Origin of the sequence: Amycolatopsis thermophila, from assembly GCF_030814215.1 — a bacterium.
Taxonomy (GTDB): domain Bacteria; phylum Actinomycetota; class Actinomycetes; order Mycobacteriales; family Pseudonocardiaceae; genus Amycolatopsis_E; species Amycolatopsis_E thermophila.
Genome location: NZ_JAUSUT010000001.1, coordinates 2145086 through 2370416 on the forward strand (window position 1 = coordinate 2145086; position 225331 = coordinate 2370416).

General features: G+C 71.2%; 218 protein-coding genes, 3 tRNA genes and 1 pseudogene (1 of these 222 only partly in view). 92 read left to right on the forward strand and 130 right to left on the reverse strand.

Translation table 11 applies throughout. From position 1 onward, the window contains the following. On the forward strand, positions 1-19 hold the 3' end of the coding sequence (locus FB470_RS10615; RefSeq protein ID WP_306990724.1) for a hypothetical protein. The gene continues 380 nt to the left of window position 1, outside the view; 19 of the gene's 399 nt are visible here — the last part of the coding sequence; its start codon lies off the left edge, out of view; the stop codon is at positions 17-19. 246 nt (positions 20-265) lie between these two features. On the opposite strand, the gene FB470_RS10620 is transcribed toward FB470_RS10615, so the two are convergent. Next, entirely contained in the window at positions 266-1513 is a 1248-nt protein-coding gene (locus tag FB470_RS10620; RefSeq protein WP_306990725.1) for an MFS transporter, read from the reverse strand. Next, entirely contained in the window at positions 1510-2784 is a 1275-nt protein-coding gene (locus FB470_RS10625) for a GH1 family beta-glucosidase (protein ID WP_306990726.1), read from the reverse strand. The genes FB470_RS10620 and FB470_RS10625 overlap by 4 nt, the downstream gene beginning before the upstream one ends. A gap of 122 nt (positions 2785-2906) precedes the next feature. Here FB470_RS10625 and FB470_RS10630 point away from each other — a divergent pair, with 122 nt between their 5' ends. Next, the gene (locus tag FB470_RS10630) at positions 2907-3533 is read left to right on the forward strand and encodes a TetR/AcrR family transcriptional regulator (protein ID WP_306990727.1); all 627 of its coding nucleotides are present in this window, start codon (positions 2907-2909) and stop codon (positions 3531-3533) included. Between the two features lie 28 nt (positions 3534-3561). Here FB470_RS10630 and FB470_RS10635 read toward each other — a convergent pair whose 3' ends face one another. Further along, positions 3562-4470 (reverse strand): SDR family oxidoreductase, encoded by a 909-nt coding sequence (locus FB470_RS10635; RefSeq protein WP_306990728.1) that lies wholly within the window; start codon positions 4468-4470, stop codon positions 3562-3564. A 91-nt stretch (positions 4471-4561) separates the two neighbouring features. Here FB470_RS10635 and FB470_RS10640 point away from each other — a divergent pair, with 91 nt between their 5' ends. After that, the gene (locus tag FB470_RS10640) at positions 4562-5134 is read left to right on the forward strand and encodes a TetR/AcrR family transcriptional regulator (protein ID WP_306990729.1); all 573 of its coding nucleotides are present in this window, start codon (positions 4562-4564) and stop codon (positions 5132-5134) included. Positions 5135-5171: 37 nt separating this feature from the next. On the opposite strand, the gene FB470_RS10645 is transcribed toward FB470_RS10640, so the two are convergent. Beyond that, a complete protein-coding gene (locus FB470_RS10645; protein WP_306990730.1) occupies positions 5172-6359 on the reverse strand; it encodes an amino acid deaminase/aldolase in 1188 nt (395 codons plus the stop codon). An 85-nt stretch (positions 6360-6444) separates the two neighbouring features. On the opposite strand from FB470_RS10645, the gene FB470_RS10650 reads away from it, so the two are divergent. Then, complete coding sequence (locus FB470_RS10650) at positions 6445-7752, forward strand: D-arabinono-1,4-lactone oxidase (protein ID WP_306990731.1); 1308 nt, start codon at positions 6445-6447, stop codon at positions 7750-7752. A 19-nt stretch (positions 7753-7771) separates the two neighbouring features. Here FB470_RS10650 and FB470_RS10655 read toward each other — a convergent pair whose 3' ends face one another. The 4 genes from FB470_RS10655 to FB470_RS10670 all read right to left on the reverse strand — a co-directional run bounded on the left by FB470_RS10655 (position 7772) and on the right by FB470_RS10670 (position 11064). Then, complete coding sequence (locus tag FB470_RS10655) at positions 7772-8422, reverse strand: SDR family oxidoreductase (RefSeq protein WP_306990732.1); 651 nt, start codon at positions 8420-8422, stop codon at positions 7772-7774. Between the two features lie 21 nt (positions 8423-8443). After that, a complete protein-coding gene (locus tag FB470_RS10660; protein ID WP_306990733.1) occupies positions 8444-9079 on the reverse strand; it encodes a hypothetical protein in 636 nt (211 codons plus the stop codon). A 277-nt stretch (positions 9080-9356) separates the two neighbouring features. Further along, positions 9357-9692, reverse strand: a complete 336-nt coding sequence (locus FB470_RS10665; RefSeq protein ID WP_306990734.1) for a hypothetical protein — start codon at positions 9690-9692, stop codon at positions 9357-9359. 1 nt (position 9693) lies between these two features. Next, positions 9694-11064, reverse strand: coding sequence for a serine/threonine-protein kinase (locus tag FB470_RS10670; protein ID WP_306990735.1), 1371 nt, complete (start codon positions 11062-11064; stop codon positions 9694-9696). A 93-nt stretch (positions 11065-11157) separates the two neighbouring features. Here FB470_RS10670 and FB470_RS10675 point away from each other — a divergent pair, with 93 nt between their 5' ends. Continuing rightward, positions 11158-12228 (forward strand): HpcH/HpaI aldolase/citrate lyase family protein, encoded by a 1071-nt coding sequence (locus FB470_RS10675; RefSeq protein WP_306990736.1) that lies wholly within the window; start codon positions 11158-11160, stop codon positions 12226-12228. Next, entirely contained in the window at positions 12225-13094 is an 870-nt protein-coding gene (locus FB470_RS10680; protein ID WP_306990737.1) for an HpcH/HpaI aldolase/citrate lyase family protein, read from the forward strand. Before FB470_RS10675 ends, FB470_RS10680 begins: the two co-directional genes overlap by 4 nt. 35 nt (positions 13095-13129) lie before the next feature. Here the strand turns inward: FB470_RS10680 and FB470_RS10685 are convergent, their stop codons facing one another. The 9 genes from FB470_RS10685 to FB470_RS10725 are packed head-to-tail and all read right to left on the reverse strand — an operon-like array spanning position 13130 to position 23260. Next, positions 13130-14842 carry a hypothetical protein gene (locus FB470_RS10685; protein WP_306990738.1) on the reverse strand — a complete coding sequence of 571 codons (1713 nt, stop codon included), beginning with the start codon at positions 14840-14842 and terminating at the stop codon, positions 13130-13132. Between the two features lie 29 nt (positions 14843-14871). Further along, positions 14872-16248, reverse strand: coding sequence for an amidase (locus tag FB470_RS10690; RefSeq protein ID WP_306990739.1), 1377 nt, complete (start codon positions 16246-16248; stop codon positions 14872-14874). A gap of 13 nt (positions 16249-16261) precedes the next feature. Beyond that, the gene (locus FB470_RS10695; RefSeq protein WP_306990740.1) at positions 16262-17026 is read right to left on the reverse strand and encodes an SDR family NAD(P)-dependent oxidoreductase; all 765 of its coding nucleotides are present in this window, start codon (positions 17024-17026) and stop codon (positions 16262-16264) included. Further along, positions 17023-18462, reverse strand: a complete 1440-nt coding sequence (locus tag FB470_RS10700; RefSeq protein ID WP_306999184.1) for an aldehyde dehydrogenase family protein — start codon at positions 18460-18462, stop codon at positions 17023-17025. The genes FB470_RS10695 and FB470_RS10700 overlap by 4 nt, the downstream gene beginning before the upstream one ends. Then, positions 18462-19226: an ABC transporter ATP-binding protein gene (locus FB470_RS10705; RefSeq protein ID WP_306990741.1), complete on the reverse strand. Its 765-nt coding sequence runs from the start codon at positions 19224-19226 to the stop codon at positions 18462-18464. The genes FB470_RS10700 and FB470_RS10705 overlap by 1 nt, the downstream gene beginning before the upstream one ends. Further along, positions 19223-19993 (reverse strand): ATP-binding cassette domain-containing protein, encoded by a 771-nt coding sequence (locus FB470_RS10710; RefSeq protein WP_306990742.1) that lies wholly within the window; start codon positions 19991-19993, stop codon positions 19223-19225. The genes FB470_RS10705 and FB470_RS10710 overlap by 4 nt, the downstream gene beginning before the upstream one ends. Beyond that, positions 19990-20820 carry an ABC transporter permease gene (locus FB470_RS10715; protein ID WP_306990743.1) on the reverse strand — a complete coding sequence of 277 codons (831 nt, stop codon included), beginning with the start codon at positions 20818-20820 and terminating at the stop codon, positions 19990-19992. The genes FB470_RS10710 and FB470_RS10715 overlap by 4 nt, the downstream gene beginning before the upstream one ends. After that, positions 20817-21764: an ABC transporter permease gene (locus FB470_RS10720; protein ID WP_306999186.1), complete on the reverse strand. Its 948-nt coding sequence runs from the start codon at positions 21762-21764 to the stop codon at positions 20817-20819. The genes FB470_RS10715 and FB470_RS10720 overlap by 4 nt, the downstream gene beginning before the upstream one ends. Positions 21765-21778: 14 nt before the next feature. Further along, positions 21779-23260, reverse strand: coding sequence for an ABC transporter substrate-binding protein (locus FB470_RS10725; RefSeq protein ID WP_306990744.1), 1482 nt, complete (start codon positions 23258-23260; stop codon positions 21779-21781). 75 nt (positions 23261-23335) lie between these two features. Here FB470_RS10725 and FB470_RS10730 point away from each other — a divergent pair, with 75 nt between their 5' ends. Continuing rightward, complete coding sequence (locus FB470_RS10730; protein ID WP_306999189.1) at positions 23336-24076, forward strand: FadR/GntR family transcriptional regulator; 741 nt, start codon at positions 23336-23338, stop codon at positions 24074-24076. An 86-nt stretch (positions 24077-24162) separates the two neighbouring features. Here the strand turns inward: FB470_RS10730 and FB470_RS10735 are convergent, their stop codons facing one another. Together FB470_RS10735 and FB470_RS10740 are read right to left on the reverse strand one after the other, a co-directional pair. Next, complete coding sequence (locus FB470_RS10735; protein WP_306990745.1) at positions 24163-24651, reverse strand: SRPBCC family protein; 489 nt, start codon at positions 24649-24651, stop codon at positions 24163-24165. Beyond that, positions 24648-24986: an ArsR/SmtB family transcription factor gene (locus FB470_RS10740; protein WP_306990746.1), complete on the reverse strand. Its 339-nt coding sequence runs from the start codon at positions 24984-24986 to the stop codon at positions 24648-24650. Before FB470_RS10740 ends, FB470_RS10735 begins: the two co-directional genes overlap by 4 nt. 85 nt (positions 24987-25071) lie before the next feature. Here FB470_RS10740 and FB470_RS10745 point away from each other — a divergent pair, with 85 nt between their 5' ends. Then, a complete protein-coding gene (locus tag FB470_RS10745) occupies positions 25072-26115 on the forward strand; it encodes a patatin-like phospholipase family protein (RefSeq protein ID WP_306990747.1) in 1044 nt (347 codons plus the stop codon). 41 nt (positions 26116-26156) lie between these two features. Then, positions 26157-26579, forward strand: a complete 423-nt coding sequence (locus FB470_RS10750; RefSeq protein WP_306990748.1) for a PPOX class F420-dependent oxidoreductase — start codon at positions 26157-26159, stop codon at positions 26577-26579. Here FB470_RS10750 and FB470_RS10755 read toward each other — a convergent pair. Continuing rightward, positions 26564-27613, reverse strand: a complete 1050-nt coding sequence (locus tag FB470_RS10755; RefSeq protein ID WP_306990749.1) for a trans-sulfuration enzyme family protein — start codon at positions 27611-27613, stop codon at positions 26564-26566. The genes FB470_RS10750 and FB470_RS10755 overlap by 16 nt on opposite strands. Positions 27614-27695: 82 nt before the next feature. Here FB470_RS10755 and FB470_RS10760 point away from each other — a divergent pair, with 82 nt between their 5' ends. Continuing rightward, entirely contained in the window at positions 27696-28070 is a 375-nt protein-coding gene (locus tag FB470_RS10760; RefSeq protein WP_306990750.1) for an FKBP-type peptidyl-prolyl cis-trans isomerase, read from the forward strand. On the opposite strand, the gene FB470_RS10765 is transcribed toward FB470_RS10760, so the two are convergent. Continuing rightward, complete coding sequence (locus FB470_RS10765; RefSeq protein ID WP_306990751.1) at positions 28063-28944, reverse strand: LysR family transcriptional regulator; 882 nt, start codon at positions 28942-28944, stop codon at positions 28063-28065. The genes FB470_RS10760 and FB470_RS10765 overlap by 8 nt on opposite strands. 73 nt (positions 28945-29017) lie before the next feature. Between FB470_RS10765 and FB470_RS10770 the strand changes: the two genes are divergently transcribed. Further along, positions 29018-29926: a serine/threonine dehydratase gene (locus tag FB470_RS10770; protein ID WP_306990752.1), complete on the forward strand. Its 909-nt coding sequence runs from the start codon at positions 29018-29020 to the stop codon at positions 29924-29926. Between the two features lie 48 nt (positions 29927-29974). Here the strand turns inward: FB470_RS10770 and FB470_RS10775 are convergent. Next, positions 29975-30057 (reverse strand) — tRNA-Leu (locus FB470_RS10775). A gap of 130 nt (positions 30058-30187) precedes the next feature. Between FB470_RS10775 and FB470_RS10780 the strand changes: the two genes are divergently transcribed. From FB470_RS10780 to FB470_RS10815, 8 genes are all read left to right on the forward strand, one after another. Further along, positions 30188-31408 (forward strand): DUF3662 and FHA domain-containing protein, encoded by a 1221-nt coding sequence (locus tag FB470_RS10780; RefSeq protein ID WP_306990753.1) that lies wholly within the window; start codon positions 30188-30190, stop codon positions 31406-31408. 124 nt (positions 31409-31532) lie between these two features. Next, positions 31533-32000 (forward strand): FHA domain-containing protein FhaB/FipA, encoded by a 468-nt coding sequence (locus tag FB470_RS10785; protein ID WP_306990754.1) that lies wholly within the window; start codon positions 31533-31535, stop codon positions 31998-32000. After that, on the forward strand, positions 31997-33322 hold the full coding sequence (locus tag FB470_RS10790) for a PP2C family protein-serine/threonine phosphatase (RefSeq protein WP_306990755.1): 1326 nt from the start codon (positions 31997-31999) through the stop codon (positions 33320-33322). The genes FB470_RS10785 and FB470_RS10790 overlap by 4 nt, the downstream gene beginning before the upstream one ends. Then, on the forward strand, positions 33322-34818 hold the full coding sequence (locus FB470_RS10795; protein ID WP_306990756.1) for an FtsW/RodA/SpoVE family cell cycle protein: 1497 nt from the start codon (positions 33322-33324) through the stop codon (positions 34816-34818). Before FB470_RS10790 ends, FB470_RS10795 begins: the two co-directional genes overlap by 1 nt. After that, entirely contained in the window at positions 34815-36284 is a 1470-nt protein-coding gene (locus FB470_RS10800; RefSeq protein ID WP_306990757.1) for a peptidoglycan D,D-transpeptidase FtsI family protein, read from the forward strand. Before FB470_RS10795 ends, FB470_RS10800 begins: the two co-directional genes overlap by 4 nt. A gap of 3 nt (positions 36285-36287) precedes the next feature. After that, complete coding sequence (locus tag FB470_RS10805; protein WP_306990758.1) at positions 36288-37466, forward strand: protein kinase domain-containing protein; 1179 nt, start codon at positions 36288-36290, stop codon at positions 37464-37466. A 37-nt stretch (positions 37467-37503) separates the two neighbouring features. After that, positions 37504-39504 carry a Stk1 family PASTA domain-containing Ser/Thr kinase gene (gene pknB, locus FB470_RS10810; RefSeq protein ID WP_306990759.1) on the forward strand — a complete coding sequence of 667 codons (2001 nt, stop codon included), beginning with the start codon at positions 37504-37506 and terminating at the stop codon, positions 39502-39504. Between the two features lie 114 nt (positions 39505-39618). Then, complete coding sequence (locus tag FB470_RS10815; RefSeq protein WP_306990760.1) at positions 39619-41343, forward strand: hypothetical protein; 1725 nt, start codon at positions 39619-39621, stop codon at positions 41341-41343. Here the strand turns inward: FB470_RS10815 and FB470_RS10820 are convergent. From FB470_RS10820 to FB470_RS10840, 5 genes are read right to left on the reverse strand one after another with little or no spacing between them, the layout of a single operon-like run. Beyond that, positions 41309-42691 carry a sensor histidine kinase gene (locus FB470_RS10820; RefSeq protein WP_306990761.1) on the reverse strand — a complete coding sequence of 461 codons (1383 nt, stop codon included), beginning with the start codon at positions 42689-42691 and terminating at the stop codon, positions 41309-41311. The two genes, FB470_RS10815 and FB470_RS10820, sit on opposite strands and share 35 nt — an antisense overlap. Further along, positions 42688-43368, reverse strand: coding sequence for a response regulator transcription factor (locus tag FB470_RS10825; protein ID WP_306990762.1), 681 nt, complete (start codon positions 43366-43368; stop codon positions 42688-42690). The genes FB470_RS10820 and FB470_RS10825 overlap by 4 nt, the downstream gene beginning before the upstream one ends. A gap of 33 nt (positions 43369-43401) precedes the next feature. Next, positions 43402-44034 carry a hypothetical protein gene (locus FB470_RS10830; protein WP_306990763.1) on the reverse strand — a complete coding sequence of 211 codons (633 nt, stop codon included), beginning with the start codon at positions 44032-44034 and terminating at the stop codon, positions 43402-43404. Further along, positions 44031-44810, reverse strand: a complete 780-nt coding sequence (locus FB470_RS10835; RefSeq protein WP_306990764.1) for an ABC transporter ATP-binding protein — start codon at positions 44808-44810, stop codon at positions 44031-44033. Before FB470_RS10835 ends, FB470_RS10830 begins: the two co-directional genes overlap by 4 nt. Then, entirely contained in the window at positions 44807-45448 is a 642-nt protein-coding gene (locus tag FB470_RS10840; protein ID WP_306990765.1) for an aminodeoxychorismate/anthranilate synthase component II, read from the reverse strand. Before FB470_RS10840 ends, FB470_RS10835 begins: the two co-directional genes overlap by 4 nt. Before the next feature lie 115 nt (positions 45449-45563). On the opposite strand from FB470_RS10840, the gene FB470_RS10845 reads away from it, so the two are divergent. Then, positions 45564-46880, forward strand: a complete 1317-nt coding sequence (locus FB470_RS10845) for an FAD-dependent oxidoreductase (protein WP_306999191.1) — start codon at positions 45564-45566, stop codon at positions 46878-46880. On the opposite strand, the gene FB470_RS10850 is transcribed toward FB470_RS10845, so the two are convergent. Both FB470_RS10850 and FB470_RS10855 read right to left on the reverse strand, forming a co-directional pair. Then, positions 46877-47032 carry a hypothetical protein gene (locus FB470_RS10850; RefSeq protein WP_306990766.1) on the reverse strand — a complete coding sequence of 52 codons (156 nt, stop codon included), beginning with the start codon at positions 47030-47032 and terminating at the stop codon, positions 46877-46879. The two genes, FB470_RS10845 and FB470_RS10850, sit on opposite strands and share 4 nt — an antisense overlap. Further along, a complete protein-coding gene (locus tag FB470_RS10855; RefSeq protein ID WP_306990767.1) occupies positions 47032-47868 on the reverse strand; it encodes a class E sortase in 837 nt (278 codons plus the stop codon). The genes FB470_RS10850 and FB470_RS10855 overlap by 1 nt, the downstream gene beginning before the upstream one ends. A 92-nt stretch (positions 47869-47960) precedes the next feature. Here FB470_RS10855 and crgA point away from each other — a divergent pair, with 92 nt between their 5' ends. Together crgA and FB470_RS10865 are read left to right on the forward strand one after the other, a co-directional pair. Then, on the forward strand, positions 47961-48227 hold the full coding sequence (gene crgA / locus FB470_RS10860; protein ID WP_306990768.1) for a cell division protein CrgA: 267 nt from the start codon (positions 47961-47963) through the stop codon (positions 48225-48227). A gap of 84 nt (positions 48228-48311) precedes the next feature. Beyond that, positions 48312-48716 (forward strand): PH domain-containing protein, encoded by a 405-nt coding sequence (locus tag FB470_RS10865; protein WP_306990769.1) that lies wholly within the window; start codon positions 48312-48314, stop codon positions 48714-48716. On the opposite strand, the gene FB470_RS10870 is transcribed toward FB470_RS10865, so the two are convergent. Both FB470_RS10870 and FB470_RS10875 read right to left on the reverse strand, forming a co-directional pair. Continuing rightward, entirely contained in the window at positions 48713-49651 is a 939-nt protein-coding gene (locus FB470_RS10870) for a rhomboid family intramembrane serine protease (protein ID WP_306999193.1), read from the reverse strand. The genes FB470_RS10865 and FB470_RS10870 overlap by 4 nt on opposite strands. 24 nt (positions 49652-49675) lie before the next feature. Continuing rightward, positions 49676-50227 (reverse strand): peptidylprolyl isomerase, encoded by a 552-nt coding sequence (locus FB470_RS10875; RefSeq protein ID WP_306990770.1) that lies wholly within the window; start codon positions 50225-50227, stop codon positions 49676-49678. A 119-nt stretch (positions 50228-50346) separates the two neighbouring features. On the opposite strand from FB470_RS10875, the gene FB470_RS10880 reads away from it, so the two are divergent. Further along, positions 50347-50922 (forward strand): hypothetical protein, encoded by a 576-nt coding sequence (locus tag FB470_RS10880; protein ID WP_370876659.1) that lies wholly within the window; start codon positions 50347-50349, stop codon positions 50920-50922. Between the two features lie 141 nt (positions 50923-51063). Here FB470_RS10880 and FB470_RS10885 read toward each other — a convergent pair whose 3' ends face one another. Further along, positions 51064-51516, reverse strand: a complete 453-nt coding sequence (locus FB470_RS10885) for a DUF6918 family protein (RefSeq protein ID WP_306990772.1) — start codon at positions 51514-51516, stop codon at positions 51064-51066. A gap of 160 nt (positions 51517-51676) precedes the next feature. Next, positions 51677-52195: a DUF2020 domain-containing protein gene (locus FB470_RS10890; RefSeq protein WP_306990773.1), complete on the reverse strand. Its 519-nt coding sequence runs from the start codon at positions 52193-52195 to the stop codon at positions 51677-51679. Between the two features lie 128 nt (positions 52196-52323). On the opposite strand from FB470_RS10890, the gene FB470_RS10895 reads away from it, so the two are divergent. The 3 genes and pseudogenes from FB470_RS10895 to FB470_RS35740 all read left to right on the forward strand — a co-directional run. Beyond that, positions 52324-53331 (forward strand): M14 family metallopeptidase, encoded by a 1008-nt coding sequence (locus tag FB470_RS10895; protein ID WP_306999195.1) that lies wholly within the window; start codon positions 52324-52326, stop codon positions 53329-53331. 33 nt (positions 53332-53364) lie between these two features. Continuing rightward, complete coding sequence (locus tag FB470_RS10900; RefSeq protein ID WP_306990774.1) at positions 53365-53994, forward strand: helix-turn-helix transcriptional regulator; 630 nt, start codon at positions 53365-53367, stop codon at positions 53992-53994. A gap of 19 nt (positions 53995-54013) precedes the next feature. Next, a pseudogene (locus FB470_RS35740) lies at positions 54014-54129 on the forward strand (IS481 family transposase); the annotation flags it as partial. A gap of 98 nt (positions 54130-54227) precedes the next feature. Here FB470_RS35740 and FB470_RS10905 read toward each other — a convergent pair. The 6 genes from FB470_RS10905 to FB470_RS10930 all read right to left on the reverse strand — a co-directional run bounded on the left by FB470_RS10905 (position 54228) and on the right by FB470_RS10930 (position 58428). Continuing rightward, positions 54228-55109, reverse strand: coding sequence for a spermidine synthase (locus FB470_RS10905; RefSeq protein WP_306990775.1), 882 nt, complete (start codon positions 55107-55109; stop codon positions 54228-54230). A 10-nt stretch (positions 55110-55119) separates the two neighbouring features. Next, a complete protein-coding gene (locus FB470_RS10910; RefSeq protein ID WP_306990776.1) occupies positions 55120-55980 on the reverse strand; it encodes a hypothetical protein in 861 nt (286 codons plus the stop codon). After that, positions 55977-57296 carry a hypothetical protein gene (locus tag FB470_RS10915; protein WP_306990777.1) on the reverse strand — a complete coding sequence of 440 codons (1320 nt, stop codon included), beginning with the start codon at positions 57294-57296 and terminating at the stop codon, positions 55977-55979. The genes FB470_RS10910 and FB470_RS10915 overlap by 4 nt, the downstream gene beginning before the upstream one ends. Further along, positions 57293-57595 (reverse strand): DUF6403 family protein, encoded by a 303-nt coding sequence (locus FB470_RS10920; protein ID WP_306990778.1) that lies wholly within the window; start codon positions 57593-57595, stop codon positions 57293-57295. Before FB470_RS10920 ends, FB470_RS10915 begins: the two co-directional genes overlap by 4 nt. Positions 57596-58137: 542 nt before the next feature. Beyond that, positions 58138-58210, reverse strand: a tRNA-Ala gene (locus tag FB470_RS10925). Positions 58211-58239: 29 nt separating this feature from the next. Beyond that, on the reverse strand, positions 58240-58428 hold the full coding sequence (locus tag FB470_RS10930) for a DLW-39 family protein (RefSeq protein ID WP_017985983.1): 189 nt from the start codon (positions 58426-58428) through the stop codon (positions 58240-58242). A 198-nt stretch (positions 58429-58626) separates the two neighbouring features. Here FB470_RS10930 and mbp1 point away from each other — a divergent pair, with 198 nt between their 5' ends. Beyond that, positions 58627-58860 carry a microaggregate-binding protein 1 gene (gene mbp1 / locus FB470_RS10935; protein WP_306990779.1) on the forward strand — a complete coding sequence of 78 codons (234 nt, stop codon included), beginning with the start codon at positions 58627-58629 and terminating at the stop codon, positions 58858-58860. 184 nt (positions 58861-59044) lie between these two features. Here the strand turns inward: mbp1 and FB470_RS10940 are convergent, their stop codons facing one another. The 3 genes from FB470_RS10940 to FB470_RS10950 form a co-directional block, all read right to left on the reverse strand. Continuing rightward, positions 59045-59902, reverse strand: a complete 858-nt coding sequence (locus FB470_RS10940) for a YceI family protein (protein ID WP_306990780.1) — start codon at positions 59900-59902, stop codon at positions 59045-59047. 89 nt (positions 59903-59991) lie between these two features. Beyond that, positions 59992-60300 (reverse strand): hypothetical protein, encoded by a 309-nt coding sequence (locus FB470_RS10945; protein WP_306990781.1) that lies wholly within the window; start codon positions 60298-60300, stop codon positions 59992-59994. Between the two features lie 668 nt (positions 60301-60968). Beyond that, positions 60969-61601, reverse strand: a complete 633-nt coding sequence (locus FB470_RS10950; RefSeq protein WP_306990782.1) for a hypothetical protein — start codon at positions 61599-61601, stop codon at positions 60969-60971. A 781-nt stretch (positions 61602-62382) separates the two neighbouring features. On the opposite strand from FB470_RS10950, the gene FB470_RS10955 reads away from it, so the two are divergent. Next, the gene (locus tag FB470_RS10955) at positions 62383-62970 is read left to right on the forward strand and encodes an NUDIX hydrolase (protein ID WP_306990783.1); all 588 of its coding nucleotides are present in this window, start codon (positions 62383-62385) and stop codon (positions 62968-62970) included. Here FB470_RS10955 and FB470_RS10960 read toward each other — a convergent pair. Then, the gene (locus FB470_RS10960; protein ID WP_306990784.1) at positions 62956-64077 is read right to left on the reverse strand and encodes a tetratricopeptide repeat protein; all 1122 of its coding nucleotides are present in this window, start codon (positions 64075-64077) and stop codon (positions 62956-62958) included. The two genes, FB470_RS10955 and FB470_RS10960, sit on opposite strands and share 15 nt — an antisense overlap. 159 nt (positions 64078-64236) lie before the next feature. Here FB470_RS10960 and FB470_RS10965 point away from each other — a divergent pair, with 159 nt between their 5' ends. Beyond that, positions 64237-64443: a hypothetical protein gene (locus FB470_RS10965; protein WP_306990785.1), complete on the forward strand. Its 207-nt coding sequence runs from the start codon at positions 64237-64239 to the stop codon at positions 64441-64443. A gap of 17 nt (positions 64444-64460) precedes the next feature. On the opposite strand, the gene FB470_RS10970 is transcribed toward FB470_RS10965, so the two are convergent. Further along, positions 64461-64817 (reverse strand): winged helix-turn-helix domain-containing protein, encoded by a 357-nt coding sequence (locus FB470_RS10970; RefSeq protein WP_306990786.1) that lies wholly within the window; start codon positions 64815-64817, stop codon positions 64461-64463. A 139-nt stretch (positions 64818-64956) separates the two neighbouring features. Between FB470_RS10970 and FB470_RS10975 the strand changes: the two genes are divergently transcribed. The 8 genes from FB470_RS10975 to FB470_RS11010 all read left to right on the forward strand — a co-directional run bounded on the left by FB470_RS10975 (position 64957) and on the right by FB470_RS11010 (position 71175). Beyond that, the gene (locus tag FB470_RS10975; protein ID WP_306990787.1) at positions 64957-65244 is read left to right on the forward strand and encodes a hypothetical protein; all 288 of its coding nucleotides are present in this window, start codon (positions 64957-64959) and stop codon (positions 65242-65244) included. Between the two features lie 116 nt (positions 65245-65360). After that, entirely contained in the window at positions 65361-65684 is a 324-nt protein-coding gene (locus tag FB470_RS10980) for a hypothetical protein (protein ID WP_306990788.1), read from the forward strand. Continuing rightward, complete coding sequence (locus tag FB470_RS10985) at positions 65684-65938, forward strand: hypothetical protein (RefSeq protein ID WP_191247084.1); 255 nt, start codon at positions 65684-65686, stop codon at positions 65936-65938. The genes FB470_RS10980 and FB470_RS10985 overlap by 1 nt, the downstream gene beginning before the upstream one ends. Beyond that, complete coding sequence (locus FB470_RS10990) at positions 65925-66233, forward strand: hypothetical protein (protein ID WP_306990789.1); 309 nt, start codon at positions 65925-65927, stop codon at positions 66231-66233. The genes FB470_RS10985 and FB470_RS10990 overlap by 14 nt, the downstream gene beginning before the upstream one ends. After that, on the forward strand, positions 66233-67357 hold the full coding sequence (locus FB470_RS10995; protein ID WP_306990790.1) for a hypothetical protein: 1125 nt from the start codon (positions 66233-66235) through the stop codon (positions 67355-67357). The genes FB470_RS10990 and FB470_RS10995 overlap by 1 nt, the downstream gene beginning before the upstream one ends. Beyond that, positions 67354-69546: an FtsK/SpoIIIE domain-containing protein gene (locus tag FB470_RS11000; protein WP_306990791.1), complete on the forward strand. Its 2193-nt coding sequence runs from the start codon at positions 67354-67356 to the stop codon at positions 69544-69546. The genes FB470_RS10995 and FB470_RS11000 overlap by 4 nt, the downstream gene beginning before the upstream one ends. 415 nt (positions 69547-69961) lie before the next feature. After that, positions 69962-70132: a hypothetical protein gene (locus tag FB470_RS11005; protein ID WP_191247088.1), complete on the forward strand. Its 171-nt coding sequence runs from the start codon at positions 69962-69964 to the stop codon at positions 70130-70132. 86 nt (positions 70133-70218) lie between these two features. Continuing rightward, entirely contained in the window at positions 70219-71175 is a 957-nt protein-coding gene (locus FB470_RS11010; RefSeq protein WP_306990792.1) for a bifunctional DNA primase/polymerase, read from the forward strand. On the opposite strand, the gene FB470_RS11015 is transcribed toward FB470_RS11010, so the two are convergent. Beyond that, positions 71176-71415, reverse strand: a complete 240-nt coding sequence (locus FB470_RS11015; RefSeq protein WP_306990793.1) for a hypothetical protein — start codon at positions 71413-71415, stop codon at positions 71176-71178. A gap of 59 nt (positions 71416-71474) precedes the next feature. Between FB470_RS11015 and FB470_RS11020 the strand changes: the two genes are divergently transcribed. The 3 genes from FB470_RS11020 to FB470_RS11030 all read left to right on the forward strand — a co-directional run bounded on the left by FB470_RS11020 (position 71475) and on the right by FB470_RS11030 (position 74073). Next, on the forward strand, positions 71475-72527 hold the full coding sequence (locus FB470_RS11020) for an AAA family ATPase (RefSeq protein WP_306990794.1): 1053 nt from the start codon (positions 71475-71477) through the stop codon (positions 72525-72527). Between the two features lie 195 nt (positions 72528-72722). After that, complete coding sequence (locus tag FB470_RS11025) at positions 72723-72941, forward strand: helix-turn-helix domain-containing protein (protein WP_306990795.1); 219 nt, start codon at positions 72723-72725, stop codon at positions 72939-72941. Continuing rightward, on the forward strand, positions 72925-74073 hold the full coding sequence (locus tag FB470_RS11030; RefSeq protein WP_306990796.1) for a site-specific integrase: 1149 nt from the start codon (positions 72925-72927) through the stop codon (positions 74071-74073). Before FB470_RS11025 ends, FB470_RS11030 begins: the two co-directional genes overlap by 17 nt. Before the next feature lie 90 nt (positions 74074-74163). Here the strand turns inward: FB470_RS11030 and FB470_RS11035 are convergent. The 9 genes from FB470_RS11035 to FB470_RS11075 form a co-directional block, all read right to left on the reverse strand. After that, positions 74164-74237 (reverse strand) — tRNA-Ile (locus FB470_RS11035). A 31-nt stretch (positions 74238-74268) separates the two neighbouring features. After that, positions 74269-74985, reverse strand: coding sequence for a DUF3566 domain-containing protein (locus FB470_RS11040; protein WP_306990797.1), 717 nt, complete (start codon positions 74983-74985; stop codon positions 74269-74271). After that, entirely contained in the window at positions 74986-77505 is a 2520-nt protein-coding gene (gene gyrA, locus FB470_RS11045) for a DNA gyrase subunit A (protein WP_306990798.1), read from the reverse strand. It abuts the gene before it with no gap. Positions 77506-77548: 43 nt separating this feature from the next. Next, positions 77549-79516, reverse strand: coding sequence for a DNA topoisomerase (ATP-hydrolyzing) subunit B (gyrB, locus tag FB470_RS11050; RefSeq protein ID WP_306990800.1), 1968 nt, complete (start codon positions 79514-79516; stop codon positions 77549-77551). 178 nt (positions 79517-79694) lie between these two features. Beyond that, complete coding sequence (locus tag FB470_RS11055) at positions 79695-80306, reverse strand: DciA family protein (protein WP_370876460.1); 612 nt, start codon at positions 80304-80306, stop codon at positions 79695-79697. Between the two features lie 100 nt (positions 80307-80406). Continuing rightward, positions 80407-81564, reverse strand: coding sequence for a DNA replication/repair protein RecF (recF, locus tag FB470_RS11060; RefSeq protein ID WP_306990801.1), 1158 nt, complete (start codon positions 81562-81564; stop codon positions 80407-80409). 10 nt (positions 81565-81574) lie between these two features. Further along, positions 81575-82465 (reverse strand): phosphogluconate dehydrogenase (NAD(+)-dependent, decarboxylating), encoded by an 891-nt coding sequence (gene gnd / locus FB470_RS11065; protein ID WP_306990803.1) that lies wholly within the window; start codon positions 82463-82465, stop codon positions 81575-81577. Between the two features lie 35 nt (positions 82466-82500). Further along, entirely contained in the window at positions 82501-83634 is a 1134-nt protein-coding gene (dnaN, locus tag FB470_RS11070; protein ID WP_167102022.1) for a DNA polymerase III subunit beta, read from the reverse strand. Between the two features lie 587 nt (positions 83635-84221). Then, entirely contained in the window at positions 84222-85040 is an 819-nt protein-coding gene (locus FB470_RS11075; protein ID WP_306990805.1) for an EamA family transporter, read from the reverse strand. Positions 85041-85115: 75 nt separating this feature from the next. On the opposite strand from FB470_RS11075, the gene FB470_RS11080 reads away from it, so the two are divergent. Next, positions 85116-86036: a LysR family transcriptional regulator gene (locus FB470_RS11080; RefSeq protein ID WP_306990806.1), complete on the forward strand. Its 921-nt coding sequence runs from the start codon at positions 85116-85118 to the stop codon at positions 86034-86036. Here the strand turns inward: FB470_RS11080 and dnaA are convergent. Continuing rightward, complete coding sequence (gene dnaA / locus FB470_RS11085) at positions 86014-87639, reverse strand: chromosomal replication initiator protein DnaA (RefSeq protein ID WP_306990807.1); 1626 nt, start codon at positions 87637-87639, stop codon at positions 86014-86016. The genes FB470_RS11080 and dnaA overlap by 23 nt on opposite strands. Before the next feature lie 519 nt (positions 87640-88158). Between dnaA and rpmH the strand changes: the two genes are divergently transcribed. The 8 genes from rpmH (at position 88159) to FB470_RS11125 (ending at position 93902) form a co-directional block, all read left to right on the forward strand. Continuing rightward, positions 88159-88302 (forward strand): 50S ribosomal protein L34, encoded by a 144-nt coding sequence (gene rpmH, locus FB470_RS11090; protein ID WP_017985946.1) that lies wholly within the window; start codon positions 88159-88161, stop codon positions 88300-88302. A 22-nt stretch (positions 88303-88324) separates the two neighbouring features. Then, on the forward strand, positions 88325-88744 hold the full coding sequence (gene rnpA / locus FB470_RS11095) for a ribonuclease P protein component (RefSeq protein WP_306990810.1): 420 nt from the start codon (positions 88325-88327) through the stop codon (positions 88742-88744). Beyond that, entirely contained in the window at positions 88737-89051 is a 315-nt protein-coding gene (yidD, locus tag FB470_RS11100; protein ID WP_306990812.1) for a membrane protein insertion efficiency factor YidD, read from the forward strand. Before rnpA ends, yidD begins: the two co-directional genes overlap by 8 nt. 4 nt (positions 89052-89055) lie before the next feature. Then, complete coding sequence (gene yidC, locus FB470_RS11105) at positions 89056-90162, forward strand: membrane protein insertase YidC (RefSeq protein WP_306990814.1); 1107 nt, start codon at positions 89056-89058, stop codon at positions 90160-90162. A gap of 29 nt (positions 90163-90191) precedes the next feature. Further along, positions 90192-90728 (forward strand): Jag family protein, encoded by a 537-nt coding sequence (locus tag FB470_RS11110; RefSeq protein WP_306990816.1) that lies wholly within the window; start codon positions 90192-90194, stop codon positions 90726-90728. Positions 90729-91230: 502 nt separating this feature from the next. Further along, positions 91231-91902 (forward strand): 16S rRNA (guanine(527)-N(7))-methyltransferase RsmG, encoded by a 672-nt coding sequence (gene rsmG / locus FB470_RS11115; RefSeq protein WP_306999198.1) that lies wholly within the window; start codon positions 91231-91233, stop codon positions 91900-91902. Between the two features lie 102 nt (positions 91903-92004). Next, positions 92005-92907, forward strand: coding sequence for a ParA family protein (locus tag FB470_RS11120; RefSeq protein WP_306990817.1), 903 nt, complete (start codon positions 92005-92007; stop codon positions 92905-92907). Next, complete coding sequence (locus FB470_RS11125; RefSeq protein ID WP_306990819.1) at positions 92904-93902, forward strand: ParB/RepB/Spo0J family partition protein; 999 nt, start codon at positions 92904-92906, stop codon at positions 93900-93902. The genes FB470_RS11120 and FB470_RS11125 overlap by 4 nt, the downstream gene beginning before the upstream one ends. A gap of 98 nt (positions 93903-94000) precedes the next feature. Here the strand turns inward: FB470_RS11125 and FB470_RS11130 are convergent, their stop codons facing one another. Together FB470_RS11130 and FB470_RS11135 are read right to left on the reverse strand one after the other, a co-directional pair. Beyond that, positions 94001-94951 carry a D-alanine--D-alanine ligase family protein gene (locus tag FB470_RS11130; protein WP_306990821.1) on the reverse strand — a complete coding sequence of 317 codons (951 nt, stop codon included), beginning with the start codon at positions 94949-94951 and terminating at the stop codon, positions 94001-94003. Between the two features lie 51 nt (positions 94952-95002). Next, positions 95003-96316 (reverse strand): aminotransferase-like domain-containing protein, encoded by a 1314-nt coding sequence (locus FB470_RS11135; RefSeq protein WP_306990822.1) that lies wholly within the window; start codon positions 96314-96316, stop codon positions 95003-95005. 180 nt (positions 96317-96496) lie between these two features. Between FB470_RS11135 and FB470_RS11140 the strand changes: the two genes are divergently transcribed. After that, complete coding sequence (locus FB470_RS11140) at positions 96497-97144, forward strand: GNAT family N-acetyltransferase (protein WP_306990824.1); 648 nt, start codon at positions 96497-96499, stop codon at positions 97142-97144. An 82-nt stretch (positions 97145-97226) separates the two neighbouring features. Here FB470_RS11140 and FB470_RS11145 read toward each other — a convergent pair whose 3' ends face one another. The 9 genes from FB470_RS11145 to FB470_RS11185 all read right to left on the reverse strand — a co-directional run bounded on the left by FB470_RS11145 (position 97227) and on the right by FB470_RS11185 (position 107912). After that, positions 97227-98360, reverse strand: a complete 1134-nt coding sequence (locus FB470_RS11145; RefSeq protein ID WP_306990825.1) for an N-acetylmuramoyl-L-alanine amidase — start codon at positions 98358-98360, stop codon at positions 97227-97229. Between the two features lie 200 nt (positions 98361-98560). Next, on the reverse strand, positions 98561-98887 hold the full coding sequence (trxA, locus tag FB470_RS11150) for a thioredoxin (RefSeq protein ID WP_306990827.1): 327 nt from the start codon (positions 98885-98887) through the stop codon (positions 98561-98563). A gap of 30 nt (positions 98888-98917) precedes the next feature. Beyond that, entirely contained in the window at positions 98918-99910 is a 993-nt protein-coding gene (gene trxB, locus FB470_RS11155) for a thioredoxin-disulfide reductase (RefSeq protein WP_306990829.1), read from the reverse strand. 102 nt (positions 99911-100012) lie between these two features. After that, on the reverse strand, positions 100013-100780 hold the full coding sequence (locus FB470_RS11160; protein ID WP_306990831.1) for a hypothetical protein: 768 nt from the start codon (positions 100778-100780) through the stop codon (positions 100013-100015). Beyond that, positions 100777-101412, reverse strand: a complete 636-nt coding sequence (gene sigM, locus FB470_RS11165; RefSeq protein ID WP_306990833.1) for an RNA polymerase sigma factor SigM — start codon at positions 101410-101412, stop codon at positions 100777-100779. The genes FB470_RS11160 and sigM overlap by 4 nt, the downstream gene beginning before the upstream one ends. A 10-nt stretch (positions 101413-101422) precedes the next feature. Continuing rightward, positions 101423-103012, reverse strand: a complete 1590-nt coding sequence (locus tag FB470_RS11170; RefSeq protein WP_306990834.1) for a protein kinase family protein — start codon at positions 103010-103012, stop codon at positions 101423-101425. Between the two features lie 79 nt (positions 103013-103091). Continuing rightward, positions 103092-104930: a murein biosynthesis integral membrane protein MurJ gene (gene murJ, locus FB470_RS11175; RefSeq protein ID WP_306990836.1), complete on the reverse strand. Its 1839-nt coding sequence runs from the start codon at positions 104928-104930 to the stop codon at positions 103092-103094. 337 nt (positions 104931-105267) lie between these two features. Further along, entirely contained in the window at positions 105268-107394 is a 2127-nt protein-coding gene (locus FB470_RS11180) for a DUF6049 family protein (protein WP_306990837.1), read from the reverse strand. Then, positions 107391-107912 (reverse strand): NUDIX hydrolase, encoded by a 522-nt coding sequence (locus FB470_RS11185; protein ID WP_306990838.1) that lies wholly within the window; start codon positions 107910-107912, stop codon positions 107391-107393. Before FB470_RS11185 ends, FB470_RS11180 begins: the two co-directional genes overlap by 4 nt. A gap of 131 nt (positions 107913-108043) precedes the next feature. Here FB470_RS11185 and FB470_RS11190 point away from each other — a divergent pair, with 131 nt between their 5' ends. From FB470_RS11190 to FB470_RS11200, 3 genes are all read left to right on the forward strand, one after another. Continuing rightward, the gene (locus FB470_RS11190) at positions 108044-109477 is read left to right on the forward strand and encodes a CCA tRNA nucleotidyltransferase (RefSeq protein ID WP_306990839.1); all 1434 of its coding nucleotides are present in this window, start codon (positions 108044-108046) and stop codon (positions 109475-109477) included. A 34-nt stretch (positions 109478-109511) separates the two neighbouring features. Further along, positions 109512-110804 (forward strand): sensor histidine kinase, encoded by a 1293-nt coding sequence (locus FB470_RS11195; protein WP_306990841.1) that lies wholly within the window; start codon positions 109512-109514, stop codon positions 110802-110804. Between the two features lie 72 nt (positions 110805-110876). Then, positions 110877-111173, forward strand: a complete 297-nt coding sequence (locus tag FB470_RS11200) for a hypothetical protein (RefSeq protein WP_306990842.1) — start codon at positions 110877-110879, stop codon at positions 111171-111173. Here the strand turns inward: FB470_RS11200 and FB470_RS11205 are convergent. From FB470_RS11205 to FB470_RS11245, 9 genes are read right to left on the reverse strand one after another with little or no spacing between them, the layout of a single operon-like run. Next, positions 111170-113023 (reverse strand): TNT domain-containing protein, encoded by a 1854-nt coding sequence (locus FB470_RS11205; protein WP_306990844.1) that lies wholly within the window; start codon positions 113021-113023, stop codon positions 111170-111172. The two genes, FB470_RS11200 and FB470_RS11205, sit on opposite strands and share 4 nt — an antisense overlap. A 33-nt stretch (positions 113024-113056) precedes the next feature. Further along, on the reverse strand, positions 113057-114097 hold the full coding sequence (locus FB470_RS11210; RefSeq protein ID WP_306990846.1) for an ADP-ribosylglycohydrolase family protein: 1041 nt from the start codon (positions 114095-114097) through the stop codon (positions 113057-113059). Continuing rightward, positions 114094-115887 (reverse strand): hypothetical protein, encoded by a 1794-nt coding sequence (locus tag FB470_RS11215; RefSeq protein ID WP_306990848.1) that lies wholly within the window; start codon positions 115885-115887, stop codon positions 114094-114096. The genes FB470_RS11210 and FB470_RS11215 overlap by 4 nt, the downstream gene beginning before the upstream one ends. After that, positions 115854-117983: an ADP-ribosylglycohydrolase family protein gene (locus tag FB470_RS11220; protein ID WP_306990850.1), complete on the reverse strand. Its 2130-nt coding sequence runs from the start codon at positions 117981-117983 to the stop codon at positions 115854-115856. The genes FB470_RS11215 and FB470_RS11220 overlap by 34 nt, the downstream gene beginning before the upstream one ends. After that, a complete protein-coding gene (locus FB470_RS11225; protein ID WP_306999200.1) occupies positions 117983-119491 on the reverse strand; it encodes a glycohydrolase toxin TNT-related protein in 1509 nt (502 codons plus the stop codon). The genes FB470_RS11220 and FB470_RS11225 overlap by 1 nt, the downstream gene beginning before the upstream one ends. Before the next feature lie 28 nt (positions 119492-119519). After that, positions 119520-127175 carry a WXG100-like domain-containing protein gene (locus FB470_RS11230; RefSeq protein ID WP_306990853.1) on the reverse strand — a complete coding sequence of 2552 codons (7656 nt, stop codon included), beginning with the start codon at positions 127173-127175 and terminating at the stop codon, positions 119520-119522. Positions 127176-127177: 2 nt separating this feature from the next. Then, the gene (locus FB470_RS11235; protein ID WP_306990855.1) at positions 127178-127507 is read right to left on the reverse strand and encodes a hypothetical protein; all 330 of its coding nucleotides are present in this window, start codon (positions 127505-127507) and stop codon (positions 127178-127180) included. Then, a complete protein-coding gene (locus FB470_RS11240) occupies positions 127504-128091 on the reverse strand; it encodes a YbaB/EbfC family nucleoid-associated protein (protein ID WP_306990857.1) in 588 nt (195 codons plus the stop codon). Before FB470_RS11240 ends, FB470_RS11235 begins: the two co-directional genes overlap by 4 nt. Positions 128092-128146: 55 nt before the next feature. After that, complete coding sequence (locus tag FB470_RS11245; RefSeq protein ID WP_306999202.1) at positions 128147-129385, reverse strand: MFS transporter; 1239 nt, start codon at positions 129383-129385, stop codon at positions 128147-128149. A gap of 296 nt (positions 129386-129681) precedes the next feature. Here FB470_RS11245 and FB470_RS11250 point away from each other — a divergent pair, with 296 nt between their 5' ends. After that, positions 129682-130254 (forward strand): YqgE/AlgH family protein, encoded by a 573-nt coding sequence (locus FB470_RS11250; RefSeq protein ID WP_306990859.1) that lies wholly within the window; start codon positions 129682-129684, stop codon positions 130252-130254. Between the two features lie 5 nt (positions 130255-130259). Here FB470_RS11250 and FB470_RS11255 read toward each other — a convergent pair whose 3' ends face one another. Continuing rightward, entirely contained in the window at positions 130260-130664 is a 405-nt protein-coding gene (locus tag FB470_RS11255; RefSeq protein ID WP_306990861.1) for an SdpI family protein, read from the reverse strand. A gap of 66 nt (positions 130665-130730) precedes the next feature. On the opposite strand from FB470_RS11255, the gene FB470_RS11260 reads away from it, so the two are divergent. Together FB470_RS11260 and leuS are read left to right on the forward strand one after the other, a co-directional pair. Then, positions 130731-131813: an esterase-like activity of phytase family protein gene (locus tag FB470_RS11260; RefSeq protein WP_306990862.1), complete on the forward strand. Its 1083-nt coding sequence runs from the start codon at positions 130731-130733 to the stop codon at positions 131811-131813. A gap of 31 nt (positions 131814-131844) precedes the next feature. After that, positions 131845-134685: a leucine--tRNA ligase gene (gene leuS / locus FB470_RS11265; RefSeq protein ID WP_306990864.1), complete on the forward strand. Its 2841-nt coding sequence runs from the start codon at positions 131845-131847 to the stop codon at positions 134683-134685. A gap of 32 nt (positions 134686-134717) precedes the next feature. Here the strand turns inward: leuS and FB470_RS11270 are convergent, their stop codons facing one another. Continuing rightward, entirely contained in the window at positions 134718-135461 is a 744-nt protein-coding gene (locus tag FB470_RS11270; protein WP_306990866.1) for a TetR/AcrR family transcriptional regulator, read from the reverse strand. 371 nt (positions 135462-135832) lie between these two features. Between FB470_RS11270 and ptsP the strand changes: the two genes are divergently transcribed. Beyond that, positions 135833-137464, forward strand: a complete 1632-nt coding sequence (gene ptsP / locus FB470_RS11275; RefSeq protein ID WP_306990868.1) for a phosphoenolpyruvate--protein phosphotransferase — start codon at positions 135833-135835, stop codon at positions 137462-137464. Positions 137465-137570: 106 nt separating this feature from the next. Here ptsP and FB470_RS11280 read toward each other — a convergent pair whose 3' ends face one another. From FB470_RS11280 to FB470_RS11300, 5 genes are all read right to left on the reverse strand, one after another. Beyond that, the gene (locus tag FB470_RS11280; protein ID WP_306990870.1) at positions 137571-138749 is read right to left on the reverse strand and encodes a Cmx/CmrA family chloramphenicol efflux MFS transporter; all 1179 of its coding nucleotides are present in this window, start codon (positions 138747-138749) and stop codon (positions 137571-137573) included. 213 nt (positions 138750-138962) lie between these two features. After that, complete coding sequence (locus tag FB470_RS11285; protein WP_306990872.1) at positions 138963-139577, reverse strand: DUF1707 SHOCT-like domain-containing protein; 615 nt, start codon at positions 139575-139577, stop codon at positions 138963-138965. Between the two features lie 48 nt (positions 139578-139625). Continuing rightward, positions 139626-140270 carry a response regulator gene (locus FB470_RS11290; protein WP_306990874.1) on the reverse strand — a complete coding sequence of 215 codons (645 nt, stop codon included), beginning with the start codon at positions 140268-140270 and terminating at the stop codon, positions 139626-139628. Beyond that, positions 140267-141403: a MacS family sensor histidine kinase gene (gene macS / locus FB470_RS11295; protein ID WP_306990875.1), complete on the reverse strand. Its 1137-nt coding sequence runs from the start codon at positions 141401-141403 to the stop codon at positions 140267-140269. The genes FB470_RS11290 and macS overlap by 4 nt, the downstream gene beginning before the upstream one ends. Then, a complete protein-coding gene (locus FB470_RS11300; RefSeq protein ID WP_306990876.1) occupies positions 141400-142572 on the reverse strand; it encodes an AI-2E family transporter in 1173 nt (390 codons plus the stop codon). Before FB470_RS11300 ends, macS begins: the two co-directional genes overlap by 4 nt. A gap of 524 nt (positions 142573-143096) precedes the next feature. On the opposite strand from FB470_RS11300, the gene FB470_RS11305 reads away from it, so the two are divergent. The 3 genes from FB470_RS11305 to FB470_RS11315 all read left to right on the forward strand — a co-directional run bounded on the left by FB470_RS11305 (position 143097) and on the right by FB470_RS11315 (position 147842). After that, positions 143097-143543 (forward strand): hypothetical protein, encoded by a 447-nt coding sequence (locus FB470_RS11305; RefSeq protein ID WP_306990878.1) that lies wholly within the window; start codon positions 143097-143099, stop codon positions 143541-143543. Positions 143544-143852: 309 nt separating this feature from the next. Continuing rightward, a complete protein-coding gene (locus FB470_RS11310) occupies positions 143853-144755 on the forward strand; it encodes a hypothetical protein (RefSeq protein WP_306990880.1) in 903 nt (300 codons plus the stop codon). Positions 144756-144953: 198 nt separating this feature from the next. Further along, positions 144954-147842, forward strand: a complete 2889-nt coding sequence (locus FB470_RS11315) for a beta strand repeat-containing protein (protein ID WP_306990881.1) — start codon at positions 144954-144956, stop codon at positions 147840-147842. 64 nt (positions 147843-147906) lie between these two features. Here FB470_RS11315 and FB470_RS11320 read toward each other — a convergent pair whose 3' ends face one another. After that, entirely contained in the window at positions 147907-148677 is a 771-nt protein-coding gene (locus FB470_RS11320) for a dioxygenase family protein (protein WP_306990883.1), read from the reverse strand. 124 nt (positions 148678-148801) lie between these two features. Between FB470_RS11320 and FB470_RS11325 the strand changes: the two genes are divergently transcribed. After that, on the forward strand, positions 148802-149176 hold the full coding sequence (locus tag FB470_RS11325) for a hypothetical protein (RefSeq protein ID WP_306990884.1): 375 nt from the start codon (positions 148802-148804) through the stop codon (positions 149174-149176). Between the two features lie 211 nt (positions 149177-149387). Here FB470_RS11325 and FB470_RS11330 read toward each other — a convergent pair whose 3' ends face one another. From FB470_RS11330 to FB470_RS11390, 13 genes are all read right to left on the reverse strand, one after another. After that, entirely contained in the window at positions 149388-150140 is a 753-nt protein-coding gene (locus tag FB470_RS11330; protein WP_306990886.1) for an alpha/beta fold hydrolase, read from the reverse strand. Between the two features lie 76 nt (positions 150141-150216). Continuing rightward, entirely contained in the window at positions 150217-151620 is a 1404-nt protein-coding gene (gene dnaB, locus FB470_RS11335; protein WP_306990887.1) for a replicative DNA helicase, read from the reverse strand. A gap of 443 nt (positions 151621-152063) precedes the next feature. Further along, positions 152064-152843, reverse strand: a complete 780-nt coding sequence (locus FB470_RS11340) for an ESX secretion-associated protein EspG (protein WP_306990891.1) — start codon at positions 152841-152843, stop codon at positions 152064-152066. Positions 152844-152860: 17 nt separating this feature from the next. Beyond that, positions 152861-154150, reverse strand: coding sequence for a hypothetical protein (locus tag FB470_RS11345; RefSeq protein ID WP_306990893.1), 1290 nt, complete (start codon positions 154148-154150; stop codon positions 152861-152863). A 42-nt stretch (positions 154151-154192) separates the two neighbouring features. Then, the gene (locus FB470_RS11350; protein ID WP_306990895.1) at positions 154193-154774 is read right to left on the reverse strand and encodes a DUF3558 domain-containing protein; all 582 of its coding nucleotides are present in this window, start codon (positions 154772-154774) and stop codon (positions 154193-154195) included. Then, positions 154774-155166: a hypothetical protein gene (locus FB470_RS11355; protein WP_306990897.1), complete on the reverse strand. Its 393-nt coding sequence runs from the start codon at positions 155164-155166 to the stop codon at positions 154774-154776. Before FB470_RS11355 ends, FB470_RS11350 begins: the two co-directional genes overlap by 1 nt. 142 nt (positions 155167-155308) lie before the next feature. Next, a complete protein-coding gene (rplI, locus tag FB470_RS11360) occupies positions 155309-155767 on the reverse strand; it encodes a 50S ribosomal protein L9 (protein ID WP_306990898.1) in 459 nt (152 codons plus the stop codon). A 14-nt stretch (positions 155768-155781) separates the two neighbouring features. Next, positions 155782-156030 (reverse strand): 30S ribosomal protein S18, encoded by a 249-nt coding sequence (gene rpsR, locus FB470_RS11365; RefSeq protein WP_020423407.1) that lies wholly within the window; start codon positions 156028-156030, stop codon positions 155782-155784. A gap of 36 nt (positions 156031-156066) precedes the next feature. Next, entirely contained in the window at positions 156067-156573 is a 507-nt protein-coding gene (locus FB470_RS11370; protein WP_306990900.1) for a single-stranded DNA-binding protein, read from the reverse strand. 10 nt (positions 156574-156583) lie between these two features. After that, positions 156584-156907: a 30S ribosomal protein S6 gene (gene rpsF, locus FB470_RS11375; RefSeq protein ID WP_020423406.1), complete on the reverse strand. Its 324-nt coding sequence runs from the start codon at positions 156905-156907 to the stop codon at positions 156584-156586. 80 nt (positions 156908-156987) lie between these two features. Further along, a complete protein-coding gene (locus FB470_RS11380; protein WP_306990902.1) occupies positions 156988-157908 on the reverse strand; it encodes a hypothetical protein in 921 nt (306 codons plus the stop codon). Between the two features lie 69 nt (positions 157909-157977). Next, positions 157978-158847 (reverse strand): hypothetical protein, encoded by an 870-nt coding sequence (locus tag FB470_RS11385; RefSeq protein ID WP_306990904.1) that lies wholly within the window; start codon positions 158845-158847, stop codon positions 157978-157980. Positions 158848-158908: 61 nt separating this feature from the next. Continuing rightward, positions 158909-159715: a hypothetical protein gene (locus FB470_RS11390; protein ID WP_306990905.1), complete on the reverse strand. Its 807-nt coding sequence runs from the start codon at positions 159713-159715 to the stop codon at positions 158909-158911. 107 nt (positions 159716-159822) lie between these two features. Here FB470_RS11390 and FB470_RS11395 point away from each other — a divergent pair, with 107 nt between their 5' ends. After that, a complete protein-coding gene (locus FB470_RS11395) occupies positions 159823-160596 on the forward strand; it encodes a deoxyribonuclease IV (protein ID WP_306990907.1) in 774 nt (257 codons plus the stop codon). 36 nt (positions 160597-160632) lie between these two features. Here the strand turns inward: FB470_RS11395 and FB470_RS11400 are convergent, their stop codons facing one another. The 3 genes from FB470_RS11400 to FB470_RS11410 all read right to left on the reverse strand — a co-directional run bounded on the left by FB470_RS11400 (position 160633) and on the right by FB470_RS11410 (position 165460). Next, entirely contained in the window at positions 160633-162180 is a 1548-nt protein-coding gene (locus FB470_RS11400) for a glycosyltransferase family 87 protein (RefSeq protein ID WP_306990909.1), read from the reverse strand. A 36-nt stretch (positions 162181-162216) separates the two neighbouring features. Further along, the gene (locus FB470_RS11405) at positions 162217-164637 is read right to left on the reverse strand and encodes a transglycosylase domain-containing protein (RefSeq protein ID WP_306990911.1); all 2421 of its coding nucleotides are present in this window, start codon (positions 164635-164637) and stop codon (positions 162217-162219) included. A gap of 424 nt (positions 164638-165061) precedes the next feature. Beyond that, positions 165062-165460 (reverse strand): DUF5318 family protein, encoded by a 399-nt coding sequence (locus FB470_RS11410; protein WP_306990913.1) that lies wholly within the window; start codon positions 165458-165460, stop codon positions 165062-165064. 233 nt (positions 165461-165693) lie between these two features. Between FB470_RS11410 and FB470_RS11415 the strand changes: the two genes are divergently transcribed. Continuing rightward, the gene (locus tag FB470_RS11415) at positions 165694-166257 is read left to right on the forward strand and encodes a PadR family transcriptional regulator (protein ID WP_306990914.1); all 564 of its coding nucleotides are present in this window, start codon (positions 165694-165696) and stop codon (positions 166255-166257) included. Between the two features lie 49 nt (positions 166258-166306). Then, complete coding sequence (locus FB470_RS11420) at positions 166307-167398, forward strand: inositol-3-phosphate synthase (RefSeq protein WP_306990916.1); 1092 nt, start codon at positions 166307-166309, stop codon at positions 167396-167398. A 42-nt stretch (positions 167399-167440) separates the two neighbouring features. Here the strand turns inward: FB470_RS11420 and FB470_RS11425 are convergent, their stop codons facing one another. Beyond that, positions 167441-168082 (reverse strand): HAD family hydrolase, encoded by a 642-nt coding sequence (locus tag FB470_RS11425; protein WP_306990917.1) that lies wholly within the window; start codon positions 168080-168082, stop codon positions 167441-167443. 153 nt (positions 168083-168235) lie between these two features. Here FB470_RS11425 and FB470_RS11430 point away from each other — a divergent pair, with 153 nt between their 5' ends. The 3 genes from FB470_RS11430 (at position 168236) to FB470_RS11440 (ending at position 171968) form a co-directional block, all read left to right on the forward strand. Next, entirely contained in the window at positions 168236-168622 is a 387-nt protein-coding gene (locus tag FB470_RS11430) for a MarR family winged helix-turn-helix transcriptional regulator (RefSeq protein WP_370876660.1), read from the forward strand. Next, positions 168619-169833: an MFS transporter gene (locus tag FB470_RS11435; RefSeq protein ID WP_306990921.1), complete on the forward strand. Its 1215-nt coding sequence runs from the start codon at positions 168619-168621 to the stop codon at positions 169831-169833. The genes FB470_RS11430 and FB470_RS11435 overlap by 4 nt, the downstream gene beginning before the upstream one ends. A gap of 86 nt (positions 169834-169919) precedes the next feature. Beyond that, positions 169920-171968, forward strand: a complete 2049-nt coding sequence (locus FB470_RS11440) for a PhoX family protein (protein WP_306990922.1) — start codon at positions 169920-169922, stop codon at positions 171966-171968. A gap of 55 nt (positions 171969-172023) precedes the next feature. Here the strand turns inward: FB470_RS11440 and FB470_RS11445 are convergent, their stop codons facing one another. After that, positions 172024-172908, reverse strand: coding sequence for a quinone oxidoreductase family protein (locus FB470_RS11445; protein WP_306990924.1), 885 nt, complete (start codon positions 172906-172908; stop codon positions 172024-172026). Between FB470_RS11445 and FB470_RS11450 the strand changes: the two genes are divergently transcribed. After that, positions 172901-173539: a TetR/AcrR family transcriptional regulator gene (locus FB470_RS11450; protein ID WP_306990926.1), complete on the forward strand. Its 639-nt coding sequence runs from the start codon at positions 172901-172903 to the stop codon at positions 173537-173539. The genes FB470_RS11445 and FB470_RS11450 overlap by 8 nt on opposite strands. A gap of 111 nt (positions 173540-173650) precedes the next feature. On the opposite strand, the gene FB470_RS11455 is transcribed toward FB470_RS11450, so the two are convergent. The 3 genes from FB470_RS11455 to FB470_RS11465 form a co-directional block, all read right to left on the reverse strand. Next, positions 173651-174259: a hypothetical protein gene (locus FB470_RS11455; RefSeq protein WP_306990928.1), complete on the reverse strand. Its 609-nt coding sequence runs from the start codon at positions 174257-174259 to the stop codon at positions 173651-173653. Between the two features lie 301 nt (positions 174260-174560). Beyond that, the gene (locus tag FB470_RS11460) at positions 174561-174848 is read right to left on the reverse strand and encodes a helix-turn-helix domain-containing protein (protein ID WP_306990930.1); all 288 of its coding nucleotides are present in this window, start codon (positions 174846-174848) and stop codon (positions 174561-174563) included. 34 nt (positions 174849-174882) lie between these two features. After that, positions 174883-176199 carry an MFS transporter gene (locus FB470_RS11465; RefSeq protein WP_306990931.1) on the reverse strand — a complete coding sequence of 439 codons (1317 nt, stop codon included), beginning with the start codon at positions 176197-176199 and terminating at the stop codon, positions 174883-174885. Between the two features lie 56 nt (positions 176200-176255). Between FB470_RS11465 and FB470_RS11470 the strand changes: the two genes are divergently transcribed. Beyond that, positions 176256-176939, forward strand: a complete 684-nt coding sequence (locus tag FB470_RS11470) for an SDR family oxidoreductase (RefSeq protein ID WP_306990933.1) — start codon at positions 176256-176258, stop codon at positions 176937-176939. Between the two features lie 28 nt (positions 176940-176967). Here FB470_RS11470 and FB470_RS11475 read toward each other — a convergent pair whose 3' ends face one another. The 5 genes from FB470_RS11475 to FB470_RS11495 all read right to left on the reverse strand — a co-directional run bounded on the left by FB470_RS11475 (position 176968) and on the right by FB470_RS11495 (position 181234). Then, on the reverse strand, positions 176968-177393 hold the full coding sequence (locus FB470_RS11475; protein ID WP_306990934.1) for a hypothetical protein: 426 nt from the start codon (positions 177391-177393) through the stop codon (positions 176968-176970). Continuing rightward, entirely contained in the window at positions 177393-178694 is a 1302-nt protein-coding gene (locus FB470_RS11480) for a putative T7SS-secreted protein (RefSeq protein WP_306990936.1), read from the reverse strand. The genes FB470_RS11475 and FB470_RS11480 overlap by 1 nt, the downstream gene beginning before the upstream one ends. Then, positions 178691-178987, reverse strand: a complete 297-nt coding sequence (locus FB470_RS11485) for a hypothetical protein (RefSeq protein WP_306990938.1) — start codon at positions 178985-178987, stop codon at positions 178691-178693. Before FB470_RS11485 ends, FB470_RS11480 begins: the two co-directional genes overlap by 4 nt. A gap of 102 nt (positions 178988-179089) precedes the next feature. Beyond that, on the reverse strand, positions 179090-180394 hold the full coding sequence (locus FB470_RS11490) for an amidohydrolase family protein (RefSeq protein ID WP_306990940.1): 1305 nt from the start codon (positions 180392-180394) through the stop codon (positions 179090-179092). 9 nt (positions 180395-180403) lie between these two features. Then, complete coding sequence (locus FB470_RS11495) at positions 180404-181234, reverse strand: helix-turn-helix domain-containing protein (protein ID WP_306990942.1); 831 nt, start codon at positions 181232-181234, stop codon at positions 180404-180406. A 102-nt stretch (positions 181235-181336) separates the two neighbouring features. Here FB470_RS11495 and FB470_RS11500 point away from each other — a divergent pair, with 102 nt between their 5' ends. Continuing rightward, positions 181337-182080 carry an SDR family NAD(P)-dependent oxidoreductase gene (locus tag FB470_RS11500; protein WP_306990943.1) on the forward strand — a complete coding sequence of 248 codons (744 nt, stop codon included), beginning with the start codon at positions 181337-181339 and terminating at the stop codon, positions 182078-182080. Positions 182081-182083: 3 nt separating this feature from the next. On the opposite strand, the gene FB470_RS11505 is transcribed toward FB470_RS11500, so the two are convergent. The 3 genes from FB470_RS11505 to FB470_RS11515 all read right to left on the reverse strand — a co-directional run bounded on the left by FB470_RS11505 (position 182084) and on the right by FB470_RS11515 (position 185091). Continuing rightward, positions 182084-182443 (reverse strand): DUF3558 domain-containing protein, encoded by a 360-nt coding sequence (locus tag FB470_RS11505; RefSeq protein ID WP_306990945.1) that lies wholly within the window; start codon positions 182441-182443, stop codon positions 182084-182086. A 288-nt stretch (positions 182444-182731) separates the two neighbouring features. Next, the gene (locus FB470_RS11510) at positions 182732-183382 is read right to left on the reverse strand and encodes a response regulator (protein ID WP_306990947.1); all 651 of its coding nucleotides are present in this window, start codon (positions 183380-183382) and stop codon (positions 182732-182734) included. Next, positions 183379-185091, reverse strand: coding sequence for a sensor histidine kinase (locus tag FB470_RS11515; RefSeq protein WP_306990949.1), 1713 nt, complete (start codon positions 185089-185091; stop codon positions 183379-183381). Before FB470_RS11515 ends, FB470_RS11510 begins: the two co-directional genes overlap by 4 nt. A 133-nt stretch (positions 185092-185224) precedes the next feature. On the opposite strand from FB470_RS11515, the gene FB470_RS11520 reads away from it, so the two are divergent. Both FB470_RS11520 and FB470_RS11525 read left to right on the forward strand, forming a co-directional pair. Beyond that, positions 185225-185917, forward strand: coding sequence for an ABC transporter ATP-binding protein (locus FB470_RS11520; RefSeq protein WP_306990951.1), 693 nt, complete (start codon positions 185225-185227; stop codon positions 185915-185917). Then, on the forward strand, positions 185914-188133 hold the full coding sequence (locus tag FB470_RS11525; protein WP_306990953.1) for an FtsX-like permease family protein: 2220 nt from the start codon (positions 185914-185916) through the stop codon (positions 188131-188133). The genes FB470_RS11520 and FB470_RS11525 overlap by 4 nt, the downstream gene beginning before the upstream one ends. Before the next feature lie 40 nt (positions 188134-188173). Here FB470_RS11525 and trmB read toward each other — a convergent pair whose 3' ends face one another. The 4 genes from trmB to FB470_RS11545 form a co-directional block, all read right to left on the reverse strand. Continuing rightward, positions 188174-188872 (reverse strand): tRNA (guanosine(46)-N7)-methyltransferase TrmB, encoded by a 699-nt coding sequence (trmB, locus tag FB470_RS11530; protein ID WP_306990955.1) that lies wholly within the window; start codon positions 188870-188872, stop codon positions 188174-188176. An 18-nt stretch (positions 188873-188890) separates the two neighbouring features. Next, positions 188891-189448: a hypothetical protein gene (locus tag FB470_RS11535; protein WP_370876461.1), complete on the reverse strand. Its 558-nt coding sequence runs from the start codon at positions 189446-189448 to the stop codon at positions 188891-188893. Between the two features lie 240 nt (positions 189449-189688). Then, positions 189689-190462 carry an ABC transporter permease gene (locus tag FB470_RS11540; protein WP_306990959.1) on the reverse strand — a complete coding sequence of 258 codons (774 nt, stop codon included), beginning with the start codon at positions 190460-190462 and terminating at the stop codon, positions 189689-189691. A gap of 14 nt (positions 190463-190476) precedes the next feature. Further along, positions 190477-191409 carry an ABC transporter ATP-binding protein gene (locus tag FB470_RS11545; protein ID WP_306990960.1) on the reverse strand — a complete coding sequence of 311 codons (933 nt, stop codon included), beginning with the start codon at positions 191407-191409 and terminating at the stop codon, positions 190477-190479. 218 nt (positions 191410-191627) lie between these two features. Here FB470_RS11545 and FB470_RS11550 point away from each other — a divergent pair, with 218 nt between their 5' ends. Next, on the forward strand, positions 191628-192536 hold the full coding sequence (locus FB470_RS11550) for an SDR family oxidoreductase (protein WP_306990963.1): 909 nt from the start codon (positions 191628-191630) through the stop codon (positions 192534-192536). Between the two features lie 577 nt (positions 192537-193113). Here FB470_RS11550 and FB470_RS11555 read toward each other — a convergent pair. Together FB470_RS11555 and FB470_RS11560 are read right to left on the reverse strand one after the other, a co-directional pair. Further along, positions 193114-193767 (reverse strand): response regulator, encoded by a 654-nt coding sequence (locus FB470_RS11555; protein ID WP_306990965.1) that lies wholly within the window; start codon positions 193765-193767, stop codon positions 193114-193116. Continuing rightward, positions 193764-194921: a sensor histidine kinase gene (locus FB470_RS11560; protein ID WP_442320540.1), complete on the reverse strand. Its 1158-nt coding sequence runs from the start codon at positions 194919-194921 to the stop codon at positions 193764-193766. Before FB470_RS11560 ends, FB470_RS11555 begins: the two co-directional genes overlap by 4 nt. A 147-nt stretch (positions 194922-195068) precedes the next feature. Here FB470_RS11560 and FB470_RS11565 point away from each other — a divergent pair, with 147 nt between their 5' ends. The 5 genes from FB470_RS11565 (at position 195069) to FB470_RS11585 (ending at position 201911) form a co-directional block, all read left to right on the forward strand. Next, positions 195069-196607, forward strand: a complete 1539-nt coding sequence (locus FB470_RS11565) for a dynamin family protein (protein ID WP_306990967.1) — start codon at positions 195069-195071, stop codon at positions 196605-196607. A gap of 16 nt (positions 196608-196623) precedes the next feature. Then, positions 196624-197100, forward strand: coding sequence for a nucleotide exchange factor GrpE (locus tag FB470_RS11570; protein ID WP_306990969.1), 477 nt, complete (start codon positions 196624-196626; stop codon positions 197098-197100). A gap of 9 nt (positions 197101-197109) precedes the next feature. Next, positions 197110-198945, forward strand: coding sequence for a dynamin family protein (locus FB470_RS11575; RefSeq protein WP_306990971.1), 1836 nt, complete (start codon positions 197110-197112; stop codon positions 198943-198945). Positions 198946-199030: 85 nt separating this feature from the next. Then, positions 199031-199726, forward strand: coding sequence for a DUF6802 family protein (locus FB470_RS11580; RefSeq protein WP_306990973.1), 696 nt, complete (start codon positions 199031-199033; stop codon positions 199724-199726). Positions 199727-200084: 358 nt separating this feature from the next. Next, the gene (locus tag FB470_RS11585) at positions 200085-201911 is read left to right on the forward strand and encodes a phosphoenolpyruvate carboxykinase (GTP) (protein ID WP_306990975.1); all 1827 of its coding nucleotides are present in this window, start codon (positions 200085-200087) and stop codon (positions 201909-201911) included. A gap of 412 nt (positions 201912-202323) precedes the next feature. On the opposite strand, the gene FB470_RS11590 is transcribed toward FB470_RS11585, so the two are convergent. Then, positions 202324-202578 (reverse strand): helix-turn-helix domain-containing protein, encoded by a 255-nt coding sequence (locus FB470_RS11590; protein ID WP_306990977.1) that lies wholly within the window; start codon positions 202576-202578, stop codon positions 202324-202326. Between the two features lie 153 nt (positions 202579-202731). Here FB470_RS11590 and FB470_RS11595 point away from each other — a divergent pair, with 153 nt between their 5' ends. Next, positions 202732-202878, forward strand: a complete 147-nt coding sequence (locus tag FB470_RS11595; protein ID WP_306990979.1) for a hypothetical protein — start codon at positions 202732-202734, stop codon at positions 202876-202878. On the opposite strand, the gene FB470_RS11600 is transcribed toward FB470_RS11595, so the two are convergent. Next, positions 202875-204467, reverse strand: a complete 1593-nt coding sequence (locus tag FB470_RS11600) for an alpha/beta hydrolase (RefSeq protein ID WP_306990981.1) — start codon at positions 204465-204467, stop codon at positions 202875-202877. The two genes, FB470_RS11595 and FB470_RS11600, sit on opposite strands and share 4 nt — an antisense overlap. 193 nt (positions 204468-204660) lie before the next feature. On the opposite strand from FB470_RS11600, the gene FB470_RS11605 reads away from it, so the two are divergent. From FB470_RS11605 to FB470_RS11615, 3 genes are read left to right on the forward strand one after another with little or no spacing between them, the layout of a single operon-like run. Then, entirely contained in the window at positions 204661-204936 is a 276-nt protein-coding gene (locus FB470_RS11605; protein WP_306990983.1) for a DUF3311 domain-containing protein, read from the forward strand. Continuing rightward, positions 204933-206627, forward strand: a complete 1695-nt coding sequence (mctP, locus tag FB470_RS11610) for a monocarboxylate uptake permease MctP (protein ID WP_306990985.1) — start codon at positions 204933-204935, stop codon at positions 206625-206627. Before FB470_RS11605 ends, mctP begins: the two co-directional genes overlap by 4 nt. A 10-nt stretch (positions 206628-206637) precedes the next feature. Beyond that, on the forward strand, positions 206638-207195 hold the full coding sequence (locus FB470_RS11615; RefSeq protein ID WP_306990986.1) for a peroxidase-related enzyme: 558 nt from the start codon (positions 206638-206640) through the stop codon (positions 207193-207195). Here FB470_RS11615 and FB470_RS11620 read toward each other — a convergent pair. From FB470_RS11620 to FB470_RS11635, 4 genes are all read right to left on the reverse strand, one after another. Continuing rightward, entirely contained in the window at positions 207177-207491 is a 315-nt protein-coding gene (locus tag FB470_RS11620; RefSeq protein WP_306990988.1) for a hypothetical protein, read from the reverse strand. The genes FB470_RS11615 and FB470_RS11620 overlap by 19 nt on opposite strands. A gap of 2 nt (positions 207492-207493) precedes the next feature. After that, a complete protein-coding gene (locus FB470_RS11625) occupies positions 207494-208423 on the reverse strand; it encodes a bifunctional helix-turn-helix transcriptional regulator/GNAT family N-acetyltransferase (protein WP_306990990.1) in 930 nt (309 codons plus the stop codon). Between the two features lie 220 nt (positions 208424-208643). Further along, entirely contained in the window at positions 208644-208793 is a 150-nt protein-coding gene (locus FB470_RS11630; protein WP_306990991.1) for a hypothetical protein, read from the reverse strand. Between the two features lie 285 nt (positions 208794-209078). Beyond that, entirely contained in the window at positions 209079-210275 is a 1197-nt protein-coding gene (locus tag FB470_RS11635; protein WP_306999206.1) for an ATP-binding protein, read from the reverse strand. Between the two features lie 212 nt (positions 210276-210487). Between FB470_RS11635 and FB470_RS11640 the strand changes: the two genes are divergently transcribed. Then, entirely contained in the window at positions 210488-211018 is a 531-nt protein-coding gene (locus tag FB470_RS11640) for a DoxX family protein (protein ID WP_306999208.1), read from the forward strand. Positions 211019-211128: 110 nt separating this feature from the next. Here FB470_RS11640 and FB470_RS11645 read toward each other — a convergent pair whose 3' ends face one another. Continuing rightward, on the reverse strand, positions 211129-212400 hold the full coding sequence (locus FB470_RS11645; RefSeq protein WP_306990993.1) for an acetyl-CoA C-acetyltransferase: 1272 nt from the start codon (positions 212398-212400) through the stop codon (positions 211129-211131). An 84-nt stretch (positions 212401-212484) separates the two neighbouring features. On the opposite strand from FB470_RS11645, the gene FB470_RS11650 reads away from it, so the two are divergent. Then, positions 212485-213831 carry a 3-oxoacyl-ACP reductase gene (locus FB470_RS11650; protein ID WP_306990994.1) on the forward strand — a complete coding sequence of 449 codons (1347 nt, stop codon included), beginning with the start codon at positions 212485-212487 and terminating at the stop codon, positions 213829-213831. Continuing rightward, the gene (locus FB470_RS11655; protein ID WP_306999210.1) at positions 213831-214685 is read left to right on the forward strand and encodes a MaoC family dehydratase; all 855 of its coding nucleotides are present in this window, start codon (positions 213831-213833) and stop codon (positions 214683-214685) included. Before FB470_RS11650 ends, FB470_RS11655 begins: the two co-directional genes overlap by 1 nt. On the opposite strand, the gene FB470_RS11660 is transcribed toward FB470_RS11655, so the two are convergent. After that, the gene (locus tag FB470_RS11660) at positions 214651-215301 is read right to left on the reverse strand and encodes a TetR/AcrR family transcriptional regulator (protein WP_306990997.1); all 651 of its coding nucleotides are present in this window, start codon (positions 215299-215301) and stop codon (positions 214651-214653) included. The genes FB470_RS11655 and FB470_RS11660 overlap by 35 nt on opposite strands. Positions 215302-215363: 62 nt before the next feature. On the opposite strand from FB470_RS11660, the gene FB470_RS11665 reads away from it, so the two are divergent. Then, the gene (locus FB470_RS11665) at positions 215364-215924 is read left to right on the forward strand and encodes an SCP2 sterol-binding domain-containing protein (protein WP_306990999.1); all 561 of its coding nucleotides are present in this window, start codon (positions 215364-215366) and stop codon (positions 215922-215924) included. Here FB470_RS11665 and FB470_RS11670 read toward each other — a convergent pair whose 3' ends face one another. After that, positions 215925-216347 carry an FxsA family protein gene (locus tag FB470_RS11670; RefSeq protein ID WP_306991001.1) on the reverse strand — a complete coding sequence of 141 codons (423 nt, stop codon included), beginning with the start codon at positions 216345-216347 and terminating at the stop codon, positions 215925-215927. A 70-nt stretch (positions 216348-216417) separates the two neighbouring features. Then, positions 216418-217251, reverse strand: coding sequence for an SAM-dependent methyltransferase (locus FB470_RS11675; RefSeq protein ID WP_306991003.1), 834 nt, complete (start codon positions 217249-217251; stop codon positions 216418-216420). A 59-nt stretch (positions 217252-217310) separates the two neighbouring features. On the opposite strand from FB470_RS11675, the gene FB470_RS11680 reads away from it, so the two are divergent. Further along, positions 217311-217952: an alpha/beta hydrolase gene (locus FB470_RS11680; RefSeq protein ID WP_306991005.1), complete on the forward strand. Its 642-nt coding sequence runs from the start codon at positions 217311-217313 to the stop codon at positions 217950-217952. 85 nt (positions 217953-218037) lie between these two features. Continuing rightward, positions 218038-219831, forward strand: a complete 1794-nt coding sequence (locus tag FB470_RS11685; protein ID WP_306999212.1) for an NHL domain-containing thioredoxin family protein — start codon at positions 218038-218040, stop codon at positions 219829-219831. Here the strand turns inward: FB470_RS11685 and FB470_RS11690 are convergent. After that, positions 219782-220405 carry a TetR/AcrR family transcriptional regulator gene (locus FB470_RS11690; protein WP_306991007.1) on the reverse strand — a complete coding sequence of 208 codons (624 nt, stop codon included), beginning with the start codon at positions 220403-220405 and terminating at the stop codon, positions 219782-219784. The genes FB470_RS11685 and FB470_RS11690 overlap by 50 nt on opposite strands. A 55-nt stretch (positions 220406-220460) precedes the next feature. Here FB470_RS11690 and FB470_RS11695 point away from each other — a divergent pair, with 55 nt between their 5' ends. From FB470_RS11695 to FB470_RS11705, 3 genes are read left to right on the forward strand one after another with little or no spacing between them, the layout of a single operon-like run. After that, positions 220461-221810 (forward strand): carboxypeptidase regulatory-like domain-containing protein, encoded by a 1350-nt coding sequence (locus tag FB470_RS11695; RefSeq protein WP_306991008.1) that lies wholly within the window; start codon positions 220461-220463, stop codon positions 221808-221810. Beyond that, a complete protein-coding gene (locus tag FB470_RS11700) occupies positions 221807-222175 on the forward strand; it encodes a GroES family chaperonin (protein ID WP_306991010.1) in 369 nt (122 codons plus the stop codon). The genes FB470_RS11695 and FB470_RS11700 overlap by 4 nt, the downstream gene beginning before the upstream one ends. A 20-nt stretch (positions 222176-222195) precedes the next feature. Continuing rightward, a complete protein-coding gene (locus FB470_RS11705) occupies positions 222196-224124 on the forward strand; it encodes a VanW family protein (protein WP_306991012.1) in 1929 nt (642 codons plus the stop codon). Positions 224125-224137: 13 nt separating this feature from the next. Here the strand turns inward: FB470_RS11705 and FB470_RS11710 are convergent, their stop codons facing one another. Next, positions 224138-224827 carry a leucine-rich repeat domain-containing protein gene (locus FB470_RS11710; protein ID WP_306991014.1) on the reverse strand — a complete coding sequence of 230 codons (690 nt, stop codon included), beginning with the start codon at positions 224825-224827 and terminating at the stop codon, positions 224138-224140. 82 nt (positions 224828-224909) lie between these two features. On the opposite strand from FB470_RS11710, the gene FB470_RS11715 reads away from it, so the two are divergent. Continuing rightward, positions 224910-225281, forward strand: a complete 372-nt coding sequence (locus tag FB470_RS11715) for a hypothetical protein (protein WP_306991015.1) — start codon at positions 224910-224912, stop codon at positions 225279-225281. Positions 225282-225331 lie beyond the last annotated feature (50 nt).

Sequence of the window (225331 nt, forward strand, 5' to 3'; positions counted from 1 at the left end):
GCAGGTCGCGAACCACTGACCGTTCGCCGATTAATCCGAAAAACTCGGCCGCAACCCCTGGCGCGAACCCCCGTGCGCCGCTATCTTGTTGATCATGGTCAGGCCGCGAAGTTGCAGATCGCAGCTTGACCACCCCGCCCCCGTGGCCCCGAAACTCCGCGGACCGGTGCCGTTGCACTCCCCTCCCCCGACCGGCACCGGCCCGCGGGCCCAAAGGTAAGGAGCCGGGGGCTCCTCCGGCTTCCCGGAGGAGCCCTCGGTCATGTCAGCGGACCGAGCGCACCCCGAGGATGAGCGCGCCGGCGGCGAGGGTGGCCACGGCCGACGCGGCGAAGAGCCCCGGGTACCCGCCCAGCTCCGCGAGGATGACGGTCGCCGCGAGCGGCGCGATCACCTGCGGCAGCGCGTTCGCGATGTTGATGACGCCGAGGTCCTTGGCGCGGTCCTGCGCGGCGGGCAGCACCTCGGTGAGGATGGCCAGCGCGACCGCCCAGTACGCGCCGAACCCGATGCCGAGCAGCGGGGACGCCGCCAGCGCCGCGGGCCAGGTCTGCCACAGCACCAGCACGACCGCCGCCGCGGCCATCACCACCGACGCGGCCAGCACGTACGGCTTGCGCCGGCCGGTCCGGTCGGACAGCGGCCCGACCACCAGACCGCCGATCACCAGCGCGACGCCGTACAGGCCCATCATGATCAGCAGGCCGGTGTCCGGGTCCGGGTGGTGCACCGAGTCCTTGAGGAAGAACAGCAGGAAGAACGTCCCGAGCGCGTTGCCCAGGTTGATCAGGAAGTGACAGCCCCAGGCCCACGCGAAGTCCGGGTGCCGCCGCGGCGAAACCCACAGCTCGCGCAGCACCGCCCGCCAGCCGGCGGCGGGCCGCCAGTCGCGCGGCAGCGGGATGTCCCTGGTCCGCAGCACGAACGCGATCGCCCCGGCCACCACGACCACCGCGCACGCCAGGTACCCGCCGGGCAGGCTGGTGACCAGGACCGTCACCAGCACCGCGCCGAGCACGGTGCCCAGCATCTGGCTGATCCCGACCAGGCCGCCGATCCGCGCCCGCTGGCCGACCGGCACCCGGTCCGGGACCGCCGAGGTGAGCGTGGCGAGCATGCCGCCGAGCCCGGCCTGCACGAGGCACCAGCCGACGACCATCACCACCACGTTCGGCGCGATCGCCAGCACCACCAGGCCGAGCGCGCCGGTGAGCGCGCCCGCGAGCGTCCACGGGTGCCGTCGGCCGAAGCGCGACCGCGTGCGGTCCGAGGCGAGTCCGACCAGTGGGTTCGTCAGCAGCGCGACCACCGCGCCGACCCCGGTGACGATGCCGAACACCAGCTCCTTGTGCGCGGTGTCCAGGTGTTCGGCCTGTTCGGGCAGCAGCACCTGGATCGGGGCGTAGATGCCCAGCCACAGCCCGATGTTGGCGCCGAAGAGCAGGCCGATCCACCCTGGCCGGACGGGGACGGTCGGTTCCGCGAGCGCGTCGGGCGTGCGTGTTCCGGTCATGTGCGCACCAGCTTCCGGTACCAGGCGAACGAGTCCTTCGGGGTCCGGCGCAGGGTTTCGTAGTCGACGTGCACGAGACCGAACCGCGGCGCGTATCCCCGGGACCATTCGAAATTGTCCAGCAGCGACCAGACGAAATACCCGCGGACTTCAACTCCCGCCGTTATCGCGGAGTGGACGGACCGCAGGTGTGCCTCCAGGAAGTCGATCCGCTGCTGGTCGTGAATTCCGTCGAAGCTCGCCCCGTTCTCGGTGATGTGGATCGGCGGCAGCTGCTCGCGGTAGCGGTCGCGCAGGCGGACGAGCAGCTCGTGCAGCGCGGCGGGCACGATCGGCGAGCCGTTGGTGGTGCGCGGGAAACCCTCGATCGGGCGAAGTTCGAACGGCAGCGGGTTCCCTTCGCCCGGTGCCGCCGCCCCCTGCGGCTCGTAGTAGTTGACGCCGTAGAAATCCAGTGGTTGCGCGATGATCGGCAGGTCATCGGCGTGTCCGGCGGGCAGCAGCGGCGCGATTTCCGCGGGATAACTCCCGAGTAGCACCGGGTCGGAAAAGGTCCGGTTCAACAATGCGTCCAGCCAGCGGGCGGCGGCGAGATCCGCTTCCGCGTTTGAAGTGGGCCAAACTGGACAATGATGGTTGGCGGTGCCGATGTTCGTCGCACCCGCGGCCCGCAGAGCCTGGACCGCGAGGCCGTGGGCGAGGTGTTGGTGATGTGCGGTGGGGAGTGCGTCCAGCAGGAGGGTCCGGCCGGGTGCGTACTCGCCGATCGCGTATCCGTAGACCGTCGTCACCATCGGCTCGTTGAGGGGAATCCACATCCGCACGCGATCAGCGAAGTGCTCGCCGAGGACCGCCGCGTACTCGGCGAACCGGTACGCCGTGTCCCGGGACAGCCAGCCGCCGGCGTCCTCGAGCGGCTGCGGCGTGTCCCAGTGGTAGACCGTGGCCACCGGCGCGATCTCCGCCTCGCACAGCGCGTCCAGCAGCCGGTCGTAGAACGCCAGGCCCCGCGGGTTCGGCGGCCCGGACCCCGCCGGGTGGATCCGCGGCCAGGCGAAGGAGAAGCGGTAGGCACCCACACCGAGCTCGGTCAGCAACGCGACGTCCTCCGGCCAGCGGTGGTAGTGGTCGCACGCGACGTCGGCGCGGCCCGGCGCGAACGTGTCCCAGGTGGACGGTCCGCGACCGTCCTCCCTGGTGGCGCCCTCGATCTGGAAGGCCGAGGTGGACACGCCCCACAGGAAGCCGGGCGGGAAGGTGAGGTTCTCCACGGGGCGCCGTCCCTTCGTCCGGGCCAATATGAAAATTTCTCAAATGCTAGCCGTTCCCTCGACCGGGGGGAAGCGGTCCGGCGCGCTAAAGTCCCTGTTCAGAGCACCAGAAGGAGCACAACGTGTCGGAGACCCAGGCGACGACGACTCCGCTTCGCCGGCAGCCCGTACAACAGCGCAGCGCGAAGCGAGTCGAGCAGATGCTGGACGCGAGCGCGGAGCTGATCGACGAGGTCGGCTACGACGCGTTGACCACCACGCTGATCGCGAAGCGCGCCGGGGTCGCCGTCGGATCGCTGTACCAGTTCTTCCCCGACAAGCGGGCGGTCGTGCGGGCGCTCACGCAGCGCAACCTGGACCGGTTCGTGCAGGCGGTGAGCGAGCGGCTGAGCCGCGAGGACCCGGGGCACTGGTGGGCCGTGGTCGATTCGGTGCTGGACATCTACCTGGAGATGCACCGGACCGTGCCGGGCTTCTCGAAGGTCCACTTCGGTGACGTCGTGGACCGGCAGCTGCTCGACGACAGCCGGGACAACAACCGGGTCATCGCGGACTCGCTGGCCGACCTCGTGGGCAAGTACATCGACCTGAACACGCCCCGCCTGTCGCTGGCGATGACGGTCGCGATCGAGGCCGCGGACGGGCTGCTGAAGCTCGCCTTTCACCGCGACCCGCAGGGAGACGCGGAGATCGTGGGCGAGACCAAGCACCTCATCAAGGGGTACCTGGCCTCGCGCCTCGGGGAGTAGCGACGGTGTCCGTGCGGGTCGGGGACCCTCAGACGGCCTGGAAGTAGTGGCCCGCGTCGAGGTCGGCGAGCAGGCCGGGCTGCTCCGGCTTCCAGTCCAGCAGCTGCTGGGTGCGCGCGCTGGACGTCGGGTTGTCCATCGCGGCGAAGCGGGCCAGGAAGCCGAAGTGGGCCTCCGCCCGGTCGTCCGGGATGCGTTCCACGGGCAGGCCCAGGTGGCGGCCGATGGTCTCGGCGATCTCACGGAGCGGCACGCCCTCGTCGCCCACGGCGTGCAGCCGGGAGCCCGCCGGGGCCTTCTCCAGGGCCAGGCGGTAGAGGCGCGCGGCGTCGAGCGTGTGGACCGCGGGCCAGCGGTTGGCACCGTCGCCGGGGTAGCCGGACCGGCCCGCCGTCCGCGCGGCCGCGATCAGGATCGGGACGAAGCCGTGCTTGTCCAGTGAGCTGTGCACGCTCGGCGGGAGCCGCACGACCGACGACCGGATGCCGCGGTCGGCGAACCCGACGACCGCGTTCTCCGAGTCGATCCGGTAGCCGCCGGGCAGCACGTCGTCCTCGGTGGCGGTGCGGGCCAGGCCGGGCGCGGCGAGCATCGCCGTGCCCGAGGTGATCACCAAGGGCTTGCCGGTGCCGGCCAGCGCGTCCCCGAACGCCTGGACGGCGGCCAGATCGGCGTCGCCCGCGGACGCGAAGTCCCCGCTGATCATGGCTTCGTGGTCGAAGGCGAGGTGGATGACGCCGTCCGCCTCGGCCGCGGCCTGCCGCAGGACGTCCAGGTCCCGCAGGTCGCCACGGCGCACCTCGACGCCGGCGGCGGCCAGCGCGGCGGCCGACGCGTCGGACCGCGCCAGCCCGACGACCTCGTGCCCGGCCGAGAGCAGTTCGGGAACCAGAGCCGAACCCACGTGGCCGCTCGCTCCGGTGACGAAAACACGCATGAGAAGTTCCTCCTGAACCCAATGATGTCACTTGGTGACATCACGACAGTAGCACTGTATGACACTCGGTGTCATCACCTAGACTGGAGGCATGGGCCGATGGGAGCCGAACCCGCGGGAGCGGCTGATGCGGGCCGCGCTCGACCTGTTCGTCGAGCACGGCTACGACAGCACGACGGTCGCGGAGATCGCCGAGCGGGCGGGGCTGACGAAGCGGACCTTCTTCCGCCACTTCGCCGACAAGCGTGAAGTGCTGTTCTCCGGCCAGGAGCTGCTGAGCCGGCTCCTCACCGACGCGATCATCGGCGCTCCCGGCTCCGCCTCACCGCTGGACGCGATCGGCGCCGCGCTGGAGGCCCTGTCGGTGGCCTTCGGGCCGGAACGGCGGGAGTGGGTGCGGCAGCGCCAGTCCGTCGTCGAAGCGCACACCGACCTGCGCGAGCGCGAGTTGCTCAAGAGCACGACACTCACCGCGGCCATGGCGGACGCGCTGCGGAACCGCGGCGTCGAGGACCTCGTCGCGAACCTCGCCGCCGAGATCGGCAGCGTGGCCTGGCGGACCGCCTTCGCGCGCTGGGTCGATCCGGCGAACGAGCAGGGCTTCGCGGAGCTGGCCCGGCAGACGCTCGACGAGCTGCGGAAGGCGACGGAAGCGCTCAACTGAGCCGAGTTGTCCACAGGGTTGTGGACATGTGGACAAGTCAGCCGAAGTTCTGGTGTTCGCCCCGGTAGGTCGGCACGGTGCGCTCGACCCGGCCGTCCACCACGACGTGGTACTCGTCGAACCGTTCGGCGAGTTCGCCGGCCTTGGCGTGGCGCATCCACACCCGGTCGCCGACCCGGAGGTCGCGTGCCGCCTTCCCGGTCACCGGGGTTTGCACCTCGCCCGCGCCCTCGAACGGCAGCAGCTCCAAGCCCTCCGGCAGGAACGGGGACGGCAGGCGCGTGCCCGACGCCGGCCCGGATGCCACGAAGCCGCCCGAGAAGAGCGTGGCGATGTTCCGCGTCGGCTTGTGGACAACCGGCAGCGCGAACAGGACCGCCGGCTGCGGACGGAACCGCGTGTACCCGTCGAACAGCGTCGAGCCGATCAGCCCGGACCCCGCCGCGACCTCGGTGACCACCTGCTCGGCGCGGGTCAGCTCGATGCTGCCGCTGCCGCCGCCGTTGACGAACTCCAGGTCGGCTACCTCGCGCACGGCGACAACGGCATCCGCCCGGCGCCGGGACAGCTCGGCCGACGACCGGCGCTGCATCCAGCGCACGGCGATGTCGTTCAGGCGGCTGCCGGTGGCGTCGCCGAGGCCGGCGACCTGTCCCTCGTAGGCCATCACCCCGGCCAGCCGGAACCCGGGCCGCGCCACGATCCGGCGGGCCAGCGCCGCCGCCTGTCGCGCGGTGAAGACCGGCGACCGGCGGGTCCCGACGTGCAGGAACGGCAGCGGCCGCCAGGACGCGTCGAGCTCCAGGCACACCCGGATCTCCGGGTGGTCGTGCCCGAGCGCCGCGTCCACGAGGTCCAGGTGCGCAGTCGAGTCGACCATGATCGTGATCGCGGACCGCGCCTTCTCGTCGGCCGCGAGCGCGCGCAGGGCACCGAAATCAGCCGTGGGGTAGGCGACCAGGATGTCGTCGCTCGTGCCGAGGCCGGTGTGCCACAGGGCCTCGGCCAGCGAGTAGCACATCAGGCCCGCGAAGCCGGGCGTCGCGAGCGCCCGCTCGATCAGCCAGCGGCAGCGAACCGACTTGCTGACCAGGCGGATCGGCGTCCCGGCCGCACGACGGACGAGGTCGGCGGCGTTGGCGTCGAACGCGGCCAGGTCGACCACGGCGAGCGGCGGATCGAGATCCTTCGTCGCCGAGTCGTACGCGGTCGCGGTCGTCGTCATGCTAGGACGGTACGTCAGAACCCCTTGAAACGCGAATACCTTTCACTTACCGTTTCGTCATTGGAACCGAACGGGTGAGCACGACATGAGCCGGTGGCAGAACTGGTCGGGTACCGCGAGCGCCGACCCGCAGCGGATCCACACCCCGCGGAGCGCGGCCGAGATCGCCGAGGTCGTCACCGCGGTCGCGGTCGACGGGCGCCGCGTCCGCGCCTGGGGCAGCGGGCACTCGTTCACGCCGATCGCGGTCGCCGACACCGATGCGATCGACCTGACCGGGTGGACCGGGATCGCCGCCGTGGACGCCGCGAACCACCGCGTCACCGTCCGGTCCGGCACCACGATCCGGCAGCTCAACGCCGAACTCGACGGGCTCGGCCTGGCGCTGACGAACCTCGGCGACATCGACGCGCAGACCATCGCGGGCGCGGTGTCCACCGGCACGCACGGAACCGGCGCACGGCTCGGCGGGCTGGCCACCCAGATCGTCCAGCTGGAACTGGTGCTGGCGGACGGCTCGGTCGTGACGTGCTCGGCCGACCGGCAGCCGGACCTGTTCGCCGCCGCCCGCGTCGGGCTGGGCGCGCTGGGCGTGATCACGAACGTCACCCTGCAGTGCGAGCCGGCGTTCGCGCTCGCCGCGCAGGAACGGCCGGAGCCGCTCGAGCAGGTGCTGGAGGGCTTCGACACCTTCGCCGCCGAGAACGACCACTTCGAGTTCTACTGGTTCCCGTACGGCAAGAACGCGCTGGTCAAGCGCAACAACCGGCTGCCGGCCGGTGAGGTGAAGCGGCCGTTGAGCCGGGCTCGCGAGTTCCTCGACTACGAGATCGTGGAGAACGTCGCGTTCGGCACGCTGTGCCGGATCGGCCGCGCGGTGCCGCGACTGGTCCGGCCGCTCGGCCGGTTCGCGTCGTCGGTGCTGTCCGCCCGTGAGTACTCGGACACCTCGCACCGGGTGTTCGTGACGCACCGCGGGGTGCGGTTCGTGGAGTCGGAGTACGCGGTTCCCCGTGAATCAGTGCACGAGGTGCTGGGCGAGCTGCGGGCGCTGGTGCCGCGGCTGGAGAACCCGGTCGCGTTCCCGGTCGAGGTCCGGGTGGCGGCCGCGGACGACATCTGGCTGTCCACCGCACACGGCCGCGACTCCGCCTACATCGCGATCCACCAGTTCGTCGGCATGCCCTACCGCGAGTACTTCGCCGGGTTCGAGTCGATCGTCGCCGCCGTCGGCGGCCGCCCGCACTGGGGCAAGATGCACACGCTGGACGCGTCCGCGCTGCGCGAGCGGTACCCGCACTTCGACGACTTCGTGAAGATGGCCCAGCGCTGCGACCCGGCGGGCGTGTTCCGCAACCCCTACCTCGACCGCGTGCTGGGCCCGCTCGCCTGAGCGATCCACAGTGGACCGTCTACAAGCGAGTGATCGCCTCGTCGACCGGGGTGTTGCCGGTGACCAGTTCGAGGGTGCGGCGGAACGAGCGCGGCTCCTCGACGAGCGCGATCAGCACCGCGGCGACGTCCTCGCGCGGGATCTCGCCGTAGTCGACGCGATCGGCCAGGTGCACCTCGCCGACGGCGGGCTCGTCGGTCAGGCGGCCGGGGCGCACGATGGTCCAGTCCAGGTCGCGCGCCCGCAGGTCGTCCTCGGCGGCCTTCTTCGCGCGCAGGTACGCGGCGAACACCTCGTCGGTGCCCGGGCGGGCCGGGCGGTCGACGCCCATCGAACCGATCTGGATGTGCCGCCGGACACCGGCGCGCTCGGCGGCGTCGGCGAACAGGCGCGCCGCGCCGAGGTCGACCGTTTCCTTGCGCGCCGCACCGCTACCCGGGCCCGCACCGGCCGCGAACACCGCGGCGTCGGCGCCCTTGAGCACTTCGGCGACCTCGTCGACCGCGGCGGACTCCAGGTCGAGCACGACCGGCTCGGCGCTGAGGTCGCGCAGGTCGGCGGCCTGCTCGACGTTGCGGATGATGCCGACCGCCTCGTCACCGGTGCCGGCCAGCAGCCGCTCCAGGTGACGGGCGATCTTGCCGTGTCCTCCCGCGATCACAACTCGCATGGGACCGACTCTAGGCGCGGGTCAGGCGACGGGCAGGTCGTAGGAGGCGAGGAGCTGCTCGTAGACCATCTCGTTGACCCAGCGGGACACCGCGTCCTCGGACAGCAGGAGACGCTCGCGGCGGACGTCGACGTCGAGGTCGACCCGCGCGTTCTCGTCGGCGGTCACCACGGCCACCCCGTAGGAACGGGCGCGCGGCAGGCAGTTGTCCAGGTAGTCGCGGCTGAGCACGGCCGAGGTCGGCAGCACCATCGCGGCGTCGCCGTAGCGGCTGAACGGCACCGCGGAGGCCATGCCGGTGCGCCAGTGGCGGGCGACGGCGAGGACGCCGACGATCTCCGCGGCCGGCGCCGGGGCAGTCCGGGCGAACTCGGGCCACGTCCAGGTGGCGACGGTCGCGCGGTCGGTCACCGGACCCACGCCCATCGCGATCCGCTCGGCGTGGGTGTCGGTGCGCAGCTTGGCCACGACGCACACGCGGCGGCCGAGCATCGTCACCTCGGGGAGGACGACCCCGCGCCAGCCCAGCTGCGCGGCGGCGTCCTGGGCCAGCTGGCTGACGCTGGCCGGCAGTTCGATGGGCGGCACCACCCGGGTCGGAAACGATCGTCCGCCGGCCACCACCGAGTTTCCGGTGTGCCCTGGTGTAACCGCCACGATCCGCCTCCTCTTACCGCTGCTTCCCTACCCGCACCTCGTGGAAAGAGGCACAGGGAAAGAGGTACCAGGGGTGGGCCGGTTGATCTGTGAACAACGGGAGCGCCTGCGATCGGCGGCGCCCAACGGTCGGTGACCGGTCGATGAGCGGTATCGGGACTTCAGCCCGACACTGCTTCCGAACGGGTGACGACCCGGTGAGCGGTGCGCACGCCCGGCTTCCGGTACCGCCGAACGGAGCAACGTCTTTCACGTTCCACTGTGGACAACGAACGGATCACGGGAGAAGTTCCCGTCCCAGCGGGGTCATCAGGTCCGCGACTTCGGAATAGGGAACCACGACCTCGTGGTAGCCGCACGCCATCGGGTAGTTCCGCGCGTCGGTGGCGAGGCCGAACACCACGCCGTCGGGGCGGAAACCGATCTGGAGTGCGGGCACGTCGAGGATCCCCCACGGCCGCAGGTCCCCCGGGCCGAGCGGGGTGCGCTCGCCGAACGGGGTGCCGCCGTCGCAGTAGCCCTCTGGCGACCGGGCGATGATCCGGGCCTCCAGCGCGCTCATCGCGTTCTGGTCCTCGGCGATGCCGTCGAAGACGTCCCCCGCGGTGATCACCTCACCGGTCGTCAGGTCGAGGTCCAGCCACAGGGTGGTGTAACCGCCGTGGTTGCCGAACTGGCTCGGTCTGCCACCCGATGAGCACGGTGTTCTGCACCGGCGGGTCCTCCGACGGATCGGTCAGCCCGGACCGGACGTAGTCGATGAAGTCGTCGAGCGGTTTCGCGAGCGCGGCGTTGATCCGCGCCTGCAGCGCCTGGTCGCGCATCCCGCTCACCGCCGCGTACTGGGCGTCGACGTGGTAGCCGGCGCCGGCTTCCGCGCGGGTCCGCAGGGCCACCTGCACCGCCGTCTGCTGCTCGGCGGGCGGCGCGGCGGCGACCGGCGGCAGCGAAGTGCCGTCGCCGATCACCGCGACCGTGCCGACCACCGCGCCGACCCCGACCGCGACGGCGACCAGCGCGGCGCCGATCTTCGCGCCCAGGCTCATGCCGGTGCCGACCGCCGCCAGCCCGCTCGCCGCACCCGGCGCGGCCGCGGTCCCGGCGCCGAGCAGGGCCAGCGGCGACAACGCCAGCAGCGCCCCGGCGCGCTGCGCCAACCGGTTCCGGCCGCGCTCCTCCCAGTCGGGCCCGTACCCGGCGACCGCGGCGGTTTCCAGTTCCGCGACGAACTCGGCCGCGGCGGGCGGGCGCCCCTCGGCGTCCTTGGCCATGCCCCGCGCGACGAGCCCGCGCAACGGCCCGGGCACCGCGTCGAGCGGTACCGGTGCGTGCTCGTGCAGGTCGCGCAGCTCGTCGGTGGTCGTGCCCTCGAACGGGCGGCGGCCGGTGACGCTCTGGAAGAACACGCAGGTCGCCGCGTACACGTCGGTCGCCGGCGTCGCCGGTGCGCCGCGCCACTGCTCGGGCGCCATGTAGGCCGGGGTGCCGACCGGGACGCCCGCGCTGCCGGCCAGCACGGCGATGCCGAAGTCGACCAGCTTGCTCTCCCGGTCCGGGCCGACGAGCACGTTCGCCGGTTTGTAGTCGCGGTGCACCACGCCCGCCCGGTGCGCGTCGGCCAGCCCGAGCAGGGAACCCTTCAGGACCGCCAGCGCGGCCTCGGGTGGCAGGACGCCGTCGTGGCCGAGCACGTCGCGCAGCGAGACCCCGCGGATGGCCTCCATCACGATCGCCGCGCCGCGCGGGCCCTCGTGGAACTCGTACAGGCGGGTGACGTGCGGGCTCCGCACGCGGCTCAGCAGCTCGGCCTCGCGGCGGAACGCCCCCAGCCGCGCCGGGTCGGTCAGGTACCGGGTGAACAGGTACTTGATCGCGACGAGCGTGCCCGACGGATCGTGTCGGGCGAGGACGACCTCGCCGAACCCGCCTTCACCCAGCAGTTGCAGTTCGGTGAAATCCGGCACCACCCAGTCACGCGTTCGCACACCACTCCGAGGTGAGCTTCGCCGCAGCGGTTCCCCTAGATTCGAGGTTAGGGTTACCCGCTGGTTACACCGGCCGTTCGCCTAGGAGGACCGATGCGCTCGCCGAAGGACTTCTTCGCGCCCCTCGCCGTGGGGGCGCCGGATCCCGTGCGCGAGATCCCCGCGCTGCCCTCGCGGATGATCCACTTCTTCGACCCGGGCAACGAGAAGATGGCGGCGAAGGTCCCGGACCTGGCGAAGAAGGTCGACGTCCTGCTCGGCAACCTCGAGGACGCCGTGCGCGCCGACCGCAAGGAGGCCGCGCGGCGGGGTCTGGTGGAGATCGCCAAGGCGAACGACTTCGGCTCGACGCAGCTGTGGACGCGCGTCAACAGCCTGGACTCACCGTGGGTGCTGGACGACCTGATCACGCTCGTCACCGAGATCGGCGACAAGCTCGACGTGATCATGGTGCCGAAGGTCGAGGGCGCGCAGGACATCCACTACGTCGACCGGCTGCTCGCCCAGCTGGAGGCGCGCGCCGGGCTGACCCGGCCGCTGCTGGTGCACGCGATCCTGGAGACGGCCAGCGGCGTGGCGAACGTCGAAGAGATCGCCGGTGCGAGCCCGCGCATGCAGGGCATCTCGCTGGGCCCGGCCGACCTCGCGGCGAGCCGTCGCATGAAGACGACCCGCGTCGGCGGCGGTCACCCCGGCTACCTGGTGCGCACGGACCCGGTCGGCGACGACCTGACCGCGGGGCGCACCACCTACCAGCAGGACCTGTGGCACTACACGGTCGCGCGGATGGTGGACGCGTGCGCGCTGCACGGGATCCTGCCGTACTACGGGCCGTTCGGGGACATCCGCGACGTCGTGGCCTGCGAGGACCAGTTCCGCAACGCGTTCCTGCTCGGCTGTGTCGGCGCGTGGTCGCTGCACCCGGCGCAGATCGACATCGCGAAGCGGGTGTTCTCGCCGGAGCCCGGCGAGGTGGCGTGGGCGCGCAAGGTGATCGCCGCGATGGGCGACGGCACCGGCGCGGTCATGATCGACGGGAAGATGCAGGACGACGCCTCGGTCAAGCAGTGCCGGGTGGTCGCGGAACTGGCCGACAAGCTGGCCGGGCGCGACCCCGAGCTGAAGCGGGCGTACGACGAGGCGACGGAGGAAGCGCTGGCATGACCGAGGTGAAGCCGCGGCGGTCCGTGCTGTACATGCCGGGCGCGAACGAGCGGGCGCTGGAGAAGGCGAAGACGCTGCCGGCGGACGCGTTGATCCTCGACCTGGAGGACGCGGTCGCCCCCGACGCGAAGGAAGCGGCGCGGGAGCGGGTGTGCACGGCGGCCGCCTCCGGTGAGTACGGACACCGCGAGGTGACGATCCGGGTCAACGGGCTGGACACCGAGTGGCACGACGCGGACCTGCGTGCGGCGGCCCAGGCCGGTCCCGCGGCGGTGGTCGTGCCGAAGGTCGACTCGGCGGCCGACGTGCACAACGTCGAGCGCGCCCTGGAACTCTCCGGGGCGCCCGAGCACACCAAGATCTGGGCGATGGTCGAAACCCCGGTGGCGATGCTGCACGCGGAAGAGATCGCCGCCGCGAGCGAGCGCCTGGCGGTGCTCGTGATGGGGACGAACGACCTGGCCAAGGAACTGCAGGCGGAATTCGTCCCGGGCCGCGCGCCGCTGCTCGGCGGTTTGTCGCTGTGCCTGCTCGCCGCCCGCGCGACGGGCAAGGTGATCCTCGACGGCGTCTACAACGACGTGAAGGACATCGACGGTTTCGAAGCGGAGTGCCGCCAGGGACGGCAGTTCGGGTTCGACGGCAAGACGCTGATCCACCCCGGACAGATCGATCCGTGCAACCGGGTGTTCGCGCCGTCGGAGGACGAGATCACCCAGGCGCGGAAGATCATCGCCGCGTTCGAGGAGGCGAAGGCCGAGGGTCGCGGCGTGGTCACCGTCGACGGAAGGATGATCGAGAACCTGCACGTCGACAACGCGCAGCGGATCCTCGCACTGGCCGAGGCCATCGCGGCGAAGGGCTGAGTCCGCCTTTCCCGCTCGCCGGACCCCGCCCGCCGCTACGACTCCTCGTGCAGCCAGTCCAGTGCCTTGCGCGCGGCGTTCGACACGGCCCGGTCCGGGTGGGCCACCACGACCGACTCCAGGACTTCCCGTGCGCTCGGGTGGCCGCAGATCGTCGCGCCGGCGAGGAACAGCAGCTGGTCCGGGCGGGGTTGCGCGGCGAAGTCCGCCAGCGCCTTTTCGCGGCCCTCGGTGCGGATGTCGGTGGCCAGGAGGTCCACCTTCGAGTAGGTGCGTTCGCGGCCCGCGACCTCGCTGCGGTCGATCAAACCGGCGTCGAACAGCCAGGCCAGTGCCGCCGGGCCGGCCGCGGAGTGGTCCCGCAGGGCCGCGATCGCCGCGACACCGTCGCCGCCCAGGCGCGCCAGCAGGCGGAACGCCAGCATCCGGTGCTCGAAATCGTCGGTGCGGCGGGCCAGCGCGGACAGCTCGGCGATCGCCCGCTCCGGTTCCCTCGCCCGCAACCACGTGCGGGCACCGTCGTCGAGGATCTGGGGGTCCAGTGGCGCCAGCCGGGCGAAGAGGACCTCCGCCGTCTCGCCCGCCAGGTCCGCGACCGTCAGCACCGGCTCGCCCTCGGCGACGCGCAGCTCGTACGCGGCCTGCACGCCCAGCGGCAGCAGCTGGACCACCTGGCGTTCCTGCTCGGGCACGTCGTCCAGGTAGTCCACGCCGGCGAAGTCCAGCAGGTCCTCGAGGTACTCCTCGCCCGCCGGGAACACCTCCACCAGCCCGTACTCGGCCAGCCGGCGTACCACGCGCAGGATCGTGCCCCCGTCCCCGCCGAGCATCTCCACCAGCATCGGGATCGTCGCCGGTTCGGTGGCCAGCTCGGTGACCATCTCCGCCGCCAGCGGGTTGCTCAGCACGGACCCCACCGCGGCCCGCCACAGCTGAACCGGGTCGGCCAGCCGCCGCGCGGCCTTCTTCACCCGCACCAGCCGACCGCGGTAGACCCGCACCACGCCCGCGCGCTTGGCCATCGTCACGAACTCGGCCGGGGCGCCGACCTCGGCCAGATCCCGCCCGTCGCCGACCCACTCGACGAACCGGCGCAGCTGCGGCACGACCGGCGTCACCTCGGCCTCCGCGGTGAGCCGCTCCGCACTGGCCAGCGGGAACACCGGCGACGGCGCGGCCACCTCGGCGTCCGGGTCGCCCTGGTAGTGCCGGTACGCGAGGTCGTGCAGCAGGTCCTGGTCGACCTCGACCTCGCCCCGCCGGACCCGGTCGATGAACGCCTGCGCGGCGACCTCGTTCAGCGGGTCGATGCCGTGCTCGGCCATCGCGACGGCCCAGAACTTGGCGAGCCCGAAGTTGGACGGTTCGCCCATCGCCGCGTCGAACCGGTCGGCGATCGCCGTCAGGTACGACCGCAGCAGCACCGGGTCCTCGCTGCGCTCGTCCAGCAGGTCGGCGTCGTCGAAGAAGTCCATCAGCGCCTCGACGGTGGACAGCACCGTCGAGGAGTGCGGGTCGAGCAGCACGACCTTGCGGGGGAACCACACGAGCAGCGCGTTGCGGAGGACGTCACGGCTCCAGCGGCCGAGCAGGCCGTCCCGTTCGAAGCGGAAGTCCAGCATGGCCCCGGCGACGACCGGATCCACGACCCGTTGCCGCATCTGCGACCAGGCGTCCAGCTCGACGAGCAGCCGCTGCCGGGCGTCGATGAACTCTTCCTCGTCCGCTCCGGTGTACACCATCCGCATGGCTCGATCGTCCCGCAGATGGCGCGTAATCACACCCCCGGAGAACGCTGCGGGTCGCGAATTCCTTCGAATGCTGCAGCCACCTGGAGCACACCGAGGTCGTCGAACCGCCGTCCGGCGACCTGCAGCCCGACCGGCTGTCCCCCACTCGTATAACCGCAGTTCAACGACACCGCGGGCTGCCCGGACATGTTGTAGGGCACGGTGAACGCGATGTGCTCGAACGGACGCGCCGGGTCGTTCGTGGGCGAGGCCCACTCGGCGGGCGGCGCGGAAACGGGGCAGGTGGGCGACAGGACGAAGTCGTACGGCTCGGTGGCGCGCAGCGCGGCGACGCTGATCGCGTCCATCTGCGCGAAGCCGCGGTAGGTCGCGACCCCGGACACCTCCGCGCCGCCCTGCGCCCAGGTGAGGATGTAGGGCAGCACGAGCGCCTGGCGTTCCGGCGGCAGCGCGCTGATGTCGCACCACGCCCGGACCCGCCAGAAGTCGTCGAGGCCGTCGAGCATTTCCCTGGTCAGGAACGGTTCGACCGGCTCCACGACGGCCCCGGCCGCCTCGAACCGGCGGGCCGCGGCGAGCACCGCGGCGCGCACGTCGTCCTCCACCGGCAGGCCGACGCCGGCGTCCAGCTGCAGCCCCAGCCGCAGTCCGGTGACGTCGAAATCCAGCTGGGACCAGGCGATTTCCGCCGGGGGCAGGCTCAGGTGGTCCCGGTTGTCCGGCGCGGACAGCACACCCATCAGCAACGCGGCGTCGGCGACCGTCCGGGTCATCGGCCCGGCGACGCGGCCGGGGAACGGCGGGTGCACCGGCACCCGCCCGAAGCTCGGCTTCAGCCCGACCAGGCCGCACCACCCGGCGGGCAGCCGGATCGAGCCGCCGATGTCGGTGCCCACGTGCAGCGGCCCGTACCCGGCGGCAGCCGCGGCGGCGGCGCCCGCACTGGACCCGCCGGGCGTGCGCGCCAGGTCCCACGGGTTGCGGCTCGCGGTGTGGAAGCTCGACAACCCCGAGGTCAGCATCCCGTAGTCGGGCATCGTGGTCTTGCCGAGCAGCACCGCGCCGGCCTCGCGGACACGGGCGGCGGCGGGCGCGTCGGCCGGAGCCGGGACGAGTTCGGTGGCCGCGGTGCCCAGCGGGACCGGCGTGCCCCGGGTCGCGATGTTCTCCTTCAAGGTGATCGGCACGCCGTCGAGCGGGCCCGCCTCCCCCGCGGCCCAGCGCTGCTCGGAGGCCTTCGCCGCGTCCCGCGCCTGCGACGGGTCGTAGGCGTAGAGCGCGTGCAGCGACGGCTCCAGCGCGTCGATGCGGGCGAGCACCGCCTCGGTGACCTCGACCGGGGACAGCGTCCCGGCACGGTAGGCGGCGAGCAGGTCGGTCGCGGTCAGACCGGTCAACTCCACGGACGGTCCCTCCTCATTCCGGCGGTGTGTAGCGGCCGTCGACCGCGGTCCAGCCACCGTCGACGGCCAGCACCGCCCCGGTGACGAAGCTCGCGGCGTCCGAGGCCAGGTAGACGACGGCACCGGCCAGTTCGGACGCCTTCGCCCAGCGGCCGAGCGCGCTCTTGCCCGCGTAGGCGGCGTACCAGTCCGGGCTCGCCTTGATCTGCTCGGTCAGCGGGGTCTCCACCACCCCCGGAGCGATCGCGTTGACCCGCACCCCGGACGGCCCGAACTCGGCGGCCGCGGTGCGGAACAGCTGCACGAGTCCGGCCTTCGTCGCGGCGTACGGCCCCTGGCCCGGTTCCACTGTGGTGCCGCGGATCGAGGAGAACCCGATGATGCTGCCGCGCCCGCGCTCGACCATGCCCGCGCCGAAAGCCCGGACGACGTCGAAGGTCGCACCCAGGTTCAACGCGACAACCCGGTCGAACTCCTCGCGCCGGTAGTCGAGCAGGCGTTTGCGCACGTTGGTGGCGGCGGTCAGGACGACGACGTCGATCTCGCCCAGCTCCGCGGCCGCGCGGTCGACGGCACCGGGGTCGAGCACATCGATCTCGTACGACCGGCCGCCGATCTCACCCGCGGCCTCGCGGGCGGCGGCGGCGTTGCGGTCCGCGCACACCACCTCGGCGCCGTGCGCGGCCAGGGCGAGCGCCGACTCGCGGCCGATGCCGCTGCCCGCGCCGAGCACCACGGCCCGCTTCCCGTCGAGCCGGAACAGCTTCTCGTAGTTCACGCCCGGATCACCGCCATCCGCGTCACGGTCAGCTCGTCGATCGCGAACCGCGGCCCCTCGCGGCCGATGCCGGAGTCCTTCACACCGCCATAGGGCATGGTGTCCGACCGGAACCCGGGCACCTCGTTCACCACGACCCCGCCGACCTCCAGCTCGTCGATCGCGCGCACGGCGGTGCGCAGCGAACCGGTGAACACGCTCGCGTGCAGGCCGTACCGCGAGTCGTTGACCAGCGCGAACGCCGTCTCGACGTCGGGCACCCGGCGCAGGCACACCACGGGGCCGAAGATCTCCTCGTCCCAGCAGTCCACGCCGTCGGGCACGTCGGTCAGCACGGTCGGCCGGATGATCCCGTCCACGGCCTCACCGCCCGCGGCCACCTTCGCGCCCGCCGCGACCGCCGCGGAGATCCAGTCGAGCACGCGGCGCGTGGACCGTTCGTCGATCAGCGCCGACACCCGTGTCTTCTCGTCCCGCGGATCGCCCACGACGACCTCGGGCATCCGGGCCAGCAGCCGCTCGGTGAACACGTCGGCCACGTCGTCGACGACCAGCAGCCGCTGCACCGAGATGCACGCCTGGCCGGACGCGTAGAAGCCGCCGCGCAGCACCGCGTCCACCGCGGCGTCCAGGTCCGCGTCCCCGGCGACCACGAGCGCGGCGTTGGAACCCAGCTCCAGCAGCGTTTTCGTGGGCGCGGCGTCCTTGGCGATCCGGTGCCCGACGGCGGCCGACCCGGTGAACGACACCGCGCCGATCCGCCGGTCGGTGACCAGGGCCGAGCCGACCTCGGCGTCCCCGGTGACCAGCTGGACCATCGGCAGCGGCGCGTCCGCGGCCGCCGCGGCCTCGCGCACGAGGTGCACCAGCCACAGGGTCGCGAGCGGCGTCTGCGGTGCCGGTTTGACGATCACCGGGCAGGCGGCCGCGATCGCCGGTGCGATCTTGTGCGACGCGAGCAGCAACGGGTAGTTGAACCCGGCGATCCCGACCACCACGCCGATCGGCTTGCGCACCCAGAACCCGGTCAGCCCCTCGCCGGAGGGCAGCAGGTCCAGCGGCACCGTCTCGCCGTGCAGCCGGGCGACCTCTTCGGCGGCCGCCTGCCAGGTCACCAGCGTGCGCGCGACCTCGACGCGGCAGTCGACCAGCGGCTTGCCGGTCTCCACGACCAGCAGGCCCTCCAGCTCGTCGCGCCATTCCAGCAGCGACCGGTGCACGCCCAGCAGCACCTCGCGCCGCACGTGCGAGGGCAGCTTCGCCACCTGCCGCGCGACCAGCACCGCCTCGCTGACCGCGAGGTGCGCCAGGTCGGCCGTGCCCACCGGCGCCCGCGCGACCACGCAGCCGTCGTAGGGGAACCTGATCTCCGCGGTGTCCGGTGTGGACACCCAGTCGGACCCGATCGGCAGTCCGTCGGGATAGGGGTCGAACATCATCGTCCTCCCTGCAACCTGGCCAGTTCCGCACGCAGGTTCGGCGCCGCGGCGAGGAGTTCCCGCGTGTAGGGATGTCGCGGATCGTCGTAGACCTGTTCCACCGGGCCCAGCTCGACGAGCTCCCCGTGCCGCATCACGGCGACCGTGTCGCACACCCGTCGTACCACGGCGAGGTCGTGCGAAACGAACACGAGCGTCAGCTCGAACCGGTCGGTGAGCTCGGCGAGCAGGTCGAGGATCTGCTTGCGCACCGACACGTCCAGCGCGCTGACCGGCTCGTCCGCGACGAGCACCCGCGGCCGCGGCGCGAGCGCGCGGGCGATCGAGATGCGCTGCCGCTGCCCGCCGGAGAACTGGTGCGGGTAGCGGCCCGCCGCGTCCGCGGGCAGCCCGACCGCGGTCAGCAGCTCCGCGACGCGGTCCGGATCGCGGCGGCCGAGCGGTTCGCAGATGATGTCCCGCACGCGCATGCGCGGGTCGAGCGAGCCCATCGGGTCCTGGAACACGACCTGCAGCGCCTCGCGCAGGAACCGCAGCTTCCGCTCGGGCAGGCCGTCGATCCGACGGCCCGCGAACCGGATCTCCCCGGCGCTCGGCCGGTCGAGCCCGGCGAGCAGGCGCACCAGCGTCGACTTGCCCGAGCCGGACTCGCCGACGATGCCGAACCGCTGCCCGGCTTCGATCTCGACCGACACCCCGCGCAGGGCGTGCACCTCGCGCGGCCGCCGGTACGTGCGGTGGACCTCCCGCAGTTCGATCACGCCGCCTCCAGGTCCGACGCCGCCAGCAGCTTCCTGGTGTAGTCGTGCGCCGGCCGGGTGAGAACGTCCGAAGTGGACCCCTCCTCGACCATCCGGCCCTCGTGCATCACCAGCACCCGCGTGCACACCTTCGCCACCACCGCGAGGTCGTGCGTGATGAACAGCAGTGCGGTGTCCCGCTCCGCCACGCCGGCCAGGATCAGGTCGAGCACCTGGGCCTGCACCGTCACGTCCAGCGCGGTCGTCGGCTCGTCGCAGATCAGCAGCGCCGGGTCGTTGGCCAGGGCTATCGCCAGCATGACCCGCTGCCGCTGGCCGCCGGAGAGCTGGTGCGGGTAGGCGCGGGCGAGCTGTTCCGGATCGGGCAGCTTCACCGCGTCCAGCAGGGCGACGGCCGCCCGCTGTGCCGCACGCCTCGACTTGTCGCCGTGCAGGCGTATCGACTCGGCGACCTGACGCCCGACGCGCATCAGCGGGTTCAGCGCGGTCATCGGCTCCTGGAACACCATCGCCAGGTCCCGCCCACGCCGGCCCGACAGCTCGCGCTCGGACGCCCCCAGCAGCTCGGTGCCCGTCAGCTTCGCCGAGCCCGTCGCGCGCAGCCCCTCCGGGAGCAGGCCCATCACCGCCGACGCGGTCAGCGACTTGCCGGACCCGGACTCGCCGATCAGCCCGACCCGCTCACCCCGGCCGACCTCGAACGACACGTCGTGCACGAGCTGTCGCGCACCGGTGAACACGGACAACTGCGCCACCTCGAGGGTCATCGCCGCTCCAGCCGTGGGTCGAGACGGTCGCGCAGGCCGTCACCGAGCAGGTTGAACCCGAGCACCGCGACCGCGATGGCCAGGCCCGGCACCAGCGCCAGCCGCGGGTGCACGGTCAGCAGTTCCTGGGACTCCTGCAGCATCCGGCCCCAGGACGGTGTCGGCGGCCGGGTGCCGAAACCGAGGAACGACAGCGCCGCCTCGGCCAGCACCGCGATGCCGAACGACACCGAGCACTGCACGATCACCAGCCCGCCGATGTTCGGCAGCACGTGCCGTCGCGCCACGAAGAACCGCGACCGGCCGGCCGCGCGCGACGCGAGCACGTATTCGGTGCTCATCACCTGCAACGTGCCGGAGCGGGCCACCCGCGCGAACGAGGGGATGGTCGCGACGCCGATCGCGATCATCGCGGTGACGGTGCTGGCGCCGTAGACCGCGCCGAGCATGATCGCCAGCAGCAGCGCGGGGAAGGCGAGCACCAGGTCGTTGACGCGCATGACGAACTCGCCGAGCCACCGGTTCGACATCCCGGCGAGGATCCCCAGCGGCGTCCCGGCGATCGCCGCCACACCGACCGCGATCACGCCGACGTAGAGCGTGGTGCGCGCCCCGACCAGGATCTGGCTGAACACGTCCCGGCCGAACTTGTCCGTCCCGAACCAGAACTCGCCGGTCGGACCGAGCAGCCGCGCGGTCGATTCGACCTTGAGCGGATCGTGCGGCGTCCAGGCGAACGACACGAGCGCGGCGAGCACCACGAGCCCGACCAGGACCGCGCCCGCGATCAGCGCCGGTGAAGTCCGTCCCTTGACTGCTGCGCTCATCGAGCCGTCCTCAGCCGGGGGTCGATCACCACGTAGAGCAGGTCGACCACGAAGTTGACCACCAGCACCGCCACCACCAGCACGAGCACGATGGCCTGCACCGACAGCAGATCCCGCGCCGACACCGAGTCCAGCAGCATGCTGCCCAGGCCCGGCAGCACGAACACGCGCTCCACCACGACGGCGCCGATCAGCAACGTGGTCAGCTGCAGTCCGAGCACGGTCACCACCGGCACCGCGGCGTTGCGCATGCCGTGCCGCATCAGCGCCGGGTACGGGCGGAGCCCCTTGGAGCGGGCGGTGCGCAGGTAGTCCTGGCCGAGCGTGTCCAGCACGGCCGAGCGGACGTAACGGGTGAGCACCGCGCCCTGCACGATGCCGAGCGAGAGCGCGGGCAGGACCAGCCCGCGCAGGAACTCGCCGGTGTCCTGGTCCGGCGGCGTCCACCCACCCGAGGGCAGCCAGCGCAGCTGCACGGCGAAGACCTGCACGAGCAGGATCCCGGCGAGGAACGCCGGCACCGCCACGCCCAGCTGCGAGAGACCGGAGATCGCGGTTCCGCCGAAGCGCCGGTGCCACACGGCGGCGAGCGCGCCGAACGGCACGGCGAGGACCACCGCGACCAGCATTCCGGCGCCCACCAGCCACAACGTCACGCCCAGCCGGTCGATCAGCTGCGGGCCGATCGCCTCGCCGGTGACGTAGGAGCGGCCGAAGTCGCCGTGCAGTACGCCGCCCATCCAGCTCAGGTACTGCTCGACGACCGGCCGGTCCAGGCCGAAGTCGTGGCGCGTCTTGGCGAGCAGCTCCGGGGTGGCGTTGACGCCGAGCGCGACCTGCGCCGGATCGCCGGGCAGCACCGCCATGAACGCGAACACCACGATCGAGGCGACCAGCACGCTGACCACCAGGATCGCCACGCGGCGCACGATCGTGAACGCCATCAGCCCGCGCCCCATCAGCCCAGTCCCGTCAGATCGAAGGACTCGCTGACCTGGTTCGCGGCCAGTCCGGTCACCTTCTTCTTCGCCACCACGACGTTCGGGTACAGGAACAACCAGTTGGCGGCCGCGTCGGCGGTGATCGTCCGAGCCACCTCGCGCATGTCCGCGACCTGCTGCTCCGGTGTCCCGGCGTCGGCGTCCGCGATCAGCTGCCTGACCCGCGGGTTGTCGTAACCCCAGTAGTACTTGGGGTTCCCGAAGGTCGTGATGTCGCGCGCCTCCACGTGCTGCACGATCGAGGCGTCGAAGTCGTGGTCGGTGAAGACCTGCTTGAGCCACACCGCGGGGAAGTCCAGGGGCTCGATCGTCACGTGCACGCCGATGTCGGCCAGGTCGGAGGCGACCACCTGCGCGGCGGCCGTCGCGTAGGGCAGGTTCGCCACGCGCAGGGTGAACGACAGGTTGCTCTGCCCGGCCTCGGCGAGCAGGGCCTTCGCCTGCGCCGGATCGTGCGGGTAGTAGCCGGACAGGTCCTCGTACCAGGGATCGGTGGGCGGGACCATGCTGCCGAGCACCGTGCCGCGGCCGGCCCACGCGGTGTCCAGCAACGCCTTCCGGTCGACGGCCAGGATGAGCGCGCGGCGCACGCGCACGTCGTCGAACGGGGCCTTCCGGCCGTTGAAGGACAGCACGACCTCGCCGTTCGTGGTGCCCTGCAGGACGGTGAAGCGGGTGTCGTTCTCGAACTGCGGGATCGAGTCGGGCGCGGTGATCTGCGCGATGACGTCGATGCCGTTGCTGAGCAGGGCGTTGTTCAGCGCGGTCGGATCCTTGATGTACTTGAGGATCACGGTCTTGTAGGCCGGCGGCTTGCCCCAGTAGGCGGGGTTGGCGGCGAGCACGATCGAATCGCCGCGCCGCCGCGACTGCACGTGGTACGGCCCGGTGCCGACGGGCGTGTTCGCCAGGTCCGCGACGCCGGTCGGGCTGAACATCGCGCCCACACGGCCGGTCATGTCGAACAGCCAGCCGTTGCTCGGTTTCTTCAGCACCACGCGCGCGTGCAGCGGGTCGACCACCTCGACGTGGTCCACGACGTCCATCTTGGACTTGATGGAGATCGTCCAGTCGGTCTTGACCCGGTCGATCGAGAACCGCACGTCGTCGGCTGTGAACGGGGCGCCGTTGCTGAACTTCACGCCGGGCTGGAGCTGGAAGTCGTAGGTGCGCCGGTCGTCGCTGACGGTCCAGGATCGCGCCAGCAGCGGGACGATCTTGCCCGTCGGGTCGAGCTTCACCAGGCCCTCGTAGACGTTGTAGAGCAGGGCCTGGGGGATGGCGGTGCCGTCGGTGCGGGTGAAGTCGAAGTTCGCCGGCTCGGCGGTGAACCCGACCGCGAGCGTGTCCGGGCCCGAGCTGACCGAGGCCGTCGATCCGGCGGAGCAGGCCGAAACGACCAGCAGGAGTGCGAGTGCCGCGGAAATTCGGACTTTCATCCTCACCCCGAGTCAGTATGCTGGTCCGACCAGTAGCCTAGGTTTGCACCAGATGGGGTGAAGGTCAAGACGACGATGGACTTCGAGCCGGTCAGCCCGGTCCGCGCCTACGAGCGGATCGTGGAGCAGATCGAGCGGGCCGTGCTCACCGGCCGGCTCCGGCCGGGCGAACGGCTGCCCGGGGAACGCGAGCTGATGGCCCGGTTCGGCGTCAGCCGCTCGACGATCCGGGAAGCGCTGCGCGTGCTGCAGGCGAGCGAGGTGATCCGGTCGCGTCCGGGCGATCCGCGCGGGCCGGAGATCCTGCCCGCGTCGCCGGCGACCCTGCAGAAGTCGCTGGACCGGCTGGCGCGTGCGGAGACGCTCGGGCTGGCCGAACTGGTGCAGTTCCGGATGATCCTGGAGGGTTCGGCGTACCGGCTGGCCGCAGAGCTGCGCACGGAGTCGGATCTGGCCGAGCTGCGGTCCGCGCTCGAGGCGATGACGTCCAGTTTGGACGACTACGCCACGTTCAGCCGGGCGGACGTGGCCTTCCACGAGGTGGTCGCGCGGGCGGGCCGGAACGCGCTCATCGTGGTGTGCGGCAAGGTCGTGCGGGGCGTGGTGCTGGAACTGATCGCGGGCAAGCTGGAGAACTCCTCGGACCGGCAGGCGCTGATGCGGGCCTCGGTCGCGCACCACAAGGAAGTGCTGCGCGCGGTCGAAGCCGGCGACGGGCCACTGGCGGCCAAACTCGCGCGACGCGCGCTCTACGACTACTACGCGGAGTACGTCAGCGCGGCGGAACGGGTCGTGCTGGAGCACCTGCTGGACTGAACGGGCTCGGGCCGTGGGAGGCGCCGGCGGCCGTGAAAAGCCGCCGGCGCGGGAGTGCCGTCGATGATCCGCTGCGAGTTCCGGGCCTAGTCCTCGGCGAGGAGGGCGTCGATCTGGCCCTCGGCGAGCTTCATGCCCTCCTCCATGCCCATCTCGATCATCTTCTCCAGGTGCTCGACACCGGCGAAGGAACTGACCGTCGTCATCCGGGTGCCGCCCCCGTGCGGCTCCAGGGTGACCGTGCAGTGGATCGGCGGGATCTCGCTGGTGGGCTCGCCCCGGTCGTCGGCGAACCCGTCGTCGAACTCCAGCCGGTTCGGGGCGTCGATCGCGGTGATCTGCCACCAGCCGTGCGCCTTCGTGCCGTCCGGGCCGGTCATGAAGTACGCGGCGCGTCCGCCGACCTTGAAGTCGTGCTGTTCGAACGTCGCCGGCCAGGTCGGCGGGCCCCACCACCGCTCGAGCTTGCGCGGGTCCTCCCACACGCGCCACACGCGGTCGGGGGCGGCGCCGTACTCGGCGACGATGGTGAGGGTCAGGGCCGCGGTGTCCTTGTGCGAGCTGATGACAGTCATGCGTCCTCCTCGGACAGGATGTCCTCGATGGCCTGGGCGCGGTGGCGCCAGATCTGTTCGTATTCGTCGAGCAGGCGGGCCGCCTTGCGCAGCACCTCGGGATTGCCGTGCACGAGCTGCTCCCTCCCGCTGCGCTGTTTGACGACCAGCGACGCCCGCGCGAGCACCGCCACGTGTTTCTGCACCGCGGCGAAACTCATGTCGTACCTGCGGGCGAGCTGCGAGATCGACTCCTCCTGCCGCAGCACCCTGGTCACGATGTCGCGCCGGGTGGCGTCGGCGAGTGCGTGGAAGATCCGGTCGATCTCCGCGTCGTCGAACTGACTTACAACCACATGGTTGTACGTTAGCGGCGAGGGGCGCCCTTGGCAACAGGTCACTCCTTGCCACCGGTGATCGACTCGTAGTACACCCGTTCGCATGACGCGGACTGGGGTTGGACTCTGCCTGTCCGGCGGGGGCTACCGGGCGATGCTGTTCCACCTCGGCGCGCTGTGGCGGATCAACGAACTGGGCTGGTTGCCGCGGCTGACGCGGATCTCCAGCGTCTCCGGCGGGTCGATCACGGCCGGCGCGCTCGCGGTCGCGTGGCCGCGCCTGGAGTTCACCGGCGAGGTGGCGGCGAACTTCACCGACGAGGTCGTGCGGCCCGTGCGCGCGCTCGCCGGCCGGACCCTGGACGTGCCGGTGATCCTGCGCGGCCTGGCGACGCCCGGCCGCAGCACCGGGGAGGTTCTCGCGGCGGCCTACCGGAAGCACCTGTTCGGCGACGTGCTCCTGCCGGATCTCCCCGCCGGCGGACCGCATTTCGTGTTCACCGCGACCGATCTGCAGGACGGCGACCAGTGGTGGTTCTACCGCGAACGGCAGCAGGACCCGCCCGTCCAGCTGGCGACGGCGGTGGCCGCGTCGTCGGCGTTCCCGCCGTTCCTGTCGCCGGTCGTGCTGACCACCCCGGTCCCGGGCGAGGACAGCCGGATCGAGCTGAGCGACGCCGGGGTGTTCGACAACCTCGGCCTGGACGCGGTGATCGGGCACTGCGACACCGTGCTGGTCAGCGACGCGGGCAAGCGGATGGACCGGATGCGGTCGGTTTCCCGGTCGTGGCCCGGTCAGCTGCTGCGCACGGTCGACATCATGGACAACCAGGTCCGCACCCTGCGCACCTCGTCGCTGATCGAGTCCTATGTGGAGGGCGAGTTCCGGGGCGCGTACTGGGGCAGCTACAGCGACATCGGCAACTTCGAGGTCGCCGACGCCCTGCCCGCGCCGGTGCGGCAAACCCTCGCACTGGCCGGTTCACCCACCCGCCTGCGACGCGTGCCGGACGCGACCCAGGAAGGGCTGATCAACTGGGGCTACGCCATCTGCGACGCCGCGATGCGCCGGTGGGTGGACCGGGAAGCCAAGCCACCCCGGGACTTCCCCTACCCGGCCACGGCCGTGGGGCGGGCCGCCCGGTGACCGCTTGACCTCCACTTAACTGGAGGTTCTACCGTCGTGCCATGGTCTTCACCGAGCGCGAGCGCGCTTATCTCGAAAGCCAGCGCCTCGGGCGCATGGGCACCGTGGACGCGAAGGGGCGCCCGCAGGTCCGGCCGGTGGGCTTCCAGCTCAACCAGGACGGCACCATCGACATCGGCGGCCCGAACCTCAGCAAGAGCCAGAAGTGGCGCAACCTCGAGACGAACCCCGAGGTCTCGTTCGTCGTGGACGACATGACCCCGGACGAGCCCGGCGCGGTCAAGCCCGGCTGGGGGCGCGGCATCGAGATCCGCGGCACGGCCGAACTGCTGACCGACCACGAACCGCCGTCGTACGGCGGCGCGTGGTTCAGCCGGGAGGTGATCCGGATCCACCCGCACGTCGTGCACGCCTGGCACCTGGATCCGGACCAGCTCACGCGCCGCGCTCAGGTCAGTGCCTGAGACAGGTCCCGCCAGAGGTCCTCGGGGTCTTCCAGGCCGACGCTGAAGCGCACCAGGCCGGCCGGCACGTGCGCGTCGCCAGGCCACATCGCGCGGCGTTCGACGATGCTCTCCACCCCGCCGAGGCTCGTCGCGTGCCGGATCAGCCGCAGCGCGCCGCACAGCCGGTCCGCCGCCTCGGCGTCCGCCAGTTCGAAGGCGATCATGGTGCCCTGGCCGGGGTAGCGGACCCGCGTCACCGCGGGGTGCGCGCCGAGCCGCTCCGCCAGCTGGGCCGCCGTCCGGGACTGCTCGGCCAGCCGCACCGGCAACGTGCGCAGCCCGCGCAGCGCGAGCCACGCCTCCAGCGCACCGGGCGTCGCCCCGAGCCGGGTGCGGGCGTCGCGCAGTTCCCGCGCCACGCCGTCGTCGGCCGCGATCGTGAGACCGAGCAGCAGGTCGCTGTGCCCGCCGATGAGCTTCGTCGCGCTGTGCACCACGATGTCCGCGCCCAGCGACAACGGCTGCTGGCCCAGCGGGGTGGCGAACGTGTTGTCCACCACGACGCGCGCCCGCTGCCCGGTCAGCTCGGCAATGTCGATCAGGTCCAGCGTCGGGTTGGTCGGTGATTCGACCCACACGACGTCCGCCTCGCGAGCGGCGGTCCGCCAGCCCTGCCGGTCCGACGGCTCGATGCGCCGCACCTTGAGCCGCCCCTTGCTCGCGGCGTGGTCCAGCAACCCGCGTGTGCCCGCGTAGCTGTACACCGGCACGGCCACCTCGGCGCCGACATCCAGCAGATCGAGCACCGCCGCCGCGGTCGCGATCCCCGACGCGAACGCGGTCGCGTGCCCGCCTTCCAGCGCGCCGACGGCCTCCTCCAGCGCCGCCCACGTCGGCGTGCCGTCCTCGCGCGCGTACTTGAAGTCCGCCCCGGCGAGGTAGGTGCTCGCCGGGACCAGCGGCGTGTTCAGCGGTTGCCCGGGTTCGTCCGGCCGCCCGGCGGCCACCGCGCGGCTGCGCGGGGTCAGGTCATCGAGGTTCACGCTGCTCATTACAGCACTGGACCACGAGCTGAAAATGCGGCTCCCGGCACCGGTGGGTACCGTGCAGCGACCGACGACAGGGAGGAACAGCATGGCATTGGAACGGCCGGAGGTCGACAAGCCGACCGGGCCGCCCCCGGCGGACCTGGAGGTCACGGACCTCAGCGTCGGCGACGGCGCCGAAGCCGCCGCGGGCAACGTCGTGTCCGTGCACTACGTGGGCGTCTCGCACGCCACCGGCGAGGAGTTCGACGCGTCGTGGAACCGCGGCGAGCCGCTGCGCTTCCCGCTCGGCGCGGGGCACGTCATCCCGGGCTGGGACCAGGGCGTGCAGGGTATGAAGGTCGGCGGCCGCCGGCGTCTGGTGATCCCGCCGCACCTGGCCTACGGCGACCGCGGCGCGGGCGACGTGATCAAGCCGGGCGAGACCCTGGTCTTCGTGGTGGACCTGGTCGGCGTCAGCTGAGCCGGGACGCCACGCGCGTCAGCAGGCCGATCGCGGCCGACACGTGCGCGGCCGGCCGGGGGCGGTGCACCGCGTAGATCTCGCGGTCCAGCGCGCTCCCGGCCAGGTCGCGCACCACGATCCCGCCGGCGCCGCGGGCCACGCTCGCCGGCACGAGCGCCACGCCCAGGCCGGCCCGGACCAGCGCGAGGATCGCCGCGTAGTCCCTGGTCTCGTACGCGATCCGCGGTTCCACCCCGTCCTGCGCGGCCAGCAGGTCCAGGCACGGGCGGTCCGCCGAAATCCAGTCGTCGCCGGCGAGATCGACCAGCGCGACCTCCGTCTTCCGCGCCGCCGGGTGCCGCGGGGACAGCACCAGCCGCAACCGGTCGGCCAGCAGCGGCACCCTCGTCAGACCGCGCGCCGGCGGGAGCTCCCGGCCCGGGTAGCGGTGTGTGATCAACAGGTCCAGTTCGCCGGACACCACCCGGTCGTAGCCGTCCGGCGGCTCCAGGTCGGCCAGTCGCAGCCGCGTCTGCGGGTGCGCCCGCCGGAACTCCCCCACCACCGGCGGCAACAGCACCTGGCCGGCGGTGGCGAAGGTGCCGACGACCAGGTCCGCCGGCGGACGGTTCCGCAGCGCCGCAAGCGCTTGCTCCGCCTCCCGCAGCTCGCCCACGATCGTTTCGCCGTGCCGCACCAGGACGCGGCCCGCCTCGGTGAGCGACGTGCCGGTCGCCCGCCGCTCGACCAGCGCGCACCCGGCCTCCCGTTCCAGACGGGCCAGCTGCTGGGACAGCGCGGACGCGGTGAACCCCATGTTCCGGGCCGCGGTCGCGATGGACCCGGCGTGGGCGACCTCGACGAGGACGCGCAGTCGTTCGGCGACGAGCATGCCGTAAGTATTGCTAACGTCGGGCCATCGGAAAGCGCTGGCGGCTTACGCCCGGGGTGCGCACAGTGGAGACATGACCACCACTGTCGTCCCGGATGTCGCCGACGTCACCGCCGCGGCCGAGCGCGTCCGCCCGTATGTCCGTCGCACCCCGTTGTTGCGCGCCGAGGTCGACGGCCACCCCCTGGTGCTGAAGCTCGAACACCTGCAGCGCACCGGCTCGTTCAAGCTGCGCGGCGCGCTGAACGCGCTGCTCGCGGGCGAGCGGCCGGAGCAGGTGGTGACGGCATCCGGCGGCAACCACGGGATCGGGGTGGCGACGGCGGCGGCGATCCTCGGCCTGCCCGCGACGGTCGTCGTCCCGGCGAACGTCCCGGAGAACAAGGCGCGCCGCATCGAGGCCGCCGGCGCGCGGCTGGTGCGGGCCGGGTCCCGCTACGCCGACGCCGCGGCGACCGCGCACGAGCTGGCCGAGGCGCCCGGTGCCCGCTACCTCGAGGCGTACAACGACCCGGTCGTGGTCGCCGGGCAGGGCACCGTGGCCGCGGAGATCGTCGAGGACGCGCCCGAGGTCGACGGGATCGCGGTCGCCGTGGGCGGCGGCGGGCTCGCGGCCGGAGTCGCGCTCGGTTCCGGCGGACGGCGGACGGTCGCGGTCGAGCCGGAGCGCTGCTCGTGCCTGCACCAGGCGCTGGCGGCCGGGCACCCGGTCGACGCGGAGGTGGACTCGGTCGCCGCGTCCGCCCTGGGCGCGACCCGCGTCGGCGAGGTCCCGTTCGCGGTGTTGTCGGGCGCGCCGGTGGCGTCGCTGGTGGTCGGGGAGGCGGAGATCGTCGCCGCGCGCGACCGGCTGTGGGACGAGTTCCGGCTGGCGGTCGAACCCGCCGCCGCGGTGCCCTTCGCCGCGTGGCTGGCCGGGAACGTGCCCGGCGAGCTGACGTGCGTCCTGCTCTGCGGCGCCAACGCGGACTGGACACCGTAGCCGAACGAAAAAACCCGGGCTCTGGGATCCAGAGCCCGGGTCAGCGGGTGGGCGAGGAGGGAGTTGAACCCTCACGTCCTTTCGGACACACGGACCTGAACCGTGCGCGTCTGCCATTCCGCCACTCGCCCGAGTTGCTGCGACAGCGAAAGGAACTTTAGCAGGCCCGTTCGGGGCCCTTCACCGGGGGTCGTGTCCGAGGGCGCGGATCCCGATAGGATCGGTGCGAAAGCACATGCTGCGAAGGGGGGCTTGGGTTCCGTGGGCCGCGTTGAGCGCTTCGATCGACGCCTGGAATCCCTGGTGGGCAACACCTTCGCACGCATGTTCGGCGGCAACGTCGTCACGCAAGAGGTGGCGCAAGCCCTGGAACGCGAAGGTGAGGACAACGTTCGTGAGCTGGCCGGTGGCAGGCTGCTCGCCCCCAACCACTACATCGTGTCGCTGGGGCCGACGGACTACGACCGGATGGCCGGCGATGAGTTGCGCGTCACCCGGGTGCTCACCGAAGCCGTTTCGGAGCACCTCGCCGAACACGGCTGGGACACCTATGGTGACGTCGTAGTTTCGCTCGAGCGCAACGACGCGCTGCATACTGGACAATTCAAGACCCGTTCATCCGTCGACCCCGACGTCAGCGCGCGTAACGTCGCGGGTGCAGGACGGTCAGCACGACCCAGCAACGCAGGAGACCCAGCAATGAGCCAGCCCCCCGGCTACGGCCAAGGCCAATACGACCAGGGTGACCCGTACGGCCAGCAGGGCCAGTACGGCTACGGACAGCAGGGACAGCCCGGGTACGACCACCAGGGCGGCTACGGCCAGCCGGGTTACGACCAGGGCGGGTACGGCGGTGGTCAGCCCGGTTACGACCAGGGCGGCTACGGCGGCCAGCCGGGCTACGACCAGGGCTACGGCCAGCCGCAGGGCGGCTACGACCAGGGCTACGCCCAGCAGCCCGGTTACGACCAGGGCTACGGCCAGCCGCAGGGCGGTTATGACCAGGGTTACGCCCAGCAGCCGGGTTACGACCAGGGCTACGGCCAGCCGCAGGGCGGTTATGACCAGGGTTACGCCCAGCAGCCGGGCTACGGCACCCCGCCGGGCGGCTACGGGCCCCCGCAGGGCGCGCCGGACCCGTACGCGCAGCAGGGCTACGCCCCGCCGCCCGCCGCTCCCGGTGCCGGCCGCCAGGTCCAGGCGGTCCTGCAGCTCGACGACGGTTCGAACCGGAACTACACGCTCAAGCAGGGCGGCAACGTCATCGGCCGCGGCCAGGACGCCGACTTCCGCCTGCCGGACACCGGTGTCTCCCGGCGTCACCTGGAGATCACCTGGGACGGCCAGAGCGCGACGCTCGCCGACATCGGCTCCACGAACGGCACCACGGTCAACGGCACCCCGGTGCAGACGTGGCAGCTCGCGGACGGCGACGTGATCCGGGTCGGCCACTCCTCGCTGGTGTTCCGCACGCAGGGCTGACACGCGCGCCGGTAACCTGCGCCTGCCCGGGTTAGCACCCGAAATCCCGTGTCCCGCAGAATGACCCCTGCGGGACGCCGTGGCGCACGCGTGCCACGGTCGGGAGAACAGAAGGCGGAGACACGTGCCGGAGCTGGTCGTTCAACTCACCAGAGTGGGCTTTCTCGTGCTGCTCTGGCTGTTCGTGCTGGCTGCCCTACGGGTGGTGCGCTCGGATCTGTACGCCGCGTCGGGCCTGAAGGTGGCGATGCCCGGCCTGCGCCGGGCGAAGGAGCAGAAGAAGCCGCGGGGCAACGCCAAGACGCCCCGCCAGCTGCTCGTCACCCACGGGGCGCTGGCCGGCACCCGGATCACGCTCGACGGCAGGCCGATCACGATCGGCCGCGCCGACGACTCCACCCTGGTGCTGGACGACGACTACGCCTCCACCCGGCACGCCCGGCTGTCGCTGCGCGGCACGGACTGGTACGTGGAAGATCTGGGATCGACCAACGGGACTTATCTGGACCGGGCTAAGGTCACTGCACCCCTCCGAGTACCCCTCGGTGTCCCCATCCGGATCGGCAAGACGGTGATCGAGCTTCGCCCATGACACTCGTTCTTCGCTACGCGGCCCGCAGCGACCGTGGCCTGGTGCGTTCCAGCAACCAGGACTCGGTGTACGCGGGTCCACGCCTGCTCGCACTCGCCGACGGCATGGGTGGCCATGCCGCGGGTGAGGTGGCCAGCAAGGTCGTCATCGCCTCGCTCGCCCCGCTCGACGACGACGAACCGGGCGACGACCTGCTGACCATGCTCAGAGACGCGGTGGCCGGCGGCAACGCGGCCATCAGCGAGCTGGTCGCGAACGACCCCGACCTCGACGGCATGGGCACCACGCTGACGGCGATGCTGTTCTCGGGTTCGCGCCTGGGCATGGTGCACGTCGGGGACTCGCGGGCGTACATGTTCCGCAACGGTCAGCTGACGCAGATCACCCGTGACGACAGCTTCGTCAACGAGCTGCTGGAACAGGGCCGCATCACGGCGGACCAGGCGGCGACCCACCCGCAGCGCTCGCTGCTGCTCAAGGCCCTCACCGGGCACGAGGTGGAGCCGAGCCTGACGGTGCGCGAGGCCCGCGCGGGCGACCGGTACCTGCTGTGCTCGGACGGCCTGTCCGGCATGGTCAGCGACGAGACGCTGGCCGAGGCGATCCGCATCCCGGACCCGCAGGACTGCGCCGACCGCATGATCGAGCTCGCGCTCAAGGGCGGCGGCACCGACAACGTGACGGTCATCGTCGCCGACGTGGTGGACGTCGACTACGGCGAGAACGCCCCCATCGTGGGCGGCGCCGCCGGTGACGGCAGCGACCAGTACGACCACCAGGGCGACTCCCCCGCGGCGCGGGCGCGGGCCCTGACCCAGCCGCCACCACCGCCGCCGCCGATGATCGCGCCGCCGGAGGAGCCGAAGAAGCGCCGCAGGTGGCGCTGGATCGTCGGCGTCCTGCTGGTGCTCGTGGTGCTCGGCGCGGGCGCGATCGCCACCCGCTACTTCGTGCTCAGCCAGTACTACGTGGGCGAGGGCGCCAACCAGGAGGTCGCGATCTTCCGCGGTGTGCCCGGCAGCATCCTCGGCATCCCGTTGCACCAGCAGGCGGAGGGCTCGTGCCCGTCCGGTGACCAGGTGTGCGACGAGCTGACCGTGCCGCAGTTGCAACAGGACGCGCAGGCGGCGGTGCGCAACGGCGTGAAGAAGGACAGCCTGGCCGACGCCCGCGACTACATCGACAACTTCCTGCGCTACAAGACGCTGCGGGACTGCACCCAGACCACGATCCCCGGCGTGCCGACGGTGCCGACCGAACCGACGAGCCAGCAGGCGGGGAGGGACTGCGCGACGACGACGGTGCCAGGTGGTGGAGGCTGATGAGCCAGCCACCGCTGTCGGATCAGGCAGCCGCCCTCTACGCCAGCAATCCCCCGCGGGAGATGCCCACCCGGCGTGGCACCGAACTGGCCATGCTGGGTTTCGCCGCGTTCATCGTCACGTGCGCGTTCGTGCTCGTGCAGGCGAACCAGGAACAGGAGCTGTCCTGGGCGATCGTCTGGTACGGCCTGGCCTACCTCGGGCTGTTCGCGGTCGCCCACGCGGCGGTGCGCCGCTGGGCGGCCTACGCGGACCCGCTGATCCTGCCGTGCGTCGCGCTGCTCAACGGCCTCGGCCTGGTGATGATCTACCGGATCGACCTGGCCAACGCGGAGGAGGCGACCCGCTCCGGGGAGAACTTCGCCGCCGACGCGCCCAAGCAGGTGCTGTTCACCGCGTTGTCGCTGGCGCTGTTCCTCGCCGTGCTGATCGTGGTCAAGGACCACCGGACGCTGACCCGCTACGGCTACACCGCGGGCCTGATCGGCATGGTCGCGCTGGCGCTGCCCGCGGTGCTGCCCAGTTCGCTGTCCGAGGTCAACGGCGCGAAGGTCTGGGTGAAGCTGCCCGGCTTCTCCATCCAGCCGGCCGAGTTCTCGAAGATCCTGCTGATGATCTTCTTCTCGTCGTTCCTGGTCGCCAAGCGCGACCTGTTCATGATCGCGGGCAAGAAGGTGTTCGGGGTCGAGCTGCCCCGCGCGCGTGACCTGGGCCCGCTGCTCATCGCCGCCGCGGTCTGCCTGCTCGTCCTGGTGTTCGAGAAGGACCTGGGCACGTCGCTGCTGCTCTTCGGCATCGTCCTGGTGATGCTCTACGTCGCCACCGAGCGGGCGATCTGGGTGCTCACCGGGCTGAGCTTCTTCATCGTCGGCTGCCTGATCGCCTACCAGCTGTTCACGCACGTGCAGCAGCGCGTCGCGAACTGGATCGACCCGCTGGCGACGTACTCCGACCCGGGCGGCGGTTACCAGATCGCGCAGGGCCTGTTCGGCCTCGGCACCGGCGGGGTCGGCGGCACCGGCCTCGGCGCCGGGCGGCCGGAGATCGTGCCGGAGTCCAACACCGACTTCATCACCGCCGGCCTCGGCGAGGAGCTCGGGTTCGTCGGGCTGGCCGCGATCCTGGTGGTCTACCTGCTGCTGGCCACGCGCGGCATGCGCAGCGCGCTGGCCGTGCGGGACACCTTCGGCAAGCTGCTCGGCTGCGGCCTGTCGTTCACGATCGTCATGCAGGTGTTCGTGATCGTCGGCGGCGTGACGAAGCTGATCCCGATGACCGGCATCACGACACCGTTCCTGTCCTACGGCGGGTCGTCGCTGCTGGCCAACTACATCCTGGTCGCCCTGCTGCTCCGCATCTCGGACGCGGCGCGGCGGCCGTCCCAGAAACCCCGGCCCAAGCAGCCGCAGCAGCAGGCTCCGCTGGCCGAGGCGCACACGGTGATGGTGCAGCGGCCGCCGGCCGGGGGCAACGCGACAGGGGAACCGACGGCATGAACAAGCCCATGCGCCGCGTCGGCATCGCCATGCTCACCATGGTGGTGCTGCTGCTGGCCAACATCACCTACATCCAGGTGGTGAAGGCCGACGACTACCGCACCGACTCGCGCAACCGGCGGGTGCTGCTGGAGGAGTACTCCCGGCAGCGGGGCAGCATCGTGTCCCAGTTCGACGGCCAGGTCCTGGCCGACGTGACGGCCACGGACGACAAGCTGAAGTTCGAGCGCCGGTACACCAACGGCCCGATGTACGCGCCGGTCACCGGCTACTACTCGGTGCGCTACGGCTCCGCCGGCATGGAACGGGCCGAGGACGACATCCTCAACGGCTCGGACCCGCGGCTGTTCGTGCGCCGCCTGTCGGACATGGTCACCGGCCGCGACCCGCGCGGCGGCAGCGTGCAGCTCACCATCAACCCCGCGGTGCAGTCGGCCGTCTACAACCTCATGACGCAGAAGGGCTACACCGGCGCCGCCGTCGCGATGAACCCGAAGACGGGCGAGATCCTGGCGATGGTGTCCACGCCCTCCTACGACCCGAACGCCCTGGCCTCGCACGACAGCACGACGCAGCAGGAGGCGTGGACCAGGTTCACCGACGACCCGGCCGAGCCGATGGTCAACCGGGCGATCTCGGAGACCTACCCGCCGGGTTCGACGTTCAAGTTGCTGGTCGCCGCGGCCGAGCTGGAGAACGGCGCCACCGCGACCACGCCGGTCAGCAACGCGCCGAACGTGAAGCTGCCGGGCACCAACGTGACCCTGGAGAACTACGGCGGCGAGTCGTGCCCGGGCACGACGTTCAAGGACGCGCTGGCCTACTCGTGCAACGTCCCGTTCGCGACCTTCGCCGGTCAGCTGGGCGCCGACAAGCTGCGGGCCACCGCGGCGAACTTCGGCATCGGCACGCCGCTGTCGATCCCGCTGGCCGTGGCTCCGTCGGCGCTGGGCGACCTGGACTCGCAGGGCGCGCTCTACCAGTCCGGCATCGGCCAGCGCGACGTGCGGCTGACCCCGCTGCAGGACCTGATGCTGTCCGCCACGATCGCCAACGGCGGGATGGCGATGAAGCCGCAGCTGATCAAGAGCCTGCTCGGCGCCGACCTGTCGGAGACGCTGCAGACGTTCTCTCCCGAGAAGCTGACCGGCACGCCGGCGCTGTCCAAGGAGAACGCGGCCGTGCTGACCGACATGATGATCGCCTCCGAGGCGAACACCAAGGGCGGCGGCAAGCGCGGCGACATCCAGATCGCCTCCAAGACCGGCACCGCCGAGCACGGCACCGACCCGAAGGCCACGCCGCCGCACGCCTGGTACACCGCGTTCGCGCCGGCCGCCGACCCGCAGATCGCCGTCGCGGTGATCGTCGAGTCCGGTGGTAACCGCGGCCTGGCCGCGACCGGTGGCACCGTGGCGGCCGAGATCGGCCGCGCCGCGATCAACGCCCAGCTCGGGGGTGGGTAGCGCATGCTGTCCACCGGTCAGCTGCTGGCCGATCGTTACCGGCTCGTCCACCGCATCGCCGTCGGCGGGATGGGCGAGGTCTGGCAGGCCAGTGACACCCGGTTGGACCGCATCGTCGCGGTGAAGGTGCTCAAGGCCGAACTGTCGCAGGACGCGGAGTTCCTGCACCGCTTCCGCACGGAGGCGCGGACGACGGCGTCGCTGAACCACCCCGGCATCGCGGCGGTGCACGACTACGGCGAGACCGTCGCCGGCGAGCACGCCATCGCGTACCTGGTGATGGAGCACGTGGACGGCGAACCGCTGGCCGGGATCCTGATGCGCGAGGGACGGCTGGCGGCCGACCGCACGCTGGACATCCTCGAGCAGGCCGGAAACGCGTTGCAGGCCGCCCACGAACGCGGTCTGGTGCACCGGGACATCAAGCCGGGCAACATCCTGGTCACCCCGACCGGCACGGTGAAGGTCACCGACTTCGGCATCGCCAAGGCCGCCGACGCGGCACCGGTGACGAGGTCCGGCATGGTGATGGGCACCGCGCACTACATCGCACCCGAGCAGGCGCTCGGCCACGACGCGGAACCGGCGAGCGACGTCTACTCGCTGGCCGTCTGCGGGTACGAGTGCCTGGCCGGGCACCGCCCGTTCCTGTCCGAGAACGCGGTGACGGTCGCGATGATGCACATCCGCGACCTGCCGCCGCCCCTGCCGCCGGACGTGCCACCGCACGCGCGCGCGGTCATCGAGGCGACCCTGGTCAAGGACCCGCGGCAGCGCTACAACAGCGGCGGCGAGTTCGCGGCCGCCATCGCCGCGGTCCGGAACGGGCACGCGCTACCGGCGCCGTCCGGCCTGGTGCAGACTTATGCGCCGGTCGTCGGTCCGGTGGCACCCGTCGGCCCGGCCTCCCAGCCGGCGATGCAGCCGGTCAGCCCACCCGGTATGCCGCACCCGAGCGGGGTGCTGCCGATGCCGGTGCCACCGCGGCGGCGGGTTCCGATCGCCGTGTGGGTGCTGCTGGCCGTACTGGTGGCCGGGATCGTGGTGGCCCTGCTGGTGTTACTGCCCGACTGGGGCGGCAGCGGGACCGGCAAACTCCCCGGCGGTCAGGTCGGCACCACCGACATGGTCCCCGGCACGCGGCAACTCCCTCCCCCCGAAGAGACGACCTACGAGGCATGATGAGCACACCTTGGACGGAACGGAACGGCTTTCTCCGATGACTGCACCCAGGATGCTGTCCAACCGCTACGAACTGGGCGACACGCTCGGTTACGGCGGCATGTCCGAGGTCCACCACGGCACCGACGTCCGGCTCGGCCGTGAAGTCGCCGTGAAGATCCTCCGTGCCGACCTCGCCCGCGACCCCCAGTTCCAGGAGCGGTTCCGGCGCGAGGCGCAGAACGCCGCGGCGCTGAACCACCCGGCGATCGTCGCGGTGTACGACACCGGTGAGGCCCAGACCGAGTACGGTCCGCTGCCCTACATCGTGATGGAGTACGTCCGGGGACGGACGCTGCGCGACATCGTCAAGACCGAGGGCCCGCTGTCGCAGAAGCGCGCCATGGAGGTCATGGCCGACGTCTGCGCCGCGCTGGACTTCTCGCACCGGCACGGCATCGTGCACCGGGACGTCAAGCCCGCCAACGTGATGATCACCGACCAGGGCGCGGTCAAGGTGATGGACTTCGGCATCGCCCGCGCGATGCACGACGGCCAGGCCGCGATGACGCAGACCGCAGCGGTGATCGGCACGGCGCAGTACCTGTCGCCGGAGCAGGCCCGCGGCGAGGGCGTGGACGCGCGCAGCGACGTCTACGCCGCCGGCTGCGTGCTGTTCGAGCTGGTCACCGGCGAGCCGCCGTTCACCGGTGACTCCCCGGTCGCGGTCGCCTACCAGCACGTGCGGGAGGACCCGAAGGCCCCGTCGGCGGTGAACCCCGCGGTGTCGCCGGAGCTGGACGCGATCGTGCTGAAAGCGCTGGCGAAGGGCCCGGCGAACCGGTACCAGTCCGCCGCGGAGATGCGCGCCGACCTGGTCCGCACGCTGTCCGGACAGCGGCCGTCCGCGCCGATGGTGATGACGCCGGACGAGCGCACGCAGGTGATCGCCGGGACACCCGGTCACGCCGCCGACTACGACCCGGACGCGCTGGAGGAGGACGAGCAGCGCCGCAAGCGCCGCAAGATCATCGCGGCGATCGTCTTCACGATCATCGGTCTTGGCCTGATCGCGTTCATCTTGTGGCTGACCGGGGCGTTCGACTCGAAGCCGGAGACCGCGCTGATCCCGGACGTCCGCGGGCAGCAGTCCGCGCAGGCGGAGGCGACGATCCGCAACAAGGGCTTCAGCAACGTGACGCTGATGGACAAGCCCTGCCTGCGCCGGACGGACGGCACCGAGACGTGCAGCGGCGACGACGTCGGCAAGGCGATCAACACCGACCCGGCCGCCGGGGTGAGCGTCGCGCTCGACCAGCGCATCACGATCTTCGTCGGCGCGAAGCCCGGCAACGTCGCGGTGCCCGCGCTCAACGGCAAGACCGAGGACGAGGCCAAGTCGCTGCTCAACCAGGCCGGGCTGCTCCTGGACCAGAACATCCAGGAGGTCGATGTCAACGACCCGGACCAGTACGGCAAGGTCCAGAGCCAGAACCCGCCGGCGAACGCGCAGGTCGCCCAGGGCAGCACGGTGACCATCACGATCGGCCGCACGCCGAACATGGTGGACATCACCGACTACACCGGCCAGCAGTACAACGTCGCCAAGGCGGGCCTGGAGGCGCTCGGTTTCAAGGTGACGAAGAAGGAGACGGACTCCGACCAGCCGGAGGGCCAGGTCGTCAACCAGAAGCCGAACGGCGGCCAGCAGCCCGAGGGCTCGACGGTGGAGCTGACGGTGTCCAACGGGTCGGGTCAGAAGATCCAGATGCCGAACCTGATCGGCAAGACCCAGAACGAGGCGCAGCAGATCCTGCAGCAGCTCGGCTGGGACGGCACGATCCAGTACCAGGCCGAGCAGCTGGACGAGGACGACGACAACGTCGGCAAGGTGACCAACACCAACCCGTCGGCGGGCCAGCAGATCAAGAAGAGCGACACGATCACGTTGTTCATCGGCGAGGCCAGGAACGGCGGCGGCGGTGGCGGCAACAGCTCGACGCCGTCGACCCCGGGTGGCGGGGGCATCTTCCCGCCGACGGGCCACAACAACTTCTGACGGTTCCGGTGCCACGGGCCCGCTTCCCCACCGGGGAGGCGGGCCCGTCCTTTTGGCACAGAACCACCGAACGACTGTGACAGTTCTGGCACACAAGACCGATAACTTGCCGTCATGGTGATTGCTCCCGCGATGTCCCCTGCCCGCGCGACGGAACCGCCACCGGTGCGGGGCGGCTCGGGACGGTGGCAGGCGGCCGTCGCGGTGGCCGGCGGGACGGCGCTGATCGCGGTGCAGGCCGCGCGCTACGGCAACTGGATCGTCGACGACGCGGCCATCACCTTCGCCTACGCCCGCAACCTCTCCGACGGGCTCGGCCCGGTCGTGCAGCCGGGCGCGGATCCCGTGGAGGGCTACTCGAACCCCACCTGGACGGCGCTGCTGGCGCTCGGCCGCCTGGTGGGGTTGTTCGACCGCGGCACGTTCTTCGGCATCCCGGACTACGTGCTGTTCCCCAAGGCGCTGGGTTTGCTGTGCTGCGCCGGGATCCTGGTCGCCTTCCACGCGGCGGCCGCGATGGTGGTCCGGCGCCCTTGGGTGGTGACGCTCGCGGGCGGCGCGGTGCTCGCCGCGATCCCGTCGTTCGTGATCTGGGCGTTCTCCGGTCTGGAGAACCCGCTGTACGCGCTGGCCGTGGTCACGCTCGCCGTCGTGACGTTCCGGGCCGTCCTTTCCGGACGGTTGCGGACCTCGCGGGTGGCCGCGGCGACCGGGGTGCTCGCGGCGGTCGCGGCGCTGACCCGCCCGGAGGGCGCGATCTACGCCGGGGTCTACCCGGTCGTCGTGCTGATCCACCTGCGCCGCGCGAACCTGAAGCCGAGCCTCGGGCACGCGCTGGTGTCGGTGGCCGCGTTCGCGGTGCCGTTCGGGTCCTACGTGCTGTGGCGGTACCTGGAGTTCGGGCGGCTGGTGGCCAACACCGCGGTCGCCAAGCGGCAGGGCCTGCCGGAGATCGGGCAGCTGACCCGCGCCGGTGACCTGGTGCAGTACGCGGGCGCGCTGGCCGTGCTCGTGCTGGTGGTCCTGGTCGGTCTGACACTGGCGCGGTCGTCGTGGTGGCGCGACGGGCTGATCACGCTGCTCGTGCCGCTGGGGCTGGCGCTGGCCGCGTACGCGGTGCTGGAGCCCGACTGGATGGCCCAGTTCCGCTTCGCCACGCCAGTGTGGGCGCTGTCCGCGCTGATCGGCGCGCTCGCGGCGACCGAGGTGTTCCGCAACACCCGCGCCCGCGGCCGGGTGCTGCTGTGCGGCGCGCTGGTCGTGACGCTCGTCCCGTCCGTGGCGAGCCTCGAGCGGGCGAACGAGAAGTTCCAGAGCCAGCCGACGCTGCCGATGTGCTTCGTCGCCGACCGGTTCGGCCGGATGTTCAACCAGTACGCGGACATCCTCGGCGTGCGCGAGGGTTCGGTGCTCGAGCCGGACCTGGGCGGCACCTCGCTGACGAGCCGGCTGCACGTGGTCGATCTGGCCGGCCTGGTCGACGACGAGATCGCGGACCACTACCACGACCAGGACATGGCGGCGCTGCGCGAGCACGTGTTCGAGGAGGTCAAGCCGACCTTCATCCACTTCCGGATGTACTGGGGCCCGGTCACCGGCGTCGGTTCCGACCCGCGGCTCGCGCGGGACTACGTGCCGATCTACACCTACCCGGACGCGGCCGACTACGGCGGCGACTTCGTCCGCCGGGACGCGGTGACCGATCCGGGCCTGCTCGCCGCGGCGCAGGACTACGCGAACGAAAACGTGGCGGCGACGGAGAGCAAGATCAACGCGTGGGGGCTGCGCCGCTGCGGGGACACGCTCACGCCCGGGCAGACCGCGCTCGGGGTTCACTGACCTCGCGCGGCAACCGCAGCGTGAACACCGCACCGTCGCGAGTGGACACCTCGATCCGCCCGCCGTGGGCGCGGGCGTTCTCCTGGGCGATCGCGAGGCCGAGGCCGCTGCCCGCGGTCGCGGTGCGGGCCCGGTCGCCGCGGACGAACCGGTCGAACACCAGCGGCCCCAGGTCGCCGGGCACGCCGGGGCCGGAGTCGGCGACCTCCACGGTGACCTCGTCACGGCCGCCCCCGCCGACGGTGACCGTGACCGGTGGTGCGCCGTGCGTCTGCGCGTTGGTCAGCAGGTTGCGGGCGATCGTGTGCAGCCGCCGCGGATCGCCCTGCACCACGACCTCACCGGTGGTCTTCAGCGTGATGCCCGTCCCGCCGGCCAGCTCGATCGCCTCGGCCCACAGGTCGGCGAGGTCGACCGGTTCGGCGCGGAAGTCGGCGACGCCGGCGTCGAACCGGGAGATCTCCAGCAGGTCCTCGACCAGGGTCGCCAGGCGCCGGGACTGCACCGCCAGGAGCTGACCGGCGCGGGCGCGGGCCTCGGGGTTCGGGCTGTCCACGCCGTCGGCCGCGGCGACCATCGTGGCCACCGGGGTGCGCAGGTCGTGCGCGACGTCGGCGACGAACCGGCGCTGCTGCTCCTCCTTCGCGCGCAGCTCGGCGATCGAGGTCCCGACGCGCTCGGCCATCGCGTTGAACGAGCCGGCCAGGTCGGCGAGCTCGTCGCGGCCGCGCACGGCCAGGCGGGTGCCGAGGTCGCCGTCGCCCAGGCGGAGCGCGGCGTTGGCGACCGCGCGCACCGGGCGCTGGATCCGTTTCGCCGCGACCAGCGCGCCGGCGACCCCGAGCACCGCGACCAGCAACGCCATCCCGGCCAGGTTGCGGCGGAGCTTGGACAGGTCCGCCCGCAACGAGTCCAGCGTGTAGTACTCGACCAGCACGAGGTCGTCCACCGGCGACCCGGCCAGGACCAGGTAGGGCGTGTCGGCCGGTTGCAGGCTCATCGGGTCCGCGTTGCGCCGGGCCGCGGTGAGCAGCCAGCCCGGCAGCTCGACCGGCGGGGCCGTGCCGTGCACGACGAGGCTGTCGCCGCTGTAGTCGAACACGCTCCAGGCCACCGCGCTCTCCCGCGTCATGTAGCCGACGACGTGGTCCGGGGAGAGTTCCTGCGCGACGAACCGGGTCTGGGCGAGGTCGGAGGCGAAGTCCGCGCGGGAGGCGGAGTGGAACCGGCTCGTCGTGTCGTTCGCCTGGAGCTGGTAGGCGGCCAGGGCCATCGCGGCCGTCGCGGCGAGCGTCACCAGCACCACCGCCGCCGCGATCCGCGCGCGCAACCCGAAGTGCGGCCTCATGGCCGGATCAGGCGGTACCCGATCCCGCGGACCGTGCGGAGGAGCTCCGGCCGTCCCGGATCCTTTTCGATCTTGGCCCGCAGCCGGGCGACCGCCGCGTCGACGATCCGGGAGTCGCCGACGTAGCCGTAGTCCCACACCCGCTTGAGCAGCATCTGGCGGCTGAGCACCTGGCCGGGGTGGTTCGCGAACTCCATCAGCAGCTTCCACTCGGTCGCGGTGAGGTGCAGGTCCTCGCCGTCGGCGCGGACCGTCATGCCGGCCGTGTCCAGTTCCAGGTGTCCGAGGTGGACCAGCGGATCCGCCGGTGGCGCGCCGCGGCGCAGCACCGCCTTCATCCGCGCGTCGAGCACCCGCGGCTCGACCGGTTTCACCACGTAGTCGTCCGCGCCGCCCTCGAGCCCGACGACGACGTCGACCGGGTCACCACGGGCGGTCAGCAGGATCACCGGGACCAGGCTGCGGGCGCGGATCCGGCGGCACACCTCGAACCCGTCGATGCCGGGCAGCATGACGTCGAGGAGGACCACGTCCACCCCGCCGGAGCCGTCGAACAGCTCGGACAGCGCGCGCTCACCGGAGCCCGCGAGTGCGACGTCGTGGCCGAGCCCGCCCAGCGCGAGCGAGATCGCCTCCGCGAGCGCGTCGTCGTCCTCCACCAACAACAAAGACGCCACGAGTCACCCCCACTGCCGATCCGGGCACGATACTCAGCCGCGGCGGCGCACCCACCAGCCGGTACCGGCAGCGCTCAGCGCGAGCAGGGCGACACCGCCGAGCAGTCCGAGCACCACCGCGGACCGCGACCCGGTGCCCAGCAGGGCGCGCAGCATCGGGTTCACCACCGGCACCCACCGCGTCAGCAGCACGACGCCCAGTGCCGCCAGCGCGGTCAGCACCGTGTACCCGATCCGCGGCAGCACCAGGCGCGAGCAGGGCAGTCCGATGGCGACACCGGCCGCGGCACAGGCGCTGTGCGCGAGCACGCCGTCCACCAGCACCGCCGCGGTGAATCCGGTGTGGACCAGCGCGGCCCACAGCAGGGGGACCACCATCAGCACCGCGCAGCACAGGCCGATCGCCGCCACGATTCCGGTGATCACTGTGGACAGTCCGCCGGCGTGCACCCGGGTGATCAGCCGCTGCGTGGGGTCCTCGGCGTCGATCAGAGCGATCGCCAGCCAGCACGCGACCACGGTCAGCGCGCCGGCGCTGACCCCGAACAGCGGCCGCGCCTCGGAGCCCGGATCGCTGTAGAGGACGCCGAGCATGATCACGTACGCCAGGAGCGGCGGCAGCCACCGCTGCGAGTGCGCGAGCAACGCGAGCTGGTAGCGGATCACGGGTGCACCGCCGGGGTGTCGACCCGCACCACGGACCAGCCGCCGCTGAGCGCCTTGAGCAGGAGCTCGTCGGTGCTCTCCGCGGCGACCGTCAGCTCGACGCGGTCGCCGTCGCGGTGGGTGGCGAGGACCCCGGGCAGGTCCACCGCGCCGGAGCCGCGCAGGACCACGCGGGCGGCGCGGTCCACGACCTCGACCGCCCCGCCGGTCAGCCGGAACACCTCCGTCGCGTGGGCGTGGGCGCGCTCGTCGCGGTGCTCGCTGAACACCACCCCGGCCCCGCGGGCGCTGGTCTCGGCGATGATCTCGCCGAGCACCTCGTGCGCGTCCGGGTCGAGGCCCGACCACGGCTCGTCCAGCACCAGCAAATCCGGTTCGCCGAGCAGCGCCTGCGCCAGGCCCACCTTCTGCGCGTTGCCCTTGGACAGGTGCCGCAGCGGCGCCTTCGGGTCGCCGGCCAGCGCCAGCCGCTCCAGCAGCTCACGCGGGTCCACTTCGGACGAGCCGGAGATCCGGCCGAGGTGCCGGAGGTAGGCGACCGCGCTCATCCGCGTCGACGCCGGGAACCGGTCCGGGACGTAGCCGACGCGCGGGCGGCCGGTGACCGTGCCCGACGACGGACGGGCCAGCCCGGCGATGATCCGCAGCAGCGTCGACTTGCCGGAGCCGTTCGTGCCGACGATGCCGACCACGCTGCCCGGTCGCACCTCGAGGTCCACCCCGGTCAGCACCGGGACGTCGCCGTAGCGCTTGCCGACCCCCAGCAGCCGGATCACGCAGCGGCGGCCTTCTGCAACGCCGTCACCTCGCGCTCCAGCGCGTCCACCACCCGCGGCTCGACCGGGTGACCGGCGGTGGCCATCCAGTTCGCCAGCATCCGGTGACCGCCCTGGGTGAGCACCGACTCGGGGTGGAACTGCACACCCTCGACCGGCAGCTCGCGGTGCCGCATGCCCATCACCACGCCGGACTCGGTGCGCCCGGTGACCTCGAACTCGTCGGGGATCGTCTCGGGCAGCACGGTCAGCGAGTGGTAGCGGGTCGCGGTGAACGGGTCCGGGAGGCCGGCCAGCACGCCGGCCCCGTGGTGACGCACCTCGCTGGTCTTGCCGTGCAGCAGCTCGGGCGCGCGGTCGACGGTGGCGTGCCACGCTACGCCGATCGCCTGGTGGCCGAGGCACACACCCAGCAGCGGGGTGCGGCTGTCCGCGCACCGGCGCACCACGTCAACGCTCTGACCTGCGCGTTCCGGCGTGCCGGGGCCGGGTGAGACGAGCACCCCGTCGAACTCGGGCACGCGGTCGAGGTCCACCACGTCGTTGCGCCAGACGGTGCACTCGTTGCCGAGCTGGGCCAGGTACTGGACCAGGTTGTAGACGAAGCTGTCGTAGTTGTCGACGACGAGTACCCGCATGGCACCCACCCTACTTGTGTCCACATGCTGGACCGCAATTCATATCACAGTGAAAGTTAGGGTGACCTATCTTTACCGTGGCAGGGTGAGCCGTAGTCCTCTTCGCGTCGCCATCGTGGGTGCCGGCCCCGCCGGCATCTACGCCGCCGACATCCTCGACAAGTCCGGCACCGACGTCAGCATCGACCTCTTCGAACGCATGCCGGCGCCGTTCGGGCTGATCCGGTACGGCGTCGCGCCCGACCACCCGCGCATCAAGGGCATCGTGACCGCCCTGCACAAGGTGCTCGACCGGCCCGGCATCCGCCTGCTGGGCAACGTCGCTTACGGCACCGACATCAAGCTCGACGACCTGCGCGAGTTCTACGACGCGGTCATCTTCGCCACCGGCGCGATGAGCGACCGCGCGCTGGACATCCCGGGCATCGACCTGGATGGCAGCTACGGCGCCGCCGACTTCGTGTCCTGGTACGACGGCCACCCCGACGTGCCGCGCACCTGGCCGCTCGAGGCGACCAGCGTGGCCGTGCTGGGCGTCGGCAACGTGGCCCTCGACGTGGCGCGCGTGCTCGCCAAGACCGCCGACGAGCTGCTGTCCACCGACATCCCGGCGAACGTGTACGAGGGCCTGAAGTCCAGCAAGGTCACCGACGTGCACGTGTTCGGCCGCCGCGGGCCCGCGCAGGCCAAGTTCACCCCGCTCGAACTGCGGGAGCTCGACCACTCGCCGAACGTCGAGGTCATCGTCTACCCCGAGGACATCGAGTTCGACGACGGCTCGATCGCCGCGATCCGCGAGTCCAAGCAGGTCGACATGGTGGTCAAGACGCTCCAGGAGTGGGCGATCCGCGACCAGGGTGACCGGCCCAAGCGCCTGCACCTGCACTTCTTCCACTCGCCGACGGAGATCCTCGGCGACGGCAAGGTCACCGGGCTGCGCACCGAGCGCACCGAGCTGACCGGCGACGGCAACGTCCGCGGCACCGGCGAGTTCCACGACTGGGACGTGCAGGCGGTCTACCGCGCGGTGGGCTACCTGTCCTCGGAGCTGCCGGAGATCCCGTTCGACCACGACAGCGGGACCGTGCCGCACGAGGCCGGCCGGGTACTGGACATCGACGGCGACCAGGTGCCGGGCGTGTACGTGACCGGCTGGATCAAGCGCGGCCCGGTCGGCCTGATCGGGCACACCAAGGGCGACGCCGCCGAGACGATCCGCAGCCTGCTCGCCGACGCGGACGAGCTGCCCACACCCACGCAGTCCGACCCGGACGCGATCACGGACTTCCTCACCGAGCGCGGCGTCGAGTTCACCACCTGGGAGGGCTGGGGCAAGCTGGACGCGCACGAACGCGCCCTGGGCGAGCCGCAGGGCCGCGAGCGCGTGAAGGTCGTCGAGCGCGCGGAAATGATCCGCGTCTCCCGCGGCTAGTTCACCGAGACCTGGTTGAACGGGAGCATCGGGTCGAGCCACGGGAAGACCACGAACAGCAGCAACGCGATCACGCCGAGCACCAGCACGAGCGCGGTCACGGCCTTGACCGCGGCCGGGCCGGGGAGCCGGCGCCAGATCCAGGCGTACATCAGGCCCCTCCGATCGCCTGCAGGAGCTGGTCGTAGGTCGCACCCGGCGTCTTCGGGTACTGGTTGGTCAGCACGGCGTGCACGATCAGCCGCTGCTTGTCGGAGAACCGCGGGTGGCACGTGGTGAGCGTGAGCAACGAGACCTGCTGCGACGGCGGCAGCACGTCCGTGGTGCGGTGCGGCACGGGCGCGACCACGTCGCCCTGGTCCGGCGTGACGATTTCGCGCCCGTAGGTCTGGCCGTACGGACCGCCGTCCGCCGCGTCGGTGCGCAGGGTCCCGACGTTCGCGCACTGCGGCCGCGCGGCCTTGGCGGCGTTCCAGTTCGCGAGTTCGTCGGAGTGCGGCAGCACGCGGTAGACGAAGAAGTCGGTCTGCGTCTCGATGACGATCGCGTCGCACGAGGCGAGCAGGTCCAGGTCGTTGAACGGCGCGCCCTTGCCGACGCGGTGCCCGGCGACGGCGAAGTTGCCCGGCTCCCCCGGCAGCGCGGTGCCCTTGTAGTGCCCCGGCCCGACTTCCAGCGCCTTCGCGTCCGTGCCCTCCTGGATCGTGAAGTGGTAGTCCGCGCCGAAGCTGGGGATGTACATCTTCGCGAACGCCTCGCCGTCGATCAGGTCGGCGTGCAGCGTGCGGCCCTGCGCCCAGTCGTCGTCGAGCGCGGCGGTCGCACTGGCCTGCTTGCGCGCGGAGAAGAGATCGGTGACGTAGAGCTCGTAGACGACGAACAGCAGCACCACGAGCCCGGCGGTGATCAGCACTTCGCCGACGACCCGGGCGGTGCGGGCGGCGCCACCGCGCGACTTCGCCGGTGGCGGGGCGTCGAGGACAGCCACGCGCGCTCCTCTCTCGGGGACGCTTACGTTAACGTGTGAACGTACGGGTGGATGCGCACCACCTGGCCGGACACGAACACGCGAGGTTCCCGATGCCGAAGTCCAAGGTTCGCAAGAAGACGGCGTACACGCCGCCGACCGACCGGCGCACGCCGGTGAAGGTGCGCGCCGCGGGGCCGTCCAGCCTGTTCTACAAGATCGTGATGTTCGGGCTGATGATCATCGGTCTGGCGTGGATCGTCGTGCAGTACATCGCGCAGGACAAGATCCCGTTCATGGCGGACCTGGGCAACGGGAACTTCGCCGTCGGTTTCGGCCTGATGATCATCGGTCTGCTGATGACCATGAAGTGGCGCTGAGCGGAAGATCACAGCGATTGCCCCGAACAGCGGCTTGACCGGTAATTACAGCACTGTGACTCATCCCCAGTGTGGATAACCACTGTGGATAACTCGTCCCCGCATTGGGCTCCGCGGCCGGTTCTGGTCGGAACCGGCTGTGCCGCCGCGGTTTTCGCGATCGTCGCCGCGGTCCTCGCCGGCGACCGGATGAGCACGGTCTTCTTCACGGTCGCGGCGGTCGCGCTGACCGCGTTGTCCCTGCACGGTTTGCTCGTGCGGCCGCGCTTGACCGCCGACCCGCGCGGGCTGCGAATCCGCACCACGACGGGAAAGCACGACCTCGACTGGCCCGACGTGACCGCCCGCGTGCGCACCACGCGCCGACTCGGCCGGGACGCGGCGACGCTCGAGATCGAGGCGGGCGAGCAGCTCTACGTGTTCGGATGGCTCGAACTCGGCGCGGACCCGCGGGACGTGCTCGACACCCTGACCGCGCTGAAGCCCTAACCGGTCGGCTTGCCGCAGTAGAGCTCGCCGCCGCGGTACCCGCACACCACGCTCGCCAGCTGCGCGTCCCGCACGAACACCAGCACCACCAACGCGATGACCAGCACCGCCACCGCGCCGCCCTGCCAGTACCGGCGTCCCCTCGCCGGCGCGTACACCATCGCTGCCGTGACGAGCGCTCCCACGACCAGGCCGCCGAGGTGGCCCAGCAGCGAGATACCGGGGATCGACACGGTGAGGACCAGGTTCAGCACGATCGTGCCGATCGCGTAGGCCGGGTTGAGCCGGAGCCGGATGACGGCGATCAGCATGCCGCCGAGCAGCCCGTAGATCGCGCCGGACGCGCCCGCGGTGCCGCGCTCGACCCCGTCGAACGCGTACACCGACACGGCGCCACCCAGCAGCGACACGAGGTAGAGCGCGGCGAAGCGGACCCGGCCGAGCAGGGTCTCCATGTCCCGCCCCAGGATCCACAGGGCGAGCATGTTGACCGCCAGGTGGATCGGCCCGTAGTGCAGGAAGCCAGACGCGAGCAGGCGCCACCACTCACCGTGGCCGGCGATCGCCGGCGGCCACAGCACTCCGTCGCCGAAGAACCGGGCCGTCTCGTTGCCGGTCAGGCTGCCCGCCTGCGCCGCGGTGAGCACGTACGCCACCACGTTGAGCCCGATGAGGACCGGTGTGACCACCGGCCGGTGCGAAAGCTGCGCACCGGCGACCGTCCGGGGCGTGTACCGCTGGACGTTCTGCTCGCGGCGCCCGGTCTGCACGCAGTCGAGGCACTGGTAGCCGACCGACGCCTCACGCAGGCAGTCCGGGCACGCCGGACGGCCGCACCGGACGCAGGTGAGCCCGGTGGGGCGCGACGGGTGCCACCAGCAACCGGGCAGGGCCGACTGCTGGGGCGGCTGCGAGGCAGGCGGGTGCGGAGGCATGTTCACGATGCCTCCAACCTACCCTCAGCCCTCGCGCTGGATGTCGATCTTCTCGATGACGACGTCCTGCAGCGGCTTGTCGGCCGGGCCGGTCGCGGTGTTCGCGATCGAGTCCACGACGTCCCGCGACTGCTGGTCGGCGACCTCGCCGAAGATCGTGTGCTTGAAGTTCAGGTGCGGCGTCTTGGCCACGGTGATGAAGAACTGCGAGCCGTTGGTGCCCGGGCCCGCGTTCGCCATCGCCAGCAGGTACGGCCGGTCGAACTGCAGCTCGGGGTGGAACTCGTCGCCGAACTGGTAGCCCGGTCCGCCGCGGCCGGTGCCGGTCGGGTCGCCGCCCTGGATCATGAAGCCCGAGATGACGCGGTGGAAGATCGCGCCGTCGTAGAACGGGCCGGAGTTCTCGCCCTTGGCGTTCGGGCGCTGGTACTCCTTCGTGCCCTCGGCGAGGCCGACGAAGTTGGCCACCGTCTTGGGGGCGTGATCAGGGAAAAGGTTGATCCGGATGTCCCCGGCGTTGGTGTGCAGGACGGCGGTCGCCTTCGCACCAACGGAGGATTCACTGCTCTGGGTCACGCCTTCATCGTGCCATCCGCAGCGGGATCGTCCGGAAACGGGCAGGATGGTTACGGGGATGGGAACGTGAGACGAAACGATTGTCGAGGTGAAAGGCCATGACCCGAGCTGCGGACTCGGTGGGTGAGTCGGCCAGGGCCGGCCTGCTCGGCCTGAGCAAGCGGGCCGTCGAGGTCGGCAAGGCGGGCGCCGAGGTGGCCGCACAGGCCGCTCAGGCGGCCGAGAAGCGGCTTTCCGAGAGCACCGAAGAGGCGCGCAAGGAGGCCGCGAAGCGGGGCAAACAGGCCCGCAAGGACCTGGCGAAGGCGAGCAAGCAGGCGCGCAAGGAGGCCGCCGAGCGGCTGGCCGAGCTGCGCAAGCCGGGCCGCAAGGCCCGCAAGGCCGCCCTGCAGGCCGCCAAGGCCGCCGGCCAGTCGAAGCGCAAGGCGAAGAAGGACTTCAAGCAGGCCAAGAAGGACTTCCAGGCCGCGCTCGAGGAGGCCAGGCTCGCCGCCAAGGGCACCAAGCGGCGCCGCAAGTGGCCGCTCTTCCTGGTGCTGGGCGTCCTGGCCGCGGGTGCGGCGGTCGCGCTGCGCGGCAAGCAGGAGCCGCCGGTGGCCACCGAGCCGCCGCGCGCCACCCCGCCGGCCACTCCGGAGTCGACGGCGAACGGCCAGCACGCGCCGAGCCCGTCGCCCGCGGAGAAGCCGAACTAGCACGTCCACGGCAGGTGCCGCTCGGCGCGGGTCGAGCGGCACTTCCGCCTGCCCCGGGCACGCCCGGCCCTCCCCCGGACACGCGAACGGCCGCTTCCCCGGTTGACCGGGGAAGCGGCCGTGGTGCGTCCGTGACCCGCCTCAGGCGGCGGCCGCGTGCTTGTCGATCAGCTTGCCCAGGCGGGGCAGCGCCTCCTCGACGTTCTTCTTGCCGTTCGGGCGCAGCTTCTCGTACACCTTCTTGATGCTGTCACGGCTGCTCTTGGCGGCGCGCGCGTCGGTGACGCCCAGCAGCGCGTCGGCGGCCTGGTCGCCACGGCCGGACAGGAAGGCACCGAAGTCGGCGCCACCCTGGGCCCGGTAGTCGGCGTAGAACGGCTCGAGCGCGGCGGCGAAGTCGTCGAGCAGGCTGTCCACGGCGGAGCCGATGATGCCCGGCTTGATCTTCTTGACCGCGGCGAAGCCGGTCTTGATGACGGCGCCGGACACGCCGCCCTTGTCCGAGACCTCTTCGTCGACCAGCGTCTCGAGGTCGCTCACGACGGCCGGACGCCTGCTGGAGTCGAGCAGGATTTCCTTGAGGGTGTCAGCCACGAATGTCTGTCCTTCTTCACATCGAGGTACACGGGGGGACTCGCAGTCCGTGGCACGCGAGGGCTGGCCGCGGGTCTCGACCGGTCGCGTGCTGGTCCTCCCGGCTGCGAGGTGCGATCAGGGTAATACAAGATCAACTTGACACTGCACCCTGGCGGCCTTAAAGGCCCGCGATCGCCTGCCGGGCAACGGTTCTCGCCTTCACCGTCTGTTGCTGGTTGGTCGTCACGATGACCGCCGTACCGGCCCTGGCCACGGCATATACCGCGCCGTCCGGTTTCGCTGCGTAACCGCCCTGCCACCCTGGCGGATCGGTCGCGGGGTTGCTGGTGGCGACCGGGGCGGCCTGATCGACGAGCGCCTTCGCGACAGCCGGATCGCCGGTGTAGACCCGCACGGTGAGCTGGACCTTGCCGGTCAGCGCGTAGAAGAAGCAGGCCGGGTGCGGCTGGTCGGCGGAGATCTCGACCTTGGACACCCGCTGCCCGTTCGCGTCGGCGACGAACTGGCTGTCCAGGTACGGACACTTGGCGGCGCGCACGGGCGCGGGTTCAGGCGGCAGCTGCACGGCGGTCGTCGCTGGCGCGCTCGAGGACGGCGGAGTCGCCGGCGGCGCCGGTTGCGCGGCGCAGCCGGCCAGCGCGGCAGCTGCGAACAGGGTGGGCAGTACTCGTCGCATGGCCCGGCCAGTCAACCATCCGGTGCTCCCCGGGTTGTGGGGGACGCGCCGCTACAGCAGAGTAAGAGAAGCGCTACTCTTCGTGTTCGTCCGGAGGCGAAATGTATTCACGGCGGGCCGCCGGCACTCTGCTGGCCCTGGTGACCGGAGCCGCCCTGCTGACTGCGGCCGCACCCGCTCGCGCGGCGGCGGCGGACTTCCCGGCAGGCGATGAGGGCTACCACACCTACGCCGAGGTCACGGCGGAACTGCAGAAGGCGGCCGCGAACCACCCGGACCTCGTGGCGCTGTCCAGCGTGGGCAAGTCCTTCGAGGGCCGCGACCTGAACGTGCTGAAGATCAGCGACGACGTCGCGGCGGACGAGGGCGAGCCGGAAGTGCTGTTCACCTGCAACCAGCACGCCCGCGAGCACCTGACCACCGAGATGTGCCTGCACATCGTGCAGCGCTTCACCGACGGGTACGCGACCGACCCGAACGTCAGGGCGATGGTGGACGGCCACGTGATCTGGGTGATCCCCAACGTCAACCCGGACGGCTCCGAGTACGACATCTCCGGCACCGACTACAAGTACTGGCGCAAGAACCGCAAGCCCGTCGCGGGCGGCGACGAGATCGGCGCGGACCTCAACCGCAACTGGGGCTACAAGTGGGGTTGCTGCGACGGTTCGAGTTCGCGGCCGGCGTCGGAGACCTACCACGGCCCGGCCGCGTTCTCCGAGCCGGAGACGCAGGCGGTGTCGCGGTTCGTCGACTCGCGCGTGGTCGGCGGAACCCAGCGGATCAAGGCCCACATCGACTTCCACACCTACTCAGAACTGGTGCTCTGGCCGTTCGGGCACACCAAGGACGACACCGGCGAGGGCATGACGGCCGAGGAGAACGCCCGCTTCCGCGACGTCGGCCAGCGGATGGCCGGGACCAACGGCTACCAGGCCAAGCAGTCCAGCGACCTCTACGTCACCGACGGCGACATCAACGACTGGATGTGGGGCACCCACAAGATCCTCAGCTACACCTTCGAGATGTACCCGACCGGCCCGTTCCCCGGCTTCTACCCGCCGGACGAGGACATCGCGCGGGAGACCACCCGCAATGACAGGGCCGTCGACATCCTGGTCGGCGAGGCGCGCTAGACAATCGATCCAAGCTCTGTACATCATGCCCAGGTGACCGATGCCGACGCGGTGCTCGCCGCGCTCCGACCCGTGCTCGACGGCCTGGCGGCCACGTTCGGCAGCAACTGCGAGGTCGTCCTGCACGACTACCGCCGGCCGGAGGGCTCCGTCGTCGCGGTCGCCGGCGAGGTCACCGGGCGGGCGCCGGGCGGTGCGATGAGCGAGCTCGGGCTGAGCCTGCTCAAGCAGGGCCGGGACGCGCGGGACCAGATCAACTACCTGACGCGGACCGACGCCGGCCGCGTCATCAAGGCGTCGACGCTGCTGTTGCGCGACCGCGACGGTGAGGTGTTCGGCGCGCTGTGCGTCAACGTGGATGTGACCGACCTGCGGCACGCGGCGGTGTTGCTCGGCGAGCTGGCGGCGGTGACCGCGCTGCCCGACGCGACCACGACGTTCACCAACGACGTCGGGCAGCTGATCCGGGCCGTGGTGGCCGAGGAGGAGCTGAAGCTCGGGCGGCCGGTGAGCCGGATGACGCGCACCGAGCGGCTGGACCTGTTCCGCGCCCTGGACGAGCGCGGGCTGTTCGCACTGCAGAAGGCGGTGCCCGAGGTGGCGGCCGCGCTGGGCATCTCCCGCGCCTCGGCCTACAACCACCTGGCGCAGATCAGGTCCTAGGTGTACTTGGCCAAGACGTGGGTGGCGGCGGGTTGGAGCCACCCGCGACCGCACCACCACAATCGGCTTCGACTACGTCCACGCGCTATCGATAACCACTCCCGGCTGGCCTACTCCGAGATCCTGCCGGACGAGTAGGGCGACAGCTGCGCCGCTTTCCTGCAGCGGGACTCCGGCCCACCTGTGCCGAACACACCAGCCACAACGCGCTCGGCGGCCACGCCGCAGTACACCTAGGTCTTCGGGGGCAGGCCGAAGACGTTCCACGGCGGGCGCGGGGTGTCGACGGCCTCGTCGTCGGTGATCGGCTTGGCGTTGCCGCGGAACCGGTCCAGGTCGGCGCCGCTGGTGACGCGGGCCGGGAAGGCCGCCGAGGCGGCGCGGCGGCTGATCCCGGCGAGCGGGAGGTCCTTGCGCGACGCGGCGAGCACGACGTTGCCGAACCGGCGCCCGCGCAGCACCCCGGAATCGGCGAGCATCACGACGTGCGGGAACACCGTGCCGATCGTGGCGACCACCCGCCGGGCGAACTTCAGGCCCGGCCCGTCGGCGACGTTGATGAGGTAGGTGCCAGTCGGACGGAGGACCCGGTCGACGTCGCCGGTGAACTCCAGCGTCGCCACGTCGCCGGGCATCCGGGCGCGCTGGAAGACGTCCGCGACGACGAGGTCGGCCGAGTCGTCCCGCCGCGTCGTGACGCCTTCCCGTCCGTCGGAGATGCGCACGCGCAGGTTCGGCACGCTGCGCAGGTCGAGCTGCTCGCGCACGAGGTCGATGAGCGGTTCGTCGGCGTCGAAGACCAGCTGCCGCGAGCCGGGCCGGGTCGCCGCGATGTAGCGCGGCACGGTGCATCCGGCGCCGCCGAGGTGCAGGGCGTCGAGCGGTCCCGCGTCGAGGCAGTCGATCACGTCGCCGATGCGCCGGACGTACTCGAACTCGAGGTGCGCCGGATCGTCGAGATCCACATAGGACTGAGCGACCTCGTCGACGGTGAGGAGCCACGCGTTGGCGCGGTCGGCGTCGGCGAGCAGTTCGGCGAGCCCGAAGCGGACGGGGTACCGCCCGGGAACCGGGCGCCGGGTGTCACGCCTGCGGTTCGTGCCTCTGCCTGCCATCACCGCAACTCTACGTGAGCTTGCGGCACCGCTCGCTGAGCGCGTCGACCCGCCCGGCCAGCGCGGTGTAGTGCGCCTCGGTGCTCGCCTTCGGGATGTCGGCCAGCAACCGCACGTAGTCGTCGATGATCCGCCGGTACCGCTTGTCGCCGGAATGGCGCGCGTCGAGGTCGATGATCTGCTGGGCCAGCACGGCGGCACCGGCGGTGAGTGTGCTGCGCGCGTCACCGGTGGCCTCGCGCTGTTCCTGCCGGAGCACGGCGAACTTCGCCGCGCGGCGGGCCGCGAGCTGGATGGCGGCCGCGCCGAGCACGACCGCGGCGATCGCAGCGGCGGCCGTGAGGTAGCGCGGCAGCGAGGGGCTGATCTCCCGGCTGCCGTCGGGGACGAGGCCCGCGTGCACCAGCTGGTCGTAGTTGACCGCGACCACCTTGAGCGCTTCGAGGGGACGGTCGGTGAACTGGTCGACGCCGTCGGCGATGACCGACTCGATGACGAAGGCGCGGCCGATGTCCCGTGCGGTGTCGCCGCCGAGCAGCGTGCAGCCGTAGGTGTCGTACTCGTCGTCGCCCTGGCTCAGCATCAGCACCACGGTGCCCTCGGCCGCGTCCTCGACGTCGTCGCACACCTCGCGGAGGTCGCTCCCGGGTTGTTCGAAGACCACGACGAGCCTGCGGTTGCCGATGATCCGTTCGGCGGCCGTTTCGTCGACCCCGACCCCGTCGGCGACGTGGACGGAAGTGGTCCGGACGTCCCGGGCGACGGCGCCGTCGAACAGCCCGGCGGTCCACAACGCCCAGCCGGCGAACACCAGGAAACCCAGCACGGCGAACCCGAACGCGGTGCGGAAGAAGCCGAACAACCGGGTCATGCGAGCCTGCCCCGCAGGTAGACGGCCGGCCGGTACTCGCGGCGGCCCAGGGTCCGGGCGACGTGGTCGAGTTCGGCGGCCGCGTCGTCGAGCAGAGCCGCGACGTGACTGTCCGGCAGGTTCTGGCCGAGTGCTTCGCCGGCCGATTGCAGGGTGGCGATCGCCCTGGTCAGCGACGGGTCGCTGCTGAGACCGGATACCTCGATGGCGAGCGCGGTGAGCCCGGCCAGGCGAGCCGGCGAACCGGTGCGTGCCGGGGCGCGGGGCCGGATCGTGCGGGCCGAGAGGACGAGGAAGACGAGCGCGCACCCGGCGAAGACCCACGGCAGGGCGGGCAGGGCGACGCGCAGCGGGTCGAACGGCTGGTACGGCAGGGGCCGGTCGAAGAGGCCGGAGTAGCGGACGTCGGTGACGCGGGCGAGGTAGGCGCCGAGGATGTTGCGTTGCGGGTAGGCGTACGTGCTGAGCCGGTCGCCGAACCGGCTGTAGAAGCTGGCGGCGGCGACCTCGGCGAAGTCGGCCGCCTGCGGGCCGTGGTACTCGACCCAGTCGCCGATCATCACGACGAGGGGCCGGTCCGGGAAGACGGCGGTCAGCGCGGTGCCGTAGTCCGGGACCGGCTGACCGGCCGGTTGCCGCGGCAGGACGACGAAGAGGGCGCCACCCGGGAAGGCGGTGGCAGCGCTGTCGGGAAGGCCGGTCAGGGTGGCGCCGGGCGCGATGTGGGTGCCGGTCGCGCGCAGGTCCGCGGTCACCGGGGCGAGCTCGGCCGGGGTCGGCTCGCGGAACCGGAGGGTGTCGGTGTCGGGTGGTTCGGGCTGGTCGGTGGCCTTGGCGATGAGGAGGAGCAGGAGGCTGGTGACGTCGCCGGTGGCGAACTGGGCGCGCCAGCCGGTGATCCGGTCGGCGACCGCCTGGCCGGCGTCGCTGGTGACCTCGGTGCCGACGATGTGGATGGTGGCCTCGACGTCCTTGACGCGATCGCGTTCGTCTTCGGTGAGGCCGGGCGGAGCGACCAGGATGCGGACGTCCTTGGTGCCGATGGCGTCGCGGACCCGTTGTTCGTCCCACTGCGCGATCGAGCCGGGCAGCCGCACGACCGAGTTGGCCCGCAGGAGGGCGGTCATCTCCTCCGACGAGGGCACCGACGCGTCGCTGATTTCGCCGGCGCTGCCTTCGACGTAGGCGCTCGAGGCGGGCGACTGGCCATAGCTGACGTCGACGGTCTGCTTCTGGGCGACCAGGAAGACAACGAGGACGACGATCGCGGCGGCGAGGCAGCCCCAGCGCAGCCACTCGAGCTTCCGGGGGATCACCGTTCACCCCGCCACAGCCGATCCGCGCGACGGGCGTACCCGGCGGCGGTGTCGGCGGCCCGCGAACCCCCACCGTCGGCGATCATCCGTTCCGCGCGGGCGAGGAGTTGCGCGGCCTCGGGATCGTCACCCGTGGCGGCGTCCCGGCTGATCTGCGCGGTGGCGACCGCCGCGCGGGCGCGGGACCACGCCGCGCCGGTCTCCTGACGCCACTGCCGCCGCCGCGGCAGGACGACCGCGACCACGCCGGCCACGACGAGTACCACGGCAGCGAGCAGCCAGACGAACCAAGTGGACAAGCGAACCCCAGCGATCAAGGAACAGTGGCCCGATTGTCCAGGATCAGCCGCCCGAACGGGGCGAATCCGCCCGAGATGTCACAGAAAACTCGCGTGGCGGCGTGGCGATCTCCGCGCTGGGTGGCGCGCGCAGACCTCGTCGAGTATTCCGGCCCTGGCCGGGTGACCACCTTCGGCCGGCACGAGGGCGACGTGTTCGTCCAGGGCGGCGAGTTCTCCGACGTCCGCAGCAGCCGCTCGCCGTCCCGCATCGCGCGCTGGTCTACGCCGCCGCGGCGAACCAGCCACTCGGCCGCTGCCGCTCCCACAACCCCACCCTCTGTGCGCAGCTCCCGCGCCTCCCGCGGCCGGTCGTACCGGCTCACCGGCATGCATACTGCCGGGCTCAGCCGCGGAAAAGCCGCGTGCGCTCAGGACGACCGGGGGAAGCGGGTCCCCATCGTCCATTTCGGACGTATCTCGTCACCGGCTGAGCATGTCGTCGGCGAGGAGATCGGCTGGGGACCGCTCGCGCCGCTCATGAGCGCGAACCCTGCCACGAGTGGAGCTGAGGGGAATCGAACCCCTGACCTCTGCCTTGCAAAAGCAGCGCTCTACCAATTGAGCTACAGCCCCGGACGCGAGCCGCTCGGGCTCGCGCGAGTTCAGTTGTTCGTGCCGGCCTCGGCGGCCTTCGCCGGCGCGCTGCCGTTCGTGGAGACGGCGGCCAGCGGGCGCTCGGTCGGGGCTGTGGCCTCGCGCCACAGGTCGGCTTCAGCCTTGGCGTCCTTGTTGCGCTTGATAACGAACAGCACCCCGCCCGCGACGACGGCGAGCGCCAGCAGCTTCTTCACCTTCAGGCCCCTCTTCGAACGGTCCGGCTGACCTCACGATGCTACTGCACCCCCGCCCCGGCGCTCCGCGCGGTGTGGAACGGCCGAAAGTCCGATTCGGCCGCAGTGCAGTCAAGCCGGCGCTCGCCCCGGAGTGATGTGGTTAGTGCCCGCATCCTCCGGGTAGCCGAGTCGTGACGGCGACCAAGGAGGCAGTTCATGACTGACAAGGAAGACCGTCAGGAAGGCATCAAGGGCGCGGTCGAAGGCCTGAAGGGCAAGGTCAAGGAGACGGCCGGGACGTTCCTCGGCAACGACTCCGCCCAGCGTGAGGGCCGCGCGCAGCAGGAGAAGGCCGACGCGCAGCAGCGCGTGAGCGAGAAGGAAGCCGAGGCCGACCGGGCGCGGGAGGAAGCGGCCCTCGGCGAGGCGCGAGAGCGCCGCGAGCAGTAGCAACACCCCACGACACGGCCAGGTCAGACGCGGCAGGGTTCCCCGTCTGTCCTGGCCGTTCCACGTGGAACCACGGTTGACCTTGTGGGAACGCCACGCACGGCGGCCATGCCGGCGCCGCCGCGATCGAAACGGTCGAGGAGCCGGCCGCGACCGCTCCGTGCGTGGTCGCCGACGTCGCGGCTCAGGCGTCCCGCACGGCTTGCACGTCGAGGCGGAGTTCGATCGTCGAGCCGACCACGACCAGGCCCTTCGCGAGTGTCTGCTGCCAGTTGATGGTGAAGTCCTCGCGGTGCAGTTCGGTCTTGGCGACCGCGCCCAGCCGGTCGCCGTTCCACGACCGCAGGCCGAGGTAGCTCGCGTCGAGCCGCACGCCGCGGCTCGCGCCGCGCAGGTTCAGGGTGCCGTCGATGTGCCACCGGTCGCCGGCGGCGCGCCGCGCCCGGTCGCTGAAGAAGTGGATCTTCGGGAAGCGTTCGACGTCGAGGAAGTCGGGTGAACGCAGGTGCTCGTCCCGCTTCTCGGCGGCCGTGTCGATGCTGGCCGCGTCGATGACGACCTCGATCCTCGAGTTCTCGATGCGCTCGCCCACGTGGATGCTGCCGTGGAACCGGGTGAAGCGGCCGTGGACGCGGGACAACCCGATGTGCCGCGCGACGAAGCGGATCGACGTGTGGTCGGGGTCGATCACCCAGCGTCCCGGATCGGGCAGGCGGACGGTCGCGTCGGGCTGCAGCTCGATGTCGCCGAGCGAGGTGTGGTCGCCGCTCGCGACGTCGACGGTGTGCCGGACCTCGCGGTAGCCGCCCGAAGACACCGCGACCTCGTAGGTGCCGGTGGCCGCGGTGACGACGGCCAGGCCGAAGTCGTCGGACACGGCACGGGTGACCCGCTGGCTGCGCTTGTGGCGGAGCACCATCTCGCCGCCGGAGAGCGGGCTGCCGTGCTCGTCGCGGAGGCGGGCACTCACCAGACCGGCGCCGGCCGCGAAGGTGACCGGCTCACCGTGACGTCCGTCGCGTCGACGCAGGCGGCTGAACATCGGCGGTCTCCATTCGCTCACTCGGAAGAGGTCCAGTCGTCGACCCTAAACCAGCGGGAGCGGGGTTCGTGACCCCTCCGTTACCAGCGTCACCGGTCCCGGAGTGTCGTAGGACGCCGTGATCGCCGCAACGCGGTGGCTCTACCAGCGGTTCCCGGCCGGCCGCCATCCGCGTCGTGGGCCTCGTGCTTGAAGAACCGCCCGGGCGGCACGGGACCACCTGGTGGGTCGTCCGGGCCGGGGCGGGTCGAGCCGTCCGGCAGCAGGTCGACGCAGGCGGACGTGCACCACGCGACCCGGCTCAGGGCTTGGACGTCCCGCGCGAGCGCGCCCGGCAGCAGGAGGTCATCCGCGTCGAGCGTGCGCACGATCTCGCTGGTCGCCCTCGCGAGCGCCATGGTCCGCGCGACCCCGGCTCGCCCCGGCAAGCCCGTGCCGATCAGGATCCGTTCGTCGGCGGGCAGCGCGCCGGTGACACCGGTGTTCCCGTCCTCCTGCAGGCACCACTCCCACGTCCAGCCCTCCGGGAGAAGTGGTGCCCGCCGTCGTGGACGGCCGTGATGACGCTGACCTTGGCCACTGCCCGCTGCCCCCCAGCAACCGAAACGCGTTCCGGGCTGAACCGATGAGGCCGGGGTGCCACCACAAGACTCAGGCCCCGCCTCCCTGTTGGGAGACGGGGCCTGATCCGTTCTGTGGGCCCAGGAGGACTTGAACCTCCGACCTCTTCGTTATCAGGCCAAGATCAAGACTTTTCTAGCTCGCCCGGAACCGCATTCATGCTGGTCAGCAGCGTCCGTGGACGTCCACCGACGTCTGCCGGGCAATGGGGTGGTTGTCGCTCACTTTGTCGCCCACTGGTAGCGCTCTGACCAGGCGAAAGAGGCTGGAACATTGGGGGGCAGCCCCCTATGTTCCAGCCTCAGTGACCCTGTGACAGGAGATTAGTGTGGGGAGAGGTGCCACACCCCGCCTGTCACTCCCCTGTCACTCCTATCTTCGCAGATCAGAACGCACAGAGTGACAGAGTGACAGGTGTGACAATGCCAGGACTCCCCCTAGGGCATCAGGCAGCCATACGCCAGGCAACCATGTAGGCCGCCGCTTGACCGCGGACATGGCAACCAAGCGACTGTCGATTGGTGTTCTGTCGCAACTTGAACGGCTTCGCGCGCCGAACGTCCCACACGACAGGAGTTCCACCGGGGAGAGCCTGCTCCAACGTCTCTTCCATCATGTAGAGCAGCACGTCGGCGTCATCCTGTGTGAGCTCAGGTCCCTTGACGTAAGGAGCGACGTAAAGCAGCTTCCCATCACGGAGTCGCAGACCGAGCATGTTGCGCAGCTCGACCGTCAATTCTCCGTCCCGCCAACTCGGCTGCTTACTGGGGACACCGGTCGCACCACGAGGCAACAGGCGGAGGAAACCATCCCGTGCCTCGGCGTAGGCCCTCCCCCTGGCCGGATCGGCCGCTGCGGCCCGATCAACGACAAGATCGAGCTTGCTGCGAGGGTCGGGAGCGTTGAGCGCGCTCCGGAAGCCGGCAAAGAGCTGGCCGTAGTAGATCCACGCAGGCCCTTGGGGGTTGAGATAGAGTTCGCGCTGCTCAGCAACGACCTTTGCCCTCTTGCGAGGACCAGCCTGGACGAAGCCCAGGAATTGAAAGCCGCCAATTCTGGCGGCATCAGTGTGGTTCACACTGTCTCCTAACTGGTAGGAGCGACCACGCGCACGCTTGTCGTGCATCCAGTCACAACCAGGTGAACCTGATTGACACCCCACTCGATCGGGGGTAGCTTCAACGTGTCGGCATTGAAGTACTGGTGTGTGTCGCTCGCAGGCATAATCGCCCGCTTGTTCGATAATACCATTCACGTCTCGGAACTGTCAAGTTCCGAGACGTTTTTTGTTGCATTGAACTTCTGGGCGCCCCTGCGTCGACAAGCAAGGGGTTCTTCGATTCGATCACAGGTACGACGTCGTCCCCCGAGTCCGCCAGCTTCGTCGTCGGCAACGCGGGTTGCAGGAGGTCGCGTCGGGGAGCATAGCCGTCGTACACCCCTGTCCCCTGGCCGTTCACTTCGCACCTTTCGTCCACCGGGATCCGTCTTTTGGACCCGCGACAGCTCCCACTCGAAGGGAGCCACCCTCAAATGTTGCACCGCTTGGAGCGCACCACGCAAACACGGGTGGGGACACATCTGTGGATGGACTGTGGATAAGCAGCCCGATTTGGGCACAGTTTGACAGCGAAGCTGTGGCTAACATGTGGACACGGTTGGCGCATCTTTGCAAAACGCCTGGTCAGCCGCGGGTTATAACTGAGAACTACAGCTTCGTAATTCGCCCGGCGTGTCGCACACGCTCGGCGTGTCGTGATATCCGATCGCTACTTGCTTGCTAGGAACAGACGTTAGCCACGGAGCGTTGGGCGTGGGAGACTACGGGCGCTGATCCTTAAGTCCAGGAGGTTCACTCAGTGACCGCGAGCAATGCTCGACCGAACTGGCAGCACAACCGAGCTGGTTCGACGGCGGACAGGTGGATCGTCCACGGGACACGATCGGTCTACGACACTGAGTGGGTCAAGGTCGGCTTGGCCGACATTTCGCAGCCATCAGGCGAACGGTTCGAGCACCACACCGTGTGGTTCCCGCCGGTCGCCATGTCGATCGTCTTCGATGACGATGGTGAGCACATCCTTATGGCCTGGCGGCACCGGTTCGCGCCGGACATCTGGAGCTGGGAAGTACCCGGCGGCATCATCGACGGCGACGAGTCGCCTGAGGAGACCGTCGTCCGCGAGATCGAGGAAGAGACTGGGTACCGACCGCGGTCGATCGAGCCGCTGATCACGTTCGAGCCTGCGGTGGGCATGCTGCGCAACCCGAACCACCTCTTCGTCGTCCGGGGCGTGGAGCGGGTGGCGGACCCAACCGAGCAGAACGAAGGCACCTTCCAGTGGGTGCCCTTCCGCGACGTTCCCGACCTGATTCGCGCTGGTCAGGTCGGGAACTCAGGCGCTCTGATCGGCCTGCTTCACGTCCTCGCGCTAGGCGGCAAGTAGCTCCGCGATCCGGGCTCGCTGCCGGGCTGAGCCTGTTGTGCCGGCCAGCTCGGCGGCTTGTCGGGCTTGCACGCGCGACTCGTCCAGGTCGCCGCGCTTCCGCAGGGCAAGCGCGAGGTCCACACGAAGCCCCGCCTCTGCTCGCCGTGAGGTGAGCGTGGTGAGCCCATCGAGCGCGGCCGTCAGGTCCTCGATCGCCTGGTCTTCGCCGAGCCGCGCCAAGCAGTTGCCTCGCCACCGGGCGAGGTGCGCGCCGTTCAGCATCAGGTACGGCAACTCAGGGTCGTTGTCGCCAGCTGGCAGCACGTCGGCCGCTTGAACGAGCCGCCGCATCGCGCCGGATCGGTCCCCCGCCGCGGCCAGGAACTCGGCGTGCGCCGCGGCCAACCACGACCGAAGGCGTGCGGGGACCCGTCCGAGCAGGCCGGGTTCGCTCGCGTACTCGACCAGCTCCACCGCGTCGGCGGCCCGGCCGGCATCGAGCAGCACGTAAGCCTGCTGCGCCGTGACGTGCGCGAGCACGGCTGGGTTCTCCCCCTGCCGTGCTGCGGACTTCGCGATGTCGTGCAGGTCCCACGCTTTCCGGAGATCGCCCGCATCGAGCGCTTGCCAACCGGCGAGCGCAGCCGCCTCAGCGAGCGTCACCGCCGCTGTCGGAAGGTGGCCGCTCGGCAGCGCATTTCGCAGCATCTGCTCAAGGTTGCGGACGTGGGCTTCGGTCTGCGGAATGATCGCCGCCCCCAGCAGCCGGTCCTGTAGCCGGTAGAAGTTCGTCTGCTGGTCTAGCAGCGAAATCACCGCTGGGTCGAGCCGGACCACCTCGAATGTGCTCGGGAGGTCGAGCGCAGGTGGCGGTGTGGTCTCGACCAACCCGAGCGCTGCCGGTGGAAGCTCGAATACCTCGCACAGTTCGTCCCGCCAGTCCGTCGGGATCACCGCGCCGGTCTCCCACGACGTGTACATCCGCTTCAAGCTGGCTTCCTTCGGGGGCATCTTGCCCCGGCGACGGCGAGCCTGCGTGAGCTTGGCCCGGACCTCGCCTTGCGTCATCCCGGCGGCAAGGCGAGCACGGCGAAGCTTGCTCTCGGTTGCCCCGCTGTCCCCCACGGTCACCTCCCTTGCGGGCATTGTGCCTGGTCAGCCCCTGGTGAGTCGAGCGAATCACCAACGACTCACCAGGGACTCATCTCCCCAAGAAGCCGGAACCAGACGAATCTTGAGGCATGGCAACGGAAACCGCCGAGCCACAGAACCTGGGAGGTAGCGATGGGCAAGAAGGGCAACATGATTCCGGTCCCGACTGGTGGGAGCGGGCTGCTGCCGAAGGTGCTGGGCGCCCTGATCGCGCTCGCGCTACTGGTCTTCGTTGTGAAGCACCCGACCGATGCGGCGAACTGGGCCAAGGCACTCGCCGCTGGCATCGGCAGCATCATCGACGGGATTGCCGCCTTCACCGGGCAGCTCGCCGCATAGCCGAGCCTGTTGACTCGTCACGAGCCGAGACGCCCCAAGGCAGCAGACAACCGACGCTCCAGGTCTTCGAACTGGTGCCTGATCGTGCGGACTTCGTCGCGAAGTTCCAGCAGCTCAGTCCGAGCGTCAGCAAGCCGGGACTCTGGCGTCTTCCCAGCATCCTCGGGAGCGAGCACAACCGCGGCACTCTTCTCCCTCAGGGCGACAAGACCTTCCGCAGCGAGCAGCCGAAGTGCCTGATTCGCCGTGGTGCGAGAACCGCCGTGCTGCGCGACCAGCTCGCGAGTGCTGGGCAACCGCTCCCCCGGCTTGAGATCACCCGCAAGGATGCGTTCACGTAGCTGACCGGCGATGTCTTCCCTGGTCACGACCATCGAATCCCCTTCCGCAGCGCACCCAGTCTAGCGCTGTCCTAGGCCAGACCCTTGACAAGCACATCTGTCCTACTTACTGTCTCACTCAGGCCAACTGGCCTAGGACAGAAGTCCTCGAAGTTCAACGAACAGGAGAGCAATGAAGTTCGCACGAATCACCAGCCCCGCGGCCGTCGACGCGCTGTTTCCGCTGGTCGATGAGGACATTGCCGCTGTGGCGCGGGATGAGGCGATGGCGGCTGAGGTGGCTGAGATCGACGCGCTGATTGAGGAGGCGGAGCGCGAGTGGGCCGCCGCGGAGCGGGTCGAGGCGTTCCGGGTGTCGCGAGAGCTGACCGATCTGGTGAGCGCGCGCCGGGCGGCGCGTCGGGCGACCCGTGAGGCCCTGCGGTCTCGGGTCCGGTTCAACGGCGTGGCGGCGGCCTGATGAGCGTGGCACCCGTTTCGGCTGACCCCGGCACGGCGGCTCACTCCGCCAAGAACGTGCACGCCGTGCCGGGACTCCCCAACCACTCGCGTAACGACTCGAAGGGAAGGACCCCGATGGTAGGCAAGGCCCGCGCCCGGATCAGCACCGCGGCCGCCCGGCTAGCTGTGGCGATCGACGATGAGCTGGTCACCTACACCCCGCAGGCGCTCAACGAACTGATCTCGACCGTGGCGGCCCGGGAAGTCGCCGGACGGCTGCGCGAGCGGGCCGCCTGGCACCGGGAGCAGGCCGCCAAGCAGGCCGAGATCACCCGGCACGTCCCGCTGGGGGCCTCGCAGCCCTCGATCCTCCGCAGCCGGGATCACCACCGTGAGGCCGACGCCCTGGAGGCGCTGGCGCTGCGCGAGCTGGACGGGATCGGGCGGGGTGAGTCCTGATGTCGATGTTCGAGGTTCTGCGCCGATTCGGGACGTTCGCGCTGTTGGTGTTCACCGGGTCGGTGCTGCTGTTCCTGGTGCTGCACCTGGTCCGGATTCCGCTGGTGCTGATCGCGAAGGTGCTGGAGATCAGCATGCGCCGCCTGGACGCGTTCGTGACGCGGCACGCGAGCAAGCCGCCGACCGGCCCGGTCAACCAGTTCTTCCACCCCACCCCCGTCTCGCGAGAGGAGGCCATCAATGTCCACGCCTGAGCACAAGCCCACTGCCGGCCACAGCGGACAGACGACCGATGTCGAGGCGCGCCGCGCGGCTGACCTGGCGATCTACAACAACGCCACCAACCCGACCCGCACCACCCGGGCGGTGTCCTGGATCGGTTGGCACGCCATCGAGTTCGCCGGTGTCGCCGTGCCGCTGGGGCTCGCCCTGACCGTGTGGGACGGCTTCTACGTCGCGTCTGGCCTGGCCGCGCTCGGTTGGGCGGCCAACGAGCTGCGTCTGCGCCGCCAGCAGACCAGCAGGTCCGATGAGGACGGTGAGGCGTGATGAGCTGGGCCGAAGAGCGCCGCGCGAACAAGTTGGTGGACGCGCAGATTCAGCGCGAGCAGGCCGCCGCGGCGGCACAGGTGCGGATCGCCGAGCGGGCCGCGCTCGCGCAGCAGCGGCGCGAGGACCAGGCCGCGGCTGCCGAGCAGGCCCGGATCGAGCGGGAGCAGCGCTCGGCGCGCCGGAAGGCCGCCTGGCGTGCCCTGGGCGCCTGGTGCGGGGCGAACGTGGTGGAGCTGCTGATCTACCCGATCGCGCTGCTGTCCTTCGTGCTGGCCGCCCCGGCGATGGCCACCTACGGCCACGACGTCTACCGGTCCGGGCTGGGGGTGCTGCTGCCCGGCATCACCGAGCTGGGCATGTGGGCCTTCGCGGTGGCGGTGCTGGTCGCCCGCCGTCGCCACCCGGGCCGCCCGGTGGGCTGGTTGCAGGTGGGGGTGTGGACCTTCGCCGGGTTCGCCTTCGCCTCGAACCTGCTGCACGGCCTGACCACCGCGTGGGAGTCGGGCGTGGTGATGGGCCTGGTGTCGGTCTCCGGGGTGGTGGCCCACCAGCTCACCCTCGCTGCGCCGCCCCGCTCGCGGGCCGAGCGGCAGACCGCGCGGATCGAGCGGGCAGCCGCGCGCAAGATCGGTCGCGTTCGCAAGGCTGCGGTCCGGCAGGCAGTCGCGGAGATCGACGCGGACGGGTCTGCCCGGCTGGTGTACGCCCCCGGCCGCTACGTCATCACCCGGTTCCGCCGCCTGCGCACGGCGGTTGTGCCCGGCCTGCCGGTCGCGGAGTCGGCCGACTGGGACCGCGAGCTGGCTGACCTGCTCGCCACCACGGCAGCCGGTGAGCGGCCGGTGGTCGAGCCGGATGCGACGCCGCGGGACTCGATCGAGGGCGGGGCGGTCGCGACCCTCGACCACGGCCCTGACCTGCGTGAGTCGAGGCCGAATCGACCGGTGATCGACCGCAAGCCGGGCCGCTCGCTCGACCAGCTCCGCGCCGAGCTGGACGCCGCGATCGAGGCCGGACAGGTGGACCCAACGTCGGCGGAGTCGATCCGCAAGACCTTGAAGATCGGCGCGGCGCGCGCCCGCCAGCTCCGTGACGACTACAAGCGAGGTGAGGCCCGATGACCACCAACCACGAGCAGGACGCCGAGCTGGCCCGCGTGCACTACCTGCCGACCCACCGCAGCGACAGCGACCCCGCCGAGTCCAGCACGGAGGTGCTGGAGGGCGAGATCATCACCGATGCCGACTACCGCGCACTCCAGCGCGAGAAGGCCCGCCAGCGCTACGCCCTCTACCGGCAGGACGCGTTGACCGTCTACCGCGGGGTGAAGACGGCCGCCACGCACCAGGTCACCAAGTCGGCCGGCAAAGCCGTCCTGGCCGCGGGGGTGACCACGGTGCAGGGTGTGGAGTCGTGGGCCAAGCGCGCCTGGGACGCCTCCACGATGGGTGTCTACCGGCGGCAGATCAAGGCCGCGGAGGCGATGGGCGACCGTGAGGCCCTGGCGGAGTGGACCGAGCGCAAGGAGGCCGCCGCCGAGCGCCGCCACCAGCGCCTCAAGGACCTGCCCGGCGTCGCGTTCGGGGTGGCGAAAGTCCTGCTCGGCAGCCTGGCCGGGTGCGTGGCGCTGACGCTGCTGGTCGGCATCTTCGTCCAGCTCTCCGGGTCAGGCGCGTTCATCGACGTCATCACCGGGGTCCTCTCGGCGATCCGCTGGATCTTCACCGCGATCGCCGTGGCGTGGACGCCGTTCCTGATGGCCCTGCCGGTGTTCGTGCTGCTCGCGGCCTACCGCGAGGGCCGCAAGCGCGGCCAGTCCCCGGCCTGGCTCGCCACCGCCCGCGAGGCCGACCTGGACGCCGCGATCGACGAAACCACCATCGCCCGGGCGCTGGAGGCGCTGCGGATTCCGCAGATCACCGCCTACCTCAAGCAGGGCCTCCCGCTCCAGTACCTCACCACCGCCCGGGCCGACGGGCGCGGCACGCACGCCGTGATCCGGCTCCCGGCCGGGGTCACCGCCGAGAAGATCGCCCGCCGCCGCGCCGACCTCGCCACCGGCCTGCACCGGCTGGCGAAGGAGGTCTGGCCCACCACCGGGTCGGAGGCCGGAATCCTGGACCTGTGGGTCGCCGACAAGGGCGCCCTGGCGGAGGGCGCGGGACCGTATCCGCTGCTCAGCGACGGTCTGGTGGACGTGTTCAAGGGGGTGCCGTTCGGCAAGACCCTGCGCGGCACGCCGATCAGCGCCCCTTTGATGGAGCGCAACACCATCACCGGCGGCATGCCCGGCCAGGGCAAGAGCTCCGCGGCCCGGGTCATCATGGCCGGTGCCGCCCTCGATCCCACGGCTGAGCTGCGGATCTACGTGCCGGACGCGAACTTCGACTTCGAGGCGTTCAAGCCGCGCTGCTCCCGCTACGTCATGGGCGCCGAGGACGAGAAGATCGAGCAGATCCTGGCTGACCTGCGGCAACTGCACGCCGAAGTGCAGGCCCGCGGTGAACTGCTCATCAAGTTCGAGGTCCCCGCGGTCACCCGCGAGCTGGCGTCCAAGAACGTCGGGTTGCACCCGCTGTTCTGCCTGCTCGAAGAGGCCCACGTTGCCATCCAGCACCCCAAGCACGGCAAGGAAATCGCCAAGTTGCTGGTGGACATCGTGCGGCTGGGCCGCAAGCGCGGCATCCACATGCTGGTGTCCACCCAGGCCCCGACCAAGGACTCCATGCCCCGCGACGTGACCCGGAACTGCTCCAACGGCATCGCCTTCGCCGTCGGTGACCACGTCGCCAACGACGCGCTGCTGGGGCAGGGCGCCTACGCGGCCGGCCACCGCGCCACCGAGCTGATCCCCGGCACGGACAAGGGGACTGCCGTGGTGAAGGGCTTCACCGGCGAGCGCAGCGACATCGTGCAGGTGTACTTCCTGGACGTGTCCCGCGACAACGACCAGGTGACCCCGATCATCGAGCGCGCGATGGCCGCGATCGAGCAGGACGGCCGCGGCCTGCCCGGTGGCGACCGGCCCGCCCCGCAGATCGAGGCGCCGGTGTCCCGGGACCTGCTCGAAGACCTCGACGAAGTCCTGGGGAACGACCCGATCCCGGCCGCGAAGGTGGCGCCGCTGCTGTCCGCGCTGGCCCCGGACTGGCCGCCGTACCAGGGCCTCACCGGCACCCGGCTGTGCGCCGAGCTGGCCGCGATCGGGGTCAAGGTGCCCAGCTCGAAGAACCGCTACCCCATCGATCCGGTCACTATCCGTGAAGCTCTCGCTGTCGCGGCCACCGAAGACCTGGACGACGACGAGTAGCCCGACCACCCGGGTTAGACCCGGCTGCACCCCCGCGAGAACCTCGGGAATCCAGCCCGAATCCCGGGTCTGCGAGGCGACCTAACTCGCCTAACCCACCTAACTTCTCGCAGGCCAGCGGCTATCCGGGGCATCTAACCCACAGGGTTAGAAACCTAACCCGCTCTCCGCGACCTAACCCCGCAACCTAACCCACTCGACGACACAAACCGGAGGTGATCGCCGTGACCTCTCACGCCCTCATGTCATCACACACAGTGACTTTTGGAGGACCGTTGACCGCCCGCCTCGCTCGCCTGATCGCCCGGTTCGTCGCCACCTGCTCCGACTGCGGCGCCCGCATCCCCGCCGACCAGGTCATGTGCTCGATCTGCGCCAACAAGTAGACCCACCGTCGCGAAAGGACACACCACCGATGGCAAGCAACAAGCCCCTCGTGCACCGCGGAACCAAGTCCTGGTGGACCGGCGACGTGAAGACCCTCTGCGGGCTCACCATCCCCGGCCGGGACGCGAAGTCGCCGTGGTTCACCAGCCCCGCCTGCCCTGAGTGCGAAGCCAAGCACAAGGCCCGCAAGGGCAAGTAGCACGCCGAACCCTGCCGGGCCGCCCGTCCGACTCGCCTCCGGGCGGCCCGGCAGCACCAAGCCACCTCATCCCGAAAGGGCTCTCGATGACCACCCGCACCGCTGACGCTCTGCTCGCCGCTGCCCTGGACGCCGCGTCCCGCGGCTGGCACGTCTTCCCGCTCGCTCCCGGCCGCAAGTACCCCGCCCTGCATGGCGCCACCGACTGCCCGGGCACCGGCGCCTGCACCGGAGGTCACCTCGGATGGGAGCGGCGCGCCACGACCGATCCTGACCGCATCCGCGCCGCGTGGTCCCGCGCCCCGTACAACGTCGGTGTGGCGACCGGCCCGTCCGGGCTGTGCGTGATCGACCTCGACACGCTCAAGCCCGGTGAGACCGAAGCCGACATCCCGGAGCCGTGGCGCTCCAACGGTGATCGCTCCGGTGAAGATGTGCTCGCCGATCTCGCTATCCAGGCCGGGGAAGAGCTGCCCGGCGACACCCTGACCGTCCGCACCCCCTCCGGGGGCCTGCACCTGTACTACGCCGCGCCGGACGGGATCGAGCTGCGCAACACCGAAGGGGACCGCGGCCGCGGGCTGGGCTGGAAGATCGACACCCGCGCCTGGGGCGGCTACGTCGTCGGCCCCGGCTCGATCATCAACGGCCGCGCCTACGAGTCCATCTACGACGGGCACGTGGCTCCGCTCCCGGAGTGGCTGGCGGACCGGCTCACCCCGGCGCCGCTGCCGGCCGCGCCGGTGACTCCGATCCGGCCGAAGGCGTCGCGACCGCGCTACCTGGAGGCCGCGATCCGGGCCGAGTGCGCCAAGGTCCACCAGGCCCCGAAGAACCAGCGCAACGCCACGCTCTTCGCCGCCGCGGTCGCCCTCGGACAACTGGTCGCCGGTGGCGCGCTGTCCGCGGAGGAACACGAAACCGTGCTGCTCACGGCAGCCGGGCGGCACGTTGCCGAAGGCGCCTACACCGAGCGGCAGGCCCGCAAGACCATCGCGTCCGGCCTGAGGACCGGGCACAACCGGCCGCGCCGCATCGCCTGATCAATCAACCGTGGAGGAGCCATCATGCCCGTTGCTCGCGCGACGAAGGCGTACGTAGCGCAGCCACGAGCGCAGCGCCCAGAACGCGAACAGAAGCGTGATCGCCCCTTGCCACCAGGGCGACAAGTCCTCGGACCACAGCACCCACAACGTCACCTCGCACACAAGCAACGCGGTCGTGAGGATCGCCGCGACCAGGAACGCACGCGGCGAATCCGGGTGAGGTGGCTCGGTCGGCATGGACAAGAGCCTCACACACCCCAACCTCGACCGCATGTGACCGAACGGAGCAACTGATCATGCCCGCACCGCGCGTCCTCGCTTCGGTCCCCGACCAGCCCGCGCGCAAGACCCGGTGGACCGACGCCGAACTCATGGCCGTCGACTTCCCGGAGCCGCGGTGGGCCGTGCCCGGCCTGCTCTGCGAAGGGCTCAACTTGCTCGCCGGAGCACCAAAGCTCGGCAAGTCCTGGCTGTCCCTCGGACTCGGCGCGGACATCGCCAACGGCGATCCCGTCCTGGGCGGCATCGAGGTCGAGCGCGGGCCGGTGCTGTACTGCGCGCTGGAGGACACCGGACGGCGGTTGCAGCGCCGCCGTCGTCAGATGCTCGCTGCGGGTGGGCGGGCCGCGCCGCTGCTCACGCTGGAGACCGCGTGCCCCACCATGAACCACGGCGGTGAGGCGCTGCTGTGCGAGTGGCTGGACGAGAACCCGCACGCTCGCCTGGTCATCATCGACACCTTCGCCAAGATGCGCGGCGCGGACCCGGCCGGCATGTCCGCCTACGCCGCGGACTACGCCGCCGCCGTCCGGTTCAAGACCCTCGCCGACCACTACGGCGTGCCGTTCCTGCTCATCCACCACGTGCGCAAGCAGAGCGCGGAGGACTTCCAGGACACCGTATCGGGCACCAACGGCCTGACCGGCGCCGTGGACGCCACGCTCGTGCTCAAGCGGGCCCGCGGCCAAGCGGACGGGGTGCTGCACGTGACCGGCCGCGACGTCGAAGAGGCCGAGTACGCCATGAGCTTCGACGCCACGTCCGGCGCCTGGACCAAGCTGGACGGCCCGGCCGCGGACTACCAGATGCACGACACGCGCGCCCAGATCAAGCGGTTCGTTCGCGACTACCCCGGCCAGAAGCCCGCGGCGATCGCCGACGCGTTGCAGCTCAACCCGAACACCGTCCGCCAGACCTGCACCCGCATGGCGAAGGACGGGCAGCTCCGCGCCGCCCCGGGCGGCACGTACTTCCCGGCCGAACCCGCGAGTGACAGTGACAGCACCCCGGAGCTGTCACACCTGTCACTCCGTCACTCAACCGCCCTTGACCAGCAAGAACAGGAGTGACACCACCAGTGACACCCGTCGCCGCTGTCACTCAGCCCGGCAGTGACAGCCACAGGACCACCCCAGCCTGTCACAGCTGTCACTCTGTCACTCAATCCACTCTGACCTGCGAGAACAGGAGTGACAGCAGGTGTGACACCCCGACCGGCTGTCACACCACCCCGGCCCTGACCACCCGCGCGAAGGAGGAATGCGATGGACACGCCACCGGTGCCTGAGCGGCAGCTCTACCGCATCACCGAGGCCATGCGCCTGCTCTCGATGAGCCGATCCGTCATCTACGAGCAGATTCGCGCGGGACGTCTCCGCTCGGTCAAACAGGGGCGAGCCCGGCTCATCCCGGCCCAAGCCATCAGCGACTACGTCCAACTCCTCATCAACGAATCGGAGGTCATGAGTGGCGAAGCAGCGTAGCAACGGCGACGGGGGACTGTTCTGGGAGGAATCCCGACAGCGCTGGCGCGCTGAGGTCACCATCGGCTACACCCCGGCCGGAAAACGCCGGACGCGAAGGGCCTACGCCAAGACCAAGACCGAGGCCAAGAACAAGCTCAAAGAGCTGTTCAAAGACCTCGAAGAGGGCATCACCGAAGACCGGAAGTACACCGTCGCGCACGCGGTCCGCGACTTCCTCGCGTACGGCCTGCCGCGCCGCAGCACCGGCACGGTGGACAAGCTCACCAACCTCGCGAACACGCACATCATCCCCGGCCTGGGCGCCCGGAAGCTCCGGGAGCTGACGGCCGACGACGTGGACCGATGGCTGGCCGATCGCGCAAAGGTGCTGTCCACGCGATCGCTTCGGGAGGTGCTGTCGCTGCTTCGGCGCAGCATCGAGCGGGCCCAGAAGCGCGAGAAGGTGCGCCGCAACGTCGTTCTCCTCTGCGAGGTCCCCGAGGGCCGCGCCGGACGTCCCTCGAAGTCCCTGACGTTCGAACAGGCGGAAGCGGTGCTGCGGGCCGCGGAGGGGACACCGATGCGCGCTTACGTCGTTGTGTCCCTCCTCACCGGCGCCCGGACCGAGGAGATGCGCGCGCTCACCTGGTCACATGTCGATCTCGTCGGCCGACCGGACGCGAACCCGCCCATTCCCCCGCACATGATGGTGTGGCGCTCCGTCCGCGAGCACGGCGACACCAAGACACGGAAGTCCCGCCGCTCGCTCGCCCTGCCGAAGCGCTGTGTCGAGGCCCTGAGGGCCCACCAGGTCAAGCAGGACTACATGCGGACGCTCGCGCGCGGGCGGTGGCAGGAGACCGGCCTGGTGTTCTCCTCAGCCGTGGGGACCGAGCTGGACGCCGCCAACGTCCGCCGGGCGTTCCGGAAGGTGGTCGAGAAGGCGGGGCTGGAGGCGAAGGACTGGACGCCCCGTGAGCTACGGCACAGCTTCGTCTCGCTGCTCTCGGACAGCGGCGTACCGATCGAGCAGATCTCGCGCCTGATGGGCCACAACGGGACGGCCGTGACCGAGCTGGTCTACCGGCACCAGCTCCGGCCGGTCATCGAGCACGGAGCCGAGGCGATGGACCGGATCTTCGCGAGCTGAGGGCGTTGGCCACCGATCTGGCCACAATGTCGCCCAGAATGACGCTCAGCCCCCGTTTCCCTTGGTTGGGAGACGGGGGCTGAGCTGCTGTGGGCCCAGGAGGACTTGAACCTCCGACCTCTTCGTTATCAGCGAAGCGCTCTAACCGCCTGAGCTATGGGCCCTGGGAACGGAGAGAAGACTACAACACGCCTTCTACTCGCGTTCCGACAGGGTCACTTCAAGGCCGCCGGCCAGGTCGGCGGACACGTTGTAGATGAAGGCGCTCACGGTGGCCAGCGCGGAGAGCAGCACGATGTTGATGGCACCGAGGATGGCCGCGATGCCGAACACGCGCCCGGCGCTGATGAGCGGCTCGTTGCTGACCCCGGCCTGATCGCCGGACACCAGGGACGAGTAGGTGCCGTTCAGCTTGTCCCAGACGCCCATGCCGTCGAGCACGGTGTACAGCACGCCGACGGCCACGAGCCACACGAAGAACAGCGCGACGCCGAGCACGAGGGACAGCTTCAGCACCGACCAGGGGTCGAACCGCTTGATCTGCAGGCTCGCCCGCCGGGGGCCGCGGCCGGGTCGGCGCAGCGCGCTGGGCGCCGAACGCCCCTTGGTGCCGGCACTGGCCACGCTCACCGTTTCCTGCCCCCTCAACCCTGCCAACGCATCGTCACGCGCCGCGGGGTTGCCGAACAGTCCCTGCGCCGCCGAACCCGTGACGACCGGCTGATCGTCACCGTTCGAGTACAACACAGTTTTCTCGGCCTGGCCTTCCGACGACCACCCGTCCCGGTAGCCACCGGCCTTCGGGTCGGTCGTCGTGCCCTGACCGGCGTCGCGGCTCAGCCGCTGCCACGGCGGGGTGCCCGCCTCACCGGCCTGCGCACCGTGCTGTTCGGGGTTCTCCGGCGTCGTCACTTAGCTCTCTTCCGAGACGGGTTCTTCGGTTCCTCCGTTGCCTTCACCATTACCGACGCCCGAGGGCTCGTCGGCGTTGCGTGCCACCGCGAGAAGGGTCGTCCCCTCGCCGAGGTTGATCAGCCGCACGCCCTTCGTCTGCCGGCCCGCCTTGCGCACCTGGTCGGCCGGCGTGCGGATGACCCCGCCGCTGGAGGTGATGGCGTAGAGCTCGTCGTCGGCGTCGACGATGAGCGCCCCCACCAGCCTGCCACGCTTGCGGTCGTGCTGGATCGTCAGCACACCCTTGCCGCCGCGGCCCTGCACCGGGTAGTCCTCGATCGGCGTCCGCTTGGCGTAGCCGCCGTCGGTGGCGACCAGCAGGAACTTGTCCGGCTTGACGACGTTCAGCGCGAGCAGCTCGTCACCGTCGTTGAACCGCATGCCGAGCACACCGGACGTCGGCCGGCCCATCGGGCGCAGCGTCTCGTCGGTGGCGTGGAAGCGGATCGACTGGCCCTCGGCCGACACCAGCAGCAGGTCGTCCTCCGGGCCGGCCAGCACCGCGCCGACCAGCTCGTCGCCCTCGCGCAGGTTGATGCCGATCAGGCCGCCGGAGCGGTTCGAGTCGAACTCGCTCAGCCGCGTCTTCTTGACCAGGCCCTTCTTCGTGGCCAGCACCAGGTACGGCGCGACCTCGTAGTTCGGGATCTCGATGATCTGCGCGATCGTCTCGTCCGGCTGGAACGCGAGCAGGTTCGCCACGTGCTGGCCGCGCGCGGCCCGGTTGGCCTCCGGCAGCTCGTACGCCTTCGCGCGGTAGACGCGGCCCTTGTTCGTGAAGAACAGGATCCAGTCGTGCGTGGAGCACACGAAGAAGTGCTGGACGATGTCGTCCTGCTTGAGCTGCGCGCCCTGCACGCCCTTGCCGCCACGGCGCTGCGAGCGGTACAGGTCGGTCTTGGTGCGCTTCGCGTAACCGGTGCGCGTGATGGTGACCACCACGTCCTCGACCGCGATCAGGTCCTCGACCGACACGTCCCCGTCGAACGGGATGATCTGGGTGCGCCGGTCGTCGCCGTACTTGTCGACGATCTCGGTCAGCTCGTCCTTGACGATCTGCCGCTGCCGCTCGGGCTTGTCCAGGATGTCCTGCAGGTCGGCGATCTCGAGTTCGATCTTCGCCAGTTCGTCGACGATCTTCTGGCGTTCGAGGGCGGCCAGGCGGCGCAGCTGCATGTCCAGGATCGCGGTGGCCTGGATCTCGTCGATGTCGAGCAGCTCGATCAGGCCGGTGCGCGCCTCGTCGACCGTCGGAGACCGGCGGATCAGGGCGATGACCTCGTCCAGGTGGTCCAGCGCCTTGACCAGACCACGCAGGATGTGGGCGCGTTCCTCGGCCTTGCGCAGGCGGAACCGGGTCCGCCGGACGATGACCTCGATCTGGTGCTTGACGTAGTGCCGGACGACCTGGTCCAGCCGCAGCGTGCGGGGCACGCCGTCGACCAGCGCCAGCATGTTGACGCCGAAGTTGTACTGCAGCTGCGTGTGCTTGTAGAGGTTGTTCAGCACGACCTTGGCGACCGCGTCACGCTTGAGCGTGATCACGATCCGCATGCCGCGCCGGCTGTTCGACTCGTCGGCGATGTCGGCGATACCGGTCAGCTTGCCGTCGCGCACCAGGGTGGCGATGTTCTCCACCAGGTTGTCCGGGTTGACCTGGTACGGCAGTTCGGTGACGACGAGGGTGGTGCGTCCCTTGACGTCCTCCTCGACCTCGACCACCGCGCGCATCCGGACCGAGCCGCGGCCGGTGCGGTAGGCGTCCTCGATGCCGGAGGTGCCCAGGATCAGGCCCTTCGTCGGGAAGTCCGGGCCCTTGATCCGCTGCATCAGCGCGGCGAGGGTCTCGTCCTCGCCCGCTTCCGGGTTGTCCAGCGCCCAGACGACACCTTCGGCAACCTCGCGCAGGTTGTGCGGCGGGATGTTGGTTGCCATGCCGACCGCGATGCCCGACGTGCCGTTGACCAGCAGGTTCGGGATCCGCGCCGGCAGGACGTCCGGCTCCTGCGTACGCCCGTCGTAGTTGTCGGAGAAGTCGACGGTCTCCTCGTCGATCTCCCGCAGCATCTCCATGGCGAGCGGGTCGAGGCGCGACTCGGTGTACCGCATCGCGGCGGCGGGGTCGTTGCCCGGCGAACCGAAGTTGCCCTGGCCGTCGATCAGCGGGTACCGCATCGACCACGGCTGGGCCAGCCGCACCAGGGCGTCGTAGATCGCCGAGTCGCCGTGCGGGTGGTAGTTGCCCATCACGTCGCCGACCACGCGCGAGCACTTGTTGTACCCGCGGTCCGGCCGGAAGCCCGAGTCGTACATCGAGTACAGCACCCGGCGGTGCACCGGCTTGAGCCCGTCGCGCACGTCCGGCAGCGCCCGCGACACGATCACGCTCATCGCGTAGTCGATGTAGGAGCGCTGCATCTCGTGCTGGATGTCGACCGGCTCCGTGCGGTCGTGTTCCGGCGGCATGGTCTCCGTCATGAGGTCCTTCTACTGACGAGGGGAAAGAACGAGTCGGGGCGCGCTACACGTCGAGGAAGCGGACGTCCTTGGCGTTGCGGGTGATGAACGACCGGCGGGCTTCGACGTCCTCGCCCATCAGGACGCTGAACAGCTCGTCCGCGGCGGCGGCGTCGTCCAGCGTGACCTGCAGCAGCAGACGGCGGGACGGGTCCATCGTGGTCTCCCACAGCTCCTCGGCGTTCATCTCGCCGAGACCCTTGTACCGCTGGATCGCGTCGTCCTTCGGCAGCTTGCGGCCGGCTTCGGCGCCGGCGGCGATCAGGCCGTCGCGCTCCTTGTCCGAGTACGCGTACTCCGGCTCCGACCGCGGCCACTTGATCTTGTAGAGCGGCGGCTGCGCGAGGTAGACGTGGCCGTGCTCGATCAGCGGGCGCATGAAGCGGAACAGCAGCGTCAGCAGCAGGGTGCGGATGTGCTGGCCGTCGACGTCGGCGTCGGCCATCAGCACGATCTTGTGGTAGCGCAGCTTGGAGATGTCGAAGTCGTCGTGGATGCCGGTGCCCAGCGCGGTGATCAGCGACTGGACCTCGTTGTTCTTGAGCACCCGGTCGATCCGGGCCTTCTCCACGTTGATGATCTTGCCGCGGATCGGCAGGATCGCCTGGAACCGCGACTCGCGCCCCTCCTTGGCCGACCCACCCGCGGAGTCACCCTCCACGATGTAGAGCTCGCACTCCTCCGGGTTGGTCGACTGGCAGTCCTTCAGCTTGCCGGGCAGGCCGCCGATCTCCAGCGCGCCCTTGCGGCGCACCAGGTCACGGGCCCGGCGGGCGGCCATCCGCGCCTGCGCGCTGGACAGCGCCTTGTTGATGATGGTCTTGGCCTCGGTGGGGTTGCGCTCGAACCAGTCGGACAGCCACTCGTTGGTCTTGGACTGCACGAACGACTTCGCCTCGCTGTTGCCCAGCTTGGTCTTGGTCTGGCCCTCGAACTGGGGCTCGGCCAGCTTGATCGAAATGATCGCGGTGAGACCCTCGCGCACGTCGTCGCCGGAGAGGTTCTCGTCCTTCTCCTTGAGGAGTTTCTTGTCCCGCGCGTAGGCGTTGACCACCCGGGTCAGCGCGGCGCGGAAGCCCTCCTCGTGGGTCCCACCCTCATGGGTGTTGATCGTGTTGGCGAAGGTGTGCACCGAGGGCGTGAACGAGTTGTTCCACTGCATCGCGACCTCGACCTCGAGGCCGTCGCCCTTGGCGTCGAAGCAGATGATGCTGGAGTGGATCGGGTCCTTCGAGCCGTTGATGTGCTTGACGAAGTCCTCGAGACCGCCCGGGTAGTGGTAGACGCGCTCCTTGACCCGCGCCTGCTTGCCGTCGACGTCGGCCTCGGTCTCCTCCTCGGTGACCCGCTCGTCGCGCAGCGTGATGCTCAGGCCCCGGTTGAGGAAGGCCATCTCCTGCAGGCGGCGCGAGACCGTCTCGGCGTTGTAGGTGGTGGTCTCGAAGATGTCCGGGTCGGCCCAGAAGGTGGTGCAGGTGCCGGTGCCCTCGGCGGTGCCGATCTCCTGCAGCGGGCCGGGCTTGGAGTGGTCGTAGTGCTGCCGCCACTTCTTGCCGTCGCGGGACACTTCGACGTCCAGCGCCTTCGACAGGGCGTTCACCACGGAGACGCCCACGCCGTGCAGACCGCCGGACACCGCGTAGCTCTCGCTGTCGAACTTGCCGCCGGCGTGCAGCACGGTGTGCACGATCTCCAGCGTCGACTTCTTGTGGACCGGGTGCTCCTCGACGGGGATGCCGCGGCCGTCGTCGACGACGCGGACGCCGCCGTCGGGCAGGAGGGTGACCTCGACCTTGGTGGCGTAGCCGGCCATCGCCTCGTCGACCGAGTTGTCCACGACCTCCCAGATCAGGTGGTGCAGGCCGCGTTCACCGGTCGAGCCGATGTACATGCCGGGTCGCTTGCGGACCGCCTCGAGACCCTCGAGCACCGTGATGGAGGACGCGTTGTAGTCGTTCTGCTGAGCTGCCACGGGCCTGCTTTCTCCTCAGTCTTGCCCAAGGGACTCCCCACTCGCCGTTCATTCTACTTGGCCAGCTCCGCTGACATGCGGCAAGGACACCCCTGATTTCGTCACAGAGGCCCGAACGCGAGTGCGGACGGGTCCGGTGCTATCCGGCGGGGGTCGGGCCGCGATATGACGCGCTCAGTCACCCATAGGTGTCGCGCGGCCCGCGGCCCGGGACGTGCCGGGGTCCCTTCCGCCAGCTCGGGGCGGTCGGCCCGTGGATGCGCATGCGCTTGACCACACCGTGACCGACCCCGGCGGCGATCTTGGCGATGAGCTGCCCCTGCAGCAGCCGGAGCTGGGTGGCCCACGCGGTCGAGCGGGCGCGGACGGTGAGCTCGCCGTCCTTGAGCGAGACCGGCTGGGCGTGCTCGGCGACGTCCTCGCCGACCAGCCGGGCCCACTCGCCGAAGACCCGGCTGGTGGTCACGCGCTCCTGCCAGCCGCGCTCGGAGATCATGCGGGTGACCAGCCGTCCCAGCGGTTGCGGGTCGCGGGCGTCCGCGCCCGGCCCCGACCAGCGGCGGCGGCGCGGGTGCTGGCCGCCGAGCTCGATCTTGCGCCGCCCCGGCTCGGTGCCGCGGGCGTCGGCCTTGGCGCGGGCGGCGGCCAGCGCGGAGCGGACGAGGTCACGTCCGGTAGGGTTCCCGTCCGGCCCAGCCGCGCTGTCACTGTCCGTGGTTGATCCACTCGCCTGGGGCGTTTCCCCTGGTTCCGGGACTCGCGAAGATCGCCCGTTCGGCCGCTTGGTCACGCGGGGCGATAACTCGTTCACCGTGTTATCCACACTATCCACAGAGTTGTCCCCAGATCGGTGGGTAACTCGTGTGGTCCCGGTCACTCGCTGTGGCTCATCAGGCATTGCGCACCTCCCCGTCGGCGACCGTGAACCGGGTGCCGGCCAGTTCGCCGGGCACGTCCTCGTCCACCGCCGCGGTGACCAGCACCTGCTCGGCACCGGCGGCCACCTCGGCCAGCCGCGACCGCCGCCGCCGGTCCAGTTCGGCGAACACGTCGTCGAGCAGGAGCACCGGCTCGCCCGCCTCGCGCCGCAGCAGCTCGTAGGACGCCAGCCGCAACGCGAGCGCGAACGACCAGGATTCACCATGGCTCGCGTAGCCCTTCGCGGGGGCCTCCCCGAGCACGATCTCCAGCTCGTCGCGGTGCGGCCCGACCAGGCTGATCCCCCGCTCCAGCTCCTGCTGCCGGACCCCGGCCATCGCTTCGGCGAGGATACCGCTGAGCACCTCCGGTTCGGCGCGTTTCCCGTCCGGCACGCCATATCCCTCGGGCAGCGCGTCACCCAGGCTCGACCGGTAGGCGATCTGCGCCGGCCGCGAGTCGGGTGCCACGCCGGCATAGGCCGCGGTCGTGTGCGGACCGAGGTCGGCGACCAGGTCCAGCCGCGCGGCGAGCAGCTGGGCGCCGACCACCGAGAGGTGGTTGTCCCACACCTCGAGCGTCGACAGCGCGTACGGGTCGTCGCGCGCGCCACCTTTCTTCTTCCCCGCCGTCTTCAGCAGCGCGTTGCGCTGGCGGAGGATCCGCTCGTAGTCGGCGCGCACCCCCGCGTACCGGGGCGCGCGCTGCACCAGCAGCTCGTCCATGAACCGGCGCCGCTCACCGGGGTCGCCGCGCACGAGCGCCAGGTCCTCCGGGGAGAACAGCACGGTGCGCAGGATCCCGAGGATGTCGCGCGGCTTGCCCACCGCGCCGCGGTTGACCCGCGCCCGGTTCGCCCGGCCGGGGTTGATCTCCAGCTCGACGGTCAGCTCGCGGTCCTCGTTGACCACGGCCGCCCGCACGAGTGCCCGCTCACAGCCGTGCCGCACCAGCGGGGCGTCGGTCGCGACCCGGTGCGAGCCGAGGGTCGCCAGGTAACCGATCGCCTCGAGCAGGTTGGTCTTCCCGCGGCCGTTCTGGCCGACGAGGACCGTCGGGCCCGGGGTGAGCGGCAGGTCCGCGTGCTCCCACGAACGGAAGTCGGTGACCTGCAGATGCCGTACGTGCACGGCTGAGTGCCTACTCGCCGACCTTCTTCACGGCGTGCCCGCCGAACTGGTTGCGCAGCGCGGCGACCGCCCGCATCGCGGAGGAGTCCTTCCGCCGCGAGGCGAACCGCGCGAACAGGGCGGCCGAGATGACCGGCGCCGGCACCGCGTGGTTGATGGCCTCCTCCAGCGTCCAGCGGCCCTCGCCGGAGTCCTCGACGTAACCTTCGAGGTCGTCCAGCTCCGGGTCCTCGTCCAGGGCGCGCACCAGCAGGTCGAGCAGCCAGGACCGGACGACGGTGCCGCGCTGCCAGCCCTTGATCACGGCCGGCACGTCCTCGACGACCTTCGCGGCCTCGAGCAGTTCGAAGCCCTCGGCGTAGGCCTGCATCAGGCCGTACTCGATGCCGTTGTGGATCATCTTCGCGTAGTGGCCGGCGCCGACCGAGCCGGCGTGCGAGAAGCCCTCCTCGCGCGGGCCCTCCGGGCGCAGCGCGTCGAAGATCGGCATCGCGCGCTCGACGAGCTCCTTGTCACCGCCGACCATCAGGCCGTAGCCGTTGTCCTTGCCCCAGACCCCGCCGGACACACCGCAGTCGAGGTAGCCGATGCCCTTGGCGGACAGCACCTCGGCGTTGTGCGTGTCGTCGGTGAACCGCGAGTTGCCGCCGTCGATCACCAGGTCGCCCTCGGCGAGCAGGTCCCCGAGTTCGGCCACGGTCTCCCGGGTCGGGCCGCCGGCGGGGACCATCACCCAGACGATGCGTGGAGCGTCCAGTTTGGACACCATGTCGGCGAGGGACGAGGAGTCCGAGACCGCCTCGTTGCGGTCGTACCCGACCACCTCGTGCCCGGCGGCGCGCAGCCGCTCGCGCATGTTGAAGCCCATCCGGCCGAGGCCGACCAGTCCCAGCTGAACCATGGAACTCCCCTTCGTGCGTACTTCTTCCGTCGCGGTCAGCCGGGTAGGCGGACCGGCATCAGTAGATAGAGGTAACCAGGAACGACCTGGCCCTGCTCGTCGGCCGGCTTGATCAAAGCCGGACGGTTCGGGGTGGTGAAGGTCAGCTCGGCCCGGTCGTGGTGCAGCGCGCCGAGACCGTCGACGAGGTAACCGGGGTTGAACGCGATGGTCACCGGCTCGCCCTCGTACTCCACCGGCAGCTCCTCTTCGGCGCTGCCCTCGTCGTCGCCGCCGGCCGACAGGCGCAGCGAGTTGTCACCGAACTCCAGCCGCACCTGAGTACCCCGCTCGGCGACGAGCGACACGCGTTTGATCGCCTCCGACAGCGGGGACACCTCGATCACCGCGCGGGAGGAGTGCTGGTTCGGGAGGAGCTGCCGGTATGGCGGGAACTCGGCGTCGAGCAGGCGGGTGGTCGTGTAGCGGCCGTTGCCGGACAGGCCGAGCAGGCCTTCGCCGCTGGCGAGGCCGACCGACACCTTGTTGCCCGCGGTGCCGAGCGACTTGGCCGCCTCGGCGAGGGTGCGCGCCGGGACCAGCACCGCGGCGTCGGCCAGCCCCTCGGCCGGCTCCCACGCGAACTCGCGCATCGCCAGGCGGAAGCGGTCGGTGGCGACCAGGGTCAGCGAGTTGCCGGAGATCTCCAGCCGCATGCCGGTCAGCATCGGCAGGGTGTCGTCCTTGCCCGCGGCGACGGCGACCTGGGTGACGGCCTGGCCGAACGCCTCGCCCGCGACCTCACCGGCGAAAGTCGGCTGGGCCGGCAGCTGCGGGTAGTCCTCGACCGGCATGGTCGGCAGGCTGAACCGGGCGCTGCCGCAGGTGATGGACGCGCGGGAGCCGTCGACGGAGATCTCGACCGGCTGGGCCGGGAGCGCCTTGGTGATGTCGGCGAGCAACCGTCCGGACACGAGCAGCCGCCCCCCGTCGGCGATGGTCGCCGGGACGCCGACCGTGGCCGAGACCTCGTAGTCGAAGCCGGAGACGGTGAGCGCGTCGGTCGACCCGTCGGATCCGGCGTCGAGCAGGACACCGCCCAGGACGGGGACCGGTGGCCTCGACGGCAGGCTGCGTGCCACCCACGCGACGGCGTCCGCGAGCCCGTCGCGTTCGACGCGGATCTTCATGAGCCCATCCTTTCGACAGCCGAGCCCCTCACGCGGCCCGAGAAGATCGACAAACGTCCCCGGGCAGGCCGCGAGGGAACGCGCTGACCGGGGATCTCGCAGTGTGGTGTGGCCCGGTGCCGATGTCGCCAACGACGAGCGGGCTGGGTGTGGATACCCACGTTAGAACGTGAGCGGCACCGGCGTCACTCGGGGCAGGCCATCGACTTGTCGACAAGACGATCTCGTCCGGCGCGTTGTCCCCATGTCCACAGCCCCCTGTTTTCGTTCTAAGGACTTCTTGAGAAAAAACCAAGGGCAGTGACAGTAATAGGGGCTGTGGATTCTGGGGACAACCGCCGTCGTCGCAGGTCCGCTCGCGCGGCGGGGTGTGGACATCTGTGGAGTACTTCCCGTGGACAACTCGGGCCGTCCGTGGACAACTTCGAAGCCTCCCCAAGTGATCCACAGTTGTCCCCAGCTGTCCACAGAACTGTCCCCAGTTGTGGGCCGGTTCGTCCCCATGGCCGCGCACAGACGCGGTCGCCGTGGAACCCACCCAGTGGGTGACGGCGGTCGCCGCGATCGATGCCGTCTCGTTACGGGGATCACAGGTTTCGCGCCGCAGCGCGTCCCGTCGCGGCCGCACTCGCTGTCACACAAGCGATTCCGGCCCAGGCGGCGAACGGCAGCCGCTCGCCGAGGAGCACCGCGCCGGCGAGTCCCGCCACCGCTGCCTCCAGGCTTTCGAGTACCGCGACGGTGCCGGGTGGAATCCTCCGCAGGGCGGCCAGATCGAGTGAGTACGGCACGACGGCCGACAACACGGCGACGCCGAATCCGGCCAGGAGCAAGGAAGGGCGCCACACCGCGGTGGTCGCACCGAACGGCATCACGAGCACCGCGGCGACCGTCACGGCGAGCGCCAGCATCGATCCATCCTGGACACTCGCGCCGACCTTCCGGCTCAACAACAGGTATCCACCCATCGACGCGGCGGACAGCAGAGCGAGCGCGACACCCGCCGCGGGCATCGTCGTGCCCGATGGCGCGTGGAACAACCACACGCCGAACCCGGCGACGAGTGAGAGCGCCACGTCCCGCGCACGTCGTGCCGTGGCGACCGCGATCGCGAGCGGACCGAGCAACTGCAACGCGCTCGCCACCCCCATCGGCAGGAACAGCAGCGCGGGGTAGATGAGGTTCATCCCGGCGATCGCCGCGCCGAAACCCAGCACCGGCACCAGTTCCCGGCGCGACGGCAACGACGGCCGGTGGATCGCGAGCAGCACGAGCGCGGCGAACCCGAGCCGCAGCGCCACCACGGCGCCGGGACCGGCCTGGGCGAAGAGTTGCTTGCCGAACGCCTGGCCCGCCTGGACGCTCACGACGCTGCCGAGGACGAGGAGTACCGGGGTGGCTCGCATGCCTTCCCAGTCTTGGCCCCCGCACCGTGAAGATCCATCGAGACTTCGTGCACGGAACTCTTTAGCCTCGACTACATGATCGACCTGAGACGTCTCCGCGTCCTCCGCGTGCTCGCCGACCACGGCACCGTGACGGCGGCCGCGCACGCGCTGCACCTGACCCCGTCCGCGGTGTCGCAGCAGCTGCGGTTGCTGGCCAAGGAGGTCGGCGTCGACCTGCTGCGGCACGAGGGCAGGCGGGTGCGGTTGACCCCCGCCGCGGTGGTCCTGCTCGAGCACGCGGATTCCCTGTTCGCGCAATGGGAACGCGCGCGCGCCGATCTGACCGCCGGCGACGAGAGGGGAACCGTCCGGCTGTGCGGTGTCTCGTCCGCGGTCGCGGCGTTGCTGACGCCCGCGGCCGCGCGGCTGCGGGCGGACCACCCCCGCCTCACGACGCGCGTACTGGAAGAGGAGAGCGCGGACTGCTACGAACTGCTGCTCGCCGAAGAAGCCGACATCGCCGTCGTGCTGCCGACACCGGAAGCACCGCCGGCCGGCGATCCGCGCTTCACGCAGTGGCCGCTGCTCGACGATCCGCAGGACCTCCTCGTCCCGGCGGGACATCCGCTGGCGCGTCAGGACGCGGTCGAACTCGCCGACGCCGCGCGCGAACCGTGGATCGTCAAGCCGCGCAACAACGACACGTACACGCTCCTCCAGGTCGCCTGCGCCGCCGCGGGTTTCACGCCGCGGATCGCGCACGAGGCGAAGGAGTGGTTCGCCGTGTCCGCCCTCGTCTCCGCCGGGTTCGGGGTGTGCCTCGTGCCGCGGCTCGCGCCGCTGCCACCCCAGCACGAGGTAGTCCGGATTCCCTTGCGCGGCAACCCACGTCCGTCACGTCGGATCGTCGGGTGCGTGCGGCGGGGCAGCGAGGGGCAGTGGCCGATCGCGCGCGCGATCGTGGCGATCGAAGCGGTGTGCGCCGGGCGCGTCACTGACGAGCGCGCTGTTTGATGCGCGCGGTCAGCTCCTGCACCTGGTCGTAGATCCGCCGGCGCTCGGCCATCTCCTTGCGGATCTTCTTGTCCGCGTGCATGACCGTCGTGTGGTCTCGACCGCCGAACGTCTGCCCGATCTTCGGCAGCGACATGTCCGTCAGCTCACGGCACAGGTACATCGCGATCTGCCGCGCCGTGGCGAGCGCTTTCGTCTTGCCCGGGCCGCACAGGTCGTCGACCGTCACGTCGAAGAACTCGGCCGTCGTCGCCATGATCGTCGGCGCGCTGATCTCCGGAGCCTGCGAATCCGGGATCAGGTCGCGCAGCACGATTTCCGCGAGGCTGACGTCCACCGGCTGCTGGTTCAGCGACGCGAACGCGGTGACGCGGATGAGAGCGCCTTCCAGCTCGCGGATGTTCGCCTCGACGCGCGAGGCGATGAACTCGAGCACGTCGCCCGGCACCGCGAGCCGGTCCTGCGCCGCCTTCTTGCGCAGGATCGCGATGCGCGTTTCCAGTTCGGGCGGCTGGATGTCGGTGATCAGGCCCCACTCGAACCGCGTGCGCAGCCGGTCCTCCAAGGTTTCCAGCCGCTTCGGCGGCCGGTCCGAGGACACCACGATCTGCTTGTTCGAGTTGTGCAGCGTGTTGAAGGTGTGGAAGAACTCCTCCTGGGTGCCTTCCTTGCCCTCCAGGAACTGGATGTCGTCGACCAGCAGGATGTCGATGTCGCGGTAGCGCCGCTGGAACGCGACTTTGCGGTCGTCGCGCAGCGAGTTGATGAAGTCGTTGGTGAACTCTTCGGTCGAGACGTAGCGCACGCGCATCCCCGGGAACAGCCGCTGCGCGTAATGCCCGACCGCGTGCAGCAGGTGCGTCTTGCCCAGCCCCGACTCGCCCCAGATGAACAGCGGGTTGTACGCGCGGGACGGTGCTTCGGCGACGGCGAACGCGGCCGCGTGCGCGAAGCGGTTGGACGCGCCGATGACGAACGTGTCGAACGTGTACTTCTCGTTCAGCCGGGTCTTCGACGTCTCCGGCTGCGCGGGGGCGGTGTAGGGCTGGCCGGCGCTCGGCTGGCCGGAGAACATCGGCCAGATCTCGTGCGCGGCGGCCAGTGCCTCGCCCTCTTCGTCGACTTCCTCGTCACCGTCGTCCTCGGGCAGGGCCGCCTTCACCGGTTCCGGCCGGTGGGCGCGCACCTGACGCAGCGGCGGCAGGAGACCGTCGTCGAGCGGCGGCATCTGCGGCATCTTCGGCGGCATGACCGGGATCTCGGTCACCCCGACCGGAGCGGTTTCCACCCGGGCGGGTGACGGGTAGGGCACGGGAGGTGGCGGGGGCGGCGGGCTGACCTCCGCGGTGTCGACCTTCACGGCAAGCGAGACCGGGCGGCCGAGGCGGCGCGAGAGCGCGTGGGTGATCGGGTCGCGCAGGGCCCGCTCGATCGCTTCCTTGGCGAAGTCGCTCGGGGCGGCGAGCAGGGCGGTTCCGTCGAGCAGACCGATCGGGCGGGTGACCCGCATCCAGGCTCGCTGCTGAGGCGAGAGTGTGCCGTCCGACAGCTCCCGGACCACTTGGTCCCAGACCACGCCCAGGTTCAACTGGTGCTCGGACACCGACTTCGTCCCCTCCCCTCGTCACCCCGGACGAACCCCACCGAACCTCGAACCACTCTTGCCGGGCGCCCGCTCACTCGGTCGAGCGGCGCCGCGCGGTCCCCCTGGTCACCGCGTGCAGCAAGTATCCACAGAGTTGTCCACAGCTGTGCACTAATGTACGGCGGCCCGCAGCCACTCCACCTGCGGGTGCGAACCTACGCCAGCCAGAGCCTCCACACCTTCCGACGGCGGCGCCGAGCACCTCGAACGGGTGACTCAAGAGGAGACACGCTAACAAAGCTTCGCGCGGTCCCACAAGACGCCGTAGGAAGCCAGGATCCCATGCCTCACCGCGCGTCGCCACTCGGTCCCCCCGAGTGGTTCCGGGGGCCGGTTGTGCCCGGCCCCGAAGGGGTGCGTACCCTCGATAAGTCTCCCGCGCGCGACGGGTTCGTTCGCATGCGCGCGATTCGAGACACCCCCGAGCTGATCGGTGGCGCTGCCTGCCGCCGAGTATGTCGAGACCAGGAGTAAGCAGTGAGCAAGGGTAAGCGCACCTTCCAGCCGAACAACCGTCGACGCGCCCGGACCCACGGGTTCCGGCTGCGGATGCGTACCCGTGCCGGTCGCGCCATCCTGTCGGCCCGCCGTCGCAAGGGCCGCGAGAAGCTGTCCGCCTGATAGCGCCGCTTCGAGGCGCGACGTGCTGCCCCGTGCCGCCCGCTTGCGGCGCAGTGAGGACTTCCGCGACGTCATGCGCAGGGGTGCTCGGGCAGGCCGGCGCCGCCTCGTGGTGCACGCGGTGCAGTCCACCGACCCGTCCGCGGGAACGCCGCGGGCGGGTTTTGTGGTGAGCAAATCCGTCGGCAACTCGGTGGTCCGCCACCGGGTGAGCCGTCGTCTGCGGCACCTCGTCCTGCAGCGTCTCGGAACCGTGCCGCCCGGCAGTTCGTTGGTCGTGAGGGCCCTGCCGCCGGCGGCCACCGCGTCCAGCGCCGAACTCGGTGCCGATCTGGACGCGGCGCTGAAACGGCTGAGCCTGCTCCCGGGCCGCCCGTCGGACGGCCCGGCGCAACCCCGGCCGGACACGGCCGCGGACACGAGGGGCCACGCCGGTGAATGACGCCAGCACGGAAAGCGGTAGCGCGCACGCGGTCGAGCGCCCCGGGCCGGTGGCCCAGGTCCTGCTGCTCCCGCTGCGGTTCTACCGCCGGTTCATCTCGCCCTACCTCCCGCCGAGCTGCCGCTTCTACCCCAGCTGCAGCACGTACGCGGTCGAGGCCCTGACCCGCTTCGGCGCCGCGAAGGGCAGTTACCTCGCCCTCCGCCGGCTGCTGCGCTGCGGCCCGTGGACGATGCCCGGCCGCGACCCGGTGCCTGAGGTGTTCTCGTGGCGCCACCAGAGACCTGGTTTGTCAACCGAGGAGTAGCTCAGTGCTCGACTTCATCTACTACCCCGTGTCCTTCATCCTGTGGTGTTGGCACAAGGTCTTCGGGTTCGTCTTCGGGGCCGACAACGCCATCGCGTGGATCCTCGCGATCATCTTCCTGACCTTCACGGTCCGCGGCATCATGTTCAAGCCGTTCGTGAACCAGGTCCGGTCGATGAAGAAGATGCAGGAGTTCGCGCCGGAACTGAAGAAGATTCAGAAGAAGTACGCGAACGACCGGCAACGCCAGGCCGCGGAGATGCAGAAGCTCCAGAAGGAGCACGGCGTCAACCCGCTCGGCAGCTGTCTGCCGATGCTGCTGCAGATCCCGGTGTTCATCGGTCTGAACTGGGTGCTGCGCGCGTTCTCGATCAACCCGCACCCGGGCCAGCCGAAGACCGAGAACTACTTCTTCAACCAGCAGGGCGTCGAGTCCTACGTCAACGCGAAGCTGTTCGGCGTCAACATCGGCGAGGCGATCCACAACACCTCCATGCTCGGTGGTGCCGGTGGCGGCTGGCACTGGAACGTGGCGCCGGTCGCGATCCCGCTGATGATCCTCGCGTCGATCCTGACGCACCTGACGGCGCGGCACTCGGCGCAGCGGCAGAACCTGAACCCGGATTCGCTGACGCCGCAGACCGCGATGATGCAGAAGCTGACGATGTACATCTTCCCGCTGGGTGTGCTCGTCTTCGGCGCGTTCTTCCCGATCGGTCTGCTCTTCTACTGGCTGGCGAACAACGGCTGGACCCTGATGCAGCAGCGCCTGGTGTACACGCGCATCGACAAGGAAGAGGCGGCGCGCAAGGCCGAGGCGGCGGAGAAGCGCAACTCGCTGGCGCCGCGCCCGGGCGCCAAGCCGAAGCCGGGCCAGAAGCCGGCGCAGCAGCAGAAGAAGGCGACCGACGACGAAGCCCCGGCCGAGACGTCGTCGAGCGACGGCCAACCGGCGACGGGGCAGAACAAGCCGGGCTCGAAGGCCGGCTCGCCGCACCGGTTCCCGCAGCAGGGACCTCGCCCGCAGAACGGCTCGGCGCAGAAGCGCAAGAAGCCTTCGCAGGGCGGCAAGAACTCAGGACAGAAGGGCTCGGGGCAGAAGCGCCGCTGAGCGCTGGAGCCCGGTGAAAGGAGATGACGATGGCGGAGACGGTCGAAGCGATCGACGCTGACGACGAGGCGCCCGCTGTGGAGGAGTCGGGTTCCTCGACGGAGGACCTGCTGGTCCGCGAAGGCGACATCGCCGGTGATTACCTCGAGCGGCTGCTGGATCTGCTCGACTACGACGGGGACATCGACCTCGACGTGGAGAGCGGCCGGGCGATCGTGAGCATCGACGGTGGCGACGACCTGGAGAAGCTCGTCGGCGGCCGCGGCCAGGTGCTCGAGGCGCTGCAGGAACTGACGCGGCTCGCGGTGCAGCAGGAGACCGGCACGCGGAGCCGGCTGATGCTCGACATCGCGGGCTGGCGTGCCGGACGTCGCGCCGAGCTGACCGAGCTGGGTCGCACGACCGCCGAGACGGTGAAGGCGACCGGCGAGAAGGTCCGGCTGCAGCCGATGAGCCCGTTCGAGCGCAAAGTCGTGCACGACGCGGTTGCGGCCGTGGGGGGCGTCAAGAGCGAGAGCGAGGGCGAAGAGCCCAAGCGGCGCGTGGTGGTGATGCTGGACGCGTAGCGTCTGGTTGGTTCGAGGAGGCGGCCCACTTCGGTGGGCCGCCTTTTTCTCTGCCCGCGTTCGGCGGCGGGGTGGCTGCGGGGCCCGCCATTTCACGTGAGTGGTGCGCCACGGCGACGTCGCCGGTGGTTTCGGCCGATGAGCCTCGAGCGCAAGTCAGGGTGAAGAGCCCAAGCTGCATGTGGTCGTCATTCTGTGGGCCGCCTCTTTCTCTGCTCGCGTTCGGGCGGCGGACGGTGCGCCCCGTGTTTCCGGCGGCGCGCGGTTGCGGAGCGGTGCGCGACGGCGACCTCGCCGATGGTTTCGGCGACGTCGGGCCGACATGACTGAGTGCACGAGGGCGAGACAGTCCGGGCGCTGCGGTGCTAGCCGTTTCACGTGGAACCGCCCCGCCCCCCGCGCGAGTTTCACGTGAAACGGTCCACAGTTGCGGTCCGCCTCCCCGCGATGGTGATTCCCTCGTGGAGAATTGTGTCTGGCGTCGTTTCACGTGAAACGCGGAATGGAGGGGTGGCGAGTGGTGCCGGTGCCCGAGGTGGCGGGGCGAGTGTTCGGAGACGGGCTGGAGCGGGCCGTTCAGTTCGCTGAGATGCTCGAGCGGTTCGGCGTCGAGCGGGGGTTGATCGGGCCGCGGGAGGTTGAGCGGCTCTGGGATCGGCACCTCCTCAACTCCGCCGTCGTCGGGGAGCGGATCGACTCCGGGTCCACCGTGATCGATGTCGGGTCGGGTGCCGGGTTCCCCGGGGTCCCGTTGACGATCGCGCGGCCGGATCTCGACGTGGTCCTCGTCGAGCCCATGGCGAGGCGTGCCGAGTGGTTGAACGAAGTCGCCGAGACGCTCAAGCTGGATGTCACCGTCGTGCGGGGTCGGGCCGAAGAGAAGTCGGTTCGACAGCAGGTGGGCACGGCGGACGTCGTCACGTCGCGGGCGGTGGCGCCCCTCGCGCGGTTGGCGGGCTGGTGCCTTCCGCTCGTCCGCGAGGGTGGCATGATGCTCGCAGTCAAGGGAGCTAGTGCCCGGGACGAAGTTGCCCGTGATGCGACGGCGGTTGCCCGTGTCGGTGGGGGTGCTCCCACGGTCTCTGAATGCGGGGTCGGCGTACTCGAGACACCGACGACCGTGGTGCGGGTGGAGCGCGTGCGCAGTGTTCGGCGACCGCGGCGTGCGGGATGACAAGATGGCGTACTGGATGGCTTGTGGAGGCCAGATCAGCATGAAGCGACCCATGTTCCACGTGAAACCAGCAGTGTCGATTGCGGAAAGGTGGCTCGGCCGGTGACCCCGCCTGCGTCAGACTGGACCCCCATTGCCGAAGAGGCCGAGCGCGCCGCTCGCGTGTTGCACCCGGAACCCAACTCCCTCCCCCGGCCCGATCAGCGCCGCGTCCTCACGGTCGCCAACCAGAAGGGCGGCGTCGGGAAGACGACGAGCGCGGTCAACCTCGCCGCGGCCCTCGCGGTCCACGGCCTCAAGACCCTCGTCATCGACCTCGACCCGCAGGGCAACGCCAGCACCGCCCTCAACGTCGACCACCGCTCCGGTACCCCCTCCATCTACGACGTGCTCCTCGGTGACCTCCCCCTTGGCGAGGCGATGGCCGTCAGCGAGCAGTCCCCCAACCTGTTCTGCGTCCCGGCCACCATCGACCTCGCCGGCGCCGAGATCGAACTCGTCGAGGTGGCTTCCCGCGAATCGCGGCTCAAGGAGGCGCTCGCCGGGGACGTCGTCAACGAGCTGGGCATGGACTACGTCTTCATCGACTGCCCGCCGTCGCTCGGCCTCCTCACGGTGAACGCGATGGTCGCGGCGCGCGAGGTCCTCATCCCGATCCAGTGCGAGTACTACGCACTCGAAGGCCTCGGACAGCTCCTCAGCAACATCGAGCTCGTGCAGAAGCACCTCAACCCCAGCCTGGCCGTCTCGACGATCCTCCTCACCATGTACGACGGCCGCACCAAGCTGGCCGACCAGGTGACCGCCGAGGTGCGCGACCACTTCGGCGACGTCGTCCTCAAGACCGTCATCCCCCGCAACGTCAAGGTGTCCGAGGCGCCCAGCTACGGCCAGACCGTCCTGGCATACGACCCGGGCTCGCGGGGCGCGATGAGCTACGTCGACGCGGCACGGGAGATCGCGGAGCGCGGCAGCAGCAATGGATCGAGGAGGGGCACGTTATGACCGAACGCAGGGGTGGTCTTGGCCGCGGCCTGGCCGCGTTGATCCCGACCGGGCCGCCCGCCGGGGAGAACGCCCCGACCGCTCAGGCCCGTCCGGAGAAGCCGTCCCGCAACGGCGAAAAGGACTGGTTCGCGGCCAACAGCGAGGTCGCCCCCAGTGGTGAGGTGGCCGGCGCTGTCTACCGCGAGATCCCGACCAGCGCGGTCAAGCCCAACCCGAAGCAGCCGCGGCAGGTCTTCGACCCGGATGCGCTCGCCGAGCTGGAGCACTCGATCCGCGAGTTCGGCCTCATGCAGCCGATCGTGGTGCGTGAACTCGGTGATGGCGAGTACGAGCTCGTCATGGGCGAGCGCCGGCTGCGCGCGTCCCAGCGGGCCGAGCTCGAACACATCCCGGCGATCGTCCGGCAGACCGCCGACGAGGCGATGCTGCGCGACGCCCTCCTCGAGAACATCCACCGGGTCCAGCTGAACCCGCTCGAGGAGGCCGCCGCCTACCAGCAGCTGCTCGACGAGTTCGAGGTGACCCACGAGGAACTCGCCTCGCGCATCGGCCGCAGCCGTCCCGTCATCACCAACACCATCCGCCTGCTCAAGCTCCCCCTCCCCGTCCAGCGCCGCGTCGCGGCCGGGGTCCTGTCGGCTGGGCACGCCCGCGCGTTGCTCTCGCTCGACGACCCCGAGGCGCAGGAGGAGCTGGCGACCCGGATCGTGGCCGAGGGTCTGTCGGTCCGGGCGACCGAGGAGGCGGTGACGCTCAAGAAGAGCGAGGGGCCGGCCAAGCCCAAAGCCGCTCCCCGCAAGCCGATGCAGGCACCCGGTCTGCAGGATCTGGCCAACCGGCTGTCGGACACCTTCGACACCCGCGTCAAGGTCGACCTCGGCCGGCGGAAGGGCCGCATCGTCGTCGAGTTCGGCTCCGTTGACGATCTGGAACGGATCGTCGCCCTCATGGACCCGAATCGGGCAAATCGGGCGGTCGAAACGGATGGGTGATCACACCGGGGTGTTTCGTCACGGTGATGATTTGATCTGACAGCATTGAGGGCCACCTTCCCGCGGGAAGGTGGCCCTCAACGGTTGACTGACGGCGGTCAGGCGGACCGGCGGATCGCCCGCGCGACGAGATCGGCGAACACCGCCCCCAGCGACGCGCCGGAGGTCTCGATCGCCATCGGCACCGTCGACGTCTCGGTCAGTCCCGGCGACGAGTTCACTTCGAGGAACTGGACCGTGCCGTCGGCGGTCACGATCGCGTCGGTCCGCGAGATGTCGCGCAGACCGAGCAGCCGGTGCGCGGCGACCGCGAGCTCACCGACCGCCTTCGCGGACTCCTCCGGCAGCCGGGCCGGGGCGAAGAAGTCGGTCAGCCCGGCGGTGTAGCGGGAGGTGTAGTCGTACACGCCGCTCTCCGGCACGATCTCGACCGCGGGCAGGGCCTCCGGCTCGCCGTCGCGCTCCACGACGGCCACCGCGACTTCGACGCCCTCCACCAGCCGCTCGGCCAGCACGGTGTCGCCGTAGGCGAAGCACCCGACCATCGCGGCCGGCAGCTCCGACGCGTCCCGCACGACCTGGGCGCCCAGCGCCGACCCGCCCTGGTCGGGCTTCAGGATCAGCGGCAGGCCCAGGTGGTCGACGATCGCGTCGAGCACGCCCTGCGCGCCCAGCTCGCGGAACGTGCTGTGCGGCAACACGATCCAGTCCGGCGTCGCGTACCCGGCGCTGGACAGCAGCGCCTTCGCGGTGGGCTTGTCCCAGGCGCGGCGGCACCCACGTGAGCTGGTGCCCACGTACGGCACCCGCAGCATCTCCAGGACGGCCTGCACCGACCCGTTCTCCCCCTGGCCACCGTGCAGCGCCACGACGGCCGCGTCGGGCCGGTCGGACCGCAACCGGTCCAGCAGGCTCGCGTCGGTGTCCCACTCCTCGACGGTCAGGCCCTGCTCCCGCAGCGCGGCGGACAGCCTGCGGCCGGACCGCAGGGAGACATCACGCTCGTGCGAAAGTCCGCCCGCGAGAACGGCGACGGTCGGCATAACCACGCCGGCACTCTCCTCAATACACAGTCTAAAATGGACGAAGCCGTGCGGCGATCAGGCCGTGTCCGGCGACGGCGTCTCCGGCCCCGGGATCGCGCGCATGCTGACGTTACCGAACGTGCGCACCAGGTCCATTTCGGACTCGAGCACGGCGGCCAGGCGCCGCACGCCCTCCTTGATGCGTTCCGGAGTCGGGTAGCAGTACGACAACCGCATCTGCCTGCTGCCGAAACCGTCGGCGTAGAAACCGGTTCCGGACGCGTACGCCACCCGCGCGGTCACCGCGCGCGGCAGCATCGCCTTGGTGTCGACGCCCTCGGGCACCGTCACCCACACGTAGAAACCGCCGTCCGGGTGCGTCCAGCTGCAGCCGGACGGCAGGTGCTGCTCGAGAGCGGACAGCATCGCGTCCCGCCGCTCCCGGTAGTTCTCGCGGAAGGTCTTGATCTGGCCCTTCCAGTCGTGCGTGGCCAGGTACCGCGACACGATCATCTGGTTGAACGTCGGCGGGCACAGCGTGGCCGACTCGGCGGCCAGCACCAGCTTCTCCCGCACGGCGTGCGGGGCGAGGACCCAGCCGACCCGCAGGCCCGAGGCGAACGTCTTGGAGAACGAACCCAGGTACACGACGTTGTCGGGGTCCAGCGACCGCAGCGCCGGGTAGGTCTGGCCGTCGAAGCCGAGCAGACCGTACGGGTTGTCCTCGACCACCAGCACGCCGTGCGCCCGGCAGATCGCCAGGATCTCCGCACGCCGCTCGACCGCGAGCGTCACGCCGGCCGGGTTGTGGAAGTTCGGGATCGTGTACAGGAACTTGACCCGCTGGCCGGCGCGCTCGGCGGTGGCGAGAGCTTCGCGCAGCGCCTCCGGCACCAGCCCCTGGTCGTCCATCACGACGTGCACGACCTTGGCCTGGTAGGCGGCGAACGAGCCCAGCGCGCCCACGTACGACGGGCCTTCGGCGAGCACGATGTCGCCCGGGTCGCAGAACAGCCGGGTGACCATGTCCAGGCCCATCTGGGAACCCACGGTCACCACGATGTCATCGGGGTGGGCCGAGATGTCCTCCATCGCCATGACCTCGCAGATCTGCTCCCGCAGCGCGGGCACGCCCTGCGCGGAGCCGTACTGCAGGGCGACGAGGCCGTCCTCGGCGATGATCTCCCCGACCTGCGAGGAGAGGGTGTCCAGCGGCAGTGCGGCGAGGTTCGGCATCCCGCCGGCGAGTGAGACCACCTCGGGCCGGCTGGCTACCGCGAAGAGAGCTCGGATCTCCGACGCCGTCATGCCGGCCGTGCGGGCGGCGTAACGGGCGAGGTGGGGATCGAGATCGCGGCGGCCGGTGTGCTCGGGTGGGTTCGCAGTCATCGCACTTCGCTTGCTGTTGATGGTCAGTTTCTCGAGTGTAACCACTCGACCTTGTGATATTCCCGGCCTTTCGGCGTGGGTCACAGGGGCCTATTCTCAGAGACGGCCGAGCAGGCTGTGTGGTTGTGCCACGCCCTGCGACTCGTCGGGCCGGCCGCAACGAACCGGGGGAGGGATCAGGTGTCGCGTCGCGTCGTGGGCGTCACCCTCGACAACCTGGAACACCTGCCCAAGCACTGCCGGCGGTGCGTGTACTGGGAGCTCGCGCCGCACCTGCGCGCCCAGGCGGAGGAGTTCGGCCAGACCGAGGTCGAGAAGGAGGCCTGGGTCTCGTCCGTGCTGCTGGAGTGGGGCGCCTGCGGCCGGATCATCTACAGCGACTCGCTGCCCGTCGGGTTCGTGCTGTACGCGCCGCCGAACCTGGTGCCGCGGTCGATCGCGTTCCCGACGTCCCCGCCCAGCGCCGACGCGGTGCTCTTGACCAGCTTCCACGTGCTGCCCGAGTTCCGCGGCGGCGGGCTCGGCCGCACCCTCGTGCAGGCCGTCGCCAAGGACCTGACCCGGCGGGGTGTGCGCGCGATCGAGGCGTTCGGTGACGCGAGCCCGGGCGACGCGGACAACGAGCTGCTCGGGCACACCTGCGTGGTCCCGGCCGACTTCCTCACCGCCGTCGGGTTCAAGACCGTGCGGCCGCACGCCAAGTGGCCCAGGCTGCGCCTGGAGCTGCGTTCGGCCCTGTCCTGGAAGGAAGACGTCGAGGCGGCCCTCGAACGGCTCCTGGGCCAGGTGAGCATCACCACGGCGGAGCCCAGCACGGCCCGGGCCTGACCGAGTTATCCACAGAAAGCGTCCACAGAGCAGGGGTTGTCCACAGCTTCCTGTGGACAACCCCTGGGTGTGCTCGTGCGGGTTATTCGGCCTTGGCGAGCTCGTGCGCGAGCACGTCGGCGAAGGTGAAGGTGCCGGTGGGCTGGTCACCCTCGCCCAGCAGGTACAGCCGCTTCACGGCGATCAGGATGCCCTCGGCGACGATGTCGCGGAACGCCGGGTCGGATAGCTTCGCCCGGTCGCCCGGGTTGCTCAGGTACCCGATCTCCATCCGCACCGCCGGGCACCGGGTCAGCCGCAGGATGTCCCAGGTCTTGGCGTGCGTGCGGCAGTCCAGCAGACCGGTGCGGGCGGCGACCTCGCGCTGCAGGTAGCCGGCCAGCAGCTCACCCACCGTCGACGTGGTGCCCAGCCCGTTGCCCCAGTGGAACGACGCGACGCCCTGAGCGTGCGGCGAGGAGTTGCGGTCGCAGTGCAGCGACAGGAACAGGTCCGCGCCCGCGTTGTTCGCGAACGCGGCGCGCTCGGCCTCGGCCGGGCCGGTGTCCGGCCCGCGGGAGATCAGCGCCTCCATGCCGGTGGCCTTCATCCGGCCCTCGAGCCGGCGCGCCAGGTCCCACACCAGGTCGGCCTCGCGCAGGCCGCCGATCTCGACGCCCGGGTCGGCACCGCCGTGACCGGGGTCGATCACGATCCGCTTGCCGCGCAGCCGCGGGCCGGACTGGCGGACCTGCTCCTGCTCGCGCAGCAGCACCGGGCGGCCACCGCGGGCGCGCGGCGAGAGCTGCCGCAGCGCGCGGACCGTCGCCGGACCGCAGATCCCGTCGATGACCAGGCCGTAGTCGCGCTGGAAGTTGCGCAGCGCCTTCTCGGTCTTCGGGCCGAACATGCCGTCCGGACGGCCCGCGTCGTAGCCCAGCTCGGTGAGCCGGTCCTGCAGCGCGAACACGTCGTCGCCGTGCACGGGCGCGGAGATCAGGTAGGCCAGCGGACGGCTGCCCAGGTGGAAGGTCGCACCACGCAGCACCTGGTAGGTGGCCGGCCCGACGACCCCGTCGATGAGCAGACCACGACGCTGCTGGAAACCGCGAACGGCCCGTTCGACCTCGTGGTCGAACAGGTTGCCGTCCTCCGGCCGGAGCAGGCCGATCGAGGCCAGCATCGACCTGATCTCAGCGACGTCGTTCCCGACGTCGCCGCGGCGGAGCACCCGCATGCACTCCTCGCTCTTTCCTTGGGCATCGATCAAGAACCGATGCGGCACAAACAATCTCGGGCTAGCCTCGGGTTCCCATTCTGCCCTGAGAACTCTCCGTGACCGCGCGGGGCCGGTCGGTGCGTCATCCGGGCGGGTGGCATGGAAAACCCGGGGGCCGTCTTGTGAAGACGTCCACCCCCGGGTTCAGGTTGCCTGGGTCAGGCCAGAACGTCGGACAGATCCGACAGCAGCGCGGCCTTCGGCTTGGCGCCGACGATCTGCTTCACCGGCTTGCCGCCCTGGAACAGGATCAGCGTCGGGATCGACATGACCTGGTAGTCACGCGCGGTGCCCGGGTTCTCGTCGATGTCGAGCTTGGCGACGGTCAGCTTCTCCTTGTGCTCGGAGGCGATCTCCTCGAGCACCGGAGCGACCATCTTGCACGGCCCGCACCAGGTCGCCCAGAAGTCGACCAGGACCGGCTTGTCGCTGGTCAGGACGTCATCGGCGAAGGACTGGTCGGTCACCTTGACGGTGTCGGACATTTCATCTCCCTACTTGGTACGAGCCTTCGGTCAGTTCGTGGAGCCGTAGCCGCCGCCCACCAGTTCGGGCGCGACCTCGGCGTTCTCGGTGCCGGCGTGCTCGGCCAGCCAGCGCTCGGCGTCGATGGCCGCGGAGCAGCCCGAGCCGGCGGCCGTGATGGCCTGCCGGTAGGTGTGGTCGACCAGGTCGCCCGCGGCGAAGACGCCGGGCACGTTGGTGTAGGAGGTGCGGCCCCTGGTCAGGACGTAGCCCTCCGCGTCCAGCTCGACCTGGCCCTTGACCAGTTCGCTGCGCGGGTCGTGGCCGATCGCGACGAAGAAGCCGGTGACGTCGAGCACTGACTCCTCGCCCGTGACGGTGTCCTTCAGCTTCAGGCCGGACACCGTGGTGTCCCCCTGCACCTCGACGACCTGCTTGTTCAGCGCCCACTTGATCTTCTCGTTCGCACGGGCGCGCTCGAGCATGATCTTGGACGCGCGGAACTCCTCACGCCGGTGCACGATCGTCACCGACCGGGCGAACTTGGTCAGGAAGGTGGCCTCCTCCATCGCGGAGTCGCCACCGCCGAGCACGGCGATGTCCTGGTCGCGGAAGAAGAAGCCGTCACAGGTGGCACAGGCCGACACCCCGCGGCCGAGCAGCTCCTGCTCACCTGGCACGTTCAGGTAGCGGGCCGCCGAACCCATGGCGAGGATCACGGCCTTGGCCGCGTAGCGGGTGCCGTTGGCGGTGACGTACTTGACGTCGCCCGCCAGCTCGACCTGCTCCACGTCCTCCGCACGCAGCTCCGCGCCGAAGCGCTCGGCCTGCTTGCGCATCTCCTCCATCAGGTCCGGGCCCTGGATGCCGTCCCGGAAGCCCGGGTAGTTCTCGACCTCAGTGGTGGTCATCAGCGCGCCGCCGAACTGCGAACCCTCGAACACCAGCGGCTCCAGCTGGGCACGCGCGGCGTAGACCGCTGCCGTGTACCCGGCCGGACCCGACCCCACGATGATCAGGTTCCGAACGTTTTCCGCTGCCACCCGTAGACCTCCGACTCGTCGTGACCTGCGTACCAGGCTCAACACGATCGTAGGGTCCGGTGTTCCCGCCGTGACACGCGTCGCCCGCGTCACGGACCGCGACTAGCCGATGACCTTGTCCAGCAGGACGCCGGCGTTGCCCGCGCCGCAGGCCGGGGTGAAGGCGACCAGCCGGAACTTCGCCAGCTGACCCGTCGTCAGCAGCGTCAGCACGGCCGGCTGCCCGTCGATGGTGCCCTGGCGGACCCCGACCGGCTTGGCGGTGTCGGCGAATCCGGCGGCCTTCAGGCACGCCTGCAGGCCGTCGGCGTTGCCGAGCGGTCCGTAGTCGAAGACGCCGTCGATCTGGCCCACCGCGCTGGCGGCCTGGTCGCCGCGCAGGTTCAGCGGTGGCTGCGCGACCGCGCTCCGGGTCGGTGGCGGCGCCGCCACGTTGCCGCCCGTGGAAGGAGATGTACCGCTCGGGATGGCGATCGCGACGGCGGCCACCGCGGCGGCGGCCACGGCCACCACCCCGCTGATCCAGCCTATGCGCTTGTTCCGGCGGCGCCGGGCCGCGTCCAGGCTCACCACCGGCGCCAGGCCGGGCTGCTGCGGCGGGAACGCCCGCCGCGCCTCGTCGGCGATCGCCGCGTCGATGCGGGCCGCGACGTCCGCGGGCATCGGCGGGACCTCGGTGGCCAGGTTCGCCAGGTCGGCGGTGGTCAGCTCCAGGGCTTCGATGATCGCGCGCGCCTCGGGATCGGCCTGCACCCGCGGCCACAACCGCGCGGCCTGGTCCTCGTCGAGGGCACCGGCGTGCAGGTCGGCGAGCAGGTCGACAGACCAGGGCGGGCCGGCGGCCTCGATCCCCCGACTCTCGTCCGTCATCGTCCCTCCCTCTCGCGCTGTGCCCCAGACCGGCCGCCGCGCTCCCGTTTGCTTTCGGAAGTTGGGACGTTCGCTATTGCATCCGGGTTCCGGAGATGGCCGAGAACTTTGGCGAGCTTGGCGCGTCCCCGCGCGCACCGGCTCTTCACCGTGCCCTCGGCGATCCCGAGCATCCGCGCGGTCTCGCTCACCGAGTAACCCTCGACGTCGACCAGCACGATCGGCATCCGCTGGTCCTCCGGCAGCTGCGCCAGCGCCTCCTTGATGACCAGGCGGGTCTCCCGGTCGGCCATGCTGTCGCGTGGTGTCGCCGGCTCGTTCACCCCGGTCTCGGGCAGGGGCACCGTCGGGCGGGCCTGCCTGCGCCGGACCCGGTCCAGGCACGCGTTCACCACGATCCGGTGCAGCCAGGTCGTGACCTGGGATTCCGCCCGGAAGTTCGCGGCGGCACGGAAGGCGGAGATGAAGGCGTCCTGCAGGGCGTCGGCGGCTTCCTCGGGGTCGCGGAGGGTGCGCAGGGCCACCGCCCACATGCGGTCCCGATGCCGCCGGACCAGTTCGCTGAACGCGTGCGGGTCACCCGACGCGTGCGCCGCGAGGAGGTCGGCGTCCGTTGGTGCAGCTGCGGTCACCCGCAGCACACTACTGGGCGGGCAGGAACGTCAATTCGCCTATCTGGGACTGGTAGCCCTTGTCCGTGTCACTCAATCGAGTGATCCAGATGATCACGTATTGCGCCTGCTGGGGCTGCTGAAGGGTGATGTCCGTGGTCGGCCCGTTCAGCGTGCCCTGACCGACCACGCGGGTGTCGGCCAGTTCGGGGTTGCGCGAGTCGGCGAGCCGGATCTCGATCGAGGTGCCCGGGCTGTCCGCGGTGACCGTGATCTTGGCGAGGTTGATCGGCTTGTCGAAGCTCGCGAGCAGGCCGACGCCCTCCTTGATCGCCGGGAACTGCTGCCGGTACTGATCGGTGCGCCAGATCGTGGACTTGTCGCCGTCGACGGTGTTGCGGGCCCGGCTGGTGTTGTCGCCGTTGCCGTCCGGGTTGTAGACCGTGACGCTCTCCGGCCCCACCGGCCCGCCGATCTGCGGCTGGCCCGCGGTGGCGGGCGGCGGGTTCGGCGACGGGTTGACCGGCGCCGAGGCCGATGCCGTCGGGGTCGGGTTGGCCACGTTGATCGGCGGCCCGCCCGAGCTGGGGTCGTCCTGGAAGAAGCTGATGGCCAGCATGCCGAGCCAGGCGAGGATGCCGACCGCGGCGACGACCAGCACCGTGACGCCGAGCGCCAGCTTGCGGCGGCGCGCCCGGTCCTTGACCGGCTTCTTCGTGGTCCAGATCGTGCTGTCGCCGTCGGCCTCCATCTGGGCCTTGATCAGCTGCGTCCGCTCCTCGGCCTCGGCGGCCATCTCCAGCGCGCGCACGATCGCGGCGCTGGTGCGGATGCCGCCCGGACCGCCGTCCTCGACGGTGCGGACCGCCAGGGACGACAGCTCCTGCGGTACCGACGGCTGCAGCGAGCGCGGCGGGACCAGACGGCCGTTCGGCGCGTGCGGTGCGGCCGGGACGGCGGCGGGGCCGCCCGGCAGCGGCCACCGGCCGGTGAGCAGCAGGTACAGGATGCCGCCGATCGCCTTCACGTCGTCGCGCAGCGTCGCGTCCGGCAGCGGCCCGGGGAACGCCAGGCGCAGCGAGCCCTCGGTGGTCAGGCGCAGGCGTTGCGGGTGGTCGAGGCCGAGCACCAGACCCGAGTGGTGCGCGCGCTCCACCGCCTCGGCGAGCCGCTGGACCATCCGCGCCGCGGTGAGCGGCTGGACCGGCCGGTCGGCGACCAGGTCGATGAGATCGGTGCCCTTGGTCCACTCGGTGACGACCACGCCCAGCAGGCCCTCACCGGAGGTGATGCCGCTGCCGAGGGTGAGCACGTCGAGGACGCGGGCGACCGCCTCGTGGTTGAACTTGGCCGCGTGTGTCGCGCGCTCAAGCGTCTTGCGGGCCTGACGTGCGGCTTCCGCGTCCGCCGGGTCGCCGACGAGCAGCGTCAGCGCGACGTCCCGCCGCAGCTGGCCGTCCCGCGCACGCCACAGGTGTGCGCCCGCCCGCTCGTCGATGCCGAACTGGGCGAGCAACCGGTACCGGCCGTCGCCCACGACGCTGCCCGGCGCGAGGGAACCCCCTCGCGCGCGGACACCCGTCCGGGTCGGACCGGACTGCTCGCTCCGCTTCTCGTTCACCCCACGCTCTCTCTCCCACGCCTGTGGACGAGGGTACGTGAACACGAGGGGTGAGACAGGGTTATCGGTGCGTCGTTCGTTACCCGCGCTTGATCAAACGGGTGATTCTCTTCGTGGCCGGGCTCAGCTCGTCCACCTTGAGCAGCGCGAGTACGCCGAACGACACGCCCAGACCGACGATGCCCTGCAGGATCAGCTTGATCCACGCGGTGAGCCGTCCGCCGACGTCCGGCACGACGAACCCGGCCAGCACCGCGGCGACCACGCCCAGCGCGCTCGCCACGACGGTGAACAGGATCACGCCGAGCACCCGCCTGCTGCGCAGGTTGCCCAGGCTCACCCACAGCCAGACCTGGCCCATGATCGCGCCGACCACGAACGTCAGCGAGTTGACCATCATCGCGCCGAGCACGATGTTCTGGTCCGACAGCAGTACCGGGCACAGGTACAGCAGCGGGATCTTGACCAGCGTCATCACGACCATGATCAGCGTCGGCGTGCGAGCGTCCTTCATCGCGTAGAACACCCGCAGCTGGAGCATGACCAGGGCGTAGGGCAGCAGGCCGAACGCCGAGATCGCGAGCGCCTCGCCCAGCCGGCCGGCCTGCTCGGGCGTGTTCTCGCCGCCGCTGAACAGCGCGACACCGATCGAGGTGCCGATCACCGACATGACCGCCGCGATCGGCACCAGCATCACCGTGGAGATGCGGGAGGCGTAGGACAGGTCGGCGACCACCTTGCGGGTGTCGCCGTCGGCGGCGTTGCGCGACAGCCGCGGCATGATCGCGGTCAGCAGCGAGACGCCGATGACGCCGTAGGGCAGCTGGAACAGCAGCCACGCGTTCGAGTAGATCGTGACGCCGCCGGGGTCGCCGCTGGTCAGCACCCGCGTGTTGACGGTGAAGCCGATCTGGCTGACCGCGACGTAGCCGAGGATCCACAGCGCGAGCCCGCCGAACTCCTTCATGCGCTTGTCGATGCCCCAGCGCCACTTGAACCGGAACCCGGTGCGCAGCAGCGGTGGCACCAGGATGATCGCCTGGATGACGATGCCCATCGTCACGCCGATGCCCAGCAGCAGCAGCTTCGGCTGGCTCGCGTCGACCGGGTAGGTGGGGACGATCTCGCCCGGGGTGAGGATGTACACCGCGAGCGTGAAGATCACGACCAGGTTGTTCACCACCGGCGCCCAGGCCGGGGGGCCGAAGATCTGCTTGGCGTTGAGGATCGCCGAGAGCAGCGCGAACAGGCCGTAGAACAGGATCTCCGGCAGCAGCAGCCGGGCGAACGCGTTGGTCAGGCCGGTGGCGGCGGGTGTGGCGTTGGCGTCCAGGTACAGCGAGGTCAGCAACGGCGCGGCCGCCACCGCGACCACCGTGCCGATCAGCAGCAGCACGAACCCGACGGTCAGCATGCGCTGCGTGTAGGCCGTGCCGCCGTCCTTGTCGTCCTGCGAGCGGACCAGCAGCGGCACCACGACACTGCTCAGCACGCCGCCGAGCAGCAGCTCGAAGACGATGTTCGGCAGCGTGTTGGCGATGTTGAACGAGTCGTTGATGACCGTGGTGCCCACGGCCCAGACCAGCATGATCTTCCAGAAGAACCCGGTGATCCGGCTGATCAGCGACGCGATCGCGATCCGGCTGCTGGACTTCGCCAGCGACGGTGCGGCCGGTTTCTCCGGCGCCTCGACCGGCGCGTGGAACCCGGTGGCGTCGAGCCCCGGCCCCTCCCCGAACGCGGTGCCCGGCGAGGCGGAGATGCGCGGCATCATCCGCGTGGCCAGCGCGTCGTAGGGCCGCAGCACGTCCGGGTCGGCCACCGGCCAGCGGTTGCCGCCCTGCACGCCGCTGATCCGCGGGATCAGCATCGTCGCGTCGGGGTCGTTCGGCGGCAGCGGTGGCGCGCCGAACGGCATGCTGTCCTGGTGGCGCTCCCGTTCCTGCCGCCACGGCCGGACGGGCTGCCGCCGGTCCGGCGGCGCCTGGCGGCCCGTCGGCGGCGGCTGCCGGCGCGGTGGCGGCGGCGGTTGCACCCGGTCCGGGGGCAGCTGCCCCTGCTGGCGGTTGACCTGCTGCGGACGCGGCCTGCCGTCCGCAGCAGGTGGGATGCGGCGGATCTGGTCCTGCCGAGCGCGATCAGGCGGCGGACGCCGTGCTGCGCGGTCGGCGGGACGCTCGGGTGGCCACCCCGGGTCTCTGTCCAACGCGCGCCCAATCCTCGCCGGTCCGGTTCTGGCACCCCAGGGTAGTCGGTCAGGCCCGGCGGGCCCGGACGCGACGGTAGATCTGCCGGGCGGAGAGCAGGACCAGGGCCGCCGCACCGGCGATCGTGAGGACCAGCGTCACCACGCCGTACTCGTTCGACCGCAGCTCGAACCGGGCGGGATGGCCGAGCGGCGTGCCGCCGGGAGTGGTCAGCGACACGGTCACGTTGAACACGCCGGCCCGCAGCGCCTCGGCCGGGATCCGCTCGCCGCCGGTCAGCCCGGCCGGCAGCAGCCGGTCCGGCACCTGCTCGGCGCGCAGGCCCGGGTTGTTCGCCAGCTGGATGCGCACCACGATCTGCACGGGCAGCTTGTTGCTCAGCGACACCGGAAGCGGCGCCGACCCGGACGCCATCGAGATCGGCTGCGCCGGGGTGTCCACGGTGACGCTGCCGAGCAGGGCGTCCAGCTCGGCGCGGGAGTCGGCGGCGGACGCCTCCGCGGCGCCCTGCTGCGGGCGCCAGGCGGCCGACGTGTTGCGCACCAGAGCGAAGCGCAGCGGTTCGAGCAGCTGCGCGGGCTGGACCTGGGCGGCCGGGTCGACCTGCATGGCGCCCTGCAGGTCCCCCATCGTGCCCTCGATCGAGGCCATCTCGTCGGTCACCGATGCCGGCGTCGCGGTGGCGACGTCCTCGGCGGTGTAGCTCATCTTGGCGCTGCCCGCGACCGCGGTCGACAGCAGCGCGGGCAGCGACTGCGGCGTCAGCAGGTTGCGGTCGACGAAGTCGCCGACCTCGCGCAGGAACCCGGTCAGGTCGCCCTGGGAGGCGTTCCACCGGCGTGGCGGCGCGACCAGCACCGGCCGGGACGCGGCGCCGGACAGCCCACCGCGGAACGCGAGCGCGGCCAGGCCGTTCTGCGTCGCGATGTCCGGGTCGTCGACCGGGGTCGCGGAGGTGGCCTCGTCGGAGCCGGCCGAATCACCGGTAAGCCCGGACAGCACCAGTGAGTCGGCCTGCTGGGCGCGCAGGCGGGTGCCGTCCAGGGTGACCCCGCCGGCCGACTGGGTGCTGGTCAGCGGGTCGGTGATGAGCGTGCGGACGCCCCGGTTGTCCAGCGCGGTGAGCGTGCCCTGGTCCAGCGCACCGTCGGCCCACAGCACGCCGTCCTGCGGCGCGACCCCGAGCAGCTCCTGCACGTGTGAACCGGTGTCGAGCGCGAACGGCAGCAGGTCACCGCCGCGCACCTTGGACAACGCGGTGAGGTCGGCGTCGGCGTAGGGCAACTGCACCACGCACTGCCCGGCGACCAGCGAACGCAGCGAATCCAGCCACGACTTGGCGGCCTCGGCGCCGGTGCCCGCCACCGTGCCGGTCCCGGTGCGGACCTGGTAGCCGCGGGACATCGCGTCCACCGTGTCGAGCAGGTCGGGGTCGATCGCGTAGCACAGCGCACGGCTCACCTGCGGGTCGTCGCGCATCGCAGCCGCCGACGCGACCAGCCCGTACAGGCGGCCGCCGGGGCGCAGCTCGCCCGCCAGCACGTCGTCGGAGAGGACGGCGGTGCCGCCGAGCGGCGCGGACACGATCCGCGGCCGGGTGTCGGCGATCGGCCACAGCATCGTGAACTGCGCCGGAGCCGTGTTCTGTGTGGTCGCGTTCTTGCCGGGCGCGGACAGGACGGGCAGCAGCATGCTCAGCGACGCCAGCCGCGCCGCGCCGCCGTAGGCCGGCGTGCCGTTGACGTTGACCAGCAGCGGGTACAGGCCCGGGGTGGTCAGGCGCAGCCCACCGCGCGTGCCGTCCAGCCGGACCGTGACGTTGAGCTGTCCGGTCTGCCCCGGCTCCAGGGTCGACGGCTCGATGTCCAGGAAGTCGGTGCTCGACGCCGGTGCCGCGGGCGTGCCGCCCATCGCGGTGCGCACCTGGCGCTCGGAGGTCATCCGCTCGCCCAGCTCGAGCCGGACCTGCAGGGCGCTGATCCGCCGGTCGCCGACGTTGGTCACGGTGCCGGTGACGTTGAGCGTCGTCGAGGTCGTGGTCACCACGCGCGGGTTCAGCTGGGAGACGTCCAGCCGCAGGCGGCTCGCGGAGTCGCCGGTCTGCGCTCCTGCGACGAACGGCGTGAGTACGGCGAGGAGGAACGCAACCAGCCCGGTGGCGGCGAACCGCTTCACTCCGACGCTCCTTCTGTCGCTCGCGTTTCGTCGAACAGCTCCCTGGCCTTGCGGACCAGTGACCGCTCGTCCGTGTAGGCGAGCCGGGTCTCCAGTTCGGCGACCGGCACCCAGGCCACCTCGGTGACCTCCGAGTCCTCGTCGGACAGCTCGCCGCCGGTGGCTTCCAGCAGGAAATGATGCACCGTCTTGTGCACGCGGCGGCGGTCGGCCACGAACCAGTAGTCGATCGTCCCGAGCGGGCGCAGCACCTCCGCGGAAATGCCCGTCTCCTCCTTCACCTCGCGGACGGCGGTCTGCTCGACCGTCTCGCCGTCCTCGATGTGGCCCTTGGGCAGCGACCACAGCAGCTTGCCGCGGCGGTCCAGCCTGCCGATCAGCACGGCGTTCTCCCTGGCCGGGTCGACGACCAGGCCGCCGGCGGAGGTCTCCACGGAGGTCGTCATCCGCCGGCCGCGGCGGCGTCGCGACCGGCGTCGCGGCTTACCCCCGCCGGAACGACCGGCCGATCCAGACATGCTGCGATGCTAGTGCGTAGCGGCCCGCCCCGGCCGGTACTGCGTAGCTGACCGTTCACTCCCGGTCGATGGGTAGGCTGGTTCCTCGTGTCTGTCATGGTTGAGTCGACCCCGGAGGCGGTTCGATCCCGGTGAACGAACTGACCGCGAAGCGGAACGCGGTGACCGAGCTGATGCGGATCTCCCCGCTGGCCGACGAACTGGCCGCGCGGTTCGCCGCGGCCGGTCACCGGCTGTACCTGGTCGGCGGCAGCGTGCGGGACGCTCTGCTCGGCCGGCTGTCCGCCGATCTCGACTTCACCACCGACGCGCGCCCCGAGCAGATCCTGAAGATCGTCCGGGGCTGGGCCGACGGGGTGTGGGAGGCGGGCATCGCTTTCGGCACAGTGGGCGTCACCAAGCGCGGATCGACGCTGGAGATCACCACGTTCCGCGCCGACGTCTACGACCGGGTGAGCCGCAACCCCGAGGTCACCTTCGGCGATTCGATCGAGGGCGACCTCAAGCGCCGCGACTTCACGGTCAACGCGATGGCGATCGACTTGTCGACCAAGCAGTTCGTCGACCCGCACGACGGGCTGGACGCGCTGCGGCGGAAGGTGCTGGACACGCCGGCCACACCGGAGGAGTCCTTCGCCGACGACCCGCTGCGCATGCTGCGCGCCGCGCGGTTCGTCGCGCAGCTCGGCTTCGAGCCGGCGCCGCGCGTGGTCACCGCGATGACCGAGATGGCCGGTGAGATCGAGCGGATCACCGCGGAGCGCGTGCAGACCGAGCTGTCGAAGCTGCTGCTCGGCCGGTTCCCGCGACGCGGACTGGAGCTGATGGTCGATACCGGTCTCGCCGACCACGTCCTGCCCGAGGTGCCGGGCATGCGGCTGGCCATCGACGAGCACCACCAGCACAAGGACGTCTACCAGCACTCGCTGACCGTGCTCGAGCAGGCGATCGCGCTGGAACGCCGCGACGACCCGGACGCCGAGCCGGACCTCGTGCTCCGGCTGGCGGCGCTGCTGCACGACATCGGCAAGCCGGCCACCCGGAAGTTCGAAGCGGGCGGCGGGGTGAGCTTCCACCACCACGAGGTGGTCGGCGCGAAGATGGCCCGCAAGCGTTTGCGGGCCCTGAAGTACCCGAAGCAGATCATCGAGGACGTCGGCCAGCTCGTGTTCCTCCACCTGCGCTTCCACGGGTACGGCAAGGGCGAGTGGACCGACTCCGCGGTGCGCCGGTACGTCACCGACGCCGGCGAGCTGCTGCCCCGCCTGCACAAGCTGGTCCGCGCCGACTGCACGACGCGCAACAAGCGCAAGGCGGCCGCGTTGCAGCGGACCTACGACGAGCTCGAGGAGCGGATCGCGCGCATCCAGGCCGAGGAGGACCTCGCGAAGGTGCGGCCCGACCTGGACGGCAACGAGATCATGAAGATCCTCGGCCTGCCGCCGGGACCGATGGTGGGCAAGGCGTGGAAGCACCTGAAGGAACTGCGCCTGGACCGCGGCCCGCTCGACCACGACGAGGCGGTCGCCGAGTTGCGGCGCTGGGCCGAGGAGAACGGGCTGTAACTTACGGGTGCGCCGAGACGACCGGGAGGTCGTGATGTCCGCACCGCGCGCGGTGAGTTACCTGGGGACCCTGCTCCGGCGGGGTGCGCCCGCGATGGCCGGTGTGACCGGCGGACTGGATGACGAGGTCGCCGATCCGGCGCCGGCGTCCCCGCTGCGGCGCATGCGGCGCATGGCGGGCCCGGTCGACCTCGCGGCCCCGGACAACCTGCTGCTCCGCGCGACCCGGTACGTGGCGATGGTGCCGTTGATCTACCGCGTGCTGGCCGTCGCGGGGGCGCTGGCCGCGTTCCTCGCCGACGGGCACGGCGGGGTGGGCCTGGTCGTGGCGGTCGCGGCCGTGGTGATCGCGTGGAACGCCCACGGCCTGCGCTGGCTGTTCCGGTCGGCGCCGTTCCACAGCCGCGGCGCGGTGTGGCTGCTGGTGGCCGACGTGGTGGTCACGGTCGCGGCCGACCTGGTGGTCGCGGCGAGCGTGCCCGGGGCGGCCTTCGCGACGGCGATGCAGGTGCCCGGCAAGCAGCTGCTCGGCGGCGTCGCGCTGCTGACCCTCGCGCTCGGCCTGGGGTACGGGCTCGGTCTGGTGGTGCTGAGCATTCCGCTGGCCGGGGTCGCGTGGTGGCTCAATTCGGGCGTGTTCAACGTGAAACAAGCCTTCGCCGGACTCGGGACGATCGCCGGTGTCCTGGTCACGGCGACGGGTGCGCTGGTGCTGCTCGGCTTGGGCACGCGGCTGGCCCTGGCGTACGGCATCCGGCACGGGCGCGAGGCCGAGCGCGCGCGGCAGCAGCGCATGCTGCACGACACGGTGCTGCAGACCCTGGAGACGATGACCCTGCCCGGCACCGGCAGCAGCGAGCACCAGCTCAGCGAGTTGCGGCGGCTGGCCCGCGCGCAGGCGATGGAACTGCGGCAGACGATTGAATCCGGGACGGACGGACCGAGCCCGTTGGGCGAGAAACTGGCCGCTCTCGCGGCCGAGATGGCCCGCGACGGCCTGCGCGCCCAGCTGGTCATGGCCGAGCTCGACGCGGACACCCTGACCGAGGTCCGGCAGGTCGCGATCCGCGACGCCGCGCGGGAAGCGTTGCGGAACACGCTGAAGCACAGCGGAACCGACCGGGTCGTCGTGCGGGCTGAGGAACGGGACGGCGGCGTGGCCGTGGTGATCCGCGACCACGGCGTCGGCTTCGACGAAACGGACCGGCCCCCGGGGTTCGGCATCAGCGAGTCGATCACGGCCCGCCTGGCCGAAGCGGGCGGCCGCGCGCGGGTCGAGTCGAGCCCGGGCAGCGGAACTCGCGTGACCCTCTGGATGCCGCGATGATTGACGGGGAATCGCGCGGTATGGCGCGTTCGCGCTGAAAGGGGCTGGTTCCGGGTGGATAACTTGCCGCGCATGACCGATGAACAGAACGAAACCCGGAGGCTCGCCATCGAAGCGCTGGAGATCGCCCGTCTCGCCCGCGACGAAGCCGCGGCCTCGAGAGTCCTCGCTGCCGGCGCGTCCCACGACGTCGGTGAAGTGAAGGCGGAGCTCAAGGCCCACACACGCGTTCTCAACGCGCTCCGCGAGACGCAAGTCGACCACGGTCAGCGGCTGGGCCGCTTGGAGACCGAGGTGCGGAACGGCTTCGCGATGATGGCGAGCGGTATGGCCCGCATCAGCGAGTTGCTCGAGAGGGGCGACTCCTAGATCCGCTCCAGCGCACCGGTCTCGACGTGCTGCCCGACGGGGTGGGGCAGGAAGTAGGCCACGGCCCCGCCGGGGAGTGCGCCCCACGGCTCGGTGACGCCCGTCAGCGCCCGCAGCGGGCGCGTGATCCGGTACCGCGCCCGCTGGACCTCCCGCTCGGGCAGCAGCGACGTCTCCGGGAAGCGGGCGGTCTCCTCGTGCACCAGGTTCCCCGTCTCCGGTCCGAACCGGACCAGCGTCGTGCCGATGGGCAGCGTGACCAGGCGTTTCGCGCGGTAGAAGGTCAGCGGTGGTTCGCCGCGCAGGGGCACGATCGGCCACTCGCCCTCGTCGTCGGCCACCCGCACCGGGTACAGCAGCAGCGACCCGAGCAGGAACCGCGCCGCCTCCTCGACCCGCGAGAACGCGGCCGGTTCGGCGCCGTCCGGGCCGGTGACCTCCCAGCTCGACTCGGTCCGCCGCAGGCTCCACGCCCCCTCCGCGCGGGAGCCGATCCGGTACGCCGACGGCTTGATCCCGTGCTCGGCCAGCCGGCGCTCCAGCACGGTCAGCACCTCGGACGCCCGGAGCCCGTACGGCGGGTCGCCGCCGCGCTCGGTCAGCGTGACCGCGTCCACCTCGCCCGCGTCGGGCTGCGTCGGCAGCGGACGGCCCTGCAGTTCCGCCTCGGCCGCGGCCAGCAGGTGGGGCGGCACAGCCGGCGGCCGGTACCCCAGCGCGCGAATGCGCTCGGTCAGTTCCGGTTGCGGCGGCAGACCGTATTTGCGCAGGTAGTGCGGCACGGCCGCGGCCCAGATCCACTCGCCGTCGGTGTGGAACGCGTCCGGCACGTCGGGCGGGTTGGCGGGGGCGAACAGGTCCGGCAGCCGGTACGGCCTGCTCAGCACGACCGGCGCGCGGTAGAGGTAGTCGAACAGGGCGCGCGCCTCGTCCGGCGGCAGGGCCTGCCGGTTGACCACGGGCGGCTCCCCCGGGTTCTGCGCGTCGACGACGGCCGCGTGCCGGAACGCCACGTCGACCGGGAGTCCGGCCTTCGCGGCGAGCCAGTCCGGGACCGCGCCGCGTTCGCGCGGGAAGTGCTCCAGCTCCGCCTCGTACGCCCGCGCGGTCGGCCGTCCCGCCGGCGACTGGCGCCAGTTCGGCTCCGCCCGCGCGTCGTAGTCGAACGTGAAGTCCGACGGCGCGACCAGCGTCAGCGTGCCCTTGAACCAGGTCCCGGCGCCCTCCTGGTACATCGCGGCGCGCAGGTCGCTGAACAGCTGCCCGAGCCGCGGCGAGGCGGGCAGCGACACCGATTCGCCCTCGCCGACGGCCCGCACCTCGATCTCCGCGTAGTCGCCGACCTGCCGGAACTGCGCCGCGATGCGTTCCCAGCCGTCGGGCACCACGGTCCGCAGCAACCGCGCGATGTCGCGCACCAGCTCCTGCGGATCACCGGTGCCCGCCGTGCGCGGGCCGGTGGTGAAGTCGTGGCGTTCCTGCCAGATCGCGGTGATCTCGGCCTCGGTGGCGGTGACCCCGAAGTCGTGCAGGCCGAGCTGCTGCGCGCGGACCTCGTCGGTCCCGGTCCAGCGCAGGTTCAGCCCCTCGCCCGGCGCGATGCGGTAGATGTCGTCGTCGAAGAGGCAGTGGGTCTGGAGGCTGAACGTCGAGGCGACCTCGGCCTCCGGCACGACCTTCGCCGGGCGCGACTCGTGCTCGGTGTCGAAATCCGCGGGGGCGTCCTCGCCGGGCGCGGCCACGAGCAGGACCGAAGCGTCCGCGCTGGACCGCTGTGCAGCGAACACACGGCCCTGCCAGACGGCGTACAGCCCGTCCGGACGCTCCGCCAACTCGACCCGATACCGCACGAGTACCCCCTGCTCGTCGAACGCCCGTCAAATCTAGCCGGGCGGATACGCTGCGTACCAACCTTCCCCGTCGGGAGGATTCGGACCGAATCCGAGCAGGGCGTCCGCGGCCAGCCGCTCGATCACGTCCCGCAGCTCCAACCGCGCGAGCCAGTCCCGGCGGAGCGCCTGTTCGCCGTACCGCGCGCCGACGATGTTCCCGCACACCGAACCGGTCGAGTCGCTGTCCCCGTCGTGGTTCACGGCCACCAGCAGGGCGGTGTCGGGATCATCGGTGACCAGCGCCGAATACACGCCGATCGCGAGCGCGGTCTCGCCGGTGTGACCGCTGCCCAGGGACGCGACCTTCGCCGGTGACGGCGGGCCGCCCAGGGCGAGGGCCGCGTCCAGCGCCGCGAGGGTCTCTTCGTGCCCCGGCCGGTGGCGCAGCAGGTCCTGCGCGACATCGATCGCCGCGGGCAGTGCGGCACCGCGGATCAACTGGTGCACGATCACGCCGAGCGCGCCCGCCGGGAGCTGCCCGCTCGGATGGCCGTGCGTGATCGCCGCGCTGATCACCCCGGCCTCGAACACCGCGGCCGGATCGTCCGACCACACCGCGACCGGCGCGGCCCGCATGACACCGCCGCAGCCCGTGGAGTCGTTGGGCGCGGCAACGCCCCGCCCGTAGGCCCGGAGCGCGAAGAAGCAGGTCGACCCCGGTGCGCGCCGGTGGTGCAGCGCCCGGTTCGTGACCAGCCACCCGTCCGGCCCGGGCGAGGTGACGCGCGGCCCGCGCGCCTTCTCCCACGGCACGCCCTGCGTGTGCAGCCAGCGCTGGTAGGCGGCCTGGAGCGCGGGCCGCAGGTCGGTACCGCGGGCGCGGATCAGTGCCTCCGCGGTGAACAGCGTCATCTGCGTGTCGTCGGTGATCGACCCGGCGCCGTCGCGGTGGTCCAGGTAGTCGGTGACCCCACCGGGCCCGGCGAGCTCCTCGATCCGCGCGAACGGCAGAGCTTCGACGGGCGCGCCGAGGGCGTCACCGATCGCGCCGGCGAGGAGACTGCCCCGCCAGCGCGCCGCATCGACCGTCATTCCTTCGGGTAGCGCTGCGCCCAGTACTCCTGCATCGACCGGTCGCGGACGACGCCGTTGCGGTTGAAGTGCCGGAACACGTCGCTCGCGATGTTGTCCAGGAGTCCCAGCGGTGCCAGGGCGCCGACGAGGTCCGCGGGAAGGCCGGGCACCCCGACGCGAGCACCAGTGAGGGCCCCGGCCAGTGCCGCCGCCAGCGGACCGTCGGCGGACTGCGCCGCGGCGCTCTGGATCGCGGCGAGCGGTTCGTGGTGCCGTTTGGTGGCGGCGAACAGCGCGCGGGCGGCCACGGTCAACGCGCTGCCGGGGGTACCCAGTGTCTCCATCTGCTCGACGTCCGGCACCTCACGCCCGGACCGCAGGGCGAGAACGATGCCGGCGATGTCGGCGAACGGAGCCGGTCCCGACGCCCGCATCTCCTGCAGGTGGACGTGCGGCGGGAAGACGAACTCACCCTCGCCGAGGAGCTTCGTGAACACTCGGACGAGCAGTTCGACGGCGGTGAGGGTGTCGTCGCCCGCGCCCGTCAGCTTGTGGGCGAGCTCCCGCTGCACCGGGAAACCGCTGTCCTCGAACCGGACTCCCCCCGTCATCGTCACGGCCAGGGCGGCGGTCAGCGGGTTCGGCGGCAGTTCCGGCCCGGCGCCCAGCGCGGCCGACAGCCAGCTGCCCGGCCTCGGCGCAGGTGGGAAGGATGCCGGGACGCTCGCGTCGAGCGCCGTGTACGGCAGCCCGCGCAGGACGGTCTCGGTGTGCCGCAGCACCTGCCGGGTGAGTGGTCCGAGCGTGTCGCCCGAACCGAGCGCGACGCACTCGCCGATGGCGAACCCGACGTACGCCCCGAGCACGCGGTGCCAGGCGAACACGCCGGAGCGGATGCCGGCGGGCTCGAACTTGCCCAGCGTCCACGGCACCGGTTCCGGGCGGCCGCTGTTGTCGTAGTGCGTGATCAGCCCGTTCCCGGCCAGGTCCGCGGGCCAGTCGACCGGCTGGTTGTCGCTGCGCAGCCGGAGGTTACGGACGTACCGGGCGTAGGCGCCCGCGTAGCGCCGGCATTCCTCGGTGCTCAGCTCGAAACCGTTGTCCCGAGCCCAGCCGCCGACCGCTTTGAGCCGCAGGGCGACCAGGCCGGGCGGGTCGAGGCGGAACTCCTCAGCCAGCTCCGCGGCGAGTTCCGTGACGGCCGGGGACACCTCGGGCGCGATCTCGTCGGTGTAGCGCCCAGGGTCGCGGTCGAGATCCGGGGCGTTGATCTCACGGCTCAGGTCGACCGTGTCGGCGCTGATCCGGCCCGCGTCCATCTCGAGCCAGCCCTCGTGCGACCCGGGCTGCAGCAGGTCCCGCGGCCGGATGCGGCGCCAGCGCGGGTAGCCGGACGGGACGGTGGTGCTCGAGCTGTAGGCGGGGATGACGACCTCGTCGTTCCGCCCGCGCATGCGGATCGGCTGCCCGTCCTCCTGGAGCGGCACGAGGACCTCGCAGTCCAACAGGAGCCGTCGCATCGTGACGTCGTCGATCCAGCCGACGCGGCGCATGGCCATCACCTTGGCGGCGGCGCTGCTCAACCACGGGTACCCCATCCACGCCGGTCCGGGACGGTGGTCGGGGTTCTCCTGCACATTCCCGGTGGGCTGCTCGCGCTCGTCGACCTCGATCCAGCGCACGATGGCCGGCCGCGGGGTCTCGAGACCGGGGAACTCGCGTCGCCAGTACTCGGGGTCCAGCACGACCTTCCAGTCGGTGAACCGCTCGTCCGTCACGGCCGGATCGCCGGATAGCGCCGAAGCCATCGCTGCCCTTCCTCCCCCTCCGGGATTCCTTCGAACCTGCGGGCCACGTCCGTCACGACCCGTTCGATCAGGGGCCTGAGCTCGAGCTGGTCCACCCACTTCTGCGGCAGATCGGGCACGCCGTTGCGCGCGCCCGCGAGCGCACCCGCGACGGCGCCGGTCAGGGCGCTGCGGCCGGAGTGGTTGACCGCCCGCAGCAACGCGGCCTCCGGGTTGTTCTCGAAACCGGAGACGGCGGCGATCGCGCGACCGAGGACGGAGAGCGCGTCGTACCCGTCGCCGATCTCACCGGGCTCGGGAATCCGGTGCATCCCGGACTTCGGGATCGCGATCACGGACCGCTGAGCCATGTTGCGGACGACGTCCCATTGCGGACCCCCGCGGTCCTTGAGAACCGTTCCCGCCGAAACCCAGAGCGCGGGACTGAACGGGCGTTCCAACGAGCGCTCGAGCAGCAGGCCGAGGAACACGGCAGCCGTCAGATCGCCTTCGCCGGACTCCGGGAGCGCCGCGAACGCGCGGACGGCCCGCTCGGACCCGCCGAACGGCACGTCGCCGCGGCCGCCGAGCGTGAGCACCCCCGGTAGCGCGCCGAGCAGCACGGCAGGACCCGACCGCAGGTCGGCCGGATCCGGCTGCCGGATCGCATGGAGTTCGCGCAGCCGCGGCATCCAGCCGTCCGGCTCGGCGGCCTGCCCCTGGGTGTACTGCCACCGCGGCACCGCCTCGCGCGCGGCCGCCGCCAGCATGTCCGGACCCGCGTCGGCCGGGGTGCGCAGGAACGCCTCGGTGAGGAACAACAGCCGCTGGGTCATCGGTCCGGCTTGGGCCGGTGCCGCCAGGTCGGTGACACCCGACGGCCCGTGCCTGCGCTCGATCTCGCCGATCGTGAGCCGGTCGACCGGCGCGCCGAGTGCCTCGCCGAGGGCGAACCCGACGTAGGCGCCGAGCAGGCGCTGCCAGCTGAAGTTCGTGTCTTGGCCGACGTCGGCGAACTTGCCGAACGAGTCCGTCCGCAGCGTCGGCCTGCCGTCGTCGTCGTACCCCGGTGTCAGGCCGAACGCCGCCGGCTCGGACGGTCGATTCGGCGGCAGGACCATGGCGAGCCGGCGGGACCACGTCCGGCCACTCACCACCCGGTAGCACTCCTCGGCGGAGAGTTCGAACCCGTGTGCCCGGGCGTGGTCGGCGGCGTCGGAAGGCGGCTCGACGGGGTCGGGCAGCCCGATCCGGGCCGCGACGTCGGCCGCCCACCGCCTCACCTCGGGCAGCGCTTCGGGGCAGTTGCCGGTGGTGTAGATCCGTTCGCTGCGGCGCGGGAACTCCGCCTGAGCCGCGCGGATCTCCTCGGTGGTCGTCGTGACCGGGAGCTGCCACGGACCGTGGACGACCAGATCCGCCTCGGGCACCTGCTCGACGAGGCTCACCGGGTCGAGCCAGATCCACTCCCGGATCCCGGGCGGGAGGTAACGCGTGGACGTCCACAACTCCACGGTTCGCCGGCCGTCCGTCACGGACTGGTACCGCACCTGGTCGTCGGCCACCGGGACCAGCAGGCTGTGCTCCAGCAGGCCGATCACGAACCGGCGCTGGTCGAGCCACCCGACGTCGCGGAACTCGACGAGGTAGTCGAGCGCCGTCCAGGGCGCCGGGTAACCGCGGCGGAGCGGACCCGTCCGGTACTCGGGGTTCGGCCGCGTCTCCTCGGTCTCGGTGCCGTCGGCCGTGAAGCGCTGCCAGCCCGTGATCGCCGTGAGCGGTATGCCCAGGTGAGCCACGCCCGCGTCGAGGTACTCCGGGTCGATCATCTCGGCCCAGTGGTCGCGGTCGTGGTACTGGACGGGGATGCTGGGCCCGCCCGGCAGCGGCGACGCGTGCCGCAGGTCCCCCTCCGGCTCCCGCACGATCAGCGCGGGCGGCGGGATGATCCGGGCCCCGATGTCCCCGCCGTCGAGGAAGCCGACCGAGTTGTAGGGGACGTACCACCCTTCCACGACCCGGAGGACGTGGTCGTGGTCGACGCGCACATCCGCGTCGGCGCCGTGGACGTCGCGCAGCCACTCCTCGACCTTGGCGACGGCTTCTGCCGATTCCACTACTCGATCCTTTCCAGGCTTCCGTCGGCCTCGTGCTCGCTCAGCCGCTTCGGCAGGACGTATCCCACGCCACCGCCGGGCAGGTTCGCCCAGGGCACCGCGATGCCGAGCACCACCGGAACCGGGCGTCTGACCCGGTAGCGCCGCTCCTCGCGTTCCCGCTCGATGGGCAGGGAAGTCGCGGGGAACCGGGTCTCGTCGTGGTGGACCAGGTTGCCGCGGGCGTCGCCGAACCGCAGCACGACCGTGCCGGTCGTGAGCCGGACGAGACGTTTGTTGCGCAGCAAGGTGAGCGGCGGGTCGCCGTCCACCGGCTGGATCGGCCAGTCGGCGAGCTCGGCGGACGTCTCCAGCGGCGTCTCCGCACCGCCCGTCGTCCGCGCCGGATGCAACAGCAGCGCGCCGAGCAGGTGCTGGGCGGCGTCCTCCGCCCGGTCGAAGTACTGCGGCCGGACCGGGGCGCCGCCGGCGTAGCGCGCGACCTCCCAGCCCCGGTCGGTCGGGTTGAGGCACCACGCGCCGTCCGCGCGGGCCGCCAGCCGGTAGGCCTCGGGCCAGACGCCGTGCTCGGACAGCCGGTGCGCCAGCACGACCAGCAGCGCCGGGTCCTCCAGGGCCGGGTCCGTGCGGGTTTCCAGGTCGGCCGCGATGTCACCGCTCGTCGGCAGGGCTTCGTCCGGATCGGCCTTCGGGCGCGGCCGCCCGAGCAACTCGGCCGCCGCCGTCCGCCGGGTCAACTTGTCGACGTACGGCGGCTGGAAGTCCTGACCGCGGATGTGCGCGAGGAAATCGGGTTCCGGCGGGGTGCCGTACTTGCGCAGGTAGTGGGGCACGGACGCGTGCCAGATCCAGGTGCCGTCCGTGTGGTAGCTCTCCGGGACGTCGGATTCGGTGCCGCCGCTGAAGATGTCCGGCCCCAGACCGCTGCCGACCAGCACGGCCGGCGGCCGCTCCAGGTAGCTCAGGATCGCCGGGACTTCGTCCTCCGGCACCGGCGGCCTGCCGAGTACCGGCGCGTCGGTGTTCTCGTAGGAATCGACCACGCGGGCGTGCCGGAACCGGATGCCCAGCGCCATGCCGGCCGCGCGCCGCCACCAGTCGGGGACGTGTTCCGGTTCGCGGGGGAACGCCTTGCCCTCGTGCTCGAGCACTAGGACGAGGTCGTCCGGGGGATGCCGGAACCCCGGCTGTGACGTCGCGTCGACCTCGAGGTCGAACTCTCCGGAGGGCCGCAGTGCGTACCGGGCCTGCAGCCACGCACCCCGTCCGGCCTCGTACATCGCGGCGCGCAGCTCACTGAAGACTTCGGTCAGGTCGGCGGGAACCCGGTAGGCGTGGCCCGCGCCCCGGGTGAACGCGAGCGCTTCCAGCTCCGTGTGCTCGCCGAGCTGGCGGAAGCGCAGCTCGATGCGCTCCCACCCCGCCGGTGCGCCTGCCCTGGCGAGCGTGCCGAGGCGCACGAGCAGCGGCCGGTGTGGCTCCACGGTTGCCGTCGCCTCCCTGCGCATCTCCGGATCGCCGCTCACTGTAACCAGCTCAGGCGAGGATGGAGGTGCACTGGAAACCGGCGGGCTGCCCGGCCGCGCGGCGGGACAGCTCCGCCTCCCACATGACGAACGTGCGTCGTTGCACGGACTCGGCGAACGCCTGTTCCTGCGCGGTCAGCGCCCGGCCTTCTTCCTTGGCCTGCCGGTGCATCGCGCCGAGAGTCTCGTACAGAGCGAACACCGGACCCTCACCACGCAGGTAGAACGCGCGTTCGCGTTCGGTCTCCGCGATGAACTCCGCCTCGCTCAGCTCGCGGGTGTTCGACGGCAGGCTCTCCTGCAGCACGCGGCCGAGGACCTCGTCGTTCTCCTCGAACTCGCCGGTGCGGACGTTGAGCAGGTAGCCGGTGAGGTGACCGTCGCCGTCGCGGTCGACCTTGCAGGTCTTGTTGAAGACCTTGAAGTACCGCGGCGTCGGACCTTCCTCCACATCGTCCACGATGGACTCGCGCGGACCCTCCGGCTTGCGGTGCCGTCCGCGTCCCGACCCTCCGGCAGCCGCGAGCGGGGCCATCCCGGGCATGCCGGGCATGAACGGCACGGCCCCGGGCGTGATGGCGACCTCCGCGACCTGACCGTTCGAGGCGCGGACGTGCATGGTCAGAGCGCCGCCGTCGGCCAGGCGGTCGTCGGCGGAGAGAACCCGCATGCCCGGCTGCGCGGCGAGCCGTTCGGCTGCCCGGTACGCGCCCGCGCCGTCGGCGACCTGCAGACCCCCCGAGGCCAGGCCGGTCACTCGGGAGGCGTCGCCGTCGAAGCCCGCGAGTTGCGCCTGGGCGGCTTCCCAGCTGGGAGCGGTCGACGGCAGCGCGGTCGCCCCGGTCGCAGCGGCGACGTCGCGCAGCGCCGAGTCGAGCTCCTGTTGCGCGGTCCGGGCCTGGTCCAGCTGGCCGCGCAGGTAGCTGTTCGTGTAGGCCGGGTCGGACGCGCGGGACGGGTCGAACCCGGCCTGGACCTGCTCACCGATGCCGCCCGCACTGACCGTCCCGAAGGCTGGCGCCTGCGGGTGTGGTGGCTGATCGGGCGTGCCCGGCTGACCGGGCGGCGTGTGGTGGTCGGGCGGGGTGCTGCCGTCGAACGACACGTGGGACGGGATCTGCACGATCGGCAGCTGTTCGTCGTTGGCGTCCTCGAGCACCGGGATGGCGTCCGGGTAGGTGATGAGGTTGACGAGGATGCCGAGGTTCCGGGCCAGCAGACGGCCCAGGCCGGGGTTGTTGTCGATCGCGTTGCGGAGTTCCGGGTGCTCGTCGACGAGCCGCCGGATCGCGTCGTCGATCGGCATCCGCTGCCCGTCCACCACGACGGTGTCGTCGCCCGGCGGCAGGTCGTCGGCCACGCGGTCGCGGTCCGGGTGGTTGCCGCCGGGGTCATCGGTGCGGTCGGCCGGTGCCCGGCCGCGTTCCGGCGAGTCGTCGTGGGCCGGTGGCTCGGCGTCGGCCTGCCCGGGGGTGGGGTCCGCGTCACCGGTGCCGGGTGGTGTCTCTTCGTGGACCACCGGAATGTCGTCGCGGGTGACCGGCTCCGCGCGCTCGGGTGCCGGGTCGCCGGTGACCGGTTCCGCGGTGTGGTGCGGGATCTGTCCGTGCGCGACGCGCGGGTCCTGTGCGTCCGGAACCGTCGCCCTGGGCTCGGACGGCGCGGCGATCCGGGGATCGTCCGGGTGGGTGTCGGCGAGCGGGGTGTCGGGGGTGGGCGACATCGGGCTCACCACGGTGTCGGGCGTCGTGGACGGCGGCGCCAGCCGGACGTCCGGTGTGGTCGGGTCGGTGACGTGCGGTGTGTCCGGCACGGTGGGTGTGGGGTCGGTGTTGAACACCAGTTTGGGTGGCACGAACGGCGCCGGCGGTGTTGGTGTGGTCGGGTCGGTGACGTGCGGTGTGTCCGGCACGGTGGGTGTGGGGTCGGTGTTGAACACCAGTTTGGGTGGCACGAACGGCGCCGGCGGCCTGTTGGGTACCGGCGGCGCGGGAGGCTGCGGCGCGTGGTGGACCGGCGGCGCGGGCGGAACCGGTGGCATGGGCGGAACCGGGGGCATGGGCGGCGGCGTGTGTGGCAGGGGCGTCGTGATGGCGTTGTGCGGCTGCGCCAACTGCGGACCGGCGGCGAGGCCGTTGCTGCCGATCAGCGAACCGAACGGGAGCAGGCTCACCGAAGTCGCCGGGTCCGGCAGCGCCATGAGCCCACCGCTCTGCGGGTCCACGAACGCGACGCCCTCGGGTGTGTTGGCCACGATCGCGACGTGCGCGAGGTCCTCACCGTTCACGCCCGTGAAGCCGACGTAGATGACACCGTGCGAACCCACCGGCATGTTGCTCATGTGGTGGATCACGTTGTCGTAGTTGCCGAGCCCGTGTTGCCACTGGGCGCCGAGCTGTTCCTCCATCCAGCGCATGCGGTCCATGGAGGTGAGGTCCTTGGGACGCACCGGGTCGGCGGTCGCGTCGATGCCGATGAGGCGCTGTGCGTAGGCGACACAGCACTTGGTGCAGTTCGTCATGTAGCCGCGGTTCCAGGCGAACAGGCTCTTGAACTTGGGGTTGACCTGCCCCAGCTGCGGGTGCCGCTGGGCGATGTAGGCGGCGGCCTGTTGCGGGTCCGCCGTGCCCGCGTGGATCGCGGGGAGGCTGTTGAGCGGCGTCGACTGCGCCAGCGGCTGGTGCTGCTGGTGCTGCTGCACGAGCCCCTGCAGCGGGTCCGGCGCCGGTTGGAATGACCCGTGCTGCTGGTGCTGCTGCGCGAGTTCCTGCAGCGGGTCGTGGGCCTGCTGGAACGGGCCCTGCTGCTGGTGCGTGTGCGACTGGTTCGGGTGCTGCTGGAACGGCCCGGCCTGGTGGTCCGGGTGTACCGGTGGCCCGCCGTGCTGGTCCGGGTAGAGCGGGGCGGGGCCCTGGTGGCTCGGGTGGGGCGTGTGCGGCCCTGGGCTCGGCTGCTGCGGCACCCAGGCCGGCGACTCGGGCTGCGAGCGCCGGAACGGGTTCCAGGCGCCCGGTTGCACCGGGGGTTCGCCGTCGAGGCGGTTCCGCAGACTCGGGGCGTCCGGCCTCGTGTCGGTGGAACGGTGGTGCTCGGGCGTGCCGCCGCCGAGGAGTTCGGCGATGCGGCTGGGGGGCGGTGACGCGGGAGCCGTTTCGTCGCGCGGCGCCAGCGGGGTTTCGTCGCCCTTGCGCGTGTGCATCAGGTCGACGCCGTGGTGCTGCGCCGGCAGGTCGGCGAGCCGGTTCGACATCGGATCGACGAACGCGACCCCGTGCTCGGTGTGGACGACGCTGAAAGCGCGCTCACCGGTCGGCGTCCGCACGGACACCACGGCCCGCGAACCGACCGGCTGCCCCGCCATTTCGCGGACCACGCTGTTGTAGTCGGGGTGCGGGGCGAACTCCCCGCCGAGCTGCCGCGCGAGGAAGTCCCGGCCACGCGGCGGATCACCGGCGGGCTGCGCGACAGCCTCGATGCCTTCCATCCGCAGTTCGAACGCCAGCACGGACTCGGCGGAGTTGGTGCGGTAGCGGTCCGGCATCGAGTCGGAGTAGTACTCGCGGGTGTTGACGTCGGCGATCTCCGGCAGCTGGTCGCGGAGGAAACGCACCTCCTGGTGCACGTTCCGGCTTTCGGTGCCGTCGAACTCGACCCGCGGCTGGGTGCTCCCGGCGTGGATGGCGGGTTCGCTGACGACGTCCGTCGGCCGGTTCAGGTCACCCCAGCCGTTCTCCGGCACACCGATCTTCGGCGGTTGCGGCGCCGGGGTGGTGTCGGCCGGGGTGCGATCTGCCGCCGGGACGGCGTCCGGACCGCCGAACATGCGCGCGAAATCGCGACGCTCGGCGGCCTTGATCTCCGCCTCCTGGGCGAAGGCGGTCTCGCGGTTGTGCGCCATCGCCTGCTTGGCGGCGTCCGGGGGCAGGAAGCGCGGGTCGTCCGGGGTGATCTCCTCGAGGCGGATCACCCACTTCTTGCCCCCGCTCGGCGTCTCGACCTCGACCTTGTCCTTGACGACCAGCTGGGTGCCTGGCTTGTAGAGCACCTCGCGCTCGTTCTTGTTGGACGCGAGGGACTCGATGTGCCGCCCGGTCTTGCCCTCGATGATCATCTCGACGTCACCGGGCCACTTGGGGGCGGGCGGACCGTCGACGCGGCTCGAGCTGAGGAACTGGGACTCGACCACGACCTGGCCGACTTCGTACCGGCCGGCGACGATGGCCGCCGCCTCCCCGCGCACGTTCACGCGGCGCACTGTTTCGCCCTGGTACGGGGGCATCTCGTTGAGGCCGGACACGATCGCGCGGATCTGCGGCATGGCCTCGTCGAGGTGGCGCCCGGTGCGCAGCGCCTCGTTGACGATCCCGAAGACCTCGCTCGAGGTGTAGCTGTGCACCGCATAGGCGCCGCGGTCGGACATGTGCGCCAGGTTCGGGTCGGCGTCCCGCATGTCCAGCGCCTCGAGCAGCTCGTGCTCGTGCGTCAGCTTGCCGGTCCGCGGGTCCACGATGCCGGACTCGAGCTGGCTCTCGGCGAGTGCGTCGAAGTCGGCGCGGTCGTGGGAGCGGAAGTTCGGGTCGTCGACGTACGGCTCGTCGACCACTGGACGGTCGTGCTGAGGAGGCGCGTCCTCGGTGCGCGCAGGTGCCTCGTCCGGCGCATGACTGTCCGCCGGGGCGGCGTCCTCGTCGCGCCCGGGGGCGGGGTCCTCGGTCCGCGACGGTGCTTCGTCGAATGGACTGCGCTCGGCGGCGGGTGCCTCCTCGCGCACTGGGGCCGGTGCTTCCTCCGTGCGGGACGTGGCCTGGTCGGACGGGCTCTGCTCCCGGGTCGGGGCGTGGTCGCGAACCGGCGTGGCGGCGTCCTGCGGTGGATCGAACGGGCTGCGCTCGGCGGCCGGTGCCTCCTCGGTGGGCCGGGCCTCGTCGCGCACGGGTGCGGCGTCGTCGGCCGGGTCGAACGGGGTGCGTTCGGGCGCCTGCCCCGCAGTACGTGCCACCTCGGGCGCGGCCGTCTCGCGTGGCACCGGGGTCTCGGCCGGCGGGCCGGCCTGGTGGACCGGCGGGGCCTGCTCGGGCGGGCGCGCCAGCAACCATCGCGGGTCGGCGGGCGCACCGGGGCGACCGCCGTGCGGCGGCTGCTGCGAAGGCGGTCCGTAGGCCCGCGGTGTGCCGTGCTGGGGGTCGGCCGGCACGCCCTGGTGTGGCGGGACCGCATAGGGCTGCGTGCCCACCGGACCGTGCTGGCCCTGCGGTGGCATGTTCCCGTAGCCGCCCTGCTGCGGCCCCAACGGACGCTCACCGTGCGCCGGCGGGGCACCGTGGCCGGGACCGGCCTGCACCGGCCCCGGAGTACCGCCCTGCACCGGACCCCATGGGCTGCCCTGCACGGGACCCTGCGGGCCGCCGTGCATCGGGTGCTGGGGTCCGGCCTGGACGGGACCCTGCGGGCCACCCTGGACGGGACCCTGTGGGCTGCCGTGGATCGGGCCTCGTGGGCCAGCCTGGACCGGCCCCTGAGGGCCGCCGTGCACCGGGCCTCGTGGGCCGCCCTGGGCGGGACCTTGCGGGCCGCCGTGCATCGGGTGCTGGGGTCCGCCCTGGACGGGACCTTGCGGGCTGCCGTGCATCGGGTGCTGGGGTCCGCCCTGGACGGGGCCTCGTGGGCCGGGGCCTTGCGGGCCGCCGTGCACCGGGCCTCGTGGGCCACCCTGGACTGGGCCTTGCGGGCCGCCTTGCACGGGGCCTCGTGGGCCACCCTGGACGGGCCCAGGGCCTCCCTGCGCCGGCCCGGCAGGGCCGTACCGCGCAGGTGTCGACCCGCGGGGCGGCTGTCCCTGGGGATATCCCTGCGGGCCGCCCTGCTGTCCGCGCTGGGGCGCGAACGGCTGCTGCCCTCCGCCGGGATAACCCTGCATCGGCGCGGCGGGTGGCATCTGCGACTGCTGCGGCTGCCCCTGCTGGGACCCGCGCTCGCCGTGTTGGGGGGAAGGCCCACCCCCGGTCGGCCCGAAGCCGCTCGCGTTGCCGGCAGTGTTCACGGCGTCGGGGCGTGTGGTCGGGCCGGTGGGCCCGTACCCGCCGGGCTGCGGAACCGGACTCGCGCCGGCCGGCACCGGCATCCTGGCCCCGCTGCTCGCCGCGGCCCCGCTCGACGGTCCAGCCGACGAACCAGCGGAGGATCCGGCGGACGAACCACCGGCCGAGCCGCCCGAGGACCCGGCGGACGAGCCGGCCGACCCCAACGGACCGCCCGAGGACCCTGTCGCCGGACCCCCACCGACGCCGCTCGCCCCGGCCGTCGATGCCGGGGCCCCTCCTCCGGTGTGGCTCGGCGCGGCGGCCGCCGGCGCGGCTGTCGAAGCGGCGGGTCCCTGCCCGGTCCCACCATCCGAAGTGGACCGCGGTGCTTCGGTCGCCGGGCGGTCCGCCACCACCGCTGCCTGCCCGCTCACCCGGTCGTTCGCGATCGCGTGCGAGACCGAGCCCGACGAACCCTCCGAGTGGGACGACGAGGCGCCCGCCATCGCCGGTTCGCGCGACGCCGGCGCGGACGAGCCCGACGAGGACGACCCCGACGAAGATGAACCCGAGTCGGACGAGTGCGACGAAGAAGAACCCGAATCGGACGAGCCGCCCGACGAGTGCGACGAAGACCCGCCCGAGTCCAGGCCCGACGTGTGCGGCGTGTCGACCTTGATGTTGCCCGCAGCGATGTCGGCGTTGAACTTCCCGATGTCCTTGATCTGATCCTTCGCGCCTCCGACACCGCGGTCCACGGCGCCCGCCGAGGCGCCCATCGCGATGTCGCCGGCCTTCAGGTTGTTCAGGTCACCCGTCAGCGCGGCCTGCCCGACCGTCGTCGCGACGCCTTCGACCGCTCCGCGGGCCGCGTCGCGCACCGCGCGGTCGGCGATCTGACCCGCCACGCTGTCCTGCAGGCCCTTGGTGAACCCCTTCGGCACGGCGTGCCCCGCCGCGCCGGCCACGCCACCGGCCACACCGCTGGCCAGCGCGCCCACGGTCTTGTCGACGTCCCAGTCCTTGCGGTCGCCCTTGGCCATCTGCAGGCCCTGGATGCCGGCGTCCAGCGCCACGTTCATCGCGACGTTGATCAGGACTTCCTTGGCGATCCGCTTGAGGATCTGCATCGCGACCTTGCGGAAGCCCTCCTGCAGCATCTTCTGCACGAGCTGCTTGAAGACCATCTGCACGGTCATCCGCGTGGCCATCTGGGCCGGCACGATCCCGGCCGTCGACCCGCCGAACGTGACCACGGCGGCCGCGATCATCGCCGCGATCTGGATCGCCAGGATGATCAGCGAGGCGATGATCATGTACTTCGTGTACTCGACGTCGAGCGCCGTCGAGTCCGCCGAGTTCGCCAGCGCCTCGCACGCCTTGCTCAGGTTCGTGAAGTACGCCTCGTCGCCGGTGACGAACTTGTCCCACATCTTCTGGAACTCGACCGCGGGCTGGCCGGTCCAGGTGCTCAGCACCTCGGACGCGGCACCGTTGGCCTTGTCGACGACGGGCCCCAGTGCGTCCTTGGCGGCCAGCCACGCGTCGCGGACCTCGCGGAGCTTGTCCTCGTCGCCCTCGGGCCAGTGCTCGCCGACGACGATGGGCAGGAGCCACTTGACGTCTTCGGGGAACTCCATCCCCATGGTTACGCCTGCCCGGCGTTCTTGACGGCCTGCTCGGCGTCCTTGTGCGTGCCCTCGGTGGCGTCCGCGGCCTTCTTCACGGCCTTCGCCACGTCCTTGAGCGCCTGATCGAGGCTGCCGAACGCCTCGGTGCAGTTCTTCGCCGCGGGCTCGTACTCCTTCGCGAACGCCTGGCCGGACTCGTCGTTGCCCCAGCAGGCGCCCTGCGCGGCGAGCGCGGTCTTCAGCGCTTCGCCCGCCTGCTTGAGCAGGTCACCGGCGGGCGGGAACTTCCCGGCTCCACTCCGGACGGTGTCCGGATCCATCTCGTGGCCGGCACCCGCTCCCGTCATCGGTCACCCCGCGTCATCCAGCTGTCCGGCATTTCGTCGTCGTCACCCGTTGGACGCGCGCGGCGCGCCGCCGGTTTCGGTGCGGGCGGAGGAGTTCGGGGCGCGTCGCGGCGCAGGATCGTCTGCGACTCGGGGTCCTCGGCCGGCCGGGGTTCCGGCTCGGGTTCGAGGAAGTCGGGGATGTCCGGCATGAGGCCGGCCAGCGACGGCGCGCCCTCGATGAACTCGGACAGGTCCGGCAGGTCGGCGGTCAGCGGACGGAACAGCTCGGCCTGCTGCTGCTTGACCTGCAGCATCCCGCGACGGACGAGGTCACTGATCGTGCGGGCCAGCGCGTCCGGCCGGGTCCGCTCGAACGTGGTGGGGGCGAGCTTGAGGTCGGCGAGCGTGCCCTGGGCGTCGACGGTGACCTTGACCAGACCGTCCGGCGAGGACAGTTCGGCGGTCAGCTCGGACGCGGCCTGCTGCGCTTCACGCAGTTGCGCGGTCTGCTGGTTGAACCTGTCCATCAACTGGTCGACGGTCTCACGCATCGCCGCGTTGCGGGCTTCCTTCTGCGCGCGGTCGTCCCCCGGGGTGCTCACGGCCGCCACTCTAGTGGCCCGTCTTCCGCCGGACGGCGCAATCGGCGAAATCCCGTCATCCGGTTCGCGTGCGGTGGGCGATCAGCACGTATCCGGCGGCGCCGAGCAGGTACAGCACGGTGGCGACGAGCAGCAGCGACACAGACCGGCCGTGCAGCGGCACGACGGCCGCGGCGGCCGAGACGGCGACGACCTGCGTGATGTTGAACAGCGTGTCGTAGAGCGAGAACACCCGTCCGCGGGCTTCGTCGCGCACGTCGTGCTGGATCGAGGAGTCCAGGCACAGCTTCACGACCTGCCCGGCGGCGGTGATCACGAAGGACGCGACCAGCACGGTCGGCAGTCGCATGGGCAGGCCGAGCCCGGCCTGCGCGGCCGCGGCGATCACCAGCGCGCCGGGGATCGCCCGACGGCGGCCGAGCCGGCGGACCAGGCGCGGGGTGAGGAAACCGGCGAACAGGATCCCGGCGCCGGCCATGGCGGCGAGCTGGCCCAGTCCGGGCAGCCCGGCCTTGAGCAGGCCGTAGTCGGTGAAGGTGTAGCGCAGGAGCAGCACTGTGAGCAGCAGCGAGATGCCGTAGGACGCCCGGTGCGCGAGCAGCGCGACGAACCCGGCGACGACGCTGGGCGCACCCCGCGCGGCGCGGGCGCCGTCGGCGAGACCACGGGCCACCGCGACGACGGCGTCACTCGGTTCGTCGACCGCGTCCGGGCCGAGGCGCCCCCGGCTGAACCGGCGGGCGATCGCGGCCGCGACGAGCGTGCCGAGCATCGCGACGGCCGTCGTCCACCCGGACCCGCTGTTCCCGGTGCCGAGCAGTGCCCGCAGCCCGATCGCGCACCCGCCGCCCAGCACCGCGACCAGCGAACCGAGCGTGGTGGCCAGCGCGTTGGCCGTGACCAGCGTCTGCGGCGGCACGACGTGCGGCAGCGAGGCGGACAGCCCGGAGCCGACGAACCGGGAGACGCCCTCGACGACGAGCGCGAGCACGAACAGCCCGAGCCCGGCGGAGCCGAGCCCGACCGCGACGGCCGTCGCGACGATCGCGGTGCCCCGCAGCAGGTTGGCCACGATCAGCACGCGGCGGCGGTCCCAGCGGTCCAGCAGCGCGCCCGCGAACGGTCCGATCAGCGAGTACGGCAGCAGCAGGACGGCGAACCCGCCGGCGATGGTCAGCGGGTCGGCGCCGCGCTCGGGGTTGAACAGCACCGCACCGGCCAGCCCGGCGCGGAACACGCCGTCGGAGAACTGGGCGGCGAACCGGGTGAACAGCAGCGTGCGGAAGCCCGCCATCGCGAAGAACGCGCGTGGTGGCACCTTCACGACCGACGGTTGCGCACTCGCTGTCACGACTCCCCAGCTTACGGTGCCGGGAGCCGGAAACGGAGGGGAAGATGAGGAGGCCGGCGCACTCGGTCGCCTCTCGGCGGCATCGCGCAGTGTGGCTCCTGCCGAACGGTATTCCACAAAGGCTTTTCTTCAGTGAGCCCGGGGGACACGGAGTGCGCCGGCCACTCGGTTCAACGGGCGGCGGTGCCGGCTTGTTCCCGTGTTGCGGGCCGGGTTCGCCGGAGTGGGATCATGGGTGCGTGCCAGCGGACGCCGAGGTTGAACCGGGAACGCTCCTGGTCGCCGCTCCTACGATGTTCGATCCGAACTTCCGCCGCACGGTGGTGTTCATCATCGACCACCGGGAGGAGGGAACGCTCGGGGTCGTGCTGAACCGGCCGAGCGACGTGCCGGTCGACGACGTGCTGCCCAGCTGGGGCCGGCACGTGGTGGAACCGCAGTCGGTGTTCGTCGGCGGCCCGGTGGAGAAGAAGACCGCGTTGTGCCTGGCGGCGCTGCGCGCCGGGGAGACCGCGGCCGGCGTGCCGGGGCTGATCGGGGTGCGCGGGCCGGTGGCGCTGGTGGACCTGGACGCCGACCCGGACGCGCTGGTGCCGAAGGTGCGCGGGCTGCGGGTGTTCGCCGGCTACGCGGGCTGGGACTCCGGGCAGCTGGCCGGTGAGATCGAGCGCGGCGACTGGCTCATCGTCCCGGCGCTGCCCAGCGACGTGCTGGCCACGCCCGAGCGTGATCTGTGGGGTCAGGTGCTGCGCCGTCAGGGTGTCCCGACGGCTCTGCTGGCCACCCATCCCGGTGACCTGCAGCGGAACTAGGTGAACTAGGCGCGCTGCACGGCGCAGCCACCGCACGCGCATCCGGAGCACCCGGCAGGCGCGGCGGGCGCGGGCGGTGGAACGGCCGCGGCGGCCCGGTGGCCGAGCACGCCGCCACCGGCGACCAGCACGAACATCCCGGCGAGCCCGATCACGGTCGCGGTCAGCACGCCCCCGGTGCCCGGCATGAGCAGTCCCGCGATCCCGGCCACGACGCCGACCCCGCCGGCGACCATCGTGGGCAGTCCGGCGACCCGGTTCGCGACCCGGAAGGCCTCGTCGGAGCGCAGCGTGGCGACGGTGCGCACCCCGGCGCCGCGGTCGCGCGGCAGCTTCTCCCGCCAGCCGAGCAGGCCACCCCAGCCGACGACGACACCGAGCACGAGGGGAATCAACGCGACTACCAGCACGCTGTCGAGGATAAGCGTGATGTTCGCGCTACCCGCCGGACACCCGGGTGCGCTGTGCTGCACGCCATGTCCAAGCGACTCCTCATCGGCGCCCTCGCCGGGTGCCTCCTGCTGACCGCCGCCCCCGCCGAGGCGGCCCCCGCCCCGGTCCGTTTCCTCGGTGAGCAGCTCGTGCCGCACGCGCCCACCTTCGACGGGACGACCGTCGGCGGCCTGTCCGGCGTCGACTACGACCCGCGCACCGGCCAGTACGTCTTCATCAGCGACGACCGGTCCGCGCTGCAGCCGGCCCGCTTCTACACGGCGAAGATCCCGGTGGGCACCCGCGGCGTCGGCACGGTGACCTTCACCGGCACGCACCCGCTCCGGCGCGCCGACGGCACCACCTACCCGGCACAGGGCGTGGACCCGGAGGACATCCGCACCGACCCGTGGACCGGGAACTACCTGTGGAGCCAGGAAGGCGACCGCACCGCGACGGTGCTCGCCGACCCGTCGATCCAGCTGTCCGAGCGGGACGGCGCGTACGTGCGCGCCCTGCCGATCCCGGACAACGAGCGGATGCTGCCGGACTCCGGCCCGCGGCAGAACCTGGTGCTGGAGGGCCTGACCTACGCGGCGGGCGGCACGCTCGTCGTCAGCGCGCTGGAGGGCCCGCTGCTCCAGGACGGCCCGGTGCCCACGGCCGAGCAGGGCGCCCTGTCGCGGATCACGGTGCAGGCCCGCACCGGGGCGATCCTGGCGCAGTACGCCTACCCGCAGGAGCCGGTCTTCGCCCCGGGCGCCGGCGGGAGCACCGGCGTCTCCTCGATCCTCGCCGCCGACCCGCTCGACCCGGCGCGTTACCTCGTGATGGAGCGGTCGTTCGTCCCCGGCGTGGGCAACAAGGTGCGGATCTACGAGATCGACACGCGCGGCGCCACCAACGTCCTGCACACCGGTTCCCTGGTGGGCGCGAAGGTGCAGCCGGTGCGCAAGAAGCTGCTGCTCGACCTCGCCGACTTCCCGCTGTCCAAGGTCGACAACGTCGAGGGCATGACCTGGGGACCGACCCTGCCGGGCGGCGACCGCACCCTCGTGCTGGTCAGCGACGACAACTTCTCGGCGAGCCAGATCACGCAGGTCATCGCATTCGCGGTGCGCCGATAACCGGGCAGGCCGGGCCGCTTACCATGGTTGGGTGAGTGAAGCAATCGAGGAAACGCCCGGCCACCGGTACACCGCCGAGCTGGCCGGTCGGGTCGAGCTGCGCTGGCAGAACTTCTGGGCCGATCACGGCACCTTCCACGCACCGAACCCGGCCGGTTCGCTCGCCACGGGCGGGAGCGTTCCCTCGGACAAGCTCTTCGTGCAGGACATGTTCCCCTACCCGTCCGGGGCGGGCCTGCACGTCGGCCACCCGCTGGGCTTCATCGCGACCGACGTCTACGCCCGCTACCACCGGATGATCGGGCGCAACGTCCTGCACACCATGGGCTTCGACGCGTTCGGCCTGCCCGCCGAGCAGTACGCGGTGCAGACGGGCCAGCACCCGCGCAAGACCACCGAGCAGAACATGGAGACCTACCTGCGGCAGATCCGCAGGCTGGGTCTGGGTCACGACGAGCGGCGCCGGATCGCGACGATCGATCCGGAGTACTACAAGTGGACCCAGTGGATCTTCCTGAAGATCTACAACTCCTGGTACGACGAGAAGCAGGGCAAGGCCCGCCCCATCGCCGAGCTGGAGGCCGAGTACGCGGAAGGGCGCCGCGCTGTGCCCTCTTCGGACGGCCGGGCGTGGCGCGAGCTGACCCGCGCCGAGCAGCTGGCGATCCTGGACGAGCACCGGCTGGCCTACATCTCCGAGGCGCCGGTCAACTGGTGCCCCGGCCTGGGCACCGTGCTGTCCAACGAGGAGGTCACGCCGGACGGCCGCAGCGAGCGCGGCAACTTCCCCGTGTTCCGCCGCAACCTGCGCCAGTGGATGATGCGCATCACCGCCTACGCCGACCGCCTGGTCGACGACCTGGACCGGCTGGAGTGGCCGGAGAAGGTCAAGTCGATGCAGCGCAACTGGATCGGCCGGTCGCACGGTGCGCGCGTCGCCTTCGCCGCCGGCGAGCACAAGATCGAGGTCTTCACGACGCGTCCGGACACCCTGTTCGGCGCCACCTACGTGGTGCTGGCGCCCGAGCACCCGCTGGTCGACGAGCTGGCGGCCGCGCAGTGGCCGTCCGATGTGGACGAGCGCTGGACGGGCGGTGCCGCCACCCCGGCCGAGGCGATCGCCGCCTACCGCCGCGCCGCCTCCCGGAAGTCCGAACTGGACCGCCAGGAGAGCAAGGACAAGACCGGCGTGTTCGTCGGCACGTACGCGGTGAACCCGGTCAACGGCAAGGAGATCCCGGTCTTCGTCGCCGACTACGTGCTGATGGGCTACGGCACCGGTGCGATCATGGCGGTGCCTGGCCAGGACCAGCGCGACTGGGACTTCGCGGAGAAGTTCGGCCTGGAGATCATCCGCACGGTGCAGCCCACCGAGGGCTTCGACGGCAAGGCGTTCACCGGTGACGGCGTGGCGATCAACAGTGGCTTCCTGGACGGGCTGAACGTCGACGACGCCAAGAAGACGATCATCGAGTGGCTGGAGGAGAACGGCCACGGCACCGGCACCGTGCAGTACAAGCTGCGCGACTGGCTGTTCTCGCGCCAACGGTACTGGGGCGAGCCGTTCCCCATCGTCTACGACGAGGACGGCCAGGCGCACGCGATCCCGGAGAGCATGCTGCCGGTCGAGCTGCCCGAGGTGGACGACTACTCGCCGCGCACCTTCGACCCGGAGGACGCCGACACCGAGCCGTCGCCGCCGCTGTCCCGCGCGAGCGACTGGGTCGAGGTGACGCTGGACCTGGGCGACGGCCCGAAGACCTACCGCCGTGACACCAACACGATGCCCAACTGGGCCGGTTCGTGCTGGTACCAGCTGCGGTACATCGACCCGGACAACGCCGAGCGGTTCGTCGACGCGGGCAACGAGCAGTACTGGATGGGCCCGCGCCCGGCCGACCACGGCGTGAACGACCCGGGCGGCGTGGACCTGTACGTCGGCGGTGTCGAGCACGCGGTGCTGCACCTGCTGTACTCGCGGTTCTGGCAGAAGGTGCTGTTCGACCTCGGGTACGTCAGCGCCGAGGAGCCGTACCGCCGCCTGTTCAACCAGGGGTACATCCAGGCCTACGCCTACACCGACGAGCGCGGCTTCTACGTCCCGGCCGAGGAGGTCGAGGAGAAGGACGGCAAGTTCTTCCACCAGGGCAAGGAAGTCAAGCAAGAGTACGGGAAGATGGGCAAGAGCCTGAAGAACGTGGTCACGCCCGACCAGATGGCGGCGGACTACGGGGCCGACACCTTCCGGTTCTACGAGATGTCGATGGGCCCGCTGGCCGACTCCCGCCCGTGGGCGACCAAGGACGTCGTCGGCGCCCACCGGTTCCTGCAGCGCGTGTGGCGCCTGGTGGTGTCCGAACAGACCGGTGAGCTGCGGGTGTCCACGGCGGAGCCGACGGATGACGACCGCCGGATGCTGCACCGGACCATCGCGGGCGTCCGCGACGACTACTCGGGCCTGCGGTTCAACACGGCCGGCGCGAAGCTGATCGAGTACAACAACCACCTCACCAAGGTCTACGGCGCGGCCGAGTCGACGCCGCGCGAGCTGGTCGAGCCGCTGGTGCTGATGCTGGCGCCGCTGTGCCCGCACATCGCCGAGGAGTTGTGGCACCGGCTGGGCCACGAGGACTCGCTGGCGCACGGCCCGTTCCCGCTGGCGGACGAGAAGTTCCTGGTCGAGGACACGGTGGAGTACCCGATCCAGGTCAACGGCAAGGTCCGCGCGCGCATCCAGGTCCCGGCCGACGCGGCGAAGGACGCCGTGGAGGCCGCGGCCCTGGCCGACGAGAAGATCGCGGCGCTGCTGAACGGCGGCACGCCGCGCAAGGTCATCGTGGTGCCCGGGCGCCTGGTGAACGTCGTCCTCTAGCCGGGCATCGGCGGGCACCCGGTCAGGTACCGCTAGGCCGTGTCGAGGCCGATCTCCCTCGCGAGATCGGCCAGGAGGGCGTCGAACACGGCGTCCGGCTTGGACATCGGGATCGGGTAGTTGCCGAACACCTCGAGCGTCACGTGACCGTAGAGGCGCGCCCAGAACTGGATCATCACGTAGGTCGTGCCCAGGTCGAGCTTCTCCGGCGGGAAGTCGACACCGGACTCGCCGAGCACGGCCAGCAGGTCGTCCTTGAAGGCGGTGAGGTCGTCGTGCAGCTCGGTGGGCACGGCCTCCGCGGGCGGGATTTCGAGCTGGAAGTTGGCCAGCAGGTGCCCGGCCGCGGTGAGGAAGATCCGCCCGAACGGCTCGTTCGCCCGGTTCAGGGTGGCCACGCTCCCCGCGGCCGACCCGACCTCGCCGGTGGGTGAGGCGAACACGAGCGTGAACTCCTTGGTGTGGGTCAGCGCCCAGCGCCGGAACCCCCGGCAGATCGCGAACAGCTGGACCGCGCCGTCGTCGGGCAGCCCGGACAGTTCCTCGGCGAGTTCGGCGGCCAGATCGGCGACGACGTCGAGGCGGAGGTGCTCGACGAGGTCGTCGCGTGAGCCGTAGTACCGGTAGAGCGCGGGTGCGGTGATGCCGAGTTCCCGGGCGATGGCCCGCAGCGTCACGGCTTCCGGTCCGCGCTCGACGAGGAGCTTGCGCGCGGTCCGGCGGATGTCCTGGTCGGTCGCCGCGCGCTCGCGACCCCGTCGGGTCGGCTTGTCCATCCCGGCATTCTAGAAGGTCAGTGCCGCAATCCGGGTGGAATCGGGCGCCGCCGGTACCGATCGCTCGGGGGGCTACGCGATCGGTACCAGCGACCCGATGCCCGGCGTTCCGGTGGCGCAACCGGTGCCGGACGCCAAGTGAGAGCCCGCGCAACCCCTCGCGGGACGCCCCGATCTCGCAATTACCCCAATCGGGTGACGTCGCGGACGCTCATCCTAGTGTCGCATCATTCGCCCCAGAAGTTACAAGATTCTTCACGTTTGCATAGCCCGCGTCTGCGGGTTGCCTTCCGCCGTGCGGGACCTGGAGGCTTGGTCGTGCGTGCGGCACGCGCGTGACGAGGTGCATTGAGGAAGGTATGGTCTAGACCATGTCGGAAACCAGGCTGTCCGGGGTGCCGGTGAGCCCGGGTCGCGCGAGCGGCCCGGTCGTCGCCGTGGCCGAACCCGCCGCCGCTCCCGCGAGCACTCCCGCGCCGACCGATCCGCCGGCGGAGGCCGCGCGGATCGCACCCGCCGCCCAGGCGGTCGTCGAGCGCCTGGAAGCGCTTGCCGGGGGCGCGACCGGCGACGCCGCGACGATCCTGCAGACGACGGCCGCGATGGCCGGCGATCCCGCGCTGATCAGCGAGGCGGAACGGTTGGTGACGGCCGAGGGAAAGCCCGCGCCGCGCGCCGTGTACGAGGCGGCGAACGGGTTTGCGAAAGCGCTTGCAGCGGCGGGCGGCTACATGGCCGAGCGGGTCCGCGACATCGAGGACATCCGCGACCGCGTCATCGCCGAACTGCAGGGCGTGGCGCCGCCCGGCGTGCCGGACCTGAGCGGGCCGAGCGTGCTCGTCGCGCGGGACCTGGCTCCGGCCGACACGGCCGGCCTCGACCCGGAGCAGGTGCTCGCGCTCGTGACCGAGGAGGGCGGGCCGACCAGCCACACGGCGATCCTGGCGCGGTCACTGGGGATCCCCGCGGTGGTGGCGGTGCGCGGGGTCCTGGCGCTGAACGCGCGGGCGTTGCTCGTGGACGGCGACACCGGCACCGTGGAGGTCGTCGACGCCGGCGCCCCGGTCGTCGCCGCCGTGCGCGAGGGCGCGGCGGAGTGGAACGGGGTCGGCGCCACGGCCGATGACCACCGCGTGAAGGTACTGGGCAACGTCGGTTCGCCATCGGACGCGAAGGCCGCGGCCGAGGCGGGGGCCGAGGGGGTGGGCCTGTTCCGCACCGAGTTTTCCTACCTGGACGCGCCGTCCGAGCCGTCGGTCGGTGAGCAGCGGGCGGCGTACACGGCGGTGCTGGAGCCGTTCGCGGGCAAGCCGGTGATCGTGCGGACGCTCGACGCGGGCGCGGACAAGCCGCTGGTGTTCCTGTCCCCCCAGGCGGAACCGAACCCGGCGCTCGGCGTGCGGGGCCTGCGCGTCGCCGTCGACCGGCCGGACGTGCTGGAGCGCCAGCTGGAGGCGATCGCGGGTGCAGCGGAGGACTCCGGCGCGGAGGTGTCCGTGATGGCGCCGATGGTCGCCACCGCGGAGGAAGCGGCGTGGTTCGCGGAGCGCGTCCGGGCGGCGGGGATCGCACGCGCCGGGGTGATGATCGAGATCCCGGCGGCCGCGCTGGCGGCCGAGGAGATCCTGGCCGCGGTGGACTTCGTGTCGCTGGGCACGAACGACCTGGCGCAGTACACGTTCGCGGCGGACCGGCAGCTGGGCGCCGTGGCGAGCCTGAACGACCCGTGGCAGCCCGCGCTGCTGCGGCTGATCGCGCTGGTCGGCTCGGCGGCGGCGAAGACCGGGAAACCGGCCGGCGTCTGCGGCGAGGCGGCGGGCGACCCGCTGCTGGCGCGCGTGCTCACGGGTCTCGGTATGACGAGCCTGTCGATGAACGCGGCCGCGGTCCGCGCCGTCGGGGCGAGCCTGGCCACGGTGACGCTGGCGGAGTGCGAGGCGGTGGCGCAAGCCGCACTCGCCGCGCCGGACCCCACGGCGGCTCGCGCTGCCGCACGGGGGTAACGCCGGCCGCACCGGTTCGGTGGCCCGCGGCCGCCTCGGCGGCCCCGGGCTCCGGGGGAGCGCGCCCGCCGTCGTGGTCGCCACCGGCCCGCGGCGCGCTCGCAGGTCACCGGAGCACCTCGGTGCTCCGGCCGGCCGTGAGAGCGGTGCGGAGCGGTAACGCGATGAGCAGTGCGACCGCGACAAGGAGACCACTCGCCCAGAGCGGCCCCAGGTCCCCGGCTTCGGTGCCGAGGGTGGCCGCCGCGATGACAGGGCCCGCGGCGGCGCCCACGTTGAGCGCCGCGGTCGCGTACGAGCCCGCCAGGGTGGGAGCTCCCGCGGCCTCGTAGAGGACCCGCGTGATCAGCGTGCTGCCCAGCGCGAACGACAGGGCGCCCTGCACGAACACGAGGATGAACAGGGCGACCGGCTCGGTGGCCAGCATCGCCAGGGCCGGCCAGCCGATGAGCAACAACGGACCGCCGACCGCGATGACCGGACCCGGGCGCCGGTCGGACAGTCGGCCGGCGACGTTGACGCCCACGAAGGAACCGGCACCGAAGAGCACCAGAGCGACAGAGATCCACAACTCGCCCAGCCCGGCGCTGCCGGTCACCACGGGAGCCAGGAAGGTGAGGCTTCCGAACGTCGCGGCGTTCACCAGCGCGCCGAGCAGCATCACCAGCACCAACCGCGGCCTGGTGAGCTGGGTGAGCTCCGCTCGCAACGCCGGCCTGCCGATCGCCTCATCCTCATCACCCCCTGCTGGGATTCCCTTGAGGATGCCGAGAGTTGCAGGTAGGCAGAGAGCGGCGACCGCCCAGAACGTGGCCCGCCAGCCGACCAACGTGCCGAGCACCGAACCACCAGGGACACCGGCGATCGTGGCCGCCGTCGTGCCGGACAGCAGCACGGCCAGCGCACGTCCCTTCCGGCCGGACGGGACCAGCGTGGCGGCAGCCGTCAGAGCGACGGCGAGGAACCCTGCGTTCGCGAGCGCGGCGACGACCCGGGTGGCGAACAGGACCGGGAAGCTGGTGGTGGTGGCGCCCAAGGCATGAGCTGCCGCGAAAGCGAGGATGAACCCGAGCAGGCTGGAGCGTCTGGACCAGTTGCGGGCAAGCGCGGCCACGACAGGCGCACCGACGATCATGCCGACCGCGAAGGCCGACGTGAGCGTGCCGGCTGTCCCGACCGTGACATCGAGGTCTGAGGCGATGTCCGGCAGGAGGCCGGCGAGCATGAATTCCGAGGTGCCCATGGCGAAGACCGCCACGGCGAGCAGGTACAGCGGGAGAGGCATCGAGTGGCTCCGAGGTGAGGAGAAGCACGAGGAGGTCATCTCGTCACCGCGGCCGGCCCCGAGAGCACACTCGCCAGACCGCTGGACGCGGCGCGACGACGGGGCTACGAGCTCAGTGGTTCAGGGGGCTGACGGCGTGACCGAAAGCCCCCACCGTGTCCGCCTCAGGACTCGACATGGCCCGCACGCTACCGGACCGTGCGCATTACTCGTCTAGTGGCCGAAGAAGCCGCGCCGCGGGTACCGGATCACCAGCGACCCGCCGTGCAGGCGGCCCGCGAACACCAGCCGCGGGTTGCCCGGCTTGCCGTCGGAGGCGGTCTTGTCCTGCAGCGAGCCGTACTTGATCTCGGTGATCGCGTTGAGGTCGACCGACCCGTGCTCGGGGATGGTCACCTCGACCGATCCCCACTTGCAGTCCAGCTCGACCCGGACCACCGGGGTCGAGATCTGCGCCTCGCTGAAGTCCAGCTTCGTGGCGCCGTACCGGTTGCGCACCACCACCTCGGGCGGCACCAGCCAGTGTCCGTTGCGCACCAGCGACGAGTACTTCGCGTTCAGCTCGAGCCGCTGGTCCGGCGAGTACACCGGCGGGGCGGACGAGTGGACGTCCGGATGCGTGAGACCGGGCAGGTCCGCGAGCACCTGGTTCAGCTCACCGCGGGTGCGGGCGGCCAGCGCGGTGTCCGTCCGCTCGGTGAACTCGTCGAGGTCGATCATGCCGCGGCCGATCGCCTTCTGCAGCACCTCGACGACGTGCTCGCGCTCCGCGTCCGACACCCGCAGGTCGCGCGGGGACAGCGCCCTGGTCTCGGTCTCCTCGCCCATGCCACCCAGGCTAGGTCCGGGACCCCGGGTCAGGATCCGGGAAAACCCCTAATCTTTGTCGAGCCCGTGCTCGATCGCGTACCGCGCCAGCTCCACGCGGTTGTGCAGCTGCAGCTTCCGCAACGTCGACTGGACGTGGTTCTCCACCGTCCGGTGCGACAGCACGAGCCGCTCGGCGATCTGCCGCGCGGTCAGGCCCTTCGCCACCAGACGCAGCACGTCGGTCTCCCGCTCGGTCAGCCGCGGCGGCGTCACCCCGCCGGCCGGTGCGTCGGCCATCCGCCGGTACTCGCCGAGCACCAGCCCGGCCAGCCCGGGCGTGAACACCGGGTCGCCCTCCGCGGTGCGGCGCACCGCCTCGACCAGCTCCTGCACCGACGCCGACTTCACCAGGTACCCCGATGCCCCCGCTTTCACCGCCTCCAGCACGTCGCTGTGCTCGCCGCTGGCCGACAGCACCAGCACGCGGGTGTCGGGCAGCGACGTGGTGATCGCGCGGGTGGCGTCCACACCGGAGGTGCCGCCCAGGTTCATGTCCATCAGCACGACGTCCGGCCGCACCGCGGTGGCGATGCGCACCGCCGCGGCCGCGTCCGGCGCGGTGGCCCGGACGTCGAACCCGTTCTCGCTCAGGTCCCGCGCCACGCCGTCGCGCCAGATGGGGTGGTCGTCGACGACCATCACGCTGATCATGTCCTCGGCACCCGGATCTCCCATTCGGTCCCCCGCCCCGGCGCGGTGTCCAGGGAGATGGTGCCACCGAGGTCGGCCACGCGTCCCCGCATCGACCGGACCACCCCCAGCCTGCCCTCGGATTCGGCGTCGGCCAGCCGCCCCTCGGGGATGCCCGGCCCGTCGTCCCGCACCGTCACGACGACCTCGCCGCCGACGTCCTCCAGCAGCACCCATGCCTTCGCCGCGGGCCCGGCGTGCTTGTCGACGTTGGACAGCGCCTCGCGGACGACGGCGACCAGCTCGTCGGTCGTGCGCGACGGCAGGGCCACCTCCCCCGCGGGCGCGGCGACCTGCACCTTGGACGAGCCGAGCAGCTGCAGCGCGGCCCGCAGGTCGGTCTCGCCGGCGACGTGGCGCACCGGCCCGGTGGACACCAGGGCGCGCAGAGCGATCTCCTGCTCTCCGGCCAGTTCGGCGAGCTCGGCCGCCTCCCCGCCCAGCTCGGCGCCGCGCCGCCGGACGCGGGCGAGCACCTGCAGCACGCTGTCGTGGATGTCGCGGGCCAGGCGCTCGCGCTCGGCGTTGGCGGCCTCGGTGCGCAGCGCCTCGGCGAGCACGGCCGCGGACTTGCGGGCGGTCGACGCGCTCATCCCGATCAGCAGGCCGCTGGCCACCAGCAGCACGCCGTCGCGGGCGACGTCGAGCGTGAACCCCTCCCGCGCGACGCCCGTCGCCGCCGCGACCACCAGCCCCGCGACCACCCCGCCGACCCCGCCGAACCGGGTACCGGCCGCGACCGGCGCACCGGCCACCCACACGGTCGTGATCAGCGGGGCGACGGCCGCGTTCTGCTCGTCGGTCAGGATCCACGGCGAGGTGAGCATCAGCAGGCACGTGACCGCCACGTCGGCCAGGACGAACCAGCGCCACCGCCACCGCAGCGCTTCCCGCGCGTAGACGAGCGCGGTCGCGACCGTCCACAGTGTCATCGCGCCGAGCACGGTCCAGGCCAGCCACGGCCGTTCGTAGTCGGCCCGGTGCACGATCACCGCACCGAACGCGAACAGCAGTGTCAGCACGCGCAGGCCGATCGTGCCCCACCACAGCGGCGTGGCCGGTTCGCGCGCGGTCGGCCCGAACCGGCGGCTCACGACTCGCCGGGTTCCTCGTCCCGCTCGGCGGGATCGACGTCGGGCACGGCGGCCTCGATGTCGTGCAGCACGTCGACGTCGGCCGGGTCCGGATTGGTCTCGTGCAGCAGCGAGCGCACCCCGGCGTTGACGATCGACATCAGCGGCACCGCCAGCAGCGCGCCCGGGATGCCGTAGATGACGAGTCCGGCGGCGATGCCGAGCACCACGGCCAGCGGGTGCAGCTTGACCGCCCGGCCGAGCAGCAGCGGCTGGAGGATGTGGCTCTCCAGCTGCATCACCGCGATCAGGATGGCCAGCACGATCAGCGCGGTCACGAACCCCTTGGTGACGAGCGCGACGAGCACCGCGACCGCGCCGGTGATGACGGCACCGAAGATCGGGATGAAGGCGCCGAGGAACACCAGCGTGGACAGCGGGACCGCGAGCGGAACCCCGAGGATCGCCAGGCCGATGCCGACACCGACGGCGTCCACGACCGCGACCGCCGCGGTGGCGCGGACGAACGCGACCAGCGAGGCGAACCCGCGCCGGCCCGCCACGTCGACGCGCTGCCGGACCTGACCCGGGATGCCCAGCATCAGCCAGCTCCAGATCTTCTCGCCACCGGCCAGGAAGAAGATCGTGACGAACAGCGTCAGCACGAAACCGGTGAGGATCTCCCCGACCGTCGTGGCCGTGGTGAGCGCGCTGCTGGTGAACGCCGCCTGGTTGTTCTGCAGGAAGCTGATCGAGTTGTCGATGAACTGCTGGATCTGCTCCTGCTTCAGGTGCAGGTCGTTGATCAGCCAGTCCTTGATCTGGTTGAGGCTGTTGTTGACCTGGCTGGTCAGGGCGGGCAGGCCGTCGGAGACGTTGATCACCACGAAGGCGAGCAGCCCGCCGAGGACCGCGAGCCCGCCGATCAGCACGATCGCCGTCGCCAGCCCGCGCGGCACCTTCACCTGGACCAGCCGCGCGACCGCCGGGGCGAGCAGCGCCGCGAGCAGCAGCGCGATCGCCACCGGGATCACCACGACCGACAGGAACGCCAGCAGCCGCAGGATCAGGTAGGCGGCGGCGGCCACCAGGAGGAACCGCCAGCTGAAGGCGGCGCTGACCCGCAGGCCGCGCGGAACGACGGAGTCGTCGCTGAGGAATCCGTACTTCGGAGGCTGCGGCTCGCTCACCTGACCACCCTATCGAGCCGGGCGAATGCGGCAGCGCAACGCGCGCGGGCCGGGACCGCGGGTGGCCTGTCACCCGATCGGGCACACGCTCGTGTTCGTGTCGCCACAAGTTCCGCCGGTATGCCAATCTTCCACAAGATCGACATGGCGTGATCGCGTTGAAGACCCAGCGCGACGAGGAGGCACTTCTCCATGACGCGACGGACGACGGCGGGAGCCGGGCGCACGCTGGTGCGCCGTGCCTCGGTTCGTTTCCTCGAATTGACTTTCTGCGGGCCTCCGAGGGTCTCGCCCGCGTGATTTCACCGACGCGCTGACCGCGCCTTTCAGGCGCCGTTTTCTCGGCTTTTCCCCAGCTGCTCAGGTCAGGAAATCCCCTGGTGAAGCGGCCTTTTGTGCTGCCCGGAAACGGTTTCTTCACACTTCCGGGTGCTCGGTCTGGAAATCGCTTTCATTCCACGTTTAACGTCATTTGCGACGGGAGTGCGTGGAACTTCCGGCCGAACGAACGAGGAGTGCACGAAATGTTCAGCAAATTCCGCAAGACGACCGCGGCGGCCGTGCTGGTGGGGGCCGGCATGCTCGCGATGGGCTTCTCCGGGACCGCGTCGGCGTCCGAGGCCTCCGGGGTGAGCTGCCCGGCGCAGGTGTCCGCGCACCCGTCCGGTGCCGACTACGTCAACGCGTGGAACCAGTCCGGCGCGTGCTTCGGTGCTGGTGCGGCGGGGCTGGCCAGCTCCGCGTGGGCCGGGGCGATCCCGTCGATCGTCGAGGGGGCGGCGGGGGCCGTGGGCGTCCGCGACGACAGCGGCCTGACCGCTCCGGTGGAGGTGCCCGCGCACCCGTCGGGTGCCGACTACGTCAACGCGTGGAACCAGTCCGGCGCGCTGGCGGGCGCCGGTGCCGCCGGCCTGGTCAGCTCCGCGTGGGCCGGGGCGATCCCGTCGATCGTCCAGGGCGCGCTCGGCTGATTCCCCTTGGCGCGCCCGGGATGTTCGTGTCCCGGGCGCGCCGGGCCCGCTGTGTCGGCGATCACGGTTCGTCACAGCCGGCCACACCCTGTGTTCTTCACACGATCGTGCGATCAAGTCGCGTGGCAGATGCGAGAGCGCCACAAGTTTTGGTTACCTCGACTGCACGAGCGGTACGTATCGACGTGAATACGTTTCGGACTGGGCCCGGCAGGGAACACGGGCCAGCGGAGAACCGCGATCAACTTCCTCGGCAGGAGAACGGTGTTGCAGGCGAACGCGGCCACGGGACGGGGTACGGCATCCGCCGTGCGCTGGCTCGTCCGCGCCCTGCTCGTGATCGCCGGTGCCGTGCTCGGCACCGCGGCCGCCTGGCTGATCGGTGACGCCACCGCCTCCGCCGCCCAGCTCGCGCCCGCTCCCGCCGACGTCCAGACGGGCGACGACGACGCCACCCCGTTCACCGACCGCGTGGTCGCCGCGTCCGACGACCTCACCTGGGGCGCCTCGGACCTCGTCGGCAACGCCACCGCCACCGCCCTCAAGTACGGCATGGCCGGCGGCCCGGCCGACCCGGCCCGGGGCGAGGAGGCCGCGGCGGACATGCGCCAGACGGTCCACTCCTTCACCCGCGACGCGGTGCTGCACCCGGTCGAGCGGACCCTCGGCACCGCCGAGCACATCAGCCGCAAGCCGCAGGACGCGCCGCAGGTGATCGGCCAGGCACTGGCCCCGCAGCAGGGCGTGACCGGCATCAAGAAGGTGTGGGAGTTCCTGCACCCGTCGGGCAAGAGCCTGATCAAGCTGCCCGGCCTGACCGGCGACAGCGCGGATCAGCCGGCCGCGCTGCCCGCGCCGCAGGCCCCGCCCGTGGCCCTCGCCGTGGTCGGCCCGGTCGCGAAGGCGACGGCCGGCGGCGTGCGCCACGACGCCGCCGGCGTGTCCCCCTCCGGCAAGGGCGGCGACAGCCGCCACGGCGACCAGCACGGCGGGTCCCCGTACTCGCCGCTGCACGGCCCGCTCGCGCCCGTGGGCGTGCCGGCCCTCCCCGGTGGTGCCACCACCACCGGTGGTCACATCGACGGCCTGCTGTTCGGCGTTCCCGCCGGCGGCCCGGCCGTGCGCGGAACGGACGACCGCACTGCCGTCCGCTTCGCCTTCCGGCACACGCCGGTTCAGCCGGGCGAGCAGCCCGGTGTCACTCCTGACTGATTTCCGCGCGGGGTAGCTCCAAGCGCCGCCCTGTTCCGCCGTGCCCTTTCTTCGGACCGGCGTCGCGCGCGAATCCAGAGCACCCCGCTTTTCCAGCCTTCGCGGGCTTCCTCACCCCTGCCCGCGATCCCCGGTGCTCCGTTCGCGCACCGACCCTCAAGCCCCGCAAGGGAACCCGAAGAAAAGGAGAAACCCTCGATGCAGACCTGGGCAAAGCGTGGCATTCAAACCGCGCTGGTCACGGGTGGCTTGCTGATGCTGGGTACCGGCATCGCATCTGCCGACGAGAACGTCAACCCGGACAGTCCGGCGGGCCCGCTGGACGTCAACCTGAGCGTGCCGGTCGACATCCAGGACAACGCCCTGGGCACCCTGGGCAAGCAGGTCAACCTCCCCGAGTTCCACAAGGAGATCAGCACCAAGCCGGTCACCGACGCGGTGAACAAGGCTTCCGCCCCGGTCACCAAGACCGGCGCGCTCAAGCCCGCCGCCCCGGCCCTCGGTGCCACCAACGGCGTGGTCGCGAAGGCCACCGACGCCGCCAGCGGGGTCGCCCAGAAGGTCGGCCAGGCGACGCACCCCGGTTCGCAGCGCGCCGCGGTCGCGCAGGACGCCGCTCCGTCCGTGCAGGACAACGGCGACCCCTTCCACGGCAACAAGGTCTCGGCCAACGCGGCCCTGCCCATCCTGATCAGCGGCAACGCGCTCGGCGTGCTGGGTGACGCGACCGTCGACTCCAACGCCCAGCAGAACTACGAGCACAACTCCGACGTCAGCACCGACGGTTCGCACGGCGGTCTCGCCGGCAACGTCGTGGCGCTCGACTGGGCGCTGCCCGTGCAGATCTCGGGCAACGCGCTCGGCCTCGTCGGCAGCGGCCACACGACCGGCAGCGCGACGCAGTCCGCGTCGACCACCAGCGACGTCGACACCGACGGCACCAACGGCGGCCTGGCCGGCAACGTGATCGCCCCGCAGGGTGCGACGCCGGTGCAGGTGTCGGGCAACGCGCTGGGCTGGTTCCTCGGCCACGCCGAAACCGACTTCGCGGGCTCCAGCGAGGCCGAGTCCGGCGGCTCGCTCAAGACGCACGGCTCGAAGGGCGCGGGCTCGGGCAACGTCGCCGGGGTGCCGGTTGCCCTGCCCGCCAAGGTGTCCGGCAACGCCGTCTCGTGGGGCGGCGACGCCGACGTCCCGGCCGGCGCCTACGACGCCGCAGCCAAGGCCGGCGACACCGCGCCCGGCCCGCGTGGTCAGAGCTACATCCAGACCGACGGGGACGACTCCTTCCTGGCGGGCAACGTCGCGCAGCCGCAGCCCGCGGTGCCGGCGACCGTCGCGGGCAACGCCGCGGCCTGGATCGGCAACTCGCTCGTCGGCGGTGGCGCGGCGCGCCAGAGCGGCGGCGTGGACCTGGGCAGCGACGCCAAGTCCGGCGGCACGACCAGCACCAGCGGTGAGAACGCGGCCGGTTCGGGCAACATCGCCGACGCGCCCGTCGCGGTCCCGGTCGAGGCGTTCTGCGTCGGGGGCACCTGGATCGGCAACGCGCACGCCAGCGGCTGCGACAACACCACCGCGGCCGAGGCCGGCTCCGACACCTTCACCTCCGGCAACGGCAGCTTCCTCGGCGGCAACAGCGTGTCGGCCCCGCCCGCGGGCACCGTCGAGGTGTTCGGCGTGGGTGGCTCGTGGATCGGCAACGCCTCGGGCAGCGCGACCGAGACGAAGGACGTCAAGGCCGGCGGCTACACCGGGACGCTGGGCAACGACTCGGCCGGCTCGGGCAACGCCGTGCAGGTTCCGGTGGCCCTGCCCGCCGAGATCTTCGGCGTCGGCGGCTCGTGGATCGGTCAGGGGGCCGGCGAGGCTTCCGAGACCAAGACCGTGACCTCCGGTGGCGATGGCAACACCCAGGACGACAACGCCGCCGCCAGCGCGAACCTGGTGCAGGTGCCGGTTTCGGCGCCGGTGCAGGTGTTCGGCATCGGTGGCTCGTGGATCGGCCAGGGTGCCGGCGCGGCCACGACCGACACCACCTCCACCGCAGGCGGCAACGGCAAGGCGACCGGCAAGGAGGGCTTCGCCGCGGGCAACATCGCCGCGGCGCCGGTTTCGCTCCCGGCCCAGGTGCACGGCATCGGTGGCGCGTGGATCGGCAACGGCTTCGGCGAGTCGGAGAACGTCACCGACTCGACCGCGGGCGGCGACCTGACCACCACCGGTGAGGGCGGCTCGGTCGCGGGCAACATCGTCGAGGCGCCGGTCGGCGCCGTGGCCTCCGCCTTCGGGGACGCCGCGGTGTGGGGCGGCGTCGTCAAGGGCGAGGGTTCCAACGACGTCACCTCGACCGCGGGCGGCGACGCCGCGACCAACGGTGACGGCGGCTCGATCGCCGGCAACGTGGTCGCGGGCCAGCTGCTGCCGGTGGCCCAGGTCTTCGGCAACGCCGCGAGCCTGGTGGGTGTCGCGCACGCCACCGGCATCAACGACACCGAGGCCACCTCGGGCGGCGACATCGCCACCTCGGGCGAGGGTGGCGCCCTGTCCGGTGACATCTTCGACGTCCCGGCCGCCGCCGTGGCGCAGGTGTTCGGCAACGCCGCCTCGCTGGGTGGTGTCGCGCACGCGGTCGCCGACAACGCCACCACCGGCAAGGTGGGCGGCACGGACACCACGTCCGGCCCGGCCAAGGCCCTGTCCGGGATCGCCAAGCAGATCCCGGTGGGCGTCGTCGCGCAGGTGTACAACATCCCGGCCGGCCTGATCGCCGTGACCACCACGACGGTCCACAACGCCACCGACGTGCAGGTCGCCGACCGTGAGGCGCAGATCGAGCTGCCCATCACGATGCCGGAGCTGGGTGCCACTTCGCTGCCGCAGCTGCCCGCCCTGCCGGCGCGCGCCGAGCGCTCGGCGCTGCCGGGTGCGGGCCTGCCGGAGCTGCCGGCCCTGCCGACGAGCGTCGAGGGCCTGCTGCCCAACGCCGACCTCCCGTCCGCGGCTCAGCTGGGCGACGCCCCGACGGTCGTCTTCCAGCAGATCACCGACGTGGTGAGCGGCAAGGGGATCAACATCAAGGGCTGATGCCCTGACCGCGAAACGGGCCCGGGAGCGTGGTGCTTGCTCCCGGGCCCGTTTTCCCGTCTTCTCAGCCGATCTGGACGGACCGCTTCGCCATGCCGTACCAGTAGCCGTCGATCACCGTGCGCGGGTTCTCGTCGTCCGAGCCGGCGCCGAGCGTGACGAACAGCGGCGCGAAGTGCTCGATGCGCGGGTGCGCGAGCGTCGCGGCCGGTGCCTTGCGGCGGAAGTCGAGCAGCGCGTCGACGTCGTTGGCGCGCAACGTCTCCGCGCCCCACTCGTCGAACTCGGTCGACCAGGAGGGCGGTTCGCCGTGCACGCCGACGCTCATCGCCGACAGGTTGTGCGTGAAGAACCCGCTGCCGATGATCAACACGCCCTCGTCCCGCAGCGGCTTGAGCTTGCGGCCCAGGTCGAACAGCCGGCGCGGGTCGAGCGTGGGCATGGACATCTGCAGCACCGGGACGTCCGCGTCCGGGTACATCTCGACGAGCGGCACGTAGGCGCCGTGGTCGAGGCCGCGGTCGGGCGCCTCGTGCACCTCGGTGCCGGGTCCGTTGAGCAGTTTGCGCACCTTCGCGGCCAGTTCGGGCGCGCCCGGCGCGGGGTAGGTCACCGTGTAGTAGTGCTCCGGGAAGCCCCAGAAGTCGTAGACCAGCGGGACCGTGGTGGTCGCGCCGACGGTCACCGGAGCCTCTTCCCAGTGCGCCGAGACGACGAGGATCGCCTTGGGCTTGGGCAGGTCGGCCGACCAGCCGGCGAGCTGACGGGTCCACAGGGCGTCGTCGGCGAGCGGCGGCGCGCCGTGGCTCAGGTAGAGCACGGGAGTCGCACTCATCGCAGCCTCCATGTTTGAAAGTTCAACTACTACTGTAGCCGACGCCCGGCGCCCGCGCGATATTCCCGCCCGCGGAACCGGTACAGACTGGCCGCGGGCCCGCGGCGGGCGCCTATCCTGAGCCATGGTGGTCAACGTGGCGATCTACCTGGTCGTCTGCGCCACGCCGCCGGTGTTGTTCTGGCTCGCGAGCAAGACGCCGGAGGCGGTCGCCGCCGTCCGTCGCCGGCGGAGCGAACCGTCCCCGCCCGGGCCGCCGATCGAACGCGTCGCCGCGGACCTGCGCCGCGTGCACCGCTCGCTGACGGACCTCGCCCCGGACGCGCCGATGGTGCGCCGCCGCGCCACGAACCAGGCCTACGACGCCCTGCTCGGCCAGGCGTGCGCCGCGCTCGACCTGCGGCACTGGCTGGACGAGCTGCCGGAAGGCGTGGAACGCGACGTCGAACGCCTGCGGGTGGAAGAGGCGCTGCGGCGGGCCGGGCTGGCCGTGCCCTGATGGGCGTTTCCGCCGCACCACGGCCGGCCCGTCCCCGCGCGCGGTGCGGGACGGGTGCGTGTGCGCCGCCCCGACGTGGCCCGTGCGGGGAGTGCCTGCGGGCTGCCGGGATCGGCCCCGCGCGTCCGCGCGAGCAGGACGTTGGCCCGGCCGACCTGGCACCGTCCGGGTTCGATCGCGAGCTGTCGGCGCCCAGCCCGGTTCGCCGGGGCTATGAGGTGAGGAACTCGCCGATCGCCTGGCCCAGTTCGGGCTGGGCGACCGCGCTGAGGTGGTTGCCCGGCACAGTCGCGTAGCGCCCGTGCGGCAGGGCCTCCGCCAGGTCGGGCGCGGTGCGGTTGTGCGGATCGTCGATGCCGGCGACGACGAGCGTCGGCGTCTCGAGGTGTTGCAGCGTGACGCGGGGCGTGTCGACGGACGTGTCGAGGATGTGCAGCAACGCCTCGCGGTCGCCGCCGATCTGCTTGAAGAACGCCTCCGCCCGCCACTCCCGTGTTCCGCGCTCGAACGAACCCAGGTTGGTCAGCACCTCGCGGAAGTGCGCGTTGCTGCCGCCGGTGTGTTCGACGGCGTGCAACCCCATGCCGGCGACGACCGCCCGCCGCGGCCGGGCGCCGCGCACCAGCATGCGGATCGTCGTCCGGCCGCCGAGGGAATAGCCGCCCAGGTCGTAGCCGGTCAGCCCGAGGTGCCCGAGCAGGTCGAACCCGTCGTCGGCGAGCACGTCCGGCGGGTAGGCGGCCGGGTCGTGCGGCTTCGCGCTCTCCCCGTGGCCGCGCAGGTCCAGCATGATCACGCGGAACCCGAGCCCGGCGAGGTGCTCGGCGTGCCCGTAGCTGACCCAGTTCACCTGCGACGTGGAGAAGTAGCCGTGGATCAGCACCAGCGGCCGCCCCTCGCCCACCTCGCGGTAGGCGAGGCGGCACCCGTCGCGGGCGGTGAAGTACCGGATCATGCGGGTCATCCAACCAAGCGCGCCGTGGCCGGCATCCGGGACCGGGTGCGCGACGTGGCGCCGAGCACGCGGGCGCCGCCCGGCGTCAGCCCTGGGCGAGGTCGGCGAAGCGGCTGTAGTGCAGCTGGTGCGCGACGACGATCGTGCTGGTCGGGCCGGCGCGGTGCTTCGCCAGGATCAGGTCGGCCTCGCCGGCGCGCGGGTCGTCCCGCTCCCACGCGTCCGGGCGGTTGATCAGGATGACCATGTCGGCGTCCTGCTCCAGCGAACCGGACTCACGCAGGTCGGACAGCATCGGGCGCTTGTCGGTGCGCTGTTCCGGACCACGGTTCAGCTGGCTGATCGCGACCACCGGCACCTCGAGTTCCTTGGCCAGCAGCTTGAGCTGACGCGAGAACTCCGACACCTCCTGCTGCCGCGACTCGACCCGCTTGCCCGAGGTCATCAGCTGCATGTAGTCGACGACGACGAGCTTGAGGTCGTTGCGCTGCTTGAGCCGCCGCGCCTTGGCCCGGATCTCCATCATGGTCATGTTCGGCGAGTCGTCGATGAACAGCGGCGCCTCGCTGATCTCGCTCATCCGCCGGGCGAGCCGCGTCCAGTCGTCGTCGGACATGCGGCCGCTGCGCATGTCCGCGAGCCGGATCCGGGCCTCGGCGGAGAGCATGCGCATGACGATCTCGATGCGGCTCATCTCCAGCGAGAAGATGACGCTGCTCATGCCGTGCTTGATGGAGCACGACCGCGCGAAGTCCAGGCCCAGTGTCGACTTGCCGACACCGGGACGGGCCGCGACGATGATCATCTGCCCGGCGTGCAGGCCGTTGGTCACCTCGTCGAGGTCGGCGAACCCGGTGGGCACACCCTGCGACACGCCACCGCGGGACGCGATCGCGTCGATCTCGTCCATGGTCGGCTGGAGCAGTTCCTCCAGCGCGACGTAGTCCTCGCTCGCCCGGCGCTCGGTGACGTCGTAGATCGCGGCCTGCGCCCGGTCGACCACCTCGTTGATGTCGCCGCCGTCGTTCGCGGCGCCGTAGCCGTACTGCACGATCCGCGTGCCGGCCTCGACCAGGCGCCGCAGGATCGCCTTCTCCGCGACGATCTGCGCGTAGTAGCCGGCGTTGGCCGCCGTCGGGACGGTCGCGATCAGCGTGTGCAGGTACGGCGCGCCGCCGACGCGGGCGAGCTCACCGCGGCGTTCCAGCTCGGCGGACACGGTGATCGGGTCGGCCGGCTCGCCGCGCGCGTACAGGTCGAGGACGCAGTCGTAGACCGCCTGGTGCTTGGGCAGGTAGAAGTCGTTGGGCGAGAGCACCTCGACGACGTCGGCGATCGCGTCCTTGGACAGCAGCATGCCGCCGAGCACCGACTGCTCGGCCGGAATGTCCTGGGGCGGCTGACGGTCGAACTCGCCGTAGCGCGCCCCGGGATCCTCCGGTCCGGGATCGGACGGATAAGCCGGACCACGGTCGTCTGTCAGCGCCACCGCGCGGTTACCTCCCAGACTGCGAACACCAGTTCGATTATGCCGGATCTCCGGCCGGAGTGCGGGGAGCGGACGCACCGGCGCCACCCGTGTCGTGGCGACTGAGCGCGACTACTCCGGCGGCACGGTAGATCGCTCGGACGGAGCAGGGCAAACCTGCCTGGGGACCGTTCTGTGGACAGGCTGTGGAGGAGCGCCGCGAACCAGTCACAGGTCCGCCGTTCGCTGTGGACAACCTGGGGGCAACTAGGGGCACCGCCAGGAAAGGCGCAGGTCAAACCCTGTGGGTAACCTGTGGACAACATTGGTGAAGAAACTTCGGCGTGTCGCCGCGGACTCGATCTTCGGCGTGTCGCGCCATCGACGGGGTCTCGACCTGTGGATGAAGGCCGGGCAAACGAACGGGCCACCCGCTCTGCCGCGCGGGTGGCCCGTTCGCCGGTTCAGACCAGTGCGCGCATGGCGTTGTGCAGTCGCTCGCCGATGGCCTGCGGAGTACCCGGAGTGAGCACGATCAACGAGTCACCGGTGCCCGGCCGCTCCTCCATCAGCCAGCGCCCCTCGGCGGTGTCGATGAAGTTGAGCGCGCGCTCGCACCGCTTGCGGGTGCCGGCCCGCGTCCGGGCCGCCGCGTAGAGGCTCCCCCCGGCGACGCGCGGGGCCTCCAGGATGCGCTTGATCTCCTTGCCCGGCTCGGCCACGCTCCGGCCCCCGCCGCGCATGATGCTCATCTCTTCGCCGGACGAGCGGCGGCCGCCGCCGTAGACCTCGCTCTTGGAGGCCACCAGCGGGCTGCTCCCGCCGGGCGAGACGTGCGGGATCTGGTCCACGAACGTCGGCAGCAGCCGGTCCGGACGCTCCGGCCGCATCACCACGACGTCCTCCTTGATGTAGCGCGAGAGGACGAAGGCGCCACCGGCACCGCTGCCCGCGAACAGCGAGAAGTTCTGCGGAGCGTCCGGGAACGTCCCCTCGAACCAGCCGTAGAACTCGATGTTCGGCCGCGCGATCGACTCGATCATCGCGCCGAACTCGCGGTCCAGCCCCCGCGGCCCCATCAGGCCGTGGTGCTGGAGCACGAGGTTGACCTGCTGGTCGATGGTCCGCTGGGCGGTCTCGTCGTACCAGACCGGCATCGACGCCAGCGTGTTGTGCGGGTCGGCGCCCCGGCGCTGGATCAGGTTGAGCAGCGTCGGCGTGGTGATCGTCAGTGGCTGGTTCATCACCATCGCGGCGGGCCTCATTCGCCGATGACGGGCGGCGCCGTCAGCTCATCCGTGCCGAACAGCTCGTTCGGGTCGTCGCCCACCATGTACTTGTTCTCGTGCAGCTCGTCGTCCTCGCCATTGGCGTGACCACCCCGGCCGCCCATGCCCGGCGTCCCGGCCGCGCCCGCCCGGCCCGCGCGCGTGGAGGCCCCACGGGCACCCGCGCCACCGGCTCCGGCACCACCGGCACCCGTTCCGGCCGTCGCACCCGAGCCGACGCCCGCGCTCATCCCGCCGAAACCCGCGGCACCCACGCCGCCGGCCCCCGAACCGAGACCGCCGCCGCCGCCACCACCGCCGGGCCCGAACCCGCCGCCGCCCCCACCGGGGCCGAAGCCGCTCGTGGACGGCGGGGTGTACCCGGACGCGCTGGTCGAGTCGAACGCCGGGTTGTAGCCCACGCCGGTGTTGGGCGGGTAAGCCGCGTTCGTCGCGGTGTGCGGCAGGTTCGCCGACGGCGTGGTGCTGCTGAACTGCGGGAGGTCGCCCGTGCCGGCCGGCTTGAACGCGCCCGCACCGCCGCCGCCCGGGACGCCACCGGCACCGCCGCCACCGCCGGGGAACCCGCCACCGGGGTTGCCGTTGGAGAACACGTTGCCCTGCCAGGCGTTGTACTGCGGCATGCCACCGGCGTTGGTCATGCTCGCCTGGTAGTAGTTGTTGAACGCGTCGACGTTCGCCTTGCCGCGCTGGTTGTACTGCTCGATCTGCTCGTCGGTGTCGGAGAACGGGTTGAGGCCGTCGAGGAAGCCGCCGTCCGGCGCCTGCGCGGGGATCTCCTCGACCTTGGAGTGCACCGTGTGGAAGGCGCTGGCCTGGTCGTTGAGGTAGGTCTCGCTCTTGCCGAGGTTGGTGGCCGAGTCCTGCAGCCAGATCCCCAGCGGGTGCGCGCCGGCCTGGACCTGACCGGAGGCCATGCCCTTCCAGGCGTTGTCCATCATGTCGTTGATCTGCTGGATCAGCTTCGCGCGGTCCTCGTGCACGCCCTTGAGCGTCTTCGCCGCGTTCGCGCCCGCGGTCAGCGAGCTCGCGTCACCGGGGTGGATCTGCTCCCAGATCTTGCGCGCGTCGATGGTGCGGCCGCCGATGTTCGCCTCGTGGTGCTCGGCGTCCGGCGTGCTCATCAGCCCGGCGAGGCCACCGACCACGGCACCGACACCGGCGCCGATCGCGGTGCCCACACCCGGCACCACCGAACCGACGGCGGCGCCGACCGCGGCGCCGGCCACCACCCGCCCGGCCTTGTAGTCGTTGTCACCCATGAGAACGTCCCCTCCTGCCGGCGAATCTGAAGTCGGTGTGCATCACGCGGCCCCCTTCAGGCGCTGCACCATCGCTGCCGCGACCTTCTGCACGACGGGGCACGGGTCGGTCGCGTTGGGCCCGTCGAGGATGCTCGAGTTGATGTTCACGACGAGCTGGTCGGTCACGCCGACCCACAGTGCGCAGGTGCCGCTGCCGCGCAGGTCGGCGTTGGCCGCGAACACCGCCGGGTAGCCCTCGACGGTGACCGGCTCGAAGTACTCGTCCTGCGCGCGGTTCGCGTAGACCCCGGTGAGGCCCGTCTGCTGGTCGCCCAGCGGTGCGATGAAGATCTTGTTGGCGTCGTGGGCCTGCGACTGCCACCGGCAGCCCTGTCCGCCCGGGCTCGGGTACAGCTCGCCGGGGCTCGCCAGCCCGATCTCGGCGGTCTGCGCCGGGGACAGCGCCGAGCAGGGGTCGCTGACGATCGGGCCCGCCGGCAGCGGCGCGGGCACGCGCAGCGCGGGGTCGACCGCGGGTGCGGTGCTCGTCGGGGCGTTTCCCGTGTCGGCCCCGCTCGAGCAGCCCGTGAGCAGGGCGGCGGCGACCGCGGCGGCCCCGACCCAGGTGGTGCGTGTGGTCATCAGACGACCTTGTACCCGCCCACGGCCTTGTGCTGGTCGGCCTCGTTCTCCTCGACGATCCCGGCGGCCTTCTCCAGCGCGTTGATGTAGTTCTTGACGTAGTCGACCATCCGCTGGTGCTGCAGCTGCAGGGTCTCGCCGGAGACCTTCGCGGCGCGGTGGACGAAGTCGCCGCTGGCGAACTCCTGCCCCGGCGGCTTGACCTCGGCGATCGTGTTGGCGTTCGACAGGTCGGTCTGCAGGTCGGTCAGCAGTTCCTTCCACTTGCTGATCACGCCGCGGACCTCGTCCGGGGAGAACTGGTAGCCGCCGGGCGAGCCGTTGCCGCCCACCATGATCGGCGCCGGTGGCGGGACCTCGGTCAGCCGGTCGGTCGGCTTCTCACCGGTCATCGTCAGGAACCCCCTACGCTCTTCCCACTGATCGCCAGCTTGGATGCTAGCGCAGCGCTCCCGGTTCCCGGGGCTGAACAGCAAAAACCGGGCAGGCCCCGCACGCTGCGGGAACCTGCCCGGTTCGACTGCTTTCCGCGCCTTACTGGCCGGCCTTCACCTCGAGGCGGACCGAGGCCTGCACCTCGGGGTGCAGGCGGGCGTTCACCGCGTGCTTGCCGACGGTCTTGATGTGGCCGTCGGTCTCCAGGACGCGCTTGTCGAGCAGCGGGCCGCCCGCCGCCTTGATCGCGTTGGCGATGTCGGCGGTGGTGACCGAGCCGAACAGCTTCTTCGAGCCCTCGGCGGCCTTCGCGGTCAGCTCGACGGTGCCCAGGCCCTCCAGCGCGGCCTTGATCTCACGGGCGTGGTCGAGGTCGCGGATGCGGCGGGACTCCTGCGCGCGACGGATGGTCTGCACGTTCTTCTCGGCACCCTTGGACGCCACGATGGCGTAGCCGCGGGGCAGCAGGAAGTTGCGGGCGTAGCCGTCGCGGACCTCGACGATGTCGCCGGGGCCGCCGAGGTTCGCCACGTCAGTGGTGAGGATGATCTTCGCCATGATGTGGTCCCCCCTCAGCGCGCGGTCGAGGTGTAGGGCAGCAGCGCCATCTCGCGGGAGTTCTTGACCGCGGTGGCGATGTCGCGCTGGTGCTGGCTGCAGTTGCCGGTCACCCGGCGGGCACGGATCTTGCCGCGGTCGGAGATGTACTTCCGCAGCAGGTTGGTGTCCTTGTAGTCGATGAGTTCCGGGTGGCCCTTCTGCTCGGCCTTGCAGAACACGCAGACCTTCTTCTTCGGCTTGCGGATGGGTGGCTTGGCCACGGTGATGCTCCTGGGAATCTGAGAACGAGTGGTTGATCAGAAGGGGGGCTCGTCGGCGAAACCGCCGCTGTCGCCCGCGGGCGGGGCGGAACCCCACGGGTCGTCGGCCGGGGCACCCCCGCCGGGACCGCCGTAGCCGCCGCCTCCGCCGCCGCTGTAGCCGCCGCCACCGCTGCCGCGGCTGACCTTGTTCACCTTGGCGGTGGCGTAGCGCAGCGACGGGCCGATCTCGTCGACCTCGAGCTCGACGACGGTCCGCTTCTCGCCTTCCTTGGTCTCGAACGACCGCTGCTTGAGCCGGCCCTGCACGACCACGCGGGCACCGCGCGTGAGGCTCTCCGCGACGTTCTCCGCCGCCTGCCGCCAGATGTTGCAGCGCAGGAACAGCGCCTCGCCGTCCTTCCACTCACCGCTCTGGCGGTCGAAGGTGCGCGGCGTGGACGCCACCGTGAAGTTCGCGACGGCGGCACCGGACGGGGTGAACCGCAGCTCCGGGTCGGACGTCAGGTTGCCGACCACTGTGATGACGGTGTCTCCAGCCATGGGCTACGCCTCAGGCCTTCGCGGCGGCCTTGGCGGCCTTGCGCGGGACCGGCTTGCGGACGACCTTGGTGCGGAGCACGGTCTCCTGCAGCGACAGCTGCCGGTCGAGCTCCTTGACCGCGTCGGGCTCGCTGTTGAGGTCCAGCACGGCGTAGATGCCCTCGGCGTGCTTCTTGATCTCGTAGGAGAGCCGGCGACGGCCCCACACGTCGACCTTCTCCACGCTTCCGCCGGACGTGCGGATCACGTTGAGGAAGGTGTCCAGGGTCGGGGCGACCTTACGCTCGTCGAGCGTGGGGTCGAGGATGACCATTACCTCGTAATGGCGAGACACAACCACTCACCTCCTGTGGGCTCGCGGCCACGGGCTTTCCGTGGCAGGAGGGTTTGTCAACGGCCGAGTCTACTTGGCGGCTACGACAGTTTGCGCAGCACCCACGTCCGCACCAGCGCGGCGCTCACGCCGGCCAGCGCGACGACCGCCAGGAGCATGGGCAGCTGGACGTTGCCCGCCGCCGGATCGCCGCCGATCGCGCTGGCGTTGCCCGCGTTGCGCACGTCGGCCTGGCCGCCGTTGCTGCCGGACGGGCCGCCGAGCACGCCGACCTGCGGCAGTGCCTGGTCGGGCAGCGTCGCGGTGGACGGGTAGAGCGCGCCGGGCGGGGTCGCGACGCCGGCCACGCCGGGCACGGCCGCCGGGATGTTGCCGTAGTTGCGCGGCGGGGCGGTGGCCGAACCGGTGCCCGCGATGCCGGGGACGGTCGTGCCCTGGGGCGCGCCGGGCGCTGTGGTGGCGAGGGCGGGCTGCTGCGCCGCGGGCAGGCCGGGCTGCGTGTAGTTGTTCGCGTAGGTGGTCAGCCCGCAGTTGCCGGCGACCTTGCGCTGGATCGCGTCGAGCGTCTTCTGCTGCTGGTCGCCGCCGATGCCGAGGCCGACGGCGTACGGGTCGCCGGCGTTCTTCAGCGTGGTGACGACGGCGGAGGCGACCGCGTCACCCGTGATCGCGCCGGTGGCCGCGTCGGCCGGGACCTTGCCGACGGTGATCGCGCCCTTCGCGGTGATCGTGTCCGCGATCTTCTGCGGGTCCACCCCGTTGAGGTGCAGGAACCACTCCTGCTCCTGCGCGCCGACCTTGACCAGGTCGGCGACGTCCTTGCCCTGCACCGCGACCTGGTCGCTGAGCGCGCCGACCACGCTGCCCGTGCACGCCTGCGAAAGCACGGTGCTGGCCGACGCGGTGCCGGTGGTGAGGAGCGAGCCGCCGGCGACGGCCGCGGCGACGGCGGTCACGGTCAGTGCTCTACGGGTGGTCTTCATCAGGCGGGTCTTGCGCACGAGCGCGGTCCTCCAGTGATCGCAGGCGTGTCCCTGGAAGGGATTAACGACGAGCGGACCCGAACGATACTAAGCGGTAGCTCCGCGGAGGACCCACGTGCGTACCAGACCGGCGCTGACACCCGACAGGGCGACGACGGCGATCAGCATCGGTAGCGCTACGGAGCCGCCGCCCCCGGCCTCGCCGGGCAGCGCCTCCGCCTGCCCGGCGTTCTGCACGGCCTTGTTCGAGGGCGCGGGCTGGCCGAGCGCGCCGTACTGGGGTGCGTAGCCGGGGATCTGACCGCCGTACCGGATGCCCGGCGACGGTGCCCACAGACCCGACAGCGCGAACGGCAGGCCCGCGTAGTTGCGCATCGGGGCGTACGCGCTGCCCGTGCCGAACGGCAGGAGGTCGAACGTCGCCGGATCGCCGGACAGGACGGGACTGGTCGAGCCGGGGATCACCGCTTGCGCGCCGCCCGACGTGCGGCCCGGCGTGCTGCCGGGCGGGGTCTGCTGGTTGCCGCCGCCGCTGGGCGGGTTCTGCGGGGCCGGCTGCGTCCCGCCGCTGAGCAGCCCGCCCGCCTTGTTCGCGGCGCTGGTGAGGCCGTTGGTGGTGCCGGCGACGGTCCCGTTCACCGCGCTCGCGGCCGGCGGGCCGGCCACCGGGAGCGGCTCGACGACGGTGTCCACGACCTTGACGGTGATCTGGCACAGCCCGCCGAGCAGGCCGCCCACGATCGAGGTGAGCCCGTCGGTGACCGTCTTCGGGCCGAGCGGGGTCTTGATGACGTCCCCGGGCGCGGCCGTGACGGTGTCACCGCACTGGGCGGTCTTGGTCTCGGCGCTCGCGGTGGCCGGGAGGGCGAGCGCGGCCGATCCGGCCAGTACGAAGGCGGCGGCACCTGCGGCGGCGGTCCTGCGTGTCCGGCTCTGCATCAGCGTCCTCCAGTGCATCGCTGCATGGTTCAACGACGCTAGAGCACCGGTGTGACGCTCGCATGCCGGAAAGTGGCCGTCAGACCCGCCGCGTCCAGGCCCGGGTCAGCGCCGCGGCCACGAGCGCGAGCGCGAACACCGCGATGATCAGCGGCAACCGGGCGGGCGCGGAGGATTCCGGCATGGCCTCGGCCGTTCCCGAGTTCTGAGTGACCAGCGGTGGTTCCGTCCCAGCTGGTGGGACGAGCGCGGGTGCCGCCGGCGGGACGATCCCGGGCTGGACCATCGCCGGCAGCGGCGGCGACGGCGCTGCCGGCCACGAGCCGATGACGAACCCGCCGGGGAAGAACGAGACGGGCACGACCCCGCCGGCGCCGCCGGGTGCCGCGGTGCCGGGTGCGGGCGTACCGGGTGCCGGCGTCCCGCCGGCAGGCGGCGGCGGGACCTCGTGGCCGGGGTCGCCCGCCGGTGGCGGGCTCAGCCGTTCGCCGGACAGGAGGCTCTGGGTGGCCGCGGACAGCGCGTTCGCCGTGTTCTGCACGCCCGGGCAGAGCTGGTGGGTCGCGACGTCGCCGGCCACCGGGGCGTCGCCGACGTCGAGCGCCTTGAGGAGGTCGGCGACCGGCAGCGACACCATCGGGTCGCGCTGGTCCGGGCCGGTGGGCGCGGAGTCCGATCCGGTGCCGGCGGTGAGGGCCCCGGGCAGGTTCAGCGGCGCGCCCGCGTCCAGCGTGAGGGCGTGTCCCGGGTCCTTCTGCAGGGTCGCCCCGCAGCTGCCGGCCAGCGCGGGATCGGCCTCGTCGGCGACGGCGCCCGGAGCGGTGAGCAGGGCCGACGCGCCCAGCACGAGCCCGGCGATTGCGGCGCGGCGCGCGGTCTTCCGCATGCGTCCCCCAGCGTTCGCATTCAGGTGTCACGGACCGCGCTCACGGTACTGCACACGGTCCGGCCCGTTGGGGAGAACGGGGTGGATTCCGCCGGTAGCGTGGCCTCATGCAGATCGGTGCGCACGTCCGCGACGACGACCCGCTCTCGGCCGCCAAGGAGCGCGCGGCCGACGTGGTGCAGTTCTTCCTGGCCGACCCGCAGGGCTGGAAGAAACCGGTTCCGCAGCCGCCGAGGGCGGAGATCGAGGCGGCCGGGGTCGAGGTGTTCATCCACTCCCCCTACATCGTCAACGTCGCCTCGCTGAACAACCGCATCCGCATCCCGTCGCGCAAGCTGGCCGCCCAGCACGCGGCGGCCGCGGCGGAGATCGGCGCGAAGGGCCTGATCGTGCACGGCGGGCACGTCGGCCGGGGCCAGGACGTGGCGGAGGGCCTGGCGAACTGGCGCAAGCTGTTCGAACGGCAGGCAGCCGACGGCGGGTTCGCGGTGCCGATCCTGATCGAGAACACCGCGGGCGGCGACGGGGCGATGGCACGCGAGCTGGACGTGCTGGCGCGGTTGTGGGACGAGGTGGCCGAGTTCGGCGCCGGGTTCTGCCTGGACACCTGCCACGCCCACGCCGCGGGCTGGGAGCTCGACGACGTGGTCGACAAGGTCCGGGCCATCACCGGCCGCATCGACCTGGTGCACCTGAACAACTCGCGCGACGAGTTCGGCTCCGCCCGCGACCGCCACGCGAACGTGGTGCACGGGGACGGCACGATCGACCCGGAAGCACTGGTGGCCGTCGCGGCGGCGGCCGGAGCACCCGTGGTGGTCGAAACCCCGGCCGACGGCCAGGCCGAGGACATCGCCTACCTGCGGGAGAAGCTCGGCTGACTCCGCAGACCGCCGGCGTGCCGCGCGGCTGCTGACTCACACCGCGTGCCGGGCCCGGCGGCGGTGCACGACCGCTACGTCGCGGGCCCCGTCCAGCACGCCGCCGACCGGGTCGTCGTCGCCGGGGAGGCGGACCAGGTCCTCGCCCGGGCGGTAGATCTCCCGCACCACCAGCACGCACAGTCCGAGCACCGCCAGGTCCCGCAGCGCGACGAACCCGAGGAACCAGTCCGGCGGCAGCCCCTTGTGGTCGGTGCCCAGGTAGTAGAACATCCGCGGCACCCACACCAGCGCGTCGAGCAGCATCCAGCCCAGCAGCAGCCGCCAGCGCGGGATCGCCAGCACCGCCAGCGGCACCAGCCACAGCGAGTACTGCGGGCTCCACACCTTGTTGGTCAGCAGGAACGCCGCCACCACCAGGAAGCACAGCTGCGCCACCCGCGGCCGCACCGGCGCGGACAACCCGACGTAGGCGATCCCGGCGCAGCACACCAGGAACAGCGCGCCGCTGACGATGTTCAGCCACGTCGGCGTCTGCCCGGCGGCCAGCGGGCCGTCGAAGCCCGCCCAGCCGGTGAAGTAGGAGATCACGTTGTAGATCGAGTCCGGGTCCATCCCGCGTTGCGCGTTGAGCCGGAAGAACTCCTGCCAGCCCGCGTTGAGCGTCAGCGCGACCGGCAGGTTCACCGCCAGCCAGGTCACCACGGTGGTGCCCGCGGTGATGCCCCACGGCCGCAGCTTCCCGGCCCGGATGCACAGGATCAGCAGCGGCCCGAGCAGGAACAGCGGGTACAGCTTGGCGGCCGCACCCAGGCCGAGCAGCAGGCCGGCGAGCGCGGGTTTGCGCCGCGCCCACGCCAGCAGCCCGGTCGCGGCGAACGCGGTGGCCAGGGTGTCGAAGTTGGTGAACGCGTGCACCAGCACCAGCGGGGAGATCGCGGCCAGGCACGCGTCCCACGGTCTCCGCTTCGCGGTCCGCCCGACCGCCCACACCGTGACCAGCCACGCCACCGCCAGCCAGAACGCGGTGATGTCGAAGTAGATCGCCACCGGCAGGCCGCCGGGAAGCCAGCCGGCGTCGGCCACCGCCTTCCAGCCCTGCGTGGTCTTCGCGTTGACCCACTGGAACAGCCCGGTCAGCACCGGGTACTCCATGTACCGGATGTGCGCGTTCGGGGTGCCCGGGTTGTCGATCCAGCTCGTCCGGTACGGGAAGGTGCCCGTCTGGTCCAGCCGTTCGGCGCTGTAGAGCGGGACGATGTCGGAGTAGCACATCGCGACGTAGGGCCGCCCGGAGCGCCAGTCCAGCTGCGTCTGCCCGGTGTCGTCGACGTACTGCTGGATGCAGCTGGCCTTGCCGAACCAGCACAGCATCAGGGCCAGCGCGGCCAGCGCCAGCCCGACCCGCTGCGGTGTCCAGAACCAGTGCCGCCCCACGGCCGCGTGCTCGCCCAGCGGCCCGCCGATCGGTCTGCTCGCGGCGGCCACCAGCGGTTCGGTCCGGCTCGGCGCGACCCGCTGACCGGCGTCCAGGGACGCCGGCGCGGGGTCGGCCGGGGTGGTCTCGTCGGTCGGGCTGGACACCCGCGCGATGTTACGGCCTGTGGCGTGAGCCCCGGATCAGCCGTTGCCGGGTGTGGTCGTCGGCCCGAAGTTGTCGCCCGGGTTGGGCAGCGACCACGTCGGCTTGGTCCGGGTCGGCGAGGTCTCGCTGCTCTCGGTGGAGGGCGGCGAGGGTGGCGGGCTGGGCGGCGGCGAGGACGGGGTCGACGGGTTGTTCGTCTTCGGGGGCGCCGGCCGGCTCGAGGACGACGAGTCGTCGGCGGCCGTGGCCGTCTTACCGATCGGCGACACCGACGGGAACTTCTCGCTCGGCTTGCCCTTGAGGTAGTCGTTCATGAACTGCTGCCAGATCTTGGCCGGCAGGCCGGTCGAGGAGACCGGGTCGCCGTTCTTGTCCCGCAGCGGCGTGTTCTTGTCGCTACCCACCCACGAGGCCGCTGAGATCGACGGCGTGTAGCCGACCATCCACACCTGCGAGTTGTCCTTCTCCGAACCGGAGCCGTTGCCGGCGCTCGCGTCGTACTGCTGCGTACCGGTCTTGCCCGCGCACTCGTGCCCGCTCGGGCAGCTCAGCTTCGAGAAGCCGATGACCGGCTTGAGCGCATTGGTGACGTTGCCCGCGATCTGCTTGCTCTTGTTCGCGTCGCCCTCGGCGAAGGCCGGCTTCGGGTTGCTGGAGGGCTGGTACACGACCTCACCGCTGGAGTCGGTGACCTTCTGCACGAAGTGCCGGTCCAGGTAGGTGCCGTTGTCGGCGATGGTCGCGTAGCCGGTCGCCATGTCCAGCGGCGTCGCCGCGGTGGAACCACCACCGAGCGCGATGTTGTTGTCTACCGCCTTCAGCGAGGTCACGCCGGCTTCCTTGGCCGCGTCGGCCACGGCCTGCGGTCCGGTCACGTTGGCGACCATGTCGAAGAACACGGTGTTGGTCGAGCGCATCGTGGCCTCGGCGACGGTGCACTTGTCCGAACAACTGTTGGACGCGCCGGCGTTGTTGATGTAGCGCGGGTTGCCGTTGGGCAGCACCCCGAACTGGCGGTGGGTGCTCCCGTCGAACGTCTCCCCCAGGCCCTTGCCCATCTTCAGGAACGCCACGAGGTCGAACGTCTTGAACGACGACCCGGGGTTGCGCGCCGTGTTCGCCCAGTCGATGTAGTCGGTCTTGTCGTTGGGACCGCCGTAGTAGGCGATGACCCCCCTGGTCTTCGGATCCACCGCGACCAGCGCCTTCTTCAGCGTGTCCGGCTGCCCCTGCATGTAGTCGTTGACGGCCTTCTCGGCCAGTCTCTGCGCGTTGGGGTCGATGGTCGTGTAGACGTTGTAGCCGTTGGCCTGCAGCTTCTCCTTGGAGTAGCCCGCGGCGTCCAGTTCGGACTCCACCTGGCCCTGGATGAAGGCGTTGTTGCCGGTGATCGCCTGCGGCTTGGTCTGGTCCTTGGGCAACGGCGTCGGGTACTGGGCCGCCTGCCGCTCGGCCTGCGGCAGCCAGTTGTACTTCACCATGTTGTCCATCACGTAGTTCCAGCGCCACGTCGTGTACTCGGCGTTCTCCGACTTGCCGGGGCCCTGGATCAGGCCGGCGAGCAGGGCCGCCTCGGACTGGTTCAGCTCGGCGGCGGACTTGCCGAAGTACGCGTGCGCGGCCGCCTCGATCCCGTAGGCACCACGTCCGAAGTAGACGATGTTCAGGTAGGCCGTGATGATGTCCTCTTTGGACTGGGTCTGGTTCATCTTGAACGACTTGACCAGCTCGGTCGCCTTGCGGGTGAGCGTGGGCGCCTCGTTCTCGGTGGCCTTCTTGATGTACTGCTGGGAGATGGTCGAACCACCGCCCGAGCCACCGGTCAGGTTGTTGTAGACCGCGCCCAGGATGCCGGTGATGTCGAAGCCGTTGTTGGTCTCGAAGGTGGCGTCCTCGGCGGCGTAGACCGCGTGCTTGACGGTGTCGGTGATCTGACCGGGCTTGAGCAGCTGGCGGTTCTGGCCGTCCGGGACCTCCTTGCCCATGACCGAACCGTCGCTGTAGTAGTACGTCACGACCTGGCTCTGCTGGGCCAGGACCTCGTCCGGCGTCGGCACGTCGACCAGGAAGTAGGCGATGGTGAACGCGATGGCGGGCAGCACCACGAAGAGGCCGAACAGGGCGTAGATCGTGCGCCGGATGATCTTCCACCGGCGCTTCTTGCGCTGCTTGGGCGTCAGTGCGGCCTTGCCCTTCTTCCCCTTCTCGCCCTCGTCCGGGGTGTCCTCGTCGTCGTCGGGGCCGAACTCGTTGAAGCCGGCCTGCTCGTCGTCGTAGTCGTCGTGGTCGTCGCCGTACCCGCGGTGGTCGTCGCCGTAGCCGTGGTGCAGCTCGGCGTGCGTCAGCAGGCCCGGTTCGGAGTCGCCCACCCCGGGACGGCGGCCCGCGGCACCCGCGGCGGCACCGGCGCCCGCCGCGGCGGCGGGACCGGCGGGCGGGCGGTAGCGGCCGCGCATCGGCCGGTCATCGGGGGCGCCCGCGGCGCCGGGCGGCGGCGGGCCGGGACGCCGCGGCGGAGGCGGCGGGGGCATCCGGCGGCCGGCCGGCGGGACGCGGCGTGCGCCACGCGGGGCGTCCGGGTCGTCGCCACCCGGCCAGCCCTGACCACCGCCCTCGCCGGGCCACTGCGGGCCCTGCGGCCCGCGGGCCTGCGGACCCCGGGGCGGCTGCGGCCCGCGCGGGGGTGCCGGCCGGCGTGGCGGCTCGTTGCCGCCCGGCCACGCCGGCTCGCCCTCGCGCGGCCACTGGGCACGACGGGGTTCCTCGGGCTCCTGACCTGGCCAGGAGCGGTTGCGGTGGTCGTTCACGAATGAGCCTCCCAGACCGGCGGTACACCGGGCGCCGTTCTGTGATCGAGTGCCGTCGCTGCGCTGGTTCCCCTCACTGCCCGGCGGTCCTCCTGGACGGGCCGTGCGGGGTCCCGTTGCCCGAGACGTACGAACGCACCAGGTGGTTCCAGCGGCACGTCCGGCACACCTCGACTACATGGACGTTGAACTCCCCGACGAGGTTGTTCAGCCGGGCCAGTTCGGACGGTGTCCTGGCCGAACCGGAGACCTGCCGGAGCTGGTCGCCGAACACCCAGGACACGTTCGTCAGGCCCGCCTTCCCGCACAGCGGGCACGGCGCCTCGCTCGGCACGCCGTGGAACCGGGCGGCTCTGAGCAGGTACGGGTCGGCGTCACAGACCTCTCGCGTGGCGACGCGACCGGAGCGGACACCGGCCAGCAGCGCACGGCGCTGCAAGGCGTAGTCCACGACCTGTCGCTGGTTCTGCACGGTGACAGAGTACGTGGCCGTCGAGCGTCCGCCATGAGCTGTGCGGTCTAACGGACTGGACCACCCGCCCGACACGCCGGGTTTTCGATAACGCTCTGGTGAACTTCACCCGTGTGGTTCAGGTCGCATTGGGTGATCATTGGTGTTGGCTACACCACTTCGATGTATCGGCCCGATATAATCGGGCGTTAGGTTGCCGGAGTGTCGTGGGAGTCCTCGGAAGGGGGTGCACCGTGCTGGAGTTCGCCATCCTGGGGCTGCTGCACGAGGCACCGATGCACGGCTACGTGCTGCGCAAACGGCTGCACGACACGCTCGGCATGTTCCGCACGTTCTCGTACGGTTCGCTGTATCCGACCTTGCGGCGGCTGCAGCGGGCGGGCTTCATCGAAGAAGCCGACAGTGACGTCGGGCAGGGTGACGAGCCCGTCAAGGGCTGGGGCCGGCGGGCCCGCACGGTGTACAAGCTCACAGCGGAGGGCAAGGAGCACTTCGCCAAGCTGCTCGCCGACGCGGGACCGCAGACCTGGGAGGACGAGGGGTTCGGGGTCCACCTGGCCTTCTTCTCCCGGACACCCGCCGATGTCAGGATGCGGATCCTGGAGGGCCGGCGCCGCCGGGTCGAGGAACGCCGTGAAGGGCTGCGGGCGGCGCTCGCCCGCGCCGAGGAGAAGATCGACCGCTACACGCGTGAGCTGCACCGCCTGGGGCTGGAGAGCAGCGAGCGCGAGGTGCGCTGGCTGAACGAACTGATCGCGCACGAACAGGACGAGCAAGAACGCGGGCTTCAACGCTGAGACCGCATCCGAAATCGGCAAGACATCACTGAACGAAGGAGAAACCGGCATGGGCGACAACAGCGGCCGCGTACGGGTGGCCATCGTTGGCGTCGGGAACTGTGCGGCGTCGCTGGTGCAGGGGGTGCACTACTACCGCGACGCCGACCCGGCTTCGCGGGTGCCCGGCCTCATGCACGTCCGGTTCGGCCAGTACCACGTCGGCGACGTGGACTTCGTCACCGCGTTCGACGTGGACGCGAAGAAGGTCGGCCAGGACCTGTCGGACGCGATCCTCGCCAGCGAGAACAACACCATCAAGATCACCGACGTGCCGCCGCTGGGTGTGCCGGTTCTCCGTGGCCCGACCATGGACGGTCTCGGCCGCTTCTACCAGGAGACCATCGAGGAGTCCGACGAGGAGCCGGTCGACGTCGTCGCCGCCCTGCGCGAGGCCGAGGTGGACGTCCTGGTCTCCTACCTGCCGGTCGGTTCCGAGCAGGCCCAGAAGTTCTACGCGCAGTGCGCGATCGACGCGGGTGTGGCGTTCGTCAACGCGATCCCGGTGTTCATCGCCTCCAACCCGGAGTGGGCGCAGAAGTTCACCGACGCCGGTGTCCCGATCGTCGGCGACGACATCAAGTCCCAGGTCGGCGCCACCATCACCCACCGCGTGATGGCGAAGCTGTTCGAGGACCGCGGTGTCCAGCTCGACCGCACCATGCAGCTCAACGTGGGCGGCAACATGGACTTCAAGAACATGAAGGAGCTGGAGCGCCTGGAGTCCAAGAAGGTCTCCAAGACGCAGGCCGTCACCTCGCAGATCGACCGCGACCTCGGCAAGGCCAACGTCCACGTCGGACCGTCGGACTACGTGCAGTGGCTGGACGACCGCAAGTGGGCCTACGTGCGCCTCGAGGGCCGCGCGTTCGGTGACGTGCCGCTGAACCTGGAGTACAAGCTCGAGGTGTGGGACTCGCCGAACTCGGCGGGCATCATCATCGACGCGGTGCGCGCCGCGAAGATCGCCCTCGACCGGGGCATCGGCGGCCCGCTGCTGTCGGCGTCCTCGTACTTCATGAAGTCGCCGCCGGTCCAGTACGACGACTCGACCGCGCGCGACTCGGTGGAGAAGTTCATCACCGGCGACATCGAGCGCTGAGCTTGCCGAGGAGGGGCCCGGTTCCGCCGACCGGGCCCCTCCTCATGCCAGCAGTGCGCGGGGCAGGTCGGCGACGGTGTGCAGCACCGCGTGGACCCGGTCGAGCACGGCGGGGTCCGGCGGGAAGTGCGGGTTGGGCACGGCGTAGACGGTCATGCCGGCGGCCAGCGCCGCCTTGAGGCCGTTGGTGGTGTCTTCGACGGCGGCGCAGCGGGCTGGGGCGAAGTCGAGCCTGCGCGCGGCTTCGAGGTAGACGTCCGGCGCCGGTTTGCCCGCCGCCACCTGCTCGCTGGACAGGGCGACCCGGACGAGGCCGGTGAGGCCGGTGGCCTCCAGGAACGCCTGGATCAGCACCGGCGGTGACGAGCTGGCGATGGCCACCGGGTACCGCTCGCCGATCGCGCGCACCGCGTCCGCCGCGCCGGGCAGGACCGGCGGGCCATCGGCGTAGCGCCGGACCATCCCGTCGATCACGACCTCGGCGATCCGCTCCGGCGTGAGTTTCGCACCGAGCTTCTCGACCAGGTAACGCGCCCACTCCGGCGTGCTCATGCCCTGCATCGCGCGGGTCGCACCGGCGGTCCAGCTGCCCGCGTACTCCGCGACGACCGCCCGGCGCACCTCGTCCCAGGTCTGTTCGGAGTCGACGAGCACGCCGTCCAGGTCGAAAACCACCGCGTCCATGCTCGTGACCGTACCCGGGGCTCGGTCCGACCGGGACCGTGTGAGCCGATTAACTTAGACACCCTAAGCAATAAAGCTTAGGATAGCTAAGTGAATCCAGGAGTTGCCGAGCTCGCGCGCGAGCTGCGCCCGCTGGTCTTCCGGCTGTACTACATGGTCCGGCGGCTGACCCCGCAGCACCGGCTCACCCTGCCCCAGGGGTCGGTGCTCAGCGAACTGGTGCACGGCGGCCCGCGCCGGATGAGCGTGCTCGCCGAGCTCGAGGGTGTGCGCCAGCCGTCCATGACGGACCTGATCCGCCGGCTGGAACGGCTCGGCCTGGTCAGCAGGCGGTCCGACCCGCTCGACCGCCGGGCGGTGCTGATCGAGGCCACCGAGGCCGGGACCCGGTACGTGAGCGAGCTGGTCGTCGCCCGCGAGGAGTTCCTGCGCGAGCGCCTGGCCGCCCTGGATCCGGCCGACCGTGACGCGATCGACGCGGCGCTGCCGGCCCTGCGAAGGCTCATCGATCCGGTCAAGAAGGAGGAGTTGCTCGGATGAGCAACCAACACGGGAGCCTGCTGGACGCGCTCAAGGGCCAGCCCAAGCAGGTGTGGATCACGGCGTTCGCCGCGGTGATCGCGTTCATGGGGATCGGCCTGGTGGACCCGATCCTGCTGTCCATCGCCGAGGGGCTGCACGCCACGCCGTCCCAGGTCACCCTGCTGTTCTCGTCCTACCTCGGGGTGCAGGTGATCGCGATGCTGGTCACCGGCGCGGCGAGCGCCAAGTTCGGTCCGAAGCGGACGGTCCTCACCGGACTGGCGCTGATCGTGATCGCGACCGCGCTGTGCGCCGCGGCCGGCTCGATCGAGCAGCTGGTCGCGTTGCGGGCCGTGTGGGGTCTGGGCAACGCGTTCTTCATCGCCACGGCGTTGTCGGTGATCGTCGGCGCCGCCACCGGCGGGCAGTCCGGCGCGATCCTGCTGTACGAGGCCGCGCTCGGCGTCGGACTCGCCGTCGGGCCGCTGCTCGGCGCCCTGCTGGGCAGCATCTCCTGGCGCGGCCCGTTCGTCGGCACGGCGGTGCTGATGGCCGCGGCGCTCGCGCTGTGCTCGATCTTCCTCGCGAGCGACAAGCACGAGAAGCGCAACCCGATCAAGCTGCTCGACCCGCTGCGCGCGCTCCGGCACGGTGGCCTGCTGCGCACCTCGATCGGATCGGCGTTCTACACCGCGGCCTTCTTCACCGTGCTGGCCTGGACGCCGTTCGTGCTGGACTGGAGCGCCGTCGCGGTCGGGCTGATCTTCTGCGGCTGGGGCCTGTGCGTCGCGGTCGCCGGCGTGGTGCTCGCGCCGAAGCTCGCCGGACGGCTGGGCGAACGGCACGCCACCGTGGTGTCGGTGCTCGGCTACGCCGTCCTGATGGTGGTCCTCGTGGTGCCGAGCAAGCCGGTGGTCGTGGTCGGCGTGATCCTCTCCGGGCTGGTGTCGGGCCTGCTCAACACCCTGTTCACCGGCACCGCGATGTCGATCAGCGACGCGCCGCGTCCGGTCGCGAGCGCCGGCTACAACTTCTGCCGCTGGCTCGGCGGTGCCGCCGCCGCGACCCTCGTCGGTCACGTCGCCGAGTGGCTCGGGTCGGAGCACTCGCCGTTCGTCATCGCCGCGATCCTGTGCGTGCTGGCCGGTGGGCTCCTCGCGGTCCGGACGAAGGGTGCGGATCCGCACCAGGTGCCGGCGGAGGCCGCCCTGGTCGGGGAAGAGCTTTGATCTCTGTTTACCTGTAGTTTGAGGACACCTGATCTCCGTCGCTTAACGTCACGAGCGTTTCCCCTGACCGAGTGACTGGAGACCAGGTGTCTTTCACGCCCGGGCGCTTGCTGCCCCTCCTTACCCACACGAGTGGCAGAGCGGCCACCACGTGCATCTACCGCTGTGGCAACCAGTGCGCCCACGAAGCCCCGAACGAGTCGTCGAACGAATACTTCGGTGACGTCGTCAAGGGCGTGTCCCGTCGCGGCGCGTTCAAGGCCGGCGCCGTCATGGCCGCCACGGCCGGCGCCTTCGCCGCGCTGAGCGGCGGCGCGACCGCGTCCGCCGCCGTGCCGCCCGCGCTGGCCGGCGGGGGCAATGGCCGCCCGGTGCCCGGCACGGACTTCACGCCCGTCGCGCCGAACAAGGCCGACGCGGTCGTCATCCCGGACGGCTGGGACCAGAACGTCGTGATCCGCTGGGGCGACCCGGTCGTGCCGGGCGCCCCGAAGTTCGACATCGCCAAGCAGACTGCGTCCGCGCAGGCCGAGCAGTTCGGCTACAACAACGACTTCGTCGGCCTGATCCCGCAGGACGCGGCCGGCCGGCGCTACCTGATGGTCGTCAACCACGAGTACACCACCGAGACCCAGATGTTCCCGCCGGGCCAGTACAGCGCGGACAACCCGACCGAAGAGCAGGTCAAGATCGGCTGGGCGGCCCACGGGCTGTCGGTAGTGCAGGTGGTGCGCCGGCCGCAGGGCGGGCTCGAGGTCGTGCCGAGCCGTTACGGCCGCCGCATCACGCTGGACACCACCTTCGAGGTGCGTGGCCCCGCCGCCGGGTCCAAGTACCTGAAGACCTCCGCCGACCCGACCGGCACCAAGGTGCGCGGCACGCAGAACAACTGCTCCGGCGGCGTGACGCCGTGGGGCACGGTGCTGTCCGGCGAGGAGAACTTCCACCAGTACTTCGCCAACTCGGAGAAGGTCGCCGACCCGGTGACGCAGGCGCGGCTCACCCGGTACGGCATCGGCAAGGGCACCAGCACCCGCAAGTGGGAGCGCTTCGACAAGCGCTGGGACGTGCCGCAGGAGCCCAACGAGGTCAACCGGTTCGGCTGGGTCGTGGAGATCGACCCGAACGACCCGGACTCGACGCCCGTCAAGCACACCGCGCTGGGCCGGTTCAAGCACGAGGCCGCGAACGTCAAGATCACCAAGGACGGCCGCGTCGCCGTGTACTCCGGTGACGACGAACGCTTCGAGTACATCTACAAGTTCGTGTCGAAGGGCAAGTACAAGAAGGGCACCAGCGCGCTGGCCCGCCGGCACAACTCGGCCCTGCTCGACGACGGCACCCTGTACGTCGCGAAGTTCACCGGCGACAGCCCGGCGAGCGAGATCGACGGCACCGGCAAACTCCCGGCGGACCACGAGTTCGACGGCCGGGGCGAGTGGATCCCGCTGGCCAGCGGCGACAGGTCCTTTGTGGAGGGCTTCACCGCCGAGGAGGTGTACGTCTTCACGCGCCAGGCCGCGGACAAGGCCGGCGCGACGAAGATGGACCGGCCCGAGGACATCGAACCGAACCCGGTCAACGGCCGCATCTACGCCGCCCTGACGAACAACACCGACCGCGGCGCGGCCGGCAAGGCGGGCGCCGACGAGGCGAACCCGCGGGTGGGCAACAAGAACGGCCACATCCTGGAGTGGGGCGAGGACCGGGGCGACGCGGCTTCGCTGACCTTCTCCTGGCGCCTGCTGCTGGTCTGCGGTGACCCGGCCACGGCCGACACCTACTTCGGCGGGTTCCCGAAGGACCAGGTCAGCCCGATCTCCTGCCCGGACAACGTGGCGTTCGACCCGTACGGCAACCTGTGGATCTCCACCGACGGCAACGCGCTCGGGATGAACGACGGCCTGTTCGCGGTGCCCGTCGACGGCCCGAACCGCGGTCAGGTCAAGCAGTTCCTCACGGTGCCCATCGGCGCGGAGACCTGCGGCCCGAACGTGACGAACGACTTCGTGACGGTCGCGGTGCAGCACCCGGGCGAGGGCGGCACCGTCGAGAAGCCGCAGTCACACTGGCCGGACGGCGGCTCCAACCTGCCGCGTCCCGCCGTCGTGTCGGTCTGGCGCAAGCGCCGCTGACCGGCTCCGCCGCGGGCGTCGCTGGCCTGTGTCGGCCCACGGGGTCGTTGGTGTGTCACAGGAGGATGACGGTGCGCTCGCCGGGTTCGTCCTCGTGGGCCCAGGCCGCCTCGACCTGGTCGAGCGGGAACGGGTGCGGGCGCACGGCCATGGCGCCTGCGGCGATCGCGGCGACGAGCTCGGTGAACTCCCGCTGCATGACCTGCATGTCCACCGAGCCGAAGCCGCTGCCCAGGACGCGGAACGCGGTGGAGCACAGGGCGTGCCCGGACAGGGTGATCGCGTCTCCGCCCATGCCGCCGATCTGCACCCAGTCCAGGAGGCGGGTGCGCTGGGTGCGGGCGCCGAGGACGGCACGCATGGCGAGCTCGGTGGGCGCTCCCCACACGTAGTCGAGGACCACGTCGACCTCCGCGGCGGCCTCGGCGAACGCGGCTGCGGTCGCGTCCTCATCGGGAGTGAGCGCGACGATGGCGTCCGCGCCCTCGGCCTTCAGCTCGTCCAGGCGGTTTCGGTTGCGTCCGGCCGCGATCACGCGGCCGGCGCCGAGGTGCTTGGCGACCTTGACGGCCATCGAGCCGGCGTTGCCGGTCGCGCCGTGGACCAGCACCGACTGTCCGGCCTGGAACGGTACGCGGGTGCGCAGCGCGGCCCATGAGGACAGGGCCGGATTCATGGTGGCGGCCAGGACCGCCGGGTCTGCCCCGTCGGGCACCGGGACCGCCGTGGCCGGGTCGATGACGATGCGCTCGGCCAGTGTTCCGGCTCCCATCGCCGAGACGTGGGCGAGGCTGCCGTCCGCCCGGCGCACGACGGCGTCGGCTCCGGCCAGTGCGGGCAGGTTCTTCGGGCTCGTGTAGTGCTTGCCCGCGGCGATGCCCCGGGTGGCGGGGTGGACGCCGACGGCGAGCACGTCCAGGAACGGCGCGAAAATGGACACGGGGGTAGTGGTGAGCGAGCGGCGTGCGGCGAGCACCCCCACGCGACGCAGGGGCGCCGCCCTGGAGAAGGCGATCACCGATGCCGCCTGGGAGGTTCTGGTCGAGCAGGGCTACCACGGCTTCACCTTCGAGGCCGTCGCAGCGCGCGCCGGCACCAGCAAACCGGTGCTCTACCGCCGCTGGCCGCAGCGCGAGGACCTCCTCATCGCCACACTCGCCCGGCACTGGCGTCCGCTGGACATCCCTGACACCGGCAGCCTGCGCCAGGACGCCCTCACCCTCCTGCGCGCGGTCAACGCCGAGCGGGCCCGCACGGTGATACTCCTGCGCGTGCGGCTGGCGGACTACTTCCGCGAGACCGGCACCACCTTCAGCGACCTACGCAGCCGCCTCCGCCCCGCAGACCAGACGCCCCCCTTCGAGCGGCTCGTCGACCGCGCCGTCGAACGCGGCGAGCTCGCCGACACGCCGCGATCCGCACGCCTGGTGAACCTGCCCTTCGACCTGGTGCGCCACGACATGCTGATGCGCATGGGCGCGGTGCCGGACGAGGCGATCGTCGAGATCGTGGACACGCTGTGGCTTCCCCTGCTCAGCCGGTCGCCCCACAGTGCGCACTCAGGGCGCTGAGCACCCGCAACGGCGTACCGGCACAGCCCTCGAGTCGCACGGCTGCCCCGGGTTGAGAACCTCTAGCGCGGAAGTGTCGTGTCTCAGGTGATTGTCGGCTTCTGTTGCTGGTCATCGGGCTTCCCGGGTGAGTTGGTGCAGGCCGTCGATGGAGTTGAGGCAGGCCGTGGTGGTATCCGGTTCCTCGGCGGTGACCAGAAGCAACGTGGGCGTGGTGGGGTAGTCCTCGTCGAAGGGTTCGTGGTGCCCGTCATCGCCTGGGATCGCGTTGGGTTGGATCTCGATGCGACCGGTTGGGATGTCGGCGGCGAGGTAGGAGCCGCGGTAGTAGCTGTCGTGTTCGACGAAGTCCAGGCCGAGGCGGTTGGCGAGTAGTTGCGCGAGTTCGTGGGCTGTGTGGCTGCTGCCGTAGGTGGCATGGACGGTCATCGTGGTGCCTTCCCCCGCCATGCGGACGCTGCGGTGTTCATGATGCCGAAGGTTGCCGGTGGCGTTGGCTTTCCAGTGGCGGACGGTCTGGGTGGTGGTGCGGCCGAGGGCGAGTTTCTGGCCGGCGACCATGATGACGCCGCTGTTGGACGCGCGGCGTTGGACGGTGACCGGTGCGGGGCCGGGGTGGTGCCCGGCGGGTCGGGCTCCGCGCAGCGTGCGGGCTTGCTCGTAGGTCAGTGGGTTTGGGCGGGTGCGCAGCAGTTCGCGGGTGGCAGGGTCGAAGAACATCAGGGTGGCGGGTTCGATGCGGATGCTGACGCGGCGTCCAGGCAGGATTTCGGCGGCGAGTAGCCGGTGGTCGCTGAGAGCGACCAGGCCACCACGGCTGACGGTGCGGTCGACCTCCAGTGCGTGGTGTCGGGCTTATCGGGGTAGGGGTGAGGGCCCGGCCGGGCGGCCTCCGGCGGCGAGCGCGGCCAGGTCGGCGCTGGAGAGGTGAGAGCGGACCGTTGTGATCCTGGCTCCGGCGATGGTGAGGTGGATGAGGTCGTGATCGGCCCAGAAGGTCACCCGGCCACCACGCTGGCGATCACGCAGAACCGGAATGATCGTCGACCCCGGTGACCACCTTGGCTTCGGTCCCATCCGCCAGCGGCACCTCGACCTCCGCGCTCGCCTGATGCGGACACGAATCCGGGCGGTGCGAACGGTCCAGCAACCCGGCCAAACCATCACGTCGATACCGCGACAACGACGTGTGCAGCGTCTGCCGGGACACCCCGAACTGCGCCGCCGCCAAACGTCTTCGGCTCGCCACGCTCCACCGCCAGTGCCACGCGATACCGCTGCTCAACCACAGACAACCGGCCAGAGACATCAACCGAGCCCCGACACCTCTCGCGCGGAGGTCGCTAGCTCTGGCGGTTCGACCGCGGGCGGGCCCCCAGCGCGAGCGCGACCAGCGCACCGGCGACCATGCAGGCGCCCACGACCCACAGCCCGGTGCGCTGGGTGCCCGTCAGGTCCCGCAGCCACCCCGTCACGTACGGCGCCGCGAAGCCGGAGATGTTGCCCAGGGAGTTGATCAGCGCGATACCGCCGGCGGCCGCCGCGCCGGAGAGGAACGTCGAGGGCAGCGCCCAGAACGTCGGCAGCGCCGCGCACACCCCAACGGCGCAGATCGTTACCGCCACCATCGCGGCGTAGGGGTTGCCCAGGTACAGCGCGATCGGGATGGCCACGCCGCCGATGATCATCGGCAGCGCGACGTGCCACTTCCGCTCGCCCGTGCGGTCGCCGTGCCGCGCCCAGACCACCATCACCACCGCCGCGACGACGTACGGGATCGCGGTGACCAGCCCGGCCTGCACGGTCGACAGCTTCGTCCCGAACTGCTGCCCGAACCCGGCGATGATCGTCGGCAGGAAGAACCCGAGCGCGTACAGCCCGTAGGCGATCGCGAAGTACACGAACGCCAGCCCGAGGATGCGCGGGTGGGTCAGCGCCTTGCGCAGCGGCCAGTGGTGCTCGGCCTCGGTCGCGCGGCGCTCGTTGTCCAGTTCCGTGGTCAGCCACCGGCGTTCGTCGTCGGTGAGCCACTTCGCCTGCTCGGGCCGGTCGGTGAGGTAGAACCAGGTCGCGAACGCCAGCAGGATCGCCGGGATGCCCTCGACGAGGAACATGAACCGCCACCCGGCCAGCCCGAAGATGCCGTGCCCGTGCGCGATCAGCAGGCTGGACACGGTCGACCCGATCGCCGACGACACCGGCACGGCGGCCATGAACAACGCGACCGCCTTGGCCCGCTGCGCCGCCGGGAACCAGTACGTCAGGTACAGGATGATGCCGGGGAAGAAGCCCGCCTCGGCGACCCCGAGCAGGAACCGCATGATCACCAGCGTCGTCGGGTTGGGCACGAACGCGAGGATCGTCGCGACGATCCCCCAGGTGATCATGATCCGCGCCAGCCAGCGCCGTGCGCCGAAGCGGTGCAGCGCGAGGTTGCTGGGCACCTCGAGCGTCAGGTAGCCGAGGAAGAAGATGCCGGAGGCGAACCCGAACGCGGTCGCGGACAGGCCCAGATCCTTGTTCATCCCGTTCGGCCCGGCGAACCCGATGTTGACCCGGTCCAGGTAGTTCACGAAGTACAGCAGGGCCAGGAACGGCATGATCCGCAGCGCGACCTTGCGCAGCACGCGGTCGCCCTCGGCGATCGTCCTCGTCGACATGATCCGCATTGCATGCCACTCGTGGACGTTCGTCAAGGACGAATTACCGTGGGGACATGTCGGAAAGTCGCCTCGCCCTCGTCACCGGCGCCTCACGGGGCATCGGCGCCGCCGTCGCCCGCGCCCTCGGCCGGACCCACCGCGTGCTGCTCGGCGGCCGCGACGTCGACGCGCTGGCCGAGCAGGCCGCGGAGTCGCCGGACGCGGAGCCGTGGCAGGTGGACCTGGGCGACCTCGACGGTGTCCGCGCGGCGGTCAACGGCATCGACCGGCTGGACGTCCTGGTCCACTCCGCCGGCACCGCCGAGCTGGGCACGGTCGAGCAGGCGGGCCCGTCGGCGTGGCGGACGAACTTCGAGGTCAACGTCGTCGCCGTGGCCGAGCTGACCCGCCTGCTGCTGCCCGCCCTGCGCGCCGCGCACGGGCACGTCGTGGTGATCAATTCGGGGCAGGGCCTGTCCGCCCGCGCCGGCTGGGGCCCCTATGCGGCGAGCAAGCACGCGGTCCGCGCGTTCGCCGACGCCCTGCGCGAGGAGGAGCCGGGCATCCGGGTCACCTCGGTCTACCCGGGCCGCACCGACACCGAGATGCAGCAGGCGATCGTCGCCGGTGAGGGCAGGCAGTACGCGCCGGGCGAGTACCTGCGGCCGGACTCGGTGGCCGCCGCGGTGCTGTCCGCGGTCACGGCGAGCCCGGACGCGCACATCACCGACGTGACCGTCCGGCCCCGCCCGCACTAGGTATCGCTCGCGCTGGGTACCGGCCGCGCTAGGCATCGGGGCCGAGCGAGCCCACGAACGCGCGGAAGTCGCCGGCGAGGACGTCGAACTCCTCGCGCGTGCAGGTCAGCGCCGCGCGCACCACCGCGCGCCGGCCCGGGCCTTCGCCCATCACGAGGTAGACCTCGCTGCGCACGAGCGTCTCGTCGTCGACGGTGAACCGCAGCTCCTGCACGAAACCACCGGAGCCGATCTCGTCGCCGCTGAGCACGGTCACCTCGGACGCGGTCTCCCGCAGGTCCGCGACGGCCTCGGCGGCCACCTCGCGCAACGGCACCCACACCGGCCACACCCCACCGGTCAGCATGATCCCGGCCGTGGGCGAGCGCATCGCGGCGAACGCGACGTCCTCGGCCGGCACCGGCTCCCAGCCGTCCGGGAGTCCGAACTGGACGGACACGGGCAACTGCGTCATCAGCCGAACAACCCCTTGATGGACTTCCCAACGCCGCTGACGCCCTCGCCGAGGTCCTGGATGCCGTCGCCGACCGCCTCGACGCCGTTGCCGATCGCGTGCGTGGCCGACCTGGCGGTGTCGGCGACCTTGTGGCCGTCGATCTGCAGGTCGAACCCGACCTCGCCGCCGAGCCCGAGCGCGACGCCGGCGTTGCCCTTGATGTGGAACTTGCCGTCGTCGCCCTCGCCGAGCTTGAACCCGGCCTCCGCGCCGAGGCCCGCCCAGCCCTCCGCGGTCGCGCCCGCCCCGACCCCGCCGACGTCGACCGCGCCGCGGACGCTGCCGCGCGCGCCCGCGAACACGCCGGCCTTGCCCTCGAGACCCTGCTTGTTGATCTTGAGTCCGGCGCGGCCGCGCGTTCCGAAGGTGGCCTCGGCCTTGCCGTCGAGACCGAGGATCCCGTAGTCGACCCGCCCGGTGGCGGTGCTCTTGACGCCGATGATCGTCTCGAGCTCGACCGTCAGGCCCTTCTTGTTGAGGGCGGCCTGGAAGTTGTCCTCGATGCCGACCATCGTCTCGAGCTTGCCGGTGAGTTCGAGGTCGCCCTTCTGGAGCTTGCCCTCGGAGACCTGGTGCAGCAGGTAGGCGTAGTAGCGGTAGCGGCCGAGCTTGCCGTGCTCGGGCGGGATGAACTTGTTGCCGTACTCCCACGTTTTGACCGAGGAGCTGCCACTGGCGTCCCAGCCGCTGGTGATCGCGTCCACGAGACCGGTGATCGCACCGGCGGCGGACGCGTCGATCGCGCCGATGACGCGGGCGGCGGCCAGCGCCTGCCGGTCGAGCTGCTCGCGGGCGCGGTCGAGCACCTCCCGCGCCTGCTGCTGCAGCTGTTCGCCCCGCTGCCGCAGTTGTTCGGCCTGCCGGGCCGCCTGCTCGACGGCGTCCTCCGCGGCCTCCTCGATCGCCTTGTCCGCGGCCCGGTCGAGGGCGCGCTGCCCGTCGTTCCACAGCTCGATCGCCTCACCGGCCTGGTGCTGGGCCCAGCGCAGCGTGTCGGCGTAGTGGCTCAGCCCGCTCGCGGCGTCGGTCAGGCTGTCGGCGGCGCGCAGCCACTGCGGCGGCAGCCGGTCGACCAGCTCGCCGAACGCGTCGGACGCCGCGCCCAGCCAGCCCGGCACACCGAAGCCGGACAGCTTCGCCCCGACCCCCTCGAACTGGCCCGCCTGGGCGAGCAGGGCCTTGACGTGCTCGACGATCGTCTCCGGGGAGCCGGGCACCAGCGCCCGCGGATCGTCCGTGGAACCGAGATCCGCGCTCACCGTCCGGCCTGGCGGATGGCGATCTCGTTGTCGAGTTCCATGCCCCGGAACAGCGTGGCGGTGTCCTGCAGTGCCGACCCCGTCAGATCGACCCGGTCACGCAGCACCTTCGCGGCGAGGTGTGCGAGTTCGGTGAACTCCGTCAGCTTCCCGGCCAGGGCGTCGTTGCCGTAGACGTCGGAGCTCGGCACGACCGCGCCGAGGTGCGTAGTGTCCAGTTCGGTCAGGATGTCGCCGAGGTGACCGGCGGCCTTGTCCAGGCCGGCGGGCTCGGTGTCGAGTGCTCCCCACACCCTTCCGATGGAAAACCGGCGCCGGGAACGCGAGGTGAATGCCCGACGGAGCAGCGGTTAACCCACCGGGAAGATCATGAGCGGTGGGCACCGAGCCGCTTCTCAGGCGCGCAGGCGGCTCGCGGCGTCGCGGGCGGCGGACTGGACCTTCGCCCGGTCCACCCGCACCGTCTCGCGGCCGGCGACCACCTGCTCCCCGGCCACCCAGACGTCGCGCACCTGCCGCGAACCGGCCGCCCACACCAGGTTCGAGATCACCTGCTCGTCCGGTTCGTCCAGGCCGGTGGCGAACGCGGGGCCGTCCGGGTCGACGTGCACCAGGTCGGCCCACCGCCCGGCTTCCAGGGCACCGAGGTCGTCGCGGCCCAGCGCGTCCGCGCCGCCGCGGGTGGCCAGCAGCAGGGCGTCCTTGGCCCGCAACGCCGTGGAGTCCTGTGTGGACAGGCGGGCGAGCATCGCGGAGAGCTGGACCTCCTCCCACAGGTCGAGGTCGTCGTTGCTGGCCGGGCCGTCGGTGCCCAGGCCGACGGCGACCGCGGCCGCCCGCAGGTCGGTCAGCCGCGCGATGCCGGAGGCCAGCTTGGCGTTCGAGCCGGGGCAGTGGGCGACACCGGTGCCGCGCGCGGCGAACAACGCGATGTCCTCATCGGACAGGTGCACGGCGTGCGCGGCGAGCACGCGGCCGCCCAGCATCCCGACCTCGTCCAGCAGCCGCGGTACCGAACCGAATTCCGCGCGCTGCCGGGAGTCCTCGTTCGCGGCCTCGGCGACGTGGATCTGCACGAGCGCACCCCGGGCCGCCGCGGACTCCGTGACCTGCCGCAACGCCTCGAGCGGCAGCATGTACGCGGAATGCGGGGCGTAGGACAGCTCGATGCGGTCGCCGGGGCCGAAGCGCAGGCCGTCGGTGTCGATCCAGCGGTCGGCGGCCTCGATCATGCGCCGCCAGTCGACGCCGGGCAGGTCGATGATCGGCCCGCCGAGCACCGCGCGGGCGCCGGTCTCGAGCACGGCTTCGGCCATCTGCTCGGCGAAGAAGTACATCTCCGCGCTGGTCGTCACGCCGTGGCGGAGCATCTCCACCGAGCCGAGGAGCATGCCGGCGCGCACGTCCTCCGCGCGCAGCTTCGCCTCGGCGGGCCAGATGATCTCGTTGAGCCAGCGCAGCAGGGGCAGATCACCGCCCATGCCGCGGAGCAGGGTCATCGGGCTGTGCGCGTGCGCGTTGATCAGGCCGGGCAGCAGGATCCCGGTCAGTTCGGTGACCGGGACGTCGCCCGGTGCCGCGGCGGCCGGACCGCAGAAGGTGATCCGACCGTCGTCGCCGATGTCGACCGCACCGTCACGGATGACCGAAAAGGCGGGATCACAGGGCAGGACGACGGGGGCACGGAGACGCTGCGGCATCCCGGGATTCTAGGCCTCCCGCCGCGCGGTGGCGGCGAGCGATCCGAGCAGGGCGAGCGCCTCGCTGCTCGGCGAGCCCGGTTCCGCGTGGTAGACGACCAGTTCCTGGCCCGGCGCGGACCGGACGTCGAACGTCTGCATGGTCAGCGTCAGCGGGCCGACGTCGGTGTGCACGAAGTTCTTGCGCTCCAGGCTCTTGCCGCGCGCGTCGTGGCCGGCCCACAGCGCGGCGAACTCCGGGCTCTGCGCCAGGAGTTCGGTGAGGACGCGACGGATGCGCGGGCCGTCGGGGTTCTTGCCGTAGCCGAGGCGGAATCCGGCGACCGAGTTGCGCGCGACCTCGTGCCAGTCGCGGTAGAACGTGCGCGCCGCGGGGTCGGTGAACACGACGTGCATCAGGTTGCGCGAGTGCGCCCAGTCGTGGAACAACGCGTCCGCGATCGCGTTGGAGGCGAGGACGTCGTAGGCCAGGTTGTAGACGATGGCGGGGTTGTCCGGCCAGGCGGCCATGAGCTGCAGCAGGCTCGGGTCGACGCGGTCGGGTACCGCGGCGAGGCGGGCGCGCGGGCTGAGACCGGCCAGGCGGAACAGGTGCTGGCGGGCGTCCTCGCCGAGGCGGAGCGCGCCGGCCAGCGCGTCGACCACCTGCGCCGACGGGGTGCGCTCCCGGCCCTGCTCGAGGCGCACGTAGTAGTCGACGCTGACACCGGCGAGCAACGCCACCTCCTCCCGGCGCAGGCCGGGGACGCGGCGCTGCCCGCTGCTCGGCAGGTTCACCTCGTCCGGGCGGACCTGGGCGCGCCGGGTGCTGAGGAAGTCGCCGAGCTCGGACCGTGCCATGCGACCGATGGTAGGCCGGGACCGCGGATGGTTCCTGGGTGTAGTGCACCCAGGAAGAACGCGTCCTGCCTCGGTGCCGGTGTGGTCGGCATCGTCGACGGCATGAGCAATTCATGGGATCTCACCGGGCGGGTCGCCGTCGTCACGGGTGCCGCTCGCGGCATCGGCCACGCCACCGCGTCGCTGCTGCGGGCGCGGGGAGCCCGGCTGGTCGTGACCGACGTGTCCGAAGCGGTGGCAGAACTGGCCGGCGACGACGTGGCCGTGCTGGTCGGGGACGTGGCCGACGAGGAGCTGGCCCGCGCGACGATGCGGCTGGCCGTGGACCGGTTCGGTGGTCTGGACATCCTGGTGAACAACGCCGGGCGGACCCTGAACAAGCCGGTCACCGAGACGACCGTGGCGGATTTCGACGGCATCCTGCGGGTCAACGCCCGGGGTAATTTCGTGCAGGCCCGCGAGGCGTTCCGGGTGATGGCGGCCACCGGCGGCGGGTCGATCGTCTCGATCGCCTCGGTGTCGTCGGTCGTGGCGTTCGAAACGCAGACGGCCTACGCCGCGTCGAAGGGCGCGCTGGCGCAGATCACGCGGGTGCTGGCGATCGAGGGCGGGCCCGTCGGGATCCGGTCCAACGCGGTGCTGCCGGGCGTCATCGACACCGACATCATGGACGGCGTGGTCGACAACGGCCGCGAAATGCTCGCCTCGTTCGGCCCCGCCCACCCGATCGGCCGCATCGGACAGGCCACCGAAGTGGCCGAAGCCGTGGCGTTCCTGTCCTCCGACGCGGCCACCTTCATCACCGGAGCACTACTCCCGGTCGACGGCGGCTGGACGGCGCAATAGGACTCACCGCCTCGGCAACAGCGGCTCAAGCCTGGTGGCGAGCTCCTGCGCCGCCGGGCAGGCCTGGGCGTAGTTCTGCGGGTCCACCACGGTGGCGAGCACGAGTGCGCGCGCGTGCTCGCCGACCTCGAGCCCCAGTTCGCACATCCCCGCGTGCTCGGGCTCGCCGACGAGCGCCTCGCGGCCGTTGATCCGCAGCGAGGCGAGACCGGGGTCGTCGGCTTGCAGCTCGGCGAGACCTTGAACCGGATCGAGCGCGAGCGAGAGCGTGCCGTACTCGTCCTTGCTGACGTGGCATTCGTTCCGGGCGGTCTTCCGCACGCCCGGCTGGAACCCCTGCCCCGCCACCAGTTGTTCGAGCACGGTGCACGCATCCATCGAGTCCAACGCGCTTCGGGCAGCGGTACCGGGCGGGGAGGCTGTCGCCCCCGATGCGGGAGACGGCGTCCCGCTGACCGTGGACGAGCACCCCGCCGAGGCGAACAGCGCCAAGGTCGCGACCACCAGGCGGGCGTATCGGTCGTTGCGGGGTTTCGGTGCCCCTTGCAGGAGGTGTACGCGAGCTTCCGATTGTCCGAGCTGGGTCCGGGCGTGAACGACCGCGCTGCAGAGGTGTTCCGGGCGCTGATGCCCGCGAGCAGCTTGCACGGCCTACTCCATCAGGCCGCTGCGCCAGGCCCACGCCGCGATCTCCACGCGGTTGCGCGCCCCGACCTTGCCCTGCACCGCCGCCAGGTGGGTCTTCACCGTGGACAGCGACATGAACAACTCCGCGCCGATCTCGGTGTTGGTCAGGCCGCGGGCCGCTGCTTTCACCACGTCCAGCTCCCGCGCCGTCAGGGGTTCCTTCGGTGGCGAGACGGTCCGCCGGGCGGAGGCGCCTTCGAAGTGCTTCAGCAGCCGCACCGTCACCTGCGGCGACACCAGCGCGTCCCCGCGGTGGGCGGCCCGGATCGCCTCGATCAGCAGCGCCGGGCCGGCGTCCTTCAGCAGGAAGCCGCTCGCCCCGTTGCGCAGCGCCGTGTGCACGTATTCGTCCAGGTCGAACGTCGTCACGACGACCACCTTCAGCGGGTCCGCCACGTCCGGCCCGGCCAGCCGCCGCGTCACCTCCAGCCCGTCCAGCCCCGGCATCCGGATGTCCAGCAGGCACACGTCCGGCCGCAGCGACCGCGCCTTCGACACCGCCTCGACCCCGTCCTCGACGTCGGCGACGACCTCGATGTCGTCCTGCGCGTCGAGGATCATCCGGAACCCCATCCGCACCATGCTCTGGTCGTCGGCGATCAGTACCCGAATCAAGCGTCTTCCTCCACCGGCAACCACGCCTCCACGACCCAGCCCCCGTCCGGCGCCGGGCCCGCGGCGAGCCGGCCGTGCAGCAGCTCGACCCGCTCGCGCATCCCGACCAGACCGTATCCGCCCGACCCGCCGGCCGGGCGCGCCGCCACCCGACGGCCGTCGTCGGCCACCCGGATGTGCAGTTCGCCGTCCCGCACCTCGGCCAGCACGCACACCCGCGTCGCGCCGGCGGCGTGCTTCCCGGTGTTCGTCAGCGACTCCTGCACCAGCCGCAGCGCCGACCGCGCCACCTCCTGCGGCAGGTCCTTCGGCACCCGCACCTCGGCCTCGACCGGCACGCCCGTGTGCGCGGCCTCCACGAGCCGCCGCAGGTCGGCCTCGAGGTCCATCGTCGCCTGGTCGGTCACCGCCTCCGCGCCCGCGCGCATGCTGCCGACCAGCCGCCGCATCGCGGTCATCGCCTCGGTGCCCGCCGCCTCGATCCGCTCGATCACCTCCAGCGCGACCTTCGGGTTCTGGTCGGCGATCACCTTCGCCGCCTGCGCCTGCACGATGATCCCCGTGACGTGGTGCGCGACCAGGTCGTGCAGCTCCCGCGCCAGCGCCATCCGCTCCGAGTTCTGCGCGTCGGCGACCGCGGCCTCGACCACCTTGCGGCGCTCCGAATCCCGCGCCCGGAAGTACAACCCGCACGCAATCGCGATGCCGAGCACGAGGACCGCGCCCACCACGAGGTCCCGCGCGTCGGCCAGCCCGAGCCGGCTGCGACCGGTGGCGAGCCCGGCGAGCGTGGTGAACGCGACCGTCACGGACAGCAGGCCGATCGTCGCCCACGCCCGCTTCGGTTCGACGTGCCGGACCAGCAGGATGACCACCACGATGCCGGCGACGATCTCGGTGAACGGCAGGACACCGAAACCGCGCAGGTACTCGCTGGACGCGATGTACAGCGCCGGCGCGGTGGCGAAGATGACCGCCGCGAGGGCGATCCCGGCCCGCAGCGGCCGGCGGGTCGCGTAGATCGTGGTCGCCGCCGCGGCGATCGACAGGAGCAGCACGGGCAGCGAGCGGACGTCGGTGTGCAGCAGCTGGTACAGCTCGAAGAACAGCGGCAGGCTCAGCCCGCCGATCAGCGGCCACTGCTCGCGCACGAGGTTGCGCAGCGCGCTGTCCTTGCGCGGCGCATGGCTGCGCCGCAGGTGCAGCGCGGCGGCGACCGTGACGACCAGCAGCACCAGCCCGACCAGCATCGTGTCGCTCATCCCGAACCGGTCGGAGCCGCGGCGGTACACGGTGGCGAACAGGCCGCCGAGCACGAGCGTCCCGGTGCCGATGACCGCCTCCGGCCACCGGACCCGCCGCACGCAGAAGAACACCAGCTCCACGCCGGCGACGGTCTCGCTGAGCGACACGTTGCTCAACAGCGTGGTGTAGGCCGCCGCGTAGGTGACGCGGATCAGGAAGGTCGAGGCGAACAGCGTCGCGGCACCGGCGAACACCGCGGCCGCGGGCCGCGTCCGCGCCCACAGCGCGCACGCGCCCAGCACGATCATCCCGGGCAGCAGCAGCAGGTCGCGTCCGCGCGGGCCGATCGGGTCGACCGCGGCCGGCACCACGACGGCGAGATCGCACAGGAAGGCGGCGAGCAGGACAACGCCTTCGAGCCCCAGCCAACGCCAGGCCGCGGACACGCGATCGGAGAACGGCACACCGGAACGGTAGAGGATTCCGCTGCACGCGCACCTTGGCCGCCCGGCCACCCCGGATCGGCCGATCGGCCGATCCGGACACCCCGTCCGAGCTGTGAACCTGCTGTGCGGGAACACCGAAAGGGGAACGTTCATGACTCCACAGGGGAGTGTCGTGCTGGCCGGGCGGGGGCTCGTCAAGCGCTACGGCGAGCAGGTGGCGCTGGCCGGCGTGGACATCGACATCCACGCCGGGGAGGCGCTGGCCGTCGTCGGACCGTCCGGTTCGGGCAAGACGTCGCTGCTGCACGTGCTGGCCGGGATCCTGCGACCGGACGGTGGTGAGATCACCCTCGACGGGCAGCGCATCGAGCAGCTGTCCGAGACCAGGCGCAGCGAGCTGCGGCGCACCGAGTTCGGTTTCGTGTTCCAGCAGGGGATGCTGGTGGCCGAGCTGTCCGCCGAGGAGAACGTCGCGCTGCCGATGCTGCTCGGCGGAGCGCGCCGGAAGGAGGCCGTCGGCGCCGCGCGGGAGTGGCTGGGACGGCTCGGCCTGCGGGGCCGGGAGGGGGCCCGGCCGGGTGAGCTGTCGGGTGGCCAGGCGCAGCGGGTCGCTATCGCCCGAGCGCTCACGCACCGGCCGAAGGTCATCTTCGCCGACGAGCCGACCGGCGCGCTGGACACCCGCACCGGCAAGGACACCATGGACTCCCTGCTGGTCGCGGCGTCGGACGCGGGCGCCGCGGTGGTCATCGTGACGCACGACGTGGAGCTGGCCGCTTCGCTCCCGCGCACGGTCACCATCCGGGACGGGCGGATCGCGGAGCAGGTGGGGGTGCTGTCGTGATCCCGGTCGAACTGGCGGTCAAGGTGCTGCGGGCCGACCGCCGCACCCGGACCGCCACCCTGCTCACCGCGGTGGGGGTCGCGGTGGCCACGGGCCTGGTGCTCCTGCTGCTGAGCCTGCCCTACGCCACGCAGGCAAGGGCCGAGCGCTCGGTGTGGCAGAAGCAGTACGGCAACGACAGCGGCGGCGGCACGCCCACCCTCTCCATCGCGACGAGCACCGACTTCACCGGCGGCCGCCAGATCGACCGCGTCGACGTCGCCGCGCTGGCCGGCGGGGTCGCGTTGCCCGCCGGCGTGCCGAAGTTGCCCGCGCCCGGTGAGGTCCTGGTGTCGCCGGAGCTGTACCAGGCCATCAACCGCCTCCCGGCGTCCCAGCTGGCCGACCGGTTGCCGGGACGGATCGTGGGCACGCTCGGCGAGGACGCGCTGCGGTACCCGGACCAGATGGTGGCCCTGGTCGGGCACAGCCCGGAGACCATGCCGTCCAGCGCGACCGAGCGCGCCGGGTTCCTGCCGCCGTCCCAGGCGCAGGTGGACGGGCTGCTGACCCTGCTGGCCGGGGTCGGGGTCGTGGTGCTGCTGGTGCCGAGCCTGGTGCTGGTCGCGTCGTCGGCGCGGCTCATCGCGGCGCGCCGGGAGCGGCGGCTGGCGGCGCTGCGCCTGGCCGGTGCGACGCCGGGCCAGGTCGTCGCGATCACCGCGGCGGAGACCGGGATCGCGGCGGTCGCCGGTGCCCTGCTCGGCTGGGCGGCGGGCCCGCTGCTGTGGGCGCTCGCCCGCCTCGTGCCGTGGGACGGCGGGACGTGGCTCGCCGGGGACTTCCGGGTGCCGGCCGCGCTCACCGTGGCCACGCTGGTCGCGGTGCCGGTGCTGGTCGTGCTGGCGGCCGTGCTCGGGTTGCGGCGGGTGGTGCGCAACCCGGTGGGTGCGGTCGTGGAGCACACGCCGAAGCCGTTGCGCTGGTGGCGGCTCCTCTCGTTGCCGGCGACCGCCGTGTTCTTCTTCGTCGCGATCGAGAAGGGGCACGACGTCAACCTGGTGCTGCTGGGCCTGGCGCTGATGATCGTCTCAGCCATGCTGGTCGGCCCGTACGTGACCGCGGTGATCGGCGGGTTGTTCGTGAGCCGCTGGCGCAAGCCGGCGACGCTGCTGGCCGGGCGGCGGCTGCGCAACGACCCGCGCGGCGCCTACCGGGCCTCCGCGGGCGTCGTGCTCGCGGTGTTCACCGGGTCGATGGCGCTGACGCTGATGCCCAGCTTGGAGGCGATGACCGGGGGTGGCGGGACCTACCGCGACTCGGTGCTGTCGGTCGACGCCTCCGGCCAGGAGGCCGCGGCGATCGCCGGCCGGGCCAACGCCACGCTCGCGCGCTACAACCTGCCGGCCCGTGCCGTCTCGATGCCCGAGGTGATCCTGAAGTCGGTCAACGGGTCCAGCTACCCGGGTGTGGTCGTGTCCTGCACCGACGCGGTGCAGCTGTTCCGCGTGCAGGCCAGTTGCGACGGGCCGGGGGTGTACCACACCAACGACCTCGAGCTCGGCGGCTTCCAGGTGGCCGGGTCCTACGACGCGCCGGGGGTTCCGTTCGCGCCCGGCACCGCGGTGAAGCCGGTCTTCCGGACCGACGACGACGGGTACGTCCCGCTGCTGGTCGACCCGGCGGTGCTGCCGGCCGGGATCACGCCCGAGTACGGCCGGGTCGCCGTCGACACGACACCGGCCGACGCGGAGGTGGTGCGGACCGCGCTGGTCGGGGCCGCCGGGGGCGAGCGGGTGTTCAGCCGCGACGTGTACCTGACCGAGCAGCGCAACCAGCTGGACGACCTGCGCCGGGTCACCGTCATCGGGGTGACGGTCGCGGCCGTGCTGGCGGGGTGCAGCGCGGCGATCGCGACCGCCGGATCGGTGATGGACCGGCGCCGCACGTTCGGGGCGCTGATGGCGGCGGGCACGCCGACGCGGGTGCTGTCGCGGGCGCTGCGGATGGAGGCCGCGCTGCCCGCGCTGGTCGCCACCATCGGATCGGGGGTGCTGGGAATGATCGCGGGGCTCGGCTTGTTCTCGATCATCCAGGAATCCCGGGACGCCCCGGCGGTGATCAGCCCGTGGCTGGCGGCGCCGGTGGTGCTGGGGCTCGCGGTGGCCGTGCTCGCGGCGTCGGCCTGCACGCCCGCCCTGAACCGGGTGCGCGCCGAACCGCTCGCGGACGAGTGAGCCGCACCGGCCGCCCTTTCGTCGGGGGAGGGGCGGCCGGTCAGCCCCGGCGTTCGAAGATCAGGTCGCGGCTGACGCGGCCCTCCTGGTCGGCCCGCTGCTCGAACTTCGTCACCGGACGCCAGCCCGGGCGCGGCGCCCAGTCGTCGAAGCGGTTGCGCAGCGCGGGCTCGGCCGAGCACACCTCGAGCATCTGCTCGGCGTAGTGCTCCCAGTCGGTGGCCAGGTGCAGGATCCCGCCCGGCGCGAGCCGTGACGCGACGAGCGCGACGAACTCCGGCTGGACGAGCCGCCGCTTGTGGTGGCGCTTCTTCGGCCACGGGTCCGGGAAGAAGATCCGCACCCCGGACAGCGAATCCGGCTCGATGTGCTCCTTCAGGGCGATCACCGCGTCCCCGTGGAGCAGCCTCAGGTTCTCCAGGCCGAGCCGCTCGGCGCGCAGCATGAGCTGCCCGAGGCCCGCCTCGTACACCTCGACGGCGACGTAGTTGACCTCCGGCTCGGCTGCGGCCAATTGCGCGGTCGTCTCACCCATGCCGGAGCCGATCTCCAGCAGCACCGGAGCCTTGCGGCCGAACCACTCCGCGAAGTCGATCGGACCGGGTGGCAGCTCGGCGACCGTGCGCCCGAGGTCCGCCCACTGGCGCTCCCAGGCCCGCTGCTGGCCGACGGTCATCCGGCCGCCACGCTGCACGTAGCTGACGACGCTGCGCAGCCGGGGTTGGTGCTCGCTCTCCACCCGCCCAAATTAGCTGGCCTAGCGGACCGCCTCGAACTCCCCCAACCGGGAACGCAGCCCGCCGACCCCGGCGACCGCGATCGGTGCGGGTGTGGTGCCCGTGTGCGCCGGCAGCACGTCGATCCACCCGTCGTGCCGGCTCGTGTTCAGGATCGTGGTCGGGATCTTGTGCCCGGAGCGCCCGTTCTCCGACGGCATGAACTCCCAGTACCCGGACTCGCCGTCGGCGGCCCACGGCACGTACTCCCAGCCGGGTCGGCGGGACAGCAGCTGGGCCACGCGGTCTTCGATCCGGAAACCGGACTCCCGCGAGTCGAGCCTGCCCTCGGCGAGGGCGCGCAGCCACCACGGGGCCGGGATCATCTCGACACGGGCGCTCACGGCGCGGAACAACGCCAGCACCTCACGCTCGCGACCGCGGTGGATCCAGGCGTGCCGGATCTCGGACGGCCGGGTCGCCGTCGCGACGATCCGCGGCAACTCCACGGCCTGCGACCACTCGAGCGCGTCGAGCGGTTCCAGTGCGGGGGGATGCGCCGCGGTGCGCGAAGAGCCGATGCCTCGACCGAAATCCACCGTCAAGGGTCACCTCCGTGGAGTCGCCTGACGTGGTATCTCCAGAATGCCTGGTCAGAAGTGGTGCGTCCGCTTCCTGTGAGCCCAACCACAGTACCTTTACGCGCTATTAACCCGGGGGTTGTAACCGCATCACCCGGTGACGGCGAAAGGCCCGGGCCACCCCCCGAATTCGGTGGCCCGGGCCGTTCATCTCCCCGTGGCTCCGGTCCCCACCGGAGCCTTCCTGTGGTGGTCTGCTCAGGCGTCGCGCTTGCGGGCGACGCCGATCGCGATGGCCAGCAGGGCGACGGCGACCGCCGCGAAGTAGGCCAGCGACCAGCCCTGCGACAGCACGGCGGTGGACATCGGTGCGCCCGCGTCGGCGTTGCGGCCCATGTTCGACAGCCCGTCGCCGGTGAGGAACTTGTTGGCGACGTTGAACGGCAGCCACTGGTAGATGTCGTCCCCGATGCTCGGGATGAGCCGGACCAGGTCCTCCACGGCCAGCGCGTAGATCAGCAGCAGCGCGATGGCGCCGGCGCTGTGGCGGAGCAGGATGCCCACGGCCACCGCGATCACCGCGGCCAGCGCGTAGACGGCCCCGACACCGGCCACGTTGATCCAGTCGGCGCCGCTGTCGAGCGCCAGGTCCGCCTGCGGCTTGAGCACGTTGGCCAGCCCCCACGAGCCGAACGCGCTCAGTTCGCCGATGACCAGCGCGACCAGCGCGACCACGGTCGTCTTCGCGACCAGTACGGCGGCGCGGTTGGGCACCGCCTGGAAGGTCGTGCGGATCGTGCCGAAGCGGTACTCGGTGGTGACCGCGAGCGCGGCCAGCACCATGATCACGGCCATGCCGAAGCTGTAACCGAACTGCGTCGAACCGACGGTGGCGGTGAATTCGCCGTTGTCGTCCGCGTTGCCGACGATCAGCGCCGAGAACCCGATCGTGACGGCCAGCGCGACCAGGGCGCACCACCACGGCGAGCGGGTGGTGAAGAGCTTCATCCGTTCCACGGCGAGCAAAGTCATGGTGTGCCTCTCCCCTAGTTCGCCGGCTCGAGCGCGTGCCGGGCCTCGGCCTCGATGCCGGTGTGGTACTCCACGGAGTCACCCGTGATCTGCATGAACGCCTGCTCCAGCGAACCCGTCTGCGGGCTCAGCTCGTGCAGCACGATGCCGTTGCCTGCGGCCAGCTCGCCGATCTTCGCGCTGTCCAAACCGGACACCAGGATGCCGTCGTCGGTGTCGGTGGCGCTGTCGGCGGGCAGCAGCGCGCGCAGCCGGTCCAGCTGCGGGCTGCGCACCTTGACCGTGTTCTCGCTGGCGCGGGCCACGAATTCCTTGGTGCTGCTCTGCGAGATCAGCCTGCCCTTGCCGATGACCACGAGGTTGGAGGCGGTCAGCGCCATCTCCGACAGCAGGTGGCTGGAGACGAACACGGTGCGGCCCTCGTCGGCGAGGCGGTGCATGAACTTGCGGATCCAGAGGATGCCCTCGGGGTCCAGCCCGTTGACCGGCTCGTCGAACAGCAGCACCTCGGGGTCGCCGAGCAGGGCGGCGGCGATGCCCAGCCGCTGCGACATGCCCAGCGAGAACCCGCCCGCGCGCTTGCCCGCGACGCTGGTCAGGCCGACGATCTCGAGCACCTCGTCCACGCGGCGCATCGGGATGTGGTTGGACTTCGCCATCCACGCCAGGTGTGCCCGCGCCGAGCGGTTCGGGTGCACCCACTTGGCGTCGAGCAGCGCGCCGACCGTCCGGAGTGGATTCTTCAGCTCGGTGTAGCGCTTGCCGCCGATCGTCACCCGGCCGCTCGTCGGGTTGTCCAGGCCCAGGATCATCCGCATGGTGGTCGATTTGCCCGCACCGTTCGGGCCGAGGAAACCGGTCACCTCACCCGGGGCGACGTCGAATGACAGATCGTTGACGGCGAGCGTTTTTCCGTAGTGTTTGGTGAGGCCCCGTGCCTCTATCATGGTTGCTCCCCTGCTGGTCAAAGCCTGTTGTTTCCCCGTGCGGCTCTCATGCTGACCGATCGGGGTACGCGAGCGCGTCATCCTGTGGTTCGAACTTCCCACCCGACTGCGGTAGTAGCCTCCCGCGAATTCCGTGCGCGCGGGATCGGTGATGACCCTGAATCGCCCCTGAGCTTCGGCGCCCGGTTTTGTCGGGGTCGGGCGTTATCGTCCCGGTCATGGCTGCGAAGACGGCGCTCGTGACGGGCGCGACCAGGGGGTGCGGCCGCGCGATCGCGGTCGAGCTGGGGCGGACCGGCGCCACGGTGTACGTCACGGGGCGTACGACGCGAGGGTCGGCCTCGCCGATGAAACGGGTGGAGACGATCGAGGAGACGGCCGAACTGGTCGACGCGGCGGGTGGCCGGGGCGTGCCGGTGCGCTGCGACTTCACGTCGGTGGCGGAGGTGGACGCGCTGCGGGCCCGCGTCGCGGAGGAGGCCGGCGGGCTCGACGTGCTGGTCGACGACGTGTGGGGCGGCGATCCGTTCGTCGACTTCGAGCGGCCGTACTGGGAGTCCAGCCTGGACGATGCGCTGCACCTGGTGCACAACGCGCTGGACACGCACCTGATCGCGCTGCACCGGCTGCTGCCGCTGCTTGTGGGGCGGCCGGGCGGGATAGTGATCGAGGTGACCGACGGCGACGACGACGAGTACGTGGGCGCGGGCATTCCGTACTACCTGGCGAAGTGCGGGGTGCGGGCGCTCGGCCGGGCGCTGGGGGCCGAGCTGGCGGCGAAGGGGTGCGTCGGGCTCGCGGTGACCCCGGGGTTCCTGCGTTCGGAGGCGATGCTGGACCTGTTCGGCGTGACGGAGCAGACCTGGCGCGACGCGGTCACCGGCGACGGCGGCCCGGACTTCGCGATCTCCGAGACGCCCTACTACCTGGCCCGCGGCGTGGCGGCGCTGGTGGGTGATCCCGAGGTGGCGCGCTTCGCCGGCCGGACGCTCGCCTCGTGGACGCTCATGCACGAGTACGGCTTCACCGACGTGGACGGTTCCCGCCCCGACTGGGGTCGCTGGTACGCCGAGGTCCACAAAGCGGGCCAGAACCCGGCGGACGTGGACCCGGCGCCCTACCGCTGACGCCCGACCGGGAACCGCACGAAGCGGGCGAGCCGCAGTCGCGCCCGCCTGCTGGAGCACGCCCGACCGCACCGGCCAGACCGACCGCCGGCCCGGGGCAGCTCGCCGGTCGCGCCGGGCGCTCCGCCATGGGGGCCGCGGCCCTGGTCCGGGGGGTCCGCCGGGCGGGTTCGCTGCGTCAGGCGCTCCGCCATGGGCCCGGCCCTGGTCCGAGGGCCCACCCGACCGGTTCGCGTTCGCTTGCTGGAGCACGCCCGACCGCACCGGCCGGACCGACCGCCGGCCCGGGGCAGCTCGCCGGTCGCGTCAGACCCTCCGCCATGGGGCCGCGGTCCTGGTCCGGGGGTCCGCCGGGCGGGTTCGCGTTCGCCCGCTGGCGCACGCCTGACCGCACCGGCCAGACCGACCGCCGGGCCGGATCAGCCAACCGGTCGCGTCAGCCCCTCCGCCATGGGGCCGCGGATCTGGTTCGAGGGACCGCCGGGCGGGTTCGCGTTCGCCTGCTGGTGGCCTGGTCGGAAGGCGCCCGCCGTTCCCGGCCACGTCGCGCTGGACCCCGTGGGCCGGGCGGTGCCCGTCAGGCCAGCCCGGGCCGGATCAGCCCCGTCTCGTAGGCCAGCACCACCGCCTGCACGCGGTCCCGCAGCCCGAGTTTCGCCAGGATCCGGCCCACGTGCGTCTTCACCGTCGCTTCGGAGAGGAACAGCTTGTCGGCGATTTCCACATTGGACAGACCCTTCGCGATGAGGACCAGCACTTCGCGCTCCCGCTCGGTCAGCACGTCCAGCTCGGCCTCGTCCCGCAGTGGTCCGCCGCCGCCGACGAACCGGTCCAGCAGCCGCCGCGTCACCGAGGGCGACACCACCGCGTCCCCCGAGGCGACGGACCGCAACGCCGACACCAGGTGGTCCGGCGGCGTGTCCTTCAGCAGGAACCCGCTCGCCCCGTTCTGCAGCGCCGCGTACACGTACTCGTCCAGGTCGAACGTCGTCATCACCAGCACCCGCGACGTCGCCGCCTCGACGATCTGCTTGGTCGCCTCGACGCCGTCCATCACCGGCATCCGCACGTCCATCAGCACGACGTCCGGCCGCAGCTCCGCGGCCAGCGCCACCGCGTCCGCCCCGTTCCCCGCCTCGCCGGCCAGGTCGATGTCCTCCTGCGCGCCCAGCACCATGCGGAACCCGACCCGCATCAGCTCCTGGTCGTCGACCACCACCACGCGGATCACGGGTCGAGCCTCACCGGGAAGCTCGCGTGCACCCGCCAGCCCCCACCGGGTTGCGGCCCGACCTGCAGGACTCCACCGAACAGGTGCGCCCGCTCGCGCATCCCGATCACCCCGTTGCCTCCCGGCAGGTCCGGCTCGGGCACCAGTGCCCGCGCCTTGCCCGCCCCGTCGTCCACGATCTCCACGTCCACCAGGTTCTCAGTCCGCCGCACCCGCACCCGTGCCCGCGCCCCCCGGCCGGCGTGCTTGAGCGTGTTGGTCAGCGACTCCTGCACGATCCGGTACACCCCGAGCGACACCCCGGCCGGCAGCCCGCTCAGTTCTCCGTCGAGCGACAGCTCCACCGGCAGCCCCGCCGACCGCACCCGGTCGGCCAGCTCCGCGAGCGAGTCCGCCGTCGGCTGCGGGATGCGCGGCTCGCCGGTCCCCTCTTCGCCGCGCAGCACCTGCAGCAGCCGCCGCAGCTCGGCGAGCGCCTGGCGGCCGGTGTCCGAGATCGTCCGCACCGCGCGCTCGGCCAGCTCCGGGTTCGACTTCAGCGCGTAGGACGCCCCGTCGGCCTGCACCACGATCACGCTCACCGCGTGTGCGACCACGTCGTGCAGCTCCCGCGCGATCCGCCCGCGCTCCTCGGCCACCGCGATCCGTCCGGCCTGGTCGCGCTCGGTCTCCAGCAGGTGCAGCCGCGCCTCCAACTCGGACTGGTACGCCCGCCGCGCCCCGACGAACTCGCCGAGCACCCAGCACAGCGCGAAGACCAGGCCGATGAAGATCAGCGTGATCCAGCCCCCCGGCGCCCAGCCCGCCCACATCTGGAGCAGGCTGACCACGAACTGGGCCAGCAGGTACAGCAGCGCCTGCCGCCGTCCGACGTAGACGACCGCGGTGTAGAGCGCGACGCAGCTCGCCGTCGCGCTGCCGATCCCCAGCTGCAGCGCGCTGTGCGGCACGGTCAGCACGAGGATCACGTAGGCCATGACCAGCGGGTACTTCCGCCGGAACGCGACCGGGGCCAGCATCGCGACGTCCAGCGGGAGCGCGACGTACCAGTGCGGCCCGTTCTCCTGGCTCGTGCGCGCGACCAGGATCGCCAGGTCCATGAGCAGCAGCAACAGCGCGAGCAGGACGTCCCCGACCATCGGGTGCGCCCGCATCCACAAGCTCAGTCGCCGCACGCCGTTCACCCTAAGTCGGCGCCGGCCCACTCCGCGTCATCCCGAGGTATCACCGCACGTGGGACCTCGGGCCGAGCTTCATGGCAGGATTCGGGGCACAACCGCAGGGCACCGGGAGGGGGCGACGTGACGGCGACGACGGATCAGGGCCGCCTGGCCGGTCCGCTGTCGGTGTCGGTGGCCAACCTCTGCCGCCGTCTCCAGCCGCAGGTGTCGGCCCGCACCGCCGCCGGGTTCGCCGAGGTGCTGCGCCGCCTGGGCGCGCCGCTGCAGGTCGCCGTCGCCGGGCGCATCAAGTCCGGCAAGTCCACCCTGGTCAACGCCCTGATCGGGCGGCGGGTCGCGCCGACCGACGTCGGCGAGTGCACCCGTCTGGTGACCCGGTTCCAGTACGGCACGGTCGACCGCATCGAGGTCGTGTTCGACGGTGGTCACAAGCAGGTGCTGCCGTTCGCGCCGGACGGGTCGATCCCGGCCGAACTGGGCGTGGACATCAGCAAGGTCTCGCACATCGAGGCGTACCTGACCAGCGCGGTGCTGCAGGACATGACCGTGATCGACACCCCGGGCCTCGGTTCGCTCGACGCCGCATCGGTGTCGCGCACCGAGCAGCTGCTGGGCGCGGCCCAGACCGACGAGGGTGGCGACGAGCTCGACGAGACCTCGCGCAGCGCGGTCGCCGGCGCGGAAGCGGTGCTCTACGTCGTCACGCAGGGCGTGCGCGCCGACGACCAGCAGGCGCTCGCCGCGTTCACAGCGGCCACCGCGAGCCGCGAGGCGGGACCGGTCAACGCGATCGCCGTCCTGAACAAGGCCGACACCGTGCCGCCGGAGTCCGTCGAGGGTTCCGACGGCGACGTGTGGAAGGCCGCGTCGATCCTCGCCGAGAAGCAGGGCCTGCTGCTCAAGCCGCGGGTCGCCGACGTGCTGCCGGTGATCGGGCTGATCGCCGAGTCCGCCGAGTCGGGCAACTTCACCTCCGCCGACGCCGACGCGCTCCGCCAGCTGTCCGGTTTGGACGACGCCACGCTGGAGACCATGCTGGTGGCGGCCGACATCTTCACCAGCTGGGACTGCGAGGTCCCGGCGGGCACCCGGCTGCGGCTGCTGGAGAAACTCGACCTCTACGGCATCCGCCGCGCGATCGACGCGATCCGCGCCGACCGGACGATCACCGCGGGCGCCCTGCGCCGCCTGCTGCTCGCCGCCTCCGGGCTGGACGCCGTCCGCGCCCGGCTGAACACGGTCTTCGCCGCTCGCGCGGACGGCATCAAGGCGGCCGCGGCACTCGCGTCGATCACCGCGCTGGCCCACGCCTCCGGCGATCCGGCCGAACGGCAGCGCGTGCACGACGCGATCGAGGTGCTGCTCGCCAAGCCCGAGGCGCACCAGCTGCGCCTGCTGGAGGCGCTCACGCTCGTCGTCGCGGGTGCCGTGGACATGCCGGAGGACCTGGCCGAGGAGGTCCTGCGGGTCGGCAGCAACGCCGGCGTCGACGAGCAGCTCGGCCTGCCCGGCGCGTCCCGGCCCGAGCTGGCCGCGCACGCCCTGGAACGCGCCGGCTGGTGGCGGTCGTTCGCGTCCTTCGGCGCGACACCCGCGCAGAGCCGGGTCGCGCACGTGGTGCACCGGGCGTACTTCCTGATCTGGCAGCAGTTGCGATGACGGCGATCGGGCAGGGGTGAGGAACGTGCCGTCCTGGTTCCGGCGCAGGTCCGCCGACGACTCGCCGACCGGTCAGATCCCCGGCGCGCAACTGCGGAAAATCATCGACGAAGTCGAGGGAACCACAGCGGCGCAAGACCCGTCCAAGACCGATGTGAACCGTGTATCCGATCTGGCCGCGGCCGGCCCGGAAGCGCTGGACCAGGCGCGGGCCGACCGGCAGGAGCTGATCCAGCTCTGCCTCTACGCCCTGGACCGGGCGCGCAGCGGGGGCGTGGTCGAACGCCTGGAACAGGGGCTGGCCCGCGTCGGGGTGGTCGCGGTGCGCCCGGACGGGCAGCGGTTCGACCCGGCCGTGCACGAGGCCGGCGGGGCGGTGAAGACGGACGACCCGGCCCTGGACGGCGTGGTCGCCGAGACCGAGGTCGTCGGGTTCACCGACGGCGACCGCCTGCTGCGCGCGCCCGTCGTGACGGTCTACACGAAGCGCTAGGGTCCGCTCGTGACCGCTCCGCCGCTGTCGTCCCTGCCGAACCAGGTCAAGCAGGCACGCGACGCGCTGCTGACCCTGCTGCGCGACAACGACCCGAAGGCGGCGGCCTGGGTCGAGCAGGTGCGCCGCACCCGGCCGAAGAAGCCGCAGGTCGTGGTGGTCGGCGAGACCAACCGCGGGAAGAGTTCGCTGGTCAACGCCCTGCTCGCGACCCCGGGGCTGTCCCCGGTGGACGCCGACGTCGCCACAGCCGGCTACCTCGTCTTCGACCACGCCCCGGAGTGGGGCGCCCAGGCCTGCTACCCCGGTCAGCTCGCGCCGGTCGCGGTGCCGCTGCCCGAGCTGGTCCGCTGGGTCTCGGCCGCGCACGACCTGCCCGAGGGCCAGCTGCCGCCGCGCTACGTCGAGGTCACCGGCCCGGTCCCGCTGCTGGAACGGCTCTCGCTGGTCGACACCCCCGGGGTCGGGGGGCTCGACTCGATGCACGGCGAGCTGGCCGCCGAGGCGGCGGGCAACGCGACCGCGCTGCTGTTCGTCGTCGACGCCTCCGCCCCGTTCACCGCGGGTGAGCTGGAGTTCCTGCGCCGGGTCGGCGACCGCGTCGAGACCGTGGTGTTCGCCCTGTCCAAGACCGACGCCTTCCGCGGCTGGCGCGAAGTGCTGGAGGCCGACCGGCAACTGCTGGCCGAGCACGCGCCCCGGTTCGCCGACGCGGTGTTCCACCCGGTGTCGGCGCGCATGTTCGAGATGGCCGCGAAAGCGCCGAACGAGCAGGCCGCGGTGCTGCTGCGGGAGCGGTCCGGGGTGATCGAACTGCAGGCCGCGCTGCAGGAACTCGTGGTCGGCCGGTCGGCGATGCTCGGCGAGGCGAACACCCTGCGGGCCCTGTCCAGCGCGCTCGGCGAGGTGCACGCCGGGCTGCTCGCCGAGCAGCGCGCACTGTCCTCCGGTGAGGCCGAGGCCGAGCGGCTGCGCGAGCGGCGCGACGAGCTGGCGGCCGAGCGCAAGACGTCGACGCGCGGCTGGCAGCTCAAGCTGCGGGGAGAGATCCAGCGGGCCCGGGTCGACCTCGGGCACGAGACCAGCCGCCAGATCCGCGACGCCCAGTCCTACTTCCGCGCGCAGATCGACAACGCCAAGAAGGACCAGCTGGCCCAGCTGCCGCAGCAGGTGGACGCGGCGCTGCAGATGATCTCCCAGCGCGTCTCGGCGATCATGGCGCACCGGCTGAACCGGGTCACCGACATCGCGCTCGCCGACCTGTTCGCACCCGAGGAGCTGGACGTGATCCGCTCGCAGTTCCTGCGCGCGGGCGGCCCCCAGGTCGTGCTGCGGCCGCCGGACCGCAAACCGTCCACGCCCGAGGACAAACTGCTGATCTTCATGGGCATCTCCGGCGGGGTCGGCGCGGGCAAGATCGCCGCGCTGCCGCTGGCCGGGGTCGCCCTGCTCAACCCCGTGGTGCTGCCGGCGACCATCGTCGTGGGCCTGGGCGCGGGCTGGTGGATGGCCCGCACGCGGCGGCACGCGGCCGACAAGCAGCACCACAAGCAGTGGCTGGTCGAGTCGATCGCGGAGGCCCGGTCCATCCTCGACCAGCTGGTCGCCGAGCAGCTCATCGAGGCCGAGCAGCAGCTGTCGCTGGCGCTCGACGAGGCGCTGTCCCGCCGTATCGACGCGATCGAGACCGAGCTCAAACAGGTCGACAAATCGATCAAAATGGGTGCTCAGGAGCGTGCGAAGAACCTCGCCGCGGTGAACCGGCGGCTCAAGGAGGTCGGCGACGGCCGTGACCGGGCCGAGACCCTGCTCGGCCGCATTCGCACGCTGCGTGAGCAGGCGTGAGGGGTTCGGTTGTGCCGGGGAACCGAACCGGCCTAACGTGAGTCAAAGCTCGTGACTTCATCGGTGTGAGATTGGGGAGTTCGGCGTGTGGATCGATGAGACCGGCGGGGTAGAGCCCACCGACGCCACGACCTCCGACGGTGACCTGGAGATCACGGTCGAGGGGCAGACCTACACGGCTGACGAGAACATGGACCTCAACCACGACGGGGTCAACGAGACGGTCCGCCTCGACAACGCCGACGGCACGATCACGGCGTACGTCGACACCGACGACGACGGGCACGCCGACCAGTACGTGCACACCGACACCGAGGGCAACGTCGTCGAGATGGCCCGCTACGACGAGACCACCGGCGACTGGGTCGAGGACCACGACTCCGAGGCGGGTCAGCCCGGCAGCACCGAGACCGGCCGCGCCGGCGCCATCACCGTGGACTCCTCCGACGGCACCGTCGACGTCGGCCCGGCGACCGTGGACAGCGACAACGACGGCACCGCCGACAGCGCCGTGGTGACCGACGACGCGGGCAACACCCGCGTGTTCACCGACGTCGACGGCGACGGCCAGGCCGACGTGCAGACGATCATCACGCCCGAGGGCGAGACGCACACCTACCAGCACACCGGTCCGGGCGAGTGGACCGAGACGACCAGCGGGTTCACCGCCGAGGTGCCGCCGGACAGCGACCAGCTGTGGGGCGGCAGCAGCGGCCTGCAGACCGTGGAAGGGGTCGCGAAGATCGACTCCGGCACCGGGCAGTGGATCTCCCAGAACTGAACGGAATTCCGGGCGAAAGACAGGCCCCGGTCGTCCCGCGGACGACCGGGGCCTGTCGCCGTTTCCGGGCAAAACGTGCTCCCGCTGGTATCGGCAAGATCACGGGTCCGCCGGAGAACTTTCTCCGCTACGCCGGTTCAGCGATATCTGAATCGATTCCCTGATCGTTCTTGTGAGAGAACCGACAGGTCAGGCCTCGGTTACCTGCCGTCCATCCGGCTACTCTCAGGGAATCCCAGAATTTCCATGCACACCGGTAGGGCAGCCGGTGTGCGAAGCCATTCGGTCGCCGGCGACGGAGCGCTTCCCCGGATCGGGTTCCGGTGACGCGCTCCTGCCGTCGAAGTCAGGAGAAGGAATGACTGCAGTAGCCATCCCGGGACTGGACAAGGCGCCGACGTCGCACAGCGGTGTGCTTGCGTGGGTACGGGAGGTCGCCGAGCTGACCACCCCTGACCGAGTGGTGTGGTGCGACGGCTCCGACGAGGAGGCCGAGCGCATCAACAACGAGCTGGTCGAGGCCGGCACGTTCGTCCCGTTGAAGGCGAAGCCGAACTCCTTCTGGGCCGCCTCGGACCCGAGCGACGTCGCGCGCGTCGAGGAGCGGACCTTCATCTGCTCCGAGCGGGAAGAGGACGCCGGGCCGACCAACAACTGGATGCACCCGGACGAGATGAAGGCCACCATGACCGAGCTCTACCGGGGCTGCATGCGTGGTCGGACGATGTACGTCATCCCGTTCTGCATGGGCCCGCTCGGCGACGACAAGCCGAAGCTCGGCATCGAGGTCACCGACTTCGCCTACGTCGTGGCGTCGATGCGCGTGATGACCCGCATGGGCACCAAGGCGCTGGAGAAGTTCGTCACCGAAGACGGCACCGAGCGCGAGTTCGTGCCCGCCCTGCACTCGGTCGGCAAGCCGCTGGAGCCGGGCGAGAAGGACGTGCCGTGGCCGTGCAACGACACGAAGTACATCTCGCACTTCCCGGAGAGCCGGACGATCTGGAGCTACGGCTCGGGCTACGGCGGCAACTCGCTGCTGGGCAAGAAGTGCTACTCGCTGCGCATCGCCTCGGTGATGGCGCGCGACGAGGGCTGGCTCGCCGAGCACATGCTGATCCTCAAGCTGATCTCGCCGGAGAACAAGGCGTACTACGTCGCGGCCGCGTTCCCCAGCGCCTGCGGCAAGACCAACCTGGCGATGCTGCAGCCGACCATCCCGGGCTGGCGCGCCGAGACCATCGGTGACGACATCGCGTGGATGCGGTTCGGCGAGGACGGCCGCCTGTACGCGATCAACCCCGAGTTCGGCCTGTTCGGTGTCGCGCCGGGTACCGGTGTGAAGACCAACCCGGTCGCGATGAAGACCATCGAGCGGGGCAACACGGTGTTCACCAACGTCGCGCTGACCGACGACGGCGACGTGTGGTGGGAGGGCATGACCAAGGAGGCGCCCGCCCACCTGACCGACTGGAAGGGCCGCGACTGGACGCCGGAGTCCGACGAGCCCGCCGCGCACCCGAACTCGCGGTTCTGCACGCCGATCGCGCAGGTGCCGACCCTGGCGCCGGAGTGGGACGACCCGAAGGGTGTGCCGATCTCGGCGATCCTGTTCGGCGGCCGCCGCGCCACCACGGTCCCGCTGGTGACCGAGGCCCGCGACTGGCAGCACGGCGTGTTCATGGGCGCCACCATGTCGTCGGAGAAGACCGCGGCCGCGGCCGGCAAGGTCGGTGAGGTGCGCCGTGACCCGATGGCGATGCTGCCGTTCCTCGGCTACCACGCCGGTGCGTACTTCCAGCACTGGCTGGACACCGGCAAGAACGCCGACGCGGGCAAGCTGCCGAGGATCTACTACGTGAACTGGTTCCGCCGCGGCGACGACAAGCGGTTCCTGTGGCCGGGCTTCGGCGAGAACTCGCGCGTTCTCAAGTGGATCGTCGAGCGCCTCGAGGGCAAGGCCGGTGCCGTCGAGACCCCGGTCGGGCTCGTGCCGCGCGCCGAGGACCTCGACCTGGACGGCATCACCGAGCCGGTCGAGGACGTCCAGGAGTCGCTCGCGGTCAAGGCCGACGAGTGGCGCCAGGAGATCCCGCTGATCGAGGAGTGGTTCGCCAAGATCGGCGACCGCGTGCCCTCGAGCCTGCACGACGAGCTGGCGGCGCTCAAGCAGCGCCTGGGCTGAGTGCTCTGAGCGGAACGGCCACCCCGGGAGCCCGGGGTGGCCGTTCCGTCGTTTCCGGCCCTGGTGCCCGTGGATGCTGGGTTCGGCCTGAACCTGACCGAGCCCGGGGCACGGGCGGAGTTCGTGGCCCGCGAGGTCGCGATGGGGACGAGTACCGCGCCGGGCGGTTCGAGCTGGGCCTCGGCGCGGGGTACGTGGGCGCGGAGTCCGAGGCGGCGGGCCTTCCCCGGCACCGAGCCGACCAGCAGGGTCGGCAACCGGCCGATCTCCTCCGCTCCATCGAAGGCCCGAACCGCGGCAAGCCGCCAGGCGTCGGGCACCACGACCAGTTGCACCAGCAGCCACGTGCCGGTGCGGGAGCGGAGTTCCGGCGACTTCGCTCCGGTTTCCGGTTCGCAGCCCCTGGAAAACCTCAGCCGGCCGGGACGCCGGTGATCGCGTCCCTCAGTGCGTCCAGTGGCAGGCCCACCGCATCGGCCAGCGCCACCACCGTGAAGAACGCCGGCGTCGGGATGCGGCCGGTTTCGATCTTCCTCAGCGTTTCCACCGAGACACCCGCCTCCAGAGCCACCTCGGCCATGCTGCGGGAACCGCGCGCCGCGCGCAGTGCCGCACCGAGTCGCTCGCCGCGTTCGCGTTCGGCTTCCGTCAGCGGCACTCGCACCATGAGACCAGTCTATCCGTCCACATATCCCCAGGCTGTGGACAACTCTGTGCACAGGGTGGGGACTACCGGAAAAAGGGGCATGGAAACCGCCGGACCGGCAACTCTTCCGCTGTGTCGCACGTCTCACCTACAGCAGACCGAGAGGAGGTCGTCATGGTGCTGGCCGGCGGTCTGATGTTCGTGCTCACCCTCGTCTACCTGGTCCTGTGTACGTGCACGGGCCGGTTCCGCGAACTGAAGGAAGAACTGGAGGACCCCGCCGAGAACGAGCCCGGCGGGGTCCTCGAGAGGGAGAACTAGGCGGTCGGATCGGGCAGCGGCATACCAGGCAGCGTCTGGTCCTGCGGCACGACCCCGTCCACGAGGTAGTCCTCCACAACCTTGTCCACCGCCGCGTTGCCCCCGGCGTAGATCCCGTGGTCGCCCTCACCGCTCACGGTGATCATCCGCGAACCCCGGAACGCCTGGTGCGCACGCTCGGCGCCCTCGATCGGTGTCGCCGGGTCGTGCTCCGACTGGACCATCAGCACCGGCGGCACACCCCGTCCGTTCAGCACCGGCAGCGGCTCCGGGTGGTTGTTCCAGAAGATGCACGGCTGGATCAGCCAGCCCCACCCCAGCAGCGGGTACTTCGGCCCCAGTTCCGCCGACTGCCGCACCGCGGTGTTGCGGTTGCCCAACCACGGACCCTCGTTGCACGGGATCGTCCAGAAGCTCGCGTCGTAGGCGTCGTCGTAGTCGCTCGGCACCACCAGCGGCTGCGGCCCGACCGCGTCGGTCACCGCCTTCACCTGGTCCAGTACCGCCGTCTGCTGCTGGGCCGACGCGGTGCCCTGCGTCAGGTTCCGCACGTTCACCAGGTAGTCGGCCAGCTCCGGGAAGTACTTCTTGCCGTACAACTCCGACGCGATGTAGGAGTCCAGCGCGTTGGCCGACAGCTTGGCGCCGTCCACCTCGACCGGGTTCTGCGTCAGGGCGAACCGCACCTGCTCGTACGTCTGCCGCGCCATCTCGGCCGTCGTGCCGAAGTGGTAGCGACTGTCGTACCGCGCCATCCACGGCAGGAAGTCCTCGCGCCAGCGCCGCTCGAAGCCCATCGGCTGCCAGTCGAACGACTTCTGCCAGGTCGTGGTGAACTCGGTGTTCGAGTCCAGCACGAACTTGCCCGTGCGGTCGGGGAAGGCCTGCGCGTAGTGCGCGCCCATCCACGTGCCGGCCGAGTAGCCCACCCAGTTGATCTTCTGGCGGCCCAGCAGCACGCGCAGCAGGTCGAGGTCGTCGATCGTCTGCCGGGTGTTGATGAACGGCCCGAGATCACCGGACTTCACCTGGCACGAATCCGCCGCGTACTCGGTGGCGTCCAGGATCAGCTTCAGGTTCTCCCGGCTGCGGTCCCGCGGGTCGAGGTCGCTGCCGGTGCCGACCGCGCCACCGCACGTGATGTTCGTGCTCTTGCCGGTGCCGCGCGGGTCGAACCCGATGACGTCCTGGTGCTCGCGCACCCGGGTCTGGTTGCGCAGCCGCGACGGGAACGTCCGGCCCGGCGCACCCGGCCCGCCGGGGTTCACGAACGTGCTCTCCGTCGCCTCGCCGGTCGCCTTGAGGCGGCTGACCGCGATCGTCACGTCGATGTTCTGGTCCGGGTGGTCCCAGTCCCGCGGCGACAGGTACGTCGCGCACTCGATGCCTTCGGCGCCGGCCGGCGGGGTCTGCCCGGACAGCTCGTCGGTGGTGCAGGTGTGCCAGTTCAGCGTCTGGGAGGCGTAGCGGTCCGGGATGCCGGTCGAATTCAGCGCGGGTGCGGCCGCTGCCGCCTCCGCGGGTGTGCCCGCTGCCAGCAGGGTGCCGGCCAGTGCCGGGATCACCACCGCCAAGCGCGTCCGTTTCATGATCGCCCCTTCGTCACTCGCCGCAGCCGCGCGCGTACCCCGCGGCGGCCTATTCATATCGGCCGGGCCGACCACGGGCAACCTGCGGAAGTCGGGTGTCGGCGGCGATCAAATCGATACTCGGCTACCCGTGACGCGGGGGTGGCCAGGACTTAAGGTCAACGCGCGCTGTCTTTCGTCCAAGTGAGGTCACATGTCTGGTAAAGCCCCCGGAAAGGTCACCGGGCTCCAGATCAGCCCGTGGAACCTGGTCCTGCTGGTACCCCTGCTGATGCTCGTCACGCCGTGGTTCAACTTCGACAAACCGAGAGTGCTGGGCCTGCCGTTCTTCTACTGGTTCCAGTTCCTCTGGGTGGTCATCGGTGTGGTCTCCGTGGCCATCGTGTACGTGATGACCAAGGGCAAACCGGTCGTGAAGGGCAAGCCCGACCTGCTCGGCGACGAACTGGACGAGGGTGAGGTGCGATGAGGACTTCACTGGTATTGGCGCAGGCGCCGGGCAGTGGTCTGCAATGGACCGAGCTGAGCATCTTCGTGGTGCTCTTCCTGCTGGTCAGCGTGATGGGGTTCGTGGCGTCCCGGTGGCGCGCGGCGGCGTCGCTGGACCACCTCGACGAGTGGGGGCTGGGCGGCCGCAAGTTCGGCTCGTGGATCACCTGGTTCCTGGTCGGCGGTGACCTCTACACCGCCTACACGTTCGTGGCCGTGCCCGCGCTGGTGTTCGGCGCCGGCGCACTGGGCTTCTACGCCCTGCCCTACACGGTGATCCTGTACCCGATCGTCTTCCTGCCCGCGCTGCGGATGTGGTCGGTGTCCCGCTCGCGCGGCTACGTGACGCCCGCCGACTTCGTGCGCGGCCGCTACGGCTCGCCGACGCTGGCGCTGCTGATCGCGATCACCGGCATCGTCGCCACGATGCCCTACATCGCGCTGCAGCTGGTCGGCCTGGAGGCGGTGCTGCGGACGATGGGCCTCAACGGCGGTGGCATCGCCGGTCACCTGCCGCTGCTGATCGCGTTCCTGGTGCTGGCGCTCTACACCTACCAGTCGGGCCTGCGGGCGCCGGCGCTGATCGCGTTCGTCAAGGACGGCCTGATCTACATCGTCATCCTGGTCGCGGTGTTCTACCTGCCGGCCAAGCTGGGCGGCTGGTCGCACATCTTCGACGCGAGCGCCAAGGCGCTGGCGCAGCCGAGCCCGAACACCGGGAAGCCGAAGGGCTCGATCCTGCTGACGTCCAACAACCAGCTGCAGTACATCACCCTGGCGCTGGGTTCGGCGCTGGCGCTGTTCCTGTACCCGCACTCGCTCACCGGCGTGCTCGCCTCGCGCGGCCGCAACGTGATCAAGCGGAACATGATGGCGCTGCCCGCGTACTCGTTCCTGCTGGGCCTGCTCGCGCTGCTCGGGTACGTCGCGCTGACCGCGGGCGTCAAGCCGATCACCAACGCGGCCACGGGCAACGCCGACTCCAACACCGTGGTGCCGGTCCTGTTCGACACCCAGTTCCCGTCCTGGTTCGCGGGCATCGCGTTCGCCGCGATCGGGATCGGCGCACTGGTGCCCGCCGCGATCATGTCGATCGCCGCGGCGAACCTGTGGACCCGCAACATCTACAAGGAGTACTTCAAGCGCGACGCCACCCCGGCGCAGGAGGCCAAGCAGGCCAAGATCGCGTCGCTGGTCGTCAAGTTCGGCGCGGTCGCGTTCATCCTGTTCATCGACCCGCAGTTCTCGATCGACCTGCAGCTCATCGGTGGCGTGCTGATCCTGCAGACGCTGCCGTCGGTGGCGATCGCGCTGTACACGCGGTGGTTCCACCGGTGGGGCCTGATCGCGGGCTGGGTCGTGGGCATGGCGTGGGGCGTCGCGATGCTGTACGCGATCCCGAACCCGAACACCAAGCGCGCCCACTTCGGTGGTTCCGCGCTGCCGCTGACCGACCTGTCGATCTTCGGCTGGCACCCGTTCGCCGGCTCGGCGGTCCAGATCTACCCTGGGTTCGTGGCGCTGGTCGCGAACATCGTGGTGGCGGTGATCGTCACGGTGATCGCCCGGAGCCTGAAGGTCTTCAACGGCACCGACGACACCGAAGGCACGGACTACCACGCCGACGAGCACGACAAGGACCTGCGCCCCATCGGCGCGGCGCACCACTAGGAGGTAACCCGTGGACAGCCGGTTCGGTGTCACCGAGCTCGAAGACCTGCCCGAGGACCTGCGGGAACGCATCGGCGTGATCGCGGAGAAGTCGGGGTTCGTGCCGAACGTCTTCCGTGCTCTGGGACACCGGCCGGCTGAACTGCGGGCCTTCCTCGACTACCACGACGCCCTGATGGAACGCTCCGACGGCCTGAGCAAGGCCGAGCGGGAGCTGGTCGTGGTCGCCACGTCGGGGGCGAACCACTGCACGTACTGCGTGGTCGCCCACGGCGCGATCCTGCGGATCCGGGCGAAGGACCCGGAGCTGGCCGACCGGGTCGCGACGAACCCGTGGCAGGTCGAGCTGGACGAGCGGGGCCGGGCGATCGTCGACCTGGCGCTCGCGCTGTGCCGCGAACCGGAGCAGTTCGGCGAGGCCCACCTCGAGGCGGCGCGCAAGGCCGGGCTGACCGAGGACGAGATCTGGGACATCGGCTCGATCACCGCGTTGTTCGCGATGTCCAACCGGCTGGCGCACCTGACCGCGCTGCGGCCGAACCCGGAGTTCTACGGGATGGGCCGGTAGAGCCGGTCGTGCAGGTCGCGCTGCACCTCGTACTTGCGCAGCAGCCTGCCGAGCAGCCTTGCCCACCACTTCGCGGGGTGGCGGTAGGCGCGGACCCACAGTGACGGGACGCGGTCCGGGATGCGCGGGTCGGCCTTCGGGCGGAACCGGTCGCCGGTGAGGATCACGGTCGGGTGCCCGCGGGGGCAGGCCGTGGTCACCGAGATGACTCCGGGCGTCAGGTTGTGCACCCACTCGACCTCGTCGATGCCCATCAGGGTGCGGGTCTCGCAGGTTTCGCAGTAGACGACGAACATCGCTACAACTCCAGCCGCCACGTCTCGCCGACGAGGTCGTGACCGAAGCTGTGGTGGGGTGCCGAGTCGACGAGTTCGAACCCCGCCCGCCGGTAGATGTTCCGCGCGGCCGTCAGGACGCTGTTGGTCCACAGTTCCATCGCGGTGTAGCCGTGCGCCCGCGCGAAGGCGAGGCACTCGTCCACCAGGCGCGTGCCGACGCCGTGGCCGCGGGCGTGCGGTTCGACGAGCAGCAGGCGCAGTTTCGCGGTCGTGTCATCCGGGCCGCGCACGCAGAACACGCAGCCCACGCGTTCCCCGTCGAGCTCGGCGATCCAGGCGGCCTCGCGGGCCGGGTCCCGGTGGTCGAGGTAGTCGGCGACGATCCGGGCGACCAGGGCTTCGTAGGTGGCGTCCCAGCCGTACTCCTGGGCGTAGATCGCGCCGTTGCGCTGGACCACCCAGCCGAAGTCGCCGGGGCGCGGCGGGCGCAGCACGAGCGCGGGCTTGGTCCGGCGTTCGCCGACCAGACGGGTGATCGTGCGCATCGACGTGACCAGGCGGTGCTGGTCCTCGTCGGTGAGCCGGCCGAGGAGTTCACCGATCTGGGTGGTGGTGCGGTCCTCGAGGACCTGCTGTTCGGCGCGGCCGGTGTCGGTGAGGCGGACGAGCTGGCGACGGCCGTCGGTCTCGTGCCGTTCGCGGACGAGGAGACCGCGCGCCTCGAGGCGGCCGAGCAGCCGGCTGGCGTACCCGGCGTCCATGTCGAGGCGGCGGCGCAGTTCGGTGACCTCGGTGACGCCCTCCTGGGCGAGCTCGTAGAGGACGCGGGCCTCGCTGAGGGAGTAGTCGCTGCCGACCAGTCCTTCGTCGAGGACCCCGATCAGGCCGGTGTAGAGCCGGTTGAAGGCGCGGACCTGGGTGACGCGTTCGAGCAGGGCACGGTCGTTCATTGACCACCTCAGCAAACTCGTTGACTGAGTCAAAGACTACTCGCGCAGACCGCGGGCGCAACGGGTTTTCGAGGGGTTCGTCCGAGGTGGGGACCCGGGAAATTGGAAACCCCGTGATGCTGCCAGGTCGGGGGTCCGCCAGCATCACGGGGTCATCTGGGGTATCGCCACTTCCCCTGGTGGCGTTACAACCTGATCTATTTGTGGCCTAGGTCACGCTTCAGCGCAAGTTGGACTGACGCGCCTGGGCGATGGCGATCAGTTCCTGGCGGACCGTGGCGGAACCGGCGGTGTCGATCGCGCGGCTCAGCGCCCGGCGGTTGCGCGCCTCGACGCGGCGGGCTCGGAGCTTGGCGGCGATGTTGCTCATCGGTGTTCGCATCCCTCATGCATCTCGACTGGCCGTGCTTCCAGTATGCGCCTTTTTTCACAAAGTCGCCAACGATTGTCCGGTGACGTGGCGCACTTGCCTACGAATCATCGGCTCGTGCCCGATCTTGCGGAAGATCAACCTTTCTAGCTCAATAGTTAGACAAGGCTAGAAAGCGATATCCGCGGCCGCCCGGGACACGTCCACCAGCAGTGCCCGGATGCCGTGCGGCCCTTCGGCGACGCACCGAGGAGCACCAGCGGGAGATCGCCGGGGAGTTCGAGCTCAGTCGGCCGCGCGGCTGAGCAGGTAGTGCCCGAAGTGCGGCACCGTGAACGCGATGTGCCCGCGCTCGGCGGAGTACACCAGCCCCTTCTTCATCAGCGAGTCCCGCGCCGGCGAGAGTGACGAGGGCTTGCGGCCCAGGTAGACGGCGACGTCGGAGGTGCCCGCGCTCTCGTCGCGGCCCTGGGTCAGCTCCGCCATCGCCCGCAGGTACTCGCGTTCGGCGGGGGTGGCGCGTTCGTAGCGCGAGCCGAAGAAGCCGACGGCCAGTTCCTGCTCGGCCTCGGGGGCTGCGACCTGCACGTCCTGGACCGTGATCGGGTCGTCGGGTGCGGCGTCCCAGGCGGCCTTCGCGTAGGCCTGGATGAAGTACGGGTAGCCGCCGGAGGCGTCGAACAACGCGTCCAGCGCCTCGGGCTCGATGCCGGCGTCCTCGCGCTCGATCGGCGCCAGCACCGCCCGGTCGGCGTCCTCGCGGCTGAGCCGGTCGATCCGCACGTAGCGGAACAGCCGCTCCGAGTACGACTTCGACGCCGACAACACCGCCGGCACGTGCGGCAGGCCCGCCCCGACCACCACCAGCGGCGCCCCGGACTGCGACAGCTCGTGGCACGCCGCGCACAGCGCCGACACGTCGACCGGCTGCAGGTCCTGGATCTCGTCGATCAGCAGCGCCACGCCCGTCCCGACGTCCGCGGCCAGCTCCGCCACGTCGGTGAACAGCTCGACGAGGTCGATCTCGATGTCCCCCGAATCGGCGCGGCCCTGCGCGGCCGGCACGTCGATCCCGGGCTGCCAGCGGTCGCGCAGCTTCGCGTCCGCCTTGTTCGACCGCAGCGCAAACGCTTTCAGCACGCCGAGGACCTCTTCGACCCGGTCCGGCGCCCGGTGCCGCACGGCCAGGTCGCGGATCGCGCGGTGCAGGGCCGCCGACAGCGGTCGTCGCAGTTCCGCGTCCGGCCGCGCCTCGATCTTGCCGGCGCCCCACCGGTGCTTGACCGCCATCGACCGCAGCTCGCCGAGCAGCACGGTCTTGCCCACGCCGCGCAAGCCGGTGAGCACCATGCTGCGTTCCGGACGGCCGCGAGCGACCCGTTGCAACACCACTTCGAACGCGGTCAGCTCGCGTTCGCGGCCCGCCAGCTCCGGCGGCCGCTGCCCGGCGCCCGGCGCGAACGGGTTGCGGATCGGGTCCACCATGTCAACGTATCGGCGTATCTAGCGCGACCCCGATATTTGCGCAGAAACCCGTATCGGCGTGTCGCTACTCCTCTCTAACTCTCTCTAGAATCAGGACTATAGAGAGGTAGAGGCCGTTAGGGACCGTCAGAAACGGGTAGGCCTGGGCCAGTGACATGTCGCAACCGAGGAAGGCGAGGACCGTGATCTTGCGTCGACTGGCCCGGCCCATGCTGGCCGGCATCTTCATCTACGGCGGCATCAACGCGCTCCGCCAGGCCGAAGGGCACGCCGAGGCGGCCAAACCCGTCCTCGACAAGGTCGGCGAGCAGAGCGACAAGCTCCCGGACGCCATCCCGACCGACCCGGTGAGCCTGGTCAAGATCGACGCGGGGGTGAAGATCGCGGCCGGTACGCTGCTCGCCCTGAACAAGTTCCCCCGTCTGTCTTCGCTCGCGCTGATCGGCAGTCTCGTGCCGACCACGGTCGCCGGCCACCCGTTCTGGGAGGCCAAGGACCCGCAGGAGAAGCAGCAGCAGCTGATCCACCTGCTCAAGAACGCCGGCCTCGCGGGTGGCCTGCTGATCGCCGCCGCCGACACCGAGGGCAAACCGTCGCTGGGCTGGCGCGCCCGCCGCGCCGCCGACAAGGCGAGCAAGCAGGCCCAGAAGGCGACCGAGAAGGCGAGCAAGCAGGCGCACAAGGCGTCCAAGCAGATCCAGTCCACGGCCTCGTCGGCGCGTGACGCTCTGCCGGTCTGACCGAGCAGGCGGGCCATCAGGTCGCGGCGACTGCGCACGCCGACCTCGTCGAACACCGACCGCCTGTGCACGGACAGCAGGAGCGGCGGCCGGCGTCGATCAGCTCGGCCTCACCTCTCCAGGATCGCCGTGACGCCCTGTCCGCCCGCCGCGCAGATCGAGATCAGGCCACGCCCGGAGCCCTTCTCGTGCAGCAGCTTCGCCAGCGTGGCCACGATCCGGCCGCCGGTCGCCGCGAACGGGTGCCCGGCGGCCAGCGACGAGCCGTTGACGTTCAGCTTCGAGCGGTCGATCGCGCCGAGCGGCTGGTCGAGCCCCAGCTTCTCCTTGGCGAAGGCCGGGCTCTCCCACGCCTTCAACGTCGCGAGCACCTGGGAGGCGAACGCCTCGTGGATCTCGTAGAAGTCGAAGTCCTGCAGCGTCAGGCCCGCCTTGGCGAGCATCCGCGGCACCGCGTAGGCGGGGGCCATCAGCAGGCCCTCGCCGCCGTGCACGTAGTCCACGGCGGCGGTCTGGGAGAACGTCAGGTACGCCAGCACCGGCAGGTTGCGCTCGGCCGCCCACTCCTCGGTCGCCAGCAGGACCGTCGACGCGCCGTCGGTGAGCGGCGTCGAGTTGCCCGCGGTCATGGTGCCGTCGCGACCGCCGAACACCGGCTTGAGCTTGGCGAGCTTCTCCGCCGTCGAGTCCGGGCGCAGGTTCTGATCGCGGGACAGGCCGAGGAACGGCGTCACCAGGTCGTCGAAGAACCCGCGCTCGTAGGCCGCGGCGAGGCGCTGGTGGCTGGTCGCGGCCAGGACGTCCTGGTCCTCCCGCGAGATCTCCCACTCCTTCGCGGTCAGCGCCGCGTGCTCGCCCATCGACAGGCCCGTGCGCGGCTCGGCGTTGCGCGGGATCTCCGGCACGATCTGGCCGGGGCGGATCTTGGCCAGCAGCTTGAGCCGCTGCCCCACCGTCTTGGCGGCGTTGACGCGCACCAGGATGCGGCGCAGGTCGTCGTTCACCGCGAGCGGGGCGTCGGAGGTGGTGTCCACGCCGCCGGCGATCGCGGAGTCGATCTGGCCGAGCGCGATCTTGTTGGCCACGTTGATGATCGCCTGCAGCCCGGTGCCGCACGCCATCTGCACGTCCGAGGCCGGCGTCTCCGGCGAGAGCTTGCTGCCCAGGACGCTTTCGCGGGCCAGGTTGAAGTCGCGGGCGTGCTTGAGCACGGCACCGGCCGCCACCTCACCGATGCGTTCACCCTGCAGCGCGAACCGGCTCACCAGGCCGTCCAGTGCGGCGGTGAGCATGTCCTGGTTGGACGCGCTGGCGTAGCGGCCGTTCGACCGCGCGAACGGGATGCGGTTGCCGCCGACGATGGCGACGCGACGGACGTCCATGAACTTTCCTCCCACTGCGGTGGTGAGCCTCGGATGACAGTGTAACCTACTCGTGAGTAGGTAAGCTCGGTAAGGAGGCACGTGATGGCCGACCGGTATCAGCAGTTCACCAAGACGCCGATCGGGAAGTTCCTGGTGCCCAAGCTCGGGCTGCCCAACCCGCCGGTCCTGCGCCGGTACCGGCCCGGCCAGGCCCCTCTCGATGGTCCCGCACTTTTCGGCGGCGCGCCCGGTGGACGGCTCGAGAAGACGGTGAAGACGCAGCTCGCGGGCGCCGGCATCACCGTGCTGGGCGAGCCGGCGGGCGGCGACCAGCGCTACGGCGCGCTCGTGTTCGACGCCACCGGCATCACCGACCCGGCCCAGCTGCGCGAGATGTACCTGTTCTTCCACCCGGTGATCCGCAAGGTCGGGTACTGCGGACGGGTGGTCGTGCTCGGCACCCCGCCCGAGCTCGCCGACGGCCGGGAGCGGATCGCCCAGCGCGCGCTCGAAGGGTTCACCCGTTCGGTCGGCAAGGAGCTCAAGCGCGGCGCGACCGCCCAGCTCGTCTACGTCGCCGCCGGGGCCGAGGAGGCCGCCGAATCGACGCTGCGGTTCCTGCTGTCCGCCAAGTCGGCGTTCGTGGACGGCCAGGTGATCCGCGTCGGTACCACCGGCACGCCCGCGGTGCCCGCGATCGAGAACTGGGAGAAGCCGCTGGACGGCAGGGTCGCCCTGGTCACCGGCGCCTCCCGCGGCATCGGCGCGGCGATCGCCGGGGTGCTGGCCCGCGACGGCGCGCACGTGGTCGGCCTGGACATCCCGGCACAGGGCGGCGACCTGTCCGAGGTCGCCAACGAGATCGGCGGCTCGGCGCTGCAGCTCGACATCACCGCCGCGGACGCGCCGGACAAGCTCGCGACCTACCTGAAGGAGCGGCACGGCGGCGTCGACGTCGTGGTCCACAACGCCGGCATCACCCGCGACAAGACGCTCGGCAACCTGACCGAGGCCGCGTGGGACGCGGTGATCACGGTCAACCTGGCCGCGCAGCTCGCCGTGAACGACAAGCTGCTGGCCGAGAAGGTGCTCAAGCCCAACGGCCGGATCATCGGCGTCTCGTCGATCGCCGGGATCGCGGGCAACGTGGGCCAGACCAACTACGGCACCAGCAAGGCGGGCGTGATCGGCATGGTGGCCGACGGCGCGCCGAAGCTCGCCGAGTACGGCGCCACGATCAACGCCGTCGCGCCCGGGTTCATCGAGACGCAGATGACCGCGGCGGTGCCGCTGTTCATCCGCGAGGCCGGACGGCGGCTGTCCAGCCTCGGCCAGGGCGGTCTGCCGGTCGACGTCGCCGAGACGATCGCCTGGTACGCCAACCCGGCTTCGGCCGCGGTGAACGGCAACGTGGTCCGCGTGTGCGGCCAGGCTCTGCTGGGGGCGTGATGACGGTCAAGGAGATCCGCGAGGCGCCGAAACTGGCGCCCCTGTACGCCAAGGCGTTGCTGCCGCACAGCGGTGGCGGCGGGCTGCCGGACACCGAGTACGTGCGCGCGGGCATCGAGTTCGACCCCGCGCACGTCGCCGCGTACAACCAGGTCTGCGGCTTCCGGCTGGGCGACGAGCTGCCGGTGACCTACCCGCACATGCTCGCGTTCCCGTTGCAGATGGCGCTGATGACGCAGCCGGACTTCCCGTTCCCGTTGCTGGGCATGGTGCACGTGGCCAACCGGATCACGCGGCGGCGTCCGGTGCGGCTGACCGACACCGGCACGATGCGGGTGCGCGCGGAGAACCTGCGGCCGCACGAAAAGGGCCGCCAGTTCGACGTGATCAGCGAGTACACCACCGCCGACGGTCCGATTTGGACAGAGGTGAGCACGTACCTGCGGCGCGGTGGCGGCGAGGGCGGCGGCAAGCGCGAGCAGCTCGCGGCGCCCGCGCCCAAGGCGATCTGGCGGGTGCCCGGCGACATCGGGCGCCGCTACGCCGAGGTGTCCGGCGACCGCAACCCGATCCACCTGCACCCGTTGACCGCGAAGCTCTTCGGGTTCCCGTCGGCGATCGCGCACGGCATGTGGACCAAGGCGCGCGTGCTGGCCGCGTTCGAGGGCAGGCTGCCGGACGCCTACACGGTCGACGTGAAGTTCAAGCTGCCCGTGCTGCTGCCGGCGAAGGTCGCCTTCACGTCGTGGCAGACGGGCGACGGGTGGGCGTTCGAACTGTGGGCGGCGCAGAAACCGAAGCCGCACCTGGAGGGGACGATCACTCCTCCGGATGCCACACCGAACCCTCGATGAGGTCGTTGAACCCCAGCCACACGAGGTTCATCAGCCACGACGCGAGCACTCCGTCGGACACCTCGGAGTGATCGAGCCACCAGTCGGCCAGCGACTCGGCGGCGCCCACGAGAGCCACGGCGAGGGCCGGGCCGGAGAACTCGGCCCGGCCCCCCAGGCCCTTCTTCATGCCCGCGGTGACCACCAGTGCCGTGACCACCTCGATGGCGCGCGAGCGCAGCACGGTGATCTCGTCGGCGAACTGGCCGCCCACCGTCAGTGCCTGGCGGTGCAGCACCGTCCAGGAGTCCCGGTACTCGGCGACGAAGCGGTAGAACGAGCGCAACCCGTGCCACAGCTGCATGTCCGGTGGCAGTTCCGAGCGGATGCCGTCGCGCACCGCCTCCAGCAGCCGGCCCGCCTCGCGGCGGATGCACTTGGCGAACAGGTCCTCCTTGGCGCCCAGGTAGGAGTAGATCATCGGCTTGGACACGCCGGCGACGTCGGAGATCTCGTCCATGGACGCGGAGTGGTAGCCGTGCCGCGAGAACACCTCGACGGCGGCGTCCAGGATCTGCCGCTCGCGCACGGCTCTGGGCAACCGCCGCGACCGCGGGGCCTTCACTTCCTCCGTCACGCCGACCTCCTTCACGCCCGAAACGCTACCTCCTGGCCCGTTCGCCGGTAGAATCTCCGCCTGTGTCCGGCACCGTGGTCGACGCGTTCGCCCGCCAGATCGATCTGAGCAGGCTGTCCGCGGAGCAGTTCATCCAGTTGCTCGAAACGCTGCACATGCTCGGATCGGCCGGATCGGGCGTGCACCTGAGCAGCCTGTCCACCGAAACGCTCGCCGACGTCGTGCGCCGCGCGTCGAAGGAGCAGCTGCGGGCGATCAGCGAGCACCCCGAGCTGCGGATGGTGTTCCTGGAGGAGATCTTCCGCCGCATGTCGGACCACTTCCTGGCCGAGAAGGCGCGGTACTCGAGTGTCGTGGTGTGCTGGCGGTTCCCCGGTGGGTCGGGGATCGGCGGCTACGACCGGTTCCAGACGGTCATCGAGGACGGCCGGTGCTTCTCGGGGCAGGACCTGGGGCGGGAGCCGGACACGACGATCACCATCGCGCCGGACGACTTCTTCCGCGTCGCGACGGGCAACGCCGCGGTGGCGGCGATGTTCGTGACCGGGAAGGTCAAGGTGAAGGGCGAGTACGCGCCCGCGGTACGGCTGTCGGGCTACTTCGACATCCCCAAGCCCGCTTGATCACCCCTCGATGATCGGGCGGTGCGGGGTGTCCTTGTCGACGACCTCGCTGTCGACCACGATGAGCCGGTTCGGCATGCGGCGTTCGGCCCGCTTGAGCCACCCCCGGCGGACGATGCCGCGGGTGGGCGGCAGCAGCAGCGCGAGCCCGGCCAGGTCGGACAGGAAACCCGGGATCATGATGAGCAGCCCGCCGAACGCGACGAGCATGCCATCGGTGATCTCGGCGTGCGGCGAGCGTCCCGAGCGCGCGGTGGCCAGGAACGCCTGCGCGGCGCGGGCCCCTTCGCGACGGGCCAGCCAGGAGCCGAGGAACGCGCCGACGACCAGCAACCCGAGCGTGCCCAGGAAGCCGATCAGCGAACTGACCGCCCACACGGCCGCCACCTCGGCGACGATGTACAGCAACAACACGACAGCCATACCCGGTTCAACGCGCCGGCCCGCCCGATTTCTCCCGCGGGGTTCCCCGGATCACCTCGGCCGCGTCCGTTCAGGGCTTGCGGGCCACGCCCCCGATGACCCGCGACTCCGACGGCACCTTCTTGAACAGCGTCGCCCGGTCCGGGTGCCACGCCGGCGCGTACACCAGCCCCGGCGCGAGCAGCTCCCAGTCGCCGAAGAAGCGCGCGAACTCGGCCGTCGTGCGCAGCTGACCGGGGTTGGTCGTGCTCTCGTAGTAGTCGACGAGGTCGGCCAGCGCCTGCCGCTCCTCGTCGCTGCGCGGGTTCTCGTTCGTCATCTGCGACAGCACCAGCAGCGAACCGGGCGCGACCCGGCTGCGGAAGTAGCCGATCCGGCTGTCCGGGTCGTCGGCGTCCTTGATGAAGTGCAGCACCGCGTTGATCACCAGCGCCACCGGCTGCCGGACGTCGATCATGCCGGTGTCGAGCACGCGTTCCCACAGGTCCTCGGGCTGCATGAAGTCCGCGGCGATCGCGACGTGCCGCGCCGGGTCGGCGGTGCCGGCCAGCAGCAGCCGCGAGTGCGCGAGCGCGACCGGCTCGTTGTCGACGTACACGACCCGCGTGTCCTTCTGCGGGCGCGTCGCGTCGGCGACGTCGTGCACGTTGCCGACCGTCGGCAGGCCCGACCCGATGTCGACGTACTGCGTGACTCCCAGCCGGGCGCACTCCCGCACCGCGCGGCCCAGGAACTGCCTGCTCGTCTTCATGTACTCGCCGATCATCGGCAGCCTGCGCCGGATCTTCTGGGCGAACTCCCGGTCGATGGCGTAGTTGGTGGTGCCGCCGAGGAAGTAGTCGTAGACGCGCGCGGCGGACGGCCGGTCCAGGCTGTTCTCCACGGCACGCAGTGCCTCGTCCATGCGACTCCCTTCCGCCCCGCTCGCCGCCATGGTAGTGATCAACGGGCAGGTGAGGTGTGATGACCGAGTTCGTCCTCGTGCACAGCCCGCTCGTCGGCCCGGCCACCTGGCAGGGGGTCGCGGCCGAGCTGCGAGCGCGCGGTCATCGCGTTGCGACCCCCTCTCTGCTCGGCGCGTTCGACGGCGACGGGCCGTACTACCCGAAGCTCGCCGGTGCCGTGCGCGAGCCGGGTGTCCTCGTCGTCCACAGCGGTGCCGGCGCCCTGGTGCCCGGCATCGCCGCCCGCACCGGCGCGCCGCGGGCCGTCTTCGTCGACGCCCTCCTGCCGCGCCCGGGGCGCAGCTGGTTCGACACCGCCCCGCCCGAGCTGGGCGACCGGCTGCGCGAGCTCGCGACGGGCGGCCGCCTGCCGCCGTGGCACGAGTGGTTCCCGCCCGGCACGATCGACGAACTGCTCCCCGGCCGGCGGATCCGCGACGCGTTCGTGGCCGAGCTGCCGCGCGTCCCGCTCGCCTACTTCACCGAACCCGTGCCGGACGCGCCGGTCCCGCCGGGCGCCTACCTCCAGCTCAGCGACGCCTACGACGGCGAGGCCCGCGAGGCCGCCGAGCGCGGCTGGCCGGTCGAGCGGATCGGCGGCCACCACCTCGCCCCGCTCACCGACCCGGCCGTCGTCGCCGCCGCGCTCGCGCGGTTGTGACATTCCACATCGTGAACCCGGGGAACAACGCGATCTTCGCAGGTGGTTGAACTGTTCCGTGGCACCAGAGCAACGCCAGGCGCGCGTGCGCGCGCCCGAACTCGCCGGGGACGTGTGGCTGAACACCGGGGGTGAGCAGGTCACGCTGGCCCAGCTGCGCGGCAAGATCGTGCTGCTGGACTTCTGGACGTCGGGTTGCATCAACTGCCTGCACGTCCTCGACGAGCTGCGCCCGCTGGAGGAGGAGTTCGCCGACGTGCTGGTCACGATCGGCGTGCACTCGCCGAAGTTCCTGCACGAGGGCGAGGCCGCGGCCATCGAGGCGGCCGTGCGCCGCTACGAGGTGCACCACCCGGTGCTCAACGACCCGGAGATGACCACCTGGTCGCAGTACGCGGTGAAGGCCTGGCCGACGCTGGTGGTCGTCGACCCGCAGGGCTACGTCGTGCACACCGCCGCCGGCGAGGGGCACGCCGAGGCGCTGCGCCGTGTCATCGCCGGGCTGGTCGAGACCCACGACGCGAAGGGCACGCTGCGCCGCGGCGGGAACCCGTACGTGCCGGTGGAGGACCAGCCCGCCGATCTGCGCTTCCCCAGCAAGGCCGTGGTCACCGCGGAGGGGCGCATCCTGGTCGCCGACACCGGGAACCACTCGATCGCCGAGTTCGCCTCCGACGGCGAGACCCTGATCCGCCGGTTCGGCAGAGGCACGCGCGGCCGTGCCGACGGCGCCTTCGACGTGGCGAGCTTCGCCGAGCCCTCGGGCCTGGCCCTGCTGCCCGCCGACGTCGCCGAACAGGCCGGCTACCACCTGCTCGTCGCCGACACGGCCAACCACCTGCTGCGCGGCGTGGACCTGGTCACCGGCGAGGTCACCACCGTCGCCGGCACCGGGAACCAGTGGCGCGACGGCGAGACCGACGGCGACGCGCTGTCGATCGACCTGACGAGCCCGTGGGACGTCGTCTGGTGGGAGGCGGCCGGCGGGGCGGTCGTCGCGATGGCCGGCAACCACACGCTCGGCCTGTTCGACCCGCGGACCGGCCGGATCTCCCGCTTCGCCGGGACGACCGTCGAGGGCCTGCGCGACGGCGCGGCCGCCGAGGCCTTCTTCGCGCAGACCTCCGGGCTCGCCGTCCAGGGTGGCCGGCTGTGGCTCGCCGACGCCGAGACCTCCGCGCTGCGCTACCTGGAGAACGGCACCGTGCACACCGCGATCGGGACCGACCTGTTCTCGTTCGGGCACCGCGACGGCGACGCCGCCGACGCGCTGCTGCAGCACCCACTCGGCGTCGCGGTCCTGGCCGACGGCACGATCGCGATCGCCGACACCTACAACGGCGCGATCCGCCACTACGACCCGTCGACCGGCGAGGTCGCCACGCTCGCCGCCGGCCTCGCCGAGCCCTCCGGGCTGCTGGTCACCGACGAGGCGCTGCTGGTCGTCGAGTCGGCCGCGCACCGCCTCACCCCACTGCCGTCGACCGCGGACGGGCAGCAGGTGGCCGGTGACGCGCACGCCGTGCGGCGCCCGCCGACCGAGCTGGCCGCGGGCGTGGTCGAGTTCTCCGTGGTGTTCACGCCGCCGCCGGGTGAGAAGCTCGACGACCGGTTCGGCCCGTCCACCCGGCTGCAGGTGACGGCCGCGCCGCCGGAGCTGCTCGCCGAGGGCGAGGGCACCGGCACGGACCTCACCCGGACCCTCCGGATCGCGGAGGGCCACACCGAAGGCGTGCTGCAGGTGGTCGCGCAGGCCGCCAGCTGCGACGCCGGCGCCGAGCACCCGGTCTGCCGGGTCACGCGGCAGGACTGGGGTGTGCCGATCCGGATCACGCCGGACGGCCCGGACCGCCTCCAGCTGATCCTCGCGGGGGCGTGAAGGCGCTCTCCAGCACGTCCATGGCCCGGTGGAACAACGTCACCAGGTCCGGCGGCGAACCGGGCTGCCAGCAGCCGATCGCGGACCGGTTCGCGCCGATCGCGGCCGCGGCCGTGGTGCGCACGTAGAGGTCGTCCCCGGGCAGCCCGGTGCGCGTGGCGAGGGCCTGGGCCACCGCCTCCTCCAGCGCGCGGTTGGCCTGCGCGACGCGCGGCACCAGCTCCGGGTGCTCGCGCAGCAGCAGCGTCCGCTCGCTCCACACCTCGGTGGCCGCCAGTTCGGCGAACCGCCCGGCGAACACCTCGCGCAGGGCGGTCAGCGGCGCCTCGCCCGCGGGCCGGTCGAGGATGCGCTGCCCGAGCGTCGCGGCCGCGATGTCGAGGGAGAGCGCGGCCTCGTCCTTCGTCGTGAAGTAGTTGAAGAACGTCCGCGCCGACACCCCCACGGCCGCGCAGATGTCCTCGACCGTCACCCCGTCCGGCCCGTGCCGGCGGTACAGCGTGATGGCCGCGTGCCGCAGTGCTTCGCGGGTGGCTTCCTTCTTGCGCTCACGCAGGCCGGTGGGCTGGCTCACGATTTTTACACTACTGCATTTTTGCAGTCCGTGCAAAAAGTGATACCCTGACCACATGGCGGAGCACGTGGAAACCGATACACCGGACGAACCGAGCAAGATCTGCACCCTCGCCGAGAGCCTGTGGTTCCCCCTCTTCTTCACCTTCGGGTTCTTGTTGTGCTACCTGCTGGCGTTCCACTCGCCGACCCCGCACCACATCAAGGTCGCGGTGGCCGACCCGGCCGCCGCCACGCGGATCGAGTCGGCACTGGGCAAGGCGAGCCCGGGCGCGTTCGACATCCAGGCCGTCGCCACCGCCGACGACGCCCGCCAGGCGGTGCTCGACCGCGACGCCACCGCCGCCTACTCGGCCGACCCCCGGCACCCGGCCCTGTTCGTCGCCAAGGCCGACGGGTACATGCTCGAATCGGTCCTCAACCAGGCCTTCGCGCCGATCGCGGCCCAGACCGGCCACGCGTTGACGGTCACCGACCTGGCGCCCACGGAAGCCGGCGACACGATGGGCACCGGGATGTTCTACCTGGTGCTGATCTGGAACATCCCCAGCTACATCGTCGTCATGATGCTGCTGCGCGCGGTCACGCTGAGCCGCCGGGCGAAGGTCGCGACGCTGGTCGGGTTCGGTGCCCTGCTCAGCCTCATCGGCTACGCCGGCGGCGTCCTGATGGACGTCATCCCCAACGACCCGCGGGCGATCGGAGTGGCGTTCCTGCTCACGCAGGCCGTCTCGCTCACCTCGTTCGGCCTGGTCCCGCTGGCCAAGCAGTGGTTCCCGGGCGTCGCGATGGGCCTGTTCGTGCTGCTGTCGATGCCCTCCAGCGGCGGGGCGATCCCGATCCAGATGGTCCCCGGGTTCTTCCGGGCGCTGCACCCGGTGTTCCCGATGGGCAACCTCATCGAGGCGCTGCGCGGCCTCTTCTACTTCCACGGCGTCGGCATGCTGCGGCCGATCCTCGTGCTGTGTGCGTGGATCCTCCTCGGTGTCACGCTCATCGCCGGGTACAGCCTGGTGTTGCGCCGCCGGGCCCGTGCGGTCGAGGAACCGCCGGTCGAGGACCCGTCGATCGAGATGCCGAGGCCCACCGCGGTCCCTGCGCACGGGCGGCACTTCGGGGAGCTGGTGCCCGCGCTGTCCGGGGTGGTCCGCACCGGTGACGGTGCGCCGGTGCCGGGCGCCGCCGTGACCGTGATGGACGGCCGGGGCCAGCAACTGGTCCGCACGACGGCCGACGACGCGGGCGAATACGCGGTCGCCGGACTTCCGGAGCAGTTCGCCGACCTGGTCGTGTCCGCGCCCGGGTTCGAGGCCGCGGCGAGCCGGGTTCTCCTGCGGGAGGGCCGCACCGCCCACCGCGACTTCACGCTGCGCGCACGGCGGCCGCTGGTCTCCGCGGCACGATGAGGGCACGTAGCATTACCGGCGTGTCGGAAGTCGAGAAACTGCCGGACGACGCGGCGAAGCTGGAAATCCAGATGTTGCACGACCGCGTCCTGGTCCGGGTCTCCGCGGAGGAGGGTGAGCGCCGCAGCAGTGGCGGCATCGTGATCCCGGCGACGGCCCAGGTGGCGCGCCGTCTCGCGTGGGGACACGTACTGGGGGTAGGCAGTAATGTGCGCAACGTGAAGGTCGGCGACCGCGTGCTCTTCAACCCCGAGGAGCAGTTCGAGGTCGAGATCCAGGGCGAGGCCTACCTGGTGATGCGGGAGCGCGACATCCACGCCGTGGCCACCGAGCGCACGGAGCACGGGACGGGCCTGTACTTGTAACGCGTCCGGGAGGAATCGCGGTGCGGGAGGACCAGCACTGGCCGGAACGGGACGTCGATCTGCCCTCCGACCCCGAGACCACCGCGGTCGGGCCCCCGCCGCCGGCCGAGTTCCTGCTGGACGAACCGCTCGACGCGACCGAGGACGCCCTGGTCGGCGAGCTCCTGGAAGCCGGTGAAGGCCCGGTCGCGCCCCCGTCACCGGGCAAGCGCCTCCTCGCTCGCGCGTTCATGATCGCCGGCTGCGTCCTGGGGGTCGGCGTGCTGCTGTACGGCGTGGACCTGATCATCAGCGCCGGGGACGTGCCGCGGGGCGTCACCGTCGCCGGGGTCGAGGTCGGCGGCCTGAGCCGCGACGAGGCCGAGGCCAAGCTGCGCCGCGAACTCGAGCCCCGGCTGACCCAGCCGGTCCCCATCGAGGCCGGTGACGTGCGCACCGTGCTCGACCCCGCGCAGTCCGGGCTCGGCCTCGACTGGCCGTCGACCATCGCGCAGGCCGGGCGCCAGCCGCTCGACCCGGTCGAGCGGGTCCGGTCGTTCTTCCGCACGCGGGAGGTCGGCGTGGTCACCGTGACCGACCCGGACGAGCTGCACCGGTCGATCGCGCGCCTGGCCGACACCCGGATCAACCACCCGCCGACCGAGGGCAGCATCGGGTTCGTCACCGTGCCCGGCGGCGACGGCGCGGTGAACCCGTACCCGATCGAGCCGCGCGACGGCCAGACCCTCGTCGACGTCAAGGGCGCGGGCGACATCCTGCGCGCGACCTGGCTGGACAAGAGCGGGGTGCGGCTGCCGGTCGCGCTCACGCCGGTCAAGGTCACCTCGGCGGGCGTGCACTCGGCGCTCGACCGGCTGGTCGCGCCGGCGGTCGCCAAACCGGTCACGCTGCACGGCGACGGCGCCGACGCGGTGCTGAAGCCGTCCGCGATCGCGGCGGCGCTGAAGTTCAGCCCCGCCGACGGCGGGGCGCTCAAGGTCGAGGCGGACCCGGCGAAGCTGCAGCAGGCGGTGCGCGACCCGTTGGTCACCACCGAGAAGAGCGGCAAGGACGCGCAGATCGTGTTCACCGGCGACGCCCCGGTCGTCCAGCCCTCCGAGGACGCGCGCAAGATCGACTGGAACCGGACGTTCCAGCCGCTGATGGACGTGCTCGCGAAGCCGGACGGACGCGACCTGACCGTGCGCTACCAGACGGCCCGGCCCCGGACGACCACCGAGGCGGCGAACGCGCTCGGCATCAAGGAGGTCGTCGGCGAGTTCACCACGAGCGGCCTGTCCGGGCCGGCCGCGACGAACGCGCGGGTCATGGCGGCCGAGGTCAACGGCGTGGTGCTGCGACCCGGCGAGACGTTCAGCCTCAACGCCCGGGTGGGCGCGCGCGGCCGGTCGGAGGGGTACGTGCCGGCGCCGGTGAACGAGGACGGCTACGGCCCGGTGGTGCTCGGCGGCGGCGCGTCGCAGTTCACGACAACCCTGTACAACGCGGCGTACTTCGCGGGCCTGACCGACGCCGGGCACACCGAGCACAGCTACCACCTGGACCGGTACCCGGTCGCGCGGGACGCGGTCGCGGTGTCGGACAGCGGCGCGGCGGTGGACCTCAAGTTCACCAACAGCCTGAGCAGCGGCGTGGCGATCCAGACGTCGGTGTCCGGCGACAGCGTCACCGTGAAGATCTGGGGCACCAAGCAGTTCCGGGTGGCCAGCTCCACCGGTGAGCTGTCGGGCTTCCAGCCGCCCCCGCTGGAGCCCGGATCGGGCCCGGACTGCCGCCCGTCGAGCGGCCAACCGGGATTCACCACGAGCGACACCCGGGTGGTCTACGACCTGGCCACCGGAGCCGAGGTCCGCCGCGACACCCGCACGGTGCAGTACGCCCCGAAACCGGCGGTGATCTGCGGTTTCGGGGTGAGCTCCGAGCAGCCCGGCGACGAACCGGTCCGGTGACCGGTCGGCGCGGTCAACGAAGAACCAGGCAGTCGTCGAGGTCGTCCAGCCAGGCCGGGGTCGCCAGCCACCGGTTCCAGCGCAGGTCGAGCTTGACCAGCGGCAGCCTCGCGAGCCCGGCCGGCAGGGTGCGCAGGTCGTTCTCGCGCAGGTCCAGGTAGCGCAGGTCGCTCAGCTCGCCCACTGAGTCCGGCAGCGTCGTCAGGTGGTTGCCGCGCAGGTGCAGCTCTCGCAGTTTGCCGAGCGAGCCGATGCTGTCCGGCAGCTCGTGCAGGTCGTTGCGGTAGAGCCGGAGTTCCCGCAGCTCGCGCAGGCCGGAGAGGTCCGCGGGCAGCGCGGTGAGGCCGTTGTCGGCAGCGCCGAGGTACCGCAGCCCGCCGAGCCGGGTCAGCGACGCGGGCAGCGTGGTCAGCCGGTTGTCCGACAGGTAGAGGTACTCGGTCAGGTTCGGCAGGTCGCCCAGTTCGTCGGGCAGGTCGGTGAGCTGGTTGTGGCCGAGGTCGAGTGTGTGCAACGCGGTGAGCCGCCCGATGGCGGGCGGGATCGCGGTGAGCCGGTTCGCGGCGAGGTTGAGCACGGCCAGCCGGTCGAGCGTCCACAGCTCGTCGGGCAGTCCGGTGAGTTCGTTGTCGTACGCGCTCAGGTGCTCCAGTCCCGCCGGCAGGGCAGGCAGCCGGGTGAGCCCCTGGTGGTCGAGGTCCATTCGCCGGAACCTACCGCCGCAACCGCAGCGCGCACGATCCGATACCCTCCGTCACCACCTTGGTATGGATGGAGGACCCGGAGTGAAGAAGTCGTGGGCCGGAGCCGCACTGGTCGCGTGTGCGGTGACGATGGTGCAGCCGGCGGTGGCGACGGCCGCCGAGCCGGAGCCGGCGCTGGTGCACGCCTCGACGCAGAACGACTGCAAGCTGAACATCCGGGCGGGTGCGGACGTCGGGTCCGCCCTGCTGCACACCCTGAGCTGCACGAACTACACCACGTGCGTGCACGCTCCGGAGCGGGACCTGCCGTGCGGGCAGGTCGTCACCGGTGGCACGTACACCTGCGTCGGCGCGGACGGCAAGCAGCTGACCGACAACCGCTGGGCCGAGGTCCTGTGGCGCTCGCCGGAGAAGTCGTTCGTGGCCGCCGGCTGCGCGGCGTTCCGGTCCTGAACACGACCGTGCCCGGGAAGGCGGACCTTCCCGGGCACGGGTTCGCCGAG

Bases quoted from the DNA above. Each gene is read 5' to 3' on its own strand.
- pknB (WP_306990759.1), top strand. From the start codon at position 37,504: ATGACTGCACCCAGGATGCTGTCCAACCGCTACGAACTGGGCGACACG.
- mbp1 (WP_306990779.1), top strand. From the start codon at position 58,627: ATGACTGACAAGGAAGACCGTCAGGAAGGCATCAAGGGCGCGGTCGAA.
- FB470_RS10815 (WP_306990760.1), top strand. From the start codon at position 39,619: ATGGTGATTGCTCCCGCGATGTCCCCTGCCCGCGCGACGGAACCGCCA.
- FB470_RS10995 (WP_306990790.1), top strand. From the start codon at position 66,233: ATGAGCTGGGCCGAAGAGCGCCGCGCGAACAAGTTGGTGGACGCGCAG.
- FB470_RS10850 (WP_306990766.1), bottom strand. From the start codon at position 47,032: ATGTACGCCTGGATCTGGCGCCGGCTCCCCGGCCCGGCCGCGGTCAAG.
- FB470_RS11280 (WP_306990870.1), bottom strand. From the start codon at position 138,749: ATGCCTCTCCCGCTGTACCTGCTCGCCGTGGCGGTCTTCGCCATGGGC.
- FB470_RS10905 (WP_306990775.1), bottom strand. From the start codon at position 55,109: ATGGCAGGCAGAGGCACGAACCGCAGGCGTGACACCCGGCGCCCGGTT.
- FB470_RS10805 (WP_306990758.1), top strand. From the start codon at position 36,288: ATGCTGTCCACCGGTCAGCTGCTGGCCGATCGTTACCGGCTCGTCCAC.
- FB470_RS10975 (WP_306990787.1), top strand. From the start codon at position 64,957: ATGAAGTTCGCACGAATCACCAGCCCCGCGGCCGTCGACGCGCTGTTT.
- FB470_RS11195 (WP_306990841.1), top strand. From the start codon at position 109,512: ATGTCCGCACCGCGCGCGGTGAGTTACCTGGGGACCCTGCTCCGGCGG.
- FB470_RS11315 (WP_306990881.1), top strand. From the start codon at position 144,954: ATGCAGACCTGGGCAAAGCGTGGCATTCAAACCGCGCTGGTCACGGGT.
- FB470_RS11080 (WP_306990806.1), top strand. From the start codon at position 85,116: ATGATCGACCTGAGACGTCTCCGCGTCCTCCGCGTGCTCGCCGACCAC.
- FB470_RS10980 (WP_306990788.1), top strand. From the start codon at position 65,361: ATGGTAGGCAAGGCCCGCGCCCGGATCAGCACCGCGGCCGCCCGGCTA.
- FB470_RS10620 (WP_306990725.1), bottom strand. From the start codon at position 1,513: ATGACCGGAACACGCACGCCCGACGCGCTCGCGGAACCGACCGTCCCC.
- FB470_RS11560 (WP_442320540.1), bottom strand. From the start codon at position 194,921: ATGCGGGCGCACCCGATGGTCGGGGACGTCCTGCTCGCGCTGTTGCTG.
- FB470_RS11390 (WP_306990905.1), bottom strand. From the start codon at position 159,715: ATGCGGAAGACCGCGCGCCGCGCCGCAATCGCCGGGCTCGTGCTGGGC.
- FB470_RS10890 (WP_306990773.1), bottom strand. From the start codon at position 52,195: ATGCGACGAGTACTGCCCACCCTGTTCGCAGCTGCCGCGCTGGCCGGC.
- FB470_RS11680 (WP_306991005.1), top strand. From the start codon at position 217,311: ATGACCGAGTTCGTCCTCGTGCACAGCCCGCTCGTCGGCCCGGCCACC.
- FB470_RS10655 (WP_306990732.1), bottom strand. From the start codon at position 8,422: ATGCGAGTTGTGATCGCGGGAGGACACGGCAAGATCGCCCGTCACCTG.
- FB470_RS11285 (WP_306990872.1), bottom strand. From the start codon at position 139,577: ATGGGCGAGGAGACCGAGACCAGGGCGCTGTCCCCGCGCGACCTGCGG.
- ptsP (WP_306990868.1), top strand. From the start codon at position 135,833: ATGTCGGAAACCAGGCTGTCCGGGGTGCCGGTGAGCCCGGGTCGCGCG.
- FB470_RS11135 (WP_306990822.1), bottom strand. From the start codon at position 96,316: ATGACTGCGAACCCACCCGAGCACACCGGCCGCCGCGATCTCGATCCC.
- FB470_RS11325 (WP_306990884.1), top strand. From the start codon at position 148,802: ATGGTGGTCAACGTGGCGATCTACCTGGTCGTCTGCGCCACGCCGCCG.
- rplI (WP_306990898.1), bottom strand. From the start codon at position 155,767: ATGGCGAAGATCATCCTCACCACTGACGTGGCGAACCTCGGCGGCCCC.
- FB470_RS11005 (WP_191247088.1), top strand. From the start codon at position 69,962: ATGGCAAGCAACAAGCCCCTCGTGCACCGCGGAACCAAGTCCTGGTGG.
- FB470_RS11320 (WP_306990883.1), bottom strand. From the start codon at position 148,677: ATGAGTGCGACTCCCGTGCTCTACCTGAGCCACGGCGCGCCGCCGCTC.
- FB470_RS11645 (WP_306990993.1), bottom strand. From the start codon at position 212,400: ATGGACGTCCGTCGCGTCGCCATCGTCGGCGGCAACCGCATCCCGTTC.
- FB470_RS10675 (WP_306990736.1), top strand. From the start codon at position 11,158: ATGCGCTCGCCGAAGGACTTCTTCGCGCCCCTCGCCGTGGGGGCGCCG.
- FB470_RS11235 (WP_306990855.1), bottom strand. From the start codon at position 127,507: ATGACGGGAGCGGGTGCCGGCCACGAGATGGATCCGGACACCGTCCGG.
- FB470_RS11125 (WP_306990819.1), top strand. From the start codon at position 92,904: ATGACCGAACGCAGGGGTGGTCTTGGCCGCGGCCTGGCCGCGTTGATC.
- rsmG (WP_306999198.1), top strand. From the start codon at position 91,231: ATGGAGGGGTGGCGAGTGGTGCCGGTGCCCGAGGTGGCGGGGCGAGTG.
- dnaN (WP_167102022.1), bottom strand. From the start codon at position 83,634: ATGAAGATCCGCGTCGAACGCGACGGGCTCGCGGACGCCGTCGCGTGG.
- FB470_RS10710 (WP_306990742.1), bottom strand. From the start codon at position 19,993: ATGACCCTCGAGGTGGCGCAGTTGTCCGTGTTCACCGGTGCGCGACAG.
- FB470_RS10760 (WP_306990750.1), top strand. From the start codon at position 27,696: ATGGCATTGGAACGGCCGGAGGTCGACAAGCCGACCGGGCCGCCCCCG.
- FB470_RS10725 (WP_306990744.1), bottom strand. From the start codon at position 23,260: ATGAAAGTCCGAATTTCCGCGGCACTCGCACTCCTGCTGGTCGTTTCG.
- gyrA (WP_306990798.1), bottom strand. From the start codon at position 77,505: ATGACGGAGACCATGCCGCCGGAACACGACCGCACGGAGCCGGTCGAC.
- FB470_RS10770 (WP_306990752.1), top strand. From the start codon at position 29,018: ATGACCACCACTGTCGTCCCGGATGTCGCCGACGTCACCGCCGCGGCC.
- FB470_RS10750 (WP_306990748.1), top strand. From the start codon at position 26,157: ATGGTCTTCACCGAGCGCGAGCGCGCTTATCTCGAAAGCCAGCGCCTC.
- FB470_RS11270 (WP_306990866.1), bottom strand. From the start codon at position 135,461: ATGGACAAGCCGACCCGACGGGGTCGCGAGCGCGCGGCGACCGACCAG.
- crgA (WP_306990768.1), top strand. From the start codon at position 47,961: ATGCCGAAGTCCAAGGTTCGCAAGAAGACGGCGTACACGCCGCCGACC.
- FB470_RS10820 (WP_306990761.1), bottom strand. From the start codon at position 42,691: ATGAGGCCGCACTTCGGGTTGCGCGCGCGGATCGCGGCGGCGGTGGTG.
- FB470_RS11395 (WP_306990907.1), top strand. From the start codon at position 159,823: ATGCAGATCGGTGCGCACGTCCGCGACGACGACCCGCTCTCGGCCGCC.
- FB470_RS10800 (WP_306990757.1), top strand. From the start codon at position 34,815: ATGAACAAGCCCATGCGCCGCGTCGGCATCGCCATGCTCACCATGGTG.
- FB470_RS11600 (WP_306990981.1), bottom strand. From the start codon at position 204,467: ATGAAACGGACGCGCTTGGCGGTGGTGATCCCGGCACTGGCCGGCACC.
- FB470_RS11545 (WP_306990960.1), bottom strand. From the start codon at position 191,409: ATGATAGAGGCACGGGGCCTCACCAAACACTACGGAAAAACGCTCGCC.
- FB470_RS10945 (WP_306990781.1), bottom strand. From the start codon at position 60,300: ATGGCGCTCGCGAGGGCGACCAGCGAGATCGTGCGCACGCTCGACGCG.
- FB470_RS11200 (WP_306990842.1), top strand. From the start codon at position 110,877: ATGACCGATGAACAGAACGAAACCCGGAGGCTCGCCATCGAAGCGCTG.
- FB470_RS11495 (WP_306990942.1), bottom strand. From the start codon at position 181,234: ATGGCACGGTCCGAGCTCGGCGACTTCCTCAGCACCCGGCGCGCCCAG.
- FB470_RS11490 (WP_306990940.1), bottom strand. From the start codon at position 180,394: ATGCCGCAGCGTCTCCGTGCCCCCGTCGTCCTGCCCTGTGATCCCGCC.
- FB470_RS11620 (WP_306990988.1), bottom strand. From the start codon at position 207,491: ATGTTCGTCGTCTACTGCGAAACCTGCGAGACCCGCACCCTGATGGGC.
- FB470_RS10795 (WP_306990756.1), top strand. From the start codon at position 33,322: ATGAGCCAGCCACCGCTGTCGGATCAGGCAGCCGCCCTCTACGCCAGC.
- FB470_RS10735 (WP_306990745.1), bottom strand. From the start codon at position 24,651: ATGACTGTCATCAGCTCGCACAAGGACACCGCGGCCCTGACCCTCACC.
- FB470_RS11430 (WP_370876660.1), top strand. From the start codon at position 168,236: ATGGTCCGGCGGCTGACCCCGCAGCACCGGCTCACCCTGCCCCAGGGG.
- FB470_RS11010 (WP_306990792.1), top strand. From the start codon at position 70,219: ATGACCACCCGCACCGCTGACGCTCTGCTCGCCGCTGCCCTGGACGCC.
- FB470_RS10985 (WP_191247084.1), top strand. From the start codon at position 65,684: ATGTCGATGTTCGAGGTTCTGCGCCGATTCGGGACGTTCGCGCTGTTG.
- FB470_RS11655 (WP_306999210.1), top strand. From the start codon at position 213,831: ATGACGGTCAAGGAGATCCGCGAGGCGCCGAAACTGGCGCCCCTGTAC.
- FB470_RS10720 (WP_306999186.1), bottom strand. From the start codon at position 21,764: ATGGCGTTCACGATCGTGCGCCGCGTGGCGATCCTGGTGGTCAGCGTG.
- FB470_RS10640 (WP_306990729.1), top strand. From the start codon at position 4,562: ATGGGCCGATGGGAGCCGAACCCGCGGGAGCGGCTGATGCGGGCCGCG.
- FB470_RS10685 (WP_306990738.1), bottom strand. From the start codon at position 14,842: ATGCGGATGGTGTACACCGGAGCGGACGAGGAAGAGTTCATCGACGCC.
- FB470_RS11345 (WP_306990893.1), bottom strand. From the start codon at position 154,150: ATGGGTGACAACGACTACAAGGCCGGGCGGGTGGTGGCCGGCGCCGCG.
- FB470_RS10650 (WP_306990731.1), top strand. From the start codon at position 6,445: ATGAGCCGGTGGCAGAACTGGTCGGGTACCGCGAGCGCCGACCCGCAG.
- FB470_RS11670 (WP_306991001.1), bottom strand. From the start codon at position 216,347: ATGGCTGTCGTGTTGTTGCTGTACATCGTCGCCGAGGTGGCGGCCGTG.
- FB470_RS10990 (WP_306990789.1), top strand. From the start codon at position 65,925: ATGTCCACGCCTGAGCACAAGCCCACTGCCGGCCACAGCGGACAGACG.
- FB470_RS10910 (WP_306990776.1), bottom strand. From the start codon at position 55,980: ATGACCCGGTTGTTCGGCTTCTTCCGCACCGCGTTCGGGTTCGCCGTG.
- murJ (WP_306990836.1), bottom strand. From the start codon at position 104,930: ATGCCGTTCGGCGCGCCACCGCTGCCGCCGAACGACCCCGACGCGACG.
- FB470_RS11425 (WP_306990917.1), bottom strand. From the start codon at position 168,082: ATGGACGCGGTGGTTTTCGACCTGGACGGCGTGCTCGTCGACTCCGAA.
- mctP (WP_306990985.1), top strand. From the start codon at position 204,933: ATGAGGACTTCACTGGTATTGGCGCAGGCGCCGGGCAGTGGTCTGCAA.
- FB470_RS10870 (WP_306999193.1), bottom strand. From the start codon at position 49,651: ATGCCTCCGCACCCGCCTGCCTCGCAGCCGCCCCAGCAGTCGGCCCTG.
- FB470_RS11675 (WP_306991003.1), bottom strand. From the start codon at position 217,251: ATGGACGAGGCACTGCGTGCCGTGGAGAACAGCCTGGACCGGCCGTCC.
- FB470_RS11460 (WP_306990930.1), bottom strand. From the start codon at position 174,848: ATGTCTCTGGCCGGTTGTCTGTGGTTGAGCAGCGGTATCGCGTGGCAC.
- FB470_RS11160 (WP_306990831.1), bottom strand. From the start codon at position 100,780: ATGACGGACGAGAGTCGGGGGATCGAGGCCGCCGGCCCGCCCTGGTCT.
- FB470_RS11585 (WP_306990975.1), top strand. From the start codon at position 200,085: ATGACTGCAGTAGCCATCCCGGGACTGGACAAGGCGCCGACGTCGCAC.
- FB470_RS11625 (WP_306990990.1), bottom strand. From the start codon at position 208,423: ATGAACGACCGTGCCCTGCTCGAACGCGTCACCCAGGTCCGCGCCTTC.
- trxA (WP_306990827.1), bottom strand. From the start codon at position 98,887: ATGTCCGACACCGTCAAGGTGACCGACCAGTCCTTCGCCGATGACGTC.
- FB470_RS11540 (WP_306990959.1), bottom strand. From the start codon at position 190,462: ATGACTTTGCTCGCCGTGGAACGGATGAAGCTCTTCACCACCCGCTCG.
- FB470_RS11550 (WP_306990963.1), top strand. From the start codon at position 191,628: ATGGCTGCGAAGACGGCGCTCGTGACGGGCGCGACCAGGGGGTGCGGC.
- FB470_RS11695 (WP_306991008.1), top strand. From the start codon at position 220,461: ATGGCGGAGCACGTGGAAACCGATACACCGGACGAACCGAGCAAGATC.
- FB470_RS11350 (WP_306990895.1), bottom strand. From the start codon at position 154,774: ATGACCACACGCACCACCTGGGTCGGGGCCGCCGCGGTCGCCGCCGCC.
- FB470_RS11225 (WP_306999200.1), bottom strand. From the start codon at position 119,491: ATGCGCAGGGAGGCGACGGCAACCGTGGAGCCACACCGGCCGCTGCTC.
- FB470_RS11260 (WP_306990862.1), top strand. From the start codon at position 130,731: ATGTCCAAGCGACTCCTCATCGGCGCCCTCGCCGGGTGCCTCCTGCTG.
- FB470_RS11605 (WP_306990983.1), top strand. From the start codon at position 204,661: ATGTCTGGTAAAGCCCCCGGAAAGGTCACCGGGCTCCAGATCAGCCCG.
- FB470_RS10970 (WP_306990786.1), bottom strand. From the start codon at position 64,817: ATGGTCGTGACCAGGGAAGACATCGCCGGTCAGCTACGTGAACGCATC.
- FB470_RS11405 (WP_306990911.1), bottom strand. From the start codon at position 164,637: ATGCGCGGCCGCTACCGCCCGCCCGCCGGTCCCGCCGCCGCGGCGGGC.
- FB470_RS11290 (WP_306990874.1), bottom strand. From the start codon at position 140,270: ATGATCAGCGTGATGGTCGTCGACGACCACCCCATCTGGCGCGACGGC.
- FB470_RS10840 (WP_306990765.1), bottom strand. From the start codon at position 45,448: ATGCGGGTACTCGTCGTCGACAACTACGACAGCTTCGTCTACAACCTG.
- FB470_RS11245 (WP_306999202.1), bottom strand. From the start codon at position 129,385: ATGGCGGGCTTCCGCACGCTGCTGTTCACCCGGTTCGCCGCCCAGTTC.
- FB470_RS11215 (WP_306990848.1), bottom strand. From the start codon at position 115,887: ATGGCTTCGGCGCTATCCGGCGATCCGGCCGTGACGGACGAGCGGTTC.
- FB470_RS10765 (WP_306990751.1), bottom strand. From the start codon at position 28,944: ATGCTCGTCGCCGAACGACTGCGCGTCCTCGTCGAGGTCGCCCACGCC.
- FB470_RS11340 (WP_306990891.1), bottom strand. From the start codon at position 152,843: ATGAACCAGCCACTGACGATCACCACGCCGACGCTGCTCAACCTGATC.
- FB470_RS11370 (WP_306990900.1), bottom strand. From the start codon at position 156,573: ATGGCTGGAGACACCGTCATCACAGTGGTCGGCAACCTGACGTCCGAC.
- FB470_RS11435 (WP_306990921.1), top strand. From the start codon at position 168,619: ATGAGCAACCAACACGGGAGCCTGCTGGACGCGCTCAAGGGCCAGCCC.
- FB470_RS11630 (WP_306990991.1), bottom strand. From the start codon at position 208,793: ATGAGCAACATCGCCGCCAAGCTCCGAGCCCGCCGCGTCGAGGCGCGC.
- FB470_RS10965 (WP_306990785.1), top strand. From the start codon at position 64,237: ATGGGCAAGAAGGGCAACATGATTCCGGTCCCGACTGGTGGGAGCGGG.
- FB470_RS11020 (WP_306990794.1), top strand. From the start codon at position 71,475: ATGCCCGCACCGCGCGTCCTCGCTTCGGTCCCCGACCAGCCCGCGCGC.
- gnd (WP_306990803.1), bottom strand. From the start codon at position 82,465: ATGGTTCAGCTGGGACTGGTCGGCCTCGGCCGGATGGGCTTCAACATG.
- FB470_RS11025 (WP_306990795.1), top strand. From the start codon at position 72,723: ATGGACACGCCACCGGTGCCTGAGCGGCAGCTCTACCGCATCACCGAG.
- FB470_RS10645 (WP_306990730.1), bottom strand. From the start codon at position 6,359: ATGACGACGACCGCGACCGCGTACGACTCGGCGACGAAGGATCTCGAT.
- FB470_RS10940 (WP_306990780.1), bottom strand. From the start codon at position 59,902: ATGTTCAGCCGCCTGCGTCGACGCGACGGACGTCACGGTGAGCCGGTC.
- FB470_RS11470 (WP_306990933.1), top strand. From the start codon at position 176,256: ATGTCGGAAAGTCGCCTCGCCCTCGTCACCGGCGCCTCACGGGGCATC.
- FB470_RS11230 (WP_306990853.1), bottom strand. From the start codon at position 127,175: ATGGGGATGGAGTTCCCCGAAGACGTCAAGTGGCTCCTGCCCATCGTC.
- FB470_RS11455 (WP_306990928.1), bottom strand. From the start codon at position 174,259: ATGTTCTTCGACCCTGCCACCCGCGAACTGCTGCGCACCCGCCCAAAC.
- FB470_RS11210 (WP_306990846.1), bottom strand. From the start codon at position 114,097: ATGACGGTCGATGCGGCGCGCTGGCGGGGCAGTCTCCTCGCCGGCGCG.
- FB470_RS11500 (WP_306990943.1), top strand. From the start codon at position 181,337: ATGAGCAATTCATGGGATCTCACCGGGCGGGTCGCCGTCGTCACGGGT.
- FB470_RS11330 (WP_306990886.1), bottom strand. From the start codon at position 150,140: ATGACCCGCATGATCCGGTACTTCACCGCCCGCGACGGGTGCCGCCTC.
- FB470_RS10730 (WP_306999189.1), top strand. From the start codon at position 23,336: ATGGACTTCGAGCCGGTCAGCCCGGTCCGCGCCTACGAGCGGATCGTG.
- FB470_RS11640 (WP_306999208.1), top strand. From the start codon at position 210,488: ATGCTGGCCGGCATCTTCATCTACGGCGGCATCAACGCGCTCCGCCAG.
- FB470_RS11590 (WP_306990977.1), bottom strand. From the start codon at position 202,578: ATGGTGCGAGTGCCGCTGACGGAAGCCGAACGCGAACGCGGCGAGCGA.
- FB470_RS11700 (WP_306991010.1), top strand. From the start codon at position 221,807: ATGAGGGCACGTAGCATTACCGGCGTGTCGGAAGTCGAGAAACTGCCG.
- FB470_RS11385 (WP_306990904.1), bottom strand. From the start codon at position 158,847: ATGCACTGGAGGACGCTGATGCAGAGCCGGACACGCAGGACCGCCGCC.
- FB470_RS10790 (WP_306990755.1), top strand. From the start codon at position 31,997: ATGACACTCGTTCTTCGCTACGCGGCCCGCAGCGACCGTGGCCTGGTG.
- FB470_RS11595 (WP_306990979.1), top strand. From the start codon at position 202,732: ATGGTGCTGGCCGGCGGTCTGATGTTCGTGCTCACCCTCGTCTACCTG.
- FB470_RS10700 (WP_306999184.1), bottom strand. From the start codon at position 18,462: ATGTTCGACCCCTATCCCGACGGACTGCCGATCGGGTCCGACTGGGTG.
- FB470_RS11420 (WP_306990916.1), top strand. From the start codon at position 166,307: ATGGGCGACAACAGCGGCCGCGTACGGGTGGCCATCGTTGGCGTCGGG.
- FB470_RS10635 (WP_306990728.1), bottom strand. From the start codon at position 4,470: ATGCGTGTTTTCGTCACCGGAGCGAGCGGCCACGTGGGTTCGGCTCTG.
- FB470_RS10715 (WP_306990743.1), bottom strand. From the start codon at position 20,820: ATGAGCGCAGCAGTCAAGGGACGGACTTCACCGGCGCTGATCGCGGGC.
- FB470_RS11185 (WP_306990838.1), bottom strand. From the start codon at position 107,912: ATGTCTGGATCGGCCGGTCGTTCCGGCGGGGGTAAGCCGCGACGCCGG.
- FB470_RS11075 (WP_306990805.1), bottom strand. From the start codon at position 85,040: ATGCGAGCCACCCCGGTACTCCTCGTCCTCGGCAGCGTCGTGAGCGTC.
- FB470_RS11305 (WP_306990878.1), top strand. From the start codon at position 143,097: ATGTTCAGCAAATTCCGCAAGACGACCGCGGCGGCCGTGCTGGTGGGG.
- FB470_RS11355 (WP_306990897.1), bottom strand. From the start codon at position 155,166: ATGACCGGTGAGAAGCCGACCGACCGGCTGACCGAGGTCCCGCCACCG.
- FB470_RS10755 (WP_306990749.1), bottom strand. From the start codon at position 27,613: ATGAGCAGCGTGAACCTCGATGACCTGACCCCGCGCAGCCGCGCGGTG.
- FB470_RS11000 (WP_306990791.1), top strand. From the start codon at position 67,354: ATGACCACCAACCACGAGCAGGACGCCGAGCTGGCCCGCGTGCACTAC.
- FB470_RS11650 (WP_306990994.1), top strand. From the start codon at position 212,485: ATGGCCGACCGGTATCAGCAGTTCACCAAGACGCCGATCGGGAAGTTC.
- FB470_RS11145 (WP_306990825.1), bottom strand. From the start codon at position 98,360: ATGCGGGTGCTCCGCCGCGGCGACGTCGGGAACGACGTCGCTGAGATC.
- FB470_RS11520 (WP_306990951.1), top strand. From the start codon at position 185,225: ATGACTCCACAGGGGAGTGTCGTGCTGGCCGGGCGGGGGCTCGTCAAG.
- FB470_RS11110 (WP_306990816.1), top strand. From the start codon at position 90,192: ATGGCGGAGACGGTCGAAGCGATCGACGCTGACGACGAGGCGCCCGCT.
- FB470_RS11710 (WP_306991014.1), bottom strand. From the start codon at position 224,827: ATGGACCTCGACCACCAGGGGCTCACCCGGCTGCCTGCCCTGCCGGCG.
- FB470_RS10680 (WP_306990737.1), top strand. From the start codon at position 12,225: ATGACCGAGGTGAAGCCGCGGCGGTCCGTGCTGTACATGCCGGGCGCG.
- FB470_RS11475 (WP_306990934.1), bottom strand. From the start codon at position 177,393: ATGACGCAGTTGCCCGTGTCCGTCCAGTTCGGACTCCCGGACGGCTGG.
- FB470_RS10745 (WP_306990747.1), top strand. From the start codon at position 25,072: ATGACGCGGACTGGGGTTGGACTCTGCCTGTCCGGCGGGGGCTACCGG.
- FB470_RS11450 (WP_306990926.1), top strand. From the start codon at position 172,901: ATGGACACGGGGGTAGTGGTGAGCGAGCGGCGTGCGGCGAGCACCCCC.
- FB470_RS11465 (WP_306990931.1), bottom strand. From the start codon at position 176,199: ATGTCGACGAGGACGATCGCCGAGGGCGACCGCGTGCTGCGCAAGGTC.
- FB470_RS11015 (WP_306990793.1), bottom strand. From the start codon at position 71,415: ATGCCGACCGAGCCACCTCACCCGGATTCGCCGCGTGCGTTCCTGGTC.